Annotated in this window: 207 protein-coding genes and 7 tRNA genes (2 of these 214 only partly in view); 95 read left to right on the top strand and 119 right to left on the bottom strand. The window is 66.4% G+C overall.

The genetic code is table 11. From position 1 onward, the window contains the following. On the bottom strand, nt 1–821 hold the 5' portion of the coding sequence (locus BM365_RS16380) for a PQQ-dependent sugar dehydrogenase (protein WP_199186244.1). Its footprint begins 412 nt before the window's first position; the window shows 821 of its 1233 coding nt (coding positions 1–821); the start codon lies at nt 819–821; its stop codon lies off the left edge, out of view. A gap of 138 nt (nt 822–959) precedes the next feature. On the opposite strand from BM365_RS16380, the gene BM365_RS16375 reads away from it, so the two are divergent. From BM365_RS16375 to BM365_RS16360, 4 genes are read left to right on the top strand one after another with little or no spacing between them, the layout of a single operon-like run. After that, nucleotides 960–1214 (top strand): acyl carrier protein, encoded by a 255-nt coding sequence (locus tag BM365_RS16375; RefSeq protein WP_093490529.1) that lies wholly within the window; start codon nt 960–962, stop codon nt 1212–1214. A 16-nt stretch (nt 1215–1230) separates the two neighbouring features. Continuing rightward, nucleotides 1231–2745 carry a class I adenylate-forming enzyme family protein gene (locus tag BM365_RS16370; RefSeq protein WP_093490528.1) on the top strand — a complete coding sequence of 505 codons (1515 nt, stop codon included), beginning with the start codon at nt 1231–1233 and terminating at the stop codon, nt 2743–2745. Next, entirely contained in the window at nt 2742–3722 is a 981-nt protein-coding gene (nadE, locus tag BM365_RS16365) for an NAD(+) synthase (RefSeq protein WP_093490527.1), read from the top strand. Before BM365_RS16370 ends, nadE begins: the two co-directional genes overlap by 4 nt. Nucleotides 3723–3725: 3 nt before the next feature. Beyond that, nucleotides 3726–4781, top strand: a complete 1056-nt coding sequence (locus BM365_RS16360; RefSeq protein WP_093490526.1) for a GNAT family N-acetyltransferase — start codon at nt 3726–3728, stop codon at nt 4779–4781. A gap of 33 nt (nt 4782–4814) precedes the next feature. Here BM365_RS16360 and BM365_RS16355 read toward each other — a convergent pair whose 3' ends face one another. Beyond that, entirely contained in the window at nt 4815–5849 is a 1035-nt protein-coding gene (locus tag BM365_RS16355; RefSeq protein ID WP_158253496.1) for a polysaccharide deacetylase family protein, read from the bottom strand. On the opposite strand from BM365_RS16355, the gene BM365_RS16350 reads away from it, so the two are divergent. Continuing rightward, nucleotides 5836–6750 carry a glycosyltransferase gene (locus BM365_RS16350; protein WP_093490842.1) on the top strand — a complete coding sequence of 305 codons (915 nt, stop codon included), beginning with the start codon at nt 5836–5838 and terminating at the stop codon, nt 6748–6750. The two genes, BM365_RS16355 and BM365_RS16350, sit on opposite strands and share 14 nt — an antisense overlap. 31 nt (nt 6751–6781) lie before the next feature. On the opposite strand, the gene BM365_RS16345 is transcribed toward BM365_RS16350, so the two are convergent. Together BM365_RS16345 and BM365_RS16340 are read right to left on the bottom strand one after the other, a co-directional pair. Continuing rightward, the gene (locus tag BM365_RS16345) at nt 6782–8179 is read right to left on the bottom strand and encodes a TIGR03013 family XrtA/PEP-CTERM system glycosyltransferase (RefSeq protein WP_093490841.1); all 1398 of its coding nucleotides are present in this window, start codon (nt 8177–8179) and stop codon (nt 6782–6784) included. A 228-nt stretch (nt 8180–8407) separates the two neighbouring features. Then, nucleotides 8408–9982 (bottom strand): right-handed parallel beta-helix repeat-containing protein, encoded by a 1575-nt coding sequence (locus tag BM365_RS16340; RefSeq protein WP_104367917.1) that lies wholly within the window; start codon nt 9980–9982, stop codon nt 8408–8410. Nucleotides 9983–10234: 252 nt separating this feature from the next. Here BM365_RS16340 and BM365_RS16335 point away from each other — a divergent pair. Next, nucleotides 10235–10311: transfer RNA gene (locus BM365_RS16335), tRNA-Arg, on the top strand. A gap of 129 nt (nt 10312–10440) precedes the next feature. On the opposite strand, the gene BM365_RS16330 is transcribed toward BM365_RS16335, so the two are convergent. The 8 genes from BM365_RS16330 to BM365_RS16295 all read right to left on the bottom strand — a co-directional run bounded on the left by BM365_RS16330 (nt 10441) and on the right by BM365_RS16295 (nt 19393). Next, nucleotides 10441–10533, bottom strand: a tRNA-Ser gene (locus BM365_RS16330). Nucleotides 10534–10609: 76 nt separating this feature from the next. After that, complete coding sequence (gene csrA / locus BM365_RS16325; protein WP_056878398.1) at nt 10610–10819, bottom strand: carbon storage regulator CsrA; 210 nt, start codon at nt 10817–10819, stop codon at nt 10610–10612. A gap of 151 nt (nt 10820–10970) precedes the next feature. Beyond that, nucleotides 10971–13622, bottom strand: coding sequence for an alanine--tRNA ligase (gene alaS / locus BM365_RS16320; protein WP_093490523.1), 2652 nt, complete (start codon nt 13620–13622; stop codon nt 10971–10973). Between the two features lie 93 nt (nt 13623–13715). Next, entirely contained in the window at nt 13716–14180 is a 465-nt protein-coding gene (gene recX / locus BM365_RS16315; protein WP_093490522.1) for a recombination regulator RecX, read from the bottom strand. Between the two features lie 70 nt (nt 14181–14250). Then, a complete protein-coding gene (gene recA, locus BM365_RS16310) occupies nt 14251–15288 on the bottom strand; it encodes a recombinase RecA (protein WP_093490521.1) in 1038 nt (345 codons plus the stop codon). Between the two features lie 187 nt (nt 15289–15475). Then, on the bottom strand, nt 15476–16120 hold the full coding sequence (lexA, locus tag BM365_RS16305) for a transcriptional repressor LexA (RefSeq protein WP_093490520.1): 645 nt from the start codon (nt 16118–16120) through the stop codon (nt 15476–15478). Nucleotides 16121–16204: 84 nt separating this feature from the next. Then, nucleotides 16205–16696, bottom strand: coding sequence for a CinA family protein (locus BM365_RS16300; protein ID WP_093490519.1), 492 nt, complete (start codon nt 16694–16696; stop codon nt 16205–16207). A 129-nt stretch (nt 16697–16825) separates the two neighbouring features. Beyond that, the gene (locus tag BM365_RS16295) at nt 16826–19393 is read right to left on the bottom strand and encodes a TonB-dependent receptor (protein ID WP_093490518.1); all 2568 of its coding nucleotides are present in this window, start codon (nt 19391–19393) and stop codon (nt 16826–16828) included. A 396-nt stretch (nt 19394–19789) separates the two neighbouring features. Between BM365_RS16295 and mutS the strand changes: the two genes are divergently transcribed. From mutS to BM365_RS16280, 3 genes are all read left to right on the top strand, one after another. After that, a complete protein-coding gene (gene mutS, locus BM365_RS16290) occupies nt 19790–22345 on the top strand; it encodes a DNA mismatch repair protein MutS (RefSeq protein ID WP_093490517.1) in 2556 nt (851 codons plus the stop codon). 397 nt (nt 22346–22742) lie between these two features. Continuing rightward, on the top strand, nt 22743–24989 hold the full coding sequence (gene katG / locus BM365_RS16285) for a catalase/peroxidase HPI (RefSeq protein WP_093490516.1): 2247 nt from the start codon (nt 22743–22745) through the stop codon (nt 24987–24989). Nucleotides 24990–25148: 159 nt separating this feature from the next. Further along, the gene (locus tag BM365_RS16280; RefSeq protein ID WP_093299928.1) at nt 25149–25763 is read left to right on the top strand and encodes a DUF937 domain-containing protein; all 615 of its coding nucleotides are present in this window, start codon (nt 25149–25151) and stop codon (nt 25761–25763) included. A 45-nt stretch (nt 25764–25808) separates the two neighbouring features. On the opposite strand, the gene BM365_RS16275 is transcribed toward BM365_RS16280, so the two are convergent. The 7 genes from BM365_RS16275 to ffh form a co-directional block, all read right to left on the bottom strand. Next, the gene (locus BM365_RS16275) at nt 25809–26210 is read right to left on the bottom strand and encodes an RNA-binding S4 domain-containing protein (RefSeq protein WP_093490515.1); all 402 of its coding nucleotides are present in this window, start codon (nt 26208–26210) and stop codon (nt 25809–25811) included. A 103-nt stretch (nt 26211–26313) separates the two neighbouring features. Then, nucleotides 26314–26706 carry a 50S ribosomal protein L19 gene (rplS, locus tag BM365_RS16270; protein ID WP_093299937.1) on the bottom strand — a complete coding sequence of 131 codons (393 nt, stop codon included), beginning with the start codon at nt 26704–26706 and terminating at the stop codon, nt 26314–26316. Nucleotides 26707–26856: 150 nt separating this feature from the next. Next, a complete protein-coding gene (gene trmD / locus BM365_RS16265) occupies nt 26857–27615 on the bottom strand; it encodes a tRNA (guanosine(37)-N1)-methyltransferase TrmD (protein ID WP_093490514.1) in 759 nt (252 codons plus the stop codon). 63 nt (nt 27616–27678) lie between these two features. After that, entirely contained in the window at nt 27679–28206 is a 528-nt protein-coding gene (gene rimM / locus BM365_RS16260) for a ribosome maturation factor RimM (protein WP_093490513.1), read from the bottom strand. 35 nt (nt 28207–28241) lie between these two features. Then, nucleotides 28242–28499, bottom strand: coding sequence for a 30S ribosomal protein S16 (gene rpsP / locus BM365_RS16255; protein WP_056878379.1), 258 nt, complete (start codon nt 28497–28499; stop codon nt 28242–28244). 105 nt (nt 28500–28604) lie between these two features. Beyond that, nucleotides 28605–29405, bottom strand: coding sequence for an aminotransferase class IV family protein (locus tag BM365_RS16250; protein WP_093490512.1), 801 nt, complete (start codon nt 29403–29405; stop codon nt 28605–28607). A 115-nt stretch (nt 29406–29520) separates the two neighbouring features. Beyond that, nucleotides 29521–30891: a signal recognition particle protein gene (gene ffh / locus BM365_RS16245; protein WP_093490511.1), complete on the bottom strand. Its 1371-nt coding sequence runs from the start codon at nt 30889–30891 to the stop codon at nt 29521–29523. A gap of 125 nt (nt 30892–31016) precedes the next feature. Between ffh and ccsA the strand changes: the two genes are divergently transcribed. Both ccsA and BM365_RS16235 read left to right on the top strand, forming a co-directional pair. Then, nucleotides 31017–31808 (top strand): cytochrome C assembly family protein, encoded by a 792-nt coding sequence (gene ccsA / locus BM365_RS16240; RefSeq protein ID WP_093490510.1) that lies wholly within the window; start codon nt 31017–31019, stop codon nt 31806–31808. Next, nucleotides 31805–32323, top strand: coding sequence for a demethoxyubiquinone hydroxylase family protein (locus BM365_RS16235; RefSeq protein ID WP_199186243.1), 519 nt, complete (start codon nt 31805–31807; stop codon nt 32321–32323). The genes ccsA and BM365_RS16235 overlap by 4 nt, the downstream gene beginning before the upstream one ends. Nucleotides 32324–32339: 16 nt before the next feature. Here the strand turns inward: BM365_RS16235 and BM365_RS16230 are convergent, their stop codons facing one another. The 4 genes from BM365_RS16230 to BM365_RS16215 all read right to left on the bottom strand — a co-directional run bounded on the left by BM365_RS16230 (nt 32340) and on the right by BM365_RS16215 (nt 35497). Continuing rightward, nucleotides 32340–33209, bottom strand: a complete 870-nt coding sequence (locus BM365_RS16230; protein WP_093490509.1) for a DUF1444 family protein — start codon at nt 33207–33209, stop codon at nt 32340–32342. Between the two features lie 63 nt (nt 33210–33272). Then, nucleotides 33273–34661, bottom strand: coding sequence for a DNA repair protein RadA (radA, locus tag BM365_RS16225; RefSeq protein WP_093490508.1), 1389 nt, complete (start codon nt 34659–34661; stop codon nt 33273–33275). A 105-nt stretch (nt 34662–34766) separates the two neighbouring features. Continuing rightward, a tRNA-Thr gene (locus BM365_RS16220) sits at nt 34767–34842 on the bottom strand. A 214-nt stretch (nt 34843–35056) separates the two neighbouring features. Continuing rightward, on the bottom strand, nt 35057–35497 hold the full coding sequence (locus BM365_RS16215; RefSeq protein WP_093490507.1) for a hypothetical protein: 441 nt from the start codon (nt 35495–35497) through the stop codon (nt 35057–35059). A gap of 561 nt (nt 35498–36058) precedes the next feature. On the opposite strand from BM365_RS16215, the gene BM365_RS18035 reads away from it, so the two are divergent. Next, a complete protein-coding gene (locus tag BM365_RS18035; RefSeq protein WP_158253495.1) occupies nt 36059–38236 on the top strand; it encodes an FG-GAP repeat domain-containing protein in 2178 nt (725 codons plus the stop codon). 21 nt (nt 38237–38257) lie between these two features. Here BM365_RS18035 and BM365_RS16205 read toward each other — a convergent pair whose 3' ends face one another. The 10 genes from BM365_RS16205 to murJ form a co-directional block, all read right to left on the bottom strand. Next, nucleotides 38258–39352 (bottom strand): serine hydrolase domain-containing protein, encoded by a 1095-nt coding sequence (locus tag BM365_RS16205; RefSeq protein ID WP_093490505.1) that lies wholly within the window; start codon nt 39350–39352, stop codon nt 38258–38260. Between the two features lie 323 nt (nt 39353–39675). After that, nucleotides 39676–40365: an alpha/beta hydrolase gene (locus BM365_RS16200; protein WP_093490504.1), complete on the bottom strand. Its 690-nt coding sequence runs from the start codon at nt 40363–40365 to the stop codon at nt 39676–39678. Nucleotides 40366–40518: 153 nt separating this feature from the next. Beyond that, nucleotides 40519–40983 carry a hypothetical protein gene (locus BM365_RS17885; RefSeq protein ID WP_139227448.1) on the bottom strand — a complete coding sequence of 155 codons (465 nt, stop codon included), beginning with the start codon at nt 40981–40983 and terminating at the stop codon, nt 40519–40521. 51 nt (nt 40984–41034) lie between these two features. Beyond that, a complete protein-coding gene (locus tag BM365_RS16195; RefSeq protein WP_093490503.1) occupies nt 41035–41610 on the bottom strand; it encodes a hypothetical protein in 576 nt (191 codons plus the stop codon). Nucleotides 41611–41758: 148 nt separating this feature from the next. Next, on the bottom strand, nt 41759–42403 hold the full coding sequence (locus BM365_RS16190; protein WP_093490502.1) for a cation efflux transmembrane domain-containing protein: 645 nt from the start codon (nt 42401–42403) through the stop codon (nt 41759–41761). Between the two features lie 37 nt (nt 42404–42440). Then, complete coding sequence (gene ispH / locus BM365_RS16185) at nt 42441–43391, bottom strand: 4-hydroxy-3-methylbut-2-enyl diphosphate reductase (protein ID WP_093490501.1); 951 nt, start codon at nt 43389–43391, stop codon at nt 42441–42443. A 192-nt stretch (nt 43392–43583) separates the two neighbouring features. Next, a complete protein-coding gene (gene lspA, locus BM365_RS16180; RefSeq protein WP_093490500.1) occupies nt 43584–44081 on the bottom strand; it encodes a signal peptidase II in 498 nt (165 codons plus the stop codon). After that, nucleotides 44081–46912, bottom strand: coding sequence for an isoleucine--tRNA ligase (ileS, locus tag BM365_RS16175; protein ID WP_093490499.1), 2832 nt, complete (start codon nt 46910–46912; stop codon nt 44081–44083). Before ileS ends, lspA begins: the two co-directional genes overlap by 1 nt. Continuing rightward, the gene (locus BM365_RS16170) at nt 46909–47856 is read right to left on the bottom strand and encodes a bifunctional riboflavin kinase/FAD synthetase (RefSeq protein WP_093490498.1); all 948 of its coding nucleotides are present in this window, start codon (nt 47854–47856) and stop codon (nt 46909–46911) included. The genes ileS and BM365_RS16170 overlap by 4 nt, the downstream gene beginning before the upstream one ends. Nucleotides 47857–47940: 84 nt before the next feature. Beyond that, the gene (gene murJ / locus BM365_RS16165) at nt 47941–49551 is read right to left on the bottom strand and encodes a murein biosynthesis integral membrane protein MurJ (RefSeq protein ID WP_093490497.1); all 1611 of its coding nucleotides are present in this window, start codon (nt 49549–49551) and stop codon (nt 47941–47943) included. Between the two features lie 127 nt (nt 49552–49678). On the opposite strand from murJ, the gene rpsT reads away from it, so the two are divergent. Then, entirely contained in the window at nt 49679–49948 is a 270-nt protein-coding gene (gene rpsT / locus BM365_RS16160; RefSeq protein WP_055935648.1) for a 30S ribosomal protein S20, read from the top strand. Nucleotides 49949–50072: 124 nt separating this feature from the next. On the opposite strand, the gene cgtA is transcribed toward rpsT, so the two are convergent. The 3 genes from cgtA to rplU all read right to left on the bottom strand — a co-directional run bounded on the left by cgtA (nt 50073) and on the right by rplU (nt 51814). Then, a complete protein-coding gene (gene cgtA, locus BM365_RS16155) occupies nt 50073–51125 on the bottom strand; it encodes an Obg family GTPase CgtA (RefSeq protein WP_093490496.1) in 1053 nt (350 codons plus the stop codon). Nucleotides 51126–51232: 107 nt separating this feature from the next. Further along, a complete protein-coding gene (gene rpmA / locus BM365_RS16150) occupies nt 51233–51493 on the bottom strand; it encodes a 50S ribosomal protein L27 (protein WP_056878362.1) in 261 nt (86 codons plus the stop codon). 12 nt (nt 51494–51505) lie between these two features. Then, nucleotides 51506–51814, bottom strand: a complete 309-nt coding sequence (rplU, locus tag BM365_RS16145) for a 50S ribosomal protein L21 (protein ID WP_056878361.1) — start codon at nt 51812–51814, stop codon at nt 51506–51508. Nucleotides 51815–52242: 428 nt separating this feature from the next. Here rplU and uvrA point away from each other — a divergent pair, with 428 nt between their 5' ends. Continuing rightward, entirely contained in the window at nt 52243–55176 is a 2934-nt protein-coding gene (uvrA, locus tag BM365_RS16140) for an excinuclease ABC subunit UvrA (RefSeq protein ID WP_093490495.1), read from the top strand. Further along, nucleotides 55173–55592 carry an acyl-CoA thioesterase gene (locus BM365_RS16135; protein WP_056878359.1) on the top strand — a complete coding sequence of 140 codons (420 nt, stop codon included), beginning with the start codon at nt 55173–55175 and terminating at the stop codon, nt 55590–55592. Before uvrA ends, BM365_RS16135 begins: the two co-directional genes overlap by 4 nt. An 8-nt stretch (nt 55593–55600) precedes the next feature. Here BM365_RS16135 and BM365_RS16130 read toward each other — a convergent pair whose 3' ends face one another. Further along, the gene (locus tag BM365_RS16130; protein ID WP_093490494.1) at nt 55601–56044 is read right to left on the bottom strand and encodes a copper chaperone PCu(A)C; all 444 of its coding nucleotides are present in this window, start codon (nt 56042–56044) and stop codon (nt 55601–55603) included. A gap of 38 nt (nt 56045–56082) precedes the next feature. On the opposite strand from BM365_RS16130, the gene BM365_RS16125 reads away from it, so the two are divergent. Next, complete coding sequence (locus tag BM365_RS16125; protein WP_093490493.1) at nt 56083–56859, top strand: enoyl-CoA hydratase/isomerase family protein; 777 nt, start codon at nt 56083–56085, stop codon at nt 56857–56859. An 11-nt stretch (nt 56860–56870) separates the two neighbouring features. Here BM365_RS16125 and BM365_RS16120 read toward each other — a convergent pair whose 3' ends face one another. The 3 genes from BM365_RS16120 to BM365_RS16110 form a co-directional block, all read right to left on the bottom strand. After that, nucleotides 56871–57728, bottom strand: coding sequence for a sulfurtransferase (locus tag BM365_RS16120; RefSeq protein WP_093490492.1), 858 nt, complete (start codon nt 57726–57728; stop codon nt 56871–56873). Beyond that, nucleotides 57725–58528, bottom strand: coding sequence for an NUDIX hydrolase (locus BM365_RS16115; protein WP_093490839.1), 804 nt, complete (start codon nt 58526–58528; stop codon nt 57725–57727). Before BM365_RS16115 ends, BM365_RS16120 begins: the two co-directional genes overlap by 4 nt. Before the next feature lie 101 nt (nt 58529–58629). Then, nucleotides 58630–59331 carry an FKBP-type peptidyl-prolyl cis-trans isomerase N-terminal domain-containing protein gene (locus BM365_RS16110; RefSeq protein WP_093490491.1) on the bottom strand — a complete coding sequence of 234 codons (702 nt, stop codon included), beginning with the start codon at nt 59329–59331 and terminating at the stop codon, nt 58630–58632. Nucleotides 59332–59488: 157 nt separating this feature from the next. Here BM365_RS16110 and BM365_RS16105 point away from each other — a divergent pair, with 157 nt between their 5' ends. The 3 genes from BM365_RS16105 to nth are packed head-to-tail and all read left to right on the top strand — an operon-like array spanning nt 59489 to nt 61304. Next, nucleotides 59489–60271, top strand: coding sequence for an enoyl-CoA hydratase/isomerase family protein (locus BM365_RS16105; protein WP_093490490.1), 783 nt, complete (start codon nt 59489–59491; stop codon nt 60269–60271). Between the two features lie 5 nt (nt 60272–60276). Then, nucleotides 60277–60645: a hypothetical protein gene (locus tag BM365_RS16100; protein ID WP_093490489.1), complete on the top strand. Its 369-nt coding sequence runs from the start codon at nt 60277–60279 to the stop codon at nt 60643–60645. Continuing rightward, the gene (gene nth / locus BM365_RS16095; RefSeq protein ID WP_093490488.1) at nt 60642–61304 is read left to right on the top strand and encodes an endonuclease III; all 663 of its coding nucleotides are present in this window, start codon (nt 60642–60644) and stop codon (nt 61302–61304) included. The genes BM365_RS16100 and nth overlap by 4 nt, the downstream gene beginning before the upstream one ends. Before the next feature lie 21 nt (nt 61305–61325). Here nth and BM365_RS16090 read toward each other — a convergent pair whose 3' ends face one another. After that, nucleotides 61326–62948 carry a M28 family metallopeptidase gene (locus BM365_RS16090; RefSeq protein WP_093490487.1) on the bottom strand — a complete coding sequence of 541 codons (1623 nt, stop codon included), beginning with the start codon at nt 62946–62948 and terminating at the stop codon, nt 61326–61328. A gap of 166 nt (nt 62949–63114) precedes the next feature. Here BM365_RS16090 and BM365_RS16085 point away from each other — a divergent pair, with 166 nt between their 5' ends. The 12 genes from BM365_RS16085 to BM365_RS16030 all read left to right on the top strand — a co-directional run bounded on the left by BM365_RS16085 (nt 63115) and on the right by BM365_RS16030 (nt 73680). Continuing rightward, nucleotides 63115–64281: an OprO/OprP family phosphate-selective porin gene (locus tag BM365_RS16085; RefSeq protein ID WP_093490486.1), complete on the top strand. Its 1167-nt coding sequence runs from the start codon at nt 63115–63117 to the stop codon at nt 64279–64281. Nucleotides 64282–64459: 178 nt separating this feature from the next. Further along, nucleotides 64460–65476: a phosphate ABC transporter substrate-binding protein PstS gene (gene pstS, locus BM365_RS16080; protein WP_175502104.1), complete on the top strand. Its 1017-nt coding sequence runs from the start codon at nt 64460–64462 to the stop codon at nt 65474–65476. A 214-nt stretch (nt 65477–65690) separates the two neighbouring features. Next, on the top strand, nt 65691–66785 hold the full coding sequence (pstS, locus tag BM365_RS16075; protein WP_093490484.1) for a phosphate ABC transporter substrate-binding protein PstS: 1095 nt from the start codon (nt 65691–65693) through the stop codon (nt 66783–66785). A 110-nt stretch (nt 66786–66895) separates the two neighbouring features. Continuing rightward, nucleotides 66896–67867: a phosphate ABC transporter permease subunit PstC gene (gene pstC, locus BM365_RS16070; protein WP_093490483.1), complete on the top strand. Its 972-nt coding sequence runs from the start codon at nt 66896–66898 to the stop codon at nt 67865–67867. After that, entirely contained in the window at nt 67867–68718 is an 852-nt protein-coding gene (gene pstA / locus BM365_RS16065; protein ID WP_093490482.1) for a phosphate ABC transporter permease PstA, read from the top strand. Before pstC ends, pstA begins: the two co-directional genes overlap by 1 nt. Further along, entirely contained in the window at nt 68711–69529 is an 819-nt protein-coding gene (pstB, locus tag BM365_RS16060) for a phosphate ABC transporter ATP-binding protein PstB (protein WP_093490481.1), read from the top strand. The genes pstA and pstB overlap by 8 nt, the downstream gene beginning before the upstream one ends. A gap of 8 nt (nt 69530–69537) precedes the next feature. Next, nucleotides 69538–70248 (top strand): phosphate signaling complex protein PhoU, encoded by a 711-nt coding sequence (gene phoU, locus BM365_RS16055; RefSeq protein WP_093490480.1) that lies wholly within the window; start codon nt 69538–69540, stop codon nt 70246–70248. A gap of 147 nt (nt 70249–70395) precedes the next feature. Further along, nucleotides 70396–70806 (top strand): HvfA family oxazolone/thioamide-modified RiPP metallophore, encoded by a 411-nt coding sequence (locus BM365_RS16050; protein ID WP_093490479.1) that lies wholly within the window; start codon nt 70396–70398, stop codon nt 70804–70806. A 51-nt stretch (nt 70807–70857) separates the two neighbouring features. Beyond that, on the top strand, nt 70858–71709 hold the full coding sequence (locus BM365_RS16045) for an HvfB family MNIO-type RiPP peptide maturase (protein ID WP_093490478.1): 852 nt from the start codon (nt 70858–70860) through the stop codon (nt 71707–71709). Beyond that, nucleotides 71702–72454, top strand: coding sequence for an HvfC family RiPP maturation protein (locus BM365_RS16040; protein ID WP_093490477.1), 753 nt, complete (start codon nt 71702–71704; stop codon nt 72452–72454). Before BM365_RS16045 ends, BM365_RS16040 begins: the two co-directional genes overlap by 8 nt. Before the next feature lie 76 nt (nt 72455–72530). Beyond that, nucleotides 72531–73160, top strand: coding sequence for a ribonuclease T (gene rnt, locus BM365_RS16035; protein WP_093490476.1), 630 nt, complete (start codon nt 72531–72533; stop codon nt 73158–73160). A gap of 19 nt (nt 73161–73179) precedes the next feature. Continuing rightward, on the top strand, nt 73180–73680 hold the full coding sequence (locus BM365_RS16030) for an O-acetyl-ADP-ribose deacetylase (RefSeq protein ID WP_093490475.1): 501 nt from the start codon (nt 73180–73182) through the stop codon (nt 73678–73680). Here the strand turns inward: BM365_RS16030 and rhtA are convergent. Beyond that, nucleotides 73677–74567: a threonine/homoserine exporter RhtA gene (gene rhtA, locus BM365_RS16025; protein ID WP_093490474.1), complete on the bottom strand. Its 891-nt coding sequence runs from the start codon at nt 74565–74567 to the stop codon at nt 73677–73679. The two genes, BM365_RS16030 and rhtA, sit on opposite strands and share 4 nt — an antisense overlap. A 118-nt stretch (nt 74568–74685) precedes the next feature. Here rhtA and BM365_RS16020 point away from each other — a divergent pair, with 118 nt between their 5' ends. Beyond that, nucleotides 74686–75222: a helix-turn-helix domain-containing protein gene (locus BM365_RS16020; protein ID WP_093490473.1), complete on the top strand. Its 537-nt coding sequence runs from the start codon at nt 74686–74688 to the stop codon at nt 75220–75222. Between the two features lie 12 nt (nt 75223–75234). Here BM365_RS16020 and BM365_RS16015 read toward each other — a convergent pair whose 3' ends face one another. Genes BM365_RS16015 through rnr form a run of 4 tightly spaced genes read right to left on the bottom strand, consistent with a single transcriptional unit; the run spans nt 75235 to nt 80029 of the window. Then, nucleotides 75235–76425 (bottom strand): DmpA family aminopeptidase, encoded by a 1191-nt coding sequence (locus BM365_RS16015; protein ID WP_093490472.1) that lies wholly within the window; start codon nt 76423–76425, stop codon nt 75235–75237. A gap of 10 nt (nt 76426–76435) precedes the next feature. Continuing rightward, a complete protein-coding gene (gene rlmB / locus BM365_RS16010; RefSeq protein WP_093490471.1) occupies nt 76436–77179 on the bottom strand; it encodes a 23S rRNA (guanosine(2251)-2'-O)-methyltransferase RlmB in 744 nt (247 codons plus the stop codon). Between the two features lie 51 nt (nt 77180–77230). Beyond that, the gene (locus BM365_RS16005) at nt 77231–77704 is read right to left on the bottom strand and encodes a GFA family protein (RefSeq protein WP_093490470.1); all 474 of its coding nucleotides are present in this window, start codon (nt 77702–77704) and stop codon (nt 77231–77233) included. Nucleotides 77705–77707: 3 nt separating this feature from the next. Then, nucleotides 77708–80029 carry a ribonuclease R gene (rnr, locus tag BM365_RS16000; RefSeq protein ID WP_233210883.1) on the bottom strand — a complete coding sequence of 774 codons (2322 nt, stop codon included), beginning with the start codon at nt 80027–80029 and terminating at the stop codon, nt 77708–77710. A 243-nt stretch (nt 80030–80272) separates the two neighbouring features. On the opposite strand from rnr, the gene BM365_RS15995 reads away from it, so the two are divergent. From BM365_RS15995 to BM365_RS15985, 3 genes are all read left to right on the top strand, one after another. After that, a tRNA-Leu gene (locus tag BM365_RS15995) sits at nt 80273–80357 on the top strand. A gap of 124 nt (nt 80358–80481) precedes the next feature. Beyond that, nucleotides 80482–82725 carry a DNA topoisomerase IV subunit A gene (parC, locus tag BM365_RS15990; protein WP_093490469.1) on the top strand — a complete coding sequence of 748 codons (2244 nt, stop codon included), beginning with the start codon at nt 80482–80484 and terminating at the stop codon, nt 82723–82725. Between the two features lie 40 nt (nt 82726–82765). Continuing rightward, entirely contained in the window at nt 82766–83422 is a 657-nt protein-coding gene (locus BM365_RS15985) for a thiopurine S-methyltransferase (RefSeq protein WP_093490468.1), read from the top strand. Here BM365_RS15985 and bfr read toward each other — a convergent pair whose 3' ends face one another. Continuing rightward, complete coding sequence (gene bfr / locus BM365_RS15980) at nt 83423–83908, bottom strand: bacterioferritin (protein ID WP_093490467.1); 486 nt, start codon at nt 83906–83908, stop codon at nt 83423–83425. Between the two features lie 155 nt (nt 83909–84063). On the opposite strand from bfr, the gene BM365_RS15975 reads away from it, so the two are divergent. After that, entirely contained in the window at nt 84064–86463 is a 2400-nt protein-coding gene (locus BM365_RS15975; protein WP_093490466.1) for a penicillin acylase family protein, read from the top strand. On the opposite strand, the gene BM365_RS15970 is transcribed toward BM365_RS15975, so the two are convergent. The 7 genes from BM365_RS15970 to map all read right to left on the bottom strand — a co-directional run bounded on the left by BM365_RS15970 (nt 86451) and on the right by map (nt 94572). Continuing rightward, the gene (locus BM365_RS15970) at nt 86451–86819 is read right to left on the bottom strand and encodes a nuclear transport factor 2 family protein (RefSeq protein WP_093490465.1); all 369 of its coding nucleotides are present in this window, start codon (nt 86817–86819) and stop codon (nt 86451–86453) included. The two genes, BM365_RS15975 and BM365_RS15970, sit on opposite strands and share 13 nt — an antisense overlap. Further along, the gene (asnB, locus tag BM365_RS15965) at nt 86816–88519 is read right to left on the bottom strand and encodes an asparagine synthase B (RefSeq protein WP_093490464.1); all 1704 of its coding nucleotides are present in this window, start codon (nt 88517–88519) and stop codon (nt 86816–86818) included. Before asnB ends, BM365_RS15970 begins: the two co-directional genes overlap by 4 nt. A gap of 258 nt (nt 88520–88777) precedes the next feature. Then, entirely contained in the window at nt 88778–89920 is a 1143-nt protein-coding gene (gene dapE, locus BM365_RS15960) for a succinyl-diaminopimelate desuccinylase (RefSeq protein WP_093490463.1), read from the bottom strand. After that, complete coding sequence (locus BM365_RS15955) at nt 89917–90279, bottom strand: Spx/MgsR family RNA polymerase-binding regulatory protein (protein ID WP_093490462.1); 363 nt, start codon at nt 90277–90279, stop codon at nt 89917–89919. The genes dapE and BM365_RS15955 overlap by 4 nt, the downstream gene beginning before the upstream one ends. 3 nt (nt 90280–90282) lie before the next feature. Next, nucleotides 90283–91275 (bottom strand): 2,3,4,5-tetrahydropyridine-2,6-dicarboxylate N-succinyltransferase, encoded by a 993-nt coding sequence (gene dapD, locus BM365_RS15950; RefSeq protein ID WP_233210833.1) that lies wholly within the window; start codon nt 91273–91275, stop codon nt 90283–90285. Beyond that, a complete protein-coding gene (glnD, locus tag BM365_RS15945; protein WP_093490837.1) occupies nt 91157–93751 on the bottom strand; it encodes a [protein-PII] uridylyltransferase in 2595 nt (864 codons plus the stop codon). The genes dapD and glnD overlap by 119 nt, the downstream gene beginning before the upstream one ends. A 44-nt stretch (nt 93752–93795) precedes the next feature. Continuing rightward, nucleotides 93796–94572: a type I methionyl aminopeptidase gene (gene map, locus BM365_RS15940; protein WP_093490460.1), complete on the bottom strand. Its 777-nt coding sequence runs from the start codon at nt 94570–94572 to the stop codon at nt 93796–93798. A 317-nt stretch (nt 94573–94889) separates the two neighbouring features. On the opposite strand from map, the gene rpsB reads away from it, so the two are divergent. The 3 genes from rpsB (at nt 94890) to BM365_RS15925 (ending at nt 98402) form a co-directional block, all read left to right on the top strand. Further along, nucleotides 94890–95693, top strand: a complete 804-nt coding sequence (rpsB, locus tag BM365_RS15935; protein WP_056878324.1) for a 30S ribosomal protein S2 — start codon at nt 94890–94892, stop codon at nt 95691–95693. A 128-nt stretch (nt 95694–95821) separates the two neighbouring features. After that, complete coding sequence (gene tsf, locus BM365_RS15930) at nt 95822–96700, top strand: translation elongation factor Ts (RefSeq protein ID WP_093490459.1); 879 nt, start codon at nt 95822–95824, stop codon at nt 96698–96700. 208 nt (nt 96701–96908) lie between these two features. Continuing rightward, nucleotides 96909–98402, top strand: a complete 1494-nt coding sequence (locus BM365_RS15925; RefSeq protein ID WP_093490458.1) for a GGDEF domain-containing protein — start codon at nt 96909–96911, stop codon at nt 98400–98402. A 50-nt stretch (nt 98403–98452) separates the two neighbouring features. On the opposite strand, the gene BM365_RS15920 is transcribed toward BM365_RS15925, so the two are convergent. The 4 genes from BM365_RS15920 to BM365_RS15905 form a co-directional block, all read right to left on the bottom strand. Continuing rightward, a complete protein-coding gene (locus BM365_RS15920; RefSeq protein ID WP_093490457.1) occupies nt 98453–100024 on the bottom strand; it encodes a tetratricopeptide repeat-containing sulfotransferase family protein in 1572 nt (523 codons plus the stop codon). Further along, entirely contained in the window at nt 100014–101600 is a 1587-nt protein-coding gene (locus BM365_RS15915; RefSeq protein WP_093490456.1) for a sulfotransferase, read from the bottom strand. The genes BM365_RS15920 and BM365_RS15915 overlap by 11 nt, the downstream gene beginning before the upstream one ends. 139 nt (nt 101601–101739) lie before the next feature. Further along, nucleotides 101740–104844, bottom strand: coding sequence for a TonB-dependent receptor (locus BM365_RS15910; RefSeq protein ID WP_158253493.1), 3105 nt, complete (start codon nt 104842–104844; stop codon nt 101740–101742). Nucleotides 104845–105315: 471 nt separating this feature from the next. Further along, nucleotides 105316–106011 (bottom strand): AIM24 family protein, encoded by a 696-nt coding sequence (locus tag BM365_RS15905; protein WP_093490836.1) that lies wholly within the window; start codon nt 106009–106011, stop codon nt 105316–105318. Nucleotides 106012–106075: 64 nt separating this feature from the next. On the opposite strand from BM365_RS15905, the gene BM365_RS15900 reads away from it, so the two are divergent. The 19 genes from BM365_RS15900 to BM365_RS15810 all read left to right on the top strand — a co-directional run bounded on the left by BM365_RS15900 (nt 106076) and on the right by BM365_RS15810 (nt 126095). Then, a complete protein-coding gene (locus tag BM365_RS15900) occupies nt 106076–106432 on the top strand; it encodes a cupin domain-containing protein (protein WP_093490454.1) in 357 nt (118 codons plus the stop codon). Nucleotides 106433–106488: 56 nt separating this feature from the next. Next, entirely contained in the window at nt 106489–107214 is a 726-nt protein-coding gene (gene pyrH, locus BM365_RS15895) for a UMP kinase (protein WP_093490453.1), read from the top strand. Between the two features lie 51 nt (nt 107215–107265). Further along, nucleotides 107266–108183: a cation diffusion facilitator family transporter gene (locus BM365_RS15890; protein ID WP_093490452.1), complete on the top strand. Its 918-nt coding sequence runs from the start codon at nt 107266–107268 to the stop codon at nt 108181–108183. A gap of 77 nt (nt 108184–108260) precedes the next feature. Next, nucleotides 108261–108818, top strand: coding sequence for a ribosome recycling factor (gene frr / locus BM365_RS15885; protein WP_093490451.1), 558 nt, complete (start codon nt 108261–108263; stop codon nt 108816–108818). Between the two features lie 8 nt (nt 108819–108826). Beyond that, entirely contained in the window at nt 108827–109585 is a 759-nt protein-coding gene (gene uppS / locus BM365_RS15880) for a polyprenyl diphosphate synthase (protein ID WP_093490450.1), read from the top strand. A gap of 13 nt (nt 109586–109598) precedes the next feature. Beyond that, a complete protein-coding gene (locus BM365_RS15875; RefSeq protein WP_093490449.1) occupies nt 109599–110450 on the top strand; it encodes a phosphatidate cytidylyltransferase in 852 nt (283 codons plus the stop codon). A gap of 2 nt (nt 110451–110452) precedes the next feature. After that, entirely contained in the window at nt 110453–111640 is a 1188-nt protein-coding gene (dxr, locus tag BM365_RS15870; RefSeq protein WP_093490448.1) for a 1-deoxy-D-xylulose-5-phosphate reductoisomerase, read from the top strand. A 13-nt stretch (nt 111641–111653) separates the two neighbouring features. Further along, complete coding sequence (rseP, locus tag BM365_RS15865; protein WP_093490447.1) at nt 111654–113015, top strand: RIP metalloprotease RseP; 1362 nt, start codon at nt 111654–111656, stop codon at nt 113013–113015. 119 nt (nt 113016–113134) lie between these two features. Then, nucleotides 113135–115615 (top strand): outer membrane protein assembly factor BamA, encoded by a 2481-nt coding sequence (gene bamA, locus BM365_RS15860; RefSeq protein WP_093490835.1) that lies wholly within the window; start codon nt 113135–113137, stop codon nt 115613–115615. 106 nt (nt 115616–115721) lie between these two features. Then, nucleotides 115722–116741, top strand: coding sequence for a UDP-3-O-(3-hydroxymyristoyl)glucosamine N-acyltransferase (gene lpxD / locus BM365_RS15855; RefSeq protein ID WP_093490446.1), 1020 nt, complete (start codon nt 115722–115724; stop codon nt 116739–116741). Next, nucleotides 116741–117196 (top strand): 3-hydroxyacyl-ACP dehydratase FabZ, encoded by a 456-nt coding sequence (gene fabZ / locus BM365_RS15850; RefSeq protein WP_093490445.1) that lies wholly within the window; start codon nt 116741–116743, stop codon nt 117194–117196. Before lpxD ends, fabZ begins: the two co-directional genes overlap by 1 nt. A gap of 1 nt (nt 117197) precedes the next feature. Further along, nucleotides 117198–117986, top strand: a complete 789-nt coding sequence (gene lpxA / locus BM365_RS15845; RefSeq protein ID WP_093490444.1) for an acyl-ACP--UDP-N-acetylglucosamine O-acyltransferase — start codon at nt 117198–117200, stop codon at nt 117984–117986. Beyond that, nucleotides 117986–119164, top strand: coding sequence for a lipid-A-disaccharide synthase (gene lpxB, locus BM365_RS15840; RefSeq protein WP_093490443.1), 1179 nt, complete (start codon nt 117986–117988; stop codon nt 119162–119164). The genes lpxA and lpxB overlap by 1 nt, the downstream gene beginning before the upstream one ends. Next, complete coding sequence (rnhB, locus tag BM365_RS15835) at nt 119161–119766, top strand: ribonuclease HII (RefSeq protein WP_093490442.1); 606 nt, start codon at nt 119161–119163, stop codon at nt 119764–119766. The genes lpxB and rnhB overlap by 4 nt, the downstream gene beginning before the upstream one ends. Nucleotides 119767–119903: 137 nt before the next feature. Further along, on the top strand, nt 119904–120179 hold the full coding sequence (locus tag BM365_RS15830; RefSeq protein ID WP_093490441.1) for a hypothetical protein: 276 nt from the start codon (nt 119904–119906) through the stop codon (nt 120177–120179). 165 nt (nt 120180–120344) lie between these two features. Further along, the gene (gene dnaE / locus BM365_RS15825; protein ID WP_093490440.1) at nt 120345–123902 is read left to right on the top strand and encodes a DNA polymerase III subunit alpha; all 3558 of its coding nucleotides are present in this window, start codon (nt 120345–120347) and stop codon (nt 123900–123902) included. A 96-nt stretch (nt 123903–123998) separates the two neighbouring features. After that, nucleotides 123999–124958, top strand: coding sequence for an acetyl-CoA carboxylase carboxyltransferase subunit alpha (locus BM365_RS15820; RefSeq protein WP_093490439.1), 960 nt, complete (start codon nt 123999–124001; stop codon nt 124956–124958). Nucleotides 124959–125055: 97 nt separating this feature from the next. Beyond that, entirely contained in the window at nt 125056–125805 is a 750-nt protein-coding gene (locus BM365_RS15815; protein ID WP_093490438.1) for a tetratricopeptide repeat protein, read from the top strand. A gap of 101 nt (nt 125806–125906) precedes the next feature. Beyond that, complete coding sequence (locus BM365_RS15810) at nt 125907–126095, top strand: hypothetical protein (protein WP_093490437.1); 189 nt, start codon at nt 125907–125909, stop codon at nt 126093–126095. A 6-nt stretch (nt 126096–126101) separates the two neighbouring features. Here the strand turns inward: BM365_RS15810 and BM365_RS15805 are convergent, their stop codons facing one another. Continuing rightward, nucleotides 126102–127031, bottom strand: a complete 930-nt coding sequence (locus BM365_RS15805; protein ID WP_093490436.1) for a GAF domain-containing protein — start codon at nt 127029–127031, stop codon at nt 126102–126104. A gap of 129 nt (nt 127032–127160) precedes the next feature. Between BM365_RS15805 and tilS the strand changes: the two genes are divergently transcribed. Genes tilS through BM365_RS15790 form a run of 3 tightly spaced genes read left to right on the top strand, consistent with a single transcriptional unit; the run spans nt 127161 to nt 129629 of the window. Then, complete coding sequence (gene tilS / locus BM365_RS15800) at nt 127161–128456, top strand: tRNA lysidine(34) synthetase TilS (protein WP_093490435.1); 1296 nt, start codon at nt 127161–127163, stop codon at nt 128454–128456. Nucleotides 128457–128500: 44 nt separating this feature from the next. Continuing rightward, nucleotides 128501–128761 (top strand): exodeoxyribonuclease VII small subunit, encoded by a 261-nt coding sequence (locus tag BM365_RS15795; protein ID WP_056878301.1) that lies wholly within the window; start codon nt 128501–128503, stop codon nt 128759–128761. Further along, nucleotides 128751–129629, top strand: a complete 879-nt coding sequence (locus tag BM365_RS15790) for a polyprenyl synthetase family protein (protein WP_093490434.1) — start codon at nt 128751–128753, stop codon at nt 129627–129629. The genes BM365_RS15795 and BM365_RS15790 overlap by 11 nt, the downstream gene beginning before the upstream one ends. A 68-nt stretch (nt 129630–129697) precedes the next feature. Here BM365_RS15790 and BM365_RS15785 read toward each other — a convergent pair whose 3' ends face one another. Then, nucleotides 129698–130075 carry a DUF4870 domain-containing protein gene (locus BM365_RS15785; protein WP_093490433.1) on the bottom strand — a complete coding sequence of 126 codons (378 nt, stop codon included), beginning with the start codon at nt 130073–130075 and terminating at the stop codon, nt 129698–129700. 117 nt (nt 130076–130192) lie between these two features. Then, entirely contained in the window at nt 130193–131551 is a 1359-nt protein-coding gene (pmbA, locus tag BM365_RS15780) for a metalloprotease PmbA (protein ID WP_093490432.1), read from the bottom strand. A gap of 96 nt (nt 131552–131647) precedes the next feature. On the opposite strand from pmbA, the gene yjgA reads away from it, so the two are divergent. Continuing rightward, complete coding sequence (gene yjgA, locus BM365_RS15775; protein WP_093490431.1) at nt 131648–132199, top strand: ribosome biogenesis factor YjgA; 552 nt, start codon at nt 131648–131650, stop codon at nt 132197–132199. Nucleotides 132200–132222: 23 nt separating this feature from the next. Here yjgA and tldD read toward each other — a convergent pair whose 3' ends face one another. The 4 genes from tldD to BM365_RS15755 are packed head-to-tail and all read right to left on the bottom strand — an operon-like array spanning nt 132223 to nt 139679. After that, on the bottom strand, nt 132223–133665 hold the full coding sequence (gene tldD / locus BM365_RS15770) for a metalloprotease TldD (protein ID WP_093490834.1): 1443 nt from the start codon (nt 133663–133665) through the stop codon (nt 132223–132225). Nucleotides 133666–133723: 58 nt separating this feature from the next. Next, a complete protein-coding gene (locus tag BM365_RS15765) occupies nt 133724–137554 on the bottom strand; it encodes a YhdP family protein (protein ID WP_093490430.1) in 3831 nt (1276 codons plus the stop codon). A gap of 24 nt (nt 137555–137578) precedes the next feature. Then, entirely contained in the window at nt 137579–139066 is a 1488-nt protein-coding gene (rng, locus tag BM365_RS15760; protein ID WP_093490429.1) for a ribonuclease G, read from the bottom strand. Between the two features lie 13 nt (nt 139067–139079). Beyond that, nucleotides 139080–139679: a Maf family protein gene (locus BM365_RS15755; protein ID WP_093490428.1), complete on the bottom strand. Its 600-nt coding sequence runs from the start codon at nt 139677–139679 to the stop codon at nt 139080–139082. A gap of 161 nt (nt 139680–139840) precedes the next feature. Here BM365_RS15755 and BM365_RS15750 point away from each other — a divergent pair, with 161 nt between their 5' ends. Together BM365_RS15750 and BM365_RS15745 are read left to right on the top strand one after the other, a co-directional pair. Further along, on the top strand, nt 139841–140584 hold the full coding sequence (locus BM365_RS15750) for an SIMPL domain-containing protein (RefSeq protein WP_093490427.1): 744 nt from the start codon (nt 139841–139843) through the stop codon (nt 140582–140584). A gap of 207 nt (nt 140585–140791) precedes the next feature. Next, nucleotides 140792–141451 carry an energy transducer TonB gene (locus tag BM365_RS15745; RefSeq protein ID WP_093490426.1) on the top strand — a complete coding sequence of 220 codons (660 nt, stop codon included), beginning with the start codon at nt 140792–140794 and terminating at the stop codon, nt 141449–141451. A 62-nt stretch (nt 141452–141513) separates the two neighbouring features. On the opposite strand, the gene rlmH is transcribed toward BM365_RS15745, so the two are convergent. The 6 genes from rlmH to leuS all read right to left on the bottom strand — a co-directional run bounded on the left by rlmH (nt 141514) and on the right by leuS (nt 147501). Beyond that, the gene (gene rlmH, locus BM365_RS15740; protein ID WP_056878290.1) at nt 141514–141984 is read right to left on the bottom strand and encodes a 23S rRNA (pseudouridine(1915)-N(3))-methyltransferase RlmH; all 471 of its coding nucleotides are present in this window, start codon (nt 141982–141984) and stop codon (nt 141514–141516) included. A gap of 75 nt (nt 141985–142059) precedes the next feature. Next, nucleotides 142060–142476, bottom strand: a complete 417-nt coding sequence (rsfS, locus tag BM365_RS15735; RefSeq protein WP_093490425.1) for a ribosome silencing factor — start codon at nt 142474–142476, stop codon at nt 142060–142062. 31 nt (nt 142477–142507) lie between these two features. Continuing rightward, entirely contained in the window at nt 142508–143185 is a 678-nt protein-coding gene (gene nadD, locus BM365_RS15730; RefSeq protein ID WP_093490424.1) for a nicotinate-nucleotide adenylyltransferase, read from the bottom strand. Nucleotides 143186–143197: 12 nt separating this feature from the next. Continuing rightward, nucleotides 143198–144232 carry a DNA polymerase III subunit delta gene (gene holA / locus BM365_RS15725; protein WP_093490423.1) on the bottom strand — a complete coding sequence of 345 codons (1035 nt, stop codon included), beginning with the start codon at nt 144230–144232 and terminating at the stop codon, nt 143198–143200. After that, nucleotides 144232–144777, bottom strand: a complete 546-nt coding sequence (gene lptE, locus BM365_RS15720; protein WP_093490422.1) for an LPS-assembly lipoprotein LptE — start codon at nt 144775–144777, stop codon at nt 144232–144234. The genes holA and lptE overlap by 1 nt, the downstream gene beginning before the upstream one ends. A 90-nt stretch (nt 144778–144867) precedes the next feature. Then, the gene (gene leuS / locus BM365_RS15715; RefSeq protein WP_093490421.1) at nt 144868–147501 is read right to left on the bottom strand and encodes a leucine--tRNA ligase; all 2634 of its coding nucleotides are present in this window, start codon (nt 147499–147501) and stop codon (nt 144868–144870) included. Nucleotides 147502–147607: 106 nt separating this feature from the next. On the opposite strand from leuS, the gene BM365_RS15710 reads away from it, so the two are divergent. After that, complete coding sequence (locus BM365_RS15710; RefSeq protein WP_093490420.1) at nt 147608–148918, top strand: metal-dependent hydrolase family protein; 1311 nt, start codon at nt 147608–147610, stop codon at nt 148916–148918. Between the two features lie 24 nt (nt 148919–148942). Here BM365_RS15710 and BM365_RS15705 read toward each other — a convergent pair whose 3' ends face one another. From BM365_RS15705 to BM365_RS15690, 4 genes are all read right to left on the bottom strand, one after another. After that, complete coding sequence (locus tag BM365_RS15705) at nt 148943–149539, bottom strand: DUF998 domain-containing protein (protein ID WP_093490419.1); 597 nt, start codon at nt 149537–149539, stop codon at nt 148943–148945. An 81-nt stretch (nt 149540–149620) separates the two neighbouring features. Beyond that, nucleotides 149621–150211, bottom strand: coding sequence for a hypothetical protein (locus tag BM365_RS15700; RefSeq protein WP_093490418.1), 591 nt, complete (start codon nt 150209–150211; stop codon nt 149621–149623). A gap of 72 nt (nt 150212–150283) precedes the next feature. Next, a complete protein-coding gene (locus BM365_RS15695; protein WP_199186258.1) occupies nt 150284–150487 on the bottom strand; it encodes a helix-turn-helix transcriptional regulator in 204 nt (67 codons plus the stop codon). 11 nt (nt 150488–150498) lie between these two features. Next, nucleotides 150499–151137, bottom strand: a complete 639-nt coding sequence (locus BM365_RS15690) for a hypothetical protein (RefSeq protein WP_093490416.1) — start codon at nt 151135–151137, stop codon at nt 150499–150501. A gap of 139 nt (nt 151138–151276) precedes the next feature. Between BM365_RS15690 and trxA the strand changes: the two genes are divergently transcribed. From trxA to BM365_RS15655, 7 genes are all read left to right on the top strand, one after another. Continuing rightward, nucleotides 151277–152131 carry a thioredoxin gene (gene trxA / locus BM365_RS15685; protein ID WP_093490415.1) on the top strand — a complete coding sequence of 285 codons (855 nt, stop codon included), beginning with the start codon at nt 151277–151279 and terminating at the stop codon, nt 152129–152131. A gap of 42 nt (nt 152132–152173) precedes the next feature. Continuing rightward, entirely contained in the window at nt 152174–152638 is a 465-nt protein-coding gene (locus tag BM365_RS15680; protein WP_093490414.1) for a DUF4442 domain-containing protein, read from the top strand. Between the two features lie 72 nt (nt 152639–152710). After that, complete coding sequence (locus BM365_RS15675; RefSeq protein ID WP_093490413.1) at nt 152711–153382, top strand: DUF502 domain-containing protein; 672 nt, start codon at nt 152711–152713, stop codon at nt 153380–153382. Between the two features lie 3 nt (nt 153383–153385). Beyond that, nucleotides 153386–154162, top strand: coding sequence for a queuosine precursor transporter (locus BM365_RS15670; protein WP_093490412.1), 777 nt, complete (start codon nt 153386–153388; stop codon nt 154160–154162). A gap of 74 nt (nt 154163–154236) precedes the next feature. Then, complete coding sequence (locus BM365_RS15665; RefSeq protein ID WP_093490833.1) at nt 154237–155259, top strand: serine hydrolase domain-containing protein; 1023 nt, start codon at nt 154237–154239, stop codon at nt 155257–155259. A 173-nt stretch (nt 155260–155432) separates the two neighbouring features. Continuing rightward, nucleotides 155433–157034, top strand: coding sequence for a FecR domain-containing protein (locus BM365_RS15660; RefSeq protein ID WP_158253492.1), 1602 nt, complete (start codon nt 155433–155435; stop codon nt 157032–157034). Continuing rightward, nucleotides 157031–158740 carry a CHASE2 domain-containing protein gene (locus BM365_RS15655; RefSeq protein WP_093490410.1) on the top strand — a complete coding sequence of 570 codons (1710 nt, stop codon included), beginning with the start codon at nt 157031–157033 and terminating at the stop codon, nt 158738–158740. The genes BM365_RS15660 and BM365_RS15655 overlap by 4 nt, the downstream gene beginning before the upstream one ends. A gap of 22 nt (nt 158741–158762) precedes the next feature. Here BM365_RS15655 and BM365_RS15650 read toward each other — a convergent pair whose 3' ends face one another. Continuing rightward, nucleotides 158763–160136: an MBL fold metallo-hydrolase RNA specificity domain-containing protein gene (locus BM365_RS15650; RefSeq protein WP_093490409.1), complete on the bottom strand. Its 1374-nt coding sequence runs from the start codon at nt 160134–160136 to the stop codon at nt 158763–158765. 264 nt (nt 160137–160400) lie between these two features. Here BM365_RS15650 and BM365_RS15645 point away from each other — a divergent pair, with 264 nt between their 5' ends. Both BM365_RS15645 and BM365_RS15640 read left to right on the top strand, forming a co-directional pair. Beyond that, complete coding sequence (locus BM365_RS15645) at nt 160401–162479, top strand: M13 family metallopeptidase (RefSeq protein WP_093490832.1); 2079 nt, start codon at nt 160401–160403, stop codon at nt 162477–162479. Nucleotides 162480–162684: 205 nt separating this feature from the next. After that, nucleotides 162685–164706, top strand: a complete 2022-nt coding sequence (locus tag BM365_RS15640; protein ID WP_093490408.1) for a M13 family metallopeptidase — start codon at nt 162685–162687, stop codon at nt 164704–164706. 62 nt (nt 164707–164768) lie between these two features. Here the strand turns inward: BM365_RS15640 and BM365_RS15635 are convergent, their stop codons facing one another. Continuing rightward, entirely contained in the window at nt 164769–165413 is a 645-nt protein-coding gene (locus BM365_RS15635) for a rhomboid family intramembrane serine protease (RefSeq protein ID WP_093490407.1), read from the bottom strand. 42 nt (nt 165414–165455) lie between these two features. Beyond that, a complete protein-coding gene (locus BM365_RS15630; RefSeq protein ID WP_093490406.1) occupies nt 165456–165794 on the bottom strand; it encodes an MGMT family protein in 339 nt (112 codons plus the stop codon). Nucleotides 165795–165835: 41 nt separating this feature from the next. Here BM365_RS15630 and BM365_RS15625 point away from each other — a divergent pair, with 41 nt between their 5' ends. Next, the gene (locus BM365_RS15625) at nt 165836–166246 is read left to right on the top strand and encodes a hypothetical protein (RefSeq protein WP_093490405.1); all 411 of its coding nucleotides are present in this window, start codon (nt 165836–165838) and stop codon (nt 166244–166246) included. Nucleotides 166247–166335: 89 nt separating this feature from the next. Here the strand turns inward: BM365_RS15625 and BM365_RS15620 are convergent, their stop codons facing one another. After that, the gene (locus BM365_RS15620) at nt 166336–167457 is read right to left on the bottom strand and encodes an inorganic phosphate transporter (protein ID WP_093490404.1); all 1122 of its coding nucleotides are present in this window, start codon (nt 167455–167457) and stop codon (nt 166336–166338) included. A 12-nt stretch (nt 167458–167469) separates the two neighbouring features. Next, nucleotides 167470–168096, bottom strand: coding sequence for a DUF47 domain-containing protein (locus BM365_RS15615; protein ID WP_093490403.1), 627 nt, complete (start codon nt 168094–168096; stop codon nt 167470–167472). A 283-nt stretch (nt 168097–168379) separates the two neighbouring features. Here BM365_RS15615 and BM365_RS15610 point away from each other — a divergent pair, with 283 nt between their 5' ends. Then, nucleotides 168380–169690 (top strand): hemolysin family protein, encoded by a 1311-nt coding sequence (locus BM365_RS15610; RefSeq protein ID WP_093490402.1) that lies wholly within the window; start codon nt 168380–168382, stop codon nt 169688–169690. A gap of 1 nt (nt 169691) precedes the next feature. Beyond that, nucleotides 169692–170318: an exopolysaccharide biosynthesis protein gene (locus BM365_RS15605; RefSeq protein ID WP_093490401.1), complete on the top strand. Its 627-nt coding sequence runs from the start codon at nt 169692–169694 to the stop codon at nt 170316–170318. Between the two features lie 157 nt (nt 170319–170475). Here BM365_RS15605 and BM365_RS15600 read toward each other — a convergent pair whose 3' ends face one another. From BM365_RS15600 to BM365_RS15590, 3 genes are all read right to left on the bottom strand, one after another. Then, nucleotides 170476–172596: a putative bifunctional diguanylate cyclase/phosphodiesterase gene (locus BM365_RS15600; RefSeq protein ID WP_093490400.1), complete on the bottom strand. Its 2121-nt coding sequence runs from the start codon at nt 172594–172596 to the stop codon at nt 170476–170478. Beyond that, on the bottom strand, nt 172593–173474 hold the full coding sequence (locus BM365_RS15595) for a phosphate/phosphite/phosphonate ABC transporter substrate-binding protein (RefSeq protein WP_093490831.1): 882 nt from the start codon (nt 173472–173474) through the stop codon (nt 172593–172595). Before BM365_RS15595 ends, BM365_RS15600 begins: the two co-directional genes overlap by 4 nt. Before the next feature lie 110 nt (nt 173475–173584). Further along, entirely contained in the window at nt 173585–174394 is an 810-nt protein-coding gene (locus tag BM365_RS15590; RefSeq protein ID WP_093490399.1) for an RNA methyltransferase, read from the bottom strand. Nucleotides 174395–174490: 96 nt separating this feature from the next. On the opposite strand from BM365_RS15590, the gene BM365_RS15585 reads away from it, so the two are divergent. Then, a complete protein-coding gene (locus BM365_RS15585) occupies nt 174491–175312 on the top strand; it encodes an inositol monophosphatase family protein (protein WP_093490398.1) in 822 nt (273 codons plus the stop codon). A gap of 102 nt (nt 175313–175414) precedes the next feature. Here the strand turns inward: BM365_RS15585 and secF are convergent, their stop codons facing one another. The 6 genes from secF to BM365_RS15555 form a co-directional block, all read right to left on the bottom strand. Then, nucleotides 175415–176392 carry a protein translocase subunit SecF gene (secF, locus tag BM365_RS15580; protein WP_093490397.1) on the bottom strand — a complete coding sequence of 326 codons (978 nt, stop codon included), beginning with the start codon at nt 176390–176392 and terminating at the stop codon, nt 175415–175417. Between the two features lie 16 nt (nt 176393–176408). After that, nucleotides 176409–178286, bottom strand: coding sequence for a protein translocase subunit SecD (gene secD, locus BM365_RS15575; protein WP_093490396.1), 1878 nt, complete (start codon nt 178284–178286; stop codon nt 176409–176411). Nucleotides 178287–178385: 99 nt separating this feature from the next. Further along, complete coding sequence (yajC, locus tag BM365_RS15570; RefSeq protein ID WP_062350875.1) at nt 178386–178718, bottom strand: preprotein translocase subunit YajC; 333 nt, start codon at nt 178716–178718, stop codon at nt 178386–178388. 138 nt (nt 178719–178856) lie between these two features. After that, a complete protein-coding gene (gene tgt, locus BM365_RS15565) occupies nt 178857–179996 on the bottom strand; it encodes a tRNA guanosine(34) transglycosylase Tgt (protein ID WP_093490395.1) in 1140 nt (379 codons plus the stop codon). Next, on the bottom strand, nt 179993–181042 hold the full coding sequence (queA, locus tag BM365_RS15560) for a tRNA preQ1(34) S-adenosylmethionine ribosyltransferase-isomerase QueA (protein WP_093490394.1): 1050 nt from the start codon (nt 181040–181042) through the stop codon (nt 179993–179995). The genes tgt and queA overlap by 4 nt, the downstream gene beginning before the upstream one ends. Nucleotides 181043–181101: 59 nt before the next feature. Continuing rightward, a complete protein-coding gene (locus BM365_RS15555; RefSeq protein ID WP_093300369.1) occupies nt 181102–181533 on the bottom strand; it encodes an Lrp/AsnC family transcriptional regulator in 432 nt (143 codons plus the stop codon). Nucleotides 181534–181651: 118 nt separating this feature from the next. Between BM365_RS15555 and BM365_RS15550 the strand changes: the two genes are divergently transcribed. After that, nucleotides 181652–183148 (top strand): aminotransferase class III-fold pyridoxal phosphate-dependent enzyme, encoded by a 1497-nt coding sequence (locus tag BM365_RS15550; RefSeq protein ID WP_093490393.1) that lies wholly within the window; start codon nt 181652–181654, stop codon nt 183146–183148. 112 nt (nt 183149–183260) lie between these two features. Here the strand turns inward: BM365_RS15550 and BM365_RS15545 are convergent, their stop codons facing one another. From BM365_RS15545 to BM365_RS15535, 3 genes are all read right to left on the bottom strand, one after another. Continuing rightward, nucleotides 183261–183842: an inorganic diphosphatase gene (locus tag BM365_RS15545; protein ID WP_233210882.1), complete on the bottom strand. Its 582-nt coding sequence runs from the start codon at nt 183840–183842 to the stop codon at nt 183261–183263. Between the two features lie 65 nt (nt 183843–183907). After that, a complete protein-coding gene (locus tag BM365_RS15540) occupies nt 183908–185248 on the bottom strand; it encodes a purple acid phosphatase family protein (protein ID WP_233210881.1) in 1341 nt (446 codons plus the stop codon). Between the two features lie 44 nt (nt 185249–185292). Beyond that, complete coding sequence (locus tag BM365_RS15535) at nt 185293–186348, bottom strand: phytase (RefSeq protein WP_093490830.1); 1056 nt, start codon at nt 186346–186348, stop codon at nt 185293–185295. Nucleotides 186349–186615: 267 nt separating this feature from the next. On the opposite strand from BM365_RS15535, the gene BM365_RS15530 reads away from it, so the two are divergent. Next, complete coding sequence (locus BM365_RS15530; protein ID WP_093490390.1) at nt 186616–188991, top strand: TonB-dependent receptor plug domain-containing protein; 2376 nt, start codon at nt 186616–186618, stop codon at nt 188989–188991. 113 nt (nt 188992–189104) lie between these two features. After that, nucleotides 189105–189737, top strand: a complete 633-nt coding sequence (upp, locus tag BM365_RS15525) for a uracil phosphoribosyltransferase (RefSeq protein WP_093490389.1) — start codon at nt 189105–189107, stop codon at nt 189735–189737. Between the two features lie 4 nt (nt 189738–189741). Here the strand turns inward: upp and BM365_RS15520 are convergent, their stop codons facing one another. The 7 genes from BM365_RS15520 to rsmD form a co-directional block, all read right to left on the bottom strand. Then, on the bottom strand, nt 189742–190578 hold the full coding sequence (locus BM365_RS15520) for an alpha/beta hydrolase family protein (RefSeq protein ID WP_093490388.1): 837 nt from the start codon (nt 190576–190578) through the stop codon (nt 189742–189744). A 94-nt stretch (nt 190579–190672) separates the two neighbouring features. Continuing rightward, nucleotides 190673–191563, bottom strand: coding sequence for an MBL fold metallo-hydrolase (locus BM365_RS15515; protein ID WP_093490387.1), 891 nt, complete (start codon nt 191561–191563; stop codon nt 190673–190675). A 19-nt stretch (nt 191564–191582) separates the two neighbouring features. Next, on the bottom strand, nt 191583–193325 hold the full coding sequence (gene ggt / locus BM365_RS15510; protein WP_233210831.1) for a gamma-glutamyltransferase: 1743 nt from the start codon (nt 193323–193325) through the stop codon (nt 191583–191585). 51 nt (nt 193326–193376) lie between these two features. After that, complete coding sequence (locus tag BM365_RS15505; protein WP_093490386.1) at nt 193377–193625, bottom strand: YfhL family 4Fe-4S dicluster ferredoxin; 249 nt, start codon at nt 193623–193625, stop codon at nt 193377–193379. Nucleotides 193626–193673: 48 nt separating this feature from the next. Continuing rightward, the gene (locus BM365_RS15500; RefSeq protein ID WP_093490385.1) at nt 193674–194168 is read right to left on the bottom strand and encodes a hypothetical protein; all 495 of its coding nucleotides are present in this window, start codon (nt 194166–194168) and stop codon (nt 193674–193676) included. 44 nt (nt 194169–194212) lie between these two features. Next, nucleotides 194213–194719: a pantetheine-phosphate adenylyltransferase gene (coaD, locus tag BM365_RS15495; protein ID WP_056878244.1), complete on the bottom strand. Its 507-nt coding sequence runs from the start codon at nt 194717–194719 to the stop codon at nt 194213–194215. Beyond that, entirely contained in the window at nt 194716–195333 is a 618-nt protein-coding gene (gene rsmD / locus BM365_RS15490) for a 16S rRNA (guanine(966)-N(2))-methyltransferase RsmD (RefSeq protein ID WP_093490384.1), read from the bottom strand. Before rsmD ends, coaD begins: the two co-directional genes overlap by 4 nt. A gap of 176 nt (nt 195334–195509) precedes the next feature. Here rsmD and htpG point away from each other — a divergent pair, with 176 nt between their 5' ends. Next, nucleotides 195510–197408, top strand: coding sequence for a molecular chaperone HtpG (htpG, locus tag BM365_RS15485; RefSeq protein ID WP_093490383.1), 1899 nt, complete (start codon nt 195510–195512; stop codon nt 197406–197408). Between the two features lie 21 nt (nt 197409–197429). Here the strand turns inward: htpG and BM365_RS15480 are convergent, their stop codons facing one another. Beyond that, entirely contained in the window at nt 197430–197729 is a 300-nt protein-coding gene (locus BM365_RS15480; protein ID WP_093490382.1) for a hypothetical protein, read from the bottom strand. Between the two features lie 123 nt (nt 197730–197852). On the opposite strand from BM365_RS15480, the gene ftsY reads away from it, so the two are divergent. Genes ftsY through BM365_RS15465 form a run of 3 tightly spaced genes read left to right on the top strand, consistent with a single transcriptional unit; the run spans nt 197853 to nt 200310 of the window. Next, a complete protein-coding gene (ftsY, locus tag BM365_RS15475; protein WP_104367916.1) occupies nt 197853–198986 on the top strand; it encodes a signal recognition particle-docking protein FtsY in 1134 nt (377 codons plus the stop codon). Beyond that, nucleotides 198979–200037 (top strand): A/G-specific adenine glycosylase, encoded by a 1059-nt coding sequence (mutY, locus tag BM365_RS15470; RefSeq protein ID WP_233210830.1) that lies wholly within the window; start codon nt 198979–198981, stop codon nt 200035–200037. The genes ftsY and mutY overlap by 8 nt, the downstream gene beginning before the upstream one ends. 3 nt (nt 200038–200040) lie before the next feature. Next, nucleotides 200041–200310 (top strand): oxidative damage protection protein, encoded by a 270-nt coding sequence (locus BM365_RS15465; protein ID WP_093490380.1) that lies wholly within the window; start codon nt 200041–200043, stop codon nt 200308–200310. Between the two features lie 12 nt (nt 200311–200322). Here the strand turns inward: BM365_RS15465 and BM365_RS15460 are convergent, their stop codons facing one another. Beyond that, nucleotides 200323–200772 (bottom strand): DUF6491 family protein, encoded by a 450-nt coding sequence (locus tag BM365_RS15460; protein WP_093490379.1) that lies wholly within the window; start codon nt 200770–200772, stop codon nt 200323–200325. A gap of 179 nt (nt 200773–200951) precedes the next feature. Between BM365_RS15460 and BM365_RS15455 the strand changes: the two genes are divergently transcribed. The 3 genes from BM365_RS15455 to BM365_RS15445 all read left to right on the top strand — a co-directional run bounded on the left by BM365_RS15455 (nt 200952) and on the right by BM365_RS15445 (nt 202509). Beyond that, nucleotides 200952–201027: transfer RNA gene (locus BM365_RS15455), tRNA-Phe, on the top strand. Between the two features lie 128 nt (nt 201028–201155). Then, nucleotides 201156–201866: an rRNA pseudouridine synthase gene (locus tag BM365_RS15450; protein WP_158253490.1), complete on the top strand. Its 711-nt coding sequence runs from the start codon at nt 201156–201158 to the stop codon at nt 201864–201866. A 322-nt stretch (nt 201867–202188) separates the two neighbouring features. Next, nucleotides 202189–202509, top strand: a complete 321-nt coding sequence (locus BM365_RS15445) for an antibiotic biosynthesis monooxygenase family protein (RefSeq protein ID WP_158253489.1) — start codon at nt 202189–202191, stop codon at nt 202507–202509. A 19-nt stretch (nt 202510–202528) separates the two neighbouring features. On the opposite strand, the gene BM365_RS15440 is transcribed toward BM365_RS15445, so the two are convergent. Further along, nucleotides 202529–203038 carry a Rid family hydrolase gene (locus tag BM365_RS15440; protein ID WP_158253488.1) on the bottom strand — a complete coding sequence of 170 codons (510 nt, stop codon included), beginning with the start codon at nt 203036–203038 and terminating at the stop codon, nt 202529–202531. A 209-nt stretch (nt 203039–203247) separates the two neighbouring features. On the opposite strand from BM365_RS15440, the gene BM365_RS15435 reads away from it, so the two are divergent. Beyond that, complete coding sequence (locus BM365_RS15435; RefSeq protein WP_139227447.1) at nt 203248–203568, top strand: hypothetical protein; 321 nt, start codon at nt 203248–203250, stop codon at nt 203566–203568. A gap of 90 nt (nt 203569–203658) precedes the next feature. Here BM365_RS15435 and BM365_RS15430 read toward each other — a convergent pair whose 3' ends face one another. The 3 genes from BM365_RS15430 to BM365_RS15420 all read right to left on the bottom strand — a co-directional run bounded on the left by BM365_RS15430 (nt 203659) and on the right by BM365_RS15420 (nt 210703). After that, the gene (locus BM365_RS15430; RefSeq protein WP_093490374.1) at nt 203659–205113 is read right to left on the bottom strand and encodes an MFS transporter; all 1455 of its coding nucleotides are present in this window, start codon (nt 205111–205113) and stop codon (nt 203659–203661) included. A 124-nt stretch (nt 205114–205237) separates the two neighbouring features. Then, nucleotides 205238–207781 carry a glycoside hydrolase family 3 protein gene (locus BM365_RS15425; protein ID WP_233210829.1) on the bottom strand — a complete coding sequence of 848 codons (2544 nt, stop codon included), beginning with the start codon at nt 207779–207781 and terminating at the stop codon, nt 205238–205240. Between the two features lie 132 nt (nt 207782–207913). Beyond that, nucleotides 207914–210703 (bottom strand): TonB-dependent receptor, encoded by a 2790-nt coding sequence (locus tag BM365_RS15420; RefSeq protein ID WP_093490372.1) that lies wholly within the window; start codon nt 210701–210703, stop codon nt 207914–207916. A 219-nt stretch (nt 210704–210922) separates the two neighbouring features. On the opposite strand from BM365_RS15420, the gene BM365_RS15415 reads away from it, so the two are divergent. From BM365_RS15415 to dxs, 5 genes are all read left to right on the top strand, one after another. Then, nucleotides 210923–212374 carry a glycoside hydrolase family 30 protein gene (locus BM365_RS15415; RefSeq protein WP_093490371.1) on the top strand — a complete coding sequence of 484 codons (1452 nt, stop codon included), beginning with the start codon at nt 210923–210925 and terminating at the stop codon, nt 212372–212374. An 87-nt stretch (nt 212375–212461) separates the two neighbouring features. Continuing rightward, the gene (locus tag BM365_RS15410; protein ID WP_175502112.1) at nt 212462–212935 is read left to right on the top strand and encodes an LEA/WHy family protein; all 474 of its coding nucleotides are present in this window, start codon (nt 212462–212464) and stop codon (nt 212933–212935) included. A gap of 37 nt (nt 212936–212972) precedes the next feature. Then, nucleotides 212973–214766 (top strand): acyl-CoA dehydrogenase C-terminal domain-containing protein, encoded by a 1794-nt coding sequence (locus BM365_RS15405; protein ID WP_093490369.1) that lies wholly within the window; start codon nt 212973–212975, stop codon nt 214764–214766. Nucleotides 214767–214860: 94 nt separating this feature from the next. Continuing rightward, nucleotides 214861–215514, top strand: coding sequence for an HNH endonuclease (locus BM365_RS15400; RefSeq protein ID WP_093490368.1), 654 nt, complete (start codon nt 214861–214863; stop codon nt 215512–215514). 146 nt (nt 215515–215660) lie between these two features. Beyond that, nucleotides 215661–217568, top strand: a complete 1908-nt coding sequence (dxs, locus tag BM365_RS15395) for a 1-deoxy-D-xylulose-5-phosphate synthase (protein ID WP_093490367.1) — start codon at nt 215661–215663, stop codon at nt 217566–217568. A 21-nt stretch (nt 217569–217589) separates the two neighbouring features. On the opposite strand, the gene BM365_RS15390 is transcribed toward dxs, so the two are convergent. From BM365_RS15390 to uvrB, 14 genes are all read right to left on the bottom strand, one after another. Further along, a complete protein-coding gene (locus BM365_RS15390) occupies nt 217590–218684 on the bottom strand; it encodes a TraB/GumN family protein (protein ID WP_233210828.1) in 1095 nt (364 codons plus the stop codon). A 28-nt stretch (nt 218685–218712) separates the two neighbouring features. After that, nucleotides 218713–219183, bottom strand: a complete 471-nt coding sequence (locus BM365_RS15385) for a cupin domain-containing protein (protein WP_093490366.1) — start codon at nt 219181–219183, stop codon at nt 218713–218715. 91 nt (nt 219184–219274) lie between these two features. Beyond that, a tRNA-Pro gene (locus BM365_RS15380) sits at nt 219275–219351 on the bottom strand. A 73-nt stretch (nt 219352–219424) separates the two neighbouring features. Next, nucleotides 219425–219781 (bottom strand): MerR family transcriptional regulator, encoded by a 357-nt coding sequence (locus tag BM365_RS15375; RefSeq protein WP_056878218.1) that lies wholly within the window; start codon nt 219779–219781, stop codon nt 219425–219427. Continuing rightward, nucleotides 219762–220061: an integration host factor subunit alpha gene (locus tag BM365_RS15370; RefSeq protein ID WP_055936063.1), complete on the bottom strand. Its 300-nt coding sequence runs from the start codon at nt 220059–220061 to the stop codon at nt 219762–219764. Before BM365_RS15370 ends, BM365_RS15375 begins: the two co-directional genes overlap by 20 nt. 56 nt (nt 220062–220117) lie before the next feature. Next, a complete protein-coding gene (gene pheT / locus BM365_RS15365) occupies nt 220118–222505 on the bottom strand; it encodes a phenylalanine--tRNA ligase subunit beta (protein WP_093490365.1) in 2388 nt (795 codons plus the stop codon). Nucleotides 222506–222576: 71 nt separating this feature from the next. Continuing rightward, nucleotides 222577–223572 carry a phenylalanine--tRNA ligase subunit alpha gene (gene pheS / locus BM365_RS15360; RefSeq protein ID WP_093490364.1) on the bottom strand — a complete coding sequence of 332 codons (996 nt, stop codon included), beginning with the start codon at nt 223570–223572 and terminating at the stop codon, nt 222577–222579. A gap of 121 nt (nt 223573–223693) precedes the next feature. Next, a complete protein-coding gene (gene rplT, locus BM365_RS15355; protein ID WP_056878215.1) occupies nt 223694–224053 on the bottom strand; it encodes a 50S ribosomal protein L20 in 360 nt (119 codons plus the stop codon). 11 nt (nt 224054–224064) lie between these two features. Further along, complete coding sequence (gene rpmI / locus BM365_RS15350) at nt 224065–224262, bottom strand: 50S ribosomal protein L35 (protein WP_014160066.1); 198 nt, start codon at nt 224260–224262, stop codon at nt 224065–224067. Between the two features lie 265 nt (nt 224263–224527). Continuing rightward, nucleotides 224528–225295 (bottom strand): hypothetical protein, encoded by a 768-nt coding sequence (locus tag BM365_RS15345; RefSeq protein WP_093490363.1) that lies wholly within the window; start codon nt 225293–225295, stop codon nt 224528–224530. Nucleotides 225296–225389: 94 nt separating this feature from the next. Next, on the bottom strand, nt 225390–225914 hold the full coding sequence (gene infC / locus BM365_RS15340; protein ID WP_233210880.1) for a translation initiation factor IF-3: 525 nt from the start codon (nt 225912–225914) through the stop codon (nt 225390–225392). Between the two features lie 50 nt (nt 225915–225964). Further along, complete coding sequence (thrS, locus tag BM365_RS15335) at nt 225965–227872, bottom strand: threonine--tRNA ligase (RefSeq protein ID WP_093490361.1); 1908 nt, start codon at nt 227870–227872, stop codon at nt 225965–225967. A 234-nt stretch (nt 227873–228106) separates the two neighbouring features. Next, nucleotides 228107–228181 (bottom strand) — tRNA-Val (locus BM365_RS15330). A 76-nt stretch (nt 228182–228257) separates the two neighbouring features. Further along, complete coding sequence (gene uvrB, locus BM365_RS15325) at nt 228258–230279, bottom strand: excinuclease ABC subunit UvrB (RefSeq protein ID WP_093490360.1); 2022 nt, start codon at nt 230277–230279, stop codon at nt 228258–228260. A gap of 153 nt (nt 230280–230432) precedes the next feature. Here uvrB and BM365_RS15320 point away from each other — a divergent pair, with 153 nt between their 5' ends. After that, on the top strand, nt 230433–230686 hold the beginning of the coding sequence (locus BM365_RS15320) for a GspH/FimT family pseudopilin (protein ID WP_093490359.1). Its footprint extends 334 nt past the window's final position; 254 of the gene's 588 nt are visible here — the first part of the coding sequence; its start codon is at nt 230433–230435; the stop codon falls past the right edge of the window.

Below are 230686 nucleotides of genomic sequence, written 5' to 3'. Positions count from 1 at the left end.
GGCCAACCGTAGTTGAGGCCCGCCTTCGGCAGGTTGAGTTCGTCCCCGCCCATCGGTCCATGTTCGGTGGCCCACAACTGGCGCGTGACCGGATGCAGCGCCGCCCCCTGTACGTTGCGATGACCGTAAGACCAGATTTCGCCGCGTGCCCCGCCCTTGGCTACGAAGGGATTGTCAGCCGGCACGGTACCGTCCGGACGAATGCGCACGATCTTGCCGGACAGCTTGTCCAACTCCTGCGCCGTCGCCGCGCCCACTCGGTTGTCGCCGTGGGTGACGAACAGGTGCCCCTGATCGTCGAACACCAGCCGTGCGCCCACGTGCGTTCCGTGCGACAGCTTCGGTTCCTGCCGGTAGACGACGTCCGCATCGATCAGTGCGTTGCCCTGCAGCTTTCCGCGCACCACGGCGGTCCCGGCCTTGTTGCCGCGCAACGTGGGTTCGGCGAAGGCCAGGTACACCAGGTTGTCGTTGGGGTAACCGGGCGACAGCGCGACATCGAGCAGGCCAGCCTGGCCGTCGACGAAGATCTTCGGCAGCCCGGCGACCGGTTCCGACACGCTCCCGTCGGGGGCGATCCGTCGCAGGCGACCCGCGCGTTCCGTAACGAGCATTCCGCCATCGGGCAGGAACGCCACTGCCCAAGGATGATCGAGGCCGATCACCTGCTCCGATACCGTAAACGCCTGCTTTTCGGAGGCGTACGTCACGGCCGAGGCATCCAGCACCGTGCGCGGCGGCGCGGCGGGTTCCGCGACAGGCGCGTTCTGCCGGCAGCCGGCCAGCACCACCAGGGCCAGCATCAGGAAGGAAGCACGCATCGTGGACTCCTGTCGGTGACGTCGGGCGGCGATGGTAGCACCGGGAATGTCCGCGCTGCCCCCCCGTCCCCTTGGCCGGTGAACGTCCGAACCGCCGTTCATCTGGACAGCAACGGAACAGGAAATGCCGGGGACACCATGCCGCAGAAGCAACAGATCAAGACCTTCATCCTGCAGAACTTCCTCTTCTCGGACGATCCGTCCGCCGTGGGCGATCAGGACTCGCTGATCCAGGGAGGCATCATCGATTCCACCGGCATCCATGAACTCGTCTTCTTCCTGGAAGACGCGTTCAAGCTGCAGATCGCAGCCGAGGAAATGACGCCGGCAAATTTCGATTCGATCCAGACCGTCGACGCGTTCGTTTCGCGCAAGCTCGCCGTCGCCGTCTGAGCGCCCCTGCCTGCCGATGGAGCGCCTGACCGCCCGCCTCGCCCGGAACGCTCGCAGCGCCCCTCAGCGCGTCGCGATGATCGATGGTGCGCGGTCGGTCGACTACGCGACGTTCTGGCAGCAGGCGTGCGGTTTCGCCCGCTACCTGCGCCATGCCGGGCTGCAGCCGCAAGACCGCGTGGCCTTCGTGTTGCCGAATCGCATCGAGGCCGCCGCGGCGATCTATGGCACGTGGCTGGCCGGAGGCGTGGTCGCACCCTTGAACGCACAGGCGCGTTCGCGGGATTTCGGCCCCTGGCTGCGACATTGCGGGGCTCGTTTCGTCGTGCACGAAGCCGGCCATCGCGACATGGAGCAGACGCTCGCCCAATGGGATGTCGTCGCCTCCCCGCCGCTCGCCATCGAACTCGCCTCCGAGACGGCACTGCCGCAGGTGGACGGTGACGACGCGGACCTTGCGATCGAGGGCGAAGCGGATGCGAGCCTGGCGCAACTGCTGTACACGTCCGGCACCACAGGCGATCCCAAGGGCGTGATGCTCAGCCACGCCAACGTGGCGGCGAATACCGATGCGGTAATCGCCTATCTCGGACTCACGACGCAGGACACGGTCGTCAGCGTGCTGCCGTTCTACTACGCCTACGGCGCGTCGGTGCTGCACACCCACTTGGCCAGCGGCGCGTGCATCGTGCTCGGGCCGAGCATGGTGTTTCCGATCCAGGTGCTCGACGCCGTACAGCGTCATCGCGCCACCGGCTTCTCCGGCGTGCCGTCGACCTACGTGTTGCTGTTGGACATGCTGGAGCGACGTGGCCACGACCTTGCCTCGCTGCGCTACCTGACCCAGGCCGGTGGCGCGATGGCCCCGGCCGTCGCCGACCGCGTGCGCGGCCTGCTGCCCGATACGCGACTGTTCCTGATGTACGGCCAGACCGAAGCGACGTCGCGGATCAGCTGGCTGCCGCCCGAACGGCTCGACGAGAAGCGCGGCTCGGTCGGCATCCCCGTGCAGGACACACATTGGCGCGTCATCGGCGAGGACGGCACGCCCGCCACGGTAGGCCAACCGGGTGAAGTCTGCGTGCGCGGCCCGGGCATCATGCTGGGCTACTGGAACAATCCCACCGCGACGCAGGTCGTGCTGCGCGACGGCTGGCTGCACACGGGCGACCTCGGCTACGTGGATGCGGACGGCTACCTGTTCCTCCAGGGCCGCCGCAGCGACATGATCAAGACAGGCGCGCACCGCGTGCACCCCACCGACGTGGAGGAAGTCATCGCCGAATTGCCCGGCATCCGCGAGGTCGCGGTGGTCGGCGTCGACGACGACGCGCTGGGCCAGGTGATCAAGGCCTTCGTCGTCGCGGACGAAGTCCTGCCGCGCGCGGAAGATCGCATCAAGGCGCACTGTCGCGCGCGCCTGGCCGCCTACAAGATCCCCCGACACATCACCTTCGTCGATGCCCTGCCGCGCACTGCGTCCGGCAAGGTCCGACGTATCCAACTGACGGAGCAGACCGCAAGCCCATGAGCCAGCTCGACCACCACGTCCTCGACATCGACTACCAGAGCGAAGCCGACCGCATCTGCGCCCGCCTGCGCGAAATCACCGCACGCCAGTTGCACCGGCGTGGCCTGGTCGTCGCGATCTCCGGCGGCATCGACAGCTCGGTCAGCGCTGCGCTCGCGGTCCGCGCGCTGGGTCCCGATCGCGTCTTCACGCTGATCCTCCCCGAGCAGGATTCCTCCGACGACAGTGCGGCGCGTGCGCACATCCTGGCCGAGCATCTCGGTGTGCGGACCGAAACCGTGGACATCGCGCCGGCGCTGGCGGCCATCGGCTGCTACCGCGCGCGTGACGAGGCCGTGCGCAACACGCTGCCCGAGTACGGCGAAGGCTGGAAGTTCAAGATCGTCATCGACGGCGGTACCGAAGGCCGCATCAACCGCTTCCGCCTGATCGCGCAGTCGCCGGACGGCGCGATGCACGAGCGCGACCTCGCGTTGGCTGACTACCTCACGATCGTCGCCGCCACCAACTTCAAACAGCGCATCCGCAAGACGCTGGAATACTTCCACGCCGACCGCCTCAACTACGGCGTGGTCGGTACGCCGAACCGCGTGGAGTACGACCAGGGCTTCTTCGTCAAGAACGGCGACGGCTCGGCCGACGTCAAGCCGATCGCCCATCTGTACAAATCGCAGGTGTACGGCATGGCACGCCACCTCGGCCTGCCCGAGCGCGTCTGCGCCGCCATCCCGACCACCGACACCTACAGCCTGAGCCAAGGTCAGGACGAGTTCTATTTCGCGCTGCCTTACCAGCAGATGGATCTCGCGATCTGGGCGCTCAACCACGACCGTCCGGCCAGCGAGCTCGCCATCGCCCTGGGCATCACCCCAGCGCACGCGCAGGCCGTCTACGACGACATCCGCAACAAGCGCCGTACCACGAAGTACTTGCACATGGCGCCGGTGCTGGCCGGCGACGTTCCCGAACTGGACTGAGCGATGAACGCCATGCCCACCACACCGCAGTATCTCGTGGAGGCCGGCCAGCCGGCGCGCGACCGGGAGACGGTGCTGTCGCTGTGGCGAGGCAACCTGGGCCAGGATGCCCGGATGACGGCGAAGTACGAATGGTTCTATCTGCGGTGCCCGCACGGCGAGCCGCTGCTCGAACTGCTGCTGGACGTACCGGGCGCGACCCACGTGGGTACCGCATCGGCCGGTCGCCGTCGCCTCGTATGGCAAGGGCGCGAGCTGCGCGCCGGCGTGCTGGTCGATCTAGCGGTATTGCCCCAGCATCGCTCGCTCGGTCCGGCGCTGATGCTCCAGCAGGGCCTGATCGCCGCTGCCGACCAAGCATTGGACGTGCTGTACGGGTTCCCCAACCCCAAGGCCGCGCCGGTGTTCAAGCGGATCGGCTATGCGCAGCCGGCGCACCTGGTCCGTTACGCGCGCGTGTTGCGCCATGCAGGCTACCTGCGCGGCCGCATGCCGGGCTGGCTGACCAAGCCCGTGGGTTGGGCCGCAGACGTCGCCATCACCTGCCGCGACGCGTTTTCCCGCCTGCGTGGGCCATCGCTGTGCTCCGCCTGGGCCGACCAGGCCGATGCGCGTATCGATGCGGTGTGGGCCGAATCGCCCAAGGACGACAGCGTGATGGCGGTGCGCGACGTCGCCCACCTGCGTTGGCGGTTCGATGAATCCCCGCTGGCGACCACACGCTATTTGCTGGTCAAGCGCGAACAGGATCGCGCACTGCAAGCCTGGTTCGCCGTACAGCGCATCGAAGGCACGCTGCATGTGCGGGATTTCTGGTCGGTGGATGGCGCACGCGGCATGGCGGCGGCGCATGTCGGCGAACTGCTGCGCGCGGCACGCAAGCTGGGCTGCACGGCGGTCTCGGTGGAAATCTGCGCACCCGACGCACAACGCGAGGGCTGGCATGCGGTCCACTTCGTGGAGCGCGGCCGGCGCCCGGTCTTCATGCGCTGGACGTCACCTGATGCCCCGTTCGCATCGGCGCCGATCTTCCTGACCTCGGCCGACGAGGACGAGTGACGCGTTGCCCCGCGATGCGGGGCAGGCCTCGGATCAGGCCAGGCGGCGTGCCTGCCGCCGGAACAGGTACAGGGCCAACCAGTCGTCGCGGAAACGGCCCTGCGCATCCACCACCGCATCGGTTTCGAAACCCGTACGCCCCAGCAACCAACCTACGTCGGGCGCGGTCGGGTTCAACACGGGCACGCTGGTGAACACCAGTTCGTAGCCCGACTCGCGTGCGCGCTGCGCGATATCCGCATCGAACGACCCATGCGGAAACGACATGGATTCGGCATTCGCATTCGCGTGCCCGAGCTGGTGCGCCAGCGACATGCGAGCGCCCGACAACTCGGCGTCGAGATCGGCTGCGAGCCGCATCGGCGTGTGCGTCTTGCCATGCAATCCCAACGCGACGCCGCCCGCCTGCAACCGCTGAAGCTCCTCGACCGTGACCATGTGCCGGTGTCCGTCATCGAGCTGCGCCATGAAGGGCGCCAGGACCTGCTTGCGGACGCCGGCCTCCAGCGCCTCCAGGCGGGCGATGACGGCGCGCAGAGCCGTCATGGATTCCTCGTCGGTGGAGGTCGCTGCCGCCTCGCCCGCCGGCAGCGCGGCGGCCAGACCGCGCACGGTCACGGCGCCCCGCCGCCACGCGGCGATCAGTCGCTCCTGGAAGAAGGGCTGACGCGTCCCGATGGCATCGGCCACGACGAACATCAGGGCAGGCAAGCCTGCTCGCTCCAGCGCGGGCAGCGCGTAATCTGCGTTGTCGGCCCAGCCGTCGTCGAAGGTGATCAACAAGGCGCGCTTGGGCAGCGCCGCGCCTGTCCGGCGAGATGCGAGCACCTGGTCCAGCGAGACGACGTTGTAATGTCGCCGGAAGAAAGCCAGCGACTGCTCGAGCCACCCGGTGGCGAGGGTGTAGTCCGGATCGCACGTGGTCCAGCGCGGATCGTCCGGACTCAGGGTACGATGGAACATCACGACGGTCAGGCTGTCCGCATTGCGCAGCCGATGGTAAAGACCGAGCAGCCCAGTGGTATAGAGCAGCTTCTTGGAGACGTCCTTCAGCATGGCGGCCCGCATCGAAGTTTCAGTGATTATACCGACGTACAACCGTCGGGACCTGTTGCCGCGCGCGCTCGATTCCGTGCTCGCGCAGACGCTTGCTGTGGACGAGATCATCGTCATCGACGACGGCTCGACCGACGGCACCGACGACATGCTGCGCGCACGCTACGGCGATCGCGTTCGCTACGTGTGGCAGCCTAACGCGGGCGTATCCGCCGCGCGCAACCATGGCCTGCGTCTGGCGCAAGGCCGCTACCTGGCGCTGCTCGACAGCGACGACCTGTGGCTCCCCGCGAAGACGGCACTTCAGGTCGCCTTCCTGGACGCGCACCCCGATTTCGGCATGGTCGTGTGCGACGTTGAGCGTGTCGACAGCGAATATCGGCACATCGACGTGTTCCGTCGACGCGACACCCTGCGCGAGGATGGCTGGGTGCTGCGCTGGGTCCTGCACAACCCGGCGCTGGCACCCGCCTCGGTGCTGATGCGCCGGGAAGTCGTCGAACAGCTCGGCGGCTTCGACGAAGGATTGCGCACGGCCGAAGACCTGGAGTTTCACCTGCGCGTGGCACGGCACTGGAAGATCGGCGTGGTGGAACAGGCGCTCGTGCGCGCGATGCGTGGCCACGACGGCCTGTCCGCGGCCGACAGCACCTACGACGACTACGTGCGGGTGGTGGAGGCCGCCGTCGCCGGCGCGCGCGGCACCGTCGACGACCGGGAGCTGGACGAGGCCCTTGCAGGCACGTACGCCCGGAATGCCCGCGGCATGCTCATCCGTGGCCGCTGGAAGAAAGGCGCCGCGCTGGCGCGACGTGCCTGGCACCTGACCCGCGACGCGGAGTTGCGGGGCCAGATCAAGGCGCTCGTGCCCTTCGGCATCAAGCGCCTGCTGCGCAGCCTCGTGCCAGGCTGATACGACGGCACGGTGCTGCTGCCGGGCGCGCTCAGCGCGCACCACGACCGAACAGCACCACTTCCACGGTCTGCAGCAAGATCATCAGATCGAACACGAGTCCGTGGTTCTTCACGTAGAAGAGATCGAATTTCAGCTTCTCTTCCGCGTCGCGCACGGAAGCACCGTAGGGATAGCGCAGTTGCGCCCAGCCCGTCAGGCCGGGCTTCACGCTGTGGCGAACGCCGTAGTAACGCACCTCGTCGTTGAGCATGTCGACGAAATGGGGCCGCTCGGGCCGGGGGCCGACGAAACTCATGTCGCCACGCAATACCGCAACGAGCTGCGGCAGTTCATCCAGGCGCGTCTTGCGGATGATACGGCCCACCCGCGTACTGCGGTCATCGTCCTTGCTGGCCCAGACCGCCACGCCGTTCTTCTCCGCGTCCACCCGCATGCTGCGGAACTTGGTCAGGGTGAAGTGGCGCCCGCGCTCGCCGACGCGCGTCTGGCTGTAGAACACCGGGCCGCCCGACTCCAGCCACACCGCCAGGCCCACCAGGATCATCAACGGCCAGCTCACCACCAGCAGCACGCAGCCTGCGATCAGGTCGAAGAACCGCTTGCTGAGGCGACGCGGTGTCGAATAATCGAACCCGCCCGAGAACACTAGCCAGGACGGGTCAACCGCATTGAGCTGGACCATGCCGGCCTCGCGCTCGAAGAAGCTGGACAAGTCGACGACCGACATGCCGCGCTGCACGCACAGCAGCATCTGCTCCATGGGCAGACCGCCACGGCGTTCGTCCGGCGCGATCACCAACTCATCGATCTGCAAACGCTCGGCCAGGTCATGCAGACCTTCCTCACCGCGGTGGATCAGCAGGTCTTCGCGCACCTGTACCGGCTGGCCCGGGACGGGCACGAATCCCACCACCGTGAACGTGCGGCGATCCGACCGGCGACGCATGCAGGAATTGATGAGGTCGGCGTTGCGGCCGGCGCCGAGGATCAGTACGCGCTGTTTCAGCACGTCGGAATGGAAGAGGCGCACCCATGCCACGCGGACCAGCACGATGCCCGCCAGACCGATGGCCAGCGAGATGGCCAGCACGCCACGGCCCAGGTAAGCCTGCGGCAACAGGTAGTAGAGGACCACCAACGCGATGCCGCCGAAGGCGAAGGACAACGCCACGCGCAGCACGAAATCCATGCGGGTGTGCCGCACATGCGTCTGATAAAGCCCGAACGCGGTCATCGCGCCGGTGAGGGCCAGGGCGACGACGAGCGCACGCCACGGCGTCTGTTCCAGGAACTGCACCTGGTATTCCGGATCGGTGTGGAAGCGGATCCACACCGCCGCCATCACAGCCGCGAACAGCACGACCACTTCACCCAACCACAGGAACCGGATCACCCGGTCCTTGCGGCTCTTGTGTGTTGCCTTCATCGACATCCCCCTGATGCGGCGCAGGTCCCGGCTCCCAAGCCAGGCCGCGCTACGTTCGTTCCGACGGCGGCGGTGCTGCCCCCTCCGGGGCCTGAAACCGCCGCGTCCCAGTACGCATACATGTCCGACACACCACTTCCAACGCGACTTGCTGCCATCGCCGGACAGCCGCGGCAAAAAAAAGCCGCCCACGAGGGGCGGCTTGGGTGATGCGGGAGATCCGGCGACTCAGGGCCTGACGACGCCCCTGCGATAGCGCGTGACCGGCGACTGCCGCCAGCGCGGACGATCCCGGGGCGGGATCGGCACGGTGGCGTCCGGGGATGTCACCGCTGGCTGGGAGGCCGTGACCGGCTGGCCCGCGCTGCCCGACGTTCCGCCGGGAATCAACGGCTGGGACCCGTTCACCCGGATCGGGTCGGAGACCTGATCGATGTCGAACTGCTCTAATGCACCGACGTCGATCCTGTTCTCCAACGTCAGGCGGGCATGCGCATCGCCGATGGCGAGCTTGGTCCGCAGCGGTGGATCGAAGGCCGGCAGCAGCTGGGGCGACGGGAACGGGAATGCGGCCGGGGTGGTCGGCGTGTTGTTGCCCGCATTAAGCAACGGGCTGCCCGCGCGCGGGCGCAAATTGCGCTGGGCCAGGTCGACGAACATCGGATCGGTGCCGCGCAGCGTCCCGCTCCACTCGGTCGGCACCAGGGTGGCGGCCGATTGCACCCAGTTGTTGGAACCGGCCACCTTGCGGCCATCCGACCACGGCTCGCGGCTCTGCGGGCCGCAATACGGCGTATCCACGTTGCTGGCGGGATTCTCCCGCACGATGGCAGGCGCACTGCCCGAGGCCGGCTGGTAGACGACGTTGTTGTGCATCTCCAGCGAGCCCTGACCCAGTTGGACCAGCACGGCATTCGCCGAGCCGGAACGGTCCAGCAGGATCGTGTTGTTCACCAGCCGCGTGCGGCCTTGGTTGCGCCCGTTGAGATCGCCACCGATACGAAGCGCGTTGCCGGAGCGACTGGTCGAACGGTGGATGATGACGTTGCCGACCAGTTCGGCGTCTTCACGGCGCAGGTCGGCCGTCCAGCCCGATTTCTGCGTTTCGCAGTCCGGACCGATCAGCTCGACTTCGTGCAGGTCGGAGCCCTCAATCCAGTTGTAATGAATCTCGGCCCGCTGGTGGCGCACGCGCACCAGCACGCCACCAGTGGCGCTGTGCACGTAGTTGTAACGCATGCGGAACACGGTATCCGGGTACGCGACCTCGTCCGATTGGATGTAGAGGGCGTGCCGGCGATCGCCCTGCCCGGAGCGCGCGATCTCGCTGTATTCCAGCGTGAAGGAACCGGAGTTCTGGTCGGCAGCGAGGATGCCGTGCGACGGGCAGTCGTGCACATAGGCGTCGCGGACGGTCGCGTTGTGGGCTTCGCTGAAGATGCAGCTGCTGGTGCCGCCGGTGACTTCGAAGCCCTCGAAGACGATGTGGTTGGATTGCTGAAACTTGATCGTGTGGGCGCCGCCCGACAACACGGGTCGCGTGGCCCCTGCGACGCGGCGCCAGCGGATGGTCACCGGGCTGGCCTCGGTCCCGCTATCGTCGTCGCCCACCACGATGTTGCCCGCGTAGGTGGTGTTGCCGTCCACCTCGACGATGTCGCCTGGTGCGAGGTTGACGCTGTTGAAGAACGTGGTGAGCTGCGTGTACTGGCGGCCGGGTCCGACGTTGTACGTCGCCGCCGCGGCACTCAGCGGCACAGCGGCCAGCAGCCCCAGCCCGAGCAGGGGTTTGGAAAGAAGCATCAATTCGACTCCCGCGACTTCGCGCGTTCTGTATCCCCTGCCCTGACATTCTCGCGGCCCGGGCGTGAATGCCCTGCTAATCCGGGCGTCGATTAGGCAAAGCGTATGAGACGCCTTCCTCAAATCCAACACAGGATCACCCATCATCACGACATGAGCAGGCATGCCCGGCCGCCTCGCCACCGAAAAATGTTGCCGGGAAGTTATTGACGGGTGAAACCGCTTCGTGCAGAATTCCGCGTCTAACGAAACGCGCCCGTAGCTCAGCTGGATAGAGTACCTGGCTACGAACCAGGCGGTCGGGAGTTCGAATCTCTCCGGGCGCGCCATTTTCGAAACAGGCAGACTTAGGTCTGCCTGTTTTTTTTCGTCCTCGCGAAAGTTCGTGCAATCGTAATAGCGCGCGCAATGAAGCGAAAAAAAAGAAGGCCCCGCAATGCGGGGCCTTCTCGTCAAACTGGCGGAGTGAGAGGGATTCGAACCCTCGATAAGGCTTTTGACCCTATACTCCCTTAGCAGGGGAGCCCCTTCGGCCACTCGGGCATCACTCCGGGGGTTTTCGCTCGCCGCAGGCATCCTGCAGCGGCCGCATAGGATAGCGGCTCGCCGCTCATGCGGCAAACACATTCACTCCGAAGTGACGTTCTCGGACGCCGAAGGCGAACCGATCTCTTCGCCACGCTGGATGCGTTGGTAGATTTCTTCGCGATGCACGGCCACATCCTTGGGCGCGGTGATGCCGATACGCACTTGGTTGCCTTTGACGCCAAGCACGGTCACCGTGACCGAATCGCCGATCATCAGGGTTTCGCCGACACGGCGGGTCAAGATCAACATGTTTCTTCTCCGTAATCCGGCAAAGGATAGTGCCGGGGGCGCGCCGACCCCGTGAAAAGGGGGTGGCGGCTTCCTGGTACATTCATGAACCTAAAGCATGTTAGCGGCCGGAGGCGCACGGCCGCAAGCACCGGATAGTCCAATAAGGGGGTTAGCCGAGGCGCTGCTGAACCCATTCAGGAATGCCCTGAAGGGCCGTGGCAAGGGCGGGTCCGTCCTCACCACCACCCTGGGCGAGGTCCGGGCGACCACCGCCCTTGCCCCCGATCTGACTGGCGACGTGGGACAGGAGTTCCCCCGCCTTCACCCGCCCGGTTGCGGCACCGTTCACGCCGGCAACCAGAGCCGCCTTACCGTCCGCGGTGCCGGCCAGCACGATGACGGCGTCGCCAAGCTGCTGCTTCAGTCGGTCCACGGCATCACGGAGCGCCTTGGCATCGAAGCCCTCCAGGCGCGACGCGAGGACCCGGATGCCGGCCACGTCCACCGCCGCGCCAGCCAGGTCGGAGGTGGCGCTGGAAGCCGCCTTGGCCCTCAGGGACTCGAGCTCGCGCTCGAGCTTCTTCTGCCGATCGGCCAGCGAACGGACCTTGTCGACCAGCTCGGTGGCATTGCCACCCAGCAGGGTAGCGGCCTCAGCCAACCGATGCTCCTCGTCGGTGACGTAGTCCAGCGCGCCCTGCCCCGTGACCGCTTCGATGCGACGAACGCCCGCAGACACACCGCCCTCGCTGACCAGCTTGAACAGGCCGATGTCACCCGTGCGACCGACGTGCGTACCGCCGCACAACTCCGTGGAGTACCCGCCCATCTTCAACACGCGGACGTGTTCGCCGTATTTTTCGCCGAACAGGGCCATGGCGCCGAAATCCAGCGCCTCCTGCATGCCCATGTGGTGGACCTCGGCCTGATGATTGGCCCGGATCTGCGCGTTGACCCGGCGCTCGATCTCGGCCAGTTCGTCCGCCGTCATCGGCTGGAAGTGCGAGAAATCGAAACGGAGCCGATCCGGCGCCACCAGCGAACCCTTCTGCTGGACGTGCGTACCCAGTACTTCGCGCAGGGCGGCATGAAGCAAGTGCGTCGCGGAATGGTTGAGGATGGTGCTGGCGCGTCGCGCGGCATCCACCGACGCGACAACGTGATCGCCGACTTTCAGGCTGCCCTTGGCGACGCGACCGACATGACCGTGGAACTGACCCGCGAACTTGAGCGTATCGGCAACATCGAACTCGACGCCCTGCTCTGCCAGCACGCCGGTATCGCCTACCTGACCGCCGGACTCCGCGTAGAACGGCGTGCGGTCGAGGATCACTACGGCATCGTCGCCCGCTTCGACCGACTGCACGGGACGACCATCTTTCAGAAGCGCGACGATCTGCAAACCACCAGCATCCAGCTGGTCGTAACCGAGGAATCCCGTCGGCGAGAGTTGCGCCACCAGATCGGCAGGCAGGCCGGTCGTCGAGGCGAACTTGCCGGCGGCGCGCGCGGTTTCCCGCTGCTGCTCCATGGCTGCGTCGAAACCCGCCATGTCCACCGTCAGTCCGCGCTCGCGTGCGATATCGGCGGTCAAGTCGACCGGGAAGCCGTAGGTGTCGTACAGACGGAAGGCATCCGCGCCCGGAATCACGCCATCAGACACGCGAGATGCGACGTCGCCGAAAATCCGCATGCCGGCGTCGAGCGTTTCGGCGAAGCGCTCTTCTTCCGCCTTGAGCGCCTTTTCGACCAGATCCCGCGCCGCCGGCAGCTCGGGATACGCGTCTCCCATCAGCTCGGACAACGTGCCGACCATCTTGTGGAAGAACGATTGACGCACGCCCAGCATCCAGCCATGGCGGAGCGCACGACGGATGATACGGCGCAACACGTAACCACGCCCTTCGTTGGAGGGCAGCACGCCATCCACGATCAGGAAGCTGCAGGCGCGGATGTGGTCGGCAATGACACGGAGCGACTTGTTCTCGAGATCGGCCGTCTCGGTTAGCTCGGATGCCTTTTGAATGAGCGCCTGGAACAGGTCGATCTCGTAGTTCGTATGGACGTGCTGGAGTACGGCGGCGAGACGCTCCAACCCCATGCCGGTGTCGACGCAGGGTGCCGGCAGCGGCACCAGCGTGCCATCAGGCTGGCGATCGAACTGCATGAAGACGTTGTTCCAGATCTCGATGTAGCGATCGCCATCTTCGTCTGGGGAGCCCGGAGGGCCGCCGGCGATGTGGTCGCCATGGTCGTAGAAGATCTCGGTGCACGGACCACACGGGCCGGTATCGGCCATCTGCCAGAAGTTGTCCGATGCGTAAGGCGCGCCCTTGTTGTCACCGATACGGACAATGCGCTCGGCCGGCAGGCCGATCATGTTGTGCCAGAGGTCGTAGGCCTCGTCGTCGGTGTGATACACCGTGACCAGCAGGCGCTCCTTGGGAAGCTTCCAAACCTCGGTCAGCAGCTCCCACGCCCAGGCGATGGCCTCCTTCTTGAAGTAATCGCCGAAGGACCAGTTGCCGAGCATTTCAAAGAACGTGTGGTGGCGGGCCGTGTAGCCCACGGAATCCAGGTCGTTGTGCTTGCCGCCCGCGCGCAGGCAGCGCTGTACGTCGGCCGCGCGCACGTAACTGCGCTTCTCCGCGCCAAGGAACACGTCCTTGAACTGCACCATGCCGGAGTTGGTGAACAGCAAAGTGGGGTCGTTGCCGGGCACCAGGGAGGCGGACGGGACAATGGTGTGGCCCTTGCCGGCAAAGAAATCGAGGAAATCCTGGCGGATCTGGCGGGTACTGAAGGTATTGGGCGTGGTCATCTGGCAGGCATTGGCTGGAAGGCGCATCCTGGCGCCGCAATACCCGCGATATGCGGGTGCGGCCGGGCGGAAGCAACCCAATGCACTAGATTATCAGGCCGCCCCGTCCCAGTCCTCCGCTCCTGCCTGGCTGGCGGCCCTGACGCTGGCACCGTCGAAACCACGACGAATCAAGAAATCGGCGATTTTGCGCCGCTGTGCGATATCGGCCGGATCGACTGGACCGAAACGCCGGCGGACGAGGTCGCGCGCCGTTTCGGTCCAGTCGCCGTCGAAGGTGGCCATGGCGGCTTCCACCGCCTCACGGTCCAGCCCATGCGTGGACAGTTCGGCCCGGATCCGTACTGGGCCATGGCCACCGGCAGCCCGGCTTCGGACCAGGGTTTCGGCAAAGCGCGTGTCGCTCTGCCAGCCCTCATCCTCCAACCGATCCACGGCCGATCGCACTTCGGCCGCGTCCAGGCCGCGGGCGGTCAACTTACGGGACAGCTCGCGCCGGGAGTGTTCCCGGCGCACCAGCAGGCCCAGGGCGCGCTGCACGGGTGTTTGCTCGGCCATCCGCCGACGCGGCTTGCGACCGCCGACGTTCTCATCTGCCACGCTGCACACCTCGTCGCGCCATCAGCACTCAATCGTCGCTGTCGTCGTCGGCGTTCTCATCGCGCTTGGCTTCTTCCGGCTGGAACTTCTCGCGAAGCTCGGCCTCCAGCTTGGCTGCAACGGCCGGATTCTCGCGCAAGAACGTCCGCGCATTGTCCTTGCCCTGTCCGATGCGTTCACCGCCATAGCCATACCAAGCGCCAGCCTTGTCGACCAGCTTGGCTTCAACACCCATATCGATGAGTTCACCCTCGCGGCTGATGCCTTCGCCGTACAGGATTTCGGTAACGACCTGCTTGAAGGGGGGTGCCAGCTTGTTCTTGACCACCTTGATCTTGGTCTGGTTGCCGATGATCTCGTCGCCCTTCTTGATGGCGCCGATGCGACGGATGTCCAGGCGCACCGAGGCATAGAACTTCAGCGCGTTGCCGCCGGTGGTGGTCTCAGGGCTCTGGCCGGGCATCATCACGCCGATCTTCATGCGCAACTGATTGATGAAGACGACCAAGGTATTGGACCGCTTGATGTTGCCGGTCAGCTTGCGCAGCGCCTGGCTCATCAGGCGGGCCTGCAAGCCCGGGAGCTGGTCGCCCATTTCGCCTTCGATTTCAGCCTTCGGCGTCAGCGCGGCCACCGAGTCGATGACCACGATGTCGATGGAGCCCGAACGGACCAGCATGTCCGCGATTTCGAGCGCCTGCTCGCCGGTATCGGGCTGCGACAAGAGCAGATCGTCCACATTGACGCCCAGCTTGGCGGCATAGACGGGATCCAACGCATGCTCCGCATCGATGAAGGCTGCCGTGCCTCCCTGCTTCTGGCACTCGGCGATGGCCTGCAGGGTCAGCGTGGTCTTGCCGGAGGACTCGGGACCATAGATCTCGACCACGCGCCCCTTGGGCAGGCCGCCGATACCCAGCGCCAGGTCCAGCATCAGCGAACCGGTCGGAATGATCTCGACAGGCTCGATGACCCGGTCGCCCATACGCATCACCGAGCCCTTGCCGAACTGGCGCTCGATCTGGGTCAGGGCGGCGGAAAGGGCGCGCTTCTTGTTCTCGTCCATCGTCGTGGTCCTAGTCAATGTGGTCAGGTGCGATCAGTGTGGAGGGCGTCCATCGCACAGGCTGCGACGGAGCGGGCATGGAAGAAATTAATCGTCGACACGGGCGTCGCGGATCGGCGACTGCCGCATGCATGGGTCGGGGATTGCCGCGTGGCGGCACGGGGAAGACCCGAAGCAACGCGTGCACTCACCGGTTGGGCCTCACCAGGCCGCAGTAAAGGCCCTCGATCGCGAAGTCCTGATCCGGCAACACTTCGATCGGCGCATAGTCCGGGTTGCGCGGCAGCAAACGGATGCGGTCCTTGCCGATCTTCAGCAGCTTGACCGTGATGGCATCGTCGATGCGCGCCACCACGATCTGGCCAGAGCGGGCGTCGCGCGTGCGGTGCACGCCAATCAGGTCGCCGTCGAAGATGCCTTCGTCGCGCATCGAATCGCCTTTCACCTTCAACAGGTAATCCGGCGCCGGAGCGAAGAACGCGCGGTCCAGCAGGACATAGTCGTGATGGTCGGCATCGGCCCCGATCGGGGCGCCGGCGGCCACCTGCCCGAGCACGGGCAGGCGCAGCCCTTCGTCGTTGGCGGCTGCCGGGAACGCCAGGTCGGGCTGGGGCGACGGCGGTGCCTTGAGGACCCGGATGCCCCGCGCACGACCCGGCACGCGCTCGATGGCGCCCGCCAGCTCCAATGCCTCCAGGTGGTACTGGGCCGCCCGCACGCCCTTGAAACCGAAAGCCTTGGCGATCTCGGCTTGCGACGGAGGCATGCCCTCGGCCTCAAGCCGTTCGGCGATCAGGGCGAGGATTGCGATCTGGGTATCGGTCAGGTCCATGGTTAGTAGTATTACTACTAACGATGCCTGCTGGCAATAGCCCCTTGAAGTAAGCCTCTCGGGCTGGCTCGGCAGACTGGGCCGCTACAGCAACTCCAGACCCTGGAGGGCTTTGGCGACGGTCTGCCGGCGCACCGCGTCGCGGTCCCCGTCAAAGTGGAACACCTCGGCTCGGGCATACCCGCCTCGGCGCTTCCAGCCGATCCACACGGTGCCTACCGGCTTGTCCTCGCTCCCGCCTCCAGGTCCCGCGATGCCGGTCACCGCCACCGCGATGCTTGCGCCCGAATTGACCAATGCGCCGGACACCATTTCGATAACCGTCTCCCGGCTGACCGCGCCATGCGTCTCGAGCGTCTGCGGCCGCACGCCGAGCAGCGCCTGCTTGGCTTCGTAACTGTAGGCCGCCATGCCGCAATCGAACCAGTCCGAAGAGCCCGCGATGTCGGTGACGCACTTGGCGATCCAGCCGCCCGTGCAGCTCTCTGCGGTGACCAGATGGTCGCGCGCCTGGCGCAATCGATCGCCCAATGCCTGGGCGAGGACACGCAGCTCTTCATCCGGGGGAGCGGACATCGGGGTTCCTGATGGTGGGGACATACGTGTTGTAGCCCATTTGCCCACCGACTGTCGCGTCGCTCCAAGCTTCAGAAAGAAAACGGCCCGCCAGGGGGCGGGCCGCTCGCCACGATCAGCGAAGGGGGATCAGTAGCGGACGCGCAGGGTCACGCCGTACATGCGGGGCGCGCCCAGGAAGGCGTTGAAGGTGTTGAAGGGATTGTTGGGTGCCGGCGACACGTTCTGCAGCGGACCATCGAAACCGACCTGCACGTAGTCCTCGTCAGTGATGTTGGTGCCCCAGAACTCCAGCATCCAGCGCTGGTCCTGCGCGCCGATGCCGAAACGCGCATTGGCGACGGTGTAGGCGTCCTGCATCTTCTCCGGATCCAGGTCGGAACCGGTGTTGTACTCGGACACGTACTTGGCGCCGATATTGAAGCGCGCCATCAGGCTGCCCACGTCCCACTCGTATGTCACGGACGCGGAGCCGGACCATTTCGGCGCGAAGCTCATCTGCGCGCCCGGCAACTTGTACAGCGCGCCGGTCGGCGCGACGAAATCGCCGCCGGGGATGTTGTCGCCGTACTTGGTATCGGCGTACATCAGGCCGCTCTGGAACATCAGGCCCTTGATCGAGCGCGGCTGCCACAGCAGTTCCGCATCCAGACCTTGCGAGGTGACCTCCGGAATCGAGCGCACCACGAAGCTGGTACCCAGGAAGCTGTTGAGCTGGAAGTCCTCATACTTCTGGTGGAACAGCGTGGCGTTCAACAGCAGGTTGCCGTCCAGCCACGTGGTCTTGGTGCCCAGCTCGTAGCTATCGACGAACTCGCCCGGAAACGACGTGTCCAACACGGGCAGGATGCCGGTGCCGCCGCTGGACAGACCATTGGAGGACTGCACGCGATCGAGATTGAAGCCACCGCCCTTGTAGCCGCGCGCGAACGAGGCGTAGGTCATGATGTTCTCGTTCCAGCGATAAGCCGCCTTCACGGTGCCCGACCACTCTTTCTCTTCGCGCTCCTGGACGGTGTCGCGCGTCGGGGCGTTGTGAAGCGGGTTCGCCCACGGCAAGCAGCCGTAGCCGATCACCGTCGGCGCTGCGGCCACCGCCTGCGCTTGGGTCAGGCCCCGCGCCATCAATGCACCCACCACGCCCGCCTGGTTGGCGAGCATCGCGCCGCAACCGGCGCCGCCATTGGGGTTGCTGTAATTGGAGATGAGCTGCTTCTTCTCACGGGTGTAACGCAGGCCGAGCGTGATGTCGAGCGCATCCGTGGCGTGCCAGGTGTTGTTGGTGAACAACGCCGTGCTCTTGGCATTCTGCTTGTAAGTGTCGAGCGCACCCAACCCTGCGAATACCGTACCGAACGGCCGGCCCGTGGCCTGCGACAGGAACAGCGGTGCGGTCGGCGATGTGCCCAGCGCGGGGTTGATGATCGACAGCAGCGCGACCGACAGGTAAGGCTCGTAATGCGGACCGATGCGGTAGGTCTCGGTGCGGTCGAGGTCCTCGTCGGAATAGAACGCACCCACCATCCAGTCGATGCGGTCCGTCGAACCGGTCAGGCGGAACTCCTGGCTGAAGGTGTCGAACCCGGTGAAGGACTCATCCTCGTCCGCATTGCGGTACAGGATGTCGGCCGTGCTGAAGTCGTAGTCCAGGCCGTTGATGGCCTCCCACTTGCGCTGGGCCGTAATCGAAGTCAGGGTCGCATTGCCGAACCACGGCGAGTCCCAGTTGACCTCCACCGACACGCCGCTGTCCTTAATGTCCTGCGTGGTCGGTCGATTGCTGTAGGCCACGCGGTCGAACGGATTGTCGCCGGGTGCCGCGACCGCCTGGCCGCCCACGAGGCGATTGAGGATGGTGGCGGTCGCACCGACCGTGGTCTGCACGGCGGTGCAGCAGTTCTCTTCGCGGCTGGTGTAGTCGCCGGCCACCAGGATGTCGAGCGTCTCGCTCGGCTCCAGCAGCAGTTTGCCGCGCACCGTGTGGAAGTTCTGGTCGTAGTCGTCGTTTTCCTGGCGCGGACCGCTGCCGGTACGCACGTCCATCCAGCCATCGCGCTTGCGCTTGGCTGCGTAGATGTTGAACGCACCGACTTCGCCCAACGCGTCGTTATAGCTGCCGGACACGCCCATGGAACCGTAGTTGCCCACGGTCACCTCGCCCTCGGCGCTCTGCGTGTAGCTCGGACGGCGCGTCACCACGTTGATGACACCAGCCGAGGTGTTCTTGCCGAACACGGTGCCCTGCGGGCCTTTCAACACTTCGATGCGCTCGAGCTGGCCGAGATCGCCGAAGCCCACACTGTTGCGCGGCCGGTAGACGCCGTCGATCACCACGCCGACCGAGGACTCCAGGCCCACGTTGTCGCCGACCGTGCCGATGCCGCGGATACGCGCGGTAGTGATGGCCTCGCTCTGGGTGCTGGTCACCGTCATGCCGGGCACCAGGACCTGCAGGTCCTTGATGTCGCGGACGCCGGTATCCTGCAGCAACTGCTCGGATATCGCGGTCACTGCGATCGGCACGTCCTGCATTGCCTCCTCGCGCTTCTGCGCGGTGACCGTCATGGTCGCCAGCGTGGTGGGCTCCTCCTCGGCGGCGGGCGCGGCGGCTTGCTGCGCGTAGGCCTGCGAAGTTGCGCATAGCGCGCCGAAAACGGCGAGCGAAAGCGCTTTATGCCTGGGCGATGCCTTGACCATGTTCTCCCCTCCCAAGGGTCATGTTCTGACGACGGGTGCTTGCAGCAATGTCGATGTGATGGGCGGCGCGACCGCCAGCGAAGAACGCAAGTCCCCCTTGCGTCAACGCGAAATTAACACTCCCCTTCACGAAACAGCATTCTGCACTGCGTCGATACGCAGGCCATCACTTTGGCACGGATAACCTACTGATTTTTCGAACGATCGTGCGGAACTTCGATTACGCCAGACCCGCTCACGCGGCATGCGGTATCCACAAAACGGATACCGAAACGGATACCCAGGCCCATCGAGACTCTCCGGTGCCGGAGCAGCCAGCGGCTACAATCAGCGTCCTTTTGCCTCCCCTTCCCTGCTGGCCTCGTGAGCAAAGACAAATCGGAACACACGCCCCTGATGAAGCAGTTCTTCGCCGCCAAGGCGGAGTACCCGGACTTGCTGCTGTTCTTCCGGATGGGCGACTTCTATGAGCTGTTCTACGACGATGCACGCAAGGCCGCACGGCTGCTCGACATCACCCTGACCCAGCGCGGCAGTTCGGGCGGCGCGCCCATTCCGATGGCGGGCGTGCCCGTGCATGCCTACGAGGGATACCTCGCCCGCCTGGTGGCGCTGGGCGAATCGGTGGCGATCTGCGAACAGATCGGCGACCCGGCGCTGGCCAAGGGTCTGGTGGAACGCAAGGTGGTCCGCATCGTCACGCCGGGCACGGTGACCGACGAAGCCCTGCTCAACGAGCGACGCGACACGCTGCTGATGGCGGTGGCGCGCGGCCGCTCCGGCTACGGCCTGGCGTGGGCCGACCTGGCCGGTGGCCGCTTCCTGGTCAACGAAGTCGACAGCGACGACGCACTGGAAGCCGAACTCGCACGGCTCGAACCGGCCGAACTGCTGCTCCCTGACGAAGAAGGCTGGCCTGCGTTCCTGCAGCAGCGCACGGGCACGCGTCGGCGCGCGCCGTGGCTGTTCGATCCGGACAGCGGCCGCCGACAACTGCTGCAGTTCTTCGGCCTGCACGACCTCACCGGCTTCGGTATCGAGGACAAGGCCCTGGCCACGGCCGCCGCCGCGGCATTGCTCGGGTATGTAGAAGAAACCCAGAAGCAGCGGCTGCCCCACCTCACCGCGATCGCGGTGGAGTCGGCAGGCGATGCCATTGCGATGAATGCCGCCACCCGTCGGCACCTGGAACTCGACACGCGTGTCGACGGCGATACCCGGCACACCCTGCTGGGTGTGCTGGACACCACGATCACGCCAATGGGTGGTCGCCTGCTTCGCCGCTGGCTGCACCGTCCGCTGCGCGACCGCCGTGTTCTCGGCGAACGCCACCATGCCGTCGCCACGTTGACCGATGGCGCCGAACGCGATCTGCGCACGGGCTTCCGCGCGTTGGGCGACCTCGAACGCATCCTCACCCGCGTAGCGCTGCGCTCGGCGCGGCCGCGCGACCTGTCCACGCTGCGCGACGGCCTGGCGCTGCTGCCGGACGTGCAGGCGCAGCTTGCTCCCCTGGATTCGCCGCGCCTGCGCGCCCTGGCAGCGGAGCTGGGCGAACATGCCGATACCGCTGCGTTGCTCGTCGCCGCGGTAGCGCCGCAGCCGCCGTTGAAGCTCAGCGACGGTGGCGTGCTGGCCAACGGCTACGACGCCGAGCTCGACGAGCTTCGCCAGCTGAGCACGAACGCGGACCAATTCCTCGTCGAGCTGGAAGCGCGCGAACGCGAAAGCAGCGGCATCGCCACGCTCAAGGTCGGCTACAACCGCGTGCACGGCTACTACATCGAGATCAGCAAGGGCCAGGCAGAGCGCGCGCCGGTGCACTACACGCGCCGGCAGACGCTGACCGGCGCCGAACGCTACATCACCGAAGAGCTGAAACAGTTCGAGGACAAGGTGCTGTCCGCACGCGAACGCTCGCTGTCACGCGAGAAGCTGCTGTACGACGCGCTGTTGGACATCCTCAACGGACGCCTGGAGCCGCTTAAGCGCTGCGCCGCCGCGCTGAGCGAGCTCGATGTGCTGGCCGCGTTCGCCGAGCGCGCGCAGGAACTCGACTGGGCGCGACCCGAGTTGAGCGAAGCGCCCGGCCTGCGCATCGAGCGCGGCCGCCATCCGGTGGTGGAAGCCGTGCGCAAGGAGCCCTTCGAGCCGAACGACCTGCTGCTGGTTGGCGACGATGGCGACGGCGGCCGACGCATGCTGGTGATCACCGGCCCCAACATGGGCGGCAAGAGCACCTACATGCGGCAGAACGCGTTGATCGTGCTGCTGGCCCACATCGGCAGCTTCGTGCCCGCTTCGCGCGCCGTGCTCGGCCCGATCGATCGCATTCTCACCCGCATCGGCGCCGGCGACGATCTCGCGCGCGGGCAGTCCACCTTCATGGTGGAAATGGCGGAAACCAGCTACATCCTCCATCACGCCACCGCGCAGTCGTTGGTGCTGATGGATGAGATCGGCCGCGGCACATCCACCTACGACGGTCTCGCGCTGGCCGATGCGGTCGCGCGCCACCTTGCCATGGCGAACCGCTGCTACACGCTGTTCGCCACGCACTACTTCGAGCTGACGGCACTGGCCGGCGAACCTGGCAGCGGCATCGCCAACGTGCACCTGGATGCCGTCGAGCATGGCGATGCGCTGGTCTTCATGCACGCCGTGAAGGAAGGCGCGGCGGACCGCAGCTTCGGTCTGCAGGTGGCGGCATTGGCCGGCCTGCCACGGACCACCCTGCAGCAAGCGCGCCGACGCCTCGCGGAACTGGAACAACGAGGCCGCGAGACGCATGCGTCAGAGATGGCGCCGCAGGCACTGGATGCCCCGCAGCAATTTGGTCTGTTCGCCGCCGCACCCTCGGCCGCGCAAGAGGCGCTTGCCGCGCTCGATCCCGACGACCTCACGCCCAAGCAGGCCCTCGAAGCGCTTTACCGCCTCAAAGCCCTGCTCTAGACCTCCCGCATCCCGCAAGAGATCCGCTCGCCGCTTTGCGGCGGGCGATGCGCGCACGTCCCTACAACACACGCGTAACGCGTGCGGGGTATCGTGGCTGCCCGTGTGTCGACGCCCGCGATTGCGCATTGCACCATTGAATGTCGCTATCGAATCGTTCGCGACAAACGATTTTCATTGATCGCCCGCAGTACCTAGTCTGGTCGCCATCCGCCAACGCCCTCGAGGACGTGAGCCCATGCTTCCCACGACGGTCCGCTCCGACATCGCGCCCGCGGGTCGTCCCCAACCTCCCTGATCAACCGTCGCGCTCGAAGACCCCAGGTCTTCGGGTGCGACGGTCATCGACACTGCGATTCTCTTTCGTTACCCACCCACCGCCAAAGGAAGGAAACCCATGACCACCGAATCCAAATGCCCATTCCACTCTTCCGCCGGCGGCGGCACCGGCAACCGCGACTGGTGGCCCAACCAGTTGCGCGTCGATCTGCTCAATCAGCACTCCGCGCGTTCCAATCCGCTGGATGAAGGCTTCGACTACGCCGCCGCCTTCAAGAAGCTCGACTACCACGCGCTGAAGAAGGACCTGCGCGATGTGATGACCGATTCGCAAGACTGGTGGCCCGCTGACTTCGGCCATTACGGCGGCCTCTTCATCCGCATGGCGTGGCACAGCGCGGGCACCTACCGCATCGGCGACGGGCGCGGCGGCGGCGGCCGCGGACAACAGCGCTTCGCGCCGCTCAACAGCTGGCCGGACAACGTCAGCCTGGACAAGGCCCGTCGCCTGCTGTGGCCGGTCAAGCAGAAGTACGGGCAGGCCATCTCGTGGGCCGACCTGATGATCCTGGCGGGCAATGTGGCGCTGGAAACGATGGGCTTCCGCACGTTCGGATTCGGCGGCGGACGCGAGGATGTGTGGGAACCGGACCAGGATGTGTACTGGGGCCGCGAAACCACATGGCTGGGCGGCGACATCCGCTACGCGCACGGGTCGGAAGGCGTCGAGAAGCCGGCCGACGAAGGCGTGCTCGTCTCCGACGACAACGCCGACGGCGATGTGCACTCGCGCCGGCTGGAGAACCCGCTCGGCGCCGTGCAGATGGGCCTGATCTACGTGAACCCGGAAGGCCCCGACGGCAATCCCGATCCGTTGCTCGCCGCGAAGGACATCCGCGACACGTTCGGTCGCATGGCGATGGACGACGAGGAGACCGTCGCGCTGATCGCCGGCGGCCACACCTTCGGCAAGACGCATGGCGCCGGTCCGGCCGACAACGTGGGTGCCGAACCCGAGGCCGGCGATCTGGAGCAGCAGGGTTTCGGCTGGCACAACAAGTTCGGTAGCGGCAAGGGTGGCGACACCATCACCTCAGGCATCGAGGTCACTTGGACGCAGACGCCGACGCTGTGGAGCAACAAATTCTTCGAGAACCTGTTCGGCTTCGAATGGGAACTGGAGAAATCGCCGGCAGGCGCCCACCAATGGGTCGCCAAGGATGCGCCGGAAGACGTGCCGTTCGCACACGACAAGACGAAGAAGCAGCGGGTGAAGATGCTGACCACCGATCTGTCCCTGCGCTTCGACCCGATCTACGGCCCGATCTCCAAACGCTTCCTCGAGAACCCGCAGGCCTTCGCCGATGCCTTCGCGCGTGCGTGGTTCAAGCTGACCCACCGCGACATGGGCCCGCGCGTGCGCTACCTCGGCCCGGAAGTGCCGAAGGAGGAACTGGTCTGGCAGGATCCGCTGCCCAACGCGGACTACGCCGCCATCGATGCGGCTGACGTCGACGCGCTGAAGGCCAAGATCGCCGCCTCCGGCCTGTCCGTGGCCGAACTGGTCTCGACCGCGTGGGCCTCGGCATCGACGTTCCGCGGCGGCGACAAGCGCGGCGGTGCGAACGGTGCGCGCATCCGCCTGTCACCGCAGAAGGAATGGGCGGTCAATCGACCGGAACAGCTGGCGAAGGTGCTCAAGGCGCTGGAACGCATCCAGATGGAATTCAACCTGGATGCCAGCGGCGGCAAGAAGGTATCGCTGGCTGATTTGATCGTGCTTGCCGGCGGCGTCGGCGTCGAACAGGCCGCGAACGCCGGCGGTGTTTCCCTTACCGTGCCGTTCCGTCCAGGCCGTACCGACGCGCGGCAGGATCAGACCGACGTGGAATCGTTCGCCGTGCTGGAGCCCTTCGCCGATGGCTTCCGCAACTACCTCAAGGGCCGCTCGGCCGTGCCGGCCGAACACCTGCTGGTGGATAGGGCGCAGTTGCTGACGCTCACCGCGCCCGAGCTGACGGCGCTGGTCGGCGGCTTGCGCGTACTCGGTGCCAATGCCGACGGCGGCGATGCAGGCGTACTCACCAGCAAGCCCGGCACGCTCAGCAACGACTTCTTCGTCAACCTGCTCGACATGGGCACGGAGTGGAAGGCCACCGGCGCCAACAGCTACGCCGGGCAAGACCGAAAGACCGGCGCGAAGAAGTGGAGCGCGAGCCGCGCGGACCTGGTGTTCGGCTCGAACGCGGTGCTGCGTTCACTCGCCGAGGTCTATGCCAGCGCGGACGGCAAGGACAAGTTCGTGAAGGACTTCGCCGCCGCCTGGGTGAAGGTCATGGAACTCGACCGCTTCGACCTTCGCTGATCCTACGGATCCCGCATCACAACGCCGCATGGCCCGGACAGGCATGCGGCGTTGCTGTTTCCGCCGGTCGGCCGACTGCAATTGTGAGTCGGTGAAGGGTCAGATTGGCGCTAGCATCATCCGCGGCTTCCCACCCCCGTCCAGGAGGACGAACGCACGATGAGCAACGCTTCCCTCGCAGAAGAACTCTTTGCCCAGTTGCAGGGCGCGCCGATGCAGCAGGTTTCGCAGCAGCTCGGCATCGGCCAGATGCAGGCCTCCAGTGCCGTCGGAGCGGCGTTGCCGCTGTTGCTGGGCGCGCTGGGCCGGAACACGGCGCAGCCCCAGGGCGCGGAAGCGCTGTTCGGTGCTTTGCAGCGCAACCACAGCGGCCTGGACATCGGTAGCGTGCTGGGCGCGGTGCTCGGTGGCGCGGCGTCACCGCAAGCCAACGGTGCCGGGATCCTCGGCCATGTCTTCGGCGGCCAGCAGAACCGCGCCGAACTCGGCCTGGGCCAGGCGACCGGCCTGGGTGGCGAACGTGCGGGCCAGTTGCTGAAGATCCTCGCCCCGATCGTGCTCGCCTTCATCGCCCAACGCATGACCCAGGGCAGCGCACAGAACAATCCGTTGGGCCTGGCCGAGGTATTGGGCCAGGAGCAGCGCCAAGTGCAACAGCAGGGCGGTCTGGGCGGCGGTCTGCTCGGCGCGGTGCTGGACCAGGATGGCGACGGCCAACTGGGCCTGGGCGATATCCTGAAGATCGGCAGCGGCATGTTCGGCGGCGGACGCTGAGCCCCGCACACGCTTGAGAAAGAAGGGCGCCCAGGCGCCCTTTTTTTACATCGCGTCGATATCACCCAGCGCGCGGATCAATCGCCGTGCACGCTTGTCGGGTTTGGATTGCGGCGCCTGATAACCGGTGCGTTCCGCGCGGCGTTGGGCCACGGCCGCCTCGCGGCGCAGACGGGAGGCTTCGGATTCGACATACAGCGCCTGGGCCACGGGCGCCGGCCCGCGTTGGTCGCTGATGTCGCGCACTTCGATCTCGTAGGCTTCATCGCCACGCGCAATCGTCAGTACATCGCCCACACGCACGGCGCGCGACGACTTGGCGCGCTGGCCACCCACGTCGACCTTGCCCGTCTCGACCGCCTGCTTGGCGAGGCTACGGGTCCTGAAGAAGCGCGCGGCCCAGAGCCAGAGATCGAGGCGAACGGTTGCAGGAATAGCTTCAGTCATAAGGACAGCGTGGGGCCATGAAACACATCTTCAAGCAGACGCTGGGCCGAAAACGCAAACGGCCACCCGAAGGTGGCCGTCTCGGACGCACAACCGGCGAGGATTACTCGGCGGCGGCAGCCAGGCGGGCGGCCTTGGCGGCGGCGTTGGCGGCCAGGTCTTCCTTGATGCGGGCAGCCTTGCCTTCCAGGTCGCGCAGGTAGTACAGCTTGCCGGCGCGGACCTTGCCGCGGCGCTTCACTTCGACCGAGTCGATGGTGGCGCTGTGGGTCTGGAACACGCGCTCGACGCCGTAGCCGTGCGAAATCTTGCGCACGGTGAAAGCGGAGTTCAGACCGGCGTTCTTCTTGGCGATGACGACGCCTTCGTACGCCTGCACGCGCTCACGGTTGCCTTCCTTGACCTTCACGTTGACGACGACCGTGTCACCGGGGCCGAACGCGGGCAGCTCGCGCGTGATCTGGGAGGCTTCGAATTCCTGGAGGAGCTTGCTCATGTTGGCACCAATGCTTGTATGCGTGATCGTGTCTTGCGACAGCGGAAAACTGATGCAGTCGCCGGATTGCGCTGCACGATATTGTTATGGGATCCGGGGGCGTGAACCGCCCAAGGGTCGCGCATTCTACCGGATTTCCCGGTCGGGTGACTACCCTGCCCCGTCCCGGCCAGTCAGAGCGGCCCTGAAGGCCTCCAGCAGCAGCCGGTCGGCCTTGGACAGGCCGGCCTCGTCCAGCAAGTCCGGGCGGCGGAGCCAGGTCCGACCCAGCGCCTGCTGGCGGCGCCAGCGCGCGATGGCCGCATGGTCGCCGGAGCGCAGGACGGCCGGCACGTCGCCCAGCGGATGGCTGGACGGCTGGGTGTAATGCGGGCAATCCAGCAACCCGTCGCCCTCGAAACTGTCCTGGACCGCGGACTCCGCATCGTTCAGCGCCCCCTCCTGCAGCCGGCCGACGGCATCGATCACCACCGCGGCCGCCAGCTCGCCACCGGACAGCACGTAGTCGCCGATCGACAGCTCCTCGTCGACTTCGGCCTCCAGGAAGCGCTCGTCCACGCCCTCGTAGCGGCCGCACAACAGGATCATCCTCGGCATCGCGGCCAGCTCGCGCGCCTTCTTCTGGGTGAGCGGAGCACCCTGCGGGCTCATGTAGATCACCGGCGCCGGGGCCGGATCCGCCGCTCGGATCGCCGCCAGGCAGGCCTGCAAGGGCTCGATCAGCATCACCATGCCCGGGCCGCCGCCGAACGGCCGGTCATCCACCCGGCGATAGCCGCCGGTAGCGTAATCGCGCGGATTCCAGCCATGCAGCGACAGCAATCCACGCTCCTGCGCACGCCCCACCACGCCCACGGCCGCGGCCTGGGCGATGAAGTCGGGAAACAGGGTCATGACGTCGATGCGCATGGCGATCGGCTGCAGCTCGTTGGGGAAGCAGGGTAACCGCCAGGACGACGACGGACGAAACGGCTAGAACTCGGGGTCCCAGTCCACCGTGACCACGCCCGCCTCGAAATCCACGGAACGGACGAACTCGGGTTCGACGAAGGGGATCAGTCGCTCGCGATCACCACGCGCCACCAGCACATCGTTGGCGCCGGTGGAGAACAGATGCGAAACGGTGCCGAAATCGGTCCCGTCGGCATTCACCACCCGCAGACCTTCCAGGTCCACCCAGTAGAACTCGCCCGGCTGGGGCGGCGGCAGTGCCGATCGCGGAACGTGGATCTCGGTGCCGTGGAGTGCTTCAACGGCGTCCCGGTCTTCCACCTCGGGCAGCGTGGCCACCAGGTGCTTGCCGGACGCCTTGCCGCGCACGCCGGTGAGCTCGCGCTCGCCGCCGCGCGCATCGCGGAGCGTCCATGGCTGATAGCGGAAAATCGCGTCGCGCGGCTCGGTCCAGGATTCGATCTTCACCTGACCGCGCACACCAAAAGCGCCCAGGAACCTGCCCAGCAGAATCGTTTTCTGCGGGTCGGTCGGGCGCTCTTGGCTCATGCGAAAAGGCCGCGCGCGAAGCGCGGCCGGACCACTCAGGCCGCCGGAGCGGACTTGGTGGCTTCCTTGTACAGGTTGCGGACCTTCTCGGTCAGCTGGGCGCCGTTGCCGACCCAATGGTCGACGCGCGCGATGTCGAGTTCGACACGCTTTTCGTTACCGGCGGCGACCGGGTTGTAGTAACCCACGCGCTCGATGTTGCGGCCGTCGCGCGCGCTGCGCGAGTCGGTGACGATGATGTGGTAGAACGGACGCTTCTTCGCGCCGCCGCGGGTGAGACGGATCTTGACCATGGTGTTTTCCAGTGTTGCCCAGTCGCCAGAATGGCGAGGTAAGCCGGTTATTCTAAGCCATTGAATCGGTCAGGAAAACCCACCTGGGTCCTTCGGCCTCCGCGATCAGGCCAGCGGCTCCCAGGGCGAGGCCTCCAACGCCCCCGCCATCCGCGCCATCAGGGCAGTATCAATGCCCCATGCGACACCATCGACGCCCACCACCGGCTGTAACCCACTGGCGTTGCAGGCAAAAGCGGCCTTGAACCGCCTCAGGTCATCCTGCCGGACCCGTGTCGACCGCTGCGGCACGCCGGCCCGGGTCAGGGCAGCCTGCAGCAACCGTTCGGCCGTGCCCCGCAGGGCCGGACCCTCGGGCCAGGTGACGGTGTCGCCGTCCCACAGACCCAGGTTCCAGATCGAACCCTCCACGACCTGCCCCGCCGGATCGACGAACAACGCATCGTCGAACCCCTCGGCCAGCGCCTGCCGACGGTAGTGGAACAACGGGAACGTGCCCACGTGCTTGAACTGCGGCAGCGGGCGGACGAACGGATACGTCTTCACCCGTAGCGCCGGCTTTTCCGTTGCCGACGAGGGCGACAAGGTGATCAGCACGTCGGGCACGACGGCGCGCGCCGGATCGCGGTAGTCGAAATGCAGGGAGAACACGGTGATGCGCACCGACGCATCGCGCAGGCCAGCCGATGCCAGCGCGTGCGCCGCCTGCTGGAGCGCCGACTCGCCATCGAGCGCCGTACCGAACAACGCCTGCGTGGCGTCTTCGAGCCGTTGGATATGCAAGTCACGGCCCTGCACCGCACCGTCGCGCACCTGCATCGAGGTGAAGTGGCCGTAGTTCGCCAACGCCAGCGCGCGCAGCGCGTCCGCGAGGGCCGGTTCACCGTTGAGGAAAGCGAGGGTCATGGGGACTCCTGGTTCCAATGTAGGAGCGACGTCAGTCGCGACCGCGGAAACTCAATCGCCCAGAATCCTGTTGGCACGCGGTCGCGACTCACGTCGCTCCTACAGGAAGCAACACTCAGCGGAACGGCATGCCGCCGCGGCCGCCCATCATGCTCTTCATGTTGCGCATCATGCCCTTCATGCCGCCGCCGGCCAGCTTGCCCATCATTTTTTCCATCTGCTGGAACTGCTTCATCAGCTTGTTGACGTCGGCCGGCGTCAGGCCCGCGCCCTTGGCGATGCGCGCACGGCGCGAACCATTCAGCAGCGCCGGGTTGCGACGCTCCTTCTTCGTCATCGAATTGATGATGGCGATCATGCGCGGCACTTCCTTGCCCTGCTGCACCTGCTGCTTCACGTGCTCGGGGATCTGGCCCATGCCCGGCAGCTTGTCCATCAGGCCGCTGATGCCGCCCATGTTCTGCATCTGCTCCAACTGGTCGCGCATGTCGTTGAGGTCGAACTTCTTGCCCTTGATGACTTTCGCGGCGAGTTTTTCGGCCTTCTCGCGATCGACGCTCTGCTCGACCTGCTCGACCAGCGACAGCACGTCGCCCATGTCGAGGATGCGGTTGGCCACGCGCTCCGGATGGAAGACATCCAGGCCGTCGGGCTTCTCGCCCACGCCGATGAACTTGATCGGCTTGCCGGTGATGTAGCGCACCGACAGCGCCGCACCGCCGCGCGCATCGCCGTCGGTCTTGGTCAGCACCACGCCGGTGAGCGGCAGCGCTTCGCTGAAGGCCTTGGCGGTGTTGGCGGCGTCCTGGCCGGTCATCGCGTCGACGACGAACAGCGTTTCCACCGGCTTGACCGCGGCGTGCAGCACCTTGATCTCGGCCATCATGGCCTCGTCGATCGCCAGGCGGCCGGCGGTGTCGACCAGCAGCACGTCGACGAAGGACTTCTTCGCGTCGTCGATGGCGGCACGAACAATGGCTTCCGGCTTCTGCCCGGCATCGGACGGGAAGAACAGCACGTCCACCTGCTCCGCCAGCGTCTTCAGCTGCTCGATCGCGGCGGGACGGTAGACGTCCGCGCTGACCACCATCACCTTCTTCTTGCGCTTCTCGCGCAGGTGCTTGGCCAGCTTGCCGACGGTGGTGGTCTTGCCGGCGCCCTGCAGGCCGGCCATCAGGATGACGGCCGGTGCCGGCACGTTGAGGTTCAGATCGCTGGCCTGCGACCCCATCACCGCGGTCAGTTCGTCGCGGACCACCTTGATGAGCGCCTGGCCCGGCGTCAGCGACTTCAACACTTCCTGGCCGACGGCGCGCACCTTGATGCGCTCGATCAGCGCCTGCACCACCGGCAGGGCCACGTCGGCCTCCAGCAGGGCGATGCGGACCTCGCGGGTGGCCTCGCGGATGTTCTCCTCGCTCAGGCGGCCACGGCCGCGCAGGCGTTCGATGGTGCCGGAGAGTCGCTGGGTCAGGGATTCGAACATGGAAGCAGTCACGCCAGGGGAAAACGGAGGGCGATTATAGCGGTCCCGCTCCCCGCCTCCTTCCCGTGCAGCACGGGCCGCCTTCGCCCCTGCGCCGGCGCCGCCCGCTGTGCGACACTTCCCCGATGACAGTCATTCTCATCGCCGTTGCGCTCTATCTGCTCGCCGCCGGCCTGCTGGTCCGCTCCGTGGCCCGCGACACCGGCGAGGCCTCGCGGCCCTGGGTGTGGCCTGCACTGGGCGCGGTGGTGCTGCATGGCGCCTACCACCTGCTGGTGGCCTGGCGCACCCCCGGCGGCCCGGACATGCATTTCTTCGCCGCGCTCTCGCTGGTGGCGCTGGGCATGGCGGCGATGACGCTGCTGGTCGCCATCCAGGGCCGGATGGCCGCACTGGGCGTGGTGGCGTTCCCGCTGGCGGCCGTCCTGCTGGCGGCTTACCACTTCTACGGCCACCAGGCCTCCAGCGGATTGGACTGGCGCCTCCAGCTACACGCCTGGCTGGCGCTGCTGGCGTACGCGGCGCTGGCGATCGCGGCGCTGCTGGCGGTGATGCTGTGGGCGCAGGAACGCGCCCTGCGCCGGCGCGAATTCCACCTCTGGCTGCGCGCCCTGCCCCCGCTGACGGAACTGGAAGACCTGCTGTTCCGCACGATCACGGTCGGCTTCATTCTGCTGACCGCCACGCTGCTGACCGGCGTGCTGTTCGTGGAGAACTTCCTGGCCCAGAAGCTCAGCCACAAGACGGTGCTGAGCGTGCTGTCATGGCTGGCGTTCGGGGCGCTGCTGGTCGGCCGCTGGCGCTATGGCTGGCGAGGGGTGAAAGCCGTCCGCTGGACCCTCGCCGCGATGGTGCTGTTGCTGCTGGCGTTCTTCGGCAGCAAGTTCGTCTATGAAATGGTGTTGAGGCGCGATTGAGTACGCGCCTGGGCGACCGGATCCTGAAGGTCGATCACGCGGGCGAGCACGGCGCCGTCAACATCTATCGCGCACAGATCCTGGTGGCGCGCTGGACGGCACCGCACATGACGCCGGTACTTCGGCATTTTCTCGAACACGAACGAGGGCATCGCGCCCTGTTCTTGAATGCGCTTCAGCTTCGCGGTGTCCGTCGCTGCCGCAGCTACATGCTGTGCGGTGTCGGTGGCTGGACGCTGGGGCTGCTGACCGGCCTGCTGGGGCCCTCCGCCAGCGCGGCCACCACCTTCGCCGTCGAAAGCGTGGTGTTGCAGCATCTGATGAAGCAGCAGCGGCAACTCGCGCCGATTGACTCAGAGGCTTTCGAGGCCGTGTCGCGCATCGTGGCGGAAGAACAGGAACACCACGATCATGGCCGGGACGCGATGCCGTCCGGCGCCTTCTGGCCGCCGATCCTGACCCCTGTTGTCCGTGTTTCGACCGAGGCGGTCATCTGGCTGGGAATGCGTCTGTAGCCAGCACGCGGACCGGCTAGCGTTCGACCGGGCGCCACCCTCCCGGGGCCGCAATGAACAGCGCATCGCTCACCGCGTACGCCGTATCGCCCCACATTTTCCTGGTCAGCGCTTCGAGTTGAGCGACCGCCTCCGGATTGCTGGAGTCGACGAACAGCAACAGGTCGCGGGCCGGCACCGACACCATGGGAGGCCCCGCCATCCGCGCCCGCTCCCCTTTCCAGAAATCGTCGAACAGCAAGATCGACGCTTCGTAGGTACCTCCGGCGACCACCATCGAGAACACCTCCTCGCGGTACACCTCGATCTCCGGCATTTGGCGTTTCAGGTTGGCGACCGCGAGCGGCCGCAATCCGGAGCGGTCGAGCCCGGCGGCCTCCAGGTCGCTCTTGTTCAGATAGCGCATGCGGGTGGGCATGTCCTGCGCATAGAAGACCAACAAGTGGGCGTTCAACCGCTCATAGATGCCTTCATAGGGCTTTCCCTGTCCCTTGGCCAACCGCTCCATCTCCGCCAACCAATCGTTGCCCTTGATCACGGCCACGACTTCTTCCCGCTTTACCGGTGCTTCGGGCAGCGGCTCCGTGTAGGAGGCGATGTAGCGCTCCAGCAGGGCGGGCCTGCCGTCCACCTGCTCGGCCAGGTAAAGCGTGTAGATGTTGTTGAGATAGATCCGCGCATCTTCGCCCGAGGCCGGCACCAGGTTCAGCTCCAGCGGGGCCATGACCTCGACCTTCACGCCCGGCATCCGCTCCCGCACCATCTCCGCCACCTGCCGGGTGAACACCTCGGCTGGCATGTCCTTGTCGGCCGCGTACGCGGGCGCGCACGCCAACCACAGGCAGAGCATCAGACCGCCCGCCACCCTCAGCATCTCTTTCAGCATGTCGTCTCCCCGTTCAATGGTCAGCCCCTGGCGGCGCGTGCGTTCTGTTCTAGCCGAGTGCCCCTACTCCGCCGCCGCCTCCAGCGCCTGCGACAGCCGCTCAACGGCCACCACTTCCAACCCCTTGAACGTGCCCGACTTCGGCGCGTTGCCCTTGGGTACGATGGCGCGCTTGAAACCGTGCGTGGCCGCTTCGCGCAGGCGCTCCTCGCCGTTGGGCACGGGACGGATCTCGCCCGAAAGGCCCACTTCGCCGAAGGCCACGGTCTTCTCGGCCAGCGGACGGTCGCGCAGCGAGGACAGCACCGCCAGAAGCACTGGCAGGTCGGCCGCGGTTTCCTGCACGCGGATGCCGCCGACGACATTCACGAACACGTCCTGGTCGCCCACCACCACGCCGCCGTGCCGATGCAGCACGGCCAGCAACATCGCCAGGCGATTCTGTTCCAGACCCACCGCCACGCGACGCGGGTTGGACAACGGTGAGCTGTCCACCAGCGCCTGCACTTCCACCAGCAGCGGGCGCGTGCCCTCGCGGGTGACCATCACGCAGCTGCCGGGCTGCTGCGCGCTGCCGGAGAGGAAGATCGCCGACGGGTTGGGCACTTCCTTCAGGCCCTTCTCGCCCATCGCGAACACGCCGAGCTCGTTCACCGCGCCGAAGCGGTTCTTGAACGCGCGCAGCACGCGGAACCGGCTGCCGCTCTCGCCTTCGAAGTACAGCACCGCATCGACCATGTGCTCCAGCACGCGCGGTCCGGCGATGCCGCCTTCCTTGGTCACGTGGCCCACCAGGAACACGGCGGTGCCGGTCTCCTTGGCGTAGCGCACCAGCCGCGCAGCGCTCTCGCGCACCTGGCTGACGGAACCCGGCGCGGCGGTCAGCGATTCGGTCCACAGGGTCTGCACGGAGTCGGCGACGATCAGTTTCGGCCGCGCCACCGAGGCGTGCTGCAGGATGGTCTCGATGCCGGTCTCGGCCAGCGCCTGCAGGTTGTCCAGCGGCAGATCCAGGCGCACGGCGCGGCCGGCGACCTGGGCCAGCGATTCCTCGCCGGTGACGTACAGCGCCGGCAGGCTGGCCGACATCCGGGCCAGTGCCTGCAGCAACAGGGTGGATTTGCCGATGCCGGGGTCGCCGCCCACCAGCACCACGGCGCCCTCCACCAGGCCGCCACCCAGCACGCGATCGAACTCGCCGATGCCGGTGGTCACGCGCGCCTCTTCGCTGTGGCGCACGTCCTTCAGGGCGGTGATCTTCGGGGCTTCGGCCTTCCCGGCCCAGCCCGAGCGGCGGGCCGCCGGTGGTGCGCCGGCGGCGGTCTCCAGCACGATCTCGCTGAGCGAATTCCACGCCCCGCAGTCGGCGCACTGGCCCTGCCATTTGCTGTGGTCGGCCCCGCATTCGGCGCAGACGTAGGCGGTACGGGACTTGGCGGAGGTCTTGGCCACGGGAAACCTGTCGGGACGGCGAGCGGCTACTGTATCGGCCCGCCGTCTCCGCAGGCGAGATCCGGAAAAAAACAAAGCCCCGCCGAAGCGGGGCTTTGTCACGACTGGTGCCGGAAATAGGAATCGAACCTACGACCTACGCATTACGAATGCGCCGCTCTACCAACTGAGCTATTCCGGCGGAGCCGCGAATTTTAGGGGTTGGGGCGGGGGCGGGTCAATGCGGGGGGTGTTGGGGAATGGGTTGGTAAGCCGCCGGGAAGCCGGGGGGTGTGGCTTGCACCCTGCCCGCTCGGCTTGATGGTTTGGCCTGACGGACGTGTCATCGAAGTCGCGTCCATCATCGTCTCAGCCTGTTGGGGTTCGCAAGCTCACCCCAACCTATGGCGCTGCCGTCAGTTATTCTCTCGAACGACTGGTAGGTACGCTCGATATGTGTCCTGGACCACGTGGGTAAGCTTATCTACCGTGGCGCCTTGGATGTTTTCCAGGACTGTCGGGCATACGACTGCGGGGTCATACTGCTTAAACTTGCCGAGCGCGCCATCGTTGAAGGTTTGTACGCGCTGTCGCATCGCTTCTTGCACACGCGCATTGAACTCAGGGTCGTCATTCAATTGCGCCATTAGGGGCTTGTTCGCCTCGCTAAGTTTCACGAAGAATCCCGCCCGTTCCTTCATCAACGCTTCCCTCAGCTCGGGGAGCTTCTGGGAACAGTGTTCAATGATTGGATCCAACGTGCGTGCCGGCATCGAAAGCAGGTAGCGACCGACCGTCTCGGGCTCTCCATCAAGTTTCTGCAAATCCTGTGCATGCAGGCTTCCTGCGAAGACCATGAACGACCAACCGAGGACCGACGAGACTCGTATCAATGTTCACCCCATTTGCCCGAAGTATGCCCACAATTGCGGCTACGGCTTGAGGCAGATCTTACGCAGAAAATGTCCGAAGATCCGAAGCCGTGGCTGAGCCAAATTGCGTCGAAAGCATTGATTCCCGCCTCGGGCGGTTTTCGTTCGTATCTGCTGGAATCACCTATAAAAAACAAAGGCCCGCGTTAGCGGGCCTTGTTCGGTGTTGCTTGTAAGTGTCGCTTCGGAACTGTGTTGGAGGCTTTACGAATGCGCCGCTCTACCCACTGAGCCATTCCGGCGGAGCCGCGAATTTTAGGGGTTGGGGCTAGGGTGGGGTCGGGTCAATGCGAGGGGGTGTTGGGGAGGGGGTGGTAAGCTTCTGGCATGCTGCTTGACGCCGAGCAAGCAAGCTGGCGGCTCAAACCGTCGCCTCGGCCTGGTGTGGACCAACGGCCGGAACATACGACTGTGGCAATCACTGGACAATGGGTTCCTGGGACTGCCGATGGATAACTATCCTTCCAGATGGACGCGGACGACGCCATGAGCATCAAGAGAAGTCGAATAGGCATGTTCGCCCTGCAGCACATCAGCTGGATGTTCATCGCAGTGTTGGCCGTTTCCGCCACGGCACCTTCGCTGGCACAAGCTCAAGAACGGCCAACTGCATCCGACTACTCGATGACGATCTATCGCAACGGCAGTTGGAACTTCGAGTGGCCCATCTACGGACTCATCAGCAATGCCGGCGGGTTTGTGGTGGCGGGTCGAGAAGAACTGCTTACCATCGACAACAACCAGTACAGGACGCCCCCCCAATTCAAGGCTGTGCTCGTGGACGGCGGGCTATATCCTTACCCAGGGGGAACCTACCCGGCTGATCTGGTAGTGGCATCCTTGGAGCTGAAATCCGACAAACGCGAGATCACGGGCGCCACGACGCTTGACTTCAATCACGATGGTCGCGTGGAGTTGCTCGTGGCTGCCAGGCACACCTTGGAGTTGATCACCCACACCGGCACGACTGCCGCCGCACCTTACTTCCAGATCTTGCCAGGACCGCTGCAAATTGACACGGTGCCGGTCGCCGCCGACTTCGATCATGACGGGCACAACGATGTTGCGTTCCACATGAGCATGGCGGGAACCAATCCGGGGAACACCAGCCAGCTGGTGGTCTTCCGTGGCAACGGAGCCAACGACTTCGCCGAGGAACTGGACTACGCCACGGGTGGTTCCGCGGCCAACAGCAAGCAAAGTGCACGCCATATGGTCAGCGGGGATTTCAATCACGATGGCTGGGCGGATATCGCCATCCTGTTTGAGCAGCTCGATGCCACGACGGCCACGCGGACTTATCCGATCAAGGTCTTCCTGAACGACAAAGCGCGGTCGTTCTTGCCACCGTATGTGCTGGCAGACAACGTGGGCTTGCATCTGCTTGGCGCCGGCGACATCAATCGTGACGGTCTCGACGACCTTGTGGCCACGCAAACGCAGTCAGGCATTGGATTGCTGCGAACGTTCACTCAGAACACCTCTGGCGTGCTCTCCGAAGGAATGTCGTATCCCGCCGATGCCTTGAGCACGGCCTTGAAGGTGGCCGATCTGGATCGCGACGGCCGCATGGATATCGTGTCCGGTTCAACCAACACCAAGCGATTGGCGTACTACCTGCAACTCAAGACCGGCACGATGTCGTCGGCGCGTTTCCTCAGCACAAGCAATGCGATTCAGACGGCGCAGTACGATGCGTCAAGTCTGGCCGTGCTGGACTTGGTGCGCACGGCTTGCAATGGCGTGGCTATTGCCAGTGGCGGCTGGGCTACACGCGGAACCGGCTGCGCGAGAGTGCTCTCCACGCTTGGCGACTTCGATGACGACGGCAAGACCGACTTGCTGTGGCGCCATGATGCTCTGCGCGATATGGCACTGTGGAAGATGGACGGTGCCACTCGCGTCACTGGCGTGGGTTATGCCACTTCGCCGGCCTGGAGGGTCCTGGCCAGCGGCGACTTCAACGGCGACCGCTGGATGGACCTGGTGTGGACCGATGGCCAGCACCTGCAGCTATGGGAAGGCGACGGCCAGGGCAACTACGCCGGCAGCGGGTTGCCGGCGTACCCGCAAGGCTATCGGCTGGTGGCACACGGCGACTTCGACGGCGATGGCAACGACGATCTGATGTGGCGCAACACCGCCGACACGGACCTGGCGCTGTGGCGGCTGGACGGTGCCTTTGTCGCGCAGCAACGCAACTACGTCACCGACGCCGCTTGGCGCATCGAGGGCAGCGGCGACTTCAACGGCGATGGCCGCGAAGACCTGCTATGGACCGATGGCGTGCAGATGCAGATGTGGCAGTCGCAGGCGAGCTTGGTGTTCGCGGGTGTCGTGCTACCCGCCTACCCCGCCGGCTGGCAGCTGTCAGGCATCGCCGATGTCAGCGGCGATGGCAACGCGGACTTCCTGTGGTTTCAGCCGCAGCGCGATGAACTGGCCGTCTGGGAGTATCGCGGCCCCGACGACATCCGCGGGCGCGGCTATGCCGTAGGTGCCAACTGGCGCATCCTGCAGACCGGCGACTTCAACGCCGATGGCTATGCGGACATCGTGTGGAGCAATGGCCGGCACATGCAGCTTTGGCAGTCGCAGGGCAATGCCTTCCTCGGCCTGCCGATGAGCGACTATCCGGTCGGCTGGACACTGGTACGGCCGTGACCGCGCGACACCAGGGGCAAACTACCTTAGGTAGAAATCCCCAATCTGCCGAATGAACCGCTGCGGGTTCGCGCCGGCGAGATTGGTCAGCACCACCACCGCCAGGTCTTCGTCGGGATAGATGACGAAGGCGGCGCGGGCGCCACCGATGCCGGCGATCTGGCGCGGGGCATCAGACTTCAGCACGGGCCACCCCGCGGCCCATTCACCCTCGGCGCCATTGTTCAGCCGCTCGGGACGCCACATGCGCTGCACCTGCGGCGCGTCCAGCAGGCGGTTCTCCGTCAGCGCGATGATCCAGTGCGACAGTTCCTCCGCCGTGGTCTGGATGCCGCCGCCCGCCCACAGGCTGTAAGGCATGTCGTAGAGCCAGTGCGACAACCGGTCCGCGTCGTTCGGCGCCATCGTGCCGCGCGGCGAAACGCTGTAGATCGTGGCCGCACCGGCCACCAGGTCGTAGCTGTCGCCGAACGTGGTGGACGCCATGCCCGCGGCATCGAATTGCCGCTGCGCGACGAACCGTTCATAGGGCTGCCCGGTCAGGGTGGAGATGATCCGCGACAGCAGGCCGTAGTTCGTCTGATTGTAGGCGAACTGTTCCCCGGGGTGGGCCTCGATCTGCCGCGCCTCGACCGCCGTCCATGCGTCGCGTTCCTTCAAGCCACCCAGCGAGCCCTGGGTATCGACGATCTCGGGAAGGCCCGACGTGTGCCCCAGCAGCTGCCGGATGCGTACTTCGCGCCACGCGTCGGGCACGTCGTCGAGATAGCGGGACAGCGGCGCATCCAGGTCCACGCGCCCGTCCTGGACCAACTGCATGACGGCCACGCCCGTGAACGCCTTGGTTGCCGAGTTGATGGGGAAGAGCGTCTTGCCGGTGACCGGCACCCGGTTCTCGACATTGGCGAAGCCGACATTTTCCAGCAACACGATGCGTCCCTGGCGGACGACAGCCACCTGCAGCCCCGGGATGCGCTGCTGCTCCATCGTGGCCCGAACGAACGCCCGGGTCTTCTCGTTGGCCTCCTCAAGAGGAGTGGCCGCACGTGCGAGGGACGACAACCCCGTCCACAGGAGAAACGCGAGGACGGCGGTACGCGACAGTGCAGACAACATGCTTTCCCCTTGTATCGAATCGTCTTGCGGACGTGCGCGCGCCGTCGATGGCCGCACGCCGGCCGGCAAGCCTCGGCCAGTCGCGCGCGCCAAGGCAGTGCAATGAGTCATGGATATTGAACGGCACACGCCAGAGCGTGTCGTTTTCGGGATCAACAGAGGCACGGGAACCGAACGCGCGGCGGAAAGCCGCGCGTGACCAGCCGCTGGCAGACCGGCGCGCCAGGACATCGCCGCCTCCTTGTTGCCCGCAGGCGGCACGACCGGGTCGGGCGCCTCAGGACACGCGGCTGCCACCTGCCCGATGCAGACGCGAAGCCGGCTCAGGCCGTCGCCTTCGCCGCTTCGTCGATGAGCGCCGCAACCTCTTTCGCACGGGATGCCAGCGATGCATGACTCGCGTCCAGGGTGATCACCTTGCGCGCATCCATGCGGCCCGACATGCGCTGCTGGTTTTCCGGCGCAATCATCCGGTCCTTGCTGGATATCTGGTACCAGTTGGGTTTGTGTTTCCACGCCGGATCGGTGATCGCGTCGCCAAACGTGCCCGCCAGCGGCGCCTTCTGGGTGACCGCCATGACGAAGCCTTCATCCGCCGGGAGATCCTGGCAGAAGCTCTCGTGGAACTTGTCGGGTTTCAGCCACAAATAGCCATCGCTATCGGGCGCCAGGTTGGGTGCAGCCTCGGGGAGATGTTCCTGAGTGATGCCCCCCGGGCTCTCACCGGCATCGGGAGCGAACGCTGCGATGAACACCAGCGCTTTCACGTTCGGCAGGTTACCCGCCTGGGTGATGACGGCACCGCCGTAGGAATGTCCCACCAGCACGACCGGGCCGTCGATCTGCGCCACCATCTTGCGGGTGCGCTCCGCATCGTCCGCCAAGGACGTGAGCGGATTCTCGACCGCGCGGATGTCGGAGTGTCCCAGCGCTTTCAGTTCGAGGATGACGCGGGTCCAATGCGCCGCGCCGCCCCAGAAGCCATGCACCAAAACGATTGCCGGCTTGCTCATGACCTGCTCCCAAGGTTCGACGGAAGCACGCACCGAAGCGCGCGTTACGCGCGCGGCGCCACTCCCGTCATCGCAACCCCTGCGGATTGAAGTGTCCTCCGCTGCGGTTAAGTCGGAGTGATGCGACCGCAGGACCCACCCATGGCCCTTGCGTCATTCCAGAGATGCAGCCCGAAACGGCACCCAGTCGGTGCGAGCAACATCTGCATCACCTGAAACCAGCAAGGCCCTGAACAAGTACCGCTCATTGGGGGCAAGGCAGCGCGTCGCTGTAAGCGCGGTCAATGGAACGGACAGGACGCTCTTTTCCCCGGGAGGTACGGACATACGCGATCCCGTGCCCACATAGTCCAGGTAACCGCAGGAGGGAATGATCGTTCGGTCGGCCTGCGCCACTTCCACTTTGACCGAAGATTCGATGCTCAGTCCAAATAGCCGATCGTCGACCACCAGAACGTCTGGAGATCTGTTGCTCACGGCAATGGCGAATTCCTTTCCTTCAACTAGCTCGACGTCAACGCCTGAGCCAGGCGGCCTGCAGGCCCACAGCAGGGCGGCAGACGCCAGTACAACGAGCAGCTGAAAACAGCGCGATCGCGAAATAACCAGATGATTCACTCGATTCACTTGGAATCTCACCCTTCTTCTAACAAGCCGATGTCGACGCGACTAAGGACACAGCCCATGCTGCTTCGCCAGCGCCGACTTCTCCGGCTCGGTCTTCGCCAGGTAGTCGCAGACCAGGCTCTTGCCGTAGTCCGACGACACCTGCTGGGCCTCGGCCGAGTTGATGTAGGCCAGGGTTTTCTTGAAGCAGGGCGCTTCGAACATGGCGGCGATCGCGTCCTTCTTGGCGGCGGGCAATCGCTCCAGCTCCGGCAGCAGGTCGTCGAGCGTGGCGGCCCGGCGCCCGGCCTCGGCCAGGTCGGTCGCGCTGTCGGAGGCGATCAACGCTAGGCAGTGCTCGGATTCCTGCGGCGTCAGCAGGCGCGACAACGGCACGTCGAGGCGTGCGGCCAGCGCGTTGACATCGAACGCGGCCATCGAGCTTTCCATCATCGCCCGCTCCGTGGGATCGGTGGGCATCTGCTCCCGCATCGACTGCAGGATCGCCTCGTCCCCGCGGAACACCTCGAACAGGTAGGTCACCAACTTCGCCGCTCCCGGCGGCGCGGCCGTCTGGGCCGCCAACGTGCCGCACAGGCAGAGCAATGCGGCCCCTGCCGCCATCATCGAACGCTTCATCAAATCCCCTTGTCATCGCCGCGCGCGGCAGCCCGATGACATCGCGGCTGCCGTTGCATCCACAGCGCCCCGACACGGCGCGCCTCCCCTGGATGCACGGTCGATCTTAGGCGGCGTGGCGACCCCAGAACAAGCGCGCGCGTCGGGATCAGCGTGCGGCGGCGACGCCCGTCGGCGGTTCGGCCTTCAGCTCGCGCCAGGCGGCGCGCAGCACACGCGAGGACGAACGCAGGAACATCACCAGCAGCGCGGCCGCGATCAGCAAGTCGGGCCAGCCTGCTCCGAACAGCCACACAAGCGCGGCGGCCAGCAGCACCGCGCCGCCTTCGAAGATGTCGTTGCGCGAGCATTCCCACGCCGAGGCCATGTTGACGTCGCCGGTGCGGTACGGCGTGAGCAGCCACAGGCAGACTGCGTTTGCCGCCAGGTTCAACGCCGCGGCGATGCCCATGCCTTCGAACAGCGGCACCGCGGGGTTGGCCAGCCGCCACGCGATCTGCACGCCCACCGCAACCGCGGCGCCGAGGATCAGCAGCCCCTTGAAGAACGCGACCTTCGCCTTCGCACGCAGCGACGCGCCCACCACCGCCAGGCTGATCGCATAGGTCAGCGCATCACCGAGGTTGTCGAGGCTGCCGGACAGCAGCGACGACGAATGCGCACGCCAGGCGGCGAACATCATCATCGCGAACGTGGCCAGGTTGATCGCCAGCACGAGGCGCAACACGCGGCGCTGCTTCGCCTCCAGCGCGGCGACATCGACGACCTTCCCGCATCCGCAGCATTCCGACATTCGCTTATCCCGTTCCGCGTGCGCGTGCGGCCGCGCCTCAGCCGACCAGCTGCAGGCGCAGTTCTTTGGGCAGGGCGAACACCATGTTCTCGGGCTCGCCGTCCAGTTCGCTGACACCGGCGGCGCCGAGGTCGCGCAGGCGCTGGATGACGCCGTCGATCAGTACGTCCGGCGCGGAGGCGCCGGCGGTGACGCCGATGCGCTGCTTGCCGTCGATCCAGCGCGGGTCGATCTCGTGTGCGCCGTCGATCAGGTACGACTCCACGCCGTCGCGCTCGGCCAGCTCGCGCAGGCGGTTGGAGTTGGAGCTGTTCGGCGAACCGACCACGAGTACCAGGTCGCACTGCTTGGCCAGGTCGCGCACGGCGTCCTGACGGTTCTGGGTGGCGTAGCAGATGTCGTCGTTCTTCGGCCCGTGGATGGCCGGGAAACGTGCCTGCAGCGCCTGGATGATGCCCACCGTGTCGTCGACCGACAGCGTGGTCTGGGTGGTGTAGAACAGGTTCTCGGGCTGGCTGACTTCCAGCGTGGCCACCTGGTCGATGTCCTCCACCAGATAGATCTGCCCTTCCCCGCCTTCGCGGTTCCACTGGCCCATCGTGCCTTCCACCTCGGGGTGGCCGGCGTGGCCGATCAACACCACGTCGCGCCCGGCGCGGCAGTGGCGTGCGACTTCCAGGTGCACCTTGGTGACCAGCGGGCAGGTGGCGTCGAACACTTTCAATCCGCGTCGCGTGGCTTCGCCGCGCACCGCCTGCGAAACGCCATGCGCGCTGAAGATGACGGTGGCGCCATCCGGCACTTCGTCGAGTTCTTCCACGAAGATCGCGCCGCGTTGCTTCAGGTCGTCGACGACGAAGCGGTTGTGCACCACTTCATGGCGCACGTAGATAGGTGCGCCCAGCGTTTCGATGGCGCGCTTGACGATCTCGATGGCGCGGTCGACACCGGCGCAGAAACCGCGGGGATTGGCGAGCAGGACGTCCATAAAACCGATCTTACCGAAGGCAGGGAAATGAAAAGGTAAATCTGTTGCCGGCGCCGATCCCGCATGACGCCTGTGCCCCCCGCCCGGCTGCGGAAGAAGGGAACGAGGTGAGGACCAGACCGCCGCGACGCCGTAGGGTGGGCCTTGGCCCACGGTAGGGGTGTGTCACCGAGCGGCGGGCCAAGGCCCGCCCTACGCGGCCTTCTTCTTGCCGTCGAACAGGCCGAACAGCGCAATGCCGATGGCCCCGCCGACGACCGCGCAGTCGGCGATGTTGAACGCCGGCCAGAAGTGGTCACGCCAGTGCCACTGGATGAAATCGATCACGTGGCCGTGGATCTGGCGGTCGATCACGTTGCCCAGCGCGCCGCCGATCACCAGCGCGTACGGCAGCGCCTGGCGCCAATCGCCACGGCGCGTGCGCGACAGCCAGTAGCCCAGCAGGCCGCTGATGCCCACCGCGAGCACGGTGAAGAACCAGCGCTGCCAGCCGCCCGCGTCGGCCAAGAAGCTGAATGCCGCGCCGGTGTTGTAGGTGCGGAACCAGTTCCAGAAGCCGTCGATCACCGGGATGGCGGTGTATTCCGGCAGCGACGCCAGCACCCAGGCCTTGGACCACTGGTCCAGGCCGATCACCACCGCCGACAGCAGCAGCCAGAGCAGCGCGTTGGGCTTGGGGGCGGCCGTCATCAGAACCACTCCCGGGTTTCGCCGGCGCCGTCGATGTTGCTGACGCAGCGGCCGCACAGTTCCGGATGCTCGGCATGCGCGCCGACATCGGCGCGGTAATGCCAGCAGCGCACGCACTTGCTCTTGGTGGTCGGCGTGGCGAGGACGAAGACCTCGTCGGCGCTGACTTCGGAGACGGTGACGTCGCCGCTGATGAAGAAGAAGCGCAGTTCCTCGGCCAGCGTCTGCCACTTGGCGGCGGTGGCGGCGTTCACGGACACCGCGATCTCCGCTTCCAGCGCGGCACCGATCAGGCCGTTGGCGCGCATCGGTTCCAGCACCTTGGCGACCTGTTCGCGCAGGGCCAGCAGCTGGTCGAAGTCGGCGGCGTTCAACGCAGCGTCGGCCGGCAGCGGCGCCAGGCCGTCGTACCAGGTGGCGAACAGCACGTTGCCGGCGCGCTCGCCGGGCAAGTAGCCCCACATCTCGTCGGCGGTGAAGCTGAGCACCGGCGCGATCCAGCGCACGAAGGCCTCGGCGATGCGATACATCGCGCTCTGCGCGCTGCGGCGACCGCGCGAATCCTCACGCATCGTGTACAGGCGGTCCTTGGTGACGTCCAGGTACAGCGAGCCGAGGTCGACGCTGCAGAAGTTCAGCAACGCCTGCACGATTTCGGCGAAGTCGTAACGGTCGTAGGCGGCCTTGATCTTCTCCTGCACTTCGAACGCGCGGTGCACGATCCAACGGTCCAGCGCGACCATGTCGGCCGGCGCCACCAGGTCGCGCGCGGGATCGAAGCCGTCGAGGTTGCTGAGCAGGAAGCGCGCGGTGTTGCGCAGGCGACGGTAGGCGTCGGCGTTGCGCTTCAGGATTTCCTGCGACAGCGACATCTCGTTGCTGTAGTCGGCGCTGGCGATCCACAGGCGCAGGATGTCCGCGCCGAGGGTCTTCATGATGTCCTGCGGCTCGATGCCATTGCCCAGCGACTTGGACATCTTGCGGCCGTGCTCGTCCACGGTGAAGCCGTGGGTGAGGCATTGCTTGTACGGCGCCCGCTTGTCGATCGCCACGCCGGTCAGCAGCGAGGACTGGAACCAGCCGCGATGCTGGTCCGAGCCTTCCAGGTAGAGGTCGGCCGGCTTGCCGAGGCCACGCTCCAGCAGCACGCCTTCGTGGGTCACGCCGGAGTCGAACCAGACATCGAGGATGTCGGTGATCTTGTCGTAGTCCTTCGCTTCGTCGCCCAGCAGTTCGGCGGCGTCCAGCGTGTACCAGACATCGACGCCGCCCTGCTCCACGCGGTCGGCGACCGCGCGCATCAGTTCGACGCTGCGCGGATGCGGCTCGCCGGTTTCGCGATGCACGAACAGCGCGATCGGCACGCCCCAGGTGCGCTGGCGCGAGATGGTCCAGTCCGGACGGCCATCGACCATGCCGGCGATGCGGGCTTCGCCCCACTGCGGGAACCAGCCGACCTGCTTGATCGCTTCCAGCGCGTCGGCGCGCAGGTGGGCCTGCTCCATCGAGATGAACCACTGCGGCGTGGCCCGGAACGCGATGGGCGTCTTATGCCGCCAGCAATGCGGATAACTGTGTTCCATCTTGCTGAAGGCGAGCAGCACGCCGCTCTGCTTCAGCACGTCGATGATGACGTCGTTGGCCTTCCAGATGTGCAGGCCGGCCAGTTCCACGCCATGCGCGGCCGGCGTGGACGGCAGGTAGACGCCACGGCCATCGACCGGGTTGAGCTGCGCGGCGGTGTACTTGTCCAGCAAGCCGTACTGCTTGCTGACGACATAGTCTTCCTGGCCGTGGCCGGGTGCGGTGTGCACGGCGCCGGTACCGTCTTCGGCCGACACGTGGTCGCCCAACAGCACGGGGATGTCGCGCGTGTCGTAGAACGGATGCGCGAACAGCAGGCCTTCCAGTGCACTGCCCTTCACCCGCGCGTGCACGACCACGTCGGTGACGCCGTAGCGCTGCAGCGCGCGCGCCGCGAGCGCATCGGCCAGCACCAGCCAGCGACGCTTGCCGTCGTGCGCAGGGCCTTCGACCAGGGCGTATTCCAGCTCCCCACCGATCGAGATCGCCAGCGACGCGGGCAGCGTCCACGGCGTGGTGGTCCAGATCGGCAGCGCGACCTCGACATCCGCCGGCACCGTGACGCCGAACGCCGTCGCCACCGCCTGCGCATCACGCGCGGCGTAGGCGACATCGACGGCGGGCGACACCTTGTCGGCGTACTCGATCTCCGCCTCGGCCAGCGCCGAGCCGCAATCGAAGCACCAGTGCACCGGCTTCACGCCGCGGGTCAGGTGGCCGTTGGCGACGATCTTCGCCAGCGCGCGGATCTCGTTCGCTTCGAAGCGGAAATCCAGTGTCTTGTACGGGTTGTCCCAGTCGCCGATCACGCCCAGGCGTTTGAAGTCCTTGCGCTGGATATCGATCTGCGACTCGGCGTATTCGCGGCACTTCTGCCGGAACTCGACCGCATCCAGCTTCACGCCCACCTTGCCGAACTTCTTCTCGATGGCGATCTCGATCGGCAGGCCGTGGCAATCCCAGCCGGGGATGTACGGCGCATCGAAGCCGGCGAGGTAGCGCGACTTGACGATGATGTCCTTCAGGATCTTGTTGACCGCATGGCCCAGGTGGATCGCACCGTTGGCGTACGGCGGGCCGTCGTGCAGCACGAACAGCGGGCGGCCCTTGGCGTTCTCGCGCAGCTGCGCGTACAGGCCCTGGCTTTCCCAGCGGGCCAGCGTGTCGGGCTCGCGCTTGGGCAGGTCGCCGCGCATCGGGAAATCCGTGGCGGGCAGATGGAGGGTCGCTTTGTAGTCCTGGCTCACGCCGTCGCTCGTTCTTTGTGTTCGGAAAGGAGTGCGCGCGCCTGGTCGGCATCGCGGTGCATCTGCTCGGTGAGGCTGGGCAGATCGGGGAATTTCAGTTCATCGCGCAGCTTGGCGACGAATTCGACTTCGATGTGGCGCCCGTAGAGGTCGCCGGCGAAGTCGAACAGATGGGCTTCCAGCAGCGGCTCGACGCCGTCCACCGTGGGACGCGTGCCGAAGCTGGAGACCGACGGCCACGGTGCATCGCCCACGCCGTGCACCCAGGTGGCGTAGATGCCAGACAAGGCCGGTGCTTTCGGGAAGCGCAGGTTGGCGGTGGGGAAGCCGAGCGTGCGGCCGAGCTGCTTGCCGCGCACGACGCGGCCGCCGATGGCATAGGGTCGGCCGAGCAGGCGGGTGGTCGTGGTGAAGTCGCCGCTTTTCAGGGCTTCGCGAATGCGCGTGCTGGACACGCGTTCGCCATGCACTTCGACCGGCGCGATCGCGTCGGCGCTGAAGCCCAGCTCACTTCCCATCGCCTGCAGCAGCGCGACATCGCCGGCGCGGCGGTGGCCGAAGCGGAATTCCGGACCGATCCAGACTTCGCGGGCGGCCAGCCGGCCGACCAGCAGGGTGCGGACGAAGTCCTCGGCGGACATCGCCGAAAGCTTGGCGTCGAAGCGCAGCAGGCCCACGCGATCGGCGCCCAGGTCCAGCAGGCCTTCGACCTTGGCACGCGCCAGGGTCAGGCGCGGCGGCGGATGGTCCTTGGAGAAGAACTCTCGCGGCAGCGGTTCGAAGGTGACGACGACGCACTCGACGCCCAGCGCACGCGCACGCGCCACGGCATGCCGCACCAGCGCGCGGTGGCCCGAGTGCAGGCCATCGAAGGCGCCGATGCAGACCACGCTACCGTGCGGGCACAGAGACCCGCCATCGACGTCACGGAACAGCCTGCTCATGGAATCCTGTCAGGGCGGATCAGCCAACGTGGGCGATCCGGGAAGAATGCAACAACCTTGAAGTATAGCCGGGCATACCGGCTCTCAATGGCCACGCAGGTCACGGGGGCGGATGCCCTGCACCCACAGCAGGCCGGCATACAGTGCGCCGCCCGCGCCCACCATCACGGCCAGGCGCCAGCCGCGGTCCCACCAGGCCCAGGGCGTCCAGTCCGGCCAGAACAGGCGGAAGGCCAGCACCACCAGCGTCATCGCCACCGTGGCCACGCCGATCTGGCGCAGGAACCGGCGCCAGCCAGGCTGGCGCCGGTACACGCCTGCCTTGCGCAGCAGCCAGGCCAGTTGCAGCGCATTGACCCATCCAGCGACGGCGATGGCCAAGGCCAGCAGCGCGTGCGCGCCCTGCACCTGGCCCAGCGCTAGCTTCAGGTCGCCTCCGGTGGCCTGCAAGGCTTGGCGGCCCGGCTCGGTGCCGTAAAGCAGCACGAGGAAGAAGACCAGCGTGCACAGCGCATTCGTCAGGACTGCCACGACCGCGGCCTTGACCGGCGTGCGCGTGTCCTGCCGCGAATAGAACGCCGGCGCCAGCACCTTCACCAGCAGGAAGGCCGGCACGGCGATGGACTGGGCCATCAAACTCCAACTTGCCATCTGCACGTCGGTGGCGTCGAACTTTCCGTACTGGAACAACGTCGCCAGCAAGGGCTGGGCACACAGGATCAGGCCGGCGCAGGCCGGCAGTCCGATCAGCAGGCAGAGCCGGAAACCCCAATCCAGGCCTTTCGAATAGCCCTCCGGATCGGTCTCGGCATGACGGCTGGACAGGTGCGGCAGGATCACCGTGCCGATGGCGACACCGAACATGCCCAGGGGGAATTCCAGCAACCGGTCGCTGTAGTACAGCCAGCTGACGCTGCCACTGATCAGCAGCGCGGCCACCCAGGTGTTAAGCAGCAGGTTGAACTGGGCCACCGACGAGCCGAACAGCGTGGGCACCATCAGGGTGAGGATCCTGCGGACGCCGGCGTGGGCGAAGTCCAGCTTCGGGCGGGGCAGCAGGCCCAAGCGGGCCAGCGACGGCAATTGGAAGCCCAGCTGCAGCACACCGGCGGCGAAGACGCCCCAGCCCAGCACCATGACCGAGTAGTCCATCAGCGGCGCGAAGCCCACAGCGGCGGCGATCATGGACAGATTCATCAGTACGGGCGACAGCGCCGGAATGGCGAAGCGCTGGTAACTGTTGAGGATGCCGCCCGCCAGCGAGGCCAGCGAAATGAACAGCGCGTACGGGAAGGTGATCCGCAGCAGGTCGGTCAGCACCCTCATCTGCTCGGCGTCGAAGTTCGGCGCGATCAGGCGGGCGATCTGCGGGGCCAGCAGGATGACGACGCCAGTCAGCACCAGCAGCGCCGCGGCCAGCGTACCGGTGACCCGGTCGATCAGCGCCTTGACCTCCTCCGGGCTCCGGGTGGCCTTGTACTCGGCCAGGACCGGGACGAAGGCCATCGAGAACGAGCCCTCGGCTGAGAGCCGGCGCATGAAGTTGGGGATCCGGAACGCCACGAAGAAGGCGTCCATCATCCCGCCCGCGCCGAAGACATGGGCGTAGACTTGGTCCCGGACCAGTCCCGAGAGCCGGGACAGGAAGGTCATGGAGCTGAAGACGGCGGCGGAGCGCAGGAGCTTCCCGCTCATCGGGGCAGATCCCCCGACAGAATCACCAGCTTGACGCAACCCATTGAATGCCCCATAATTTCCGGCTCGATTATCCGTCTTCCGTTCAACCCCTGAATTCTCTCAGGTATTCACCAGGAATCCCACTGTGGCCAATATCAAGTCCGCCAAGAAGCGCGCCAAGCAGACCGTCGTGCGCAATGCGCGCAACGCCGGTCAGCGTTCGATGCTGCGCACCGCCGTCAAGAAAGTCCTGAAAGCCCTCGATGCCAACGACGCCGCTGGCGCCCAGGCCGCGTTCGTCTCGGCCCAGCCGATCCTCGACCGTCTGAGCTCGCGCGGCCTGATCCACCGTAACAAGGCCGCTCGCCACAAGAGCCGCCTGAACGCCCGCATCAAGGCGCTGCAAGCCGCCTGATCCAGCGGTACACGGACGCGAAGACACGGAACCCGCCGAAAGGCGGGTTTCTTTTTGCCTACCCACCGCACACGACCCGCGCGGCGCGCATACGAAAAACCCGCCTTCCGGCGGGTTTCGAACATCAACCTTCGTAGGCGGCCTCGTCGGCCTCTGCCTTCTGTCGATCGAAGAAGGCCATCACGTCCTTCATGATCGGCCAGGTGCCTTCGCGCGAGATCGCCGAGACCTGATACCAGGGCTGGGTCCAGCCGAGGCTGGCGATGATCTGCTCCGCGCGCTCCTTCGCTTCGTCCTCGAACATCAGGTCAGCCTTGTTGAGCACCAGCCAGCGCGGCTTGGCCAACAGTTCCGGGTCGTGCTTTTCGAGTTCGCGCTCGATCGCGCGCACCTGCTCGACCGGGTCGATGCCTTCCACGCCGCCTTCCATCGGCGCCATGTCCACCAGGTGCAACAGGATGCGCGTGCGCTGCAGGTGGCGGAGGAACTGCGCACCCAAGCCAGCGCCGTCGGCAGCGCCCTCGATCAGGCCCGGGATGTCGGCGATGACGAAGCTACGGTGGGCTTCCACGCTCACAACGCCCAGGTTCGGGTAGAGCGTGGTGAAGGGATAGTCGGCCACCTTCGGCGTCGCCGCCGAGACGGCACGGATGAAGGTGCTCTTGCCGGCGTTCGGAAAGCCCAGCAGGCCAACATCGGCCAGTAGCTTGAGCTCCAGCTTCAGCAGGCGCTCTTCACCCTCTTCGCCCGGCGTGGCCTTGCGCGGCGCACGGGTGATCGAGCTCTTGAAATGCATGTTGCCCAGGCCGCCCTTGCCGCCCTTGGCGACCAGCAGGCGGTCGCCGTGCTGGGTGAGGTCGCCGATGACTTCGTCGGTACTGACATTGGTGACGACCGTGCCGACCGGGACGGTGATCGTCAGGTCGTCGCCCGCCTTGCCGTACATCTGCCGCCCCATGCCGTTCTCGCCGCGCTGGGCTCGGAACGTGGTCTGGTGGCGAAAGTCGACCAGGGTGTTGAGGTTTTCGTCGGCCAACAGCCAGACGCTGCCGCCGCCGCCGCCATCGCCGCCGTCGGGGCCGCCCAGCGGGATGAACTTCTCGCGACGGAAGCCTACGCAGCCGTTGCCGCCATTGCCGGCGGTGACCAGGATTTCAGCTTCGTCTACGAGTTTCATGGCGGGATCGGTTCAATCGTTGGAGGGTGGGACGCAGGGATCAGCGTCCCCGCAAACGAAAAGCCCCGCACGCGGCGGGGCCCTTCGCGACGCGTGTGCGCGAAGCCTCAGGCTTCCGCTACCACGCTGACGGTGCGGCGCTTCTTGGCGCCCTTGATCGAGAACTCGACCTTGCCGTCGACCAGCGCGAACAGCGTGTGGTCGCGACCCAGGCCGACGCCCGGACCCGGGTGGAACTGGGTGCCGCGCTGGCGAATGATGATGTTGCCCGCGTCGATCGCCTGACCGCCAAAGACCTTCACGCCCAGCATCTTCGGGTTGGAGTCGCGGCCGTTGCGCGATGAGCCTACGCCCTTTTTATGTGCCATGACTGCTTCTCCTTACTTGTTGATGCCGGTGATTTCGATTTCGGTGTAATGCTGCCGGTGACCCTGACGCTTCATGTGGTGCTTGCGGCGGCGGAACTTGATGATGCGCACCTTGTCGGCGCGGCCATGGCCGACGACCTTCGCGGTGACGTTGGCGCCCTTCAGGGCGTCGCCCAGGCTGATGGTCTCGCCATCGCCCAGCATCAGGATGTTGTCGAAGGTGATCTCGTTGCCGGCTTCGGCCTCGAGCTTCTCGACGCGGAGCGTCTCGCCCTTCATCACGCGGTACTGCTTACCGCCAGTGACTACGACTGCGTACATGTGGATTCCTTGGTTTCTGTAGTTATTTTCTGGAGCCTGCCTGCCATCGAGGGCGGACAGAAGCGGAATTCTAAGGGATTCAGACGGTTAGGGTCAACTCCCCCCCCCCTCCTCCTGACCATCCCGGCTCGATTGCGGACGGAATCCGCCCTAGGTGGGCCTCCACACTGACCGGCTTGGACCATCCGCCCCTCCCATAGCCCTTGAGATTCATGGACTTGCCCCGATCTTCCTGCCTGTCTCTGCCCTCAGCGGCTTCAGCGCATGCCCGCTTCGGGACGGTACGCGCCGGAACGGGGCTCGACAGTCCCACTGCCGCCTGACCGCTTCCACCTCTCCGCGTCTCCCTGCACTGGTGCATGGGGCGATTTGCCCCCATCTGAGCAGATCGCTACGCTTCCTTGTTCGCTTTCCGGATCCCCCACCCGATGGCCATGGACTTCATCCGCATCCGCGGCGCGCGGACGCACAACCTCAAGAACATCGACCTCGACCTCCCGCGCGACAAGCTGATCGTGATCACCGGCCTGTCCGGTTCGGGCAAGTCGTCGCTGGCGTTCGACACGATCTACGCCGAAGGCCAGCGCCGCTACGTCGAATCGCTGTCGGCCTACGCGCGGCAGTTCCTGTCGGTGATGGAAAAGCCCGATGTGGACCACATCGAAGGCCTGTCGCCGGCGATCTCGATCGAGCAGAAATCGACCAGCCACAATCCGCGATCGACGGTCGGCACGATCACCGAGATCTACGACTACCTCCGCCTGCTGTACGCCCGCGTGGGCTTGCCGCGCTGCCCGGACCACGGGTATCCGCTGGAGGCGCAGACGGTCAGCCAGATGGTCGACCAGGTGCTGGCGCTCGACGGCGAGCAGCGCTACATGCTGCTGGCGCCGGTAATCCGTGAACGCAAGGGCGAGCACGCACAGGTGTTCGACCAACTACGCGCCCAGGGCTTCGTCCGCGTGCGCGTGGACGGCGAGTTGTACGAGATCGATGCCGTGCCGGCGTTGGCGCTGCGCCAGAAACACACGATCGAAGCGGTGATCGACCGCTTCCGTCCGCGCGAAGACCTCAAGCAACGCCTGGCGGAAAGCTTCGAGACCGCGCTGAAGCTGGGCGATGGCATGGCCCAGGTGATGTCGCTGGACCAGCCCGAATCCGCACCGCTGCTGTTCTCATCCAAATACTCCTGCCCGGTCTGCGATTACTCGCTGCCGGAGCTGGAACCGCGCCTGTTCTCTTTCAACTCGCCGGTCGGCGCCTGCCCGACCTGTGATGGCCTGGGCGTTGCGCAATTCTTCGACCCGGCGCGCGTCGTGGTCCATCCGGAGTTGTCGCTGGCCGCCGGCGCCGTGCGTGGCTGGGATCGCCGCAATGCCTACTACTTCCAACTGATCGCGTCGCTGGCCAAGCACTACCAGTTCGACACCGACGCGACATGGCAGTCGCTGCCCGAAAAGGTGCAGCAAGCCGTGCTGTACGGCAGTGGCGAAGACGTCATCACCTTCACCTACCTCACCGAATCGGGCGGGCGCACGCAGCGCAAGCACCGCTTCGAAGGCATCGTGCCCAACCTCGAACGCCGCTACCGCGAGACCGAATCGCCGGCGGTGCGCGAGGAACTCGCGAAGTACATCAGCGACCGGCCTTGCCCGGATTGCGCAGGCGCACGACTGAACAAGTCGGCGCGCAACGTCTTCGTCGCCGACCGTCCGCTGCCTTCGCTGGTGGTGCTGCCGGTGGACGAAGCATTGGCCTTCTTTCGTGGCCTCGATCTGCCCGGCTGGCGCGGCGAAATCGCGACGAAGATCGTCAAGGAAATCGCCGAGCGCCTCGGGTTCCTGGTCGATGTCGGCCTGGACTACCTCACCCTCGAGCGCAAGGCGGACACGCTGTCCGGCGGCGAAGCCCAGCGCATCCGCCTGGCATCGCAGATCGGCGCCGGGCTGGTCGGCGTGATGTACGTACTGGATGAGCCCAGCATCGGCCTGCACCAGCGCGACAACGAGCGCCTGCTCGGTACGCTGACGCGCCTGCGCGATCTGGGCAACACGGTGATCGTGGTCGAACACGATGAAGACGCCATCCGCATGGCGGACTACGTGCTCGACATCGGGCCGGGTGCGGGCGTGCATGGTGGCGAGATCGTCGGCCAGGGCACCCTCGACGACTTGTTGAAGGCGCCTCGCTCGCTGACAGGTCAGTATCTCTCCGGCAAGCGCCAGATCGAAGTGCCGAAGGCGCGCCACAAGGCGAACCCGAAGATGACGCTGCACCTGCGCGGCGCGACGGGCAACAACCTGAAGGATGTGGACCTCGACGTCCCGTCGGGACTGTTCACCTGCATCACCGGTGTGTCCGGCTCGGGCAAGTCGACGCTGATCAACGACACCCTGTACGCGCTGGCCGCCAACGAGATCAACGGCGCATCGCACAAGCCCGCGCCGTACCGCGAGATCGAAGGCCTCGACCTGTTCGACAAGGTCGTGGACATCGACCAGTCGCCGATCGGCCGCACGCCGCGTTCGAACCCCGCGACGTACACCGGCTTGTTCACGCCGCTGCGCGAACTGTATGCGCAGGTGCCTGAAGCGCGCGCGCGCGGCTATTCGCCGGGCCGCTTCAGCTTTAACGTGCGCGGTGGCCGCTGCGAGGCCTGTCAGGGCGACGGCATGATCAAGGTCGAGATGCACTTCCTGCCGGACGTGTACGTACCCTGCGACGTCTGCCACGGCAAGCGCTACAACCGCGAGACGCTGGAGATCCTTTACAAGGGCTACAACATCAACGACGTGCTGGAAATGACGGTCGAGGATGCACTGACCCTGTTCGAGCCGGTGCCGTCGATCGCGCGGAAGCTGGAAACGCTCGTGGACGTGGGCCTGAGCTACGTCAAGCTGGGCCAGAGCGCGACCACGCTGTCCGGTGGCGAAGCGCAACGCGTGAAGCTGTCGAAGGAGCTCTCGCGCCGCGACACGGGCCGCACGCTGTACATCCTGGATGAGCCCACGACGGGCCTGCACTTCCACGACATCGAGCACTTGCTCGCCGTACTGCACAAGCTGCGCGATGACGGCAACACGATCGTCGTGATCGAGCACAACCTGGACGTCATCAAGACGGCCGACTGGGTCGTCGACCTCGGGCCCGAAGGTGGGCACCGGGGCGGACGCATCCTGGCCACCGGCACGCCCGAGGACATCGCGGCGCATCCGGAATCGCATACCGGCCGCTTCCTCGCCAAGCTGCTGCCGCCGGCCAAAGTGCCCAAGCCGACGAAGCCCGCGGCCATGGCGAAGCCCGATGTGCTACCACCCCGCAAATCCGCCACCAAAACCACGAAGAAGAAGGCCGCGTCATGAGCCAACCCCACGACGACGGCCGCAAACTGCTGGCGAAGATCCCGATCAGCGTGCGCTGGCGGGACATGGACAGCATGGGCCACGTGAACAACGCCAAGTACATTTCGTACCTGGAGGAAGCGCGCGTGCGCTGGATGCTGACGGTGCCGGAAGTCTCGATGACCGACCGCATCGCGCCCGTCGTGGCCGCCAACAACATCAACTACAAGCGCCCGCTGACCTGGCCGAACGACGTGGTGGTGGAACTCTACGTCGACCGGCTCGGCACCAGCAGCGTCACCATCGGGCACCGGATCGTGTCGGCGAAGGACGACAGCGTGCTGTATTCCGACGGCAACGTGGTGGTGGTGTGGATGGACACCCAGACCGGCCATAGCGCACCGCTGCCGGCGGCGATCCGGGCGGTGTCGGAGTAGTCAGCGGATCAGGGCGCGCTCTTGCGCGCCTCGAACTGCACCGGCACCGAGCGCCCGTCGGCCAGCTTCAGCGTGATCACCACCTTCTCGCCGGCAGCCACTGGCGCATAAGCGCCATGCAGCATCAGGTGCAGGCCGCCGGGCTTCAGTTCGACCTGCTTGCCGGGTGCGATGGGCAGACGCTCCACTTCGCGCATCCGGCTGACGCCGCCTTCATCGCGCGTTTCGTGCAGCGACACGTCCGCGAAGGCCAGGCTCTCCGCCCCCACCACCGTGACCGGTGCGCGGCACGGATTCTCGATGCGGGCGAAGCCGGCCATCATCGGCATGGCCACCGGCGGTACGCGCACCCAGGCGCCTTGCGCCTTCGGCAAGCATTCGGCGGCCATGGCGGGGAGCGCGCTGGCAAACGCCAGACCCAGCAGCGGGAGCATCACGAAGCGTCGGTTCATGCGCCTATGATAGCGACCTGACTCCAGGGAGATGGTGAATGAGCGCCCTCATCGAAATCGCCGATCACGGCGACATCCGCGAGATCCGGCTGGCGCGCGCGCCGGTCAACGCCCTCAACACGGACCTGTGCCGCGCCCTGATCGATGCGCTCAATACCGCGCTCGATGACGGCGTGCGTGGCATCGTGCTGGCCGGCAATCCCAAGATCTTTTCCGCCGGCATGGACGTGCCCTACCTGATGTCGCTGGGCGACGACCGCAAGTCGCTGCTCGATGCCTGGCAGGCGTTCTTCGGTGCGGCGCGCACGCTGGCGGAATCACGCGTGCCCGTGGTCGCCGCGATCACCGGCCACGCGCCGGCAGGCGGCTGCGTGCTGGCCCTGTGCTGCGACTACCGCGTGATGGCACGCAGCCCCGATCCGGCGCGTCCGTTCGCGTTGGGGCTCAATGAAACACAGGTCGGCCTGGTGGTACCGGAAGGCATCCAACGCCTGATGCGCCGCGTGGTGGGCCCCTATCGCGCGGAGCGCCTATTGGTGGCCGGCGAGATGGTGCCGGCCGAGCGCGCGCTGGAAATCGGCCTGGTCGATGAACTGGTGGACCAGGACAACGTCACCACGCGTGCGATTGCCTGGCTACAACATCTACTGGCACTGCCGCACCATCCGATGCTGCAGACCCGTGCCCTCGCCCGTCGCGACCTTGTGGAAGCGCTGGACCCGGGATTGATCCAGCTCGAGCGCTTCGTCGATGCCTGGCATGCGCCGGACACGCAGGCCGCGCTGCGCGCGTTGATCGACAAATTGAAAAAGTAGCGCGCCGCGCTTCAAGGGCCGCGTGCGACCGGGCGAGCAGCGTTGCTGATCCAGCCGCTCCACGATCCGGGATAGACCCGTGCACCGTGCAGGCCGGCATGTTCGAAGGCGAGCAGCAGATGGCATGCCGTCACGCCGGAACCGCACATCAGCACGCTCTCGGAACTCTGGTGATCGCCCAGCAGGGGCGACAGCAGGGAACGCAACTCGGACGCCGATGTGAAGCGCCCATCGCGGAGTGCCTGAGCGAACGGCAGATTGACCGCACCCGGCACGTGGCCCGCGATGGGATCGATGGGTTCGACTTCGCCGCGGAAACGTTCGCCTGCCCGCGCGTCGAACAACCACCCCGAGTCTTCGCCCAGGCGCGCCACCACCTCGTCCGTACTCACGCACTGTCGCATGTCGAAACGTGCCGGATACGCTGGCGTCGGCGCGATATCAGGAAGCGCCGCGGTCTCGGCACCCCCCGCGGCACGCCAGGCGGCCAGCCCACCGTCGAGGACGGCAACGCGCTCATGGCCAAGCAATTTCAACAGCCACCACGCGCGGGCGGCGGCCATGCTGCCATCGCCCGCGTCGTACACCACGACTTGATGCGCTGGCGCGATGCCCCACTCGCCAAGCCGGCGCGTGAAGACGGCCTCATCGGGCATGGGGTGCCTCCCCTCGCCGACTTTGGAAAGATCCGACAGATCCAGATTCAGATCGGCATAGACCGCGCCGGGGAGATGCCCCTGTGCATAGGCTTGGCGGCCTGCGTCGGGGGCTGCGTTGAGCATGACGAAACGCGCATCCACCAATCGAAGGTCGGGTGCGCCGATGGCGGCCGACAATGCCTGTGCATCGACAAGCGCGGTCCAGTTCATGCGAGTTGCTCCAGGCGTTGCCGCAGGTTGAACAGGATGGCGGCGGTGGCGCCCCAGATGCGCTGCCCTGGCCAGTCGTACTCGAGCACCGCGCGGCGGCGGCCACGGTAGTCGACCTCCACGCGGCGCAGGTTGTCGGGTGCGAGCAGGTAGTCGAGCGGCACTTCGAAGACATCGGCCACCTCGCCGGGCTCCGGCGTCGGCACGAACGCCGGATCGATCACCGCCACCACCGGCACCACGCGGAAGCCGCTGATGGTGGTGAAGGGGTCCAGGAAGCCTAGCGGCACCGCCTGCGAGGCCTGCAACGCGATCTCCTCGCGGCTCTCGCGCAGCGCAGCGGCCACGACGTCCGCGTCGCTGGGCTCGATGCGTCCGCCGGGGAAACTTACCTGTCCGCCATGGTGGCGCAGTCCGTCCGTGCGTCGCGTCAGCAACACCTGGGTGCCGCTGTCGCGCGGGACCAGGCCGGCGAGCACCGCGGCCTCCGCCAGCGGCCCGGGCGGTAACAGATCGATGAGTTCTTCGTGGTTCCAACCCGCCGTGCGCGGTACTGCGCCCAACGGATGGAGGGCGCGCTGCAAGCGGGCGCCTTCGTGCAATTGTTCGACAAGCGGCGCGCGCGCGCGTTCGCGTGCAGGCAGCACGGATTCCATCAGGCGCAGGCGTTCGTCATCGTTCATCTGCGACCAGCGTGCGATCTCCGAGGTGGTGCGCAGGCAACCCTGGCAGAGGCCGGCGTCGTCGAGCGTGCAAACGCCGATACACGGGCTGAGCACGGCGCGGAAAGCGGTATTCATGTCGTCGGACACCTGCGGAGGGTAGCGCGAAAAAGCTTCCTGCCGCGAAAAGCACTGCGCCGGCACGAGGCCGGCGCAGGGATGGAACGATCAGGCGGGAATTACTTGGCGCTGACCAGCTTGATCTCGAACACGACGGCCACGTTGGGCGGGAAGCCCGTGCGCGGGTCGGCGCCATACGCCTTCTCCGGCGGCAGCGCGACTTCCCACTTCGAGCCGACCGGCATCTGCAGCAGTACTTCGCGCATAGCCTGCATTTCGATGGCGCTGACCTTCACGTCCTTCATCTGCTGCGGCGGACGCGCCTCAGCGGGGCGCTGGCCCATCGGATAGGCGCCTGCTACCTGCAACTCGACGGTGCTGGCCTGCGTCGGCTTCGCACCGGTGCCATTCTCCAACACCTTGTAAGCGACGCCGCTGGGCAGCAGCTTCACACCGGCCTGACCCTTGAAGCTGGCGATGAACTGGTCGCTCTTGGTCTTGTTTTCGGCCGCGACCTTGTCGTACTCGGCCTTGGCCTGCTGCGCGCGGGCCTGCTCACGTTTCTGGAAGGCTTCCAGCGCGGGCTTCAGCTGCTCACTGGTCAGCGCGGGCTTTTGCTTGGCGTAGGCATCCTGCAGGCCCTTGACGACGGAATTGATGTCCAGCTGCTCGCCACGGGCGGTCAGCTCGGCCAGGTTGTTGCCATAGTCGTAGCCGAAGTAGTAGCTCAGCTTGCCCTTCTCGGACGATACGTCCTGGGCCAGGGCGCTACCGGCCATGGCGAATGCCGCAACAGCGACCACTAACGAACGCAACTTCATCAAAACACTCTCCGGGATGGGCGGCATACCGCCTGGAATGGACGCGCTAGGATAGCGGCCGGGGCGCTTAACCGCCACTGACAGCAGGCTGCTCTGACCGGCCCTCCGCGACAGAGTTCCCTCTTTACCGAATTTTTACAAAACCCCTGAAAATCCCATGTCCGAAAGCCTTGTTCTGGTTAGCGATGCCGATGGCATCCGCCGCCTCACCGTTCATCGTCCCGACAAGCTGAACGCCCTGAATGCGGCCACGCTCGACGCGTTGCAGGCCGCCTTCACGGCCGCTGCCGAAGACGCGTCCGTGCGCGTGGTCATCCTGACCGGCGCGGGCCCGAAGGCCTTCGTGGCGGGGGCGGACATCGCTGAAATGGCGGACCTGCGGGCCACCGACGGCCGCGATTTCTCGCTGCGCGGCCAGCGGTTGATGCGCACCATCGAAACGCTGCCCAAGCCCGTGATCGCGATGGTCAACGGGTTCGCCCTGGGCGGCGGCCTCGAACTGGCGATGGCCTGCCACCTGCGCATTGCCGCGGACACGGCTAAGGTCGGGCAGCCGGAAATCAACCTGGGACTGATCCCCGGCTTCGGGGGCAGCCAGCGCCTGCTGCGCCTCGCCGGCCGTGCCGCGACCCTGGAACTTTGCCTGCTGGGCACACCGATCACGGCCGAACGCGCGCTGCAGTTGGGCATCATCAACCGGGTCGTGCCGGCGGCAGAGCTGGAGGACGAAACCCAAAAGGTTGCCGCGCAGCTTGCGGTCTCCGCACCGCTGGCCCTGCGCGCCACGCTGGATGTGGTCAACATCGGTGGCGAGTGCGGCATCGAGGAAGGCCTGCAGTATGAAACCGCGCAGTTCGGCCTGATGTTCTCGACCGATGACATGCGCGAAGGGACGCGCGCCTTCACTGAACGCCGCAAGCCCAGCTTCACCGGCCGTTGAGCCACATGACTGCGCCCTGCCCCGGCTGCGAGGAGGCACGCGACCTGGCACGCTTGCTGGCCGACGACGAGGTCGATGCTGCGTTGCAGGCCGGCCTCATGGCGTGGGCGCCGTGCGCAGGTGGATGCACCGCGCCTGCGGATGCAGACGCGATCATCCGCGCGCAGGTTCGCCTGCACGCCGCGTGGGCAGCACGCGAACGCTACCGCCAGCGCGCGGCGCGACTGGAACGTCGTGCGGCCGAACGCGAGGCAAGGCGCGTCACGCTGCAGCCCGTCGGTCCCGCGACACCGGTGAGACCCGCGTTGCCGGCGGCTGCCGCCGCCATCCTGGAACGCGCACGCGCCAAGGCCGCGGAGCGCACCAAACCATGAGTGCACCGCGGCGGAGCCCGACGCTCAAGCGTGATGAAGTGGTGGAACTGTTCTCGCGGTTGCGCGAACTCAATCCCCGTCCGACCACGGAACTGGAATACAGCACGCCCTTCGAGTTGTTGGTCGCGGTGACCCTGTCCGCGCAGGCGACCGACGTGGGCGTCAACAAGGCGACGCGACGGCTCTTCCCCGTGGCCAACACCCCGGCCGCGATCCTTGCGCTTGGCGAAGAGGGGTTGAAGAAGTACATCGCGACGATCGGCTTGTTCAACGCCAAGGCGAAGAACGTGATCGCCACTTGCCGCATCCTCATCGATCAGTACGGCGGCGAGGTGCCGCGCTCGCGCGAAGCACTGGAAGGCTTGCCTGGCGTGGGACGCAAGACCGCGAACGTGGTGCTCAATACCGCCTTCGGTGAACCGACCATTGCGGTGGACACGCACATCTTCCGCGTGGCCAACCGCACCGGCCTGGCGCCCGGCAAGGACGTCCGCGCGGTGGAGGACAAACTGCTGAAGGTGGTGCCAGCGGAGTTCATGCAGGATGCGCATCACTGGTTGATCCTGCACGGCCGCTACGTGTGCAAGGCGCGCAAGCCGGACTGCCCGCAGTGCGTGATCCGCGACATCTGCCGCTTCAAGGAGAAGACGGCGGCCTGATGCGGCCGCCGTCGCTTGCGCTTACTGCTCGTCCCGTTCCACGAACGGCTTGCGCGGCAGGCGCTCTTCGCGCATCGCGGCGTGGTACGCGAACGAAGCGATGATCGCCGCGGCCTGCTTCAGGTCTTCCGGCACCACGTGGTCGTAGGTGTCCAGATGCGTGTGGTGGACGTGGGTGAAGTAGTCCGCCGGGTCCTGCACGAACTGGAAACCCGGCAGGCCGACACGGTCGAACGAGATGTGGTCCGTGCTGCCGGTGTTGCGGGTGGTCACGATGGTCGCGCCGATGTCGGCGAACGGCTCCAGCCATGCCTTGAAGATCGGCACGGCGGCATGGTTTTCCTGTGCATAGATGCCGCGGATGCGGCCCGTGCCGTTGTCGAAGTTGAAGTACGTAGAGAAGCTCCCGTAACCACGCTGGCGTTGCAATGGCCCGGTGCCACGCTGGTATGCACGGGGCAACGCCTTCTGCTCCGGATCGGTCGGGGGCGGGTAGTCGGCCAGGTACTTGGCGACGTAGCCCGCCGAGCCGTGCAGTCCCTGTTCTTCACCGCCCCACAGCGCCAGGCGGATGGTGCGGCGGGGCTTCACCCCGATCGCTTTCAGGATGCGCATGGCCTCCATCATCACGACGACGCCGGCGCCGTTGTCGCTGGCGCCTGTCCCGGTGTGCCACGAATCCAGGTGCGCGCCGATCATGACGACCTCGCCCGCCTTGCCACCGCTGCCCGGGATTTCCGCGAACGTGTTGGTGGCCGGCAGGTCCTGCTCGCTGGTGAAGCGGGAATCGACGTCGATGCGCAGGCGCACCGGCTGCTTCCCCTGCACCGCACGCACCAGCGGGTTGTAGTGCTCGGTAGGCAGGACCAGCTCGGTCACGCCCACCGGCTCGTCCGCCTTGCGCGCACCACCGCCGGTGGCACGGATGATGCCGTTGTCCCACGAGCTGAGCGAGAGCGTCGCGAGTACACCCTCTTCCGCAAGGAAGGTATTCAGCGCCTTGGTCAGGGCCTGGCGCTTGCGGTACTCCTCCAGGCGCTTCTCCTGCGCATCGGGTGCGGCGTCTTCGGCGATGGGGAATGTCTGCAGTTCGCCCAGGTCGGCCTCGCTGTAGCGACGGAAATCGGCCTTGTCGGCCGGCTTGAAGGCGCGCGCGTCGTCCAGCAGCACGATCTTCCCGCGCAGTTTGCCGCGCTGCTTGTCGATGTCCTCCAGCGTCTTGAACGAGGCCAGGACCACCTCGCCTTCCACCGCACCGCCGGTGCCGCGCGTCCAGGCCTTGGGCAGCGCATGCACGGGCGCCTGCCGCGGCGACACCATCTCCACGCGCGAAGATTCGAACGCCCAGCCGCGGCCGAAAGCAGGATCGAAGATCTCCTCGTGCACGCCGGACAGGCCCCAACCGGACAACTTGCCACGTGCCCACGCGCTGGCGCGCGCGTAGTTGGGCGACGCGGTTAAGCGCGGCCCGACGGTCTCGGTGAGCTCCTTCAGGTTGGCCGCTGCCTGCGAGCGGTTGAACGCCTCGTAGCGGATCCTCGCGACCACATCGAGGTCAACCGGTTCTCCGGAACCTCCCCACGCCGGCTGACAAAGCGCGATCCCCAGCGCCAAGGCGCCAATCCCCCTGCGGATTACCGTCATCGTTTTTCGATTCCCCTGAAGATGTGGCTTGCCCCGACGGACGCCCTGGACACTCGGCCTGTCACGACTCGGTCACGCCAGCGAAATAAGACAGCGCTGTAACAATAACGCAACTTTCACACCCTAGTCTTCGCGGCATCTTCCACCTCGCCCGAAGGGCTACCCCATGAAACTGTCCCGCAGCACCCTGTCCCTGGCCCTGCTCGCCGCCCTTGTTGCCCCGGCGGCGCACGCCGAGATCACCATCGACGTCATCGGCGGCTCGGAAGTGAGCTTTGAAGGCCTGGTGCAGGCCGACTTCTACAAGTTCGACAGCGACACCATCGATTACGGCGCGGACTCGTCGACCGATCTGGACGGCAAGGACTACCTGCAGGAACTGCGCCGCGCCGAGCTCGTTCTGAAAGGCAAGGGCCCGGGCAACATCGAGTGGGTGCTGGGCTACGACGCCAAGGACGACAAGTGGCTGGACGTGAACGCCAAGTACAAGTTCGGCAACAACGCCAACCATTTCATCCAGTTGGGCCAGTTCAAGCAGCCCGGCGCGACGCTGGAAGAGCTGTCGAGCACGAAGAACAATGATTTCGTCGCCAAGTCTTCGATCACGAACTCATTGGGCACCCCGCGCCGCGTCGGCTTCCAGTACAACATCGGCGACGCCGACTGGGCCGTGACGGCCAGCTACTTCGGTCGCGAGCTGACCCGCAACCGCGAGCACGGCAGCGGTTACGCCCTGCGCGGCTACTGGGCCCCGATCAACGAAGCCGGCAACGTGCTGCACTTCGGTGCCTCGTACCTGGACAAGGACACGGACGGCGACGTGATCCGCCTGCGCGCCCGCCCGATGGCCGACATGGTGCCGACGCGTTTCGTCGATACCGGCAGCAGCGGGCTGCGCGCCAGCGACCGCGCCAGCGTGATCGGCGCCGAGGGCCTGTGGATCAAGGGCCCCTTCAAGCTGCAGGCCGAATACATGACCATCGACGTGCAGCGCTACGGCAGCTTCGATGACTACAGCGGCGACGGCTACTACGTCTCGGGTCTGTGGAACCTGACGGGCGAGACCTGGGGCTACAAGTCCGGCACGCCGACTACGGGTCTGCCGAACGACCCCGGCAAGGGCATGTGGCAGCTCGGCCTGCGCTACGACACCATCGATCTGACCGATGGCGCGGTGGTCGGCGGCAAGATGGACAGCTGGACCGCCGGCGTGAACTGGTACTGGCACTCCAACTTCAAGTTCATGCTGAACTACGTGACCGTGAAGCAGGAAAAGGGTGTGCTCGAAGACAACCCGAACATCCTGGAAGCCCGCGCGCAGTTCTTCTGGTAACCCCCAGAGCCAAGCAAGGTACCTGCAAGGGGCGCGACGCGAGTCGCGCCCTTTTTTGCTGTCGAGCGGCGCGAGGCCGTCACGCGACTGTCATACATGAGACACCGAGCTGTCATGGAAACGTCGTGAAATGCGCCCTGACGGCAGCACTCGCCGCTTTTTCCTCCAGGAGCCTTTCGTGTTCAAGTCCTTCAAGTCCCGCGCCGCGCTTCTGGCGCTCGCCACCGCGGTCTCGGCCAACGCCGCTGCCGCCGACGTGACCGGCGCCGGCGCCTCGTTCGTCTATCCCGTGATGTCCAAGTGGTCGGCCGACTACGCCAAGGCCACTAACAAGCGGGTCAACTACCAGTCGATCGGCTCCGGCGGCGGCATCGCGCAGATCAAGGCCGGCACGGTGGACTTCGGCTCGTCCGATGCCCCGCTCAAGCCGGAAGAGCTGGCCAAGTTCAATCTCGCCCAGTTCCCGTCGGTGATCGGCGGCGTCGTGCCGGTGATCAACGTTCCGGGCGTGGCCTCCGGCGCGCTCAAGCTGGATGGCGAGCTGCTGGCCGACATCTTCCTGGGCAAGATCAAGGCCTGGAACGACCCGCGCATTGCGGCCCTGAACGGTGGCGTGCAGCTGCCGAACCAGAAGATCACCGTCGTGCACCGTTCGGACGGTTCCGGCACCACGTTCAACTTCGTCAACTACCTCTCCAAGGTCAATCCGGAGTGGAAGAAGTCGGTCGGTGAAGGCACCACGGTGCAGTGGCCGACCGGCATCGGCGGCAAGGGCAACGAAGGCGTCGCCGCCTATGTGAAGCAGATCAAGGGCGGCATCGGCTACGTCGAACTGTCGTATGCGCTGCAGAACAAGATGGCCTACGCCCGCTTGAAGAACGCCGCCGGCAACTTCGTCCTGCCGAGCGATGAAACCTTCGCCGCCGCCGCCGCCGGCGCCGACTGGGGCTCGGCCAAGGATTTCTACCTGGTCATGACCAACGCCCCTGGCGCGAATTCCTGGCCGATCACCGCCACCAATTTCATCCTGGTGAGCAAGCAGCCGAAGAACCCGCAGGGCACCCGCGATACGCGCGATTTCTTCACCTGGGTCTATGCCAACGGTGACGCACAGGCCAAGGCGCTGGATTACGTGCCGTTGCCCGACGCGCTGGTCAAGCAGGTCGAGGCCTACTGGTCGCAGAACGTCAAGTAACTGCACGGCTGGCACGGTCTCTCCCCCGTGCCGGCACCGAAGCTGCGCTCCCTCCCGCGCAGCCTCAACCGGCGGGCCTTCGGGCCCGCTTTCTATTTGGTCCCGGGCGAAGGGGCATGGCGGTCGCATGACAGTGCGAGACCACGATGTCATCACCCTGTAACAAAAACATCATTTCATAGCGTGGATCACAAACGACCCGTCTGGAGAGCCCATGCACGTCCGTAACGCCCGCCTGGCCACGCTGGCCCTGGCCACCGCCCTCTTCACCGCCGCCTGCGGTGGAAAGACCGATGCCCCGGCCGCGAGCACGGGCGTCGAAGGCGCTGCCGCTCCCACCGAAGGTGCGCAGAAGATCTCGGCCGAAATCACCGGCGCCGGCGCCTCCTTCATCTATCCGCTGATGGCTCGCTGGTCCACGGACTACAACAAGGCCACCGGCGCCAAGATCAACTACCAGTCGATCGGTTCCGGCGGCGGCATCGCGCAGATCAAGGCCGCGACCGTCGACTTCGGCTCGTCCGACAAGCCGCTGTCGCCGGAAGAACTGGCGCAGGCCGGCCTGGGCCAGTTTCCGTCGGTGATCGGCGGCGTGGTCCCGGTCATCAACCTGGAAGGCCTGCAGCCGGGCCAGCTGAAGCTCAACGGCACCGTGCTGGCGGACATCTTCCTGCACAAGATCACCACCTGGAACGATCCGGCCATCGTCGCGCTGAACCCGGGCGTCACCCTGCCGGCCGGCAAGATCAACACCGTGCACCGCTCCGATGGCTCGGGCACCACCTTCAACTTCGTCAACTACCTGTCCAAGGTCAGTCCGGCGTGGAAGGACACCGTCGGCGAAGGCACCAGCGTCAACTGGCCGGGCGGCGTCGGCGGTAAGGGCAACGAAGGCGTGGCTGCTTACGTGCGCCAGCTGAAGGGCTCGATCGGCTACGTCGAACTGGCCTACGCCGAGCAGAACAAGATGTCGTACGCCTCGCTGCAGAACGCGGCCGGTCAGTTCGTGCTGCCCACCGCCGAGAGCTTCGCCGCGGCCGCGGCCAGCGCCGACTGGGCCAACGCGAAGGACTTCAACCTGGTCATCACCAACGCGCCGGGCGAGCAGGCGTGGCCGATCACCGCCACCAACTTCATCCTGGTCTACAAGCAGCCCAAGGACGCGGCGAAGGCCAAGCACACGCTCGAATTCTTCAAGTGGGCCTACGCGCAGGGCCAGGCGCAGGCCAACGAACTGGATTACGTGCCGCTGCCCCCGGAACTGGTGGGCCAGATCGAGCAGTACTGGAGCACCGAGATCAAGCTCTGAGTCATCCGCACCGGGCTGCCGTGATGGGCGGCCCGGTGTCATCACGCGGTAACGACGTACCCGTGCACTAGCCAGACCGCCACACCGCCCTCCCCCACCCATCGGGTTGCATGAACGCCACTGCCCTCCCCGTTTCCTTGACGGACGCACGCACTGCCAAAGATGCGCGCGCAGACACGCTGTTCCGGCTCACGCTGACCGGCGCCGGCCTGTTCGTCCTGATCTCGCTGATCGCCGCCGCCGTGTCGATGCTGTGGGGTGGTCGCGAAGCCCTGCAGACCTTCGGCCTGGGTTTCTTCACCAGCACCGAGTGGAATGTCGGCACGCGCGAATTCGGCGCGCTGGTGCCGATCTTCGGCACGCTGGTCAGCGCTGGCATCGCCATGCTGATCGCGGTGCCGGTGAGCTTCGGCATCGCCGTCTTCCTGACCGAGGTCGCACCGGCCTGGATGCGCGGCCCGGTCGGCATGGCCATCGAATTGCTGGCCGGCATTCCCTCGATCATCTACGGCATGTGGGGCCTGTTCGTGCTAGCGCCGCAGCTGAGCGAACACGTCTATCCGTGGATCAACGACAACCTGGGCCAATTGCCGCTCGTGGGCGTGCTGCTCTCCGGTCCGCCGCTGGGCATCGGCATGATGACCGCCGGCCTGGTGTTGGCGATCATGGTGATCCCCTTCATCTCGTCGGTGATGCGCGAGGTCTTCCTGACTGTGCCGGGCCGCCTGAAGGAATCGGCTTACGCGCTGGGCTCGACCAAGTGGGAAGTGATCTGGGACATCGTGCTCCCCTACACCCGCTCCGCGGTGATCGGTGGCGTGTTCCTCGGCTTGGGCCGCGCGCTCGGCGAAACGATGGCGGTCACCTTCGTGATCGGCAACGCCTACGCGATAAGCCTGGCGCTGCTGGAACCGGGCACCTCGATCGCCGCCACCATCGCCAACGAGTTCGCCGAAGCCACCGATCCGCTGCACAAGGGCTCGCTGCTGCTGCTCGGCTTCACTCTGTTCGTGCTGACCTTCATTGTGCTGGCGATCGCACGCCTGATGCTGCGCCAGCTCGCCAAGCGGGAGGGCAACTGATGTCCGCTTCGCTCTACACCTGGCGCAAAGTCAAGAATGTCGTCGCGCTCACGCTGTCCATCGCCGCGGCTCTGTTCGGCCTGATGTGGCTGGTCTGGATCCTCTGGACCACGATCACCAAGGGCATGGGCAGCCTCAACCTCGATCTCTTCACCCAGATGACACCGCCGCCGAACGAACCGGGCGGCCTGGCGAATGCGCTGTTCGGCAGCGTGGTGATCAGCCTGCTGGCGATCCTGCTGGGCACGCCGATCGGCATCGCCGCCGGCACCTACCTGGCCGAGTACGCCAACAAGCACTGGCTGGGCGAAACCGTCCGCTTCGTCAACGACATCCTGCTGTCGGCACCGTCCATCGTGCTGGGCCTCTTCATCTACACCGTGATGGTGGCGCAGATGGGGCACTACTCGGCATGGGCCGGTGCGGTGGCGCTGGCGTTCATCGCGCTGCCGGTGATCGTGCGCACCACCGACGAGATGCTGCGGCTGGTACCGCAGCAGATGCGCGAGGCCGCGCTGTCGCTGGGCGTGCCGCAGTGGAAGGTCACCACCCAGGTGCTGATGCGTTCGGCGTTGCCGGGCATCGTCACCGGCATCCTGCTGGCGCTGGCGCGCATCAGCGGCGAAACCGCACCGCTGTTGTTCACCGCCTTCAACAACCAGTTCTGGAGCACCGACCTCAACCAGTCGATGGCCAACCTGCCGATGGTCATCTTCCAATACGCGATGAGCCCCTACGACTCCTGGAATTCGCTGGCCTGGGCCGGCGCCTTCCTGGTCACCGGCATGGTGCTGATCCTCAGCCTGATTGCGCGAACCATCCTTCTTCGAAACAAGGTGACCCATGAATGACGCCGCCCGCATTGCCGTGGTGACGCCGCAACGCCACGACGACCTCGCCGCGCCCGCCAGCGTGAAGCTGGCCGCCAAGGGCCTAGATTTCTACTACGGCGACTTCCACGCGTTGAAGAACATCAACCTGGAGATCCCGGAGAAGCGCGTCACCGCGCTGATCGGTCCCTCCGGCTGCGGCAAGTCCACCCTGCTGCGCGTCTTCAACCGCATCTACTCGCTGTACCCGAAGCTGCGTGCCGCTGGCGATGTGCTGCTGGATGGCGAGAACATCCTGGACCCCAAGTACCCGATGAACCGCCTGCGCAGCAAGGTGGGCATGGTGTTCCAGAAGCCGGTGCCGTTCCCGATGACGATCTATGAAAACGTCGCGTACGGCATCCGCCACCACGAGCGCCTGAACAAGGCGGACATGGATGTGCGCGTCGAACAGGCGCTCCGCCAGGCCGCGTTGTGGGAAGAAGCCAAGGACAAGCTGAAGCAGAGCGCGCTGGGCCTCTCCGGTGGCCAGCAGCAGCGGCTGTGCATCGCGCGCGCCGTCGCCCTGCGCCCGGACGTGATCCTGCTGGACGAACCGACCTCCGCCCTGGATCCCATTTCGACCAGCAAGATCGAACAGCTGATCGAAGAACTGAAGCACCAGTACACCATCGCGATCGTGACGCACAACATGCAGCAGGCCGCGCGCGTGTCCGACTACACGGCCTTCATGTACCTGGGCGAGCTGGTCGAACACGACGCCACGTCGACGATCTTCTCCAACCCCGGCAAGCAACAGACCGAAGACTACATCACCGGACGTTTCGGCTGAGGACGCCCATGAACACACAACCCAACGACCATATCGTGAAGAGCTACGACGAAGAACAGCGCCGCCTGGTGGCCGAGATCGTCCGCATGGGCGAGACCGCCGTCGCCCAGCTGGAGGCCGCGCTGGACGTGGTCGAACGCCGCGACGACAAGGCCGCCCAACGCATCATCGCCAACGATGAGGCCATCGACGCCATCGAGCACCAGGTCAGCCACGACGTGATGCACCTGGCCTTGCGTGGCCCGATGGCGCGCGACCTGCGCGAGATCCTCGCCGGCTTGCGGATCCCGGCCGACATCGAGCGCATCGGCGACTACGCCGCGAACGTCGCCAAGCGCTCCATCGCCCTCAACGTGTCGCCGCCGATGCCGCAGATCACCGGCCTGCGTGCGCTCGGCAAGCTGGCGGCCCGCCAGGTGCGCGATGTTCTGGTCGCGTACCAGAACGGCGACGCGGAACAGGCCGTGCAAGTGCGCGAGCGCGATGCCGAGCTGGACGCGCATTACACCGCGCTGTTCCGCGAGCTGCTGACCTACATGATGGAAGACCCGCGCAACATCACGCCGTGCACGCATCTGCTGTTCATGGCCAAGAACCTGGAGCGGATCGGCGACCACGCCACCAACATCGCCGAGAACGTGTGGTTCCTGGTGCATGGCGAACAGCCGCTGCCGCCGCGGGCCAAGCGCGACGACACCAGCACCACCGGCGCCGTCTGATTCCTGCGCCGCACCGCAACACGCGACAGGCCCCGCTCCGGCGGGGCTTGTCCGTTCAGGGCCTGGCACCAACGGGCCGCTAACGTCCGGCCGCTACAATCCCGCCACGCTGGTGCGGATCCCCCGCACGCTCTGGGAGAGAACACGATGTCCAAGACCACCAAACCCGCTGCTGTCGCTGTCGCGCTGGCGGGCGGCATCCTGCTGGCCGGTTCGAGCTTCGCGATGGAGCCGCTCGCACAGGGTTACCTGCTGGCCGCGCCCGAAGCCGCGAAAGCCGGCGAAGGCAAGTGCGGTGAAGGCAAATGCGGCGAGGGCAAGTGCGGCATGGCCAAGGCCGACACCGACAAGGACGGCAAGGTCTCGCAGGCCGAGTTCGCCGCCGCCCATCCGGACAAGGCGGCCGACTTCGCCGGCATCGACACCAACAAGGACGGCTTTATCGACGCCGCCGAGCACAAGGCCCACGCCGGTGCGAAGGGTGCCGAGGGCAAGTGCGGTGAAGGCAAGTGTGGCGAAGGTAAGTGCGGCGCCGACAAGAAGACCGGCGACAAGTAAGCCTGCGCGAAAGGGTCCCGGCGCCTCCGCCGGGACCCTATGCCCTCCTGCATGACCACACCCCTGCCCACCGCCTCTGCAGGCCTTGGCTTGCGCCGTGCGCTGCTCGATGACCTGCTGAGTGCGCCCGCGGGGAGCTTCGACTTCCTCGAGTGCGCACCCGACAACTGGATCGGCGTGGGCGGCCGTTACGGCGAAGCATTGCGCGGACTGTCCGCCCGTTATCCGATCACGTGCCACGGACTGTCGCTGTCACTGGGCGGCATGGCGCCGCTGGACGACACCTTCCTCGCGCGCACCCGTCGCTTCCTCGACCAGCACGGCGTATCGCTCTACAGCGAGCACTTGAGCTACTGCAGCGACGACGGCCATCTGTACGACCTGATGCCGATCCCGTTCACCGAGGAAGCCGTGCACCATGTCGCCGCGCGCATCCGCCAGGCACAAGATGCCCTGGGCCGGCGCATCGCGGTCGAGAACGTCTCTTACTACGCCGCGCCCTACCAGGCGATGGCGGAAGCCGACTTCGTTCGCGCGGTGCTCGACGAAGCCGACTGCGACCTGTTGCTGGACGTCAACAACATCTTCGTCAATGCCATCAACCATGGCTACGACGCGCGCGCTTTCCTGGCCCGCATGCCGTCGGCGCGGATCGCGTCGTACCACATCGCCGGCCACTACGACGAAGCCGACGACCTGAAGGTGGACACTCATGGCGCACCAGTGAAGGACGATGTCTGGTCGCTGCTGTCGCTGGCATACGAACAGCATGGCGTACGCCCCACCCTGCTCGAACGCGATTTCAACTTCCCGCCGCTGGCAGAGCTCGCCGCGGAAGTGCAGTGCATCCGCCACGCGCAGGTCGCACACGCAAGCGCGAGCGCACGCACGACCCATGGCTGACACCCTGCACGACCAACAGTTCGCGCTGTCACGGCATCTGCGGGACCCCTCCGCGCACCCGCCGCCGCCCGGCATCGAGGAGCGGCGGCTCGCGGTCTATCGCGACCTGTTCTTCAACAACATCGAAGGGCTGTTGGCCGGCAATTTCCCGGTGATCCGCAAGACCCTGGGCGATGATGCCTGGCGCCGCCTGGTGCGGGACTTCTACGCCAACCATCGCAGCCACACGCCGCTGTTCCCCGAGGTCGCGCGCGAGTTCATCCGCTTCCTCGAAACCCGCGCGGATGATGGCGATCCGTCGTGGTTGCGCGAACTCGCTCACTACGAATGGGTGGAGCTGGCACTGCAGATCGCAGACGACACCGTGCCCCCGCATGATCCGGAAGGCGACCTGCTCGCGGGCGTGCCCGTGGTGTCGCCGTTCGCATGGGCGCTGGCGTACCAGTGGCCGGTGCATCGCGTCGGTCCCGACTACCAGCCCGACGTGCCTCCCGCCGAACCCACATGTTTGCTCGTGCGGCGTGGCGACGACCAGCAGGTGCGGTTCGCCGCGATCTCGCCGCTGGTCTACCGGCTGGTCGAACTCCTGGGTACGCGAGAGCGCAGCGGGGACGACGTCCTTCGCCAGCTCGCCGACGAGGCCGGCGTCGATGACGTGCCCGCCTTCATCGAGCAGGGTGCCGCCATGCTGCAGCGCATGCGCGAGGAAGGCACGCTGGTGGGTGTGGAACCCGCCCCACAGTAGTCGCGACCGGCAACACTCACGCGCGGTTGTGGTTCCAGCACGGGAAGCGGCCGCGCCGTCTGCTACCCTTCCGCGCATGGAAAACGCCGCCGAAACCGCCCGCATCACACCCATGGCCCACCGCTTCCGCGGCTACCTGCCGGTCGTGGTGGATGTGGAAACCGGCGGCTTCGATTGGAACCGGCACGCCCTGCTCGAACTGGCCGCAGTCCCGCTCGACTTGGATGAGAACGGCCTGCTGGTGCCCGGCACCACCTCCAGCGTGCACCTGCATCCGGCGCCCGGCCTGGAGATCGATCCCAAGTCGCTCGAAGTCACCGGTATCGACCTCGACCACCCCTTCCGCTTCGCCAAGCACGAGAAGGACGCGCTGGACCACGTGTTCGCGCCGGTGCGCGCGGCGGTCAAGAAGCACGGCTGCCAGCGCGCGATCCTGGTCGGCCACAACGCGCACTTCGACCTGAACTTCCTCAACGCTGCGGTCGCGCGCGTCGGCCACAAGCGCAACCCGTTCCATCCCTTCAGCGTGTTTGACACGGTGACGCTGGCCGGCGTGGCCTACGGCCAAACCGTGCTTGCGCGTGCCGTCGCCGCTGCCGGTTTCGATTGGAACGCCGAGGACGCGCACTCCGCCGTCTACGACGCCGAGCAGACCGCCCGCCTGTTCTGCACGATCGCGAACGCGTGGCCGCGGCCGTTGGCCTGAGATTCCGCGTGAGCCTGCGATGCAGCTGACTGCGCTCCTGGCCGACCTCACGACGCTGCATGTCGACGCCATCGTCAACGCGGCGAACTCATCGCTGCTCGGCGGTGGCGGTGTCGACGGCGCCATCCATCGCGCCGCCGGGCCGGAGCTTGTCGCCGAATGCCGCCTGCTGGGCGGCTGCCGCACAGGCGAAGCGAAGATCACCCGCGGCTATCGATTACCCGCGCGCCATGTGATCCACACCGTCGGCCCGGTCTGGCGCGGCGGCGATGAAGGCGAGCCCACGCTGCTGGAAGCCTGCTACCGCAACAGTCTCGCGCTGGCGGCGCGGCATGGCGTGCTCAGTATCGCGTTTCCCTGCATCAGTACCGGCATCTACGGGTATCCCCCCGATCTCGCAGCGCGCGTGGCGGTCGATACGGTGCGCACCACCCTGGCCAATGCGACGTTGCCGTCGAGCGTGACCTTCTGCTGCTTTTCCCAGGACGATCTCGCGCTCTACCGCGCGTTGCTGGCCTAGCCTTCGCCGCTGCCCGCCGACTCCACCGGCGCGCGCGCCGTCATCGCTGCGCCCGCGGATGCGACGATGATCGCGACGATCGCCAGCCACTGCAGCACGCTGAGTTGTTCGTGCAGGAACAGCAGGCCGCACAATGCACCGATGGCGGGTTCCAGGCTCATCAGCATGCCGAACGTACGGGTCGGCAATTTCGTCAGCGCGACCATTTCCAGGCTGTACGGCAAGGCCGTTGACAACAACGCGACCGCGAACGCGATCGGCAGCAGCGCCGGCGACAGCAGCGCGGTGCCGGCATGCGCGACACCGAACGGCACGGCGACCACCGCGGCAATGCAGGTTCCCAGCGCGACCGTCTGCGGACCATGTTCGTTGCCCGCCTTCTGCCCGAACACGATGTACAGCGCCCAGCATGTGCCCGCACCCAACGCATAGGCCACGCCCATCGGGTCCAGCGCCTGCGTGCCCTGTTTCGGCACAAGCAGCACCAGCCCCAGCACCGCGAGCGCCACCCAGACGACGTCGCGCAGGTGCCGCGAACCGAACAGCGCCACCGCTAGCGGCCCGGTGAATTCGAGCGCGATGGCGATACCCAGCGGCACCGTTTCCAGCGACTTGTAGAACATCAGGTTCATCAGGCCCAACGAGATGCCGTACGCCAGCAATGCGGGCCACTGGTGCCGCTCGACGCGCATGCGCCAGGGGCGGAACACCGCGACCAGCAGCAGCGTCGCCAGGGCCAGGCGCAGCGCGGTTGCCCCCGTCGCACCGACGGCGGGAAACAGATGCTTGGCCAGCGATGCACCCGACTGGATGGACACCATGGCGACCAGCAGCAGGGCGATCGGCTGCCAGCGCGATGCAGCGGGAGAAGACGAGACGAACTTCATTGGGAAGACTACCTGCCAGGGCACGCGGAGCGCCCTGTGCTTGTGGGGGATACGATTGCGCACTATATTGCGCAATCGAAGCTTAGCCTATGCGCAATATATTGCGCAACCCCTATCCATGAGCGTACTTGAACACGTGGCCGAGAACGTCCGCCGTCTGCGGACAGCCGCCGGCCTCAGCCAGCAAGCCCTGGCCGAGACGGCCGACGTCAGTCGGCGGATGCTGGTCGGCATCGAATCCGGCGACGCCAATGTCAGCCTGAACACCCTGGACCGCATCGCTGAAGCCCTGCAGGTCAGCTTCGCCGACCTGGTGAAAGCCCCCACCAACGACCTGCGCCGCATCGAAGCCCTCGCCTGGCAGGGACGCACACCAGGGTCCCGGGCGGTGCTGCTGGCCACCGCGCCGGCGGCGCACGATGTCGAACTGTGGGCGTGGACCCTGATGCCCGGCGATCGCTACACCTGCGGCGCGGATCCCGCCGGCTGGCATGAGATGTTCTTCGTCATCGAGGGGCAACTGGTGGTGGAGCTGCCGGAAGGCGAACAGACCGTTGACGCCGGCGACTTCTTCGTTTTCCCCAGCGACCGCGACTACGCCTACCGCAATGGCGCCGATACGCCGTTGCGCTTCATCCGCAACGTCGTGCACTGAGCCACGAGAGCATCACTTCGCCGGTGCGATGCCGTGCCGGCGCAGGACATCGCGCACGCGATCCAGCGGGATCGCTTCCACCGTCTCGCCATTGCCGCTGACGGTGGTCGCCATGAACAGCGCGTTGTAGATCGCTTCCTCGACCGCATCGACGCTGGCCTGGAACACCGCGGTGGTCTGTTCGTTCGCCAGTTCGCGGGTGTCCAGGCGCGGTGCGTCGAATGCACGGCGTACGGAGTCCGCGGTGGAGAACGCGATGATGTAGTCGCCACTGCCGTTGGAAGCAGCGCTGCCGGTGCGCCCCAGCCCCATCATGCCGCGTGAGGCGAGCCGGCGCAGGTTGCGGTCGCCGAGGGGCGCATCGGTGGCGATGACGATGATGATGGAGCCGTCGCCTCGGTCGTCCGCGCGGCCGCGTGCACCGTTCGCGTTCGCCGCCACGGCGTTCTGGAATGCGTAGCGGTCCAGCTCACGCCCCACCGGCGCACCGGATACCTGCAGCACGCCACCGAAATTGGCCTGCACCAGCACACCCACCGTCCACCCGCCCAGCGATGCAGGAAGTTTGCGCGACGACGTGCCGATGCCGCCTTTCCAACCGAACGCCACGGTCCCCGTACCCGCGCCGACGCTGCCTTCCTGCACGACACCATCGCGGGCGGTGTCCAGCGCGCGTCGCACGGCCTCGGCGGTGACCGGGCGGGCGCGGATGTCGTTGAGGCCACCATCGTTGGTCTCGCCGACCATGACGTTGAGCGACCGCACCTGCTGCATGTCGGGACGCTCCAGCATCCAGGCCGCCATCGCGTCGGCGGCCTTCCACACGCACAAGGTGCAGGTCAGCATGATGGGGGTTTCGAGTTCGCCCAGTTCGTTGACCTGGGTGCTGCCGATGAACTTGCCGAAGCCGTTGCCGACATGCACGGCAGCAGGCACGCGCGAACGGTAGGTGTTGCCAGGATGCGGCAGGATCGCAGTAACGCCCGTGCGCACGGTGTCGCCTTCCACCAGCGTCACCTGGCCGACCCGCACGCCGGCCACGTCGGTGATCGCGTTGTGCGTGCCGGGTGCGAAGATGCCCGGCGCTACGCCAAGATCGCGAGCGCGTGCACGCGGTGCATCCTGCGCGAAAACACTGGCGGAAACGGCGGCGAGCAGCAGCGCCGCCAGCCGGATCGAGGAACGGTGCGGCGCAGCGGGCATGCGGATTCCTTTATTGGCGTTGGCGGACGGCTTCGAACAGGGTGACGCCGGCGGCGACCGACACGTTGAGGCTTTCGATCTCGCCGGGCATGGGAATCTTCACCAAGCCATCGCAGTTCTCTCGCGTCAACCGGCGCAGGCCGTCGGCTTCGCCGCCCAGCACCAGCGCCACGTTGCCGCGCAGGTCGAGCGAGTACAGCGATGCCTCCGCTTCGCCGGCGAGGCCGTAGATCCACACGCCCAGCTGCTGCAGGTCGCGCAGGCAGCGCGACAGGTTGGTGACCTGCACCACCGGGATGGTGTCCGCGGCGCCGGCCGAGGTCTTGCGCACGGTGGCATTCACGCCCACCGACTTGTCCTTGGGAATCACGACCGCGGTGACACCGGCCGCCGCGGCGCTGCGCAGGCAGGCGCCCAGGTTGTGCGGATCCTGCACGCCATCCAGCACCAGCAGCAGTGCCTTGCCTTCGGCGGCCTCGACCAGGCCCTGCAGCTCGCCCTCGTCCCAGGTCTTCGCGGCGGCATAGCGCGCGGCGACGCCCTGGTGGCGCAGCGAACCCGCCACACCGTCGAGCGCCTGCCCGGTGACGCGGCGCACGTCGATGCCCTTGCGGCGTGCGTTCTCCTCGATCTCGGTCAGGCGTGCGTTCTTGCTGCCGCCCTCGACCAGCACCTCGCGCACGTTGTCGGCATCGTTCTCGATAGCCGAGGCCACCGCGTTGACGCCGACGATCCACTGGTTCTGCTTGCTCATGCGCTGTACGGCCGCCCTGGAAAGGCCGGCATTATCGCACCGACCCGTCGCTCAGCGCGGCGGCCAGGCCGGCGTGTCGTGGTCCGGGTGCTGGAACGACACCACATCGGCGAGGAACGCGGCCGCGGCCTCGTCCTCCTCGGTGCGCCGCTGCGGCAGCGCCGGCAAGCCATCCACGTAGGGAAGCTTGCCTTCGATGCCGTACTGCACCCAGGGGGCCAGTCCGGCCGGATCGTCGAAGGCGCCCGCCGCCACGGCCACGCCGTCCGGCGCTTCGTACGTGAGCGGCGTGCCGCAATCGCTACAGAAGCCGCGCTGGACCACGTTCGACGAGCGGAAGCGCTTCGGCGCTCCACGCGTCCATTCGAGCCGCGCGCCTCGCGTCGACACCAGCGGCGCGTAGTAGGCCCCGAACGCCTTCTGGCACATCCGGCAATGGCAGATGGACGCGTCCGTCAGTTCGCCGGTGACACGGAAACGGATCGCGCCGCACTGGCAGCCACCGGTACGGACCGCCTCGCCCATGGCTCAGTACTTCTTCTTGGTGCGCTTGGCGGGTTGGCCGCGCGGCGGGGGCGGCGGCAAGCCGCTGTCCTTGGTCTTGTCCTCGACCAGGCGGAAGTCGATCTTGCGGTCTTCCAGGCTGGCCTTGAGCACGATGATGCGCACACGGTCGCCGAGGCGGTACGACAGGCCCCGGCGCTCGCCCGACAGCGTCTTCCGCGTCGGGTCGAAGTGGTAGTAGTCCTGCGGGAGCTGGGTCACGTGGACCAGGCCGTTGACCTTGGACTCGTCCAACTCCACGAACAGGCCGAAACTGGTGACGCCACTGATGACGCCATCGAACTGGCCACCGACATGCTTTTCCATCCAGGCCGCGCGATAACGCTCGTCGACTTCGCGCTCCGCCTCGTCGGCACGGCGCTCGCGCTCGGAACACTGCAACGCCAGCGCCGCCATGTCGCGCGACGAATACTGGAAGGCATCGGGCTTCTGCTTCGTCAACCCGTGCTTGATCGCACGATGCACCAGCAGGTCGGGATAACGGCGGATCGGCGAAGTGAAGTGCGCGTAAGCCGCCAGCGCCAGGCCGAAGTGGCCGACGTTGTCGGGCGCGTACACCGCCAGGCTCTGGCTGCGCAGCAGCACCGATTCCAGCAAGGCGGCGTCCGGACGCTCGCGTACCTTCTTCAGCAACTGGGTGAAATCCTTCGGCTGCACCTTGCCCCAGGACGGCATCGACAACTTGAATTCCTTCAGGAATTCCAGCAGGTCCGCGTACTTGGTTTCCGGCGGCTTGTCGTGGATGCGGTACGGCGCGGGAATATGCGCGGCCAGCAGGTATTTCGCCGCTTCCACATTGGCGGCGATCATGCACTCCTCGATCAGCTTGTGCGCATCGTTGCGCACCAGCATGCCGGCCTGGGTGACCTCGCCGCGATTGTCCAGCACGAAGCGGACTTCCGAACTTTCGAACTCGATCGCGCCACGCGTAGCGCGCGCTTTCGCCAGCACGTGGTACAGCTGGTACAACCGCTCGACGTGCGGCAGCACCGCGGCGATCTGCGTGCGGGTCTCTTCATCGTTCTCGCCGACGGCCTTCCACACCTGCGTGTAGGTCAGGCGCGCATGCGAGTTCATCACCGCTTCGTAGAACTTCGACTGCGTCACTTCACCGTCGCGATTGACGTGCATGTCGCAGACGAAGGTCATGCGGTCGACCTTCGGGTTCAGCGAACAGATGCCGTTGGACAGCGTCTCCGGCAGCATCGGCACCACGAATCCTGGGAAATACACCGAGGTCGCGCGCTTTTGCGCCTCATCATCCAGCGGCGTGCCGGGACGCACGTAGTGCGACACGTCGGCGATGGCGACGATCAGACGGAAGCCGTCGCGCGTGGGCTCGCAGTAGACGGCATCATCGAAATCCTTCGCGTCTTCGCCGTCGATCGTCACCAGCGGCGTGGACCGCAGGTCGACGCGGTCGCCGATCATCGTCGGCTCGACGACCAGCGGCACCGCGGTGGCTTCGTCCAGCACTTCCTGCGGAAACTCGTGCGGCAGGTTGTGTCCGTGGATGGCGGCCTCGACGACGAGCGACGGCGTCAGGCTGTCGCCGAGCACGGCGATCACCTTGCCGATGGGCGGGCGGCGTGCATCCGGCGCCTGGGTCAGTTCGACCACGACCAGTTGGCCATCGCGCGCACCACCGGTCGCATCCTGCGGGATCTGAACGTTGCGCTGGATGCGTTTGTCGTCCGGCGCCACGTAGGCGATGCCCACCTCGAAACCGAAGCGCCCGATCAGGCGGGTGACGCCGCGTTCCAGCACGCGCGCGATGCTGCCTTCGCGGCGGCCGCGGCGATCGATGCCGGTGACGTTGGCCAACGCACGGTCGCCATGCATGACCTTGCGCATTTCGTAGGGCGGCAGGAACAGATCGTCGCCACCGCCGGTGTCCGGCCGCAGGAAACCGAAGCCGTCGGGGTTCGCGATCACCGTGCCGGCGATCAGGTCGGTGTGCTGTACCGGCGCGAAGCCGCCGCGGCGGTTCTGCACCAGTTGGCCGTCGCGGACCATCGCGCCGAGCCGCTTGGACAGCGCATCGAAACGGTCGGGCGCGTCCAGGCCCAACGGTCCCGCGATTTCCTCGGCGGTCTGCGGGCCCTCGGCCGCTTCCAGAAAGCCGAGGATGGCTTCGCGGCTGGCGATGGGCTGTTCGTAGCGTTGGGCTTCACGCTGTGCGTGCGGATCGACGAAGCGTCCCGCAGCGCGCGGCGGCGGACCGGCGCGATGGGGGGCCGGCGCACCGGGTTTGGTACGGCCGCCCGATGCGGGCAGGTCGGGCATCCAGGGCGGCAGGCTCTTCTTGGCCGGTTTGCCCGGCTTGCCGGCGGGCTTGCCCGCCTTGCCGAAGGTGTTGCGGGAGGCCGGCTTCGCGCCGGCCTTGGCGGACGCGGCGGGCTTCTTGCCGCCGCCCGTGGGAGTCTTCTTGGTCATCGGCGCATCGTACACCCCGCCTGAACAACACCGCGCGAAGACACCCGTTGACATTCCCCTGCCCTGTCCTCAAAATGCGCGCCTCGCTTACCTGCCCAGGTGGCGGAATTGGTAGACGCACTAGTTTCAGGTACTAGCGGGTAAAACCGTGGAGGTTCGAGTCCTCTCCTGGGCACCACGCAAAACGAAACCCTCGCGCAAGCGGGGGTTTTTCGTTTCCGGTCTCCTGCAACGCGCGCTCAAGCGCTGAGACCGCGACGGGTAGAATTGCGGCAGGACACTGCTGCAGACGAATGCACCCGATGAGCGACACCATCCGCCCCACCTTCCACGGCTTCGAACAGATCCCGCTGCGCGAGTACGCCGAGCGCGCCTACCTCGACTACTCGATGTATGTGGTCCTCGACCGCGCCCTGCCCTTCATCGGCGATGGGCTCAAGCCCGTGCAGCGCCGCATCATCTATTCGATGAGCGAGCTCGGCCTCAGTGCGGGCGCCAAGCCGAAGAAGTCCGCGCGCACTGTCGGCGACGTGATCGGCAAGTACCACCCGCATGGCGACAGCGCCTGCTACGAAGCACTCGTGCTGATGGCGCAGCCGTTCTCGTACCGCTATCCGCTGATCGAAGGCCAGGGCAACTTCGGTTCGCCGGACGACCCGAAGTCGTTCGCGGCCATGCGCTACACCGAATCCAAGCTCACCCCCATCGCCGAAGTGCTGCTGGGCGAACTCGGCCAGGGCACGGTGGACTGGGCTTCCAACTTCGACGGCACGCTGGAGGAGCCCACGTGGCTTCCGGCGCGCCTGCCGCACCTGCTGCTCAACGGCACCACCGGCATCGCCGTGGGCATGGCCACCGACGTGCCGCCGCACAACCTCAACGAGATCGTCAGCGCGTGCATTCGCCTGATCGATGATCCGGACGCGACGGTCGCCGACCTATGCGAACACGTGCGCGGCCCGGACTACCCCACGAAGGCGGAGATCATCACCGCGGCGTCCGATCTGCGCACGATGTACGAGAACGGCACCGGCAGCGTCCGCGCGCGCGCCGTGTGGCGCAAGGACAACGCCAACCTCGTGATCGATGCGCTGCCCTACCAGGTATCGCCCTCGAAGGTGATCGAGCAGATCGCCGCGCAGATGCGGGCGAAGAAGTTGCCCTGGCTAGAAGACATCCGCGACGAATCCGACCACGCGAACCCGGTGCGCGTCGTGCTGATCCCGCGCTCCAACCGCGTGGACGCCGAACAACTGATGGGCCACCTGTTCGCGACCACCGATCTGGAGAAGAGCTACCGGGTCAACCTCAACATCATCGGACTGGACGGCCGTCCGCAGGTCAAGAACCTGAAGATGCTGCTGACCGAATGGCTGGCGTTCCGCAGCGACACGGTGACGCGCCGCCTGAAGCACCGGCTGGAGAAGGTCGAGCGTCGCCTGCACCTGTTGGAGGGCTTGCTGGTCGCGTTCCTCAACCTGGATGAAGTGATCCGCATCATCCGCACCGAGGACGAGCCGAAGGCCGCGTTGATCGCCCGCTTCGCGTTGAGCGAGGAGCAGGCGGACTACATCCTCGAGACCAAGCTGCGACAGCTCGCCCGCCTCGAGGAAATGAAGATCCGCGGCGAGCAGGACGAATTGCAGGCCGAACGCGAGAAGATCGCCGGCATCCTGGATTCCAAGACGAAGCTGAAGAAGCTGATCAAGGACGAACTAACGGCCGACGCGAAGAAGTTCGGCGACGCCCGCATGTCGCCGCTGGTGCAGCGCGATGCCGCGCAGGCACTGGACGAAACCGAGCTGGTCGCCAGCGAACCGATGACCGTGGTGGTGTCGGAGAAGGGCTGGATACGCGCTGCGAAGGGCCACGACGTGGATGCCGCCACGCTGTCCTACCGCGAGGGCGATGGCCTGCTGGCGGCGGTGCGCTCGCGCAGCACGCAACAGGTCGCCTTCCTCGACTCGGAAGGCCGCAGCTACTCGACGGCCGTGCATACGCTGCCCTCTGCGCGCGGTAATGGCGAACCGCTGACCGGTCGCTTCTCGCCTGCCGCCGGCGCGTCTTTCCAGGCACTGGCCAGCGGCGACAACGACAGCCGCTTCGTGCTGGCCTCGTCGCATGGCTATGGCTTCGTCACCCGCTTCGAGAACCTCACCGGTCGCCAGAAGGCGGGCAAGGCGATGCTCAACCTGACCGCGGGCGCAAACGTGCTGCAGCCGGCGCAGGTGCCCAACACCGAGACCGATCGCATCGTCGCCGTGACCAGTGCGGGCCATCTGCTGGCCTTCCCGGTCAGCGAACTGCCGGAACTGGACAAGGGCAAAGGCAACAAGATCATCGAGATCCCGAAGGCCAAGCTCGGCACCGAGCGCGTGGTCGCCATCGCGGCCGTCACGCCGGGCAGCACGCTGCTGGTGAAGAGCGGGCAGCGCACGATGAGCCTGTCGTTCAAGGACCTGGACGAATATGTCGGCGCGCGGGCGACACGCGGTGGGCTGTTGCCGCGTGGGTGGCAGAAGGTCGACGGGCTGGATATCCAGTAACGCACCTACGACGCTTCCAAGACGCCGGGAGGATTCACCGATGGACGCCGATTTCTGGTTGCAGCGTTGGCAGGAAGGCCAGATCGGCTTCCACCGCAGCGACGTGATGCCGTTGCTCGAGAAGCACTGGCCGTCGCTGCAACTCCCGGCGGGCAGCCGCGTGCTGGTGCCGTTGTGCGGGAAGTCGCTGGACATGCACTGGCTGGCAGCGAAGGGACATCGCGTGCTCGGCGTGGAACTGTCGCCGTTGGCGGTCACGCAATTCTTCGAGGAAGCCGGACTCGAACCGGTACGGACCACCAGTCGCTACGGCGAGCATTTCAGCGCGGGGCCGGTGGAGATCATCCTGGGCGACGCTTTCGGCGTGGATCCGGCGTTACTCGCGGACGTGGCCGGCGTCTACGACCGTGCGGCATTGATCGCGCTGCCCGCGGATCTGCGGTTGCGCTATCGCGACACGGTCTATGCGTCGCTTCCCACGGGGGCGCAGGGCCTGTTGATCACGCTGGAGTATCCGCAAACCGAAAAAGCCGGACCACCGTTCTCGGTGGAGCAACCCGAGGTCGAGGCGTTGTTCGCCGCGCCGTGGCGACACACGCTGCTGGAGCGGCGCGACATCCTGGACCAAGAGCCGCGCTTCCGCGAAGAAGGCCTGAGCGCGCTGGAGACGGCGGTCTACCGTCTCCGTCGCGGCTGATCACTCGGCGGCGGGTTCGCCGTCGAGCTTGGAGGTCAGGTACAGCTGGATGCCAAGTCGCTTGATCAGGCCCAACTGCTGTTCCAGCCAGTGCGCATGGTCTTCTTCGGTGTCCTGCAGCTGGGTCAGCAGGATTTCGCGGCTGACGTAGTCGCCATACTGCTCGCACAGCGCCACGCCCTTGGCCAGGTGCGCGCGCACTGCGTATTCGACTTCCAGGTCGCGCTGGAGCATCTCTTCGACGGTCGTGCCGGCGGTGAAGGCTTCCGGGCGCATGTCCGGGTCGCCTTCCAGGAACAGGATGCGGCGCAGCAGCGCGTCGGCGTGCTGGGTCTCTTCCTGCATCTCGTGGTCGATGCGGTGGAACAGCGCCTTCAGGCCCTGGTCCTCGTAGCGCCTCGAATGGATGAAGTACTGGTCGCGCGCGGCCAACTCGCCGCGCAGCAGGAACTTGAGGTATTCGACGACGTCCGGGTGGCCTTTCATGGGGGGCGGCTCCTGTGGCGAGGCGCACAGGATGCCCGATCCCACGGACCGGCGACCGAATCGGAATCAGTCGCGTTCGTCGTCGCATCGCGGCATGGACGGTCAACGCTTCCGTGGAATAATCGGCCCGCCCGCCCCTACCCTCAGGACCCGCAATGCTGAAGTGGACCCGGCGCATCGCGCTGCTGCTGTTGGCCCTGATCGTCGTGGTGGTACTGATCGCATGGTGGATGCTGCGGGGAAGCCTGCCGCGCCTGGACGGCGAGTCGGGGCTGGCCGGGCTGTCCGCACCGGCCAGCGTGCAGCGCGACGCATTGGGCGTGGTAACCATCGACGCGGCCAGCGAGACCGATGCGGTCCGCGCGCTCGGCTACGTGCACGCGCAGGAACGCTACTTCGAAATGGACCTGATGCGCCGCAGCTCGGCGGGCGAGCTGGCGGAGCTGTTCGGCCCCATCGCCATCGACCTGGACAAGGAACGTCGCGTACACCGCATCCGCGCACGCGTGTCGGACCACCTGGACGCGTTCGCGGGCAACCGCATGCCGCAGTTGCAGGCCTATGCCGACGGCGTGAATGCCGGTCTCGGCAATCTGCGCGCGCGTCCGTGGCCCTACCTGCTGTTGCGACAGGAACCGCGCCGCTGGGAAGTGCTGGATTCCGCGCTGACGGGCTACGCGATGTACTTTGATCTGCAGGATGCGCAGAACGTGCGCGAGCTGGGCCTGTGGCAGATCCGCCAGCACGTGCCGCAGGGCCTCTACACCCTGCTCGCGCACGACGGCACCGAATGGGACGCGCCCCTCTTCGGGGAGCAGCGCGGCAACGCCACGCTGCCCGATGCCAGCGAGGTGGACCTGCGCACGCTGCCGATGCCGAAGACGGATTCCCATCAGCGCTTGGCCGACAAGGGGACCCCCGGCAGCAACAACTGGGCGGTCGCCGGCGCGCTGACCGCCGATGGGCGCGCCATCGTCGCCGACGACATGCACCTGGGCCTGCGCGCGCCCGGCATCTGGTTCCGCGTGCGCCTGCGCTACCCCGATCCGCACGCGCCGGGCGGCAAGGTCGATGTGTCCGGCTTCAGTCTCCCCGGCTTGCCCGCAATCATCGTCGGCAGCAACGGACGCGTCGCCTGGGGCTTCACCAACAGCTACGCGGACACGGCCGACTGGTATCCGGTAGTGCCGTGCGAGGGCAAGACGACCGAAGGCTGCGAGGCCGTGGAGCGCCACGCCGAAACCATCAAGGTCGCCGGCGGTGACGACGTCGCGTTCGAGGTGCTCGATACGCGCCTCGGGCCAATCGTTCACCCCGCGAAGGGCGATCGGCCCGCGCTTGCGCTGCGCTGGGTGGCGCAGCAGCCGGGTGCGTTGAACTTCGGCTTGTCGGAACTCGCGCGTGCAGACGACCTGTCCGCCGCCCTCGCCGTGGCCCAGCGCACCGCCACGCCCGCGCAGAATCTGGTCGTCGCCGACCGCAACGGCCGCATCGCCTGGCGCATTCTCGGGCCGCTGCCTTCGCGTGCGGGTGCATGCACGCATGCCCTCGATGGCATTGCGACGACCGCGCCTGCCGACGCTGCGGCCTTGCCCTGCAAGCCGTGGGATCTCTCCTTCCAACTCTCCCCGGTGCTGACGTCACCGGAAAACCATCGCCTCTGGACCGCCAACGCTCGCGTGCTGGATGGCGCCGCCCTCGCCCGCGTGGGTGATGGCGGATATGCGCTGGGCGCACGCGCCAAGCAGATCCGCGATGGCCTGATGGCGAAGGATCGTTTCACCGAGAAAGACCTGCTGGCGATCCAGCTGGACGATCGGGCGCTCTTCCTGCAGCGCTGGTGGACACTACTGCAGGACGAAGCGAAGAAGCTGCCCGCAGATTCTGCCGTGAAGGCTCTCGCCGACGCCGGCAAGACCTGGGACGGCACCGCGAGCATCGATTCGGTGAGCTACCGCCTGGTCCGCGCCTGGCGCCTGGCCGTGCATGCGCGCATCGCCGACGGTCTCACCGCGCCCGCGCAGGCGGCACTCGGCAACGACTTCATCATGCCCGACCTGCCGCAGCTGGAAGGCGTAGTGTGGCCGTTGCTCGAACAACGCCCGGCCCATCTGCTGTCGCGCCGCTACCAGACCTGGGACGCGCTGCTGGAAGACGCGGCGAAGGAAGTGCGCGACGACCTTGCCCAACAGGGACCGCTCGCCGAGCGTCGCTGGGGCGAGCGCAACACCGCGAAGATCTGCCATCCGCTGGCCAACGCCCTGCCCGCCTTCCTCAAGCCGCGGCTATGCATGCCCGGCGAACCGCTGGCCGGCGACGGCGCCATGCCGCGCGTGCAGGGCCCGGCGTTCGGTGCGTCCGAACGCATGGTGGTGTCGCCGGGGCATGAGGCCGACGGCATCATCCACATGCCCGGCGGCCAGAGCGGTCATCCGATGTCGCCGTTCTGGGGCGCGGGCCATGACGATTGGGTGCACGGCAGGCCGACGCCCTTCCTGCCGGGCGAAGCGACCCACACGCTCACGCTGCGGCCCGCCAACGCTCAATCCAAATAGTGATCCGGCACCGCCAGCCCCTGCTGGCGGAAGAAGCTGAGCTGGTCGAAGTAGCCGCGCTGGAACACGATGCGGCCATCGCGCACGTGGAAGAAGCCGCAGCCGCGCAGTCCGAGCGGATCGCGCCATTCCATGACGGCCCACTCGCCGTCCTCGAGGATCTGTTCCACCTCGCACACCATCGTCGCGCGCGCGAATTCGGTGCGGAACAAGTTCGCGATCGCCTCGCGACCATGCAGCGGATCGGTCACCACCTGGTGGTTGACGGCATCCTCGGCGTACAACGCCGCCAAGCCGTCGACGTCCGCCGCATTGAAGCGGCGGACCCATTCGCGCACGACGTCGGACGGCGTCATGTCGTCGCCGCCTGCAGCGCGGACGCATGCACGCCGGCGACGGCACGACCGGACGGATCGGCCATCTTCGCGAAGCTGGCGTCCCAGGCGATGGCGGCCGGCGACGAACACGCGATCGACTTGCCGCCCGGCACCGTCTCGGCGCAAGCCTGGCCCGGGTAGTGCTGCTCGAACAGCGTGCGGTAGAAATAGGCTTCCTTGGTCTGCGGCGGATTCACCGGGAAGCGCTTGTCGGCCGCCGCCAGTTCGCGATCGCTGACCTGCGCTTCGGCGTGCGCCTTCAAGCCGTCGATCCAGCCATAGCCGACGCCGTCGCTGAACTGCTCCTTCTGCCGCCACAGGATCGATTCCGGCAAGTAGCCATCGAACGCCTCGCGCAGCACGCCCTTCTCCATGCGCTTCGCGCCCTGGCTCGTCTTGTCGATCATCTTGTGTGCAGCATCCATCTTCATCGCCACGTCGAGGAATTCGACGTCCAAGAACGGCACGCGCGGCTCCACGCCCCACGCCATCATCGATTTGTTGGCGCGCAGGCAGTCGTAGTTGTGCAGCGCGTCCAGCTTGCGCACCAACTCTTCGTGGAATTCCCGCGCGTTCGGCGCCTTGTGGAAATACAGGTAGCCGCCGAAGATTTCGTCGCTGCCCTCGCCCGACAACACCATCTTGACCCCCATCGCCTTGATCCGCCGCGCCAACAGGTACATCGGCGTGGACGCACGAATGGTGGTGACGTCGTAGGTCTCGATATGGCGGATCACCTCGGGGATCGCATCCAGCCCCTCCTGGAACGTGTAGGTGAAGCCGTGGTGCACGGTGCCCAGCGCCTTCGCCGCCACTTCAGCCGCGGCCAGGTCGGGCGACCCGTCCAGGCCGATGGCGAAGGAATGCAGGCGCGGCCACCACGCTTCCGTCGTGTCGTTGTCCTCGATGCGATGGCGTGCGTAGCGCGCGGCGACCGCCGCGACCAGCGACGAATCCAGTCCGCCGGAGAGCAACACGCCGTACGGCACGTCGGTCATCAGCTGCCGGTGCACGGCGCGTTCGAAGGCTTCGCGCAGTTCTTCTTTCCGCACCTGTACGCCTTCGACGGCGGGGTAGTCGCGCCAGGGCTTCTCGTAGTACTTCACCAATTCCCGCGTGGCGGCGTCGTAGTAGTGACCCGGCGGGAACTGCGCCACGTCCGCGCAGATCGGCGCCAGCGCCTTCATCTCCGAGGCCACGCACAGGCGACCTTCGCGATCATGGCCCCAGTACAGCGGGCAGACGCCGATCGGATCGCGTGCGATCAACGCACGTCCCGTCGCACGGTCCCACAGTGCGAACGCGAAGATACCGTTGAGGCGGTTGAGGAAGGCGGCCGGCGTATCTTCGCGATACAGCGCGTTGATGACCTCGCAGTCCGAACCGGTCTGGAAGGCGTAGTCCTGCGCCAGCTCTGCTTTCAACTCGCGGTGGTTGTAGATCTCGCCATTGACCGCCAGCACCAGCGTGCCATCGGCCGAGCGCAGCGGTTGCGATCCGCCGGCCGGGTCGACGATGGCCAGCCGTTCGTGCACCAGGATCGCACCGTCGTCGTGGTAGACGCCGCTCCAGTCCGGCCCGCGGTGGCGCTGCTTCTGGGAAAGCTCGAGGGACTGCCGTCGCAGCGCCGCGATGTCGTCGCCGGGCTGCAGCCCGAAGATGCCGAAGATGGAACACATGGGTGGAAGCTCCTGGGTGGGGTTAGGAATCGGAGGCCTGAAACGAAGAAACCCGCATCTTGCGATGCGGGTTTCTGGAATCCGGCAGGTCTTTCTTTGCCTAGTCGCAGAGCCGCATCGCCCGCGCCCCGTTGTTCGGGCGCAGGTTGTTGCGGTTATTGGCGATGGTGGCGCGGCAAGGCATGGGGCGACCGTAACCGGTCCCGGCGGGGCCGCGCAACTGTTTCATCCGTAAGGGAACCGGCTCGCTTGCCGTCATCAGCGGGCGGGCCGGGTCAGCATCAGACGCTCCACCAGGGCCTGGTAAAGGCCCGGCAGGGCTTCCAGGTCGGTCACCCGCACATGTTCGTCGACTTTGTGGATGCTGGCATTGACCGGACCGACCTCGATGCACTCCGCGCCCAGGGGCGCGATGAAACGGGCATCCGAGGTGCCGCCTGCCGTGCTCTCTTCCGGCGGCGCACCGGCGAACTCGCCGAGCACCGCGCGCGCCGTGGCCCGCAGATGGCCTTCGGGCGTGTAGAAAGGCTCGCCACCACGTAACCACGTGATGCTGTACTCCAGCCCGTGCTTACGGAAGATCGCTTCGATCTCCTGCTCCAGCTTCTCCGCCGTCCATGACGGGTTGAAGCGCAGGTTGAACACCACCTGCAATTCGCCGGGGATGACGTTGCTGGCGCCGGTGCCGGCGTGGATGTTGGAAATCTGCAGGCTGGTCGGCGGAAAGGTTTCGTAGCCCTCGTCCCATTGCCGCGCCGCGAGTTCGTCCAGCGCCGGCAGCGCCTTGTGGATCGGATTGAGCGCCTTGTGCGGATAGGCCACGTGGCCCTGCACGCCATGCACGCTGAGCGTGCCGGTCAGCGTGCCGCGCCGTCCGACGCGCAGCAGGTCACCGAGCGTTTCCTTGGATGAGGGCTCGCCGGTAATGCACCAGTCGATCCGCTGGCCGCGCTCGCGGAACAGCGCCGCCACCTTCTTCACGCCGTCGTGCGCATCGCCTTCTTCATCCGAGGTGACGAGCAGCGCGACCGTGCCCGGATGGTCAGGATGCGCATCGACGAAGCGCTCCAGCGCGATCGTGCACGCGGCCACACTGCATTTCATGTCCGCCGTACCGCGCCCGTACAACACGCCATCGCGCACGGTCGGCACGAACGGATCGCTGGTCCAGGCAGAGAGCGGCCCCGGCGGCACCACGTCGGTATGTCCGAGCAGCACCAGCACGGGCTCGCCGCTGCCGTGCGTGGCCCACAGGTTGTCGGTATCGCCGAAACGCAGGTGCTCGCAGTGGAATCCCCACTGGTTCAACCGCGTCGCTAGTACCTGCTGGCATCCGGCGTCGTCGGGCGTGACCGAATGGCGACGGATCAGTTCGCTGGAAAGTTCAACGACGTCACTCACGTGCCGGCTCCGAACAGTTTCTTGAAGCCATTGTCACTGAAGCCCTGTGAAAAGCCCGCCACGTCGCCGACGACCACAGGACGCCGGATCAGCTGCGGATACTCCTTCAGCAACAGCTTCCATTCCGCATCGGAACCGGGTGACTTGCGGTTCTCGGGCAACTGCCGCCACGTCGTCGACGACTTGTTGATCAGCGCATCCCAGCCACCCGCCTTCTCCGCCCATTCCCTCAGCGTCTCCGGCGCCTGCCGGTTGTCGCGGTAGTCGACGAATTCGTATGCGACGCCGAAGCGGTCCAGCCACTTCGTCGCCTTCTTGCAGGTGTCGCAGTTCTTCAGGCCATAAAGCGTCGTCGCCATCGATCAGTCCGCCAGGCCGCGCAGCAGTTCGTTGACGCTGGTCTTGCTGCGCGTCTTCTCGTCGACCTGCTTGACGATCACGGCGCAGTACAGCGAGTGCGAACCATCGGCGGCCGGCAGCGAGCCGGACACCACCACGCTGCCCGGCGGCACGTAGCCGTAGGTGATTTCCTTCGTCGCGCGGTTATAGATGCGGGTGGACTGGCCGATGAACACGCCCATGCCGATCACGCTGTGATGGCCGACCACCACGCCCTCGACGACTTCCGAGCGCGCGCCGATGAAGCAATGGTCTTCGATGATGGTGGGGCTGGCCTGCAGCGGCTCCAGCACGCCGCCGATGCCGGCGCCGCCGGACAGGTGGCAATGCTTGCCGATCTGGGCGCACGAACCCACCGTCGCCCAGGTGTCGACCATGGTGCCTTCGCCGACGTATGCGCCGATGTTGACGAAGCTCGGCATCAGCACGACGTCCTTGCCGAAGTAGCTACCGCGGCGCGCGATAGCACCCGGGACGACACGCACGCCCAGCTTGCGGAAGTCGTTCTCGTCGAACGCGCCGAAACGCGCTTCGACCTTGTCCCAGAACGGCGCGGGATAGGCCTCGACCAGCTCCATCTCGTTGACCCGGAAATACAGCAGCACGGCTTTCTTCAGCCACTCGTTGACCTTCCAGCCGCCCTTGCCATCCGGCTCGGCCACGCGCAGCTTGCCGGCTTCCAGGCCTTCGATGGCCAGTTCGACGGCGGTGCGGGTGGAACCCTCGATCTCGGCCGGCGTCAGCTCGGCGCGGCGCTCGAACGCGCTCTCGATGGTGGATTTCAGTTCTTCGGTCTTGGTGGCTTTGCGGGTCATCAAACGTCCTGCTGGGTTCTGCTCAGGTGGGGGTATCGAGGCCGGCGCGCAGCGCGTCGCGCAGCGCATCCTGTTCGACGGTGTCGGTAAGGGGCTGGTCGTGTTCGTCGGTGATCTGGAATACGTCCTCGGCGCGTTCACCGAATGTCGCGATGCGCGCGTCGTGCACGCGCAGGCGCTGGCGGCGCAGCACCTGGGCGACGTCGGACAGCAGGCCGGGGCGATCGGGCGCGACCAGGCCGAGGATCGTGCGGCGACCATCCGGCGTGGTGCCGAATTCGATGCGCGGCGCGAACCGGAAATGCTTCAGCTGGCGCGGCACGGCGCGGCGCGACGTGCGCACGCTGTCCAGCGGTCGCGACAGCGCTTCGCCAAGCCCCTGCTCGATGTCGGCCGGGTCGCGCGGCGCATAGGTGTCGGCCGGCAACACTTCGAAGGTATCGAAGATGGCACCCTGCGGCCCCACCAGCACACGCGCCTGGTGGATGGCGAAGCCCATGCGATCCAGCGTGGCCAGGATGGCGGCGAACAGACCGTCGCGATCCGGCGAATGAACGAACACTTCCATCGCATCGGCATCGTCGGCGATCCGACGTGCTCGCACGCGGGTCTCGCCCGACGCCGCACCGCGAATCGCATGGGCCTGCCAGGCCAGCTGCTCGGGCCGGAAGCGCAGGAAACTCTCTTCCGGCATCGTGGCGAACAAGGTGTCGGCCTGTGCCGCCGTCATTCCCTGCACTTCCAGGAGCGCGCGCACGCTGCCGCGCGCTTCGAAGAGCCGCTCCTCCATGGCCACCGGATTCTCGAGCCCTTCGCGCAGCACGCGGCGCGCAGCGAAGTAGAGGTCGGCGAGCAGTCGGTCCTTCCACGCATTCCAGAGCTTCGGGCTGGTGCCCGCGATATCGGCGCAGGTGAGCAGGTAGAGATAGTCGAGACGCTCCCGGTCCTTTACCAAGGCGGCGAACGCATGGATCACGTCGGGATCGGCGATGTCCTGCTTCTGCGCGGTCACCGACATGCGCAGATGCTGCTCCACCAGCCAGGCCACCAGGTCGGTGTCGGATTCGCTGAGCGCATGCGCGGCACAGAACTCGCGCGCGTCGACCGCACCAAGTTCGGAGTGATCGCCGCCCCGGCCTTTGGCGATATCGTGGAAGAGCCCGGCCAGCAGCAGCAGCTCGGGCTTGCGCAGGCGCGGCCACACTTCGTGCGCGATCGAGAAGCGCTCATCGGCGCGACCGGCGGCGAAGGCGGCGATGTTCCGCAGCACCATCAGCGTGTGCTGGTCGACGGTATAGACGTGGAACAGGTCGAACTGCATGCGTCCTGAGACACGTGCGAAGGCAGGAATCCACTGCCCCAGCACGCCCAGCCGCGCCATGCGGGTGAGCGTTTCCACCGCGCGCGGCCCGCGCAGCAGGGCCATGAAGGCATCGCGCTGACTGCGCCCTGCCTGTGGATACGACGACAGCTTCGGCAACGACTCGGCCAGTGCGCGCGCGGTGCGCGAATGCAGCCCGCGCACCTGCGGGTTCGCGGCCCACGCCGCGAACAGCGCGAAAACCTGCGAGGCATCGCCCGACGGCCAAGCGGCGTCGCGCGCGGCGAGGTAGCCGCGACGCAGGGCGAAGTCCGCGTCTAGCGGTTCGGCCAGCGCTTCGCCGTCGAACTGCTCTTCGAAGCGCTGAAGCAGGCGATCGCTGATCCGGCGCACGATGGCGGCGCTGCGGTAGAACCCCTGCATCATCTTCTCGACGCCGAGATTTTCCGCGTCGTCGGCGAACCCCAGCCGCTGGGCCAGGGTCTTCTGGTAATCGAAGCGCAACCGCTCTTCCGCCCGCCCGGCCACGCGATGCAGGCCATAACGCAGGCGGCCCAATGCACGGCGTTCTCGCGCCAGCGCCACGGCTTCGTCCTGGCCCAGGTGGCCCATGCCCACCAAGGGTTCGAGATCGCGCACACCGAACGTGCGCAGCGCCATCCAGCCCAGCGTGTGCAGGTCGCGCAGACCGCCCGGACCATCCTTGATGTTGGGTTCGAGATTGTCCGAGGTATCGCCGAAACGCGCGTGGCGGATGCGCAGTTCCTCGCGCTTGGCCACGAAGAAATCGCGCGGCGGCCACACGCGGGCCGGGCCGATCGCATCGATCAGCAGACCTTCGTCGACGGGCTCGCCGACGATCAGGCGCTCTTCGATCAGCGCGGTCAATACGGTCTGGTCCGCGGCCGCAGCCGCAGTGCATTCCACCGCCGAACGCACGCTGTGGCTGATCGGCAGGCCGGCATCCCACAACGTCGCGAAGAAACGCGCCACCGCATCGTGATGGGCCAGCTGCACGTCGCTACCGGCCAGCACGAGCACGTCGACGTCCGATTGCGGGAACAGTTCGCCGCGCCCGTAACCGCCCACGGCGAACAGGGCCATCGGCGCGTTCTCCGGGATACAGCGCAACCACGCGTCTTTCAGAAGATGGTCGACCGCGCGCGCGCGCAAGGCCAAGATGCGGTCCATGCCGTCATCCTGGTCGAAACGCTTGTCCAGGCGGGCATCGGTGTGACCCAGCGAGATACGGGCCGCGGCCGACCAGGCCGCGTCATCGGCGACATCCGGGCCGATGTCCGGAAGCCGCGTCGCATGTCCGTTCGCGGCTACCGGGACGCTCACAGGTCGTTGTCGTCGCCCGGCACGCGGGTCAGGATTTCGACGCCATCCTCGGTGACCGCCACCGTGTGCTCCCACTGCGCCGAAAGCTTGCGGTCCTTGGTCACCACGGTCCAACCATCGGGCAGTACCTTGGTATGGCGGGCGCCCTCGTTGATCATCGGCTCGATGGTGAAGGTCATACCCGGCTTCAGGACCACGCCTTCGCCCGAGCGGCCGTAATGCAGCACCTGCGGTTCGTCGTGGTAGACCTTGCCGATGCCGTGGCCGCAGTACTCACGCACCACGCTGAAGCGTTCGCCCTCCGCGTACTGCTGGATCGCGTAACCCACGTCGCCCAGGGTGGCGCCCGGCTTCACCGCACGGATGCCGCGGAACATGGCCTCGCGGGTGACGTCCACCAGGCGCTTCGCCATCACGGACGGGGTGCCGACGACGTACATGCGGCTGGTGTCGCCGTGCCAACCGTCCTTGATGACGGTGACATCGATGTTGAGGATGTCGCCGTCCTTGAGGACCTTCCCTTCGCTGGGGATACCGTGGCAGATGACGTTGTTGACCGAGGTGCAGACGGTGGCCGGGAAGCCCTTGTAGCCCACGTTCGCCGGGATCGCCTTCTGCACGTTGACGATGTGATCGTGGCAGATGCGGTCGAGTTCGGCGGTGGTCACGCCCGGCTTCACGTGCGGGGCGACCACCTGGAGCACCTCGGCGGCCAGCCGGCCGGCGATGCGCATCTGGGCGAGGTCTTCGGGGGTTTTCAGCTGGATGGCCATTGGCCGATTATCCCCCATTTGGCCCGCCAGCTGAACGCCCCGGGACTTCCGCCCCCTCCGCGGCCCGCCCTCGGTTTGCGGCCAGCCGCCGATGACGGCTATAATCCCGCGGCTTCGCGCCCGGGCACGCCCGGCCGGACCGCCCACGTCGGGCGTCACCGACGAATCCACACCTGTCGCCACCGCCCGTGCCGGGGTGCCCTTCACCAGAAGGGTTCGGTCACGGAAGCGACAGGGAGGCCCAACCCCGGAACCCTGCCCTCGCGGGCACCGCCTTCCTTTTGCCTGGCGGCGGGTTCCTTATCAGGAGTAGAGCAATGCCCCAAGTCACCATGCGCCAGATGCTGGAAGCCGGCGTCCATTTCGGCCACCAGACCCGCTACTGGAACCCCAAGATGGCGCCGTACATCTTCGGTGCCCGCGGCAAGATCCACATCATCAACCTCGAGAAGACCGTTCCGCTGTTCAACGACGCGATGAACTTCCTCTCGGGCGTTGCCCAGAAGCGCGGCACCGTGCTGTTCCTGGGCACCAAGCGCAGCGCGCGCGAAGCCGTGAAGGAAGAGGCCGTGCGTTGTGGCATGCCGTACATGACCCAGCGTTGGCTGGGCGGCACGCTGACCAACTTCGCCACCGTGAAGAAGTCGGTCGCCCGCCTGAAGGAACTGGAATCCGCCGAAACCGACGGCACCTTCGAGAAGCTGGTCAAGCACGAAGTGCTGGGCCTGCGCCGCGAGCGCGACAAGCTGGAAGCCTCGCTGGGCGGCATCAAGGACATGAACCGTCTGCCGGACGCGCTGTTCGTCATCGACATCGGCCATGAAGACATCGCCATCAAGGAAGCCAAGAAGCTCGGCATCCCGGTGATCGCGGTGGTCGACTCCAACTACGACCCGGCCCTGGTCGACTACGCCATCCCCGGCAACGACGACGCCATCCGCGCCGTGCAGCTGTACGCCCGTGCCGCCGCCGACGCCGTGTTGGAAGGCAAGGCCGCGTCGCCGAACGCCGCGACCGTCCGCGAGGAAGAGTTCGCTGAAGGCGGCGACGACAAGGGTGCCCGTCGCGCCCCGGCCAAGAAGGCCGCCGGCAAGAAGTCCGACGAAGCCGCTGCCGAGTAATCCGGCTGCAACGCCGCCGCGCCATGCTGCGCGGCGGCTTTCCTCCCGTCCGGCGCGATTCGCGCCGACCGGGATACGACAGGACGGCATCCGTACCGTCCACCGAATTCGCTAACCGAGGTAATCCCGTGGAAATCACCGCTTCCCTGGTCAAGGAACTGCGCGAGCGCACCGGCGCCGGCATGATGGAGTGCAAGAAGGCACTCACCGAGAACAAGGCCGACATCGACGCCGCCGCCGAGTGGCTGCGCAAGTCCGGCCTGGCCAAGGCCGACAAGAAGGCCGACCGCGTCACCGCCGAAGGCCGCATCGCCGTGGCCCAGGACGGCGGCAAGGCCGTGCTGGTCGAGATCAACTCCGAGACCGACTTCGTCGCCAAGGACAGCAACTTCATCGCCTTCACGGACGCGATCGCGCAGGCTGCGCTGACGTCCGGCGCCGCCGATGCCGATGCGCTGAAGAGCGCCAAGCTGGCCTCCGGCGAGACGGTGGAAGAAGCCCGCGCCGCAGCCATCGCCAAGCTGGGCGAGAACATGCAGATCCGTCGTCTGGTCGCCATCGACAGCACCAACAGCGTCGCGGCCTACGTGCACGGCGGCAAGATCGGCGTGCTGGTCGAGGTCAAGGGTGGCGACGCCGACCTGGCCCGCGGCCTGGCGATGCACATCGCCGCGATGAACCCCCCGCACAACAAGGCCTCCGACGTGCCGGCCGAGTTCGTGGCGAAGGAAAAGGAAATCGAGCTGGCCAAGATGTCCGACAAGGACAAGGCCAAGCCGGCCGACATCCTGGAGAAGATCATCTCCGGCAAGATCAACAAGATCGTCAACGAAGTCACCCTGTACGGCCAGCCGTACGTGCTGGACAGCGACAAGTCGGTCGAGCAGGTGGTCAAGGCCGCCGGCGCCGACGTGATCGGCTTCCAGCGCCTGGTGGTCGGCGAAGGCATCGAGAAGGTGGTGGAAGATTACGCCGCCGAAGTGATGAAGCAGGCCGGCCTGGCGTAAGCCATCGCCAAACCTGTCGCATGCAAGAAAGCCGCGGGGAACCGCGGCTTTTTTGTTTTCCGAGAACGTCTCCCCTGATGGCCGCGACCGTTCGTCGCGCGTCGCTAAAGTTTGTCCTTCCTGCGCCGAAACTGGTTACAAAGGTGACACTTCGTCACGCTTTGCTGGCATGCTGCCGGCAACTCCTTTCAACGCAGTGCGCACCCGGATGCGTCCCGAACTCGAAGCCCAGCTCCTGAATTGCCGCAACCTGCCTAGCCCGCCGGGTGTGGCATTGCGCATCATCGAGCTCGCGCAGGACCCCGAGGTCGTGATGGCGACCGCGGCCGACGCGATCGGTCTGGATGCTGCGCTGAGCGCCCGCATGCTGCGCATCGCGAACTCGCCGCTGTACGCAAGCCGTCGTCGCGTGGAGAACCTGTCGCAGGCGCTGACGGTGCTCGGCCTCAACGCGACGCTGACGCTCGCACTCGGTTTCTCGCTGGCGCGTTGTGGTAGCGGCAGCCATCCGTTGGCGCAAGCGCGCGTCTGGCGCCGCAGCGTGATCGCCGCACTGGCCAGCCGTCTGCTCGGCCAACATGCGGGCATCCGCAAAGCCGAAGAGCTCATGCTGGCCGGCCTGCTGCAGGACATCGGCATGCTGGCCTTGCTTGAAGTGCTGGGCGAGGATTACGCACGCCTGGTGGAGAACGCCGAGGACAACGCGGCGCTGATCGCCGCCGAGCGCGACTTGCTAGGATGCGACCACGCCACCGTCGGCGGCTGGTTGGCGCGCCAATGGAATCTGCCAGCGCTGTTGCGTGAGGCGATCATCGAGAGCGAGCACCCCGCCTCCGATACCGGCTTCAACGCCTGCGTCGCGGTATCGGGCCACATCGCCGACATCTGGCTGGCGGCCGACGACGCCGCGCGCACCGAAGCCGCGCATCGCGACGCGGCGTTGCACGCGGCCACCCGCCTCGGGTTGGATTACGCCGCGTTCCTCGCCCTGACCGAAGAGATGGTGGCCGCCCTGCCCGAGGTCTGCGCGATGTTCGATGTGCCGCCCGCGCCGCCCGCGCGCATCCAGGCGCTCTTGGACCAGGCGCGAGAACTGCTGGTGGTGCGCAACCTGCGCGAGATCCAGGAAGCCGCGCGGGCACGGAAGGAAGCCGACGAACACGAAGACCGCGCGCGCCGTCTCGCCGAGGAAGTGCGCCGCGACCCGTTGACGGGCGCCTACAACCGCAGTCAATTGGAAGAAGTGCTGGAGAAGGAGTTCGAGGCCGCCACGCGCCACGGCTGGCCGCTATCGATCGCCTTCATCGACCTCGATGATTTCAAGCAGGTGAACGACCGCTGGGGCCACCTGGTCGGCGACGAAGTCCTGCGCAACTTCGCCAAGGTGCTGATGCGGCGGGTGCGCAGCAGCGACATCGTCGCCCGTTACGGCGGCGAGGAATTCCTGGTGGTGCTCCCGGGCATCGGAGAGGAGGCTGCGGCCCTGGTCGTGCGCCGCATTCTGTCGGAGGTCTCCGGCTCGGCCATGGCCGAAGTCAGCGGCCAGCCGCTACACGTGACCTTCTCGGCCGGATTGGCCACGCAGGGCACGCTGGAACAGTTCCGCCACGTCGACGACCTACTGCGCGCGGCCGACGAAGCGCTTTACGGCGCCAAGCGCGAAGGGCGCAATCGCGTCTCGGTGGGTGCGGTCGGCCCCTGAGGCGCCTGCATCGGGCCACCCGACCACGCTTCAGGCGATCCGACGATCGCTCACCCCCTGCCGAGCCGTTCCCGCAACGGCATGAGGTGCCGTTCGTAAGCGCGCCATTTCGGGGTCTCCTGCACCTGGATGCGATCGCGCACCTGCACGGCGCTGGCCGTGACGATGCCGCGCGTCCGCGACTGCATGCCCAGCATTCCGGGCTCGAACGCAACGCCGATGAAATCGCAGACCCGCCGGACCACCTGCTCGGGGTCGCGCGTGAGCTCCGCGTAGTCCACGTCCAAGATCCTTCCTGGATAACGTACATGCCAGTGGGCCATCAGCTCGCGGTAGTGCAGGTAGAAGTCGGCAAGCTCGAGCTGGTCGTAGCTGTAGGGGTTTGCGTCGGAGAACAGTTCCCGCAGGTTCGAGAAGCAGGTTTCCATGGGATCGCGGACCATGTGCAGGATCTTTGCCTGCGGCAAGGCTTCGCAGATGAATCCCGCGTTGAGGAAGTTCGAGGGCAGCTTGTCGGTGAAGTAGCGTTCGCCCGACAGCCGCCACGCGATGCCCTCCAGATAGCGCCTCCCCACTGAGGACAGGTCGACGGCCGCTGCGCGTTCGACAATATCCGGATCGATCACGCCGGCGCAATGATGATCGGTGGCATGGCGCATCGCGCTGGTGAAATCGTAGAGCTCACCCAGACCTCGTACCTCGGAATGCCCGTCGAGCAGCTGCTCGAGCAACGTGGTGCCGGAACGATGCATGCCCACGATGAAGACGGGCGTGGCATGGACCTGCGACGACTCTTCAACCGGGAAAATACCGGGCTCGAACCGCAGCAACCGCTCGAACACCTCCCGCGACCGCGCCGCGTCGTAGCGCAGCGACGAGCGCTTGCTGGCACAGCCTTCCCGAAGGGCGTTCCATGCCTCGTCGTGCCGGCCAAGATCGTCCAACTCCTTGTGCAGCGCGAAAGCCAGCAATGCACGATCCTGCGCGGTGCGCTGGGGTGCCCGGAGTTGCGCCTCGATCTGCGCGAGATGATCCTCGCTACCGGCCTGTTTCCGGACCTGCGATCGCAGCCAGTACGCCTGCGCGATCCGCGGCGCGCGTGCGATCGTCCGCGCGATGTCATCCGCGGCTTCGGCGAAGCGCCCCAGGAACATCAACACGTGGGCCCGTGACAAGAGCGTCGGAGGGTAGTCGGGATCCCCTCGCCGCGCTTCGTCGAGGAAGACGATCGCCCGCTGCGGCAACCCTGCGTAGGTCAGCTGCGCAGCGATGGTAATCAGCGAGGGGATCGGGATACGGGAGATGGGCGACATGCGTTCGATGCATGCCAGCATCGCCGGGATTTCATTGAAGGTGCGCAATCGCGCCAGTAATTCCTTCAGAACATCGGCGCGCTCCGCATGAAGCTTGCTGGCCTGCAGTACATAGCCATGCGCAGCCCGATAATTCCCTGAAAGCGACTCGATGTAGGACAACTGCAACAGAATGTCCGGATCGCCGGGGGAAAGCTCCCGCGCCCGCAGGTAGCACTCGATCGCCTGCCTGAAGTCCTTGGCAACGGCATGGGCCTGCGCCCGCGCCGTCAGCGCGGCCACGCGACTGGATGTCGACTCAACCTGCATTCTCGATCCTTTGCGCTTCCAACATCAGCCGCAGAGGCTCCAACTGCGGCGCATAACGTTTCCATGCGCCGATGCCGCGACCGTGTATGGGCGACCGAACCTGTGAACTGCTCGCCGTCGACACCGGCGACGCATTCGCGGTGATGTCGAGCATTCCGTCGACGGGCGACAGCCCACAGAACGCGAGCACATCGCGCAGCGCATCATCTCCGGTCTGCACCATGGCTTCGTAATCCAGGATGTGTACCGCTCCGGGTGCGCGTTGCTTCCAGTGCGCCATCAATTTTTCGAATCCCCGATGATGGGCGGCCAGATCCTCAAGAGCGTAGCTGTACGGGTAGGCGCCGCCCTCGAACAATTCCTTCAGGTTCGAGAAGCATGCATCCATGGGGTCGCGCCGGACGCAGAGGATGCGCGCCTGCGGAAGCGCCCGCAATATCAACCCGACATTGAAGAAATTCTGTGGATTCTTGTCGATGAAATAGCGGCGCCCCGCGACCATCGGCGCCAAGCGTTCCAGATAGCGCGCGCCGATCTGGGCCGGATCGGCCGCCTGCACCTTGTCCCACCGCAACTCTTTCAGGCCACCCTTGAAGAAATGGTCGGAGACTTCGCTGACGGCAGCATCCAGGTCGTTGCGTTCGCCCAGCGACACCACCTCGGGATGATTGTCGAGCACCCGATCCAGCAACGTCGTGCCCGTCCGCGGCAAGCCAACGATGAAGATCGGGATGGCGCCTTCCGACTCAGTCGCCGACGGCGGCAACGCCGCCCATGGATCCTGACGCAGCAGCCTTTCGAAGCCCCGCGCCTCCTCATCCCGGTCATGCCGCAGCGTACGACGAACCATGGCCGCGCCTTCCTTCAGCGCGTCCCACGCGCCGGCCGTCTGATCCGCCGCATCGAGCTCCTTGAACAAGGCGTACAGCAGTTGGGCGCTCTCGGGAGAGCCGTCGGCATGCTGCGGGCGCGCCGCGACGACCCTCGGCACGCGGATGCCCGCGGGTTTGGAGGTTTGGTGGTACGCCAGCGTTCGATGGACGTAAGCGTCGTTCGGACTGAGCCGCAAGGCGTACTCGTAATGCTCGGCAGCCTCGTCCAGCTTGCCCAACGACCTGAGTACGTTGGCGCGCGTGTAGCACAGGAGCGCATTGGGTTTGACGCGTGCCCCGACATGCGTCAGGAACTCAAGCGCCAAGTCGTGCTGATTGACCAACCAAAGATGCTGCGCGAGCACTGCCGCCTGCTGCAGGACGTCACGATTGGACCAGTCCATGGATCGGATGAGGCGAACGATCTCCCCATCCTCGGCAAACGCCAACAATCGCAGGCTTACGAAGCCCACGCTTCTTGCGTCCTGCGTTTCAGCGCAGATCACCGCGGCCTGCAGCGCATGGCGGCGAGCGTCGACGTAACGATCCGCGATCTGCGCAAGCCGTGAGAGTCGCAGGTGTGGTGCTACCAGCTTGGGCTCGATCGCCAGCATCGCCTCATAGCACGCGCGGGCCGCCGCCTGATCCGCTGCTGCTTCATGGCGGCTCGCCTCATTCCAGTGGCGCTGCAGCACTTCGTTCATGGTCGCAATCGGGGTGGGGTTTGGCCAAGCATATCCGTCCGGACGTCATCGCACCCATCTACGCACAAGAAAATGGCCGCCCGAAGGCGGCCAAGAAGAGAGCAATCGCTAACCATCTTTTTGCGGAAGGAACGCCTTGTCAGAAATCATACTGGACCATGAAGCGGACCGAGCGCGGCGCCTGATAGGAACGCGGCAGCAGGTAGGTGCTCAGGGGGTTACCCGTCGCCGAATCCTCCGCCACTTCGCTCACGGCCGTGACCTTCTGCGAATTGAACACGTTGAACACGTCCACCTTGAACTGCAGGCCCTGTGCGAACGAGGGCCGGAAGGCGACGTTCAAGTCCAGGCTCGTGGTCGTCGGCAGACGCCCTGCCGTACCTCGTGGCACGGCGCTCACGGTCGAGTCGAACTGTGCACCATCCTCCGAGTTGCTGCATCGCATGAAGCCAGACCCGTAGGGATGCGGAGCATAGTTGCTAACGGGGCCGGCGGGCTCGGCCGGATTGGTATCCAGTACACCGAGGCAGTTGATCGGACGTCCTGTCTGGACGATCAGGTTCGCACCCAGCGACCATTCGTCAGTGAAGTCGTAGTTGCCGAACACCTTCAGCGCATGCCGGCGATCGTTGGGCAGGTAGCCGTAGGTATCGACGGTCAGTTCGCGATAGTCGAAATCCTGCGTGGTATTGGTGTCGCCCTGGCCGATGTCGGACTTCACACCACCCTCGGTGTTGCCCTTGTTGTATCCCAGCGTGTACGAGGCCTGGAAGAAGAACTTGTCCCAGCTGCCGTCCAGGAACAGTTCCAGCGCTTTGTAAGAACGCTTCGCTGGCGGGCTAAGGCGATCGCCTTCCACGGTGTAGGTGGTGTAGACGCCGTCGCCGTTGAGGTCGGTGACCAGCACCGCATCCTCGCCCGGGTTGAACAGACGGCAATACGGGAAGCCTGGGTTCGGAACCGTGTAGTCGAGGCCGTCGGCATCGGCCAGGTCGGTGATGGCGGTGTAATCGCAGTTGTCGTCGATGGCCGCTTTCAGCTTGCGGTAGATGCCGCGCGCACCGACATTGAGGTGGTCGGTCAGCGTGGTCTGGAAGCCGAGAATGAACTCGTCCTGGTACATCGGATCAAGGTTCTTGCTGGCGATCGTGTTCGGATCGTGCGCCTGGCCGTCTTCGCCGTTGATCAGATTCAGCGGATTCAGCGGATTGATAAGGATCGGCGCCCCGGTCACCGGGTCCACGCCCGAGAAACGGTTGTTGTTGGAGCGCTGGTAGATCGAAGCGCTGGAGCCGCGCACGGCCACGCTCGGCGTCAGCGGCAGCGCGTACCGACCGGCGTTGCCGTAGATCTTCAGCGACGAGTCGCCCTTCACATCCCAGGAGAAGCCCAGGCGAGGACCGAACTGGTTGTCGATTTTGACGAAGGCGCGGCCATCGGAACCCAGGTTCTCAAACGTATCCCAGCGGGCGCCGAGATACGCCAGGAAGTTATCGGTGATCTTCCACGTATCCTCGAGGTAGTAGGCGCGCTGTTTGACTTCGATGGTCGTGCCGCGAGCCGTGGTCTGGCGGCGGACCACATCGAACTCATCGCCGGTGTTCGGGCGACCATCAAGGCCGTTGTTGGTCGAGTAGCGCCACAGCCAGCCGCCCACGTTGGCTTCGCCGGCCACCGATTCGTAGTTGTCCACGTCCACGCCAAAGCGCAGCTGGTGCGGCCCGAGGATCCACTCGGCGTCGATGCGGTACTGGTCGCGGGTGTCCTTGTTGTTCGACGCCTGCAGCAGCGCACCGTCGGTGAGATGGCACAGGCTGCCGTAGGCGCCCGTGATCTCCTTGCGATAGCCAGGACGCACGTCGATGATGGCCGGGCAGCCGCCCAGGGTGGTGGTCCCGTTGATATCCGTCGTGTACGCCGTGGTGATATCGCCGTTGTAGCTGACCCTCGAGCCGTCGGGATTTTTCAAGTACTGGCTGCGCTTAAACTCGCCATGACCGTAAAGCGCGGTTAGGGTGAAAGTGTCGGTGAGGTAGCCCGTGTATTTCAGGACGTAGTTGTTGCCACCCTGTTCGTCGAACACCGTGCCGACGTAGGTGGTGCGATCCACTTCACCCGGGGTGTTGTTGTAAACCCGGGTCTCGCTTTCTTGCTTGTCGGAGAACGCGGTCAACTCCAGCTTGTTGCTGTCGTTGATGTTCCAGTCGAACTTGGCCAGCCAGGTCGGGTTCTTGATGGAACCGTTGCGATTGGTGACCGCATCCATGTTGCCCCAGGCATCGGTGTCGGTCTTGCCATAGGACAACAGGCCGTACGCGAAAAGGGTGTCCTTCACCAGCGCACCACCTGCCCACACCGCGCCGATCAGTTCATCCTGCGAATCCTTGCTGTTGTTTTCGGCCACGTTACCGTAATCGCCCGGCACCAGCGGATTGGAGAACTTGTAGTCGTCCACGTCCGAACGCAGCGATTTCGGCGACCAGAACACGTTGGCGCCCGCCTTGAACTCGTTGGTGCCGCGCTTGGTGATCTGGTTGACCACGCCACCGAGCGACCGCCCGAATTCCGCGCCGTAGCCGCCGGTCTTGATCTGCTGCTCGGCGATCGCCTCGAACGGGACCTTGGAGAAGTTGAGGCTCCGGAACGAGTTGGTGATGTTGAAGCCGTTGATGTAGTACTGGTTCTCGGCAACGGACGAGCCGCCGAACGACGCGAGGTTGCCGAAGGCACCATCGCCGCGCACGGTACCCGGCGCCAGCAGCGCCACCGAGGTGGTATCGCGCGGCACGGGAATCCGAGCGAGCTGCTCGGAGGTCAGGATGGTGGTGGATTCGACCGACGACACGTCGATCGGGTTGACCAGTTGGGAGCCTGTGACCGTGACCGTACCGAGCGTGGTGGCACCGCTCCCTGAACTTTCCGCAGCGAAATTGACAGCCGTACCGGTACCGACGTTGACCGCGACTTCGCGCGTTGACGTGGTGCCGTCTGCGCGCTGAAGCGTCACGCGGTAAGTGCCGGGCGACAGCGCGGATACACGGTAGGTACCGTCGGCGCCGATCGCTATTTCACGGCTGAAGCCGGTGGCCGGGTTCTGTACCAGGACTTTCTCGCCCGCCGTGGCCTGGCCGAAGACCGCACCGGAGGTATTGGACTGGGCATAAATCGAAGAGTTGAAGCAGACGCCGAGCGCCACGGTAAGGGCGCTGCGCTTGAGTGTTCGATTGAACGTACGCTTGGACACTGTGCGACTCCCTGCTGCAGGTTGATTCACATGAGCGTCCGGACGGGCCCGCCCTCCGACCAGCGTGACCTTGATCGTGCGATGCAAGTCACGGGCCTTAATAGCAGGTTAATCAAATGTTGGAATTAGGTTACGCAACACTCAAGTAATATTGCCAAATCCATCACAAAATGCCGTGTAGTTTTGCCCCCCCTGAGGGGTATTTTTCGGTCGCCTCCGAACGTAATAGCGGTAACAGAACCCGTCCCCCAGCGCGGCTTCGGCATGCCGTTACGGGTCGCGAGGTAGGTCGGAGGTGCGCCTTGCCGGACGCTGCTTTTGACGCACGTGGCCGCGCGCCCGCGCCTGGAAGCCTCGGCAGCGCGGCAGCGGGCTAGGCGTCGGCTGTGCAGGTGATTTCCACCACCGCAATCGAAGCCGCCCCTCCATGCACCGGCGGGCGACCCCGGAACAGAGAGAAACGCCGGGCGCTTATTGCTTCGGCTGGTACACGACTTCTTCGTAGGGCTGCACCACCACCCAGCCGTCGCCCGCAAACCTCAGCTGCACACTTTCCCCGGACCCCCGTCCCAGCAGCGTGCCCAGCGAGATGTCGGTGACGATTTCGGGCGTCAGGCCACCCGACAACGCCACGGTGGCGTTGGGGTCGGTAAACACCGGACCGGTCTGCGCATTCACCGGCAGTGTCAGCGGTTCGTAGTGCGAAGTGATCGCGACGATGCCGTGCCCGCTGAGGCGCACGTTGAACAGGCCGCCGGACAGCATGCCGGCAACCTTGCGCATCATGGTGATGCGGCTCTCGATGCCCGACTCGACGGCCAGGACGTCGTTCCCGTTGACGAAGATCGATTCGCCCGCGAGGCGCAGCAGGGTGATCTTCTTGCCGGCATCGGCCAGGTAGACACGCCCCTGCCCCTCGATCTTCATCAGCTGCATACCCTCGCCGCTGACGGCTTTCTTCAGCAGGTTCCCGAGGCCCTGCTCCAGCATGCCCTGCCGGGTGAACTTGACCGCACCCTTGCGCGCCACCATCGCCCCGGCCTTGGCCCAGACCAACCCGTCCAGGCGCACCTCGAGCAGATGCGGACTCTCGAGCTCGAAAGCGTCCGCACTGGCATCCTTTTCCCTGGAAGACGCGATGAACTCCTGCAGCGTGCGCACGCTCATGTCGATGCCTTGATGGTCGCCTGATGGGAGTTCCATCATAAGCCGCCCTCCAGGAGGTCCCACCATGCCGCGAATCCTGCCCGTCCCCCATGCGCCGGACGATGTGCCGCGCGAAGCTGTTCCGGCCGACCGGCTGCTATCCGGACAGCCGACGCAAGCGGTCGCCAATGCGTTCTCATCCCCGGATGCGCGCTTCCACTGTGGCGTCTGGGAAGCCGATGCTGGGGCGTGGCGCGTCCACTACACCGAGCACGAGTTCTGCCATGTGCTTGCGGGCCGACTGAAACTGCGCGGCGATGATGGCGCGGAGACCATCTGGGAAGCCGGCCAGAGCTTTGTGGTGCCCGCCGGCTTCAGCGGCACCTGGGAAGTCCTTGAGCCGGCACGCAAGTTGTACGCGATCTACGAACCCGGCGACTGACGCACCATGTGATGCTCGGCTAGAATTACGCTGTTTGCCCCCACGCCGAGATCCCCATGACCGCACCCCTTGCCTATCGCCGCATCCTGCTCAAACTGTCCGGCGAAGCGCTGATGGGGGCTGAGGACTACGGCATCGACCCGGCCGTGATCACCCGGATCGCCAAGGAGATCATCGAGGCGCGCGACGCTGGTGCGGAAATCGGTCTGGTGATCGGCGGCGGCAATATCTTCCGCGGCGCAGGCCTGGCCGCCGGCGGCATGGACCGGGTCACCGGCGACCAGATGGGCATGCTGGCCACCGTCATCAACGCGCTGGCCATGCAGGACGCCCTGGAGAAGCTGGGCGCCAAGTGCCGCGTGATGAGCGCCATCAAGATCAATGACGTGTGCGAGGACTACATCCGCCGCCGCGCCATCCGCCATCTGGAAAAGGGCCGCATCGCGATCTTCGCCGCCGGCACGGGTAACCCGTTCTTTACAACCGACTCCGGTGCTGCGCTGCGTGCGATCGAGATCGGCGCGGACCTGCTGCTGAAGGCCACCAAGGTGGACGGCGTCTACGACAAGGACCCCAGCAAGCACGCCGACGCCAAGCGTTTCGACCAGTTGACCTACGACGACGTGATCGTCCGCGACCTGCAGGTGATGGACACCGCCGCTTTCGCCCTGTGTCGTGACAGCGACGTCCCGCTGCGCATCTACGACTTGTCGGTGCCGGGCAACCTGATGCGCATCCTGCGCGGCGAGCACGTGGGCACCCTGGTAAAGGGCCGCAACTGACGCCACCTCGCTGTAATAGTGTCCGTGCCGGTCCGCCGGCACCCTAGCCGGATGGGACACGGACACGGACATGGGGCGCACGCCCACGGCTCGGCCACGCGCGCTTTCGCGTTGGTCACGCTGATCAATCTCGCCTACACCGCCATCGAAGCGGGGTACGGCTTCTACACCAATTCGCTGGCCTTGCTGTCCGACGCCGTGCACAACCTGGGCGACGTGCTGGGCCTCGCGTTGGCGTGGAGCGCGGCCGCGCTGGCACGGCGCCCGCCCCGGGGACGCCACACGTACGGCTGGCGGCGCGCCACCCTCCTCTCTCCCTTGGCCAATGCCTTGCTGCTGGTGGTTTTCTCCGGCGCATTGGGCTGGGAAGCGGTGCGCCGTTTCAGTGCGCCGCCCGAGATTCCTGCCACGCCCGTGATCGTGGTCGCAGCGCTTGGCATCGTGGTCAACCTCGGCGCCGCCTGGCTGGTACGCGACGGGCATGCGCACGACCTGAACAAGCGCGGCGCCTTCCTGCATCTGATAGCGGATGCGGCCGTCTCGCTGGCGGCGGTGCTGGCCGGCGTCGGCATGGCGACGCTCGGCTGGGCCTGGCTGGATCCCGCCACGGCCCTGTTGATCGCCGTGGTGGTCGCTGTTGGCTCCTGGGGGCTGCTGCGCGACAGCTTCGACGCGGCCATGGACGCAGTTCCCGGCAGTGTCGATCCCGAAGAGGTCGGCGCCTTCCTGCGCGAACAGCCCGGCGTCTCGGCCGTCCACCACCTGCACATCTGGTCGCTTGGCGCCAATGAGATCGCCCTGACCGCGCACCTCGTGCGCGCCCGCGAGGACGATCACGACACTTTCATCGATGCCACGGTGCACGCGCTGGACCACCGCTTCGGGATCAACCACGCGACACTGCAGATCGAACGGGGTGCGGCCTGCGGCCACGACCTGCACGATGCCGCGCCGCATCATTCCCACTGAGGGGCCTCTGGGCGGTCGGCAACGGCGCCGAATCGCCCTATAATCGGTCGTTTACAGGCTTTGCAACGGAAAGGGCGATGCTCAACGACATCAAGAAAGACGCGCAGGCGCGCATGACCAAGAGCATCGAGGCGCTCCGCCACACGCTGGTCAAGGTCCGCACCGGTCGCGCCTCCACGGCCCTGGTCGAGCACCTGAAGGTCAATTACTACGGTTCGGACATGCCGCTAAGCCAGGTCGCCACGGTGACCATCTCCGATTCCCGCTCGCTGACGATCACCCCTTGGGAGAAGCAGATGGTCGGCGCGGTCGAGAAGGCCATCCTGGCCTCCGACCTGGGCCTGACCCCGAACACTGCCGGCACCACCATCCGCCTGAACCTGCCGGCCCTCACCGAAGAGCGCCGCAAGGAGCTCTCGAAGGTGGTCCATGGCGAAGGCGAAGACGCCAAGGTCGCGATCCGCAACATCCGCCGCGATGCCAACCAGCAGGTCAAGGACCTGCTGAAGGACAAGCAGATCACCGAGGACGAAGAGCGCCGGACCGAAGACGAGATCCAGAAGCTCACCGACAAGTCCATCAAGGACGTCGATGACGTCGTCAAGGCCAAGGAACAGGAATTGATGGCGGTCTGAGGACTGCCATGTCCCCTGCCGTTCCCTCGTCCGTGCCCCGCCACCTGGCCGTCATCATGGACGGCAACGGGCGCTGGGCCGAACGCCGCCGCCGCCCGCGGGTGATCGGTCATCGCGCCGGTGCCCGGGCGGTCAATGTCTGCATCGACTTCTGCCTGGAACGCGGCATCGGCGCGCTGACACTGTTCGCGTTTTCCAGCGAAAACTGGGGCCGACCGGAAGAAGAAGTCGGCGCGCTGATGAAGCTGTTCCTCAATGCGCTGGACCGCGAAGTGGAGGAACTCCACCGTCGCCAGGTCCGCGTGCGCTTCATCGGCGACCGCACGCGTTTCTCCGCCGACATCCGCGCGCGCATGGAGGCGGCCGAAACGCTGACCCAGGGCAACACACGACTGCACCTGGTGATCGCTGCCAGCTACGGTGGCCGCCAGGACATCGCGCACGCGGCACGCGCGTTGGCAGAAGAAGTCGCCGCAGGCCGCCTGCGGCCGCAGGACATCAACGAAGCCTCCCTTGGCCGGCACGTGGCCTTGGCAGACCTGCCGGCACCTGATCTCTTCATCCGTACCGGCGGCGACCACAGGATCAGCAACTTCCTGTTATGGCAGCTGGCCTACACCGAACTCTGGTTCACCGACGTGCTCTGGCCGGACCTGGATGCCGCCTTGCTGCAGCGCGCCCTGGACGACTTCTCGGGTCGCGAGCGCCGCTTCGGCCTGACCAGCGCCCAGGTGGCCGATGGCGCCACGGAGGATAGCCCCGCATGAAAGCGAGCCCCGCATGAGCGCCACCCGCACCCGCGTCATCGCCGCGCTCGTCATGGCCCCGTTCGCCATCGGCGCCATCCTGCTGTTGCCGACGTCCTGGCTGGTCATGCTGGCGGCCTTGGTTTTCCTGGTCGGCCTGTGGGAGTGGTTCAAGCTCGCCGAGATCGACGACACCTTGCAGCGAACGGTACTGCTGACCGCCAACCTGCTGCTGATGGTGCTGTTGGTCTGGGCCTCGCGCGGATCGACCGATCTGGTGCCGCTGCGGCTGATGGCCCTGGCCGGTGCGGTCTGGTGGTTGCTTGCGCTGTTGTGGCTGCGCTTCTTCCATTTCGCCTCCGACCACGAGACGTGGGCGCGCGTATTCAAGCTGGCCGCCGGCACGCTTGCCGTCGTGCCGGCCTGGTGCGCCTTGGGGCTGATCCACTCCTCTGAGCCGAACGGGCATATCTGGCTGTTCATCGCCTTGGCGATCGTCTGGGCCGCCGACAGCGGCGCCTACTTCGCGGGCCGCCATTTCGGCGGGCGCTGGTTCGCAGGGCGCAAGCTGGCGCCGCGCATCAGCCCGAACAAGACGCTTGAAGGGCTGCTGGGTGGCCTGGCTGCGGGTCTGCTGGTCGCCGGTGTCGGCGCGATCATCGCGGGTGCGGGAGTCTCCCAGCTACCTGGCGTGTTGCTCGTCGCCATCTTCACGGTGCTGTTTTCGGTGGTCGGCGACCTGTTCGAAAGCCTGCTGAAGCGGCATGTGGGTGCGAAGGATTCCGGCGACCTGATCCCCGGTCACGGCGGTGTACTCGACCGCATCGACGGCGTCCTGGCCGCGCTGCCCATCTTCGTGCTCGGCAAGGAAGTCTTCGGATTCTGAGCATGGCTGCGCACGCACCCCGCAATGTGGCGGTCCTCGGCGCGACGGGCTCGATCGGCGCCTCGGCGCTGGACGTCATCGCGCGCCATCCGGATCGTTATCGCGCGAGTGTGCTGGCCGCAGGCCATAACGTCGATGCGCTGATCGCGCTGTGCGTGGCGCATCGGCCCGACCATGCCGTGATCGCAGATGCCGCGCTTTATGCGCGCCTGCGCGACGGCCTCGCCGCCGCTGGCCTGCCCACGCTGCCGCACGCGGGCGACGCACCGCTCGACGCACTGGTCGCCGATGCCGCCTGCGACACCGTCGTTGCCGCCATCGTCGGTGCGGCGGGCCTGTCTTCGACGCTCGCCGCCGCCCATGCGGGCAAACGGCTGCTGCTGGCCAACAAGGAGTCGCTGGTGCTCGCCGGCGAGCTGGTGACCGCCGCAGCGGATGCCGCTGGCGCCGAAATCATCCCGATCGATAGCGAGCACAACGCCATCTTCCAGTGCCTGCGTTCACGGCAGGCTCAGGCCGAGGTCAAGCGCATCGTGCTGACCGCGTCCGGGGGACCGTTCCGCGGACGCAGCCGGGCGGACCTCGCCCAGGTCACGCGCGCGCAGGCGGTTGCCCATCCGAAATGGTCGATGGGCCCCAAGATTTCGGTCGACTCGGCCACCTTGATGAACAAGGGCCTGGAATTGATCGAAGCGCACCACCTCTTCGGCGTGGACCGCGCGCGCCTTGATGTCCTGGTGCACCCTCAAAGCCTCGTGCATTCGCTGGTGGAATTCGTCGACGGCTCGACGCTCGCGCAGCTCGGCCTGCCCGACATGCGAACCTCGCTGGCGGTGGGACTTGGCTGGCCCGAGCGGATCGCTTCCGGCGTGCAGGGGCTCGACCTGCTGCTGCACCCGCGACTGGACTTCGAAGCGCCCGACACCGACGCATTCCCTTGCCTGCGCCTGGCCTGGGAGGCCATGGCGACAGGCGGCACCGCGCCCGCGGTCCTGAACGCTGCGAACGAAGTCGCAGTTTCAGCCTTTCTTCAGGGCCGCGTGGGTTTCCTATCCATTCCCGCGCTGGTCGAGGACGCCCTCGCCGCGCTGCCTGCAACGCCGGCCGATTCGCTGGAGGCATTGCTGGAAGCGGATGCGCAGGCCCGACGACTCACCGAACGCAACCTCGCAGGCCACGTCTCCCAATGAGCGCCGAGAACCGATGAGTGACCTGTTGGGCTCCGTCTGGTGGATGATCGTGGCACTGGGCATCCTGGTGACCTTCCACGAGTTCGGCCACTACTGGGTCGCGCGCCGCTGCGGCGTGAAGGTGTTGCGCTTCTCCGTGGGCTTCGGCAAGCCATTGTGGTCGCGGCGTGACCGCCACGGCACCGAGTTCGCGATCGCCGCGATCCCACTCGGAGGCTACGTAAAGATGCTGGACGAAGCCGAGGGCGATGTCCCCGCTGCGCAGCTGGACCAGGCCTTCAACCGGAAGTCGGTCTGGCAGAGGATCGCGGTGGTCGCCGCCGGACCCGCGGCCAACATCGTGCTGTGCGTCGCCCTGCTCTGGGCGATGTTCGTGCTGGGCAAGCAGGATTACTCGGCCACGCTCGGCGGCGTCACGGGCATCGCCGAGGCGGCTGGTCTGCAACGCGGCGACCGCATCGTCCGGATCGGCGACCGCGCCATCGATACCTGGACGGATGCCTCCATCGTGCTGACCAAGACGGCCATCGACGGCAAGGACGTGCCGGTGGAAGTCGAGACCGCCGCCGGCACGACCGCCACGCGCCAACTTGCTCTCTCGCGCCTGCCGGTGGATTTCGACCAGGAGAACGTGATCGGCCTGATAGGCCTGACATGGCGCCACTGGGTTGTGCCGGCCACCGTCGGCAAGGTCAGCCCGGGTGCACCGGCTGATGGCGTACTGCAACCGGGCGACGTCGTCACCGCCGTCGACGGCCAGCCCGTGCATGGCTTCGGCGACATCGCCACGCAGGTCGACCTTCTAGGCAAGCGCGGCGGCCCCGCGATGGTGGAGGTCGACCGGGCAGGCGAGCGCTTGGCGTTCGAGCTCGAGCCGCGCCGCATGAAGCGCCCGGACAACGGTCAGGACTACTGGGGCCTGGGCCTGGCGCCGCCGGACGCCGCGCAGATGCCCAGCTACGACGCGACCCTGCATTTCGGACCCCTGGCCGCCATTCCGGCTGCACTCCGCGAGACGGGCAAACTGACCTCGGACTCCCTGGGCATGATCCGTCGCATGCTGACCGGCGACGCGTCGCTGAAGAACGTGTCAGGGCCCATCACCATCGCCCAGGTGGCGAATGTCTCGGCCAAGCGCGGGCCTGACTGGTTCCTCTGGTTCCTGGCCGCCATGTCCCTCAGCCTGGCCATTATCAACCTGCTGCCCATTCCCGTCTTGGACGGCGGGCACCTCCTGTATTACCTTATCGAGTTGGTCAAGGGCAGTCCCTTGAGCGAGCGCCACATGGTGGCTGGACAATACGTAGGCTTGGCCGCGCTGGCGGGCCTGATGGGATTGGCGTTCTACAACGACATCCTGCGTCTGGTGACCTGATGCCCCTGAACTTTCTCGGGCCGGCCCGCTCCAAGGGTCGCCCCCAGCCGGCAAGCCCCGGGGACGCAGCCCTGCGTTCCACTCCTGCACCGCAGGAACTACCCCAATCGGAAGTGATGATGACGCGACTGCCCTCCCGCCGCCTGCTTGCCCTCGCCCTGGCCTCGGCCATCGCCATGCCGGCACTGGCCCAGACGACGGAAACCGCCCCCGCACCCGCGGCGGCCGCACCGCTGAGCAGCGAGACGTTCACCGCCACCGATATCCGCATCGACGGCCTGCAGCGCATTTCGGCCGGCACCGTGCTGACCTACCTGCCGATCGAACGCGGCGAGCAGGTCACCCCGTCCGGCGTGTCCGAATCCATTCGCGCGCTCTACAAGACGGGCTTCTTCGAAGACGTGAAGCTCGACCGCCAGGGCGACATCCTGGTGGTGACGGTCACCGAGCGTCCGGCCATCAACAAGTTGACGCTTACCGGCAACAAGGACATCAAGACCGATGACCTGATGTCGGGCCTGAAGGACATCGGCCTCGCTGAGGGCGAGACCTTCGATCGCCTGAGCCTGGACCGCGTAACGCAGGAACTGGTGCGCCAGTACAACAACCGCGGCAAGTACAACGTCGAGATCACGCCCACCGTGAGTCCGCTGGACCGCAACCGCGTGGACGTCACGATCGCCGTGAAAGAAGGCAAGGCGGCGAAGATCAAGCACGTCAACGTTGTCGGTGCCGAGAAGTTCGAGACCGAGGACCTGCTGGAGAACTGGGAATCCAAGGAATCCAGCTGGCTGTCGTGGTACCGCCGCGACGACCAGTACTCCAAGGAAAAGCTGTCGGGCGACATGGAGCGCCTGAACTCGTACTACCTCGATCGCGGCTATGTGGACTTCAACATCGATTCCACCCAGGTATCGATCAGTCCCGACAAGCGCGACATGTTCATCACCGCCGGCATCACCGAGGGCGAGCAGTACAAGATCTCCGAGGTGAAGGTCACCGGCGACACAGTGCTGCCGAAGGAAGAGATCGAGAAGCTGGTGATCGTCAAGCCGGAGCAGACGTTCTCGCGCATTCTGCTCGAGATGACCTCCGATTCGATCACCGCGACGCTGGGCAACATCGGCCATGCGTTCGCGCAGGTGAATCCGATCCCGACGATCGATCGCGAGAACCGCACCGTCGCGATCAACCTGCAGGTGATCCCGGGTCCGCGCGTGAACGTGCGCCGGATCGTCTTCAAGGGCAACACCCGCACGTCCGACGAGGTGATGCGCCGTGAAATGCGCCAGTTCGAAGGCAGCTGGTTCTCGCAGGTCGCGGTCGACCGCTCGCGCGTGCGCCTGCGCCGTCTGGGCTATTTCGAGACGGTCGACGTCGAAACCACGCCCGTTCCGGGCACCACCGACCAGGTGGACGTGGTGTACACCGTAAAGGAAACCACCTCGGGCAGCTTCGTGTTCGGTCTGGGCTATTCGCAGCTCTCCGGCCTGACCACGTCGATCCAGCTGTCGCAGAACAACTTCCTCGGCGGTGGCAACCGCGTCGCCGTCGAGGCACAGCGCAGCGACTACCTGCAGCGCTATTCGTTCTCGTACACGAACCCGTTCTTCACCGACGAAGGTATGTCCCTGGGCTACAACCTGTGGTGGCGCGAGTTCGACTACTCGGACTTCAACACCGCGCAGTACTCGACCACGAGCGCCGCCGCACAGGGCGTGCTGGGCCTGCCGATCACCGAGAACGACACCGTCTCGCTGCTGTTCGGCGTCGACAGCAACGAGATATTGACGTTCCAGGGCTCTACGCCCCAGTCGATCATCGACTACATCAATGCCGTGGGCCAGCGCACGTTCCACGCCTGGCGAACCGAAGTGGGCTGGGCGCGCGACACCCGCAACGACTACTTCATGCCCACCGGCGGCACCTACCAGCGCGTCTCGGCCGAAATCGCGTTGCCGGGCTCCACCGTCGAGTACTACAAGCTCAACTACGAGTTCTCGAAGTATTGGTCGCTGAGCCCGTCCTTCGTGCTCAACACCCGTGCGGAGATCGGCTACGGCGACAGCTACGGCGACGACATCTATCGCTACATCTGCCGCGCCAACGGCTCCGATCCGCAGATCCCAGGCCAGCCAACGACGACCGCGCCCGCGGCAGACGGCACGTGCGCTGACGGCGGCACGCTAGACAAGACGCTAGTGGCCAGTGGTCTGCCGTTCTTCGAGAACTTCTATGCGGGCGGCACGCGCTCGGTGCGCGGCTTCCGCGACAACACACTGGGTCCGCGATCGGAAGTCATCAGCGGTTATCGTGGCCAGCCACTGGGCGGCTCGCTCAAGACGACCGGCTCGGTCGAGCTGATCTTCCCGAAACTGTTCGACTCCAATGCAGCACGCGTATCGGCGTTCTTCGATTTCGGCAACGTGTTCGACGGCATCGACAATTTCGACGCAGGCGAGATCCGTGCTTCGACGGGTATCGCGCTCTTGTGGCGGGCACCCGTCGGTCCGATCTCGATCAGCTACGCGTTCCCGCTGAAGACCGAAGACGGCGACGAGCTGGAGCGCTTGCAGTTCACCTTCGGCGGCGCGTTCTGACGGCTGCCCTACGATGACGGGCGGGGGCAGCTGCCCCCGCCGACCATCCCACCATACGCCCCCGTGAAAGCGGTTTGGCGGTCGCTGGCGCTAAACTACGCGCCTTATGACGCTGCCCATCCATACCGCCCGCGCGCTGGCCGACCGTTTCGGCCTCGAGCTCCGTGGCGATCCCGACCTGCACATAGAAGGCGTCGCCACCCTGGCACGGGCCGAACCCGGCCACTTGGCTTTCCTGGCCAACAGCCGCTACCGGGGTCAACTGGCGGAGAGCCAGGCCAGCCTGATCGTGCTTCGCGCCGAGGACGCCGACGCCGCCCCCGGCGCCGTCCTGATCGCAAAGGATCCGTACACGGCCTTCGCCAAGATGGCGGCGCTGTTCGACAGCAAGCCCGTGCGCACGCCGGGTATCCATCCGAGCGCCGCGATCGACCCTAGCGCTCGCATCGCCGCGAGCGCGCACATCGGCCCCTTCGTCACCGTCGGAGCGCACAGCGTGATCGGCGATGGCTGCGTCGTCGGTCCCGGTTGCGTGATCGGCGATGACTGCACCGTAGGCGATGGCAGCGAGCTGATCGCCCGCATCACCCTGGTGACGCGCGTCCGCCTCGGCAAGCGCGTACTGGTCCATCCCGGCGCCGTCATCGGCGCCGATGGCTTCGGCCTGGCGATGGACAGCGGGCATTGGATCAAGGTCCCGCAGCTGGGCGGAGTGGTCATCGGTGATGACTGCGAGATAGGCGCGAACACCACCATCGACCGCGGCGCGCTTGACGACACGGTGTTGGAAGAGGACGTTCGCCTCGACAACCAGATCCAGATCGGCCACAACGTCCGCATCGGCGCGCACACGGCGATGGCCGGCTGCAGCGCTGCGGCCGGCAGCGCGCGCATCGGCCGCTACTGCCTGATCGGCGGCGCCGCCGGCGTGCTCGGTCATCTTGAGATCTGCGACCGCGTCGTCGTCACCGCGATGTCGCTGGTGACGAGTTCGATCACCGAGCCCGGCGAATACTCAAGCGGCACGCCACTCACCGACAACCGTACCTGGCGCAAGAACGCCGCCCGCTTCAAGCAACTGGACGCCTTGGCACGACGCGTGCTGGCGGCCGACAAGGAAAGCTGATGACCCTCGACCTGCAACTACCCATCGACTCCACCACCATCCGCAAGCTGCTGCCGCATCGCTACCCGTTCCTGCTGGTGGACCGCGTGGTGGAGTTCGAGAAGGACAAGCGCGTACTGGCCTACAAGAACATCACCCAGAACGAGCCCTTCTTCACCGGCCACTTCCCGGACCGTCCGATCATGCCGGGCGTGCTGATCATTGAGGCGTTGGCGCAGGCCGGCGGCCTGCTGACCCAACTTTCGCATCAGGGCGACACCGCGGGCCGCATGTTCTACATGGTCAAGGTGGAGAACGCGCGCTTCACCAAGATGGTGGTGCCGGGCGACCGACTGGACCTGGACGTCACCCTGAAGCGACTGATCCGCAACATGGCTTTCTACACCGGCGTGGCGTCGGTCAATGGCGAACAGGTCGCCTGCGCCGACGTGCTGTGCGCCGAGGACACCCGCTGAGATGGGCACCCCCACCGCCATCCATCCCAGCGCGGTCGTCGATCCGGGCGCCTCGCTGGGCGAAGGCGTCAGCATCGGGCCGTTCGCCTACGTCGGCCCCGAGGTCGAGATCGGTGACGGCACCATCATCGGTCCCCACTGCACGGTCACCGGCCCGACCCGTATCGGTCGCGACAATCATTTCGTCGGCCACGCCGCGATCGGTGGCGATCCGCAGGACAAGAAGTTCAAGGGCGAGCGCGTTGAACTGGTGATCGGCGACCGCAACCAGGTGCGCGAGTTCGTCACGCTGAACCGCGGCACCGTCACCGGCACGGGCATCACCCGAATCGGCAGCGACAACATGCTGCTGGCCTATACGCATGTCGCCCACGACTGCGTCATCGGCAACTACTGCGTGTTCTCGAACAACGCGACGCTCGCGGGCCATGTGACCGTGGAGGACTGGGTGATCCTGAGTGGCTTCGCCGGCGTGCACCAGTTCTGCCGCATCGGCGCGCACGCCTTCATCGGCATGGGCGTACTGCTCAGCGGTGACGTGCCCCCTTTCACCATGGTCGCCGGCGAAGCCTCCGGCCGGCCGCGCGGCATCAATAGCGAAGGCCTGAAGCGCCGCGGCTTCGATGCCGACCGCATCGCGGCGATCAAGCGCGCCTACCGCACGCTGTACGTCGCCGGCCTGCCGCTTGCGGAAGCCAAGCAACAGCTCGCCGAACAGGCGCAGGCCAGCGACGACGTGAAGGCTTTGCTGCACTTCATCGACAGCGGCGAACGGCCGTTGCAGCGCTGATGGACGCCGTACCCGCGGCCCGGCCGCTCCGCATCGCGTTGTGCGCGGGCGAAGCGTCGGGCGACGGGCTGGGCGCAGGGCTGATCGAAGCGCTGAAGCAGAAATTCCCGAGCGCGCAATTCGCTGGCATCGGCGGCGACGCCATGCGCGCCGCCGGCTGCGATACCTGGTACGACGCGGGCGAACTCGCCGTGATGGGTCTGGCCGAGGTGCTGCGCCACCTGCCGCGCCTGCTGCGGCTACGCAAGGCGTTCCGCCAGCGCATGCTGGACTGGAAGCCCGACGTCTTCGTCGGCATCGACGCGCCCGACTTCAACCTCGGCGTCGAAGCCTGGCTCAAGCAACGCGGCGTGCGCACCGTGCATTACGTTAGCCCCTCCGTCTGGGCGTGGCGCGAGAAACGTGCGGAGAAGATCGGTCGCAGCGCCGACCGCGTACTTTGCCTTTTCCCCATGGAACCGCCGATCTACGCCCGGCACGGCGTGGATGCGCGTTTCGTCGGACATCCGATGGCCGATGACATCCCCCTGCATCCGGACCGCAATGCCGCGCGGACCGCACTGGGCTTGGCGGCTGATGCGCCGGTGCTGGCCGTGCTGCCCGGCAGCCGGCTGGGAGAAATCCATCGCCTCGCGCCGGCCTTCTTCGATGCCGCGCGACGTGTCGCCGCGGAAATCCCGGGGCTGCAGATTCTCGTGCCTGCTGCGAACGCGGCCTGCCGGCAGGCGCTGCAGGCACAGTTCGCGGCGCACGGCGCGGATGCCGCGTGGCACCTGCTCGATGGCCAGGCGCGCGCGGCGATGATCGCCAGCGACGTCGTCCTGCTGGCCTCCGGCACCGCCACGCTGGAGGCGATGCTGTGCAAGCGGCCGATGGTGGTGGGCTACCGGATCGCACCGCTGACCTACCGCATCGTGAAGGGCTTGGGCCTGTTGAAGGTGGAGCGCTATGCGTTGCCCAACGTGCTGGCCGGCGAGGACATCGCGCCTGAGCGCATGCAGGATGACTGCACGCCCGACCACCTCGCCACCGACGTATTGCGCTGGTTCCGCTCGCCCGATGCGGTCGCCGCATTGCAACCCACCTACCAGCGCCTGCATGCGCAGCTGAAGCAGGACGCATCGGCCAGCGCTGCCGATGCGGTCGCTGGCGTGCTTGGTGGGACATCGCACGCATGAGCATGGAAGGCCTCTTCGCGATGCCCGTCGCCCGCCTGGTCGCGGGCGTGGATGAGGCAGGCCGCGGCCCGCTCGCGGGCCCGGTCGCCGTCGCCGCCGTGATCCTGGACGATGCCCGCGCGATCCCCGGACTCAACGATTCCAAACAACTCAGCGAGAGCAAACGCGAAACCTTGTTCCCGCTGATCCAGGAACGTGCGCTTGCTTGGCGGGTGGAATTGGTCGAACCGGACGAGATCGACCGCCTCAACATCCTGCAGGCCACGCTGGAAGGCATGCGCCGTGCGGTGATGGCGCTGCAACCGTTCCCGGACCTGGTGCGCATCGACGGCAATCGCGCGCCCAAGGGCCTCAGCTGTGTGGCCGAAACGCTGGTCGGAGGCGATGCCATCGAGCCGGCGATCATGGCGGCCTCGATCCTCGCGAAAGTCTCGCGCGACCGCCTGATGGTCCAATTGCACGCCACGTTTCCGCAGTACGGCTTCGACGTGCACAAGGGCTATCCCACGCCGGCGCATCTGTCGGCGCTCGCGCAACATGGGCCCTGCGCGCACCACCGGCGCAGCTTCGCTCCCGTACGCGAGGCACTGCTCGCGCGTTGAATCGCGTGACCATCGGCACCGTGCCCATCGTCACGATGGCTTTGTGCAGGCGCGTCACGCCGCCGCGCACGGCAGCATGACGGTCATGCCCGCTCCCTCCCCCTGGACCGCGGGTTCCTCTCCCCCACGAGGCCAGCATGACCCTGATGCACTCCAACGTCGCGCCCGCGACGTCGCACCTTAGCCAGCACCACCCCGACGACGAGCGCCTCGCGTTCCTGCGCTGCCTGCTGGCGGACCGTACGTGGACGCCGGACGCCCTCCAACGCGCCCGCCTCCAGCAGGTGTTGGCTGCGCTGCGCACCCCCGGCCTCGCGCCCCTAGACGAAGGCCTGTGGACGCTCCTGGCGGACGAGACCGCGCGCTACTTGGATTTCCGCCGCCAGCAGAGCCTCGAGCGTCTGCTGCACTAACTGACCCGGCCACGCCGCTGAAGACGGCAGGCCTTCCGCTTCCCCCTGCCGCTCCCCTGGGCGGCCTTTTTTTTCGTGGTGGAGCCGGCCGGCGCTGTCGGAAAGTCAAGCCTTGCCCCACCCCACCCCCGCCGTTACGCTGGCCCGATAGCACCCCGAGCCGGCATGTCCTCCCGTTTCGTCCACCTCCACCTGCACACCGAATTTTCGTTGGCGGATTCGATCATCCGCGTGCCCGAGAAGCCGGATCAGGCCGACCCGAAGAAAGCCAAGCAGGCGAACCTGCTGAGCCGCGCGGTGGAGTTGGGAATGCCCGCGCTCGCGGTGACCGACCGCAATAACCTGTTCGCGCTGGTGAAGTTCTACAAGGCGGCCGAAGGCGTGGGCCTGAAGCCCATCGCGGGCGCCGATCTGCTGGTCGCGGAAGGCAACGAAGCGCCTTGGACGGTCACGCTGTTGTGCCGCGACCGCGAAGGCTATCTGTCGCTCTCGCGCCTGCTGACGCGCGCCTGGATGGAAGGCCACCGCACCGACGGTGTGGCCATCGACCCGGACTGGCTGCGCCAGGACCACGCGGGATTGTTCGCGCTCATGGGCAGGCAGAGCCTCGCCGGCCGGATGGCACTGGGTGGCCGCCACGACCTGGCCGAGCAGCACCTGGCCGACTGGCAGCGCAGCTTCGGCGAGGACCTGCACCTGGAGCTGACGCGTACCCAGCGCGATGGCGAAGAAGCGTTCAACGCGTTCGCCCTGCACGCGTCGGGCGTACGCGGCCTGCCGGTGATCGCCAGCAACGATGTGCGCTTCCTGTCGCCGGACGATTTCGATGCGCACGAAGCACGCGTGTGCATCGCCTCGGGTCGCGTGCTCGACGATCCGAAGCGCCCGCGCGACTACAGCCCTGAGCAGTACATGAAGTCGGCGGCGCAGATGGCCGAGCTATTCGCCGACGTGCCGGATGCGATCGACAACACCGTCGCGCTGGCGCAGCGTTGCAACATCGAGATGCGGCTGGGCACGTACTTCCTGCCCGCGTATCCGGTACCCGACGACGAGACGCTGGACAGCTGGATCCGCAGCCTGTCGCATGACGGCCTGAAGACGCGGTTGGAGAAGAACCCGCTCGCGCCCGGCCACACGCGCGAGGACTACGAGAAGCGGCTGGACTTCGAGCTGGACACCATCTGCAAGATGGGCTTCCCCGGCTACTTCCTGATCGTGGCCGACTTCATCCAGTGGGGAAAGAACCACGGCATCCCGATCGGGCCGGGCCGCGGCTCGGGTGCCGGTTCGCTGGTGGCGTGGGCGCTGCAGATCACCGATCTCGATCCGTTGCCCTACGGCTTGCTGTTCGAACGCTTCCTCAACCCGGAACGCGTGTCGATGCCCGACTTCGACATCGACTTCTGCATGGATCGCCGCGACGAGGTGATCGACTATGTCGCGCGCAAGTACGGACGCGACCGGGTCAGCCAGATCATCACGTACGGCACCATGGCTGCGAAGGCCGTGGTACGCGATGCGGGCCGCGTGCTGGGCTTCCCGTACGGTCTGGTCGACGGGGTCGCCAAGCTGATCCCGAACATCCTCGGCGTGACGCTGAAGGATGCGATGGGCGAAGGCAGCAGCGAGATGGCCTCGCAGGAGCTGATCGAACGCTACCGCGACGAAGACGACGTCCGCGACCTGATCGACCTAGCGCGCCAACTGGAAGACCTCACCCGCAACGCCGGCAAGCACGCCGGCGGCGTGGTGATCGCGCCGACGCCGCTCTCGGACTTCTGCCCGCTGTTCGCCGAACACGACGAAGGCGGCCGCGGCAGGAACCCGGTCACCCAGTTCGACAAGGACGACGTGGAAGCCGTCGGCCTGGTGAAGTTCGACTTCCTCGGCTTGCGCACGCTGACGATCATCGACTGGGCCGTGAAGGCGGTGAACGCGCGCCGCGCGCACCTCGGGGTGACGCCGGTCGACATCGCCACGATCCCGCTCGACGACGCCAGCGTGTACCGCGACGTGTTCGCCAACGGCAACACGGGCTCGGTGTTCCAGTTCGAATCCACCGGCATGCGGCGTGCGCTGAAGGAAGCCAAGCCCGACCGCTTCGAGGACCTGATCGCGCTGAACGCGCTGTACCGCCCAGGCCCGATGGACATGATCCCGTCGTTCGTCGAGCGCAAGCACGGCCGCGAAGAATTCGACTACCCAGACCCGCGCACCAAGACCATGCTGGAAGAGACCTACGGCATCATGGTCTACCAGGAGCAGGTCATGCAGATGGCGCAGATCGTCGGCGGCTACTCGCTGGGCGGCGCCGACCTGCTGCGCCGCGCGATGGGTAAGAAAGTGCCGGCCGAAATGGCCAAGCAGCGCGAGATCTTCCGCGAAGGCGCCGCGCAGGGCGGCGTGGATGAGCGCAAGGCCGACGAAATCTTCGATCTGATGGAGAAGTTCGCCGGCTACGGCTTCAACAAGTCGCACGCCGCCGCTTACTCCCTGGTCGCCTACCAGACCGCATGGCTGAAGAAGCATTACCCCGCCGAATTCATGGCCGCCACGCTGTCGTCGGACATGGACAAGACCGAAAAGGTGGTCGGCTTCCTCGACGAAGCGCGCGGCCTGGGCCTCAATGTATTGCCGCCGGACGTGAACCACTCGGACTTCATGTTCGTCGCCACCGATGCCAACACCGTGCGTTACGGCCTGGGCGCGGTGAAGGGCGTGGGTCAGGGCGTGTGCGAGAGCATCGTTGAGGCGCGCCGCAACGGCGACCCCTTCCGTGACCTGCTCGACTTCTGCAAGCGCGTCGATTCGTCCAAGCTCAACAAGCGGGCGATGGAAGCGCTGATCAACGCCGGCGCACTCGATACCCTCGGCCGGAACCGGGCGTCGCTGGCCCTGCAGCTGCCGGAAGTACTGAAGGCCATCGACCAGATCAACAAGAACCGGAACGCGGGCATCGTCGACATGTTCGGCGCCAGCGCCGGCAGCGACGACATCCACGTCGAGCTCCCGGTGACGGACGAATGGCCGCTCACGCAGAAGTTGCATGGCGAGCGCGAGACGCTGGGCCACTATCTCAGCGGCCATCCGATGGACCCGTATCGCGATGACTTGCGCACGCTGGTGGGCAGCGACCTGAGCGAGCTGGACCGCATCTGGTCGAGCGGTTCCAGCGGCGAGAAGAAAGGCTGGCGCCCCGAGGTCAACGCGATCGTCGCCGGCCAGGTGGTCGGCGTGCGACGCAAGGGCGACAGCCAGGTGTTCGTGCAGCTGGAAGATGGGCGCGGCCGCATCGAATGCAGTGCGTTCTCCGATGCCTTGAACGAATTCGGCGCACTGATGACGCGCGACCGCGTGCTGGTGATCAAGGGCGGCCTGCGCGAAGACGAATTCAGCGGCGGGTACAGCCTGCGCATCCGACAGGTGTGGGACTACACCGCGCTGTGCCAGCAGCATGCGCAACGCCTCCAGCTACGCCTGGACCTGCGCGTGCCGGGGCTGTGGGAGCGCGTGGATGCCCTGCTGTCGCGCCATCGCCCCGGCGGCACGCCGTTGCGTCTGGACCTGCTGATGGGCGCTGGTGGCAACACCATCGCCGGCATGCTCGACCTCAATGGCCAGAAGGCCGTGCGCGTTGACGCGGAGCTGCTGGACGCGCTGCGCGCCATGCCCGGCGTGCGCACCGCCAAGCCTGCGTTCTACCGGCCCTGGGCGAACTGACGCAGGCCGTGCGCGGCGTCACGGCCCTACCCCCCCGTACGTGACCGCCGGACGGCTTCGGCTACACTTTCCCCCTTTCCGGCCCATGGCCCGCAGATGAACCCGAACTACCTCGATTTCGAACAGCCCATCGCCGATCTGGAAGCCAAGATCCAGGATCTGCGCGCCGCCAGCACCGGTCCGGCGGTGAATGTCGATGCCGAGGTGCACGCGCTGCAGGACAAGCTCCGCATCCGCACCGCGCAGATCTTCCGCGACCTGTCGCCGTGGCAGGTGTCGCAGCTGGCCCGCCACCCGGCGCGCCCGTACACGCTGGACTACATCAAGGTCTTCTGCGACGAGTTCCAGGAACTGGCCGGCGATCGTTCGTTCTCCGACGACGCCGCCATCGTCGGCGGCCTGGGCCGCATCGATGGCCGCAGCGTGGTCATCATCGGCCACCAGAAGGGCCGCGACACCAAGAGCAAGATCGCACGCAACTTCGGCATGCCGCGTCCCGAGGGGTATCGCAAGGCGCTGCGCCTGATGAAGATGGCCGAGCGCTTCAAGCTGCCGCTGCTGACCTTCATCGACACGCCGGGCGCCTATCCGGGCGTCGGCGCGGAAGAACGCGGCCAGTCCGAAGCCATCGCGCGCAACCTGATGGAGATGGCCGAGCTGAAGATCCCGATCATCTGCACGGTGATCGGCGAAGGCGGCAGCGGCGGCGCGCTCGCCATCGGCGTCGGCGACCGCACGCTGATGCTCGAGTACGGCACCTACTCGGTGATTTCTCCGGAAGGCTGCGCTTCGATCCTCTGGAAGGACGCCGCCAAGGCCAAAGATGCCGCCGAACAACTAGGCCTGACCGCCAAGCGCCTAAGCGCGCTGGGCCTGGTCGACAAGGTCGTGCGCGAGCCCATCGGCGGCGCGCATCGCAACCCGCGCCAGATGGCCGTGCGCCTGAAGGCCGTGCTGCTCAACGAACTGGATGCGCTGGAGCAACTGCCCGTCGAAGAGCTGCTGGCCAAGCGCTACGCGCGCCTGCGTGGCTACGGGGCGTACGAAGCCGCTTGATCGGCCCCGTTGCACGGCCGCCGCGGCGGCCTGACTGGCGGACCGGCCCAAGATCGCGGATGCTGCGCGGCACGTCCCGATCGGCCGCCCACCGCGCATGAGCCCCCTCATCCTGCTGTCCCTCGCCCTGCAGATCGCCTGTTGCGTGCACGTGGTCCGCACCGGGCGACCGCTCTACTGGGTCTTCATCCTGCTGGTGTTCTCCTTCATCGCGGTGATCGTGTACTTCATCGCCGAGATCCTGCCGGACCTGCGCCACAATCCGTCGGCGCGCCGCACGGTCCGTAGCGTGCGCAACCGGATCGATCCGGATCGCGACCGGCGCGATGCCGCCAAGCTGCTGAAGGCGTCGGACACGCCGGAGAACCGTCGCCGCCTGGCCGAGGAAAGCCTGCGCAGCGGCGACTACACCCATGCCGCCGAGTTGTACGAGCAGGCGTTGAAGGGCCTCTATGCCACCGATCCTGACCTGATGCTCGGGCTGGCGAAGGCGCAGTTCGGCCTGGGCGATTCGCAGAAGGCGCGCGCCACGCTGGATGCGTTGATCGCCGCAAATCCCGCCTTCCGTTCTGCCGACGGACATCTGTTGTACGCGCGAACGGTGGAAGACACCGGCGATGCGGCGGCGGCCATCCACGAGTACGAAGCGGTCGTGCAGGGCTACCCCGGCGAGGAGGCGCGGGCGCGCTTCGGCCTGCTGCTCAAGCGCGCCGGTGAGGGCAACCGCGCTCGCGCCGTGTTCCAGGAAATCCTCGATCGTTCCGACGTCGCGCCGCGTTACTACCGACGCGAGCAACAGGACTGGATCGATGTCGCCAAGCGCGAACTGGCCGCACTGCCGCGCTGATCTTCCGACGGATGGTTGATCGCAATCAATGCGGGCGGCACCGCCGCGCGGGATGATGCGGTCAACGGACGGCGCACCGTCCGCCCGAAGGGAGGACCGTCATGGACCTGCTCTCGTTGCCCTGGTGGCTGTTGCCTACCGTACTGTTCACGTTGCCGGTCCTGGTTGCGCTGGGCGTCAACCACTGGCGCTTCCATCGCACCGGCGTGAGCCAACACCTCGTGCTCGGGTTGTTCGTCAGCACGTGCTGGATCGCGGCGCTGATCGTCATCCTGCAGCAGGTGCGTTGAGCGCGGTCAGGCCGCCTGGCGACCACTGGCCAACGCGTCTTTCTGCAGGCTGAGGGCCTCTTCGGCACGTAGATAGACCTGCAGCAGGGCATCGTCCGCGCTCGCCGACGCCGCAGCGCCGACCAGCAGCACCAGCGCGTTGCGATGCCCCGCCAGACGCGCGGCGGCCCGCAACGCATCGATGCGCGCCTCGACATCGGCGCCCTTCAGCAGCACGACGAACTCCGCGCTGTCGGTGACCCGGCTGACATGATCGCCCGATTCATGACGCAGGCAGGCGTCGAACACGGGTTCCAGCCCTTGCAGCGTTTTCTCGAGCGCGCGTTCGCCCAGGCGACGCCCCGCTTCGGCCATGCCCTGCACTTCGATGAGCACAACGGTATAGGCCTCGGCGACCACAGGCGCCGCATCAGAGCCCCTTAGCGCGACCAGTGCCTGCCCTTCGTGCTGCGCGCGATGAGTGTCCAGCAGCGTCGCGGTGATCCGCGCGAGCGCCCGCAGCGATGCTTTCTGCTGGTTATTCAACTGACGGGGCTGGGTATCCACCACACATACGGTCCCTAGCGCCTCGCCGCTGTGGGCGACCAGCGGCATGCCGGCGTAGAACCGCGCCTTCACATCGCCCGTGACGATGGGGAAGCCGGCAAAGCGGCTGTCTTCCGCCAGGTCGGGGATTTCGAGCAATTCGCCAGGTCGCTTGATTGCATGGTCGCAGACGGCGGTGTCGCGCGTGGTCTCGTGATCGTCCAGGCCGATCCTGGCCTTGAACCACTGGCGCTCGCGATCGATCAACGACACCACGGCGATCGGCGTGCCGCAGATCGCGGCCGCCAGCGCGACCAGGTCGTCGTAGGCCGTACTGGGCAGCGTGTCGAGGGCGTGATAGCGGTCCAGCGTGTGCTGGCGGGCGCGTTCGCTGTCGGCGGTCGGATTCACGGAGGCTCCTGTGGGACGGTCCGCGCCATGTTCGCGGCGAACCGGTTCAGATTCCGTCAACACATCCGAAAACTCCAACGCCCATCACAGAGTTTCCCGTGCGGCGCGCATCACCGCTAGCATGCGGGCATGGACGCGGCATCCACATCGCTGGACCTGTTGCCTGCCCCGACGGCGGGTCGCGTCCGGGTGGCCTTCAGTGGCGGGCGGGATTCCACCGTGCTGTTACACCGGTTCGCCGCCGATATGGCGATCCGCGACCGGGGCTTGTGTGCGCTGCACGTCCATCACGGCCTGATGGACGAAGCCGACGCCTGGGCCGAACACTGCGCGCAGGTCTGTCGTACGCTCGATGTGCCGCTGCGCATTGCGCGCGTCCGGGTAGACCGACAAGGTAACGGCCCCGAGGCCGCCGCACGCGCCGCACGCCACGCAGCATTCGTCGAGACAATGGCGGACGGCGACATCCTGGCCACCGCGCACCATCGCGACGACCAGGCCGAAACGTTCCTGCTCCGCGCCCTGCGCGCCTCTGGCCCCGACGGCCTGGCCGCCATGCGCCCATGGCGCGCGTTCGGCCCCGGCTGGCTGTGGCGGCCACTGCTGGAAACACCGCGCGACGATCTGCAGGCATACGCGCGTGCGCGTGGGCTGGCATGGATCGAGGACCCCAGCAACGCGCAGACCGAACTCGATCGCAACTTCCTCCGCCACGAGGTGCTACCGCTGCTGGCGCGGCGCTGGCCGCATGCCGCTGCCGCTTTCGCACGCAGCGCGGCGCTGAACGCGGATACCGCCGACCTGCTGGCCCACCACGATGCCCGACTGCTCGCGGACGCGGCCACCGCAGACCCCGCCGCACTGCGCATTGAGCGCCTTCGCGCATCGGATCCGGCACAGCGTGCGCGCCTCTTGCGGCGCTGGATCGATACCTTGTCGCTGCCGCCGTTGCCCGCCGAAGGTATCGCGCAGATCGAAGCGCACCTGCTCGGTGCCCGCGCGGACGCGCAGGCGTCGTTCGCCTGGCAGGACGCCGTCGTGCGGCGCTGGCGCGACCTGCTGCATGCGGAACGCCAGCGGCCCGCATTGCCGGAAGACTGGCAGGCCGCCTGGGATGGCAGCGCACCGTACACGCTGCCCGATGGCGGCCAACTCAGCCTGGAGGGTAGCAGCAGTGGCTTCGACATGTCGCTGACCCTCACGGCACGGCAAGGTGGCGAACGGATCACGCTGCCCGGGCGAATGCACACGCATGCCTTGAAGGACGTCCTGCAGTCGCTCGGCGTTCCGCCGTGGGAACGCCGCCAGCTGCCGCTGCTGTGGCACCAGGACGCCCTGTGGGCCGCTGGCGACCTCGTGCTTTCAGCGGACGGCGATGCGTGGTTGCGCACGCAGGGCGCCCGCCTCGCCTGGCAGCGTGGCTGACGCCCCGCGTTGACCTGGCAGGAGTCGATCCCCACACTTGTCGCATGGCCAAGAAGAACACCCCGGACGCCTCCCCCGTCGCCCACTTCGAGCAATCGCTGGACGAGTTGGAGAAGCTGGTCGACAAGATGGAACACGGCGACATGAGCCTGGAAGAATCGCTCGCCGCCTACGAGCGCGGCGTGGGCCTGTACCGGCAGTGCCAGACCGCGCTGGAGCAGGCCGAACTGCGGGTCAGGCTGTTGAGCGATCCCGAGCAGCCCGAGAACGGCGAGCCCTTCGCCCCGGCGCCCGATGGCCGCTGATCCCCGCTTCGCCGCCTGGGCGGCGGGCCTGGAAGACCACCTCGACCGCGCGCTTCCGCCGGCAGATGCCGCGCCGCAACGCCTGCACCAGGCGATGCGCCATGCGGTCCTCGGGGGCGGCAAGCGCATGCGCGCCCTGCTCGTCTACGCGACCGGTACGTTGGTCGGCGCCGACGAAGCCGACCTGCACGCGCCCGCGCTGGCGGTGGAGCTGATCCACGCGTATTCGCTGGTCCACGACGACCTGCCGGCGATGGACGACGACGACCTGCGTCGCGGCAAGCCCACGGTCCATATCGCTTTCGACGAAGCCACGGCGATCCTGGCCGGCGATGCCTTGCAGACGCGCGCCTTCGAAGTGCTGGCCTCCGCGCCCGCCTCGGCCGCGCGCCGCGTGGACTGGCTGGCAGCGCTCGCGCAAGCTTCGGGCGCGGCCGGCATGTGCGGCGGGCAGGCGCTGGACATCGACGCCACCGGCACGGTGCAGACGCTCGATGCGCTGGAACGCATGCATGCGTTGAAGACCGGCGCCTTGATCCGCGCGTCCGTGCGGATGGGCGCGTTGGCCGGCACTGTCGGGCCCGACACACTGGCGCACCTGGACGCGTTCGCCACGGCGCTGGGCCTGGCCTTCCAGGTCCGCGACGACATCCTCGACATCGAGGCCAGCTCCGAACAGCTCGGCAAGACCGCCGGCAAGGACCAGGCACAGGCCAAGTCCACGTATCCCGCGTTGCTGGGCATGGACGGAGCGAAGACGAAACTGGAAGAACTCGCTGCCACGATGCAGGCCGCGCTGGCGCCGTACGACACGCGCGCCGATGCCTTGCGCGCGTTGGGTGAACTGACGGTGCGGCGCGCGCATTGAACGACGCGGCGCGCGCATAGAAAAAGCCCGGCGATGCCGGGCTTTTTCATGGGCGATACGCGTGACGCTTATTTGATCAGGCGCAGCGCGAACGGGTAGCGGTAGGCCTCGCCGTTGTTCGCCTTCATGCCCGCGATGATGCACAGCACCAGGTTCGCGATGCCGATCAGCGGCATCAGCAGCAGGCCGATCAGGACGAACGCCAGGATCCACGAGATCACGAAGGCGATGAAGACGGTGATCTGGAAATTCAACGACTCGATGGCCTGGTCGTTCAACCAGCCCTTGTCCGTCTTGTCCTTGTTCACCAGCCAGATGATCAACGGCACGATGAAGCCAAAGAGGATGCCCGACAGGTGCGTCAGTAGGGCAATGGTGCGGTCTTCCTGCGGCGCGGCGCCCGAAGGCGGCGGCGGCGGTGCGGTGACGTTCTCGAATTCGCTCATGCAAGTTTCCCCGGAATGGATGCGGTGGTCGGGCCCCGTGGCTGCGCTACGGGTACCCCTCGGCAAGGATAACGGGAATCAGGGACGGTTTCGGTCAGGGTTTCCCCCAACCTGCGATCACTCGCCCGCTACTGTCATGCGACCGACCAGGACCGAACCGATGGCCACGTGCGAGCGGCGATCGACGTCAGTACCCACGGCCTCGATGCCCGCGAAGATGTCCTTGAGATTGCCGGCGATGGTGATGCCGTCGACCGGGTAGGCGATGGCGCCATCCTCGACCCAGAAGCCCGCCGCACCGCGCGAGTAGTCGCCGGTCACGCCGTTCACGCCCTGCCCCATCAGCTCGGTGACCAGCAGGCCGGTCCGCATGCCCGCAAGCAGTTCGTCGAAGCCGCCCGCGTTCGCCTTCACCTGCAGATTGTGCACGCCGCCGGCGTTGCCGGTGGTCTGCAGGCCCAGCTTGCGCGCCGAATAGCTGCCCAGCAGGTAGCGCTCCAGTACGCCATCGCGAACGATATGCGAGCGCTTCGTCGCCACGCCTTCGGCGTCGAACGCCGCCGAGCGCAGCCCATGCCGGAGTAAGGGAAGCTCTTCGATGGCGAACCACTCAGGGAAGATCCGCTGGCCCACTTGATCCAGCAAGAAACTGGCGCGTCGGTACAGCGCGCCGCCCGACACCGCGCCGAGCAGGTGGCCCACGAGCGAACGTGCTACTTCTGCGGAGAAGAGGACCGGATGCTGGCCAGTAGCCAGCGAGCGCGGCTGCAGGCGGGACAGCGTGCGCTCGGCAGCCTTGCGCCCGATGGCGTCCGGCGCCTCGAGCGCCAGGTGCGACAGCGCGGTGCTGTACCAGCCGTCGCGCTGCATGGCATCGCCCTGACCGGCGATCAGCGCGCAACCGAGAGTGTGCTGGGTCTCGCGTTCGCGGCCGATGAAGCCGTGCGAGTTCGCGTACACGGACAGGCTTTCGCCACTGCCGACCGAGGCGCCGTCCGAGTTGGCGATGCGCGCGTCCAGGTCGCGGCCCGCCGCCTCGCAGGCGAGCGCCAGATCCACAGCCTGATCCATGTCCAGCGCCCACGGGTGCCACACATCCAGGTCGGGGAACTCACGGGCCATCAGCGCCGCGTCGGCCAGGCCGGCGGCTTCGTCGTCCTCGGTGAAGCGCGCGATCGCGCAGGCCTGCGCCACCGTCGCCTCCAGGCTCTCCTCGCGCAGGTCCGCGGTGCTGGCGCTGCCCTTGCGCTGGCCGAAGTAGACGGTCACGCCGATGCCGCGGTCGCGGGTGGATTCCACCGTCTCCACATCACCCAGCCGCACATTGACGTTGAGCCCGGTCTCTTCGCTGCAGCTCACTTCCGCCTGGGTGGCGCCGGACGCCTTCGCACGCGCCAGCAGGCGCTGCGACAGCGATTCCAGGCGTTCGAGCCTTGCGAGGCTGTCGTCGGCGGTGGTCGGGAGGGTGGCGTTCAATGCTTTATCCTTGTGTCCTGTGATCCGCGCCGTGGCGCCGGATCGGTACCCTGGTCAGGCTCCCGCGCGATGCGGGAGCGAAAGAGAGGCTTCACCATGCGCGGACGCGACCCCGAAACCGGCGAATTCCTTGGCCCGAGCCGCACCCAGCAGCGGGGCGAAGCCCTGGAGATCCGCAGCCTGGCCGAGAAGCTGGTGGCGCTGCCGGCCGCGCAACTGGCGCGCCTGCCGATTCCGGAAGAGCTGATGCCGCACATCGTGGAAACGCAGCGCATCACCTCGCACATCGCCCACAAACGCCAGCTTCAATTCCTCGCCAAGCAGATGCGGCGGGAAGAGGACGACGTACTGGAAGCGATCCGCGACGCGATGGACGAAGGCGGCGAAGCCGCGCGCCGCGAGACGGCCCTGCTGCACCGTGCCGAACAGTGGCGCGACCGCCTGCTGTCCGGGGGTGACGATGCGCTGGCGGAGCTGCTGGGCGAGTTCCCCACGGCCGATCGTCAGAAGCTTCGCCAGTTGGTGCGCAACGCCACCGACGAGCGCGCCAAGAACAAACCGCCGCGTGCGTTCCGCGAACTGTTCCGCGAGATCAAAGACGCCCTCTCGGTCCCCGGTCACGACGACGAAGCGGGCGAGGAAGACTGAAGGCATCGCGTCGCGACGCGGCTTCACGCCTTCGTACCACCCACTGTCAGGCCTTCGATCAGCAACGACGGTTGGCCCACGCCTACCGGCACGCTCTGCCCGTCCTTGCCGCACACGCCCACACCCGCGTCGAGCGCCAGGTCGTGGCCGACCATTTTCACCTTCTGCATGGTCTCCGGTCCGTTGCCGATCAACGTGGCGCCCTTCACCGGCGCGGTGATGCGGCCATCCTCGATCAGGTAGGCCTCGGTCGCGGAGAAGACGTATTTGCCGCTGGTGATGTCGACCTGGCCGCCACCGAAGTTGACCGCGTACAGGCCCTTCTTCACCGAACGGATCATGTCTTCCGGATCGTGCTGCCCGGCCAGCATGTAGGTATTGGTCATGCGCGGCATCGGCAGGTGCGCGAACGATTCGCGGCGGCCGTTGCCGGTCGGCGCTACGCCCATCAGGCGCGCGTTGAGCGAGTCCTGCATGTAGCCCACCAGCACGCCGTCCTCGATCAGCGTAGTGCAGTTCGTCGGCGTTCCCTCGTCGTCGATGTTGAGCGAACCGCGGCGACCCGGCAGCGTGCCGTCGTCGACGATGGTGACGCCCTTCGACGCGACCTGCTCGCCGATGCGTCCGGCATACACGCTGGTGCCCTTGCGGTTGAAGTCGCCTTCCAGGCCGTGGCCGACGGCTTCGTGCAGCAGTACGCCGGGCCAGCCGCTGCCCAGCACCACCGGCATGATGCCGGCGGGCGCATCGATCGCCTCCAGGTTCACGAGCGCCTGGCGCAGCGCTTCGCGCGCGAGGTCTTCGGGCTTGCCGTCGGCGAACAGTTCCGCATAACCGTAGCGCCCGCCCATGCCGGCATAGCCGGATTCACGGCGCCCGTTCTGCTCCACGATCACCTGCACGTTGAGACGCACCAGCGGCCGCACGTCGGCGCCGAGCACGCCATCGCTGCGCGCCACCAGCACCGTGTCGATGCCGCCCGCAAGGCTCACCGTGACCTGCTGCACGCGCGGGTCGGCGGCGCGCACGAAACGGTCCACCGCGCGCAGCGCTTCGACCTTGGCCTCGTTGTCCATCCCATCGATGGGATCGTCGCTGGTGTACAGCGCGCGGCCTTCGCTGCGCACCAACGTGCGCGGCGCATGCGCGGCACCGTCGCGTGCGATGGCACGTGCCGATTTCGCCGCGCCCAGCAAAGCTTGCGCGTTGATGTCGTCGGAGTAAGCGAAGCCGGTCTTCTCACCGGAGATCGCGCGAACACCGACACCCTGTTCGATGGAATGCGCACCATCCTTGACGATACCGTCCTCGACCGTCCAGCTCTCGCGGCGTGCGTGCTGGAAATACAGGTCGCCGAAATCGACGCCGGGCCCCAGCAGGGCACCGAACGCGCGATCCAGGCTGGACGAGGCCAGGCCGGCAGGCAGAAGGAGGCGGGATTCGGCGAGGGCGATCGGCAGGGTCATGGACATCACAATGGGGGTGGAGGACGGCAACGGCAAGGACGCCGCGCGTCGGGCCGGTTCAGGGAGCGCCGGCGGCGGCGTTGCGGTCGTCGTTCACGACGCGCGACTGCTCGCGGCCGACCACTTCGACCTTCGGCGACTTCCAGGGCCCGGTGACGCGGTAGGTCTTCGCGCCCATCTCGGCCAGCGGTTTCTTCAGCACCGCATTGGCCACCGCGCCCACCGCCGCGCCGATCGGGCCGCCGGCGACGGCACCGACGGCGGTCAGCACGTTGGCGGACTTGGGTTTCACGTCGACGGTCTGGTCGAAACGTTCGCTGCGCAGATCGGTGTCGCCGCGGATCTGGATCTCGGCCGCAGGGCCGTCGATCACCAGGTTGTCGCTGCGCGCCAGCCCGCCGGCGATGCGGATGTCGCCATCGATGCGGTTGAACGCGAAGCCCTTCGAGAAGAAGTCGCTGAAATCGAGCATCAGGCGGCGGCGCACTTCCGCCACGCTCAGCAGGCCGAGCACGCGACCCGCACCGGGCTCTACTTCCAGCAAGTGGCCATCGCGCGCGGCGAGCTTCACGCTGCCCTCCAGCGAAGCCAGGCGGAATGCTGCCGGACTGCCCGGCCAGCCGGCCTGCGCGGTGATCTGGCCATGGCCGCCGCCGACGCGGTCGCCCAATCCCAGGTCGTCGAGCAGCACGCCGAAGTTCTCGCTTTTCACGTCGGCGTTGAAACGGGTGCGCGCCGCCTCGCCCATGCCGGTCCACTGTCCGCTCACGTCGATGTGCTGACCAGGTGAGCGGAGCTGCAACTGGTCGATGTGCATGCCATCGGCCTGCTGGCGCGTACGTAGCTTGGCCGCGCCGAGGCTCGCATCGCCGAAACGAAGGTCTTCGATATCCAGCGACAACGGCGGAATCTCGGCCGGATTGATGTCGTCGGTCATGCCACGTGCGGTCGCGGCGGCGGCGCCCGTGTCGATGGCAGGCGCTTTGCGCCAGTGCACGCGCGCCAGCTTGCCGGCGATCGCCGCGCCCTTCGCATCGGGCACGAGCAGCGCCCCGGACAGCGCGTCGCCATCCAGCGACACGGCCAGCGCCTGTTGCGCGGGCGCCAGTTGCAATCGCGTATCGGGGAACACGGAACCGATCATCAGCAAGCGTTCGGCGGTGATGTCGATATGCCGCAGCGGCAGCGAATCGCCTTCGCCACCGCCCTTGGCCAGCGCCACCCATTCCATCGCATCCAGCGTACCGGCACGACCGGTGGCGATCAGCCCCGACGCAGGCGCGGCCTCCTTCACTTCATCGCTGCCCAGCACGACGCGCACGCCGGTCTGTCCGTTGCTGGCGCGGGCACGCAGTGCGAGCAGGTCGCCGAACGCCACATCGATCTGCCCGCTGCCCATCGGCAGCGGCGCGCGCACCGTCGTCTGCAGCGGCGCGGTCGCTGCCTTGCGCAACGGCGCCGGCAGGCTCATCGCCGTGCCTACAAGATCGGAGGTGAGGTTGAGCTGCGTGGGTGCTTCTGGCTTCCCGGTCGGCGTGCGCGGAATGTTCACGCCCACCGTCCAGGAAGAGCGCCCGTCCATGTACGGCTTGAGCCAAGCCACTTCGGGCGCGCGGTCGAGCAGGCGGTCGGCATCCACGACGGCGGTCAGGTCGGCTTCGAACGCCTGGTTGCGATCGCGCGTGCCGCTGCCCGCGCGCAGGCCGAGTACGCCTGCCTGTCCGTCGTGCATCACCTGCAACGGACCGGACGCGAATCCGCCATCGTCGTACTTCGCCTTGCCGCGGACATTGTCGAACACCAGGTCCCAGCGTTTCTCCGCCAGCTGCGCGCCCTTCAACTCCACGGTGCCGGCGAGCTTCTTGCGCGCCTGTTCGTCGGCATGCAGCGGCTGCAGCAGGTCGAATGTCGCCGCCACCGGTCCCTTCGCTTGCAGATGATCGAGCGTGTCGCCGTAGGTCTTGTGCAGCGGACTCTGCCGCAGCATCGCGAGCAGCTTGCCTGCATCGGTATCGGTACGCGCGGTGATCTTCAGGTCGCCCGCGCCGAAATCGGCGATACCGGCCTCGAAGGCGGGAATCGCGACATCCGCCAGTACGCCACGGCCCTTCAACTGGAAGCCGTTGCCGATGAAGGCGATGTCGCCATGCACCTGCTCCACCTGCGGCCACTCGTGCTGGAACTTGAACTGTCCGCCTTCGATGCGCGCCACCGCTTCGAACCGACCGTTCTGACGGGTGAAGGGCCAGTCGTCCAGATCGCCGGTCACGATCGCGCGGCCATCGCGGACCGTGCCGCCGACCAGCGCGCCGTTCAACCAGTCCACGGCACCCTTGGACATCTTGTGGTGAATCCAGAATCCTTTCGCCACCGGTACCGGTGCATCTGCGAGATCGGCGGCCAGATCGATCCACGGCCGCGTGCCGTCGCCCTGGAACCACATCCCGCCACGCACGTCGGCGGCGTAGTCTTTGCCCTGAACCTGAAGGGCGGGCGTACCCACGCGCCAGCCCTGGCCTTCGCGCCAACCCACCAACTCGCCCTGCAGCCTGACGTCGTGTACGACGGCGAAGCCGCTCGGCCAGTCGAAGCGCATGCGCGAGGCCGGATCCAGCTTCAGCCGGAACCCGGCCGCGTCGCCATCGAAGTCGCCCGCCAGCCCGCTGAGCCCCGGCGCATCGCCGACGGCCGCGAAGGAAATGTCGCGCAGCGTGCCTTCACCATGCATCGCGCCATCGCGACGACCCGACAACGCGAGCCGTGCGAGCCGTGCGCCCGGCTTCGCCTGGACCAACCAGCGGCGCAGGCCCGGATCGACCTTATCGCTCAGGCCCAGCACCGCGAACAACGGCGCGGCATCCACTTCGTCGGCGAGCAACGCGTATTGCGCACCGCCGGCCAGCACCAGGCCATCCAGCGTCTGCACTGCCGGTGCACTACCCGCGCGCAGGTGAGGCGCATCGAGACGCCAACCGCCCTGGACAAGCCGCCAACGCATGCGGCCTTCCAACTGATCGAACGCGACGCGCGTCGGCGCAGCGGATGCCGGCAGCGGTGCGCCGCGCAGACCCACCTGGCGCAACTGCGCGTCGGCGGTCACCAGCACCACGCGATGGCGGCGCAATTCCGTCCATGCGCGCACGCGGCCGTTGCCGCGTTCGGCCACCACGCCGGCGTAGCGCAGCAAGGGGGCCCAGGCGCCGATGTCGTCGGCCACGACGTCGAGATACGCGCGGCCATCGCCGGCCTTGCGATCGAAATCCACCGCGACATTGATCGGCGCCGCATCCTTGCGGATCCAGGCACGGGTCCCGGCACGCACGCGATCACCTTGCACGCGCAGTCGGAGATCGATGTCCGGCACCTGGATATCCCAACCCAACGAAGGCGCCACGATAGCGAGCCGGCCGTCGATCACCTGCAGTTCGCCCAGCCCTTCCAGGCTCTGCAACGGATCGTCACCGGCCTGCTGCTGGCCTGGCAGGCCACGCACCGACCACTTGCCGTCTTCGCCGCGCTGCAGCGTCAGCGCCAGGCCACGCAGCCGCAGCTCGGTGAAGGAACGCCCTGGCAGCAGTCCGCCGTACATCGACACCAGCACTTCGGCCTGGCCGATGCGCACGCCGGCATCGCCTTCGCCCAGGCGCAGGCCATCGAGCTGCAGCAGCGGGCCGCGCCGCGTCCATTGCGTCTTGACCGCATCGAAGGCCACCGGCCGGCCGGCGCGCTCGCTGAGCCACGCTGCGATGCGATCCGGGTGGCGCTCGGCCAGCGGCAACACCTGGCTGGCGATGCCGAGCACCACGGCCATGCACACGAGCACGACCGCGATGCCGTAAACGGCACCCCGGCGGGCCAGGCGCAGGCGGCGGCGCAGCGGCGTGGGCATCAGCGGCGCGCCCCGCTCCGTGCGTCAGAGCAGCACGACATCGAACTGCTCCTGCAGATACTGCTCGTCCGCCTGGAAGCGGATCGACTTGCCAAGGAATTCCTCCAGCTCGGCCACCGCGGCGGATTCCTCGTCGGTGATCCGCGCCACCACTTTCGGTGACGCGATCACCAGCAGGCGCGCCGCTTCGAACTGACGCACCGCGCGGGTGATCTCGCGGAAGATCTCGTAGGTGACCGTCTCGGCGGTCTTGATGCTGCCGCGACCGCTGCACTCCGGACACGGCTCGGACAGCTGGCGCGCCAGGCTTTCCACCGTGCGCTTGCGCGTCATCTCCACCAGGCCCAACGGCGAGAACTCGTACACCGTGGTCTTGGCATGGTCCTTCGCCAGCGACTTCTCCAGCGTGCGCAGCACCTGGCGGCGATGCTCCGGATCGGTCATGTCGATGAAGTCGATGATGATGATGCCGCCCAGGTTGCGCAGCCGCAGTTGACGAGCGACCGCCTGGGCAGCCTCCAGGTTGGTGCGGTAGACGGTTTCTTCGAGGTTGCGTTGGCCGAGGAACGAACCGGTGTTCACGTCGACCGTCGTCATCGCCTCGGTCTGGTCGATCACCAGGTAGCCGCCGGACTTCAGCGGCACCTGCTTGTCCAGCGCGCGGCCGATTTCGTCCTCGACCCCGTACAGATCGAAGATGGGGCGCTCGCCGGCGTAGAGTTCGATGCGCTCCGCCAGCACCGGCATGTACTTGGCGACGAAGGCCTGCAGCCGCTCGTGGGTTTCCTTCGAATCGACCTTCACCTTCTCCACGTCCTTGCGGATCAGGTCGCGCACGGCGCGCAGCGGCAGGCTGAGGTCTTCGTACAGGACACTGCACGAGGGCGATTCGCGGCCGCGGCGTTCGACCACGTTCCAGACGCGCGACAGATAGGCGATGTCCTCGGCCAGCGCCTCGGCCGGCTGGCCTTCGGCATTGGTGCGGATGATGTAACCGTGGCCGCCGTGCAGACCGGCGAGTTCGGTGACGACCTGCTTGAGGCGATGGCGCTCGGCTTCGTCCTCGATGCGCGCGGACACCCCGATCACCTTGGACTGCGGCAGCAGCACCAGGTAACGCGACGGGATGCTGATCTGCGTGGTCAGGCGCGCGCCCTTGCTGCCAATCGGGTCCTTCACCACTTGCACGACGATGTCCTGGCCGTCGCGAAGCAGATCCATGATCGGTGCCGGCGGCGGCGCGGGCATCGGTGCCTCTTCGCCTTCGACGACGGCGCCCGGCGAAGACCGCACGATGTCGTTGGCGTGCAGGAACGCGGCGCGTTCCAGGCCCACTTCGACGAATGCGGCCTGCATGCCCGGCATCACCCGCTGCACCTTGCCCTTGTAGATGTTGCCCACCACCCCGCGACGCCAGCCGCGCTCGATGTGCAGTTCCTGCAGCATGCCGTTTTCGATCACCGCGACGCGGGTCTCGCGCGGGGTGACGTTGACCAGGATTTCTTCCGACATCGGGGTCCTTCCCTCAGGCTGTGGCGTGGGCGGCCGTGGCCGGCGACGGGTGGATGCCGAATTCGCGCAGCAGCTTCGCGGTCTCGTGCAGGGGCAGGCCCATCACCGCCGAGTAGCTGCCGGCCAAGCGGGTGACGAACTGCTCGGCGCGCCCCTGGATGCCATAGGCGCCGGCCTTGCCTATCGCTTCGCCGCTGGCGACGTACGCCGCGATCTCGGCATCGTCGAGCTCGGCGAAGCTGACCTCCGTGACCACCAGGGCCTGCGCTTCGCGGCCGGCGCTGACCACCGATACCGCCGAGACGGCCTGATGGGTGCGGCCGGAGAGCCGGCGCAGCATGGCGGCAGCCTCGAGTTCGTCGGCAGGCTTGCCGAACACCTCGTCGCCCAGGATGACCTCGGTGTCCGCCCCCAGCACGACCGCGCCGGGCGTGGCCACGACCTTCAGCAGGCCGGCACCCGCCTTCTCACGAGCCACACGGCGCACGTAGTCGATGGCCGGTTCGCCGGGCTGGCGGTGTTCGGGGATGTCGAGATCGATCCGTCCGAACACGAAGCCCAGGCGGGTCAGCAGTTCGGCACGGCGGGGGGATTGGGAGGCCAGGTAGAGCATCGAAGAAGAATAACCCGCGGCACCTGACTGAATGGGTCCTGATGCGGGGCCGCCATGCCTAACCCTGCCGTAGATCACGACCCGTTCATGTCATCGTGAACACCCTTGCGCGTCGACGACGACCGGGTGCTCCATCACCCGAATCACGAAAAGGAGATCCCATGCGTCTGCCCCTGATCCGCCCGCTGCTGCTCGCCCTCACCCTGTCCCTGGGAACCACTGCCGCCATGACCAGCCACGCCCAGACCGCCCCCGCCTACGCGATCCCGTCCGACGGCACCCTGCTCAACGTGTCGGCGCAGGCCGAGGCGTCGCGCGTGCCGGACATCGCCACGATCTCCGCTGGCGTCGTCACCCAGGCCGTGGACGGCAATACCGCCATGCGCCAGAACAGCGAGCAGATGGCGAAGGTGGTCGCGGCCATCAAGGCCGCCGGCATCGCCGACAAGGACGTGCAGACCAGCGGGATCAGTCTCAACCCGCAGTACCGCTACGCCGAGAACGAGGCCCCGAAGATCACCGGCTACCAGGCCAACAACACGGTCAGCGTGAAGGTCCGCGACATCGCCAAGCTGGGCAAGGTGCTGGATGCGCTGGCCGGTGTGGGCGCCAACCAGATCAACGGCCCGAGCTTCGAGATCGACAACCCGGAACCGGTCTACGACGAGGCCCGCTTGGCCGCGCTGAAGAAGGCCCAGGGCCGCGCCGAGACCTATGCGAAGTCGCTGGGCCTGAAAGTGCGCCGGATCGTCAGCATTTCCGAGGGCAATGGCGGCTTCCGTCCGGTCCCGATGATGGCGATGGCCAAGATGGAGGCCCGCGACGCCGGCGGCGCGCCGCCGGTCTCGCCGGGCGAAACCACGGTCTCGGTCAACCTGGACGTAGTGTTCGAACTGGGCAAGTAAGCCCGGTCACGCAACACCCCAGACGGCGCCCTCCGGGGCGCCGTTTGCGTTGGCGGTGGGTCCCCCGGCCTACGCCCAAGGTCGAAGCCCTCCCCTCTTGCAGCCAACGTGCGGCGGAGTACAGTCTGGGCTTGCGGCGCGGGGACGTTGCAACCCCACTCTTCGCGGCCGAGCGTTGTTCCGTTCACAGCCCTCAGGAGGTGGATCATGGTTCGCGCACTACCCCACGGTTCCGACAACCGCATCGATTTCGGTCGCATTGCCGCCTTCGCCGCCGCCATCGCGGTCCACGCGGTCGCCCTCCTGATGTTGCTCGCCCCCATGGCCGCGCCGCAGTTGCAGGCCGTGGCAGATCCCAAACCCGTGGTCCGGTGGATCGAGAAGGATCCGCCCCCGCCCGAGGTCGTCGAGATCAAGGAGCAGCAGATCGTCAAACGCGTCGAGCCGAAGCCGGTGGTCACGCCGACGCCCACCACGATCACGCCAGTCGTCGATACCCCCGTGATCGTCGAAGGCGGCAACCTGCCCGCCGTCGAGCATGCGGTGGTCGACGCCGGCGACATCGCCGGCCCCGTCGTCACTGGCCCACTGCCCTCGGCGACGCTGGAATACGTCCGTGCCACCTCGCCCCGATACCCGATCAACGAACTGCGCAACGGCGTGCAGGGCACGGTGATGCTGCGCGTGCTCGTCGATGTCGATGGCTCGCCCGTCAGCGTGACGGTCGAGAGCAGCAGCGGCAACCGCAACCTGGACAAGGCGGCGCTCCAGCACGTGCTGAAGACCTGGCGTTTCAAGCCCGCCATGCAGAACGGGCAGGCGGTGCAGGCCTACGGCCTGGTGCCGATCGCTTTCAGCCTGCAGTGATGCGTCGCATGTGAAAGCAGAAAGCCCGCCGGAAGGCGGGCTTTCTATTTGCGCCGATGGATTCAGGCGCGGTGGTAAGGATGGTTGGCGAGCATGGCGGCCGCGCGATATACCTGTTCGGCCACCACCAGCCGCACCAGCATGTGCGGCAGCGTCAGCGGACTGAGCGACCACTTCTCGTGTGCCGCGGCGACCACATCGGGCGCATGGCCTTCAGGCCCGCCGATCAGCAGCGCGATGTCGCGCCCCAGCGTGCGCCAGTGTTCCAGTCGCTGCGCGAGCTGTTCCGACGAATAAGGTTTACCGGTGACTTCCAGCGCAACGATGTGCGCGTTCTTCGGCAGCGCCGCGAGCACGCGTTTGCCTTCGTCCTCGATCGCGCGCTGCGGGTCGCGGCCTTTGCCGCGAAGTCCCGGCTCGATCTCGACAAGCTCGAACGGCAGCCAGTGCGACAACCGCTTCTGGTATTCGGCGAAGCCTTGGGCGACCCAACTGGGCGCGCGCTCGCCGGTAGCGATGAGACGGCATTTCATCGCGTCATGATAGCGGGCGCCGGAAACGACGAAGGCGCCCTCCGGCGCCTTCGCTACGAGATCCGGAGGAATCGCTCAGAGACGCGATTCGTCGGCGGTCTCGATGTCTTCCGGTGGCTGGTCGCCGACCGTCCACAGGCGCTCCAGCGCGTAGAACTCGCGCACGCGGGGCAGCATGACGTGGACGATGACGTCGCCCAGGTCCACGAGCACCCATTCGGCCTCACGCTCGCCTTCCACGCCCAGCGGCATGACGTCCAGCTTCTTGGCGAACTTCACCACTTCGTCGGCGATCGACTTCACGTGGCGCGTCGACGTGCCGGAGGCGATGACGAGGTAGTCGGCGACGCTGGACTTGCCGCGCACGTCGATCTCGACGACATCCTTGGCTTTCAGCTCCTGGACCGCGGCGTGCACCGTGGCGAGCAGGTCCGGCAGGGCCGGGGGCGGGCTGGGCAGGCGGGTCTTGATGACGTGGGCTTGGCTGGACAAAGGCTTGGTGGCTCCGGAGGTACGGACGGGATTATAGCGGACCCGGCGTGGCGGCCCGTTCCAGGTAGAGCCTTTCGTCGGCGATGGCGACCGCCACGCGCCCGGGGACCAGGTGTCGCCAGGCGTCCCCCGTCGCGATCCGGCGGCGGATCTCGGTAGCCGATTCCGGTTGCAGCGGGTGGCTCAGCCGGTACAGCAGGCCGGACGGCGCACTGCCCAACGCTTCGGGTGAGGACGTCCAACGCGACAAAAGTGCATCGGCGAGTTCGGCCGGCAAACCGTCATCCAGGGGGCTGCCCGGCCGGTCGGCGACGACGAAGTGCGCCAGGCCGAACAACGAATGCCATTCCCGCCAGGTCGGCAAGCCCAGCAGGCTGTCCGCCCCGATCAACAGGGCTAGCGGCACCGCGTCGCCCTGTTCGGCACGCAGTTCGTGCAGCGTGTCGACGGTGTAGGAGCGGGCCTCCGGCATACGTTCGGCCCGGAGCAACTCACGCCGGTCCACGCAGAGGCCGGCTTCGTCCTCCACCGCAAGGTCGAGCAGGTGCGCTCGCTGCTGCGCGCTGGCACCTGGCGGCGCGCGATGCGGCGGGTCCGCGGCGGGCATCAGGCGCACCGGCACGCGCAGTTCATCGCGCGCGGCGCGCGCGATGGCCAGGTGTCCGTTATGGATGGGGTCGAACGTGCCGCCGTAGAAGAGCTGCAGCATCCGGCGCGCCCGTCAGGCCACCAACAACCGCACGGCCTTGGCCTCGGCAATGGCCAGCAGCAAGCGCTCCAGCGCCACCCAGACATCGCCCTCGCCGCGTCCTTTCGCGGTGCGATCGATCTTCGAGGCCTCGGCGACGAAGCGGTCCCAGCGCGCGGGCGAGGCATGCCGCTGCAGCGCGCGCTTGAACGGCGCCTGCTTCGCTTCCCAGATGCCCTGCGCCTTCATCTCGGCGGCGAGATTGCCGCCACCGGCCTGCACGCGCGCCAGCGTGGCGGTGCGTAGCAGTTCCTTGACGATCATCGGCATCAGGCCAGCGACCACATCCCCTTCGGCGCGCAGGCCCGCGAGGATGCGCGAGACCTGTGCGCCCTGCCCCGCCAGCACGGCGTCGGTCAGGCGGAACACGTCGTAGCGCGCTGCGTTGGCGACCAGCGCCTCCATGCGGTCGGCGTCGAGCACCTGTCCGTCGCTGAGCAACGCGAGCTTGTCGATCTCCTGCGCGGCGGCGAGCAGGTTGCCTTCGACGCGCTCGGCCAGCAGCTGCACGGCGTCGCGGTCGGCGCGCAGGCCCTTGCTGCGCAAACGGCTCTCGATCCAGCCCGGCAGCTCGTGCGGCTTGATGGCCCACGCCACGGCGATCACGCCGACCCGCGCGATGGCATCGCTCCACTTGCCCTGGTAGGCCTTGCCCCATTCGCCAGCGGTGATCAGCAGCACCACGTCCGGCGGCGGATTGGCGCAGAAAGCGGAAATGACCTCGCCGCCCTCCTTGCCCGGTTTTCCACCAGGCAAGCGCACTTCCACCAAGCGCCGCGCACTGAATAGGCTCGGCGCGTTGAAACTGGCATCGAGCTGGCCCCAGTCGAAATCGCGACCGTCGGCATCGAACACTTCACGCTCGCCGATACCCTGCGCGCGCGCCTGGGCCCGCACCGCGTCGGCGGCTTCGAGCACGCGCAGGACTTCGGGACCGGCGATCAGGTAGACCGGATGCAACGGCTCGGACGCGCCACGCGCGGCCAGCTGTTCCGGCTTGAGCTCCATCAGGGCGCCGTGTTTACCGGGCCGGAACGCACCACGCCATCGACGCGCCGCAGGATCGACGCCGCCATCTCGCGGCGCAGCTCTTCGGCCAACACTTCGCGCTCGGTGGTCGTGCCGGTGGCGTCCTGCGGCGGCGACACGTAGTCGCGCGAGAGTTCGACCACTTGCTGTGGCACCAGGTCGGTTCCGTCCGCCCTCGTGAAGGCGAATACGACCGCGTAGCGCAGGCTGAATTCCTGTGCGCGACCGAACTGATCGACCGCGATCGGCAGGTCGCCCCACCGTTCGGACGTGATCCGCAGCGTGGCGACCTGTTCGCCGGCAGCAGGATCTTCGTCTTCGCCGATCGGCGCCGCGAGCGTCGCGCCGGCGGCTTGCAGGCCGCGCGAGAGGCTGGTGACCAGCGCGCTGTAGGAGGTCGTTGCGCCCACCACCCTGACCGGCCCCAGGTCGGCCGGCAACGCGATCTGGTTGCGCAGGTGGAAGCCACAGCCGGCCAGCAGGAACAGGGCGGCGAGGAGCAACGGCAGGCGGAATCGGGTCATGGGCGAAGTCTGGACGAGGCCGTCATGGGCGGCAATAGCGTAGCCCGCCCGCAGGTGAACATGGAGGCAAGGCGCCGCCGGCGCCCATCCTCAGCCCGCGACGATATTGACGATCTTGCCCGGCACCACGATGACCTTGCGGATCGCCAGGCCGTCCAGGAACTTGGCCGTGTTCGGCTCGGCCTTGGCCAGCGACTCGATCACGTCGCGCGGCGTATCCGCGGCCACGTCGATGGTGCCGCGCAGCTTGCCGTTGACCTGCACGGCCAGCGTCACGGTGTCGCGCACCAGTGCGTCGGCGTCGACCTGCGGGAACGGCTCGTCCTCGATCAGCGTTTCGGCATGGCCCAGCACCTGCCACAACGCATGGCTGGCGTGCGGGGTGATCGGATTGAGCAGCAGCACTGCCGACTCCAGCGCTTCCTGGCGCACGGCGCGGCCCTGCGGCGTCGCATCGTCGAACTTGCCCAACGCGTTCGACAACTCCATCACCGCCGCGATGGCGGTGTTGAAGCTGTGGCGCTTGCCGTAGTCGTTGCCGACCTTGTCGATGGTTTCGTGCGTCTTGCGACGGACCGCTTTCTGGTCCGCCGTCAGCGTGGCGGCATCCAGCGCCGGCGAGGCGCCGTCCGCCGCGTGCTTCTGCACCTGCGTCCACAGGCGGCGCAGGAAGCGCGCCATGCCTTCCACGCCCGCCTCGTTCCATTCCAGCGACTGCTCGGGCGGTGCGGCGAACATCGAGAATAGGCGGACGGTATCCGCGCCGAACTTGTCGACCATCGACTGCGGATCGACGCCGTTGTTCTTCGACTTCGACATCTTCTCGACGGCGCCGATCTTCACGGGCAGGCCGTCGGCCTTCAGCGTGGCGCCGACCACGCGCGCCTTGTCGTCGCGCTGGACTTCCACGTCGATCGGGTTGATCCAGTCCTTCGAACCGTCGGCGTTGTCGCGGTAGAACGTCTCGGCGATCACCATGCCCTGGGTCAGCAGGTTGGTGGCCGGCTCGTCGCTGTCCACCAGCCGCGCGTCGCGCAGGAGCTTGTGGTAGAAGCGGAAGTACATCAGGTGCAGGATCGCGTGCTCGATGCCGCCGATGTACTGGTCGACCGGCAGCCAGTAGTTGCCGCGCTTGTCGACCATGTCCTTCGCGCCGGGCGAGGTGTAGCGTGCGTAGTACCAGCTCGATTCCATGAACGTGTCGAAGGTGTCGGTCTCGCGCTCGGCGGCGGCACCGCACTGCGGACACTTCGTCTTGCGCCATTCCGGGTCGGCCTTGATCGGCGACTTGACGCCGTCCAGGGTGACGTTTTCCGGCAGCACGACCGGCAGATCCGAATCCGGCACGGGCACGGCGCCGCAGGCAGCGCAGTAGATGACCGGGATCGGGCAGCCCCAGTAACGCTGGCGGCTGACGCCCCAGTCGCGCAGGCGGTAGTTCACCCGGCGCTGGCCCTGGCCCTTGCGCTCGAAGCGCTCGGCCAGCGCTTCGAAGGCACCGCGGTAGTCCAGGCCATCGAATTCGCCGGAGTTGACCAACTCCAGATCGTCTCGGGTCTTGTCGCCGTACCAGTCGCGCCACAGGGTGGCGTCGTAGGTCTTCTCTTCGTCGTTCTTCGGCGCCTTCAGCGCGATCACCTGGCGGATCGGCAACGCATACTTGGTGGCGAACTCGAAATCGCGTTCGTCGTGCCCGGGCACCGCCATCACCGCGCCGGTGCCATAGCCCATCAGCACGAAGTTGGCGACCCACACCGGGATCCTGTCGCCGGTGATCGGATGCACGGCCACCAGGCCGGTATCCATGCCGCGTTTTTCCTGCGTCTCCAGCTCCGCTTCGGACACGCCACCCTGTTTGAGTTCGGCCAGGAACGCGGCCAGCGCCGGATTCGATGCGGCGGCCTTCTGCGCCAGCGCATGCTCGCCGGCGATCGACACGAACGTCACGCCCATCAGCGTATCCGGGCGCGTGGTGAACACCGTCAGCGGCTCGTGTCCGTCCACGGCGAACTGGATCTCCAGGCCTTCCGAGCGGCCGATCCAGTTGCGCTGCATGGTCTTCACGGCATCGGGCCAGCCCGGCAGGTCATCCAGGCCGTCCAGCAGCTCCTGCGCGTAGTCGGTGATGCGCAGGAACCATTGCGGGATCTCGCGCTTCTCGACCACAGCGCCGCTGCGCCAGCCGCGGCCATCGATCACCTGCTCGTTGGCCAGCACGGTCTGGTCGACCGGATCCCAGTTCACCACCGAGTTCTTGCGGTAAGCCAGGCCCTTGCGCAGCAGGCGCGTGAACATCCGCTGCTCGTGCACGTAGTAGTCCGGCCGGCAGGTGGCGAACTCGCGCGACCAGTCGATCGCGTAGCCCAGCGATTTCAGCTGGCTGCGCATGTGGTCGATGTTGGCGTAGGTCCACTTGGCCGGTGCGGTCTTGTTCTTGATCGCGGCGTTCTCGGCCGGCAGGCCGAACGCGTCCCAGCCCATCGGCTGCAGCACGTTGTGGCCGGTCATGCGCTTGTAGCGGCTGATCACGTCGCCGATCGTGTAGTTGCGCACATGACCCATATGCAGCGCACCGGACGGGTACGGCAGCATCGAGAGGCAGTAGTACTTCGGCTTGTCCGAACGCTCGTCGACCTCGAAGGCGCGCCGGGCCTCCCAGAAGGACTGGGCCTGGGACTCGACGGATTTCGGATCGTAGGAAACGGGTTCGGCGGCAGTGGACATGGCGGCGTGCGGAGACGGCTACGGCAAAGCCGCCAAGGGTACCGCAGCGCACCATGACCCGCCATGCCACCGGTTAGCATGACGGGGTCGAAACAGGGGATCCCAGATGAACAAGACCGTCCTTGCCCTCGCCATGGCCGCTTGCGGCCTGCCCGCCTGCATGACCGCGAGGGCTGCCGAACCGGCTGCGCCGGCGACGCTGGCCCTGCATTGCGAACGGGTGTTCGATGCCCGCAGCGGCAAGGTCCTGGGTGAGCACACCATCCTGGTCCGCGACGGCCGAATCGCCGAGGTCATCCCCGGCCGCGCCAAGCTGGCCGATGCCGAATCGATCGTCCTGGCGGATCACACCTGCACACCGGGCTGGACCGACCTGCACGTCCATCTGGACGGCGAATCCAGCCCGCAGAGCTATTCGGAGGGATTCCGCCTGGATCCGGTGGATTTCGCCTACCGATCGGTGGGCTACGCCGAGAAGACGCTGATGGCCGGCTTCACCAGCGTGCGCGACCTAGGCGGTGAGGTGACGCTGCACCTGCGTGACGCCGTGAACCAGGGCACCGTGAAGGGCCCGCGCATCTTCGCCGCCGGCACCTCCATCGCCACCACCGGCGGCCACGCCGATCCCACCAACGGCTTCAACACCCATCTGGCGCACCTGATGGGCCCGCCGGGGCCCACCGAAGGCGTCATCAACTCCATCGACGACGCCCGCCAAGCCGTACGCCAGCGCTACAAGGATGGCAGCGACGTCATCAAGATCACCGCTACCGGCGGCGTCCTGAGCTACGCCAAGTCCGGTGACGCACCACAGTTCACCGTCGAGGAAGTCAAGGCGATCGTCGACACCGCGCGCGACTACGGCTTCCGCGTCGCGGCGCACGCGCACGGCAAGGAAGGCATGAAGCGCGCCATCCTGGGCGGCGTGACCAGCATCGAGCACGGCACCTACATGGACGACGAGGTGATGAGGCTGATGAAGCAGCACGGCACCTGGTACGTACCGACGATCTCGGCAGGCCGCTTCGTCGCCGAAAAGGCGAAGATCGATGGCTACTTCCCCGCCGTGGTGCGGCCGAAGGCCCAGCGCATCGGTGCGCTGATCCAGGAAACCGCGGGCAAGGCCTACCGCAACGGCGTGAAGATCGCGTTCGGCACAGACATGGGCGTGGGGCCGCACGGCGACAACGCGCGCGAGTTCGTCTACATGGTCGAAGCCGGGATGCCGGCCGCTTACGCCCTGCAGGCAGCGACGATCCGTGCGGCGGAGGTGCTGGGCGTGGACGACCAGGGCGTGATCGAAGCCGGCAAGCGGGCGGACATCGTCGCCGTGCCGGGGAATCCGGTGGAGGACATCAACGCCGTGCTGAAGGTCGACTTCGTGATGAAGGACGGCACGGTCTATCGCCAGCCGTGAGCGGCCGCGCGGCCTGACGGCGTACTAACGTCGCCAGGCCGCCACGCACAACCAAAGCAGCCACGCGGCGTAACCCAGCCGCTGCGCGATGCCCGCCGGCATCAGCGCAACCGCGATCAGCGCACTGAACAGCACGACCATCGCGGCGACCGCGCTCGCCGCCACGATGGGACGCCAACCACCCCGCCGCCGCATCCCGAAGGCGAACAGCATGGCGCCCGGCACGAACGCCACCCACCACAGCAGCCAGGCCGTCGCGTGCAGGCTGCTGGCGTTGTTGTGCAGGTCGTCCGGGTCCAGCGGCAGCACGCCGAGGCTGATGAAACCCAAGGCGGACAACAGCAGGAATTGCGCACCCAGGCGGGCGGGCCAACCCGCGTCGGCAGGCAACCGATGGCGCAGGTCCAAGGCCACGATGGCGGCGAGCACACCGGTGAGCACAAAGCCGAGCAGATTGAAGCCGAGCGCGTGCGGCACGCCTTTCGCGCCCAGTACCGCGACCGGGTGCCAGACCTGGGAATAGCCGGACAACGCCGAGCCAAAACCGAGCACGGCGAAGATGAAGACGCAGGCGGCAATCGCGCCGTTCCAGGGCAGCAGGCGGGACAGGAAAGGCGGCATGCGAAAGGCTAGTAGGGCGGAAACAATGCGGGCAAGCCGTCTTGGCCTGCCCGCTCGGATGTCTATGTTAACGCCGCTGCGTCATTCCTTTTCCCAGCCGGTCCGGCCGCCCTGTGCGGTCGCCTGGTTGTCCTTCAGATAGTCCAGCGCGAGCGAGGCACTGCGCACCAGCATGCTGTTGTCCGCCGCGCCGAAGGTCCATGCGCCCGCCATGCCCTTCGCGTGCTGGTAGAACTCCGGCGTGGCGATGACCTGGCCGGTCGCCGCGTCGGTAAGCTTCATCGTCACCAGGATGCGCGAGCTGCCGGCGAGCGCACCGGCCCAGAAGCGCGCGCCGCCGCTGATGAAGCGGATCTTCTCGATGCGGGGTTCGACCACCAGCGTGCGGACTGGCGTATGCGTGGCCGCCGCTGCGTTGCGTTGGGCCGCCCAGGCGCCGACGCGTTCGTCGAGGTTGCGCTGGAACGAGGCCAGCGCCTCCTGGTTGGCCTTGTGCCCGGCATAAGCGTCCGAGAGCGTGGCAGGCCTGAGCTCGTAGCGATCGAACGCGGCGAGTGCCTCCGCCGGGGGCGGATTCACCTCGGCCGATGCCTGGATTTCGTCCTTCGCCAGCGCCTGGCCGATCACGGCCCCCGCCAGCACCATGCCCAGCACAAAACGACGCACGCCCATCACAGCCTCCGGTCCGATCGATGATGCGGCCGATGCCGCCGCGCGACCTTAGCAGAGCCCTTGTTTGGCGCCCTATGCCATAGGTTGCCAGCGGAAAACTTCCTCCACGCCCACGCCGAAGGCGCGGGCGATGCGGAAGGCCAGTTCGAGCGACGGCGCGTACCGACCTGCTTCCAGCGCGATGATGGTCTGGCGCGTCACTCCACAGGCATCGGCCAACGCCTGCTGGGTCATTTCGCCATGTTCGAAACGCAAGCGACGGATGTCGTTGGCGATGGGAGTGCCGCTCATGCGGTGCCACGCCGGTCACGCCAGTACAGCACCGCCGTGGCGAAGTACTCGCACAGCCAGCCCCACATCAGCGCGAACACCAGCAGGTTCGCAATCATGAAATGCGTGGCCCACGCCAGACGGTCGGCCGGTGAGAACGCCAGCATCAGGGCCAGCCCGGCGATGCAGGCGGTCAGCGCGCCACGCCCCCAGCCCGCGGCCTGCTTTTCGATCTCGCGATCGCGCTCGTCCTCCTGCACACGTCCCTTCCAGCGCGCGCCGAGCACGCCCGACAGCACGCTCCAGGCCACCAGCAACAGCACGAGGTTGCGGCCCACGGCCGCAGCATCCGGGTTCTCCCGCCAAGGCGCGGCGACGAAGACATCCGCGTGGGCGAGGAAATAGCCCGTCGCCGCCAGCATGAACGCTACGCCGATCCATGCCCGCCATTCGCCTGGCGAGAGCCCGCGCTCTGCCTCGCCTTGGGGCATCCGGGAAATGCCGTACAGCGCCGCCCACGCCACCAGCACCAACGCCGCGGTGCCAGCCTTGCCCAGGTCGAACCCCATCAGCGTCGATGGACCGGCCAGCAACGCCCAGAACGCGAGCAGCCCAATCACGAGCAACCCGAACCACCTGCCCCGCTGCCACGCCATGACGTGTACTCCACCAGACAATATGTAACTCAAACATTACATTTCAGTCGAATAATGTCAAATGCTTTTTACATATCCTTGTATCCTGCGGCCCGCGCCACCATGTGAACGCGACCCCCTGTAGCCACGAACCTGCCCGATGAGCGAGCTGCCCCACGTTTTCGACGCCACCACCGAGACCTTCGAGGCCGACGTCCTGCGCAAGTCACTGGACGTGCCGGTGCTGGTGGATTTCTGGGCTACCTGGTGCGGTCCGTGCAAGACCCTCGGCCCGATCCTCGAGAAGCTGGCGGGCGAGTACAACGGCGCGTTTGTACTGGCCAAGGTCGATGTCGACAAGGAGCAGCAGATCGCGGCGGCGTTCCAGATCCGGTCCGTCCCGACCGTGTTCCTCGTCAAGGGCGGCCAGATCGTGGATGGCTTTCCCGGCGCCCTGCCGGAAGGCCAGTTGCGGGAGTTCCTCGCGTCGCATGGCGTCATGCCGGCCGAAGGCGCGCCTGCTGAAGAAGAACCGGCACCCTTGGATCCTCATGCCCAGGTGGCCGCGCTGCGGGAGGCCGTCAGTGCCGAACCGGATAAGGACGAGCTCAAGCTGGACCTGGTCCTCGCACTGCTGAAGACCGGTGAAGCGCCCGAGGCCGAGCGCCTGCTGGACGCGTTGCCGGCCAATCTGGCCACCGACGATCGCGCCGTGAAGGCGCGTGCGCGACTGGGCTTCGCTGCGGCGCTGAAGGACGCGCCGTCGCTCGAGGCCCTGCGCACTGCCGTCCAGGCCAATCCGGACGACCTGCGCGCACGCCACCTGTTGGGCGTGCATGCGCTGGTCGCCGGCGATTCGGAATCGGCCCTCGAACACTTCCTCGAGATGCTGAAGCGGGATCGCGCCTACGAGGACGGACTCGCCCGCAAGAGCCTGATCGACGCGTTCCGGGTAATCGAGGACGACGCCCTCGTCAGCCAGTACCGCCGGAAGATGTCCTCCCTGCTGTTCTGATCACCGAAACCCTTCGTACCGACCCTTGCACGTGCAGTACCCATGAAGCCCTCTACCCTGCGGCACATCTTCAACGTCTGGCCGCCGTTCCTGCTCAGCGGCATCCATGTCACCGAAATGGCCCACGACTGGAGCTTCGCGCGCGTCGAACTGCGCATGCGGCCTTGGAACCGCAACTACGTGGGCACCCATTTCGGCGGCAGCCTGTTCGCCATGACCGATCCGTTCTGGATGATCCTGGCCAAGGAGCGCCTGGGGCCGGACTACTACGTCTGGGACAAGGCCGCCGAGATCGAGTTCGTGAAACCCGGCAAGGGCACGCTGCACGCCGAATTCCGCCTGGACGAGCGCGTGCTGCAGGAGATCCGCGCCGAAGCGGCCAACGGTCAGAAGCACCTGCGCTGGATGCCCGCGGACGTCTTCAATGCCCAGAACGAAGTCGTCGCCCGGGTACGCAAGCAGATCTACGTGCGTCTGAAGCCCGAGGCGCGCACGACGACCGGATGAGCCCCGGACGGCGTCACGGCGTTCCACGGATGGCGCTACAGTCCCAACCGTGTGGCGGCCTACAATAGGCCCATGCCCCCCGACCATCCGCAGCACCGCGCCTCGGTGCAGAAGCTCTTCATCACCGGCTTGCTCACCCTGCTGCCCATCTGGCTGACCTGGGTCGTCGTCAAGTTCGTCTTCGTCCTGCTCTCGGACATCAGCAAGCCGTGGGTGGAGCCGCTGTCGCACCGGATCGCGGCGACGTTCCCGCAGTCGCTGGGCTGGTTCAATGGTTTGTGGGTGCAGAACACCATCGCGATGGTGGCCACGCTGTTCGTGATCCTCGCGGTCGGCGCGCTCACGCGTCGCGTCGTCGGCCAACGGTTGCTGAGCTGGTTCGAGGCGCTGATCGCACGGGTACCGCTGGCGAACGTCATCTACACCAGCGCGCGCAAGCTGCTGGACATGCTCGAGACCAAGCCGGGTAGCACGCAGCGGGTTGTGCTGATCGACTTCCCGCACCGGGACATGAAATCGGTTGGCCTGGTGACGCGCGTGATCCGCGAGGAAGGCAGTGGCCGCGAATTGGCGGCGGTCTACGTTCCGACCACGCCGAATCCGACCTCAGGCTACCTTGAAATCGTCCCCGTCGAACTGCTCACACCCACCGACTGGACCGTGGACCAGGCGATGAGCTTCATCATCTCCGGCGGTGCCGTCGCGCCGGAAACCATGCCCTTCACCCGCGCCGGGGAACGCTGACCGATGAACGCACCGCGCACGCTGGATGATCGCGCGGTCCGCCTCTTCATCGTGCTGGCGGCGGTGTTCTGCGCGAACGCAGTGCTGGCCGAATTCATCGGCGTCAAGATCTTCGCGTTGGAAGACACGCTCGGCATCGCGCCGCTGGAATGGAACCTGTTCGGCCAGACGGGCTCGCTCAGTTTCACCGCCGGCACACTGCTGTGGCCGTTCGTGTTCATCCTGACCGACACCATCAACGAGTTCTTCGGCAAGCGCGGCGTGCGCTTCATCTCATGGCTGGCGGTAGCGCTGATCGTCTACGGCTTCTTGTTCGCCTTCGCTGCCATCGCGCTGGCGCCGGCAGGCTGGTGGGTGGAAGCGGCACAGGCGCAGGGCGTACCGGACTACCAGAAGGCGTTCGCCGCGATCTTCGGCCAGGGCATGTGGACAATCGCCGGCTCGGTGGTGGCCTTCCTGGTTGGCCAGTTGATCGACGTCTCAGTGTTCCACCGGATCCGCGAAGCCACCGGCGAACGCTGGGTGTGGTTGCGCGCCACAGGCTCCACTGCGATCTCTCAACTGGTGGACAGTTTCGTGGTGATCTACATCGCCTTCGTGCTGGGACCGCAGAAGTGGCCCACGTCGCTGTTCCTGGCGGTCAGCACGGTGAACTACGCGTACAAAATGCTCGCGGCGATCGCGCTGATCCCGCTGCTGTATCTGATGCGCCACGGCATCCGCCTCTATCTGGGCAGGGAGCGCGAACAGGCGCTGCGTGAGGAAGCTTCGACGGATTGACGCCCGCAGGTAGGCTAGGCGTCCTTCGTTCCATCACGGGATGGCCAATGAAAACGATCTGGATGCTGGGAGCGATGATCATGGCGATGGGAGAGGCAAGCGCCGTATCGCGCGACACCACGATCGACGCATGGATGCAGGAGTACAGCGGCGACGCGCCAGGGGCATCCGTGCTGGTGCTGGAGGACGGGAAGCCTGCGTTCGAACGCAGCTACGGCATGGCCGATCGTGAGACCGGCCGCGTCGCCTCGCCGGCCACGCAATATCGGCTCGCTTCCATCAGCAAGCAGTTCACTGCCGCATGTGTACTGCTGCTCGAGGAAGATGGCGCCCTCACCCTCGACGACCCCATTCGCCGGTGGCTGCCCTCCTTGCCCTCGTCCGCGGACGCCGTGACCCTGCGCCACCTGTTGAGCCACACCTCGGGCCTGATCGATTACGAAGACCTCGTTCCGGAAGGCCAGACGGCGCAAGTGCACGACGCCGATGTCCTGCGCCTGCTCGAGCGCCCGGAACGCCTCTACTTCGCTCCCGGCAGCGACTACCGCTACAGCAACAGCGGCTACGCATTGCTGGCACTGGTGGTGGAACGGGCATCCGGCAAGCGTTACGCCGAGTTCCTGCAGGCACGCGTGTTCTTGCCGCTCGGCATGACGCAGACGCTTGCGCGCGAAGACGTGGGCCCCGCCGTCGCATCGCGCGCTTACGGTTACAGCTTGTTGCAGGGGCGATGGCAGCGCACCGATCAGAGCACAACCAGCGCGGTGCTCGGCGATGGCGGCATCTATTCCTCGCTGATCGACCTGGCGCGGTGGGACGCTGCCTGGTACGACGATCGCCTGCTCTCCTCTTCCTCGCGGGCCTTGGCAGTGCGCCCCAGCACGTCGACCCCGGAGACGGACGTAGCGCATTACGGTTTCGGATGGCGACTACAGGGCCGAATGCAGTGGCATTCGGGCGAGAGCATTGGTTTCCGCAACGTGCTGCTGCGCTTTCCCGATCGCCGTTTGACGGTGATCGTGCTGACCAATCGGAACGAACCTGAGCCCTATTCGCTGGCACGCCGGATCGCGGCGCTGTGGGGCGCGACGCCCTGACATGGGACGGCTGACACGATCAGAGCTAATGTGACGTGAGAAAGGCCGTTTGCCGGCCAGTCGCGTACGGCGTTTCTTCTATAATTGTGACCAACGCAACACTTTTGTGACAGCGGGGGACATCAATGCAGAGGGAAGCGATCCAACGGATCGGATGGCAAGGGTGGGGGCTTGTGCTCCTGCTTGCCCTGGTGTGCCCGGCAAAAGCCCAGGAATGGACATATCGCGTCCGTCCGGGCGACACGCTGTGGGATGTCGCTGGCGAATACCTGACGCCGTCCGTGCCTTGGCAGCGCTTGCAGGAACACAACCGCGTCGCCGACCCCTACCAACTTGCGCCAGGCAGCACGTTGCGCATTCCCGTGCAGTGGCTGCATCGCCAACCTGCGCGCGCCAAGGTGGTGGCGGTGCGCGGCGACGCCCAGTCGCAAACCTCGTCTGGCCGCGCGGCGCCGGTGACGGCAGGCATGTCGCTTGGCAGCGGCGCCGTCGTGAAAACCTCGCCTGAAGCGACCCTCAGCCTGCAGTTCGCCGACGGCTCTCGCCTGCTGCTGCTTGGCGACAGCGAGTTGCTGTTGGAGCGACTGACGCGGCTTGGTCGTTCCGGCATCGCCGACACGCGCCTGCGCCTGCAGCGCGGACGCATCGGCAACGATGTACGCCACCTGCGCGGTCCCGCCGCGAACTTCATCGTCGATACGCCCAGCGCATCGTCCGCCGTGCGTGGTACCCGCTTCCGCGTGGAGGCCGATGCGACAGGCACACAGACCGAAGTACTGGAAGGACGGGTGGCGGTCAGCGCCGGTGCGAAGCGTGCTTTGGTGCAACGCGGATACGGCGCCGTGGTGGCGCCCGATCAGGCCGCGGTGACACCGGTTGCCCTTCTGGCTGCGCCGGACCTGTCCGGGCTCGTGCCCGCCCCGCAGGTGACGCGCGCACCGCTGACCTGGCCGGCCGTGGCGGGTGCGCAGCAGTACCGCGTCCAGATTAGCGAACACGTGCGTTTCGACAGCCTGCAAGTGGACTCCTTGGTCGACACGCCCGGCTACACGCTGCCGCCGCTCGAGGAAGGCCGTTACCACGTGCGTGTGCGCGCGATCGACGCCCGCGGGCTGGAAGGCCGCGACGCGGTGGCGCAACTGCAGGTGGACGGATTGCTACAAGCGCCCTATTCGATCGCGCCGGTGGCGGCCAGCGTCGTGCGCACTCCCGACGTTGCGTTGAGCTGGACCCAAGCCCCCGGCGCGGCGGCCTACGACTACGAGGTGGCGGGCGCCACTGGCTTCTCGCAGCCGATCGCGCACGCCCGCGTGAAAGACGCCACGTCGGCCGCGCTGCCGCAATTGCCGCCGGGCGATTACATCTGGCGTATCCGCAGCGTGGACCGCGTCGGCAGGACGGGGCCGTTCGGGGACGCGGTCGCCTTCACCCTGCGCCCGCTGGCCGAGGTCACCTCTATCGACGGCAGTGCCGCAGAAGCCGGGGACAGACGGCACGTGACGTTCCGCTGGCCCGCAGGCCAGCCGGGGCAGCGCTACCGCTTCCAGATGTCGCGGACCGCGGATTTCCGGGAAGTGACCGTGGATGAGACCGTCAGCGAGGCCGAAATCACCCTGCCCCGCCTGCGTAGCGGCACCTGGTACCTCCGTGCCCAGACCATCGACGCGGACGGCTTCGAGGGTCCCTTCCCCCGTCCTCAAGTGGTCGAAGTACCCTGCCGCCTCTGCAAGATTGGCGCTGGGGCGGGGGCGTTGCTCATACTGCTCGCCCTGTGAGTACCCCTGCGCCCGCGCCGAAGTGGAAACCCCGCCTGCTGACGGCGGTGGGTGCGGCTGCGCTCGCGGTGCTGGTGACATTGTCGGGCCTGACGGCCACACCGGATGCCTGGGTGTATGACCGGCTGGTGCGCGGTGCCGCACCGGAGGCCGACCCGCGCATCGTCGTGGTCGACATCGACCAGAAGAGCCTGGCCGAACTAGGCCGCTGGCCGTGGTCGCGCCGCGTGCATGCGCAACTGGTCGATCGCTTGCGCCTGGCGGAGACCAAGGGCATTGCCTTCAACATCCTGCTGTCGGAACCCGCGCTCTTCGATCCCGAGGGGGATGCGCTGTTGGCGCGCGCGATCAGTCGCAGCGGCCGTGTAGTGCTGCCAGTGCTCGCCGAGCCCGTCCAGCGCAACGGCGCCAGCGTGGAACTGATGCCGATCCCGGAGTTCGCGGCCTCGGCCGCCTCGCTGGGCCACGCGGAGATGGTGCTCGACGAAGACGGTGTGGCGCGCAGCGTGTACCTGCGTGCCGGCCTGGGGTCGCCGCATTGGCCTGCCCTGGCCCTGGCGCTGTTGCAGCTCGATCAGCCCAACGGCGGCGCACCGGAGCTGCCGGGCCGGCGCCTGGTGACGACGGACGCACCCGCCCCCGCCCAGGACGACTGGGTGCGCGACCATGAAGTGCGCATTCCCTTCGCTTCACCGCCCAATGCGTTCCGGCACGTGTCCTACACGGACGTGCTCAACCAGCGCATTCCCCCCTCGACATTACGGGGCAACTGGATCGTCGTGGGCGTGAATGCAACCGGCATGGGCCAGTACGCGCGCGCGCCGGGGCAGCCGCTCAATGCCGGCATGAGCGGGGCGGACTATCAGGCCAATCTGCTGAACATGCTGTTGAAAGATGCCGCCATCACGCCGTTGGGCGAAGGGTGGCAGGCGCTGCTGTCCGCATTGCTCGCGGCGCTGCCGCTGCTGCTGTCCGCACTGCCTGGCCTGCGTCGAGTGTGGTTGCCTACCGTGATGACGATGGCCGGTGCGGTGGTGCTGTCGGTGGTGCTACTGCGCTACGGACACGCATGGTTCTCGCCGGTTCCGGCGCTGCTCGTGCTCGCGCTGGGCGCGTCGCTGTGGATCTATCGGCTGCTGCGTCGCACTCACAAACAGGCCCAGTCCGATGCGCTGACCGGCTTGGCCAACCGCTCGCGCTTCGATCAGGCGTTGGATCAGGAATTGCGCGTCGCGCGCCGCAGCGGCCAGCCGCTGTCGCTGCTGGTGATGGATATCGATCACTTCAAGCAGCTCAACGACAGCCAAGGGCATACCGTGGGCGACGCGGCATTGAAGGCGCTGGGCCGCGTGTTGCGCAGCCGCGCGCGGCGCCCGCGCGATCTGGTCGCGCGCCTGGGCGGGGATGAATTCGCCGTGCTGCTGCCGGAAACCTCGGCGCAGGCGGCAGCGACCATCGCCACCACGATCCATGTGGACCTCGCCAACCTTGGCCGCAAGCCGCATGGCGCGAATGCGAGCGCATCACCGCCGTTCACCGCCAGCATCGGCATTCACACCTTCCAGTCCGGGGACGACCTCGGCCCGGAGGACGTATTCGACCGCGCCGACGCCGCGTTGTATCGCGCCAAGCAAACCGGCCGTAACCGCAGCTTCAGCCATACCGGCGAACACGAACCCGTCGGCATTTCCGCCACGCGCGTTTAGGGGCCGCGGCCCCCCGGTCACCTCAAACGTCGACCGTCATTCCCGGACGCGCCAGCTCCACCGTCGCCCCATGCCGCTCGCCTATCTCGCCGGCGAGCGCTTCGCGGGCTTTGTCTTCGCCGTGCACCAGCACGAGCGGTGGCGAGGGTTGGAACTGGCCGTACCATTCCATCAACCCATGCTGATCGGTGTGCGCGGACAGCCCACCCACCGTGTGGCGCTGCGCATTGACGCGATAGTCGCGACCATGGATGCGGGCCCACGCCGCGCCATCCACCAACCGCCGACCCAGCGTGCCTTCGGCTTGGTAACCGACGAACACCACGTGCGCATTGCGGCGTCCTAGGTTGTAACGCAGGTGATGCTGGATGCGTCCCCCATTGGCCATGCCGGAGCCGGCGATGATGATCGCGCCGTTCTCGACCTGGTTGATCGCCATCGATTGCTGTGTGGTTTCCGCGACATGCAGGTTCGGCAGCCGGAACGGGTTCGGCGACTGCGACCACACCCGGCGCGCATCTTCGTCGAACAGGCCATGGTGGCGCGCGTAGACGTTCACCACCTTGGCGGCCATCGGACTGTCGAGGAATATCCGCCAGCGCTCGAGCTTCCACGCATCCCAGTTGCGTGCGAACCAGTACAGCAGTTCCTGCGTGCGTCCTACCGCGAACGCAGGGATGAGCACATTGCCGCGATCGCGCCAAGCGTGTTCGAAGATGTCGCCCAGTTCGCGCACGGTCTCCGGGCGGTCGCGATGGTTGCGGTCGCCGTAGGTGGATTCCATCAGCAGAAGATCCGCCTGGCGCACCACGGCGGGGTCGCGCAGGATCGGCGTCCCTTTCGGGCCGAGGTCTCCCGAGAACACCAGCTTGCGGCCGTCGGCCCAGAGTTCGACGATTGCCGAACCCAGGATATGGCCCGCATCGCGCAAGGCGATATCCACGCCTGGCACGATCGTCGTGCGCGTGTCGTAAGGCAGTGGCTGCACCTGCTGCATCGCCTGCTGCACGTCGTCGTCGGCGAACAGGGGTTCGGCCGGGATTTGTCCCTTCCGAAGATGTCGATTGGCGCGCTCGGCCTCCGATTCGGAGAGCGAGGCCGCATCCATCAGCATGATCCGCATCAGCTCGGCGCTGGCCTGCTGGGTATAGATCGGTCCGCGGAACCCGCGCTTCACCAGCAGCGGCACGCGCCCGATGTGATCGATGTGGGCGTGGCTGAGCACCAGCGCATCAAGCGTCGACGGACCGAAGGGGAACGGCTCTGCGTTGCGCGCCTCCGCCTCCCGACTGCCCTGGATCAAGCCGCAATCCAGCAGCACGCGCTTGCCTGCCGCTTCGACCAGGTGCATCGAGCCGGTGACCTCGCCGGCCGCGCCATGGAAATGAACCTGCATGGGGATGCCCTCCTCTGCCTGAGGCCGATGAGTATGCCGCCTGCCAGGGGGCGAAATCGGCCGTTTTTGCACCGCCGATGGCGCGAGGCTGAAGGCGATGCGCCTACCACCGGTTTCCGTGGTGCCACCCATGACCTTCGACACACCTGCCCTTATGCGGGCAGGCGTAGAGTCCCCGCACGCCCCCGCCCGGGGGTTCCTTTTTTCCATTGCCCCTCCCCGGGGCCGGAGTAGACCGTGATTGCCCGCAAACCCCAGATCCTGATGCTTTCGCTCGCCGTGGCCGCCGCACTGGCCGCGTGCGCCAAGAAGGAAGAGGCCGCCCCGGCCGCCGACACGGCCGCGAAAGCGCCTGACGCGCTGGAACTCAAGCTGGACGAAAGCACCCTGCCGGGCGTCAACCGCTTCCAGATCGCCGACCTCGACACCACCAAGAATGCTTGCGCCGACTTCGCCGGCTACGCCAACGGCAAGTGGCTGGCCGCCAATGCGATCCCGAGCGACCGCACCAGTTGGGGCGCCTTCGAGATGCTGGACGAGCGTTCCACCGCCGTGCAGAAGCAGTTGGCCGAGCAGGCCGCTGCACACGCCGGTGCGACCGGCGTGGAGAAGATCGTCGGCGACCTCTGGGCGACCGGCATGGATGAAGCCAAGGCCAACGCACAGGGCATCGAGCCGATCGTGCCGATGCTGAAGTCGATCGACGGCCTGCAGGACAAGGACGCCATCGTGGCGTACCTCCAGCAGACGGCGGCCAAGGGACAGAACTTCCTGTTCGGCTTCGGCGCGCTGCCGGAATTCAGCAATCCCGACATGAACACCGCGGTGGCCATGCAGGGCGGCCTGGGCCTGCCGGACAAGAATTACTACTTCGACGCCGACAAGAAGGACATCCGCGACGCCTACGTGGCGCACATCGCCAAGGTACTGGAACTGTCCGGCGTGGCCACTGCCGACGCCCAGAAGCAGGCGACCGGCATCATGGCCTTCGAAACGCGCCTGGCGAAGGCGTCCAAATCGCGCGAAGACCTGTCGCGCGATGTCAGCCTGTACAACAACATGGTGTCCGTCGCGGACGCCGACAAGCTGACGCCGAATTTCTCGTGGACCAAGTTCCTCGAATCGCAAGGCGTGACCGGCCTGCAGCAGTTCTCGCTGGCCATCCCGTCCTTCCACCAGGAAGTCAGCAAGATGCTCGGCGATACCGATGCGGCGACGTGGCGCGCGTACCTGCGTTTCCACACCGTCGATGGCGCCGCTCCTTACCTGAGCGACGCGTTCGCCAACGAGCAGTTCAACTTCTACAACAAGACGCTGCGCGGCCAGAAGGAAATCGAACCCCGCTGGAAGCGCGTACTGTCCACCATCGAGAACCAGAGCGGTGAAGCGCTGGGTCAGATGTACGTGAAGGTCGCGTTCTCGCCGGAAGCCAAGGCCAAGATGGAAACCCTCGTCGCGAATCTGGGCGCCGCGCTCAAGGCGCGCATTCAGAACCTCGCCTGGATGAGCGACGAAACCAAGGCCAAGGCGACGGAGAAGCAGGCCGCGTTCACGACCAAGATCGGCTACCCCGACAAGTGGCGCGACTGGGCCGGCCTGTCCACCAGCCGCGACAGCTACATCGGCAACGTGCTGGCCGCGCAGGAGTTCAACTACAAGTTCGACCTGGGCAAGATCGGCAAACCCGTCGACAAGACCGAATGGGGCATGCCGCCGCAGATGGTCAACGCGTACTACAACCCGTTCCAGAACGAGATCGTGTTCCCGGCCGCTATCCTGCAGCCGCCGTTCTTCGATCCGAACGCCACGGATGAAATGAACTACGGTGGCATCGGCGCGGTGATCGGCCATGAGATGACCCACGGCTATGACGACCAGGGCAGTCGCTTCGGCCCGACCGGCAAGTTCGAGAACTGGTGGAGCGAAGCCGATTCCAAGGGCTTCAAGGCGTTGACCGGCAAGCTGGTGGCGCAGTTCGACGGCTACCGCACCGCCGACGGCCAGAAGATCAACGGCAACCACACCCTGGGCGAGAACATCGCCGACCTGGGCGGCCTGGCCACGGCCTACGACGCGATGAAGAAGGCCACCGAAGGCACGCCGGACCCGAAGACCGACGGCCTGACCCGCGACCAGCGCTTCTTCCTCAACTGGGCCACGGTGTGGCGCCGCAACTTCACCCCGGAAGAGCTGAAGAACCGCATCGCCACCGACGAGCACGCCCCGGCGCAGTTCCGCGCCATCGGTGCGCCGTCGAACCTGCCGACGTTCGCCGCGGCGTTCTCCTGCAAGGCCGGCGACGCAATGATGCGCGGTGGCGACCAGCAGGTCGTGATCTGGTAAGCGAGTACCTGGCGTAACCCGAAAAGGCCCGGCTTGTCCGGGCCTTTTCCTTTCCTGACCGTGCGGATGCATGCTGACGGCGAAGTCTGTGACACAGGGCCGGTTGGCGCCGCCAAGTAGGGCGGGATTTGCACGATGGCGTGACAGGAGGCCCGCGGCGCCCTTGCTAGAATCGCCCGACCCCTGAATCACGGAAGCACCCCTGATGTCCCTCCCGCGCACCGCACTCGGCCGTCCCACCCTGATCGCTCTCGCCCTGGTCCTGGCCCTGGGCGCCCCGGATGCCGATGCGCAGCGCAAGAAGCGCGCCGCGCGTGCCCCCGCCGTCAGCGCGGAGTGCACCGACTTCTACTCCGCGACCAACGCCGCCTGGCTGAAGAGCCACCCCGTCCCCGCCGGCGAAGGCGGCGTGAGCGTCCTGGGTGCCTTCCGCGAGCGCACGTTGGAGCAGCAGCGCGCCCTGCTCGACGCAGCGATGAAGTCGCCGCAAGGCAACGTGCAGAAGCTGCTGGGCGACTTCTGGGCGAGCGGCCTGGACGAAGCCGCGGTGGAAGCCGATGGCGCCAAGCCGATCGCGCCGCTGCTGGACCGCATCAACGCCATCAAGAAGCCCAAGGACGTCGCGCCAGCCATCGCCGCGCTGCACCAGGTCGGCATCCCAGTGGCGTTCAACTTCAGCCCGGACGTCGATCTGCAGGCGCTTGACCGCCATATCGGCTACTTCATGCAGGGCGGCCTGGGCCTGCCCGACCCCGCCTACTACACCCGCAGCGACGCCGATACGCGCGAACTGCTGGGCCGTTACCGCGCCTACGTGAAGCAGGTGCTGGCGCTGACCGGTACGCCGGCCGCGAAGCTGGATGCCGAATCCGCCCTCGTGATCGATCTGGAATCGCGCCTGGCACAGGTGTCGAAGCCGATCGTCGACCTGCGCAGCCCGTTCGCCAACTACGCGCCGGTGCCGACTAAGGACTTGGGCAAGCAGTACCGCAACCTGCAGCTCGATGCCTTCCTCAAGGCGCAGGGCGTCAGCGACGACACCGTGTCGCTCGCCGACCCGGCCCTGTTCAAGCGCCTCGACGGACTGGTCGCCAGCCTCAAGCCCGACCAGTGGAAGGCCTACCTGCGCTGGCGCGTGGGCGATGCGATGGCGCCTTATCTGGCCAAGCCGTTCCGCGACGCGGAGTTCGACTTCCGCGGCCGCGTGCTGCGGGGTGATGCCGCACCGGCACCGCGCTGGCGTCAGGTGCTCGACGCCATCAACCTCGCCGCCGGCCCGATGCTGGGCAAGGAGTACGCCGAGCGGTATGTCCCGTCCGACCACAAGCGTCGTGCCGAGCAGATCGCCGGCCAGGTGCGTGACGCGCTGGGCCGCGGCATCGAGCGCAGCAGCTGGCTGAGCGACGCCGCCAAGGCCGAGGGCAAGGCGAAGCTGGACAAGCTGAAGATCGAAGTCAGTACACCCAGGCGCGACCTCGACTACAGCGTGCAGCCGATGGGTCGCGGCAGCTTCGGCGGCAACATCCTGATCGCGTCCACCTGGCGCCATCGCGAAGAGATGAAGCGCATCGGCAAGGGCAACGCCGATCGTCGCTGGGACGTGCTGCCTCAGCAGCCAGCGCTGGCGTACGACCTGGCGCAGAACCGCCTGATCGTCACCGCCGCCGTGCTGCAGGAAGAAATCTTTGATGCGAAGCAGCCGGCGGCCGTGCAGTACGGCGCGTTCGGTGCACTGGTCGGCCACGAGCTGAGCCGCGGCTTCGACAGCAAGGGCCGCATGGTCGATGCCAAGGGCCAGCTGCGCGACTGGTGGAGTCCGGCCGACGTGGCCGCATGGAATGCGTTGGGCAGCAAGGTCGCCACGCAGTACGGCGCGTACGCTTATCCCGACCTGAAGAACGTCAAGGTCAATGGCGCGCTGACCCAGGACGAGAACCTCGCCGACCTCGCGGGCGTCGAACTGGCATGGGATGCGTTCGCGACCGCCGAACCGCAGGCCAACGCCGCGGCGAAGCAGTCGTTCTACAAGGCTTGGGCCACGCTGTGGGCGCAGAACCTGTCCGAGACCGAAGCTGCGCAGCGCGCAGCGGTGGATGTGCATGCGCCCGGCCAGTGGCGCGCCAACGGCCCGCTCACGCAGCAACCGTCCTTCGCGCAGGCGTTCACTTGCAAGGCCGGCCAGCCGATGCAGGCCAGCGAGGCGGAGCAGATCCGCGTCTGGCGCTAAGGCTTTCGCGAAAGACGGCACGAGAACGGCGCGGAATTCCGCGCCGTTTTTCTATCGCAGCATCACTTGACGATGCGCATGCGGGGCGGACCCTTCCGGCCGCGCCCGAACGGTGGTTGGCCACGCCAGTAACGGATCATCAGCCAGCCGAACACCATGCCGCCGAGGTGGGCGAAATGGGCCACGCCAGGCTGCAGGCCTGTGAACCCCATCAGCAGGGCGAGCACGGCGTAGATGATCACCAGCGTCCGCGCGCGGATCTCCATCGGCAATGGGAAGATGATCATGCGATTGTTCGGGAAGAGCATCCCGTAGCCGAGTAACAGCCCGAACACGCCACCTGACGCGCCCACCGTGGGATACGGCATACCCCCGTTGCTCACCATCCACCAACCCACGCCGAGTTGCAGCAGACCTGCACCCACGATGCAGACCAGGTAATAGGTAAGGAAACGCTTCGGACCCCAGGTCTGTTCCAGCGGACTGCCGAACATCCACAACGCGAGCATGTTGAACGCCAGGTGTGCGAGTCCCGACGTATCGTGCATGAAGCCATACGTCAGCAACTGCCACGGCATGAAGCCATAGCCGACCGGCCTCAGCGCAAACAACATGTCGAACGCCCCGCCCAGCAACAATTGCAGGACATAGACGGCGACATTGGCAATCAGCAGGTTACGGGTGACGGGCAGCAATCGGGGAAACATGGCGGTCCTCATGGCATCTGCCGCCATGATACGTGTCTCACGTTAAGGCTGGCCCGGGCCCCACAGCGCCTCGTCAAGCGTGTCGGTCCTGCGCGGACGCTTCACCCGCCCGTTCTCCACCTTTACGCCCTCCGCACGCAGGCGCTGGCTCTGCTCGCGATAGGCCCGCGAGCCCTCAGGGAACGCGATGCGCCCGTCCGAGCGCAGCACGCGGTGCCAGGGCAGTCCAGGGTCGTCGTTCTGGCTGAGGATGCGCGCCGCCAGCCGCGCCCGCCCCGGCAGGCCCGCACGGTGCGCGACTTCGCCATAGCCGGCCACCTGCCCGCGCGGGATTGCGCGGATCGCGGCCAGGATGCGGTCTTCGGGAGACTTGGCGCTCATGCCGGATTAGCATAGCGGCATCGGCAACACCGGAGCACGCCATGGAAAACTTCGAACAGGTTCGCGGTCACCTGAATTCTTCGGGCTACAAGGTCACCATGCACGACCCCTTCGTGGCCTGCGTGGAACTGTCGCTGGGGAACGGCAAGCGGCACCAGGCGATCTTCCTATCCGAACTGGGCAACGACGACGAGCGCGGCTATCTGCGCGTGAGCACGGTGATCGCACCCATGACCGGCATCGACGCCAAGCGTGCGCTTAAGTTCAATTGGCAGAGCAGCGTGGGCTACCTGGCCATCGGCGAACTCGACGGGGTGCCCTACCTGCAGCTGTGCGAGAACCGCCCCTACGAAAGCCTCAGCCCGGCCGAGGTGGACCGCCTGGTGCTGGAGATCGGCGGCCTCGGCGACAGCATGGAGCGCGCGCTATCGGCAGAAGGCGACCTGCTGTAGGGCGGGCCCAGGCCCGCCATCGCGCACTCAGCACCACAAAAAAACGCCGGGCAAGCCCGGCGTTTTTCGTGGTGTGGGCACGGCGGGAATCACGCCCAGCCGATCGATTCCAGCAGACGCAACAGACCGTAGGCGATGCCGCCGGCAGCGGGAATCGTCAACACCCACGCCCACAGGATGCGCTCGATCACGCTGAACTTCAGTGCGCGCGGGTTCTTCGCGAAGCCTACGCCCATGATTGCAGTGGAGATGCTGTGCGTGGTCGAGACCGGCATGCCGAAGTGCGCAGCGACGGTCAGGATGGTGGCCGAGCTGGTCTCCGCGGCGAAGCCGTTGATCGGGTGCAGCTTCACCATCTTGTGACCGAGGGTCTTGATGATCTTCCAGCCGCCCGAGGCGGTGCCCAGCGCCATCACGATGGCGCAGGTGATGACGATCCACATGGCGATGTCCTGCTCGCCGGCGCTGCCGGGATGCAGGAACGCCAGCCACCCCGGAAGGTCGTCGAGCGCACCGGTCGCTTCGGCGCCGAACAGCGTCAGCGCGATGATGCCCATGGTCTTCTGCGCGTCGTTGTGGCCGTGCGCATAACCCATGTAGGCGGCGGACAGGATCTGCGCTTTGCCGAAGAACTTGTTGACGAAGTGCGGGCGCGCGAGCCGGCCCAGCCAGCCGCCGATGCGCGCGAACAGGACGATCAGCCCCCACAGCGCCACCATCACCACGATGCCGAGCAGGAAGCCCGCCACTGGCGAGGTGATCATCGGCAGCACGACCTTCCACAGGATGCCCTTGTTCTGCGTCCAGTCGCCGGCCGCCTGCGACCAGATCAGCGCGGCCCAGTCGTTGTGCGCGGCCGCAAGCGCGGCGCCGCACAGGCCACCGATCAGCGCGTGCGAGGACGAGGACGGCAGGCCTTTCCACCAGGTGATGAGGTTCCAGATGATGCCGCCCAGCAGGGCGCACAGAATTACCTGCGAGGTGACCTGCACCACATTGGTATCGATCAGGCCAGAGGCGATCGTCTTGGCGACCGCGGTACCGGTCAGCGCACCGATCAGGTTCATGCCGGCCGCCAGCATCACCGCCTGGCCCGGCGACAGCACCTTGGTGGCGACGACCGTGGCGATGGAGTTGGCGGTGTCGTGGAAGCCGTTGATGAACTCGAAGACGAGCGCGGCGAAGATCACCACCAGCACGAGGGTAAGCATGGGCGCGACCCGTCAGCTGTTCTTGAGGACGATCTGGTACGCCACCACGCCGGCCTCGCGGCAGCGGTCGATGGCCTTTTCCAGGATCTCGAAGAACTCCTTCAGCAGGAACATCTGCAGGTGGTCCAGGCGACCGGAGTAGATGTCGCGGTACAGCTCCAGCATCAACCGGTCGGCCTCGTTCTCGATCGCGCGCAGCTTCTCGTTGAGCGAGGTCATCCGATCGATGTTCATCTTCTTGATCTCGTGGACCATGTCCACGACCACGGCGGCGGCCTGCTCCAGCATCGCCGCGCGCGGCGCGAAGTCGATGCCTTCCAGGTGTTGGATGGCCAGCGAGTAGCGGTCGGCGAACTTCTCGACCTGCTTCGGGATCTTGTACAGCGCCGAGCCCAAGGCCTCGATGTCCTCGCGCTCGATCGGGGTGATGAAGCTGTCCACTAATGCCTTACCGATCTTATCCGAGGCCGCGCGCTCGCGCAGGCGCGCCAGCTTGAAGGCATCGAGCGCCGGCTGGCGGTCGGTGGCCTTCATCATGGTGTGCAGGGCCTTGGTGCTGTCGTGGGCAGCTTGGGCGGCCTCGTCCAACAGCGTATAGAACTGCTGGCCGGAGCCGAAGATCGTCTGGAGGGAGAACATCGGGCGGTCCCACCGTCACGGGATGGACGGCTTCAGGGGCGGAATTATGACCGTTTCATGACTCGGACGGACAGTCCGACGCGGTTTGCCGAGAGGTTTCCGGGGGTCGCATTAGCCAAACGTCTTGTTCAGCTTCGCGTCTCGTCTACGGGGCCGTTTGCTAAACTCGCCCCGCGCCCCCTGGGGTGCACCCTATGGACGACGACCCTACTCCCCCCCACTGTCCCCCGCGACAGACCCCGCCCGCCTCGCCGGCCCTCCACCTTTCTGACCGGGAGGCGCCGTGCTCGAGCTGCTAATCGTCGCCTTCCTGATCGTCATCAATGCTTTCTTCGCCTTGTCGGAGATGGCGCTGATGACGTCGCGCAAACTCAAGCTCAAGCAGATGGCGCAGGAGAGCCGCGGCGCTCGCGTGGCCCTGCATCTGGCGGAGCATCCGGACAATCTGCTTTCCACCGTGCAAGTGGGCATCACCGGCTTGGGCATTCTCACCGGCATGTTCGGCGGCGACGCCATCGGCCAGATGATCTCGTCATGGCTGGCGGATATCTGGCCCGGCGCGCAGCGCTATACCACGCCGATCGGCGTCGGCACGGCAGTAACCCTGATCACGGCCAGCTCGGTCATCTTCGGCGAATTGATCCCGAAGCGCCTCGCGCTGACCAACGCCGAGTCCATCGCTTCCGTCGTGGCGATCCCGCTGGACTGGCTGTCGCGCATCGCACGCCCGGTCGTGTTCGTGCTGGGTGCGATCAACCGCGGCGTGCTGCGCATGCTGGGCATCCGCGACGACAACCGGGCAGCCGTGACGGAAGAAGAGATCCGCATGCTGGTGACCGAGAGTCATGAGCAGGGCGTGATCGACGCCGACGAACGCAACATGGTCAATCGGGTGCTAAGGCTCGGCGACCGGACCGCCGACAGTCTGATGACCCCGCGCAAGAAGATCGTCTGGCTGGATGCCGCCGCCTCCTACGAGGACAACCTGGAGACGATGCACGAGTCCGCGTTCTCGCGCTTCCCGGTGTATCGCGGCAGCGACCAGGACGTGGTCGGCGTGCTCGAAGTGAAGTCGCTGCTACCGGCATTGGGGGCGGCGAAGCCGGACCTCTTCATCAAGCTGCGCGAACCGCTGTTCGTCTCCGAGTCCACCCACGCGATGAAGCTGCTGGAGATCTTCCGCGAAGAACAGCAGTCGCTGGCGCTGGTCGTGGACGAGTACGGTGAGATCCAGGGCCTGGTGACCCAGAGCGATCTGATGGGCGCCGTGGTCGGTCGTCTGCAGGCCGCCGAGCACAATATCGACGAAGCCCCGCTGGTCGTGGTCCGCGACGACGGCTCGCTGCTGGTGGACGGCTCGCTACCCAACGACGACCTGCGCGAACTGCTGGGCGGCGTGGCCCTGCCCGACGACGACGAGTACAACACCCTCGCGGGCATGATGATCGAGCGCTTCGGCCGCATCCCGCACGTGGGCGAGCAACTGGAATGGGCCGGCTGGCGCTTCGAAGTCGTCGACCTGGACGGTGCGCGCATCGACAAGCTGCTACTGCAGAAGCTGCCGGAAACCGACGGCGAAGACCTGGCGGTCTGATATGGCCGCAGACGACGCGCCCCGACACACCAGCACCGCCACGCTGATCGACGGCTTCGCTGCCGGCGATCCCGACGAAGTGTTGCGCCTCGGCGACCTGCTGAAGGGTTTCGGCCCGGCGGCCTTCGGCATGCTGCTCTTCATCGGCGTGCTGCCGGCCTTCATTCCGGTGCCCGGCGTCGGCGGCGCGATCGGCGGGCCGATGGTGATCCTCGTCGGCGTGCAACTGCTGTTGGGCATGCGCAAGGTCTGGCTGCCGGACTTCCTCGCCCGCCGCGGGCCGCATCGGAGCGCGATGATGCGTTTCCGTCAGCGCATGGCGCCTTGGCTGCGCCGCCTGGAGAAGCTGGTGCGTCCCCGCATGGCGGGATTCCTCGACAACCGCATCGCCCTCAGCTTCACCGGGCTGCTGCTGGTGCTGCTGGGCATCCTGCTGGCATTGCCCATCCCGTTCACCAATTACGTGTTCGGCTTCCTGTTGCTGCTGTTCGCGCTGGCGCTACTGGAACGCGACGGCGCCCTGCTGTTGGCGGCATGGATCGCCGGCGCGATCGCCGTCGTGGTGTTCGGCTTCCTGTCCGGCAACCTGGTCGAATCGCTGAGTCGACTGATCGACAGCTGGTTCTGAGCAAGTCGCGCTGCATTTGTAGGAGCGACGTAAGTCGCGACCGTAGCAACGGAACCGCCGCAACAGACGGCTTGCCTAGCGGACTGGATACTCTGCCATTGCGTCACTGACAGCGTGCGGTCGCGACTGGGTCGCTCCTACAGAAAGCAGCCGCCGGTCAGGCGATCAGCTGCGTGAATTCCGCCGCCGTGACCGGATAGCCCAGCCAGTAACCCTGCGCCAGGTCGCAGCCGCGTTCGCGCAGCAGGTTGAACTGACCTTCCTTCTCGACGCCTTCCGCCACCACGGTGATGCCGAGCGAATGCGCCATCGCGATGATGGCGGTGGTCAATGCGAGGTCGTCGGGGTCGCGCAGCATGTCGGCGATGAAGCTGCGATCGATCTTCACGCCATCCACCGGCACACGACGCAGGTGGCTGAGGCCCGAGAAACCGGTACCGAAGTCGTCCAGCCACACTTTCACGCCGGTGCGGTGCAGCGTGGCGAGCAGCGCACTGGCGTGCGCCTCGTCGGCGATTACCGCGGTTTCGGTGAGCTCGAGGTGCAGGCGCGAGGCAGGCAATCCGGTGTCGCGCAGGCAGTCGGCCACGACGTCGGGCAGGTCGCCGCTGCGCAGTTGGCGTGGCGATACGTTCACCGAAACGAACAAAGGCTCCAGCGCATCGCGGTCGGTGCCCCAGCGCGCGGCAGCGGCGCAAGCCGCGCGCAGCACGCGCGGGCCGATGCTCTCGATCAGCCCGCTCTGTTCGGCCACGTCGATGAACACCGACGGCGCCACCATGCCCAGTTCCGGATGCTGCCAACGCAGCAGCGCTTCGGCGCCGATGATGCGGCTATCGGAGAGGCGGAATACCGGCTGGTACATCAGGCTCAGCTCGCCGCGCTCCCATGCGCCACGCAGCTCCTGCTCCATCCGCACGCGGCGTTCCACCGCCTGGTCCATCGCGCGACTGTAGAAACGGTAACAGTTCTTGCCGGCCACCTTCGCCTGGTACATGGCGATGTCGCCGTTCTTCATCAGCGCCGTGGCGCCCGATGCATCTTCGGGAAACAGAGTGATGCCGATGGAGGTGCCCAGGAAAACCTGGCGCTCCTGCACGACGATCGGACGACCGAGTTCGGCCACCAGCTTTTCCGCCAGTCGCGTGGCGCTGCCGCGCACGTCGCCGTCCTGGATCAGGATGACGAACTCGTCACCGCCGAAGCGGGCGAGCAGTGCGTCGTCGCCGCCGAGCTGTTCGACCGCATCGCGGATGCGGTGCGCGAACTGCTGCAGCACCTCGTCGCCGGCTTCGTGACCCAACGTGTCGTTGACGCGCTTGAAATCGTCGATGTCGGCGAACAGCAACGCCAACTGACGACCCGCGCCACGCAACATCATCAGGCGATGATCCAGGCTTTCCCGGAAGGCCAGGCGGTTGGTCAGGCCGGTCAGCGAATCGGTGTACGCCATGCGGCGCACGTCGCGGTCGTGCCGGGCGATGCTGTCGCTCATGGTGCCGAACGCGCGCACGAGTTCGCCGACTTCATCCTGGCGCGCGCTGGCCATGCGCTCGCCGTTGTAGTTGCCCACCTCGATGTCGTGCGCGGCGCGCGCCAGTTGCCGGATCGGCCGCACCAGCGTGCGCTGCACGTACACCATGGTCGCCACGCTGACGCCTGCCAGCGCGGCGAGCAGCAGCGCGATCCAGCCCAGGTGACGCGCACCGAGCTCGTTCAGGCGCGCGCGCGCGGCATTGATCGCTTTGTCCTCGTAGGCACGCACCGAAGCCACGGAATACCCCACCCGCACGCCACCGATGCGCTCGCTGCCGATCATGATCGGCTCGGACACGTCGACGATCTGGGTGGACCACTGCGTGTGCATGGCCCGGGCATTGATCGCCTCGTAAGCCAGCGGATCGGTCATGGTCTGGCCGTAGACGGCGATGTCGGCCGTGCCGTCGTGGATGATGCGGCCCTGGTTGTCGTAGACCAGCACGTAGCTGACGTCGGGTTCCTTCTGCGCGGAGCGCACCAGGCTGCCGACGGCATCGAGATCGAAGTAATAGAGCGGATTGGCCAGCGCGTCGGCCAACTGGTCCACGGTGGCTTCGCCGTGCCGGCGCAGGCTGTCCTCGACCATGCCGTGCATAGCGTCGCGGCCAAGCTCGGCGACTTCCTTCTGCATCACCTTCTGCCGGTGCAGCAGGGTGGCGACCAGCGCGATGACCACCAGCAGCATGATCGCCATGGCGGCCAGGAAGCGCGCCTGCAGCCCGAAGCGCAAGGCCTTCATTCCACCTGCTCCCTGACGCGGGCGACGCCGCGGCGCAGGTTGTCCAGCGCCTGCTGGGAGGCGGGATCCACCGGCATGAAACGGGTCGTGCGGAAAAACACGTTCAACGCATCGCGCGCGGCGGGGTCGTTGGCGGCTTCCAGCAGCACTTCACGCAGGCGAGCCTCCACCTTCGGGTCGAGGTCGCCGCGCACCATTTCGAGCGCGCGCGGGAAATCCTGCGTCTCGTGGATCACCCGGAAGTCGCGACGGAACGCCGGCGGCATGCGTCGCACATCGTCCCAGTCGAGGTTGCTCACTACGCCCGCATCGACCAGGCGCTTGTGCACCCAGGCGGCGATGTTCAGCTCGGAGCGGGCGAACACGTAGCCGACCGAATCGGCCGACGGGCGATCCATCGGCGAGAGCAGGATCTCGAGGCGCTGGCCGGCATCGAGCAGCGCCGTCGCCGGTGCGAAGTACGCGCTGGTGGACGCCGTGTTCTGGAAAGCGACGGTGCGCCCCCCCAGGTCTTCCAGGCGCTCCAAGCCGCTGTCGCGCCGGACGAAGAAGACGCCGTGGTAGCGACTTACGCCGCCACGCTCGGTCAGCAGCAGCGGCCGGGCGCCCGCGCGCTCCTGCAGGCGCATGCCCGTGCCGGCGGTCTCGGTGACCCAGTCCACGCGCCCGCGTCGCAGGTAGCTGGTCATCTGCTGGGTGTCGCGGGCCATCAGGATGCGGCCCTCGGTGATGCCGACGTCGCGCATCCGCGGGACCACGTAGTCGAGCAGCGGCTTGAGCTGTTCGTAGTGGGCTTTCGGATCGTCGCTTATGCGTCCCAGGACGAGGACACGGTCGTCGCCGGCCGCACTGGCGGGCGCGATGCTGGCGGGAATCAGCGCTGCGCCGATCGCGGCCAGCGCCAGGCTGAACCAGGTTGTACGCAACGATAGGTGCCCGCCGAAACGATGGCGGCAGCCTATCGGAAATCGTGTGAGTTAGACAGCCATCAGCCGCCCGCACCGCCCGCCAGACGGGCCATGCGCTGGGCGTCGGCCAGGATGCCGCGAAGCAGCCTGACCTCCTGTTCGTTCAGGGCTGCCTTGTGGAACAGGCGCCGCAGCTTGCGCATGGCCGAATCGGGGGTCCGGCCCTTGTGGAAGTCGATCGCGTCCAGCGTGTCGCCCAACTGGGCGTAAAAGCCCTCCAGGTGCGCATGGCTGGCAGGGGCCTCGTCCGGCGTCGCATCGGCGGCGGGGACGGCCTGCACGCGCTCCAGCAGGGCCATCCGCAGTTCGTAGGTCAACACCTGGACGGCCGCCGCCAGGTTCAACGAGCTGTAGTCCGGGTTGGCGGGGATGTGCACCGCGGCCTGGCACAGCTGCAGCTCCTCGTTGGTCAGGCCGGTGCGCTCGCGGCCGAACACCAGGGCCACCTCGCCCGCCGCCTCGGCCTGGCCGACCGCGACGGCCGCCGCCTGGCGGGGCGCGTGTTCCTCCAACTGGACGCGGCGGCTGCGGGCCGTGCATCCCATCACCAGGTGGCAGTCCGCCACGGCTTCGGCCAGCGTGGCAACGACGGGCGCAGCGGCGAGCACGTCATCCGCGCCCGCTGCGCGCCGGAAGGCTTCGTCCGCCGGGTAGTCCTCCGGCGCCACCAGCACCAGCCGGCCCAGCCCCATGGTCTTGAGCGCGCGAGCGGCCGCGCCGATGTTGCCGGGGTGTTGCGTGCCGACGAGCACCACGCGGAGGCGGGCGGCGAGCGCAGCGGGGATGGGATCGGTGATGGCGGTATCGATGACGGAGGGAGGCGTGTTCATGGGGGCAAATGGTAAACTGCGCAGGCCGGCCTCTGCGCCGTGCTGCTCTTTTCCACTCGTTTTGCCCCACCCCACGCCTGTCCGAGGTTCGTTCGCATGCAAAAGCCCGTCGTCACCGTCATGACCAAGGCCGCCCGCCTGGCAGGCAACGTGCTGTTGCGCAGCATCAACAAGCTGGACGCCCTGAACGTGGTGCAGAAGGAGCGGATGGACTACGCCAGCGAAGTGGATTCCGACGCCGAGAAGGTCATCATCAAGGAGCTGCGCCGGGCCTACCCGGACTACGGCTTCGTCGGCGAGGAAAGCGGCGCCCAGATCAACGGCCGCTACACCTTCGTGATCGACCCGCTGGACGGCACCAGCAACTACCTGCGCGGCTTCCCGCACTACTGCGTGTCCATCGCGCTGGTGGACAACGGCGAACCCACCGATGCGGTGATCTTCGACCCGTTGCGCAACGACCTGTTCACCGCCAGCCGTGGCGCCGGCGCGCAACTCAATGAGCGTCGCATCCGCGTGGCCGACCGCAAGGAACTGGCAGGCGCCATGATCACCACCGGCTTCCCGCCGCGCGAGCGCGCCCGCGCCGGTGCGCAGCTGGAATGCGTGCGCGAACTGCTGGTGCATGCCGAAGACATCCGTCGCACCGGATCTGCCGCCCTGGACCTGGCCTATGTGGCCTGCGGCCGGTCGGATGCCTATTTCGAAGCCGGCGTGAAGGACTGGGACATCGCCGCCGGCGTGCTGCTGGTGCGCGAGGCCGGCGGCAAGGTGTGCGACTTCCGCGGCGCCGCGCTGGGCAAGATCGACGGCCGCACCGCCCTGCCCCGCCAGATCGTGGCCGGCAACCTCAAGGTTGCCGAAGCCCTCCAGAAGACCATCGTGTCGTCGGGTTACGCGGCCTCGTTCAACGGCTGATCGCCGCCCCGAGCGGCAGCCCCTTGTCGTTCCTGCGGCAAGGGGCACAGAAAGAAAAAGGCCACGCATTGCGTGGCCTTTTTCGTACCTGATGGAGGGCGATTACGGGCGGCGCGCCAGCGCCGCTTCGTCCTTGGCCTTCGGCATCAGGTCCTGCTTGGTGACCTTCAGGAAACCGATGGTCAGCAGCGGACAGGCCACGAAGATCGAGGAGATCGTGCCGATCACGATGCCGATCATCTGCGAGATCGCCATGCCTTCCAGCGAACCGCCGCCGTACAGGTACAGCGCCAGCACGGTCAGGAACGCCACGAACGAGGTGATGATCGTGCGTGACAGGGTCTGGTTGACCGAACGGTTCAGCACTTCCACCGGTTCGACGCGCAGGCTGCGGAAGTTCTCGCGGACGCGGTCGAACACCACGATGGTGTCATTGATCGAGAAGCCCATCACCGACAGCAGGCCGGCCAGGATGGTCAGGTCGAACTCGCGACCGGTCAGCGCGAAGAAACCCGCGCAGATCAGCACGTCGTGCAACGTGGTGAGGATGGCCGCCACGGCGAACTTCCACTCGAAGCGGAAGCCGATGTAGATCAGGAAGCCGGCCACCACGAACAACAGGGTGTACAGGCCGTTGAGCGCCAGCTCCTTGCCGATCTGCGGTCCGACGAACTCGCTGCGCATGATGGTGGCGGTATTGCCATCGCTGGAGGCCAGCCGGACCACGTCCTGCGCGGTACGGTTGGTGGCATCCGCGCCGTCAGGCGCGGCGGCCCCTTCCTCGCGCGGCTGCAGGCGGACCAACAGGTCGCTGCCGGTGCCGAAGGTCTGGACCTGGGCGCTGCCGTAGCCGGCCGCCTCCAGGCGCGAGCGCACCTGGTCCACATCCGGCGGGGTCTGGAAGCGGAGTTCGACCACCGTGCCGCCAGTGAAGTCCAGCGCGAAGTTGAAGCCCTTGACGGCGATGGCACCGATCGCGACGACCGCCAGGATCACGGCGACCGCGATGGACACCCACCGCAGGCGCATGAAATCGATGCGGGTATCGTTCGGGACGAGATGCAGGGGAAAGAGTTTCATGGTTCGTGTGCTCTCGTCAGATGGCCAGCGACTTCAGCTTGCGGCGGCGGCCGTAGATCAGCGTGGCCAAGCCGCGCGACACGGTGACCGCGGTGAACACGGAGGTCAGGATGCCGATCACCATGGTGATGGCGAAGCCCTTGAGCGGACCGGTGCCGAACGCGTACAGCGCCACGCCGGCCAGCAGCGCGGTCATGTTGGAGTCGAAGATCGTGCCGGAGGCTTTCTCGTAGCCCGTGGCGATCGACGCCAATGGCGGCACGCCTGCCCTGAGTTCTTCGCGTATGCGCTCGTTGATCAGCACATTGGCGTCCACCGACATGCCGATGGTCAGCGCCAGGCCGGCGAAACCGGGCAGCGTCATGGTGGCGCCGAACAACGACATCACCGCGACCACCATCACCAGGTTCAACAGCAGCGCCACGCAGGTGATCAGGCCGAACATCCGGTAGTACACCAGGAAGAACGCCAGCGCGAAGACGAACGAGTAGACCACCGCCTTGGTGCCGCGAGCGACGTTCTCCGCACCCAGGCTCGGGCCGACCACGCGTTCTTCGATGAAGTCCATCGGCGCGGCCAGCGAACCGGCGCGCAGCAACTTGGCCAGGTTCTCGGCTTCGGTCTTCTCCAGGCCGGTGGTCTGGAAGTTCTTGCCGAACACGCCGGCGATGCGGGTCGGCGCCAGCGCTTCCTCGCGCACGCGCACGCTGCGCACTTCCTTGCCGTCGACCATGGTCACCGTCGGCACGCGCTCGATGTAGACGACCGACATCAGCTTGCCGACGTTGGCACTGGTGTAGTCGAACATGCGCTGGCCAGCGATGTTGTTGAGCGTCACGTCCACCGCGGGCAGGCCGTTGTTGTCCACGCCGACGCGGGCATTGACCATTTCGTCGCCCGAAGCGAGCACGCGCTTGTTCAACAGCACCGGACCGGCGTTGTCGCGCAGCTGGAACACCTTGGCTTCCGGCGGGATGCGGCCGCTGGCGACGGCGTCGGCAGCATTGCCTTCCACCACCGCACGGAATTCCAGCGTCGCGGTCGCGCCGATCAGGCGCTTGGCTTCGGCGGTGTCCTGCACGCCGGGCAGCTGCACGACCACGCGATCATTGCCCTGACGCTGGATGATGGGTTCGGCCACGCCGATCTCGTTGACGCGATTGCGCAACGTGGTGAGGTTCTGCTCGATCGCCTCGCCGGCGATCTGGTCGAGCTCGGCCTGCGGCAGGCCGATGATGATCTGGTTGCCGCTGGTCTGGTACGACAGGCCGGTGCCCGGCAGCGCGTTGGCGCTGCCGCGCGCGCTCAGGGTCGCCGCCAGCACCTTCTGCGCCGCGGCCGTGTCCTGGCCCTCGGCCAGCGTCACCACGATGCTGTTGTCGGGGCGGCGTTCGACGGCGGTGTAGCGCACGCTCTTGTCGCGCAGGGTGACGCGGGTGTCTTCCAGGTAGCCTTCGATGCGCTTGTCCAGCGCGGCCTTCTGGTCGACCTGCAGCACAAAGTGCACGCCACCCTGCAGGTCCAGGCCCTGCACCATCGGGCGCGCACCCACATTGCCCAGCCAGTCCGGCACGGTCGAGGCCAGGTTCAACGCGACCAGGTAGTCCTCGCCCAGCGCCGCGCGCAGGGCATCGTTGGCCTTGGTCTGTGCATCCAGGCCCGGCAGGCGCACCAGCATGCTGGCGGCCTCGGCCTCCACGGCCTTGGGCTGAACGCCGGCGGCCTTCAGCGCGGTATCCACGCGACCGCGCAGGGCGGCGTCGATGGCGAAGCCGCGGTTGGCGGTGATCTGCACGGAGGGATCCTGTGGGTACAGGTTGGGCAACGCATACAGCGCGCTCGCCAACACGACGATCAGGATCAGGGCGTATTTCCAGCGTGGGAATTCAAGCATCGGGGCGACCCGCACAGGCCCTTCCCGGGCATGCGCTCAGCAGTGGTTCGGAATGAAGCAGGGAACCGTCCCGCCGCGCGGGCGACGGGACGGGATGGATCAGGCGGACTTCAGCGTGCCCTTCGGCAGCACGTTGCCCACGGCGGCCTTCTGCACGCGGATGCGCACGTTGTCGGCCACTTCGATGGTCACGAAGTTGTCGCCGATGTCGGTGACGGTGCCGGCGATGCCGCTGGAGGTGATCACCTCATCACCCTTGGACAGCTTTTCGAGCATGGCCCGATGCTGTTTGGCACGCTTCATCTGCGGCCAGATCATGAATACAAACATGACGACCAGCAGGATTGGCATCAACACCAAGGTACCCATGCCCTGTTGTGCCGGAGCGGCCTGGGCGAACACGGGTGCAACGAAGAAATCAAGCAGATTCATGGACTTGTCCAGTCGGTATCAAAAGCAGCCGGGGATTATGCCACGCGCCGACGGGGGCCGTCCGGGCATCCCCTTGGCCCGGACTGGAAAAGACCGCCCCGGCGCCGGATGGTTCCCCGGCCGAGGACGAAACCGGCATCAGAGGGGCGGCGCGACGGCCCCGCGGGCGGCATAGAACCCGTCCCGGAACGCCTGGAACCGGCCCTCCGCGATGGCCGCCCTCATCTGCGCCATCACCTGCTGGTAGTACCAGAGGTTGTGCAGGGTGCCGAGCATCGGGGCCAGCATCTCGTTGCAGCGGTCCAGGTGGCGCAGGTAGCTGCGGGTGAAGCCGTTGCGGCAGGCGTAGCAGCCGCAGCCGGGTTCGATCGGCTGCAGGTCGTGCTCGTACTTGGAGTTGCGGATGCGCACGGTGCCGAACGAGGTGAAGTAGTGGCCGTTGCGCGCGTTGCGGGTCGGCATGACGCAATCGAACATGTCCACGCCGCGCGCCACCGCTTCCACCAGGTCCTCCGGCCGGCCCACGCCCATCAGGTAACGCGGCTGGTCCGTCGGCAGCTGCGGGCAGGTGTGCTCCAGCATCGCGTTGCGCTCTTCCTCGGTCTCACCCACCGCGAGGCCGCCGATCGCGTAACCGTCGAAGCCGATGCTCTTCAGGCCGTCCGCCGAGCGCGAGCGCAGGTCGTGGTGAACGCCACCCTGCACGATGCCGAACAGCGCAGCGTCGTTGCCCTCGTGGGCGCGCTTGGAGCGTTCCGCCCAGCGCAGCGACAGTTCCATCGATCGCTCGATCACGCGCTTGTCCACGGGCTTGCCGTTGACGTTCACCGGCGGGCACTCGTCGAAGATCATCACGATGTCGCTGTCCAGCACCTTCTGGATGCGCATGCTCTCTTCGGGCCCGAGGAACACCTTCGCGCCGTCCACCGGCGAGGCGAACGTCACGCCTTGCTCGGTGATCTTGCGGCGGTGCGCCAGCGAGAACACCTGGAAGCCGCCCGAGTCGGTGAGGATCGGCTTGTTCCAGCGCGCGAACCCATGCAGGCCGCCGTGCTCGCCGATCACGTCCAGCCCGGGCCGCAGGTACAGGTGGAACGTGTTGCCGAGGATGATCTCTGCGCCGAGATCCTCGACGTGTTCGGGCAGGATGCCCTTCACCGAGCCGTATGTACCCACCGGCATGAACGCGGGGGTTTCCACGGTGCCGCGCGGGAACGTCAGCCGGCCACGGCGGGCCGCACCGTCGGTCGTCAGCAGGTCGAAGGAAAGCCGGCTCACGCGGCCACGTCCGGGAACAGCAGCATCGCGTCTCCATACGAGAAGAACCGGTACTGCTCGCGCACCGCATGAGCGTAGGCGGCCATGATCCGGTCTTTGCCGGCGAACGCGCTGACCAGCATCAGCAGCGTGCTTTCCGGCAGGTGGAAATTGGTGACCATCGCATCGACGCTGCGGATGCGGTAGCCGGGGAAGATGAAGATCTGGGTCTCGCCGGCGAACGGTTGCAGCTCGCTTTCGCCGGCTTCCGTACGACGTGTCGCGGATTCCAGCGCGCGCACGACCGTGGTGCCGACGGCGATCACACGCCCGCCCCGTGCACGCGTCGCACGCACCTGCTCGACCAGCGCTGCGCCCACGTTGAGCCATTCGCTGTGCATGTGGTGCTCATGGATGTTGTCCACGCGCATCGGCTGGAAGGTGCCCGCGCCGACATGCAAGGTCACGTGCCCGAACTCCACGCCTTGCTCGCGCAACGTGGCCAGCAGCGCATCGTCGAAGTGCAGGCCGGCGGTGGGTGCGGCGACCGCACCCAACTCGCGTGCGAACACGGTCTGGTAGCGCTCGTCGTCGTCCTGGCCGGGCGCACGCTGGATATAGGGCGGCAACGGCAGGCGGCCGGCCTTCTGCAGCCAGCTTTCGAGTGCGCCGGGCACATGGAAGCGCAACTGGTAGAACTCGCCGTCGCGACCAACGACTTCGGCCTCGCCGCCGGCATCGAGCTGGATGCGGCTGCCGGGCTTGGGCGACTTGCTGGCGCCGACCTGGGCGCGCGCCGCGTTGTCCGGCAGCAGGCGCTCGATCAGGATCTCGACCCGTCCGCCGCTTTCCTTCTGCCCGAACAGGCGCGCCGGGATCACGCGCGTGTCGTTGAACACCAGCAGGTCGCCGGGCCGCACCCACTCGGGCAGGTTGCGCACGTGGCGGTCCACGAACGGCGCCTCGCCCCGCGGCACGACCAGCAGCCGGCTGGCGGAACGCTCCGGCAACGGCGCCTGGGCGATCAGCGCCTCGGGCAACTCGAAATGGAAATCGGACTTCTTCACGGTCGGGGCCTTGCGGGGGCGTGCATTGTACGTGACCGGCCCGCGCGGCCCTGGGCCGCTCAGCGCTCGAACTTGGTCGACAACACGATGGACGAGGTGGTGCGCTCCACGCCATCCAGCGCGCCGATGCGGTCGGTCAGCACGTCCATGTCGCCCACGCTGGGCACCGCGCCCACCGCGATCAGATCGTGGCTGCCGCTGATCGAATGCAGCACCCGCAATTCCGGCATGGCGCGCAGAGCGGCGACCACCGAGGTCATCTGCTTCGGATGCACCGCGATCATGATGTGCGCACGCAGGTGGCTGCGGTCGTACTCGTCGTGGACGCGGACGGTGTAACCGCTGATCACGCCCTCGCGCTCCAGCCGCTCGATACGGCTCTGCACGGTCGTCCGCGACAGGTTCAACCGGCGGGCGATCTGGGCGGTGGAGGCGCGCGCGTTCTCACGGAGCACTGAGAGCAGTTGCTGGTCGGCGTCGGTGAGCTTCATGAGGCGGGTTCGTTTCGTCGAATCGACGAAATATCCATGAATTTCGCGCAGATCACAACTGTCAAGCGACGAGTTTATCCAGATAATAGGGGTTTGCCCTTCCTGCCGGAGCTATCCCATGGCCCTGACCGACGCCCTCGCCCCCCTGCGCGCCCACACGGGCCAGCGCCTGACCCACGGCCTGGACGATGCCGCCGTCGAACGCCTGGCCAAGGGCCATCCGGATCTGGCCGCCGTGATCGAGGCCGCCGCCGCCGAACACGCGCGCCTGACGGACGAGTTCGCCGAGCTGTTCGACCTGGACGAAACCGAGCAACTGCGCGCCGTGCAGGCCGGCTACGTCAACTTCTATGCCGATGACGCAATCAACCCCTACATCGCGCTGGCCGCGCGTGGTCCGTGGGTGGTCACCCTCAACGGTGCGGTGCTGTACGACGCGGGCGGCTACGGCATGCTCGGCTTCGGTCACACCCCGGCCACCGTGCTGGACGCGATGGCCCGCCCGCAGGTGATGGCCAACATCATGACCCCCAGCCTGTCGCAGCTGCGCTTCGATCGCGCCCTGCGCAAGGAAATCGGCCATACCCGCGGCGGCTGCCCGTTCGCGAAGTTCCTGTGCCTCAATTCGGGTTCCGAATCCGTCGGCCTGGCCGCGCGCATCGCCGATATCAACAGCAAGCTGATGACCGACCCGGACGGCCGCCACGCCGGCCGCACCATCAAGCGCATCGTAGTGAAGGGCAGCTTCCACGGCCGCACCGAGCGCCCGGCGCTGTACTCGGATTCCTCGCGCAAGTCCTACCAGCAGCACCTGGCCAGCTACCGCGGCGAAGACTCCGTCATCGCCATCCCGCCGTACGACGTCGATGCGCTGAAGCAGGCGTTCGCCGACGCCGAGGCCAAGGGTTGGTTCGTCGAAGCCGTGTTCCTGGAGCCGGTGATGGGCGAAGGCGACCCGGGCCGCTCCGTGCCGCCGGCGTTCTACGCCGCCGCGCGCGAACTGACCCGCAGCCACGGCAGCCTGTTCCTGGTGGATTCGATCCAGGCCGGCCTGCGCGCGCATGGCGTGCTGTCCATCGTCGACTACCCGGGCTTCGAGGGCCTGGATGCGCCGGACATGGAAACCTACTCCAAGGCGCTCAACGCTGCGCAGTACCCGCTGTCGGTGCTCGCCGTGAACGAGCGCGCTGCCGGCCTTTACCGCAAGGGCGTGTACGGCAACACGATGACGACTAACCCGCGCGCGCTCGATGTTGCGTGCGCCACGCTGTCCCAGCTGACCCCGCAGGTGCGCGAGAACATCCGCAAGCGCGGCGTCGAAGCCGTGCAGAAGCTGCAGCAGCTGCAGGCAGAGCTGGGCGGTCTGATCACCAACGTGCAGGGTACCGGCCTGCTGTTCTCGTGCGAGCTGTCGCCGGCGTTCAAGTGCTACGGCACCGGTTCGACCGAGGAATGGTTGCGCCAGCAGGGCCTGAACGTCATCCACGGCGGTGCCAACTCGCTGCGCTTCACCCCGCACTTCGCCATCGATGGCGAAGAGCTGGACCTGCTGGTCGGCATGGTGGGCAAGGCGCTGCGCGAAGGCCCGCGCATCAGCCAGGCCGCGGCGGCCTGATCCGCACGGCGGATTCGACGAAAAAGGCGAGCCTCGGCTCGCCTTTTTCTTTCGTAGGGTGGGCCTTGGCCCACCGTTGATCGTGCATGTGGATGGTGGGCCAAGGCCCACCCTACGGTTGTGCGGTGAAGCGATCGAGCGAGGCCTGGATCAGTGCCTTCGCTTCCTTGGCATCGCCGTAGCCGTTGAGCTGCACCGGATTGCGGCCCTTAGGCAGGTCCTTGTAGACACGGAAGAAGGCCTCGATGCGCTGGCGCTCGATCTCCGGCAGGTCGGACAGGTCACGGATGCCGGCATAGGTCGGGTCGATCTTGTCCGTGGGCACGCCGATGATCTTCTCGTCGTGCTTGCCGTCATCGAGCATGCGCAGCACGCCGATCGGCCGGAACTTCACCAGCACGCCGGGATGCAGGGGCTCGCGCGTCAGCACCAGCGCATCCAGCGGGTCGCCGTCGCCGGCCAGCGTGCGCGGCATCGAACCGTAGTTGGCCGGATACGCCACCGGCATCGACTGGAAACGGTCCACGAAGACCAGGCCTTCCTCGTTGATCTCGTACTTGGTGAAACTGCCCGCGGGAATCTCCACGGCCAGCAACACCTCTCCCGGCGCGGCCTTCGGCTGCTGGGCAAGGAACGGATGGCGGATGTGCGCTTCGCGGGCGAAGGCAGCACCCGCCGACACGGCGAGCACCATCGCGAGCAACAGCGGCGTCGTGCGCTTCGACATGGGGAAAGTCCTTGGATAGTCGGAGGGAGGGTTCATTCCCAGCACCGGTCTGCGCGACCCTTCAGGGTCTCGGCGCGGGTGCAGGTACGTTCCTCGATGCGGCCTTCCGCATGTTCGAGGAGCCGTTTGCCCGCGGCGCCGCCATCGACAAGGTCGAATGCGTCATAGAGACGACCGGTCGCCGTGCGCGCCTCATAGCGCAGGCGCGGACCATCGAAGCGGAGCACCTGGAACAACTGCGTGTCTTCGGCGACAGGACGCATGGTCCTGCGTGCTTCATCCGAAAGCCGGTACTGCTTGGCGCCGGTGACCGACACGACGAACACCGGTGTCGGTGCTTCGTTCTTCAAACGACCATAGACGTGATCGTGCCCCTGCAGCACCAGGTCGACCTTGCGCTTGCGGATCACCGGCAGCAGGTGCTGGCGCAACAGCACGTCGTCGCGCCCCTCGCGCGGCGAGAAGAACGGCTGATGGGTCAGCACGATGCTCCAGCGCTTGGGGTTGCTCGCCAATACCCCATCCAGCCATTCCGCTTGCGCCTTCGCGGTGCCGAGGTCGAGGGCGGAGGTGCCATCAATCACGACCACGCGCACGTCCTGGTAATCGAACCAGTACGTGGTCCGCTTCGCCTGCGCCACGCCATTGCCCGGCAGCGCAAACGTCACCGGCCAGTGCGCACCCAGCACGCGACGTTCCTGCGGGGTGTCCTCGAACTCCTCGAAATACTCGTGATTGCCCGGTGCCGGCGCGACGACCAGTGAGGTCGGCAGCACTTCGTTGGCCTCGAACCATTCGCCCCACTCGTTGTCGTCCTCTCCGTCGCCGCCACTGACCAGGTCGCCGGCGTACAGCGCGAGACGTGCATCCGGCGCCGCGCGCATCGCTTCGCGGACGACGCGGGTGGTGAGACTGACGTTCTTGTTCTGGGTATCGCCAAAGTACAGCAGCGTCAGCGGCGCGCTTGCGGCAGCCGCTGTGCGCGTGTGGTGCCAGGCGCTCCAGGTGCGGTCGCCCTGGACGCGCCAGGCGTACAGCGTATCCGGCTGGAGACCGGTGACATCGGCGCGATGGTGGTGGGCTTCGCCATTCTCGGTCTTCAGCGGCGTGCTGGTCGCCGCGATGCTGCGCGGCTCACCCATGTCGGGCGAATCGCCCGCGACGACGATCTCCAGTGAGGGCGTGCCGACACGCGCATCGGTACGCCACGCCACCGAGAAACCCGTGGCGGCGTCCTGCGCGGGCGAGGCCACGATGCGATCCGGGAAGCCGCTCGGCGCGTAGCGCACCACGCCCTGCGGCACGCGTGTGTTCGGCTCAGGCTGGCGCGCCATCGCATCCTGCGCGAGCGTTGTCGCGCAGATCCCCAGCATCAGCGCGACCAGCACCCACTTCATCCCCGCATCCCCTGCATGTTTCATTCGGCGCGGCACTCCGGCAGCGACAGTGCCTTGGCGATGTCGCGCCAGTCGAACGCGGCCACCGCCTGGTCGTCGTCGACGGCATAGAACGCACCCTGCGGGAAGCGTGCATCCGCGCTCTGGTCCAGCCATACGCCGTCCGTGTTTGCCGTCTTGTTGCCGGCGAACGCGCCCTTGTAGGCCAGCGTCTTCCGCTCGAACACATGGAATACGCTGCGGTCCTTGAACTGGTCGGTCGCGATCCAATAGCCAGTGCCGCCCGCGCATTGCGCCAGCGCCATGCCTTCGGCCTGCGCCTTGAACAGGTCGGTACCGATATCGCGACCGCGGTAGGTGCCGTCGAGGCTGTACTCGCGCAGGCGCGTGCCAACAGCGACATCCTCCTCCGCGAGTAACAGGCGATCGTTCGCCGCATCGCCGAACACGGACTCCGCGATACGGATCGCGCCAGCCTCGCCGGTGTCGCCGAAAGTACCGGCAAGTGTGGCCTTCCAGCCGCCCTCGGCGCGCTGCAGGTGATAACGCTTGAAGCGCTGGCCCAGTTCGGCGAGCGGCGGTGGCGCGTCTTCGTTCTGCGGCGACATGTAGTTGTCGCTGACAATCACCTCGTACGCGTCCTTCTGCGGTCGTACCCACAGGCCATACGGCTGCTTCAGGTCTTCCGCACCGAACACGAGCAACGGCGTGAAGTCGGGCAGCTGGAAGACCTGCACGCGCCGGTTGTCGCGCTCGACCACCAAGGCCAGATCATCGATCACGGCGATGCCGTTCGGCCGCTGCATCTGCCCCAGCGCGCTACCCGGACCGGAAACGGTGCGCAGTTGCTTGCCCGTGCTGCCGTCGTAAACGACCAAGCGGTGCGTGTCCTTAGCAGTGGCGATCAGCAGGCGACGTCCGTCGGCCGCGCGCCAGCTGGCCGGCGAATCCACGTTCTCGGCCGGCGTCGCGGCGGTGATGAAGGCTTCCGGCACCACCACATGCGCGATCTTCGCCTCGCTGAGCAACGGATCCTTCTCTACGTGCTCGTCCGGCTCTTTCTCGCGTGTCTGCAGCGGCGTGTCGACGGCGGGTGCGGCAGGCTTCCCGCCGCAAGCGACGAGCAGGAAAGGAATAGCGAACAGGGCAAGACGTGGTTTCACTGGGTTCCCCATGACATGAAGGCGTCAACAAACTGCCATGTTCTACGCAGGCGCCATGACATTTTCGTGTCAGCGCACTGCACGCGGATACCTGTCACCGCACGGGAACCTACGTGTCATGTTTCCGCCATGTGACGCGCTTACAAAGTGGCGTTTACTTTCGTCACGGGGACGACACACATGAAACGCAATGCCTTGGCCGCCTCGCTCGCGCAGGCGCTGTTCTGCGCTGCCCTGCTTCCGGCCAGCCTCGCCGCCACCGCACAGAACCAGTCGCCGGACGCCGGCGCGGCCGGCGATCCCAAGCAACTCGACACCGTGGTGGTGCAGGCCGAGATCGCTTACCGCGACCGTACCGACGACATCGCGCCCACGCTGGTCTACGACCTGGAGTACTTCCAGCGCTTCGAGCCGAACACCGTGGGCGACATGCTCAAGCGCGTACCGGGCGTGGGCTTCGTCGGTTCGGACATCATGGAGTACGACGGCGTGCAGCTGCGCGGCCTGGGCGGTGGCTACACCCAAGTGCTGATCAACGGCAAGAAGGTGCCCGGCGCCGGCGACGACCGCTCGTTCTATGTCGACCGCATCCCCGCGGAGATGGTGGACCACATCGAGATCAAGCGCAGCGCCAGCGCCAACCGCAGCGGCGATGCGATGGCCGGCGCGATCAACATCGTGCTGCGTGATGCTTATGAGTTCACCGGAAGCTACATTCGGGTCGGCGTGAATCGCTGGGACGACGGCGAGATCAACCCGACCTTCGGCGCGGTGACCTCGTTCGAAGCGCTGGGCGGCCGCCTGCTGGCCGGTATCAACGTGCAGGACCGGTACCGCGCGAAATCCAAGCGCTCCGACCGTTTCACCGACAACACCCGCGAAGAGAAGGTCAGCTGGGAAGACCAGACCGAGGTCAAGGATGGTCGCGATTACTCCGCCAATCTTTCCTATACCGCGGATGTCGGCGACAACGGCCGCTTCAGCATCGACGGTTTCTACGTCAAGACCGATCGCGACGTCACCGAGGTGTCGTTCGAAGAGGAACTGGACGACGACGAGACGATCAACATCCGCGTGCCGGGCCTGGACCCGTACGACCAGAAGAACTACGGCATCGGCGCGGAATACAAGTTCGACATGGCCGGCGGCACGACGGCCGTGAGCGTCGACCATGCGCGCTTCGAGAATTCGCAGGCCACCACCGAGGGCGAGCAGGTCTACGTCAGTGGTGCGGAGAACTGGGACGACACCTGGAGTATTCCCGCCGACGCAGAATGGGACGAGACCGTCTACAGCGCCGAAGCCGTGACTGCCAAGGATTCCGAAACCGGCTTCAGGCTGACCCATGCGCGCCCGGTGGGCGGCGCCGAACTGGAGTTCGGCGTGGATTACCGCACCAAGAAGCGTGAAGGCCTGGTCGTCAGCTACGAATGGGAAGCCGACGAAGATGGCCAGACGCCCGCCTCCCTGGCGGACTACGACCTCGACGGCAGCGTCGCCTCGGTGATCGAGGAGAAGCGCCTGGACCCGTACATCATGCTCAGCGGCAAGGGCGAGGCCTTCTCGTGGGAAGCCGGCCTGCGCTACGAGACCACGAAGTCGAAGGTGGAATACCTCGAGGACGAGGAGAGCGAAGGCCGCGTCAGCAAGGATTACAACGAGCTGCTGCCGTCGGTGAACCTGCGCTGGAACCTGGGCGATGCGGACCGCATCACCCTGTCGCTGGCCAAGACCATCAAGCGCCCGAACTTCAACGAACTGCTGCCGGCCCTGCTGGACGGCGAGTTCGGCGACAACGACTACATCGGCAATCCGGAATTGGACCCGGAGACCGCCAACGGCCTCGACCTCGGCTTCGAGCACCGCCTCGGCCGCAAAGGCGTGGTCGGCCTGAATTTCTTCTATCGCGACGTCAAGGACCTCATCGAGATCGTCAACACCGGCGAGCCCAGCGAAGAGATGCAGGACACCTGGGAAGAGATGATCGAGGATGGCGACGCCGTCGACCTGGCCGATGCGATGGCGCAGGAACCGGCATCGAGCTGGCTGTACACCTCCTCCAACGTTGGCGACGGCAAGGTCTATGGCTTCGAATTCGACGTGTCCACGCCGCTGTCCGCCATCGGGCTGGAGAACACCGGCGTCTTCGCCAACTACTCGTGGGTGAAGTCCAAGGTGGATGACTTCCTCGGCGAGCGCCGCTTCAACGACCAGGCCAAGTCCGTCTACAACATCGGCTTCATCCAGGACTTGCCGACGCTGGGCGCCAGCTTCGGCGCGACCTACCGCAAGCAAGGCGACGCTTACACGCGCCTGCTGGGTGAGGAAGTGCTGATCCGCTACGGCGGCGAACTGGACGTGTTCGTCGAAAAGCGCTTCGGCAAGAGCGTGTCGGTGCGCCTGAGCGCCAATAACCTGCTGGATGCGAGCAAGGACGAGTTCTTCGACAAGTTCAATACGCTGCAGGACCAGGTCGACCGCGACTACGACGAGTACGAGCTGGAAACCGAAGAGGCCGGCCCGAGCTACCAGTTGGTCATGCGCTGGGCGTTCTGATCCGCAACGACCTCGTGATCCACACAGGAAGCCGGCTCACGCCGGCTTCCTGCTTTGTGGGACAGCGCGGTTTGATGCAGACTTCCCGCATCGCTCGCTGCCTTGCCCTCGCCATGAAGACCGTCGAAGTCCGCCACCCGCTCGTCCAGCACAAGATCGGCCTGTTGCGGAATGCCAGCCTCAACACCAAGGATTTCCGCGAACTGGTGACCGAGCTGGGCACGCTGCTGGCCTACGAGGCCACCGCCGACCTGGAATTGACGACCGAGACGATGGCGGGCTGGGCCGGGCCGGTGGCGGTGAAGAAGATCGCCGGCGCCAAGATCACCCTGGTGCCGATTCTGCGCGCCGGCCTGGGCATGCTGCCGGGCGTGCTGGCGCTGATCCCCACTGCGCGCGTCAGCGTGGTCGGCCTGCAGCGTGACGAGGAAACGCTGCAGCCGGCGCCCTACTTCGAGAAGCTGACCGGGCGGCTGGAGGAGCGCGATGCGCTGATCCTCGACCCGATGCTGGCGACCGGCGGCACGCTGATCGCCACGATCGACATGCTCAAGCGCGCCGGGGCGAAGCGGATCAAAGGCATCTTCCTGGTCGCCGCGCCCGAAGGCCTGAAGGCGCTGGAAGCGGCGCACCCCGATGTCGAGGTCTACACCGCGGCCATCGACGAACGCCTCAACGAAAAGGGCTACATCCTGCCGGGCCTTGGCGATGCGGGCGACCGCATATTCGGCACGCGGATCGGCTGACCGCTCAACGGCGCAGCCAGCGCTCGGTGTCAGAATCGGGCGCACTCAGCACGCTCTCCGCGACAGCATCGTCCAGCACTTCGGCGCGCAGGAACGCGGTACCGACATCGCGGGCACGGAGGTAGGTCGCTTCGGATTCGCCTCCGATCAGGTTGTGCTCGCCCCCGGCCAACACCACGGCGAACTTGTCGCCGGCCGGCGCGGTTTCCACCGGATACAGATGGTCCTTCGCATCGCTGACGAAGCCGGGCACGAAATCCTTGTCGCCGGTGACGATGAGCACCGGTACCGCGACGCTCGCATAGGTGGCGGTCGTGACCAGGCCGGGAATCCTGCCCGGCGAGGAATAGCCCACCACGGCCGTCACCGATGGATCGCGCAGCGGTGCCATGTCGGCCATCGCCCCCCCGAGCGCCAATGAGATCAGCGTGCCGTAGCTGTGCCCGGCCGCCGCGACCGGCACGCCTGGCCAATGCGCCGCCGCGTAGGCGCTCGCCGCCTTCATGTCGGACAGGCGCTCCATGAAGCCCTGCTGCGGCGAGAATTTCTCGCGCTCCGGATACCTCATCGAGTCGACGTGCAACGGCGCCACCACGGCGAAGCCCGCCTCGCGCCACGCCTGCAGCAGGCCGTCATAACGCTCCGGCCAGGAGCCATGGCCCGTGGAGAACAACACCACGCCGCGCACCTGCGCCGGTTCCCACACGGCCAGCGTGGTCGCGCGCTCGGGCGACACCTGCAAGGGCACCGTGGCAGTGGGGGCAGCGAAGGCGGCCTGCGCCATCGCCAGCGACGCGAACGCCAGGGCGACGATGCCGCGGAAGGAGAAGCGCTTGTTCATGCCGGACCCCGTATGGAAGACGGGGCCAGTGTGCCGGCGACGCCGTACCGCGACAGGAGCCGGTGGTCACCCGCAGCGGGTGCCGGAAGTCACTTCATGCCGCCAGCGGGCGCGCGTGCAGTTCGGCGACCTCGTGGGCGACGCCGAACTTGCCCTTCTCGTCGCGGGTCACCTGCGCCAGTGCACAACCCGGGTCGTGGGTGAAGAACAGATGCACGTTGCGCGCCAGCTTGTCTTCCAGGAAGGCGCGCTTCTCGTCGATCAGCAATTCGGCATTGCGGTCGTAGCCCATGGTGATGGGTACATGCACCCACGAACGGCCCGGGATCAGGTCGGCGCAGAACACCACGCCACCCTGCGGCTGGCCGTCCACGCCCGCTGCACCGACCACCTCCGCCAGCATCAGCCCCGGCGTATGACCATCGCTGAAGCTGAAACGGACCGCGTCGCCCAGCGCAACGGAATGCTCGCCGGATACAAGTTCCAAGCGCCCACTGGCTTCCAGCAATGGCTGCAACTCCGGGATGAAGCTCGCGCGATCGCGTGGATGCGGCTTCAGCGCGCGCTGCCAGTGGTCGGCGCCGACGATGAAGGTCGCGTTGGGGAACAGAAGTTCCGGCGCACGTCCTTCCTGCCACGGCGCCAACAGGCCGCCCGCATGGTCGAAATGAAGATGGCTGAGCACCACGACATCGATGTCTTCATGCGAGAAGCCGGCGTCGCGCAGCGAATCGAGCAGCACGTGGCGCTCTTCCTGCACGCCGAAGCGCGCGCGCATCTTCGGCTCGAAGAAGGCGCCGATGCCGGTCTCGAACAACACGGTCTTGCCGTTGAGCGGCCGCACCAGCAGCGCGCGGCACGCCAACTCGATGCGGTTCTCCGCATCGGGCGATGACCACTTTTCCCACATGGCGCGCGGCGCGTTGCCGAACATCGCGCCGCCATCGAGTTTCTGGGAATTGCCCAGCAGCGACCAGAGTTTCATGACCCCGATTCTACGCCTCTCAGCGCGATGGGGCCGACTCGACGACCTTGGCCGCGCCGACCGGATTGCGCGGGTCGCTGCCCCCCATCAGGGTGTTGGTGGTCTTGTCCCACTCCACCGTCTGCAGGTTGCCCCAGACGTGGCTGGAGCCGCGGCCGCCCTGGGCGCTGTTGCCGGGCACCTTGAAGCGGTGACCCATGGCTTCCAGCGTCTGCTGCGTGGCCGGGCTCAGCGCGTCGGTCTCCATCTCGATCAGGTCCGGCATCCACTGGTGGTGGAAACGTGGCAGCGCAGCGACGGCCTGTGGCTCGAGCCCCGCGTCGTAGCCGAGGATGCCCAGCAGCACCATGGTGATGATGCGGCTGCCGCCCGGCGTGCCGAGCACTGCGACCTTGTCCGGCGACTCGAGGAACGTCGGCGTCATCGAGCTGAGCATGCGCTTGCCCGGCTTCGGCGCGTTCGCGTCGTAGCCCATCACGCCGAAGGCATTCGGCGTGCCCGGCTTCAGCGCGAAGTCGTCCATCTCGTTGTTCAACAGCACGCCGGTCCCCGGCGGCACCAAACCGGACCCGTACAGCAGGTTGACGGTCTGAGTGCCTGCGACGCGGTTGCCCTCGGCATCGATGATGGAGAAGTGCGTGGTCTCTTCATCCTCGAGCGGCGTCTGCAGGCCGGACAACTGGTCGCTGGGCGTTGCCTTCTGCGGATTGATCGTGGCGCGCAGACCCGCGGCGTAGTACGGGCTGGTCAGCGTTTTCATCGGGATCTCGACGAAGTCGGGATCACCCAGGTAGAAGGTGCGGTCGCGAAAGGCGCGGCGCATCGATTCAACCACCAGGTGCGTGCGCTGCGCTTCGTCCAGCTTGGCGAGATCGTAAGCATCGAGGATCTGCAGCATCTGCGTCAGCGCCACGCCACCGGAAGACGGCGGCGGCGCGGTGGTCACCTGCCAGTCGTTGTACTTGAAGGTCAGCGGGGCGCGCTCACGCACGCTGTAGCCCGCCAGCTCCTTCGCGGTCCACTGTCCACCCTCGGCCTTCACGCCCGCGAGCAGCAGCTTCGCGGTCTCGCCGCGGTAGAAGCCATCGAAACCCTGCGCGGCCAGGCGCTCCAGCGTGCGTGCCAGGTCGGGCTGCCGGAAGACGTCGCCTTCCTTGATCGGCTTTCCATCCACCAGATAGACGGCGCGCGTGCCTTTGTAGCGTTCCATCACCTCGCGGCGGGCCTGGTAGCCACGCGCCATGCGCGCATAGACGGGAAAACCTTCGCGTGCGGTGCGGATCGCCGGCGCCAGCGACGCCTTCAGCGGCAGTCGGCCGTACTTCTCGGCCAGGTGCACGAACGCGGCCGGCAAACCGGGAATGCCCGCGGCCCACGGACCGTTCTCGGCGCGATCGCGATCGAAGTCGCCGTTCGGCAACAGGTATTTGTCGGGCGTGGATGCCGCCGGCGCGGTCTCGCGCGCATCGATGAAGACATCCTTGCCGGTCTTGCCATCGTGCAGCAGGAAGAAGCCGCCGCCACCGAGGCCGGAACTGATCGGCTCCACCACCGACAGCGTCGACGACACCGCGATGGCGGCATCGAACGCATTGCCGCCCTGGGCGATGACGTCCTGGCCCGCCTGCGTGGCGAGCGCATGCGCGCTGGCGATAGCGGTGCCAGGAGGATGCGGTGAAGACGTGCGGGCGGCATCGGCCGCCCATGCGGAGGGCACGAAAGCGACAACGAACAGCAAGGGGAAAAGACGGCGGTGGATCACGATCGCTCCTGTTGCGGAAACCGGCACGAAGCGATGGCGCGTGGGCGTTGCTCAGTCGGCCTGCAGCCGCAGCATCTTCGCCAGCAAGGCTTCGTGGGTCTCAGGATACGCCGGATCGGGATCGATGCACTCGACAGGGCACACGACGACACATTGCGGTTCGTCATGATGGCCGACGCATTCGGTGCAACGCGCCGGGTCGATCACGTAGATCGTGTCGCCCATCGAGATGGCCTGATTGGGACAGGCCGGCTCGCAGACATCACAGTTGACGCAGAGCTCGTTGATCTTGAGGGACATGACACCCTGTGCCCTCCTCCGGTCGGACCGGAGGAGGGACTTGGGAAATTACTTGGCTTCGACGAACACGTACTCGGCACCGCTCGGAGCCACCGCGGCCTTCACGCGCTCGCTGTCCTCGGCCTTGCCGATGAACAGAATGCGCACGCCCTTGAACGTATCGGCCTGCACGCCTTCGAACGCGGCCACGGCCAGGTCGGCGATCTTGACGCTGGACGGCGAACCGAACGCGACCAGGTTGCCGCTGGTCACGCCACGCGCCACGGCGCCCTTGGCCTGTTCCAGCTGGCGGCCGTACTTGGCGTCGAACTCCGGATCGGTGTCGGCCGGCAGGTAGTACACGTACGGCGTGTTGGTGATCGTGCCCATGTTGGCGTCGACGACCTTGCTCAGGTATTCCTTCCACGGACCGTCTTCGCTCGTGGTCGGCGCGACCAGGGCGACTTCGGCCGGCTCGGCCGGGGCTTCATCCTGCTTCTTGCACGCCGTGAACGGCAGCACGAGGCAGGCGGTGAGCAGCATGCGGGTTGCGATGTTCTTCATGGGTCTTCCCCCTCCTGTTGGATCTGTTGTCGGAATACGGACGCTCAGGCGCCCTTCTCGGTCTGCCATTGTGCCTTGAGCGCGGCGACCACCGCCGGCGGCACGAAACCGGACACGTCCCCGCCCAGGCGCGCGATCTCACGCACCAGCGACGAGGAAATGAAGCCGTACTGCTCGGCTGGCGTCAGGAACAGCGTTTCCACCTCGGGAATCAGGTGGCGGTTCATGCTGGCCAGCTGGAACTCGTACTCGAAGTCGGACACGGCGCGCAGGCCGCGCAGCAGCACGCCGCCGCCCACGTCCTTGACGAAATGCGCGAGCAGGCCGTCGAAGCCGCGCACTTCCACGTGCGGGTGCCGCGCCACGGCGTCGCGGGCCAGCTCAACGCGTTGCGCCAACGGCAGCGCCGGGCCTTTGCCGGGGCTTTCGGCCACGCCGATGATCACCCGCTCGAACAGCGGCGCGGCCCGATCGATCAGGTCGATATGGCCGTTGGTGATCGGGTCGAACGTGCCGGGATAAACGGCCGTCCGGGTGCGTGCCACAGTCATGCAGTCGTCGCCGGCGAATCGTCGGGCCGCAGTGTACCAGCGGCTTGCGCCCCGGGGGCGCGGTAGAGCGCGTAGCGGACGTCGCGGGTCAGGCCTTCGCGGTGCAGGGCCCAGCCTGGCGGCATCGACGGGGCCGTCCCGGCCGGCGCTTCCACATAGACCCAGGCATCCGTCGCCAGCCGCGGCGAGAGCAATGCCAGTGCCCGCTCCCACAGCCCGTCGGCGAAGGGCGGATCAAGGAAGACCACATCGAAGCGAGCCTCCTGTCCGCCAAGCCACGCCAGCGCTTCCTGCACGATCACCGTGGCGTCGGCGCCCAGGCGATCGCACGCCTCGCGCAACGCGGCCGCCAAGCCTGGGTCACGCTCCACCAGGGTGGCATGTGCGGCCCCGCGCGACAGGGCCTCGAGCCCCAGCGCGCCGGTCCCTGCAAACAGGTCCAGCACGCGCGCACCTGGCATTACCGGCATCAGCCAGTTGAACAAGGTCTCGCGCACGCGGTCGCTGCTGGGCCTCAGGCCAGGCCGATCCGGCACCGACAGCTTCGTCCCACGCCAGCGTCCGCCGATGATCCGCACCTGACCAACACCGCGCGCGGCGGGAGCGGAAGGCATCTGGCGTGGCAATGGGGGCTTCCGGGGCATGAGCGGCAACGTGCGGAGGGCTCCGCATGATAGCGGCGCAGCCGCTTCCACCGGGCTTCGGCAGTTGAAAACCCCGGTCGAACCCATACACCTGTCCCATCGGCCGCACGGACGGCCCACATCCGATGCCACGGAGCACGACCGCAATGACCGTTGAAACGCGCAAGGAAACGTTGGGTTTCCAGGCCGAAGTGAAGCAGCTGCTCCAGCTGATGATCCATTCGCTCTACTCGAACAAGGAGATCTTCCTGCGCGAGTTGGTCTCCAACGCCGCCGATGCCGCCGACAAGCTGCGTTTCGAAGCGCTGAAGGAACCCGGCCTGCTTGAGGAAGACCCGACCCTGCGCATCCGCATCGGCTTCGATGCCGATGCGCGCACCGTCACCATCGACGACAACGGCATCGGCATGAGCCGCGACGAAGCCATCGCGCACCTCGGCACGATCGCCAAGTCCGGCACCGGCGAATTCCTGCGTGCGCTCAGCGGCGACCAGAAGAAGGACGCGAACCTGATCGGCCAGTTCGGCGTGGGCTTCTACAGTGCCTTCATCGTGGCCGACCGCGTGGACGTGTTCACTCGACGCGCCGGCCTGCCCCCCAGCGAAGGCGTGCACTGGTCCAGCGCCGGCGAAGGCGATTTCGAAGTCGCCACCGTCGACAAGCCCGAGCGCGGCACGCGCATCGTGCTGCACCTGAAGGACGGCGAGGACGGCTTCGCCGACGGCTGGAAACTGCGCGGCATCGTCAAGAAGTACTCCGACCATGTCGGCCTGCCGATCGAGATGCCGAAGGAGCGGCACGGCGAAGAGGCGCCGGCCACGATCGAGTGGGAGGCCGTCAACAAGGCGAACGCGCTGTGGACGCGCGCCAAGTCCGAGATCACGGACGAGGAGTACACCGAGTTCTACAGGCACATCGCCCACGATTTCACCGCCCCGGTCGCGTGGAGCCACAACAAGGTCGAAGGCAAGCTGGAGTACACCTCGCTGCTGTACGTGCCGGCGCGCGCGCCGTTCGACCTGTACCACCGCGACGGCGCCAAGGGCCTGAAGCTGTACGTGCAGCGCGTCTTCATCATGGACCAGGCCGAACAGTTCCTGCCGCTGTACCTGCGCTTCCTGCGCGGCGTGGTGGATTCCTCGGATCTCTCACTCAATGTGTCGCGCGAGATCCTGCAATGCGGCCCGGTGGTCGATTCGATGCGTTCCGCGTTGACCAAGCGCGCGCTCGACATGCTGGAGAAACTGGCGAAGGACAAGCCCGAGGACTACAAGGCGTTCTGGACGAACTTCGGCCAGGTGCTGAAGGAAGGCCCCGCCGAGGACTACGGCAATCGCGAGAAAGTCGCCGGCCTGCTGCGGTTCGCGTCGACCCACGCGGCCTCGGCCGATCCCTCGGTATCGCTTGCCGATTACGTGGGTCGCCTGCAGGAAGGCCAGGACAAGCTCTATTACCTCACCGGCGAGTCGTACGCGCAGATCAAGGACAGTCCGCACCTGGAGATCTTCCGCAAGAAGGGCATCGAAGTGCTGCTGCTCACCGACCGCATGGATGAGTGGATGATGGGCTACCTGACCGAATTCGATGGCAAGTCGTTCGTCGACGTGGCCCGCGGTGACCTGGACCTGGGCGCGCTCGACAGCGAGGACGAGAAGAAAGCGCAGGAAGAGACCGCCAAGGCCAAGGAAGCGTTGACCGGCCGCCTGAAGACCGTGCTCGGCCTGGACGTGGCCGACGTGCGCGTCTCGCACCGCCTGACCGATTCCCCCGCGATCCTCGCCATGGGCCAGGGCGACCTCGGCGTGCAGATGCGCCAGTTGCTGGAAGCCAGCGGCCAGCAGGCACCCGAGGGCAAGCCCGTGTTCGAATTCAATCCGGAGCATCCGCTGATCGCCCGGCTGGACGCCGAGACCGACGCGAACCGCTTCGCCAGCCTGACCCGCGTGCTGTTCGACCAGGCAGCGCTCGCCGCGGGCGAGAGCCTCAAGGACCCGGCCGGCTACGTGAAGCGGCTCAATGCACTGCTGCTGGAACTGTCGGCCTGAGCCCCCGACCGGTGTTCATACCTAGGCTTTGACGTCGAGCAGGCTGCCCAGCGTCTGGTCGGCGACTTTCAGCACGAACAGGTTGGCGCCGAACATCGTCCGGTACGACAGCATCGCGCCGATGTCCTCGACCGGTGCCGACGGATCGGCCTCGGCGCCGACCACCGTCGCGGACACCCCGTTGCCCGGACCGGCCGACAGGGCCACGCCCTGCCGGGCGGCATCCGGCGTGGCGAGATTGGCGATGTTGTGCGCCGCCGCCTGCATGCCGAGCGAGGCGGCGCGCAGTCCCGAGGTGGCGATGCCGGCGATGGGGGTCATGCGAAGGCTCCGCAGGGTATCCAGCCTCGATATCGGCCGCGCCTGGCCCCACTTTAGCCTCGCGTCCACGGCCTGCCGACGGACGGGTGGTAGCATGTCGCCCTCTTCGAGATACCCCCTGAAATGATCGGTTTTTTCCGCCGCAAGAAGCCCCAGGACGGCCCGGACGCCGCCCCGCCCCGCCCCAGCATCGAGGACCTCGCCGCCGCGTTCCCGCGCGCGCCGGGCGACTCGCCGGCGGAGCTCCCTGCAGCGGCCGAACCGACCGTCGCACTGCCGGAGCCGGCCACGACCGCCCCCGAGATCGCCGAACCCGATGCCCTGCCCGCCGCCGCGGCCGGCAAGTCGGGCTGGCGCGACCGTCTGCGCCGCACCAGCGCCGCGCTCGGTCTGGCCGGCTTGTTCACGCGCAATCCGCGCCTGGACGACGACCTGCTGGACGAAATCGAGACCGCGCTGCTGACTGCGGACGTGGGCGTGCCCGCTACCACCGCGATCATCGAGGACCTGCGCAAGCGCATGAAGGAGCGCGAGTTCACCGATGCACAAGCACTGCTGAAGGCGCTGCGCGCGGACCTGATCGCACTGATCGCGCCGGTCGCCAAGCCGCTGGTGATCGATGCCAGCCGCAAGCCGTTCGTCGTGCTGACCGTCGGCGTCAATGGCGTCGGCAAGACCACGACCATCGGCAAGCTCGCGCGCCGCTTCAAACAGGATGGCCATAGCCTGATGCTGGCCGCTGGCGACACGTTCCGCGCCGCGGCCGTCGCGCAGCTGCAGACCTGGGGCGAACGCAACGGCGTGCCCGTCATCGCGCAAGGCCAGGACGCGGATGCCGCGTCGGTGGCATTCGACGCGTTGCAGTCGGCCAAGTCGCGCGGCTTCGACGTGCTGATCGCCGACACCGCCGGCCGCCTGCACACGCAGACCGGCCTGATGAACGAGCTGGGCAAGATCCGCCGTGTGCTGGGCAAGATCGACGACAGCGCACCGCACGAAGTGCTGATGGTCATCGACGGTACCACCGGGCAGAACGCGCTTTCGCAGCTGCGCCAGTTCCACGCCGCGGTCGGTGTCACCGGCCTGGTCGTCACCAAGCTCGACGGCACGGCGAAGGGCGGCGTGGTGTTCGCGCTGGCGCGCGAGTTCGGCATTCCGATCCGCTACGCCGGCATCGGCGAGCGCGTGGAGGACCTGCGCGTGTTCGACGCGGAATCCTTCGTGGATGCGCTGCTGCCCGAGGCGCTGGGTGGCTGAAGCCGGGGGCGACGCGTTCGCGCCGCGCCTGCTGGCGTGGTTCGACCAACACGGCCGGCACGACCTGCCCTGGCAGCACCCGCGCACGCCGTACCGGGTCTGGCTGTCGGAAATCATGCTGCAGCAGACGCAGGTGGCCACGGTCATCCCGTACTTCCTGCGCTTCATCGAGCGCTTCCCCACGCTATCCGACCTGGCGACCGCCTCCACCGATGACGTGATGGCGCACTGGGCCGGCCTGGGCTACTACGCCCGCGCCCGCAACCTCCACGCCGCGGCGAAGGCCTGCGTCGCCGAGCACGGCGGCGATCTGCCGCGCGATTTCGACGCCCTGCACGCGCTGCCCGGCATCGGTCGCAGCACGGCAGGCGCGATCCTGTCGCAAGCCTGGAACGACCGCTTCCCCATCCTCGATGGCAACGTCAAGCGCGTGCTGACGCGCTTCCACGGCATCGCGGGCTGGCCCGGGCTGCCCGCGGTGGAAAAGCAGCTGTGGGCACTGGCCGATGGACATCTGCGCCATGTGCCTGATGGACGTCTGGCCGACTACACGCAAGCCCAGATGGATTTCGGCGCCACGCTGTGCACGCGCGCCAAGCCGGCCTGCGTGATGTGCCCCGTGCAGGAGGACTGCGTGGCGCGTCGCGATGGGCTCACCGGTGCGTTGCCCACCTCCAAGCCGTCGAAGACCTTACCTGAGCGCGAAGCCGTCGCGCTGTGGCTGGAGAACACCGCCGGCGACATTCTGCTGCAACGACGCCCGGAAACCGGCATCTGGGCTTCGCTGTGGACGCTGCCGCAGGCCGACACCGAGGCGGGCATGCGCGACTGGTTCGCACGGGAGATGAAAGGCAAGTTCGACGCGGCGGAAGACCTGCCGGTGGTCGTGCACACGTTCAGCCACTACCGGCTGCACCTGCAGCCGCTGCGCTTGCGCAAGGTCGCCCTGCGCGACGCGGTGCGCGACAATGACGACCTGCGTTGGGTGGCGCGCGGCGAACTCGCCACGCTGGGCCTGCCGGCGCCGATCCGCAAACTGCTAGGAAATTGACCGATGGCCCGCACCGTCTTCTGCCAGTACGAACACCGAGAAACGGAAGGCCTCGATTTCGTGCCCTATCCGGGCGAACTGGGCAAGCGCATCTTCGCCAACATCGGCAAACCCGCCTGGGCCGCATGGCTGGCGCACCAGACCATGCTGATCAACGAGAACCGGCTGTCGCCGCGCGACCCCAAGCATCGTGCATTCCTCGAGGCGGAACTCGAGAAGTTCCTGTTCAACGGCGGCGCTGACAAGCCGGCGGGCTACGTTCCGACGCCGTAGTCCGGTGCATCGTCAGGGCTTCGCCTGGCGTTCCACCGCGGATGCTTCGCGCAGTTCCTTCTCGCTGGCACGCAGGGCCTTCACATCCAGCGGGCGGATGGTGTCGATGCGGCAGGAGATCTTGATGCTGGACGTGCCCGGGCCCACCGGCAGGACGTCATCAAAGCGTGCATTCACGCGATTGGCGAACTGGGTGATGCTGATCGCGGCCGCGTACTCCAGGTCCTGGCAGCGGCCGGCGAACTCCAGCAGGTAGGCTTCGTTGGGCTTGGTCCAGACCGCCAGCGCGGAATCGCCCACAGGCGTCCAACCGTTGAGATGGCCGAGATAGCGGAAATCCTTGACCGGTTCGCCGGCATGGGCGCGATAGAGGGCCAGCCTCTCGGCTGTGCTCAGTTTGCCGGTGGCGCAACCCGCCAGCAGGCTGGCGGCCAACAGGGTCAGGGGGATCAGGCGTTTCATGGTCGGACTCCTGTCGTTCGGGAGGGGACTGTCGATAACGCCGATCATGCGCCGGCGGTGGACAAGCAGCGCAGAGCCGCCGGAGACGCGTTCAGCCCCGGGTGCGGCTTGCCATCCTCCACGCCGATCCGTATCATTTGCGGCCTTCGCACCGGCTCGGCCGTCCTGCGACAGATCTTGGCCTGGTAGCTCAGTTGGTAGAGCAGCGGATTGAAAATCCGCGTGTCGGTGGTTCGAATCCGCCCCGGGCCACCATATCGATCACGGAAGGCCTGCAGCGATGCAGGCCTTTTTCGTATGCGTCGCCCGCTGCGCCTTGTGTGCCTCCCTGCGGCCCCATCCGCTACAGCGCGATGTCCTCCCCTTCCGAGATACCCGGTGCCATGTCCGAGCCTATCCGCCTTGCCAAGCGCGTTGCAGAACTGACGGGGTGCTCGCGCGCCGAGGCCGAGCAGTACATCGAAGGCGGCTGGGTCACGGTGGACGGCGAAACGGTAGAGGCGCCGCAGCACCCGGTCACCACCGAGCGCGTGGAGATCGATCCGGCCGCCGAACTCGGTGCCGCCGAACCCGCCACGCTGTTGCTGCACAAGCCCGAAGGCATCGCCTGGCAGGATGCCGCTGCGCTCGCAATTCCGGCCACGCACATGGCGGACGACGATAGCGGCGTCCGCCCGCTGAAACGCCACCTCCACCGGCTCACAGCGCTGGTGCCACTGGACACCGAGGCCAGCGGGTTGATGGTGCTCAGCCAGGATGGTCGCGTGTGGCGCCGCCTGACCGAGGACTACGCGCAGATCGAGCAGGAGTTCGTGGTGGAAGTCCGCGGCGAAGCCGGTCCGTACACGCTCAGCCGCATCGGACACGTAAGCACGTACCAGGGCATCGGACTGGCGCCCTGCAAGGTTAGCTGGCAGAACGAGGTTCGCCTGCGCTTTGCGATCAAGAACGTACAACCCGGCGAGCTGCGCCACCGGTGCCTTGAAGGCGGGCTGGAGCTGGTCTCGATCCGCCGCCTGCGGATCGGCAGAGTCGCATTGGCGAAGGTGCCTATGGGTCAATGGCGCTATCTGCCGGCGGGCATACGCTTCTAGGGTCTTTCCTGCGGATTCGCCAACCTCGTTTCTTTGTCGCCGCGGTCCGTTGGGATTCCGCACACCGCACCGCCTTCGTTCGCACTCCACAGCTGCATCACGAGTCGCACAGCGGCACGGCGCTCCGGAAGGCAGTGAAATGGGTCACAACCATCCCCCCACTGTCATCTCCAGATCACTCGCAGTGGATCGCTGCACGCGCGAAGCGTGGCGTCAGATCGCTCACACACAAAGATGAATGCGCTCGGTGCTCGCATTCAACGGGCACACCGTGACTTCTGGCCCACGAACATTCGGTTTCGGCACGAAAGACTTCCCGCCCATGTATCTCCCTGTCGCGCCCCTCTCGACCACTTACTCCTATGGCTTGGCCACCTTCATCAAGGTGCATGCAGGCGCACGCGATGCGTTCGTCGAAGTATTGAGCGAAGTGGCGAGCGTGGCCTGCCAGAGCCCCGGCTGCCTCGAGTACATCATCAGCCGAGTACCCAACGATCCGGATGGCGTTTTCGTCACCGAGTTCTGGCGCAACTTCGATGACCAGCGCGGTGCACTCCAGTTACCTGCCATCACCGCGCTGATCGAACGTTGCGCCCCACTGATCGATTACTACGACCAGAAGCCGCTGGAACCAGTGGCATAGCGCCGCGCGCCAGGCGCACTTAATGCCCGGCAGCGGGCAGCTTCGGGATATCCGCCTTCGGCGCCCGCCCCGATCCGATCATCGCCACGGCACGCATTTCCACCACCGCGCCCGGCGACAGCAATGCGCTCGTGCCCACCGCGCTCCATGCGGGGTAATGCGTGGGGAAGAACGCGTGGTGGATCGGTGCGAAGCGGGCGAACTCGGCCTGGAAGCTCTGCGGGTCGGTGGGGCCGGTGTGGAAGGTCGTCAGCTCCACCACATCGGCATAACTCGCGCCGGCTTGTTCGAGTTCCTTGCCCAGCGCCACGAACATCCGCCGCACTTTCTCTTCGTAGGTGCCCGGGCCCGCGGCCGGAATGCCGGACACGATGACCATGTCGCCGACCTTCACCACCGGCGTGTAGTGCCAGTCGTGGTATGCGGCCTCGTGACCAGCGCGGGCGAAGTGTTCGCGGGTGGGGGCGTCCTGCGCGAATGCAGGCAGGGTGGCGAGCGACAGAAGCAGGCAGGTCAGGCGCAGCGACATGGGCGGGGCTCCGTCAGGAAAGCGCGAGTCTCGCCGTCGCCCCGCGGACGCGCCATGTCCCATCCGTCACGCCTCGCCCACCTCATTTACCTCCGACTGAATAGCGCGGATCCCGTCTCTCATCCGTCCTTCGGCTTGACGCCGCCTGCACGCGTTCTGCTCCAAGGTCCATGCAGCCTTCCGCCGGAGCCGCCACGTTGGACATCGTCATGAAGAACGCGCAGCAGACCCTTCCCGAGCGCTTCGCCTGGCACCGCACCCCTGCTGGCTACGATCTACGCCTTGATGACGTCACGATCGCCGAGGTCAGGCCACTCAACACCGGGCTGGTACTGCGCATGCTCGTGCGAGGTGGCGACATAGCGCCGTTCGAAATGGTGGTGCGCTGCGAGGAACGCGCGATCGGCTGGGCAACGCAGTGGACACGCCAGCGCGCGGGCATGTTGTGCCGACATGTCGACCGCCAGCGCATGGACGTCGCTCTTCCCTCGCTCGTCGTGGAAACCACCGCGTTGGCCGTCGCGGTCTGACTCCCGACGGATAAAAGAAAGCCACCGGGCTGGAGAGTTGCCCAGTGGCTTGGGGGATGCGCGCCGGCCTCTCTCCGGCGCGCACCGCACTCAGTGGCCGCTGCCGGCGGCGAGCTTGTCCAAGTCGATGCCCTGGTTGCGCAGCGTGCGGGTCGCCGCGATGGCGTAGTAAGCCAGGTAGGCGAAGCACAGCACACCGACGATGAAGCTGTAGTGGATACCGACCTTGTCCGCAAGAGCACCCTGGGCGATGCTGACGAAGCCACCGCCCATGATCATCATGATCAGCAGGCTGCTGCCCTGGTTGGTCTTGTCGCCCAAGCCGGTGATAGCCAGCGCGAAGATGCACGGCCACATGGTGCTGCAGAACAGGCCCACACTGATGAAGGCGACCACGCTGGTCCAGCCCGTGGTGAACATGCCGATCAACAGCGCCGCGATACCGCACACGGCGAAGTACAGCAGCATGCGGGCCGGGTTGCCCTTGCTGGCCAGGGTCGCCGCGATCATCAGCACGATGACCGCCGCATAGCCCAGGAACTGCGAGACGTCGTGCTTCATGATGGCGTTGACGGCGAGGAACACGCCGAACGCGAGGTACGGCAGCAACAGGGTCAACCAGCGCTTGGCACCGGCGCCGACGTTGAACGCGCCCGCAGCACCGCCCCAGCGACCGATCATCAGGCTGGCCCAGTAAAGCGAAACGAAGGGCGCGATCTGCGAGGTGTCGAGGCCCAGGCCGTCCGGCGATTCCAGGTAGGCCGGCAGGTTGCTGATGGTGGAGACCTCGACGCCGACGTAGACGAAGATCGCGATCATGCCTAGGACGAGCTGCGGATAAGCCAGCGCGGACTTCTTGTGGATCAGCTTGCTGCTGTCCTGCGCTTCGTTCTCGGAGAGCTTTTCCAGGTCGATGTGATTGGGCACGGAGGAGAACTTCAGGAAGATCGCCACCAGGATGAAGGCCACGCCCAGCACGAGGTAAGGCGTCTTGACGCTTTCGATGCTGGCCTCGGTATTGCCGGTCGCCACCGAGCCGAAGATCGCCAGGCTGACCAGCAGCGGGCCGATGGTGGTGCCGAAATTATTGATGCCACCGGCCATGGTCAGGCGCTGCGCGCCCGTCTTGGGATCGCCCATGACGATCGCCAGCGGATTGGCGGCGATCTGCTGCAGCGAAAAGCCCAGGCCGACGATGAAGAGGCCCGACAGCATCAGGTTGAACGAACCCGTGTTCGCCGCCGGATAGAACAGCAGCGTGCCGAGCGCGGAGACCACAAGGCCCAGGCAGATGCCATTCTTGTAGCCGATCTTGTTGAGCAGATCCAAGCCGATAATCTTGGAGATTGCTACGTAGATCAGCGAACCCACGGTGTACGCCACGTAGAACGCAAAGGCCACATACTGGCTTTGCGCCTGCGTCAGGTTGAAGGCCTTCTTGAACACCGGGATCAGGATGTCGTTGCTGGCCGCAACGAAACCCCAGAAGAAGAACACGGTGATGAGCACGCCGAACTGCGACCATCGGGTGGTTTGTGTGGTCATGGATTGGTATGCCTGCTGGTAGGGAATCCGGACGGAACGGCCAGCCTACGGGGCCGCCGCGCGATTGCAACTTGCACTGCGTCAGTGACGCCCCGTGGCTTTCCCGACACGGGGCATACCGACCTCACTGGGCGCACTTCACCACATCCGCCCCGTCGGCTGCGCCAGCCACCACCTGGAGGTTGGTGAAAGCGGCTGCGAACGGCGCATCGGCGGTGACGCTGAAGGGGGTATCCACACCCGTCAAGTCGGCCCCGAGCTTGCCGAAGCAGGCCAGCGGAACCTTGACCGTCTGCTTCTTGCCGACCGCATCGCCGGAGAACGTCGCGGTCAGATCGAGGCTGGCACCGCAGTTCGCGCCGCAGCCCACGGTGAACTGCACCGGCTTGGTCGGCGCCTGCTTCACCACGACATCGAACTGCACCACGCCGCGTGCGGTTGCCATCGCGGACAGGTTGTTCTTCGACGGATTGCGGGCGAAGAAGCGCGCGGGCGCCAGCCAGGTCACTTCCTTCGCATCTTGTTGGGTGTTGACCTGCACGGTCGCCACCTGCAATGCCGGCTTGGCCTGTGGCCAGCGCTGGGTGGTGTTCATGTCCGAGCCCACCGCCTTTTCTTCATTGCCCGCCGCCATCTGCAGGGTGAAGGGCGCGATGTCGGACTGTTTGAAGATGCCCAACGCCGTGGCATCGCCACAGCTCGCCGTCGCATCTTCCGGCAGCTTGCCGACCGTCTTCGTGTCGCCGTAGCGCAGGCCGCTGTCCAACGCGAACTGCGGCGTGCTGTCCGCCTTCGGACAGGCGACGGCGGGCCACGGGAACGTCAGCTTGCCGTGGAAGTCGTGCGCCGCCTTGCCATCGGCGCCGGCCACCAGCACGTCGGTGACGCCCTTGCCTTCCGTGCCCGGCAGCCAGGCCGCGACGAAACTGTTCGACAGGTTGATCAGATCGTTGGCGTACAACGCGCGTCCTGACAGGAACACCGTGACCACCGGCTTGCCCGTCGCCGCAGCGGCTTTCAGCACCGCTAGGTCTTCGGGGTGGCGTCGGCTGTGGGCCATCGAATCGGACGGCACGATGTCGCCATTGGTCTCGGCATACGGCGTTTCGCCGATCGCCGCGACGATGACGTCGTAGCTGGCAGGATCTACGCCCTCGGCGCTGTCGCGCAGGACGACGTTGGCGTCACCCAGTTGCTCGCGCAAGCCAGCCGCGATGCTGTCGGCGTTCGGGAAATCCGCGTTCGTGTTGTCGGTGCCTTGCCAGGTCAGCGACCAGCCACCGGTCTGGTTGGAGATGCTGTCGGCGCTCTTGCCGACCAGCAGCACGCGCTGCCCCTTCTTCAGCGGCAAAGTGGCACCGTCGTTCTTCAGCAACACCAGCGACTCCCGCGCAGCGCGACGCGCGAGATCGCGGTGCACCAGCGATTCCGGCTTGCCGGCGAACTGGCTGGCGGACGGCTTGTGTTCCCACAGACGGGCGCGCAGTTTGACGCGCAGGATGCGGGTGACGGCGTCGTCGATGCGCGCCTGCGGGATCTCGCCGGACTTCACCTGGGCGATGGTGTTGGCGATAAAGGTCTTCCACTTATCCGGGACCATCACCATGTCGATGCCGGCATTGATCGCCTGCGGGCAGCTATCGTCGCTGCAGCCGGTCACCTGGCCGATGCCGTTCCAGTCGGACACGACGAAGCCATCGAAGCCCATCTTGTCCTTCAGCGCGACCGTCAGCAGATCGCGCGTGCCGTGCATCTTGCCGTAGTCCTTGCCGGCGGCGACATCGTTCCAGCTGTTGAACGACGCCATCACCGTCTGCACGCCGGATTCGATGGCGCCGTAGTAGCCCTGGCCGTGGATGTTGATCATCTGCGACTGGGTGACCGTCGCGTTGCCCTGGTCCTTGCCGCCGTCGGTCGCGCCGTCGCCGATGAAGTGCTTGGCGGTGGCGACGACGTTGCCGTCCTTGTCCAGCATGCCCTGCATGCCCTTGACGTACGCGGCGGCGTAGTCGCGGATCAATGCCGGCTGCGAGGAATAGCTCTCATACGTCCGGCCCCAGCGCGCGTTTTGCGCGACGGCGACCGTCGGGGCGAACGTCCAGGTCACGCCCGTGGCGCGCGTCGATTGGCCCGTGGCTTCGGCGATGCGCTCGATCAGTTCGACGTCGTGCGCGGCACCCAAGCCGATGTTGTGCGGGAAGATGGTGGCGCCATACACGTTGCTATGGCCATGCACGGCATCCGTGCCCCAGATCACCGGAACGGGGATCTTCGCATCGGTGGACATTGACGCATCGTAGTAGGCGTCCGCGAGCTTCACCCAATCCTCGACCGTGGCGTGCTTGTTCATCGCCGGCCAGGAACCGCCGCCGTTGAGTACCGAGCCGATGTAGTACTTGCGCACGTCCGCCGGACTGATCGCCTTGATCTCCGGCTGCACCATCTGACCCACCTTCTGCTCCAGCGTCATGCTGGCGAGGATCTCCGCCACGCGCGCTTCGATGGCCGGATCCTGCTTGAAACGGCTTTCGAGCGCCGGCCAGTCCTTCAATTCGGCCGTCGTATCGGTGGCGGCAGTCACCGGCTCGCTTTCGGCCTCCTTCTTGGCAGTGCAGGACAGGCAGGCCAACAGGCTGGCCCCCAGCAGGGTCATTCGGATCGGCTTCACTCGCATCTCCCTCTGTTCTTCGGCGCACATGCGATCCCCGACAGGATCTGCGCCACGTCTAAAAATCCGACGGGACGCGGGGACATGCCCCGCATCCCGTCAGGTGTTGCGGCGTTCAATCGTTACGCGCGGTCACAGCTTGTAGCGGAAGCCGAGCAGGTACTGTCGGCCATACTCCGTGTACTCCTCGGGGAAGAACAGGTCCGGATGCGTGCCGGAGCTGACTTCCGTGCGGAAGGGTTCGTTGTTGACATTGTTCACCTGGAACAGGATCGACAGACCCGACAGGCGGCTGGACTCCGGGAAATCGTAGCCCAGCTGAAGGTCGATGGTGCGTTCGTTCAAGGTGTAGCGGTACGTGCGCTGGTTGAAGATCGAACCGTACTCACCACGGTAGGGATCGCGGAAACGTTGGCTGACGCGTGCGGAGAAGCCGTGCTTCTCGTAGTACACCGTGGCGTTGGCGACGATCTTGGACAGCCCCGGGAACGTATCGGTGCCCGAACCGATGCCCGGACCGTCGGGATCGATCGACGACTCGGTGTACGACGCGTTGAGCAACAGACCGAAGCCGTCGAGCGCATCGTGGATCAGCTCGCCACCAAGCGCGGTGGAGAATTCGTAGCCACGCATGTAGCCGCCGGTGCCGTTGGCCGGGGTCGAGAACACGCCGATGTTGGACGCGGGCGGCTCATCGCCTTCGTAGTCGTAGCCGGAGAAATCCCAGGGGATCTCACGCGTGTAGATATACGAATCCATGTCCTTGTAGAACGCCGCCAGCGCGACGTAGCTCGCTTCGCCGAAGTACTTCTCGATCGAAAGATCGTAGGCGTTGGCGCGGTAAGGCTCCAATGCAGGGTTACCGCCGCTGCCGCGCCACTCAGAGGGGCCACCCTGCGACGTCTGCACATAGACGCTGGCGCGCGCGCCCATGTCGTTGATGCGCGCGCGCATCATTTCGCGTGCCGCGCCGAAGCGCAGGTTCCATCCGTTACCGAAGTCGGCCACCAGGTTCAGACTGGGAAGGATGTCGCCGTACGACGCGCCCGCGGTGCCGGCCACCAGTGCCTGGCCGTCTTCGTTCTGCTGGATAACCACGCCTTCGGAGGTCTGCTCGGTACGGATGTACTGCACACCGGCGTTGCCGCGCAGGCGGACCGTATCAGTGAGGTCCATGTCCAAGTTGGCCTTGAAGTAGAACGTTTTCACATCCTCATCGGTGATCGCGTCCTTCTGCAGGTCATCGTTGGACTCGCTGATGTACACGTCGTAATAGCGCGACAGCAACGCACGCGGGTCGTAGGTGATGACGCGACCCATGCCGGCGAAGCCGAGATCCGTGGGAGAAGACAGCAGCGAGGGGTCGATCAGCGTCGGCGTGCGCCCCGGCAGGTCGGCGAAGTAGACCTCCGCGCTCTTCTCCTTGGTGCGCTTGCTGACGTGGAAACCGGCATCCCAGCTGCGCAGGAAGTCGGAGGACTCGATCACGTGGTTGACGGCCACGCGGAACGCCTTCATTTCGTCCTTCTGGTGGCTGTCCTCAAGGCGGCCGTCATGACCCCAGCTCTGCGGATCGCGCAAGTACACCGCGGAAGGATCCGCCATGTCCGGCAGCGCGTAGTAGCCATAGCCGGGCGACAGGCGCACGCGGAAGTCGGCCGAGACACCACCCAAGCGGCCCGCATAGGTTTCGAGCTTCGAGTCCTCGACCTTGGCGCGCGAGTAGCTGAGGTCGCTGGTCAGCGTCCACGTATCGTTGATCTTGAACTCGTTGTTCCAGCCCGCCGAGAACAGGCGCGACTCGCGGGTGTTGTTGTCGTTGCGGATCGCCGGCTGGATGCCGTTCAACGTGCCGCCGGTGACGACCGGAGTGCCGTGGTAGTTCGTCGTGCTGACGTTGCTGTAACTGACCGCGCCGCCGTTGAACCACGGGTCGTTGCTCCACATCGCACCGCGCATCCACTCTTCCTGGTCGAAGCGCGACGCGTACACGTCCAGCACGCTGTGCCAGCGCTCGTTCGGCTTGAATTCCAGGACCGCCATGACGCCGTCGCGCGTGGTGTCGCGCGACTTCACCCAAGCTTCGGCACCCTGCAGCGCGATCGCGTCTGCTGGCTTGCCCGGCTGCGGTGCGCCCCACATGTCGGTGTTGGCCCACCACCACGACTTGTAGTGCTTCTCCTGGAACGGCGCGTCCATCCGCGCTACGCCGATAGCGAAGCCCACGGTATCGTCGGCGAACTGGTCCACGTACGACGCCGACACGCGGTAGCCCTTGTTGTTGCCGCCTTCGGTCAGCTCATCGAACGAGTTCAGTTCGCCCTGGCCGGTGAACACGATGCGCTGTTCGCCGAACGACAATGGACGGATCGACTGCAGGTCGACCGTGCCCGAGATGCCCTGCCCGATCAGCGAGGCGTCCGGCGTCTTGTATACGGTGACACCATTGATCAGCTCGGCGGGGTACTGGTCGAGCTCGACGCCGCGGTTGTCGCCGGTGGTGACCTGCTCGCGACCGTTGAGCAGCGTGCCGGCGAACTGCTCGGACATGCCGCGGATGTGGATGACCTGTCCGCGGCCATCGAGGCGCTGCATGGTCAGGCCTGGCAAGCGGGAGATGGAGTCCGCGATGCTGATGTCGGGCAGCTTGCCGATGTCTTCGGCGGAGATCGCCTCGACGATCGAGGTGGATTCGCTCTTGGTTTCGACCGCCGTCGCGATGGCGGCGCGGATGCCGGTGACCTTCACCGTATCCAGCGTTTCGACGGTCTGGTCGGAGGACGCTGCCTGCGCAGCCTGTTGCGCCTGCGCCAGCATCGGGAACGAGAGCGCCAGGCAGCACGCCATGGCCAGATGCTGCTTGCGCAGGGCGCGGCGCGGTGCGCGCAGGGCGATGCCCGCGATGTGGTTCGAGTACTGCATAGGGTCCCTCTCCGACCGTTGTTGACAGCGCTGTCATATACAAGCTCAAATGCAGTGTCAACAAATTCCTAACATCCCGCGACGCAGCGCGCGCACAGGATTGAATTTGCTCGACGTACTCCAACTCACATGAATTGTTTCGCTGCAATGCAGCACCCGCCAGCGCGGATTCCGGAGCGAATTCGCCGCATCGAATCCGCATTACAGGAGGGCCCCACCATGACGCGACTTTTTTCCCTGCAGCGACAGCTGCTGGCTGCCGGCATCATCTCCGTTGCCGCCACGGTGGTTTCGCCTGCACGCGCACAGGACGTATCCGTATGGATCACCACGGCCGATCACGCGACGACATTGAAACCTTCAGCCGCCACGCGCTTCAGCGATGGCAAGGCGGCGAAACTTGCGATCGCCGTCGACGAGGCACAACGTTTCCAGGAAATGGTCGGCTTCGGCGCGTCGCTCACGGATTCGTCCGCGTGGCTGATCCAGCACAAGCTCGATGCGGGTCAGCGCAATGCGCTGCTGAAGGAGTTGTTCGGCCGCGAGCGGAATGGTCTGGGCCTGAGCTTCTCGCGCCTGACCATCGGCGCTTCCGATTTTTCGCGCCATCATTACAGCCTCGATGACACGCCGGACGGCAAGCCGGACCCCGAGCTGAAGCACTTCAGCATCGATCAGAATCGTGGCGACGTGATCCCGGTGGCGCGCGAGATGCTGGCCATCAACCCGCAACTCAAGATCATGGCCTCACCGTGGAGCGCGCCCGGCTGGATGAAGGACAGCAACAGCCTGATCCAGGGCCGCTTGCTTCCCCAGTACTACGACGCGTTCTCGCGCTACTTGCTGAAGTACGTGGATGCCTACGCAGCGGAAGGCGTGCCGATCTTCGCGCTGACCGTGCAGAACGAGCCCGACTACGAGCCGAAGGACTATCCGGGGATGCGCCTCAATGCGCCCGCGCGTGCGCGCCTGATCGGCGATCACCTGGGCCCGATGATCGCGCAGCGTGGCAATGGACCGTTGCTGTTCGACTGGGACCACAATTGGGATAAACCGGAGGAACCACTGGGCGTGCTGTCCGACCCCGCCGCCGGCAAGTACGTCGACGCGGTGGCATGGCACTGCTATGGCGGCGACGTGACGGCGCAGTCGCCGGTCCACGAGGCGTTTCCCGACAAAGACGCCTACATGACCGAGTGCTCGGGCGGCGACTGGGAGCCGGTGCGTAGCGGTGGCCTGCCGCTGCAGGCGAAGAACATCATCATCCGCAGCGCGCGGAACTGGGCACGCGGTGCGCTGTTCTGGAACCTGGCGCTGGACGAGAACAACGGCCCTTACGCCGGGGGCTGCCATACCTGCCGCGGCGTGGTGACCATCGACTCGCGCACCGGCGCGATTACCCGCACCGATGAGTACTACGCCCTGGCGCATGCCGCCCGGTTCGTGCGTCCTGGTGCGCACCGCATCGCCTCCACCGAATCCGGCGGCGAGCTGGACAACGTGGCTTTTCGCAATGCCGATGATGGTTCTCTGGTGTTGCTGGTCACCAACGCCGCCAAGCAGGCGCGCCGCTTTTCGGTGGACCAGGGCGGCGCGCGCTTCACCTACACCCTGCCTCCGCGCAGCCTGGCAACCTTCGTGTGGACGCCTGACGCAGTGCAGCAAGACTGATCGAGGCGGACCACCCGCCCTGCGCGGTCGTCCGAGTCGCCATACGCCGTAGTATCCTGCCGCTTTCCATAATGGAGCCGCGGCATGATGCGTCGTATCCCCTTGCTGGGCCTGGTGCTGGTGTCACTCCTGTTGGCGGGCTGCGGCAGCGGCATGGTGCGACGCGTGTCCGACCCCGCCATCAGCATCCAGCAGCTGACCGTAAAGGCGGATGGCCAATGGGTGGTTGAGTTGCGCCTGCAGAACTACAGCAGCATCCCGATGCACTTCGACACCGTGAACGTCGAGGTGCAGGTGGGCGACCAGGCAGTCGGCACGCTGCAGGCCACGCCCGCCCTGTCGGTGGGCCCCGAGTCGGCCGACGTGGTGAGCGTGCCCTTCAGCCCACCAAGCGCGGCGCGCATCGTCGTCGCCGACGCACTCGCCGGGCGCCGTGCCCTGCCCTACACGTTTAAGGGCACTGCCAGTGCAGCACCTGAAGACAAGAAGGTCCGCACCTTCGACATCGATACCCGCAACACCCTCAATCCTGTTCCCGGCCTGGACGGCGTGTTGCGCTGAGCCGCACACCGCCCCTTCCCGCATCTCGAGATCCTGCATGAGCGCGTCCTACAAAGCCCCCCTCACCGACATCCGCTTCGCCCTGTACGACGTCCTGGGCGTCGAGCCGCTCTTCCAGCGACTCGGCTATCCCGACGCCACGCGCGACATCCTCGATGCGGTGCTCGACGAAGCCGCGCGCTTTTCCGAAACCGTGCTGGCGTCGCTCAACAGCGTGGGCGACGAAATCGGCAGCACGCTGGACAAGGCCACCGGCGACGTGACGACGCCGCCGGGCTTCAAGGCGGCGTACGCACAGTTCGTCGAGGGTGGTTGGACAGGCCTGACCGCCTCGCCCGACTTCGGCGGTCAGGGCCTGCCGCACACCATGGGCGTACCGCTCAACGAACTGGTCAACGCCAGCAACCTGGCCTGGGGCAACTTTCCGTTGCTGTCCCATGGCGCGGTGGAAGCGCTGAAACACCACGGCGAAGCCTGGCAACAGGAGGTCTTTCTTAAGCCGCTCGTCGAAGGCCGCTGGACCGGCACGATGTGCCTCACCGAGCCGCATTGCGGCACCGATCTGGGTCTGCTGAAGACCAAGGCCGAACCCAATGCCGACGGCAGCTACGCGATCACCGGCACCAAGATTTTCATCACGGCTGGCGAGCACGACCTGACCGACAACATCGTGCACCTGGTGCTGGCGAAGCTGCCCGATGCACCGCCCGGACCGAAGGGCATCTCGCTGTTCGTCACGCCGAAGTTCAAGGTGGCGAAAGACGGCACCCTCGGCGAGCGCAACGCACTGTCGTGCGGGTCGATCGAGCACAAGATGGGCATCAAGGCATCGGTGACCTGCGTGATGAACTTCGACGGCGCGCAGGGTTATCTCGTCGGCCAGCCTCACAAGGGACTACAGGCGATGTTCACCATGATGAACACTGCGCGCCTGGGCGTCGGCCTGCAGGGCATCGGCTTGAGTGAACGCGCCTACCAGAACGCGCTGCGCTACGCGCGCGACCGCTTGCAGACACGCTCGCTGAGCGGCCCGAAGTTTCCCGACAAGCCAGCCGACCCGATCATCGTGCATCCCGACGTGCGTCGCATGTTGCTGACGATCAAGTCGCTGATCGAAGGCAGCCGCTTGCTCGCGCTGCATGCCGGCAGCCTGATCGATGTGGCCAACCATGCCGAGGACCCGGCCGAGCGCGAACGGGCCGACACGCTGGTCAGCTTCCTCACGCCGATCTCGAAGGCGTGCCAGACCGAATGGGGCATCGAGAACACCTACCACGCACTGCAGTGCTTCGGCGGCCACGGCTACATCCATGAGCATGGCATGGAGCAACTGGCGCGCGACGCACGCATCACGACCCTGTACGAAGGCACGACCGGCATCCAGGCGCTGGACCTGATGGGCCGCAAGACGGCGGCCACCCAAGCGGCAGGCCTGAAGCTGTTCCTCGCCGAGGTGCATGCGTTCGCCCAGCAGCACAAGGACGACGCAATGCTGCGCGAGTTCATCGATCCGCTGCAGCAGAAGGCCGCCGAGTGGGCCGGCCTGACGAAGAAGGTGCTGGAGCGCGCAGCCACGAATCCAGAGGAAATCGGCGCCGCGAGCACCGACTACCTGTTCTATTCCGGCTACGTGGTGCTGGCGTACTGGTGGGCGCGCAGCGTGGCCGCAGCGGATGCCTCCACGCATGGCGAGGCTTTCAAACAGGCCAAGCGCGAAACCGCGCGCTTCTACTTCGCCCGCATCCTGCCGCGCACGCTGGCGCACGCCGCCGCCATCGAGTCGGGTGCGGACACGCTGATGGCGATGGACGACGCGCGCTTCGGCGACTGATGCGGAACGCAGGGGGAGCGCACTATGCGCTCCCCGACGAAATACCTGCGCGATATACACATTTCGTCAACATTTGGGTATAACCTGCTTCTCCATGGAAGCAGACAGAGCTCAGCTTCACCTGGTCCAGGCCGGTTTCCCGCAACCACCGGCCCCGCCCCCGTCGTCTCCGCGTCCCCACCCGGCTGCCCTCCGCCTGCTGTCGCTCGACGCGCATGGCCGCGTACTCGATTGGATCAACTGGCAGGACGCCACCTGCCTGTACGCCCGCGGCGCCGTTGCCTGGACGCTCGGCGAGCCCTGCCTGCACGTGCACGGCGGTTTGAGCCGACTGACCGGCGAACAAAGCCTGATCGAATTGCATCCCATCGTGGCCTCTCGCGGGCACGCACGGGCGCACGCGCTGTCGCCGACGCCCACGCTGACCAACACGGCGTTGTTCGCCCGCGATGCGCACCTGTGCCTGTACTGCGGCCACGAATTCTCGCGCCCGCACCTCACGCGCGACCACGTGCTGCCGATCTCCAAGGGTGGCAAGGACGTGTGGGAGAACGTGGTCACGGCGTGTTTCCACTGCAATTCGCGCAAGAGCAACCGCACGCCGCAGCAGGCCCACATGCCGCTGCTGGCGGTGCCCTACCGGCCGAGTTGGATCGAGCACCTGATCCTGTCCAACCGCAACATCCTGGCCGACCAGATGGCGTTCCTGAGGGCGCAATTGCCGAAGAAGTCCAAGCTGTCGGCCTGATTCCGCGGTTCTTCGACCGCCGCGGCGGCAGGCGCGCGCGCGCAGTTTCCTGAACCCCGCACCCGGCTTCCGGCCGGCTTCACCTCTTTGCTTGCCCCGCTTCACACAAGAGGGGGAAAATAGCGGGCCAGACCAATACCAGCCCGATGATCGACGCCGCCCGCTACCCCCGCCTGTCCCGGATCCAGATCCCCGCCGACCTGCGCCAGTTCGACGAATCCGAACTGCCCGCCATCGCCGAGGAACTGCGCGGCTACCTGATCGAATCGGTCGGCCGCAGCGGCGGCCACTTCGGCGCCGGGCTGGGGGTGATCGAACTGACGGTCGCACTGCACTACCTGTTCGAGACGCCCAACGATCGCCTGGTGTGGGACGTCGGCCACCAGTGCTATCCGCACAAGATCCTCACCGGCCGCCGGGAGACCATCCATACCGTCAAACAGAAGGACGGGGTGGCGCCATTCCCGAAGCGCGAGGAAAGCGAGTACGACACGTTCGGCGTGGGCCACTCGTCCACCTCGATCTCGGCCGCGCTGGGTATGGCCATCGCGCTGGCGCAGCAGGGCGACGACCGCAAGGTGGTCGCGGTGATCGGCGACGGTGCGATGACGGCCGGCATGGCTTTCGAAGCGCTCAACCATGCCGGCGGCATGGAGCCCGAGCCCAACCTGCTGGTGATCCTCAACGACAACCAGATGTCGATCTCCGAGAACGTCGGCGGTCTGACCAAGATGCTGGGGCGGCTGAGCAGCAGCCGCACGCTCAACGCGTTGCGAGAGGGCGGCAAGAAGCTGCTCGGCGACAAGAAGAAGCCGCCGGCCCGTTTCATGCGCCGCTGGGAAGAACACTGGAAGGGCATGTTCGTGCCCTCCACGCTGTTCGAACAGATGGGCTTCCACTACACCGGACCCATCGACGGACACGATGTCGAAGCGCTGGTCGGCGCGTTGAAGACGCTCAAGACCCTCAAGGGCCCGCAGCTGCTCCACATCCTGACCACCAAGGGCAAGGGCTACGAGTTGGCCGAAGGCGACCAGATCGGTTACCACGCGGTGGGCCCGTTCGATCCCGAGAAAGGCCTGGTCAGCAAGGGCGGCGCGAAGAAGTCCACGTACACGGACATCTTCAGCGACTGGCTGTGCGACATGGCGGCGGCCGAACCCAAGTTGCTCGGCATCACACCCGCCATGCGTGAAGGCTCGGGCTTGGTGCGCTTCAGCAAGGAATACCCCGAGCGCTACTTCGACGTGGCGATTGCCGAACAGCATGCGGTGACCCTGGCTGCAGGCATGGCCTGCGAAGGCAGCAAGCCGGTGGTCGCGATCTATTCGACCTTCCTGCAGCGCGGCTACGACCAGTTGGTGCACGACGTCGCCATCCAGCAACTGGATGTGCTGTTCGCCATCGACCGCGGCGGTGTGGTCGGCCCCGACGGCGCCACGCATGCCGGTAACCTGGACCTCAGCTACCTGCGCTGTGTGCCGCACATGGTGGTGATGGCACCGGCGGACGAAAACGAATGCCGGCAGATGCTCAGTACCGGCTACCACTTCAACGGCCCCGCCGCTGTGCGCTACCCGCGCGGTACGGGCCCTGGCGTGGCGCTCCAATCGAACCTCGATACGTTACCGATCGGCAAGGCCGACCTGCGTGCGCGTGGTACGCGCGTGGCACTGCTTGCGTTCGGCTCGACCGTCGCGGCGGCCGAGCAGGTGGGCCGCGAGTTGGGGCTCACCGTGGTGAACATGCGCTTCGTGAAACCGCTGGACCGCGACCTGGTCCTTGAGTTGGCGAACAGCCACCAGGGCTTCGTCACCATCGAGGACAACGTGGTGATGGGCGGCGCGGGGTCCGGCGTGGCCGAACTGCTCAATGCCGAAGGCATCGTGCTGCCCGTACTGCACCTGGGTCTGCCGGACGAGTTCCAGCACCACGCCAGCCGCGAGGATCTGCTCGCCGAGGCCGGCATCGATGCCGCCGGCATCCGCGCCAGCGTGCTCAAGCGCTGGTCTCAGCTGGGCGCCGGCCAGCCCGCGATGACGGCCGCGGGCTGACGCCTGCGGCAATGCGCCGGATCACTCCGGCGCTTCGACCTCGTAACCCTTGGCCTGCAGGGCCGCGAGATAACCTCCCGGCTTCACCAGCTGCCAGACCGACACGGTGGCAAAGGTGATCCGGTTTTTCTGCAACGCGCCTTCCGCAACCTCCATCCAGCGCGCCTGCATGCGCGCTTCGATGTCGGAAATGCCGCGCTTGCGCGCCGTCTCGGTGTTGAACCAGGCGGATGCGCATGCCTGCTGCCAATCCTGCCGCGCCCCGGAACGCAGCGCCGGCCAGTCCCCCACCGCCCAGGCATTGGCACGCGCAGCGACCTGTGGCAGATCGCCCTCGATGACATCGAGCGTCTTGCTGAAGCAGGCGAGATCTTCGGGCTTGAGTGTTTCCTTGCGGAAGTCCGCCAGCGCCCCACGCGGATCCTCCAACTTGACCTCCAACAGCGTGGGCGTGCGCTTCATCTTTCGCTGCTTCAGCACCGCAGTGATGACGGGATCGATAACGCCGCCCTCGCGCAGGCCGGCATCCGACAGGGCTTCGGAGTAAAGCTGGAACGCCGCGATCAGCGGACGCTTCTTCTCGATGCCCCCGTCACGTCCCATGTGCCGCTGCTTGAGCGCGCTCCATCGGGCGTACAACTCTGGCGGCAGTACATCCTGCAGCTTCTGTCCGTCGGGGTTCTTGGAGGCCTTCATCGCGGAAGGCAGCAACGTCAGTCCACGGAAGAAGCCAATATCGGAGCCCACGCTGATGCCCGGCGAAGCCAGCACCTCGTCCGTGAGCTGCAGCACCTGATCAACCTCATCGGAGCGCCACGTGATGTTCTTCGGCAACGGCGACTGGGTGCCCAGGACGTACATCAGATGATCGCCATGACGCACCTTCCACAGGCCCGGACCGGGCTGCACGCCGGCGACCACGACGGTATCCATCTCGATGACGCCGTCCTTGTCCGTCACGACGGTCGCATCGGGAGGTGACTCAACCTCCTGCGCGTGAGTCGTATCAGCGATCAGCAACGAAAGGCACAGCATTCCGTAAAGCGGCACGCGCATCCAGGCGACTCCATGCGGAAGATGCCGAGAGTGTGCCCGTGCAGCGAGCGTGCCGATCATGCCGGCGCGATGCGCCGGGGGTATCCGTTCAGGCGACCTTGCCGCCCGCGTCGAGCAGATGGCGGGCGACCTCGCTGCCTGCCTGCATCAGCTCGAACCCCTTCCAGGAAAAACCCGGCGACACCGAGCAGTCGACCAGCGTGTAGTCGCCGAGCGAACGCGCGCTCTGCCATATCCCGGCGGGCACTACCTGGCTGGCCTGGCCGCCGCGCGCAGAGGTGTCCAACTGGACCCGGGTAAGCGTGCGTTGCTCCGGATCGAACAACGAGAGCTCCATGGCCCCGCCTTCGCTCCAGTCCCAGACCTCGGTCGCATCGACGCGGTGCCAGCGACTGGTTACCCCGGCGGGCAGCAGGAACTTGATGGCGGTGAGCGTTGGCCGCTCGATGCCATTCACTTCGGTGCGCTTGGCCGACTCGTAGATGCGCCGGAAGTAGCCGCCCTCGGGGTGCGGCATCAGCTGCAGGGTCTGGATCAGTTCGTCGGCGCGCGTCGGCATGCGGCGATCCTAACCAGCGCCTCTGCGTTTGTCTCGTGAAAGAAACAAAAAAGCCCGCAAGGCGGGCTTTCGTGCGACAGATGCCGCGAATTGGTCGGGGTAGCCGGATTTGAACCGACGACCACTTGTCCCCCAGACAAGTGCGCTACCAGGCTGCGCTATACCCCGGATGGGTCCGCCGTGAGGCGGGCGCTGATTATACCGGCATTGCCGCGCCCATTCCTAGGCGCGTGCGGCGCGCTCAGCGACGCAACAACTGCAGGATTTCTTCCAGCTCCATGCGCACCTGGCGCACGATCTGGTGGCTCAGCGCGGCTTCCTGCTTCGCGCCCTCGCCTTCCAGGCGCAGGCGGGCGCCGCCGATGGTGTAGCCCTGTTCGTACAGCAGGCTGCGGATCTGGCGCACCATCAGCACGTCGTGGCGTTGGTAGTAACGGCGGTTGCCGCGGCGCTTGGCCGGTTCCAGGCTGGGAAACTCGGTCTCCCAGTAACGCAGCACGTGAGGCTTCACGTCGCAGAGTTCGCTGACCTCACCGATGGTGAAGTAGCGCTTGGCCGGGATCGGCGGAAGCTCGCGGTTACTGCCCGGATCCAGCATACGTTTCCACCCGCTCCTTGAGTTTCTGGCCCGGCCGGAACGTCACGACGGTCCGGGCCGAGATCGGGATTTCCTCGCCGGTCTTCGGGTTGCGGCCGGGGCGCTGGTTCTTGCGGCGCAGGTCGAAATTGCCGAACCCCGACAGTTTCACCTGGCGACCCTGTTCCAGTGCTTCGCGCAGGACGTCGAAGTAGGCGTCGACGAATTCCTTCGCCTCGCGCTTGTTCAGACCGACCTCGTCAAAGAGACGTTCGGCCATCTCTGCCTTCGTCAACGCCATGGATTACTGTTTCCCCGTTGCGGCCGTCGCCGGCCTTGCCACTGCCTTCACACCGTTCATCCGCGGATCCGGGCGCCATGCGCCTCGCCGATCGCGGCCACCACCGCGGCCACTACCTGCTCCACGTCGCGGTCGGTCAGAGTGCGTGAGTTGTCCTGCAAAATCAAGCCCATAGCGAGACTCTTTTGTCCCGATTCGACCCCCTGCCCGACGTACCGGTCGAACAGCAGGATGTCCCGCAATAGCGGGCCTGAGGCCGTCCGTACCGTGGCTGCGATGGCCGTCCAGGGCACGTCGTCGGCGACGACGAACGCGAGGTCCCGGCGGACGGACGGGTACCGCGACAGCTCCCCGGCACGCGACAACGCGCGGTCGCTGAGCGGCGCCAGGTCCACTTCGAACGCGAACACGTCCGCATCCAGGGCCAGCGCGCGCTGCAGGCGCGGATGCAGTTGGCCGATCCAGCCGATCTTCTCGCCCTCACGGTAGATGTCGGCCGAGCGGCCGGGGTGACCGTGCGGGGCGCGGGACGGGCGGAACTCCAACGTGGCGCCGGACAGCGCCGCGACGCTCTCGAGATCGCCCTTCAGGTCATGGAAATCGACCTTGCGGGTCGGCTCTCCCCATTGTTCGCCCACCGCGTCGCCGATCACCGCGGCAGCCAGACGGGTGGTCTCGCGCGGTGCCGCACCGGCCACCGCTTCGAAGGCGTTGCCGATCTCGAACAGTCGCACGCGGCCCGCCTGGCGGGCGGCATTGCGTTGCAGTGCAGCCACGACACCCGGCAGCAGCGCCGTCCGCATCACGGCCAATTCCGCGCTCAACGGATTGGCCAGCGGTACCGCACCTTCCGACAGCTGCCATTGCGCGAGCCACTGCGCGTCGACAAACGCGAAGTTGACCGTTTCCATGCAGTCACGCGCCGCCAACTGGCGGCGCACGACACCGGCTTCCACGCGTGTCTCGCTGGGCGAGGCGATGCGGGTCGCGCCGCCGGGCAGCGTGGTGGGCACGCGGTCGTAGCCGTGGATACGGGCGAGCTCTTCGATCAGATCTTCTTCGATGGCGATGTCGAAGCGACGCGTCGGCGCCACCACGCTCCAGCCCTCGGCCACCGCTGCCGCCTGCAGGCCCAGCGCGCGTAGGATGCGTTCGATCTCGGCATCCGCGATCTCCACGCCCAGCACGCGGGCGATGCGCGCGCGACGCAGGCGGATCGCCGTCGGCGCCGGGAGATGTTCGGCATGCTCGACCACCGTCGTCGGGCCCGGCGTACCGCCGGCGACATCGAGGATCAGGCGGGTCGCGTATTCGACGGCCAGACGCGGCAGTTCGGGATCGACGCCGCGCTCGAAACGATGGCCGGCATCGGTGTGCAGGCCCAGCTTGCGGCTGCGGCCGATGATGGCGGACGGAATCCAGTGCGCCGCTTCGAGGAAGACGTTCGTCGTCGCGTCGGTCACACGCGTGTCGAGGCCACCCATGATGCCGCCCAGGGCGACGGCGCGCGCGGCACGGCCGCCGCGGCTGTCGGACACCACCAGGAAGTCGTCATCAAGCGATACGGTACGACCGTCCAGCAGCTTGGCCTCCTCGCCCGCACGCGCGGGACGCACGATGACCGGAGCGGTCAGCGTATCGCGGTCGAAGGCGTGCATCGGCTGTCCGAGTTCGAGCATCACGTACTGGGTGACGTCCACCAGGAAACTGATCGGGCGTACGCCGCTGCGGCGCAGGCGTTCGGCCATCCACACCGGCGTGGCCGCCTGGGCGTTGACGCCTTCGATCACGCGACCGGCGAAGCGCGGCACCTTCGCACCGGCCTCCAGCGCAACTTCCAGGGTCACCGGGCTCTGCGCCGGCACGGGTGCGGCGTCCAGCACCTTCACTTCGCTGCCGAGCGAGGCCGCGACGTCGTAAGCAATGCCGCGCACGCTAAAGCAATCGGCGCGGTTCGGCGTCAGCTTGATCTCGATGCTGGCGTCGGGCAGGCCGAGATAGTAGGCGACCGGCATGCCGACGGGCGCGTCGGCAGGCAGCTCGAGCAGGCCGGAGGCATCGGCGTCGATGCCCAGCTCCTTGGCCGAGCACAGCATGCCGTTCGATTCCACGCCCCGCAGCTTGGCCGCCTTGATGGCGATGCCGCCGACGTTGGCGCCGACCATCGCCAGCGGTGCGAGCAGACCCGGACGCGCGTTCGGCGCGCCGCAGACGATCTGCAACAGACCGCCCTGCCCCGCATCCACCTGGCAGACCTGCAGGCGATCGGCTTCGGGATGCTTCGCGCATTCGACGATGCGCGCCACCACCACGTTCGACAGGCCATCGCCCAACGCGGTGACGTCTTCGACCTCCAGGCCGATCGCGGTCAGTGTCGCGGAAAGTTCGTCGCGGGTGGCCTGGGCAGGAACATGGCTGCGCAACCAGTTTTCAGAAAACTTCATCGTTCGTGATCCGTAGGGCGGGCCCGGGCCCGCCGTCTTCAAGAGTCAGGTATCGTCGTTTCGCCGGAGCGCTACGCGAACTGCCGCAGGAACCGCACGTCGTTCTCGAAGAACGCGCGCAGGTCGTTGACGCCGTAGCGCAGCATCGCGAAGCGCTCCACGCCCAGGCCGAACGCGAAGCCGGTGTAGCGCTCCGGATCGATGCCGCAGTTGCGCAGCACGTTCGGGTGCACCATGCCGCAGCCGAGCACTTCCAGCCAGCGCGTGCTGCCGTCCGGCTGCTGCCAGGCGATGTCGACTTCCGCACCCGGTTCGACGAACGGGAAGTAGCTGGGGCGGAAGCGCATCTCGAAGTCGCGCTCGAAGAATGCGCGCACGAACTCGGCCAGCGTGCCCTTGAGGTCGGCGAACGTGGAATGCTCGTCGACCAGCAGGCCTTCGACCTGGTGGAACATCGGCGAATGGGTCTGGTCGCTGTCGCTGCGGTACACCTTGCCCGCCGCGATCATGCGCAGCGGCGGCTGGTGCGCGTCCATGTAGCGCACCTGCACGCCGGAGGTGTGCGTGCGCAGCAGTCGGCCATCGCCGAAGTAGAACGTGTCGTGCATCGCGCGCGCCGGATGGTGCGGCGGGAAGTTCAGCGCCTCGAAGTTGTGCCAGTCGTCCTCGATCTCCGGACCGTCGGCCAATTCGTAGCCCAGGCGGCCGAAGATGTCGGCGATGCGTTCCAGCGTGCGACTGATGGGATGCAAGCCGCCGCGCGTGCCGTTACGGCCCGGCAGCGTGATGTCGATGGTTTCGCCGGCCAGGCGAGCGTCGAGCGCAGCGTCTTCCAGGATCGCCTTGCGGGCCGAAAGCGCGTCACCAATGGCATCGCGCGCGCGATTGATCGCTTCACCGGCCGCCTTGCGCTGGTCGGCGGGCAACGCGCCCAACTGCTTCAGCTGCGTGGTGACACTGCCACTCTTGCCGAGGAGGGCGACACGCAGCTGCTCCACCGCATCCGGCGACTGCGCCGCCGCGACGTCGGACAGGGCTTGCGTGGACAGGGCCTCGATTTCGCTCATGGACGATCCTGGTTGCCGCGGCCCGTACCGGCGCCGCAAAAAACAATGGGGAAGGACTCGCGCCCTTCCCCACGTGTTCCCGACGATGGACTGCCGGAGTGCTTTACGGTGGAGACGCGGCTTACGCCGCGAGTGCGCCCTTCGCCTTTTCAGCCAGGGCCGCAAAACCGGTCGCGTCGTGCACGGCGATGTCCGCCAGCACCTTGCGGTCCAGGGTGATGCCAGCCTTCAGCAGGCCGTTCATGAAACGGCTGTAGCTGAGACCGTTCAGACGGGCAGCCGCGTTGATGCGGGTGATCCACAGCGAACGGAAGTTGCGCTTCTTCTGCTTGCGGCCGATGTAGGCGTACTGACCCGCCTTGATGACCGCCTGCTTGGCGACGCGGAACACCTTGCGACGGGCGTTGTAGTAGCCCTTGGCGAGGTGGAGGACTTTCTTGTGACGGCGACGCGCCGTCACGCCACGCTTAACTCGTGCCATGTCTCAAATCCTCAGAGGTAGGGAAGCATGCGGTTCAAACGGCCGCTGTCCTCGGCGCGAATGATATTCGTCGCACGCAGGCCGCGCTTACGCTTGGTCGCTTTCTTGGTGAGGATGTGGCTACGGTTGGCGTGGCCAGCCTTGAACTTGCCGGATGCGGTCTTGCGAAAACGCTTCGCCGCCGCCCGGTGGGTCTTGATCTTGGGCATTGCTATGTCCTTGACGGGTTTATGTCACTGATCCGGGCGGCGCCCTTTCAATGCTTTGCGGCTTTGCCGCGAAGATTGAAAGGCCACTCTTTCCATCCATGCCCATATCGGCTTGTAAGTCGTTGATTCCAGAACGAAACCAGCGACGGGTCCATCGGCTGCAAGCAGCCTCCCGGCGTACCGGGCCGCGTATTATGCCCGCCCTTGGATTTCCTTGCAAATCATGGGCTTCAGCCCCGCAAGAGCCCCGTGGGCACGGCGGTAGTCAGTGACCCGCCCCCTGCGGGGAAGACTCGGCCTGTCCTTCCGGCGCCGGAACCTGCCCTGCCTCACCCGGATCACCGACCGGCAATACCTCGGGCGCCGGAGCTACCTCGCTGTCACTGGGTAGCGGCGGCAACGTCGGCGGATCACCGAACATCCGTTCGCCTATATCGTCCCCGAGCCGGGTGAGCAGCACACGCGCCAGGCTATCGACCGCGTCGTTCCACTGCCGTTTTGCATCATCGCCCGCGCGTTTGCGCGGGGGGTACTGCGCCGCGAACGGCGCTATCGCGCGCGCATGGAAAGGCTGCTGATCGATCTCGATGTCGATGACCAGCACCAGTGGTGTCGTGCCGGCAGGCACCTCTCCCAGCGTATAGCCGCCCTGCAGGTCATCCGGCGCGCACCCGACCTTCTCCCGTTTGTTCATCAGGTTGGGGATCAGGCCCGTATACATCTGGGCCATCTGGGCGCGCATTGCCGCAGCGCCATTCAGATGCACGGTGAAGGCCTTCAGCTCGACGGCTTTTCCCTTCAAGCGCTCGCCGAAACGCTGCTGCAACATTTCGGCCAGCAACAAAGCGAGATCCGGCTCGATATCCTCATCACCGATACGCACGGATGCGTAAGCGCAGTTGGTGATCAGCAGCGACTCAAAGCCGGACTTCAGCTGCTTGGCGGGGCGATCATCAACGAAACCGGGGGGCAATGACGTGCCCTGCGCCACGGGTTTCAGCTGGGTCGGGTAGGTAAAGGCTGCGAGCAGCATGATGCATGCCGCGGCTGCGACAAAGCGCCTGCAAAACATGGACTCCCCCCCTGATACAGCAAAAAGGCCGCACTAGGCGGCCTTTTGCTTCGTCTTACTTCTTCTTCGGCGCGATCATCATGACCATCTGGCGGCCTTCGAGGCGCGGACGGGACTCGATGACGATTTCATCGCCCAGCTCCGCCTCGATGCGCGCAGCCATCTCGCGACCCAGCTCCTGGTGGCTCATTTCACGGCCACGGAAGCGGATGTTGACCTTGACCTTGTCGCCCTCTTCCAGGAAGCGGCGGATGTTGCGCATCTTGATCTGATAGTCGCCCTCGTCGGTGACGGGACGGAACTTCAGTTCCTTGATCTCGACCTGCTTCTGCTTCTTCTTGGCCTCGTTGGCCTTCTTCTGCGCTTCGAACTTGAACTTGCCGAAGTCCATGATCTTGCAGACGGGCGGCTCGGCGTTGGGCTGGATCTCGACCAGATCCAAGCCTTCATCCTCCGCCTTGGCCAGGGCTTCGTCGCGCGTAAGCACGCCGATCATCTCGCCATCGGAACCGATCACGCGCACCCGCGGCACGCGGATCTCGTGGTTTTTACGGTTTTGCTTGTTGTCAGGGATGCTGATGTTGCAGTCTCCAGGGATGAGTGCGCCGGCCCTCGAAGGACCGGAACCAATTATTGCGCGGCGTGCTCGTTCCGCAAACGTTCGGCGAAGGCGGCAACGGACATGCTGCCGAGATCTTCTCCCGAACGCGTACGCACGGCGATGGCGCCATTCTCCTTCTCGCGGTCTCCGACCACCAGCAGGTATGGCACCCGCTGCAGCGTGTGCTCGCGAATCTTATAGCCGATCTTCTCGTTCCGCAAATCCGCCGCCACCCGGAAGCCTTGATTTGCAAGGGTTTTCCGGACTTCGGCCACGTAATCGGCCTGGGCGTCGGTGATGTTCATGACCACCGCCTGCTGGGGCGCCAGCCAGGACGGGAATGCACCAGCATGGTGCTCGATCAGGATGCCGATGAACCGCTCCATCGAGCCCACGATGGCCCGGTGCAGCATGACCGGCTGCTGGCGTTGGCTGTTCTCGTCCACGTACTCGGCGCCGAGGCGGCCCGGCATCATGAAGTCGACCTGCATCGTGCCCAGCTGCCAGGTTCGGCCGATCGCGTCCTTCAGGTGGTACTCGATCTTCGGGCCGTAGAAAGCACCCTCACCCGGCAGCTCCTGCCACTCCACCCCGCAGCTGCGCAGGGCGGCGCGCAAGGCGGCCTCGGCCTTGTCCCAGGTGGCGTCGTCGCCCAGGCGGGAATCGGGGCGCAGGGCGATCTTGATCTGGATGTCTTCAAAGCCGAAGTCCGAGTAGACCTTCAGCGCCTGCTGGTGGAACGCCGTGACCTCGGCCTCGATCTGGTCTTCCGTGCAGAAGATGTGGCCGTCGTCCTGGGTGAAGCCACGCACGCGCAGGATGCCGTGCAGTGCGCCCGACGGCTCGTTGCGATGGCAGGCGCCGAACTCGCCGTAGCGGATCGGCAGGTCGCGGTAGCTGTGCAGCCCCTGGTTGAACACCTGCACATGGCCGGGACAGTTCATCGGCTTGACCGCGTAGGTGCGGTTCTCCGACTCGCTGAAGAACATGTTTTCCTTGTAGTTGTCCCAGTGGCCGGACTTCTTCCACAAGGCGACATCGAGGATCTGCGGGCAACGCACTTCCTGATACCCGCTGTCGCGGTAGACCTTGCGCATGTACTGCTCGACCACCTGCCAGATGGCCCAACCCTTCGGGTGCCAGAACACCAGGCCCGGCGCCTCTTCCTGCAGGTGGAACAGTTCTTGCTGCTTGCCGATCTTGCGATGGTCGCGCTTCTCGGCCTCTTCGACGCGCTGGATATAGGCCTCCAGCTGCTTCTTGTCGGCCCAGGCCGTGCCGTAGATGCGTTGCAGCTGCTCGTTCTTGGCGTCCCCGCGCCAGTAGGCGCCGGAGATGCGGGTCAGCTTGAACGCCTTCAGGAAGCGCGTGTTCGGCACGTGCGGGCCGCGGCACATGTCCACGTATTCCTGGTGGTAGTACAGGCCCATGGCCGTCACTTCAGGCCCCATGTCCTCGATCAGGCGCAGCTTGTACTCCTCGCCACGCGCCTTGAACACGTCCACCACCTCTGCGCGCGGCGTCATCTTCTTGATGACGTCGTAGTCCTGCGCGATCAGCTCCTGCATGCGCTGCTCGACCGCCGCCAGGTCCTCTGGCGTAAACGGGCGCTCGCTGTAGATGTCGTAGTAGAAGCCTTCGGCGATGACCGGGCCGATGACCATCTTCACGTCCGGGTACAGCTGCTTGACCGCATGGCCGACCAGGTGCGCGCACGAGTGACGGATGATCTCCACGCCCTCTTCGTCCTTCGGGGTGATGATGCGCAGCGCGGCGTCATGGTCGATGACGTCGCTGGCATCGACCAGCACGCCATCGACGGCACCGGCCACGGTGGCCTTCGCCAGGCCGGCGCCGATGGACTGGGCCACCTGCATGACGGAGACGGGATTCTCGAACTCGCGGCGGCTGCCGTCGGGGAGCGTGATCGTGATCATCGGGTACGGACTCGATTGGGAGGGGCGCCAGCGCTCGGGGCGGCCAGGCAGGGAAACGGACATGAAAAAAGCGCCACGAGGGCGCCTACGGGATGCAGTGCCTCGGGCAGTACCAGATTCAGGCGGTGGTAGTGCTCATGTCGCACGCTCGGCCGGCGTTTCCGCGGGCCACCTCGTGAATGCGGATGGCGCGAAGGGAAGGCCCGGCTTGCCGGAATCCACGCTCTGGAAGCGTGGTGGGCGGTACAGGGTTCGAACCTGTGACCCCTACCATGTCAAGGTAGTGCTCTACCGCTGAGCTAACCGCCCGGTCTTGCCCTTTGCAGGGGCGCGAATTCTAGCCCGGAAGCGGGGTCGCCGACAACCAGGGGCCGTACCCGGCGTTTCAGCCGCCGAGGCTGGCCTCCTTGAGCCGCTGGATCTGGTCGCGCAGGCGCGCAGCGTCCTCGAACTCCAGGTCGCGGGCGTGCTGGTACATCTGCTGCTCCAGCACCTTGATCTTGGCCACCGCCTTCGCGGGGTCCATCACGCCGTACTCGGCAGGCTCCTCGGCCACGCGCCGCGCCTTGCCCCGGCCACCCTTGCCTTCGCTGGCGGCCTCGCTGCGCGCGCCTTCCAGGATGTCCACGATGGGCCTGGCCACGGACTGGGGCGTGATGCCATGCGCTTCGTTGTACTCCACCTGCTTCTCGCGGCGACGGCTGGTCTCGTCCATCGCTGCCTGCATCGAACGGGTGATCCGGTCCGCGTAGAGGATCGCCTTGCCGCGCAGGTTGCGCGCGGCGCGGCCGATGGTCTGGATCAGCGAGCCGGTAGATCGCAGGAAGCCTTCCTTGTCTGCGTCCAGGATCGCCACCAGAGAGACCTCGGGCATATCCAGGCCCTCGCGCAGCAGGTTGATGCCCACCAGCACGTCGAACTTACCCAAGCGCAGGTCGCGGATGATCTCCACGCGCTCGACCGTGTCCACGTCCGAATGCAGATAGCGCACCTTGATGCCGTGATCGCCCAGGTATTCGGTGAGATTCTCGGCCATACGCTTGGTCAGCGTGGTGACCAGCACGCGATCGCCCCATCCCACCCGCTCGTTGATCTGCGACAACAGGTCATCCACCTGCGTGCCGACCGGCCGGATCTCCACCTCCGGATCGATCAGGCCGGTCGGACGCACCACCAGTTCGACGATCTCGTCGCTGGATTCGCGCAGTTCGTACGGCCCCGGCGTCGCCGACACGTAGATGCTGCGCGGCGAGCGGGCTTCCCATTCTTCGAAGCGCAGCGGCCGGTTGTCCAGCGCCGACGGCAGACGGAAGCCGAACTCCACCAGCGTCTCCTTGCGCGACCGGTCGCCCTTGTACATGGCGCCGATCTGCGGGATGGTCACGTGCGATTCGTCGATGACCAGCAACGCATCAGCGGGCAGGTAATCGAACAGGGTCGGTGGTGGTTCGCCGGGGGCCTTGCCGGTCAGGTGGCGGGAGTAGTTCTCGATGCCGGAACAGAAGCCCACTTCCGCCATCATTTCCACATCGAACTGGGTGCGCTGCGCCAAGCGCTGCGCCTCCACCAGCTTGTTCTGGGCATAGAGCTGCTCCAGCCGCTCCTTCAGTTCGACCTTGATCGTATCGATGGCGGCGAGTACGCGCTCCCGCGTGGTGGCGTAGTGCGTTTTCGGATAGACCGTATAACGCTGCAGCTTTCGCAACGACTCGCCGGTGAGTGGATCGAACAGGCTGAGCCCTTCGACCTCGCCGTCGAACAGTTCGATGCGCACGGCTTCCGCATCGCTTTCGGCCGGATGGACATCGATGATCTCGCCCCGCACCCGGAAGGTACCGCGCTGCAGCTCGTACTCGTTGCGGGTGTACTGCAGCTGGGTCAGGTGGCGGATCAGGTCGCGCTGGTCGATGCGCTCGCCCAACGACAGGATCAGGCGCAGCGACAGATAGTCTTCAGGCGCACCCAGACCATAGATCGCGGACACCGTGGCCACCACCAGGGCGTCCGGACGCGACAGCAACGTCTTCGTTGCCGCCAGCCGCATCTGCTCGATGTGTTCGTTGATCGAGCTGTCCTTCTCGATGAAGGTATCGCTGGCCGGCACGTAGGCTTCCGGCTGGTAATAGTCGTAGTAGCTGACGAAGTACTCGACCGCGTTATGCGGGAAGAACGCCTTGAACTCGCCGTACAGCTGCGCGGCCAGCGTCTTGTTGGGCGCCATGACCAGGGTCGGCTTCTGGATCCGCTGCACCACGTTGGCGATTGTGTAGGTCTTGCCCGACCCGGTCACACCCAGCAACGTCTGCTTGGCCACACCGGCGTCGAAATTGTCCGACAGCTTGTCGATGGCCTGGGGTTGGTCGCCTGCCGGGGAGTAGGGCGAAACAAGCTGGAAACGGTCGGTCATTTCAGGTCGCCGGGGAGCCGACCGATGAGTATAGCGGCGCGATGGTGAGCGCTTCGCGGGCGATTTCCTACACGCGGACAAGGGCTGACCTGATGGCGCATTGCTCGTGGCGAACCGAGGCTGGACTTGCCGAATGAATCAAGGAGATACGACATGGCAAGGATGCCTGCGTCGGTGGACCAGCCCGCTCCATCCCTACCCCATCGCCGCTCACTTGGCGTAACGCTCATCGAGATGATTGTCGCCATGTCGGTCATCGCGATCCTGGCCGCGCTCGCCGTCCCGTCCTTCCGGGCTCTCTCTAAGCGCAACCGGGTGGACACCACCTTGCACCTGCTGACCTCGCATTTCGCCTCGGCACGCATCGCGGCGATCACGCACAACGTCCCGGTGGTGATCTGCCCCAG

It is taken from the genome of Pseudoxanthomonas sp. YR558 (assembly GCF_900116385.1).
GTDB lineage: Bacteria > Pseudomonadota > Gammaproteobacteria > Xanthomonadales > Xanthomonadaceae > Pseudoxanthomonas_A.
The sequence above is the reverse complement of the archived record's forward strand: the minus strand, read 5'-3'. Positions and strand labels throughout refer to the sequence as shown.

Coding starts and splice junctions, on each gene's coding strand:
- BM365_RS16375 (WP_093490529.1), top strand. CDS start 960: ATGCCGCAGAAGCAACAGATCAAGACCTTCATCCTGCAGAACTTCCTC.
- BM365_RS16370 (WP_093490528.1), top strand. CDS start 1,231: ATGGAGCGCCTGACCGCCCGCCTCGCCCGGAACGCTCGCAGCGCCCCT.
- nadE (WP_093490527.1), top strand. CDS start 2,742: ATGAGCCAGCTCGACCACCACGTCCTCGACATCGACTACCAGAGCGAA.
- BM365_RS16360 (WP_093490526.1), top strand. CDS start 3,726: ATGAACGCCATGCCCACCACACCGCAGTATCTCGTGGAGGCCGGCCAG.
- BM365_RS16350 (WP_093490842.1), top strand. CDS start 5,836: ATGGCGGCCCGCATCGAAGTTTCAGTGATTATACCGACGTACAACCGT.
- BM365_RS16355 (WP_158253496.1), bottom strand. CDS start 5,849: ATGCGGGCCGCCATGCTGAAGGACGTCTCCAAGAAGCTGCTCTATACC.
- BM365_RS16345 (WP_093490841.1), bottom strand. CDS start 8,179: ATGAAGGCAACACACAAGAGCCGCAAGGACCGGGTGATCCGGTTCCTG.
- BM365_RS16340 (WP_104367917.1), bottom strand. CDS start 9,982: ATGCTTCTTTCCAAACCCCTGCTCGGGCTGGGGCTGCTGGCCGCTGTG.
- csrA (WP_056878398.1), bottom strand. CDS start 10,819: ATGTTGATCTTGACCCGCCGTGTCGGCGAAACCCTGATGATCGGCGAT.
- alaS (WP_093490523.1), bottom strand. CDS start 13,622: ATGACCACGCCCAATACCTTCAGTACCCGCCAGATCCGCCAGGATTTC.
- recX (WP_093490522.1), bottom strand. CDS start 14,180: ATGGCCGAGCAAACACCCGTGCAGCGCGCCCTGGGCCTGCTGGTGCGC.
- recA (WP_093490521.1), bottom strand. CDS start 15,288: ATGGACGAGAACAAGAAGCGCGCCCTTTCCGCCGCCCTGACCCAGATC.
- lexA (WP_093490520.1), bottom strand. CDS start 16,120: ATGGACCTGACCGATACCCAGATCGCAATCCTCGCCCTGATCGCCGAA.
- BM365_RS16300 (WP_093490519.1), bottom strand. CDS start 16,696: ATGTCCGCTCCCCCGGATGAAGAGCTGCGTGTCCTCGCCCAGGCATTG.
- BM365_RS16295 (WP_093490518.1), bottom strand. CDS start 19,393: ATGGTCAAGGCATCGCCCAGGCATAAAGCGCTTTCGCTCGCCGTTTTC.
- mutS (WP_093490517.1), top strand. CDS start 19,790: ATGAAGCAGTTCTTCGCCGCCAAGGCGGAGTACCCGGACTTGCTGCTG.
- katG (WP_093490516.1), top strand. CDS start 22,743: ATGACCACCGAATCCAAATGCCCATTCCACTCTTCCGCCGGCGGCGGC.
- BM365_RS16280 (WP_093299928.1), top strand. CDS start 25,149: ATGAGCAACGCTTCCCTCGCAGAAGAACTCTTTGCCCAGTTGCAGGGC.
- BM365_RS16275 (WP_093490515.1), bottom strand. CDS start 26,210: ATGACTGAAGCTATTCCTGCAACCGTTCGCCTCGATCTCTGGCTCTGG.
- rplS (WP_093299937.1), bottom strand. CDS start 26,706: ATGAGCAAGCTCCTCCAGGAATTCGAAGCCTCCCAGATCACGCGCGAG.
- trmD (WP_093490514.1), bottom strand. CDS start 27,615: ATGCGCATCGACGTCATGACCCTGTTTCCCGACTTCATCGCCCAGGCC.
- rimM (WP_093490513.1), bottom strand. CDS start 28,206: ATGAGCCAAGAGCGCCCGACCGACCCGCAGAAAACGATTCTGCTGGGC.
- rpsP (WP_056878379.1), bottom strand. CDS start 28,499: ATGGTCAAGATCCGTCTCACCCGCGGCGGCGCGAAGAAGCGTCCGTTC.
- BM365_RS16250 (WP_093490512.1), bottom strand. CDS start 29,405: ATGACCCTCGCTTTCCTCAACGGTGAACCGGCCCTCGCGGACGCGCTG.
- ffh (WP_093490511.1), bottom strand. CDS start 30,891: ATGTTCGAATCCCTGACCCAGCGACTCTCCGGCACCATCGAACGCCTG.
- ccsA (WP_093490510.1), top strand. CDS start 31,017: ATGACAGTCATTCTCATCGCCGTTGCGCTCTATCTGCTCGCCGCCGGC.
- BM365_RS16230 (WP_093490509.1), bottom strand. CDS start 33,209: ATGCTGAAAGAGATGCTGAGGGTGGCGGGCGGTCTGATGCTCTGCCTG.
- BM365_RS16215 (WP_093490507.1), bottom strand. CDS start 35,497: ATGGTCTTCGCAGGAAGCCTGCATGCACAGGATTTGCAGAAACTTGAT.
- BM365_RS18035 (WP_158253495.1), top strand. CDS start 36,059: ATGAGCATCAAGAGAAGTCGAATAGGCATGTTCGCCCTGCAGCACATC.
- BM365_RS16205 (WP_093490505.1), bottom strand. CDS start 39,352: ATGTTGTCTGCACTGTCGCGTACCGCCGTCCTCGCGTTTCTCCTGTGG.
- BM365_RS16200 (WP_093490504.1), bottom strand. CDS start 40,365: ATGAGCAAGCCGGCAATCGTTTTGGTGCATGGCTTCTGGGGCGGCGCG.
- BM365_RS16195 (WP_093490503.1), bottom strand. CDS start 41,610: ATGAAGCGTTCGATGATGGCGGCAGGGGCCGCATTGCTCTGCCTGTGC.
- BM365_RS16190 (WP_093490502.1), bottom strand. CDS start 42,403: ATGTCGGAATGCTGCGGATGCGGGAAGGTCGTCGATGTCGCCGCGCTG.
- ispH (WP_093490501.1), bottom strand. CDS start 43,391: ATGGACGTCCTGCTCGCCAATCCCCGCGGTTTCTGCGCCGGTGTCGAC.
- lspA (WP_093490500.1), bottom strand. CDS start 44,081: ATGACGGCCGCCCCCAAGCCCAACGCGCTGCTCTGGCTGCTGCTGTCG.
- BM365_RS16170 (WP_093490498.1), bottom strand. CDS start 47,856: ATGAGCAGGCTGTTCCGTGACGTCGATGGCGGGTCTCTGTGCCCGCAC.
- murJ (WP_093490497.1), bottom strand. CDS start 49,551: ATGAGCGGGAAGCTCCTGCGCTCCGCCGCCGTCTTCAGCTCCATGACC.
- cgtA (WP_093490496.1), bottom strand. CDS start 51,125: ATGAAACTCGTAGACGAAGCTGAAATCCTGGTCACCGCCGGCAATGGC.
- rpmA (WP_056878362.1), bottom strand. CDS start 51,493: ATGGCACATAAAAAGGGCGTAGGCTCATCGCGCAACGGCCGCGACTCC.
- rplU (WP_056878361.1), bottom strand. CDS start 51,814: ATGTACGCAGTCGTAGTCACTGGCGGTAAGCAGTACCGCGTGATGAAG.
- uvrA (WP_093490495.1), top strand. CDS start 52,243: ATGGCCATGGACTTCATCCGCATCCGCGGCGCGCGGACGCACAACCTC.
- BM365_RS16135 (WP_056878359.1), top strand. CDS start 55,173: ATGAGCCAACCCCACGACGACGGCCGCAAACTGCTGGCGAAGATCCCG.
- BM365_RS16130 (WP_093490494.1), bottom strand. CDS start 56,044: ATGAACCGACGCTTCGTGATGCTCCCGCTGCTGGGTCTGGCGTTTGCC.
- BM365_RS16125 (WP_093490493.1), top strand. CDS start 56,083: ATGAGCGCCCTCATCGAAATCGCCGATCACGGCGACATCCGCGAGATC.
- BM365_RS16120 (WP_093490492.1), bottom strand. CDS start 57,728: ATGAACTGGACCGCGCTTGTCGATGCACAGGCATTGTCGGCCGCCATC.
- BM365_RS16115 (WP_093490839.1), bottom strand. CDS start 58,528: ATGAATACCGCTTTCCGCGCCGTGCTCAGCCCGTGTATCGGCGTTTGC.
- BM365_RS16110 (WP_093490491.1), bottom strand. CDS start 59,331: ATGAAGTTGCGTTCGTTAGTGGTCGCTGTTGCGGCATTCGCCATGGCC.
- BM365_RS16105 (WP_093490490.1), top strand. CDS start 59,489: ATGTCCGAAAGCCTTGTTCTGGTTAGCGATGCCGATGGCATCCGCCGC.
- BM365_RS16100 (WP_093490489.1), top strand. CDS start 60,277: ATGACTGCGCCCTGCCCCGGCTGCGAGGAGGCACGCGACCTGGCACGC.
- nth (WP_093490488.1), top strand. CDS start 60,642: ATGAGTGCACCGCGGCGGAGCCCGACGCTCAAGCGTGATGAAGTGGTG.
- BM365_RS16090 (WP_093490487.1), bottom strand. CDS start 62,948: ATGACGGTAATCCGCAGGGGGATTGGCGCCTTGGCGCTGGGGATCGCG.
- BM365_RS16085 (WP_093490486.1), top strand. CDS start 63,115: ATGAAACTGTCCCGCAGCACCCTGTCCCTGGCCCTGCTCGCCGCCCTT.
- pstS (WP_093490484.1), top strand. CDS start 65,691: ATGCACGTCCGTAACGCCCGCCTGGCCACGCTGGCCCTGGCCACCGCC.
- pstC (WP_093490483.1), top strand. CDS start 66,896: ATGAACGCCACTGCCCTCCCCGTTTCCTTGACGGACGCACGCACTGCC.
- pstA (WP_093490482.1), top strand. CDS start 67,867: ATGTCCGCTTCGCTCTACACCTGGCGCAAAGTCAAGAATGTCGTCGCG.
- pstB (WP_093490481.1), top strand. CDS start 68,711: ATGAATGACGCCGCCCGCATTGCCGTGGTGACGCCGCAACGCCACGAC.
- phoU (WP_093490480.1), top strand. CDS start 69,538: ATGAACACACAACCCAACGACCATATCGTGAAGAGCTACGACGAAGAA.
- BM365_RS16050 (WP_093490479.1), top strand. CDS start 70,396: ATGTCCAAGACCACCAAACCCGCTGCTGTCGCTGTCGCGCTGGCGGGC.
- BM365_RS16045 (WP_093490478.1), top strand. CDS start 70,858: ATGACCACACCCCTGCCCACCGCCTCTGCAGGCCTTGGCTTGCGCCGT.
- BM365_RS16040 (WP_093490477.1), top strand. CDS start 71,702: ATGGCTGACACCCTGCACGACCAACAGTTCGCGCTGTCACGGCATCTG.
- rnt (WP_093490476.1), top strand. CDS start 72,531: ATGGAAAACGCCGCCGAAACCGCCCGCATCACACCCATGGCCCACCGC.
- BM365_RS16030 (WP_093490475.1), top strand. CDS start 73,180: ATGCAGCTGACTGCGCTCCTGGCCGACCTCACGACGCTGCATGTCGAC.
- rhtA (WP_093490474.1), bottom strand. CDS start 74,567: ATGAAGTTCGTCTCGTCTTCTCCCGCTGCATCGCGCTGGCAGCCGATC.
- BM365_RS16020 (WP_093490473.1), top strand. CDS start 74,686: ATGAGCGTACTTGAACACGTGGCCGAGAACGTCCGCCGTCTGCGGACA.
- BM365_RS16015 (WP_093490472.1), bottom strand. CDS start 76,425: ATGCCCGCTGCGCCGCACCGTTCCTCGATCCGGCTGGCGGCGCTGCTG.
- rlmB (WP_093490471.1), bottom strand. CDS start 77,179: ATGAGCAAGCAGAACCAGTGGATCGTCGGCGTCAACGCGGTGGCCTCG.
- BM365_RS16005 (WP_093490470.1), bottom strand. CDS start 77,704: ATGGGCGAGGCGGTCCGTACCGGTGGCTGCCAGTGCGGCGCGATCCGT.
- rnr (WP_233210883.1), bottom strand. CDS start 80,029: ATGCCCGACCTGCCCGCATCGGGCGGCCGTACCAAACCCGGTGCGCCG.
- parC (WP_093490469.1), top strand. CDS start 80,482: ATGAGCGACACCATCCGCCCCACCTTCCACGGCTTCGAACAGATCCCG.
- BM365_RS15985 (WP_093490468.1), top strand. CDS start 82,766: ATGGACGCCGATTTCTGGTTGCAGCGTTGGCAGGAAGGCCAGATCGGC.
- bfr (WP_093490467.1), bottom strand. CDS start 83,908: ATGAAAGGCCACCCGGACGTCGTCGAATACCTCAAGTTCCTGCTGCGC.
- BM365_RS15975 (WP_093490466.1), top strand. CDS start 84,064: ATGCTGAAGTGGACCCGGCGCATCGCGCTGCTGCTGTTGGCCCTGATC.
- BM365_RS15970 (WP_093490465.1), bottom strand. CDS start 86,819: ATGACGCCGTCCGACGTCGTGCGCGAATGGGTCCGCCGCTTCAATGCG.
- asnB (WP_093490464.1), bottom strand. CDS start 88,519: ATGTGTTCCATCTTCGGCATCTTCGGGCTGCAGCCCGGCGACGACATC.
- BM365_RS15955 (WP_093490462.1), bottom strand. CDS start 90,279: ATGGCGACGACGCTTTATGGCCTGAAGAACTGCGACACCTGCAAGAAG.
- map (WP_093490460.1), bottom strand. CDS start 94,572: ATGGCCATCCAGCTGAAAACCCCCGAAGACCTCGCCCAGATGCGCATC.
- rpsB (WP_056878324.1), top strand. CDS start 94,890: ATGCCCCAAGTCACCATGCGCCAGATGCTGGAAGCCGGCGTCCATTTC.
- BM365_RS15925 (WP_093490458.1), top strand. CDS start 96,909: ATGCGTCCCGAACTCGAAGCCCAGCTCCTGAATTGCCGCAACCTGCCT.
- BM365_RS15920 (WP_093490457.1), bottom strand. CDS start 100,024: ATGCAGGTTGAGTCGACATCCAGTCGCGTGGCCGCGCTGACGGCGCGG.
- BM365_RS15915 (WP_093490456.1), bottom strand. CDS start 101,600: ATGAACGAAGTGCTGCAGCGCCACTGGAATGAGGCGAGCCGCCATGAA.
- BM365_RS15905 (WP_093490836.1), bottom strand. CDS start 106,011: ATGAGCGTGCGCACGCTGCAGGAGTTCATCGCGTCTTCCAGGGAAAAG.
- BM365_RS15900 (WP_093490454.1), top strand. CDS start 106,076: ATGCCGCGAATCCTGCCCGTCCCCCATGCGCCGGACGATGTGCCGCGC.
- pyrH (WP_093490453.1), top strand. CDS start 106,489: ATGACCGCACCCCTTGCCTATCGCCGCATCCTGCTCAAACTGTCCGGC.
- BM365_RS15890 (WP_093490452.1), top strand. CDS start 107,266: ATGGGACACGGACACGGACATGGGGCGCACGCCCACGGCTCGGCCACG.
- frr (WP_093490451.1), top strand. CDS start 108,261: ATGCTCAACGACATCAAGAAAGACGCGCAGGCGCGCATGACCAAGAGC.
- uppS (WP_093490450.1), top strand. CDS start 108,827: ATGTCCCCTGCCGTTCCCTCGTCCGTGCCCCGCCACCTGGCCGTCATC.
- BM365_RS15875 (WP_093490449.1), top strand. CDS start 109,599: ATGAGCGCCACCCGCACCCGCGTCATCGCCGCGCTCGTCATGGCCCCG.
- dxr (WP_093490448.1), top strand. CDS start 110,453: ATGGCTGCGCACGCACCCCGCAATGTGGCGGTCCTCGGCGCGACGGGC.
- rseP (WP_093490447.1), top strand. CDS start 111,654: ATGAGTGACCTGTTGGGCTCCGTCTGGTGGATGATCGTGGCACTGGGC.
- bamA (WP_093490835.1), top strand. CDS start 113,135: ATGACGCGACTGCCCTCCCGCCGCCTGCTTGCCCTCGCCCTGGCCTCG.
- lpxD (WP_093490446.1), top strand. CDS start 115,722: ATGACGCTGCCCATCCATACCGCCCGCGCGCTGGCCGACCGTTTCGGC.
- fabZ (WP_093490445.1), top strand. CDS start 116,741: ATGACCCTCGACCTGCAACTACCCATCGACTCCACCACCATCCGCAAG.
- lpxA (WP_093490444.1), top strand. CDS start 117,198: ATGGGCACCCCCACCGCCATCCATCCCAGCGCGGTCGTCGATCCGGGC.
- lpxB (WP_093490443.1), top strand. CDS start 117,986: ATGGACGCCGTACCCGCGGCCCGGCCGCTCCGCATCGCGTTGTGCGCG.
- rnhB (WP_093490442.1), top strand. CDS start 119,161: ATGAGCATGGAAGGCCTCTTCGCGATGCCCGTCGCCCGCCTGGTCGCG.
- BM365_RS15830 (WP_093490441.1), top strand. CDS start 119,904: ATGACCCTGATGCACTCCAACGTCGCGCCCGCGACGTCGCACCTTAGC.
- dnaE (WP_093490440.1), top strand. CDS start 120,345: ATGTCCTCCCGTTTCGTCCACCTCCACCTGCACACCGAATTTTCGTTG.
- BM365_RS15820 (WP_093490439.1), top strand. CDS start 123,999: ATGAACCCGAACTACCTCGATTTCGAACAGCCCATCGCCGATCTGGAA.
- BM365_RS15815 (WP_093490438.1), top strand. CDS start 125,056: ATGAGCCCCCTCATCCTGCTGTCCCTCGCCCTGCAGATCGCCTGTTGC.
- BM365_RS15810 (WP_093490437.1), top strand. CDS start 125,907: ATGGACCTGCTCTCGTTGCCCTGGTGGCTGTTGCCTACCGTACTGTTC.
- tilS (WP_093490435.1), top strand. CDS start 127,161: ATGGACGCGGCATCCACATCGCTGGACCTGTTGCCTGCCCCGACGGCG.
- BM365_RS15795 (WP_056878301.1), top strand. CDS start 128,501: ATGGCCAAGAAGAACACCCCGGACGCCTCCCCCGTCGCCCACTTCGAG.
- BM365_RS15790 (WP_093490434.1), top strand. CDS start 128,751: ATGGCCGCTGATCCCCGCTTCGCCGCCTGGGCGGCGGGCCTGGAAGAC.
- BM365_RS15785 (WP_093490433.1), bottom strand. CDS start 130,075: ATGAGCGAATTCGAGAACGTCACCGCACCGCCGCCGCCGCCTTCGGGC.
- yjgA (WP_093490431.1), top strand. CDS start 131,648: ATGCGCGGACGCGACCCCGAAACCGGCGAATTCCTTGGCCCGAGCCGC.
- tldD (WP_093490834.1), bottom strand. CDS start 133,665: ATGACCCTGCCGATCGCCCTCGCCGAATCCCGCCTCCTTCTGCCTGCC.
- BM365_RS15765 (WP_093490430.1), bottom strand. CDS start 137,554: ATGCCCACGCCGCTGCGCCGCCGCCTGCGCCTGGCCCGCCGGGGTGCC.
- rng (WP_093490429.1), bottom strand. CDS start 139,066: ATGTCGGAAGAAATCCTGGTCAACGTCACCCCGCGCGAGACCCGCGTC.
- BM365_RS15755 (WP_093490428.1), bottom strand. CDS start 139,679: ATGCTCTACCTGGCCTCCCAATCCCCCCGCCGTGCCGAACTGCTGACC.
- BM365_RS15750 (WP_093490427.1), top strand. CDS start 139,841: ATGCGTCTGCCCCTGATCCGCCCGCTGCTGCTCGCCCTCACCCTGTCC.
- BM365_RS15745 (WP_093490426.1), top strand. CDS start 140,792: ATGGTTCGCGCACTACCCCACGGTTCCGACAACCGCATCGATTTCGGT.
- rlmH (WP_056878290.1), bottom strand. CDS start 141,984: ATGAAATGCCGTCTCATCGCTACCGGCGAGCGCGCGCCCAGTTGGGTC.
- nadD (WP_093490424.1), bottom strand. CDS start 143,185: ATGCTGCAGCTCTTCTACGGCGGCACGTTCGACCCCATCCATAACGGA.
- holA (WP_093490423.1), bottom strand. CDS start 144,232: ATGGAGCTCAAGCCGGAACAGCTGGCCGCGCGTGGCGCGTCCGAGCCG.
- lptE (WP_093490422.1), bottom strand. CDS start 144,777: ATGACCCGATTCCGCCTGCCGTTGCTCCTCGCCGCCCTGTTCCTGCTG.
- leuS (WP_093490421.1), bottom strand. CDS start 147,501: ATGTCCACTGCCGCCGAACCCGTTTCCTACGATCCGAAATCCGTCGAG.
- BM365_RS15710 (WP_093490420.1), top strand. CDS start 147,608: ATGAACAAGACCGTCCTTGCCCTCGCCATGGCCGCTTGCGGCCTGCCC.
- BM365_RS15705 (WP_093490419.1), bottom strand. CDS start 149,539: ATGCCGCCTTTCCTGTCCCGCCTGCTGCCCTGGAACGGCGCGATTGCC.
- BM365_RS15700 (WP_093490418.1), bottom strand. CDS start 150,211: ATGGGCGTGCGTCGTTTTGTGCTGGGCATGGTGCTGGCGGGGGCCGTG.
- BM365_RS15690 (WP_093490416.1), bottom strand. CDS start 151,137: ATGGCGTGGCAGCGGGGCAGGTGGTTCGGGTTGCTCGTGATTGGGCTG.
- trxA (WP_093490415.1), top strand. CDS start 151,277: ATGAGCGAGCTGCCCCACGTTTTCGACGCCACCACCGAGACCTTCGAG.
- BM365_RS15680 (WP_093490414.1), top strand. CDS start 152,174: ATGAAGCCCTCTACCCTGCGGCACATCTTCAACGTCTGGCCGCCGTTC.
- BM365_RS15675 (WP_093490413.1), top strand. CDS start 152,711: ATGCCCCCCGACCATCCGCAGCACCGCGCCTCGGTGCAGAAGCTCTTC.
- BM365_RS15670 (WP_093490412.1), top strand. CDS start 153,386: ATGAACGCACCGCGCACGCTGGATGATCGCGCGGTCCGCCTCTTCATC.
- BM365_RS15665 (WP_093490833.1), top strand. CDS start 154,237: ATGATCATGGCGATGGGAGAGGCAAGCGCCGTATCGCGCGACACCACG.
- BM365_RS15650 (WP_093490409.1), bottom strand. CDS start 160,136: ATGCAGGTTCATTTCCATGGCGCGGCCGGCGAGGTCACCGGCTCGATG.
- BM365_RS15645 (WP_093490832.1), top strand. CDS start 160,401: ATGCTTTCGCTCGCCGTGGCCGCCGCACTGGCCGCGTGCGCCAAGAAG.
- BM365_RS15640 (WP_093490408.1), top strand. CDS start 162,685: ATGTCCCTCCCGCGCACCGCACTCGGCCGTCCCACCCTGATCGCTCTC.
- BM365_RS15635 (WP_093490407.1), bottom strand. CDS start 165,413: ATGTTTCCCCGATTGCTGCCCGTCACCCGTAACCTGCTGATTGCCAAT.
- BM365_RS15630 (WP_093490406.1), bottom strand. CDS start 165,794: ATGAGCGCCAAGTCTCCCGAAGACCGCATCCTGGCCGCGATCCGCGCA.
- BM365_RS15625 (WP_093490405.1), top strand. CDS start 165,836: ATGGAAAACTTCGAACAGGTTCGCGGTCACCTGAATTCTTCGGGCTAC.
- BM365_RS15620 (WP_093490404.1), bottom strand. CDS start 167,457: ATGCTTACCCTCGTGCTGGTGGTGATCTTCGCCGCGCTCGTCTTCGAG.
- BM365_RS15615 (WP_093490403.1), bottom strand. CDS start 168,096: ATGTTCTCCCTCCAGACGATCTTCGGCTCCGGCCAGCAGTTCTATACG.
- BM365_RS15605 (WP_093490401.1), top strand. CDS start 169,692: ATGGCCGCAGACGACGCGCCCCGACACACCAGCACCGCCACGCTGATC.
- BM365_RS15600 (WP_093490400.1), bottom strand. CDS start 172,596: ATGAAGGCCTTGCGCTTCGGGCTGCAGGCGCGCTTCCTGGCCGCCATG.
- BM365_RS15590 (WP_093490399.1), bottom strand. CDS start 174,394: ATGAACACGCCTCCCTCCGTCATCGATACCGCCATCACCGATCCCATC.
- BM365_RS15585 (WP_093490398.1), top strand. CDS start 174,491: ATGCAAAAGCCCGTCGTCACCGTCATGACCAAGGCCGCCCGCCTGGCA.
- secF (WP_093490397.1), bottom strand. CDS start 176,392: ATGAAACTCTTTCCCCTGCATCTCGTCCCGAACGATACCCGCATCGAT.
- secD (WP_093490396.1), bottom strand. CDS start 178,286: ATGCTTGAATTCCCACGCTGGAAATACGCCCTGATCCTGATCGTCGTG.
- yajC (WP_062350875.1), bottom strand. CDS start 178,718: ATGAATCTGCTTGATTTCTTCGTTGCACCCGTGTTCGCCCAGGCCGCT.
- BM365_RS15555 (WP_093300369.1), bottom strand. CDS start 181,533: ATGAAGCTCACCGACGCCGACCAGCAACTGCTCTCAGTGCTCCGTGAG.
- BM365_RS15550 (WP_093490393.1), top strand. CDS start 181,652: ATGGCCCTGACCGACGCCCTCGCCCCCCTGCGCGCCCACACGGGCCAG.
- BM365_RS15545 (WP_233210882.1), bottom strand. CDS start 183,842: ATGGTGCTCGCCGTGTCGGCGGGTGCTGCCTTCGCCCGCGAAGCGCAC.
- BM365_RS15540 (WP_233210881.1), bottom strand. CDS start 185,248: ATGCTGGGGATCTGCGCGACAACGCTCGCGCAGGATGCGATGGCGCGC.
- BM365_RS15530 (WP_093490390.1), top strand. CDS start 186,616: ATGAAACGCAATGCCTTGGCCGCCTCGCTCGCGCAGGCGCTGTTCTGC.
- upp (WP_093490389.1), top strand. CDS start 189,105: ATGAAGACCGTCGAAGTCCGCCACCCGCTCGTCCAGCACAAGATCGGC.
- BM365_RS15520 (WP_093490388.1), bottom strand. CDS start 190,578: ATGAACAAGCGCTTCTCCTTCCGCGGCATCGTCGCCCTGGCGTTCGCG.
- BM365_RS15515 (WP_093490387.1), bottom strand. CDS start 191,563: ATGAAACTCTGGTCGCTGCTGGGCAATTCCCAGAAACTCGATGGCGGC.
- BM365_RS15505 (WP_093490386.1), bottom strand. CDS start 193,625: ATGTCCCTCAAGATCAACGAGCTCTGCGTCAACTGTGATGTCTGCGAG.
- BM365_RS15500 (WP_093490385.1), bottom strand. CDS start 194,168: ATGAAGAACATCGCAACCCGCATGCTGCTCACCGCCTGCCTCGTGCTG.
- coaD (WP_056878244.1), bottom strand. CDS start 194,719: ATGACTGTGGCACGCACCCGGACGGCCGTTTATCCCGGCACGTTCGAC.
- rsmD (WP_093490384.1), bottom strand. CDS start 195,333: ATGCCTTCCGCTCCCGCCGCGCGCGGTGTTGGTCAGGTGCGGATCATC.
- htpG (WP_093490383.1), top strand. CDS start 195,510: ATGACCGTTGAAACGCGCAAGGAAACGTTGGGTTTCCAGGCCGAAGTG.
- BM365_RS15480 (WP_093490382.1), bottom strand. CDS start 197,729: ATGACCCCCATCGCCGGCATCGCCACCTCGGGACTGCGCGCCGCCTCG.
- ftsY (WP_104367916.1), top strand. CDS start 197,853: ATGATCGGTTTTTTCCGCCGCAAGAAGCCCCAGGACGGCCCGGACGCC.
- BM365_RS15465 (WP_093490380.1), top strand. CDS start 200,041: ATGGCCCGCACCGTCTTCTGCCAGTACGAACACCGAGAAACGGAAGGC.
- BM365_RS15460 (WP_093490379.1), bottom strand. CDS start 200,772: ATGAAACGCCTGATCCCCCTGACCCTGTTGGCCGCCAGCCTGCTGGCG.
- BM365_RS15450 (WP_158253490.1), top strand. CDS start 201,156: ATGTCCGAGCCTATCCGCCTTGCCAAGCGCGTTGCAGAACTGACGGGG.
- BM365_RS15445 (WP_158253489.1), top strand. CDS start 202,189: ATGTATCTCCCTGTCGCGCCCCTCTCGACCACTTACTCCTATGGCTTG.
- BM365_RS15440 (WP_158253488.1), bottom strand. CDS start 203,038: ATGTCGCTGCGCCTGACCTGCCTGCTTCTGTCGCTCGCCACCCTGCCT.
- BM365_RS15435 (WP_139227447.1), top strand. CDS start 203,248: ATGAAGAACGCGCAGCAGACCCTTCCCGAGCGCTTCGCCTGGCACCGC.
- BM365_RS15430 (WP_093490374.1), bottom strand. CDS start 205,113: ATGACCACACAAACCACCCGATGGTCGCAGTTCGGCGTGCTCATCACC.
- BM365_RS15420 (WP_093490372.1), bottom strand. CDS start 210,703: ATGCAGTACTCGAACCACATCGCGGGCATCGCCCTGCGCGCACCGCGC.
- BM365_RS15415 (WP_093490371.1), top strand. CDS start 210,923: ATGACGCGACTTTTTTCCCTGCAGCGACAGCTGCTGGCTGCCGGCATC.
- BM365_RS15410 (WP_175502112.1), top strand. CDS start 212,462: ATGCGTCGTATCCCCTTGCTGGGCCTGGTGCTGGTGTCACTCCTGTTG.
- BM365_RS15405 (WP_093490369.1), top strand. CDS start 212,973: ATGAGCGCGTCCTACAAAGCCCCCCTCACCGACATCCGCTTCGCCCTG.
- BM365_RS15400 (WP_093490368.1), top strand. CDS start 214,861: ATGGAAGCAGACAGAGCTCAGCTTCACCTGGTCCAGGCCGGTTTCCCG.
- dxs (WP_093490367.1), top strand. CDS start 215,661: ATGATCGACGCCGCCCGCTACCCCCGCCTGTCCCGGATCCAGATCCCC.
- BM365_RS15390 (WP_233210828.1), bottom strand. CDS start 218,684: ATGATCGGCACGCTCGCTGCACGGGCACACTCTCGGCATCTTCCGCAT.
- BM365_RS15385 (WP_093490366.1), bottom strand. CDS start 219,183: ATGCCGACGCGCGCCGACGAACTGATCCAGACCCTGCAGCTGATGCCG.
- BM365_RS15375 (WP_056878218.1), bottom strand. CDS start 219,781: ATGCTGGATCCGGGCAGTAACCGCGAGCTTCCGCCGATCCCGGCCAAG.
- BM365_RS15370 (WP_055936063.1), bottom strand. CDS start 220,061: ATGGCGTTGACGAAGGCAGAGATGGCCGAACGTCTCTTTGACGAGGTC.
- pheT (WP_093490365.1), bottom strand. CDS start 222,505: ATGAAGTTTTCTGAAAACTGGTTGCGCAGCCATGTTCCTGCCCAGGCC.
- pheS (WP_093490364.1), bottom strand. CDS start 223,572: ATGAGCGAAATCGAGGCCCTGTCCACGCAAGCCCTGTCCGACGTCGCG.
- rplT (WP_056878215.1), bottom strand. CDS start 224,053: ATGGCACGAGTTAAGCGTGGCGTGACGGCGCGTCGCCGTCACAAGAAA.
- rpmI (WP_014160066.1), bottom strand. CDS start 224,262: ATGCCCAAGATCAAGACCCACCGGGCGGCGGCGAAGCGTTTTCGCAAG.
- BM365_RS15345 (WP_093490363.1), bottom strand. CDS start 225,295: ATGCTGCTCGCAGCCTTTACCTACCCGACCCAGCTGAAACCCGTGGCG.
- thrS (WP_093490361.1), bottom strand. CDS start 227,872: ATGATCACGATCACGCTCCCCGACGGCAGCCGCCGCGAGTTCGAGAAT.
- uvrB (WP_093490360.1), bottom strand. CDS start 230,279: ATGACCGACCGTTTCCAGCTTGTTTCGCCCTACTCCCCGGCAGGCGAC.